This is a genomic window from Gardnerella vaginalis, assembly GCF_001563665.1.
GTDB lineage: Bacteria > Actinomycetota > Actinomycetes > Actinomycetales > Bifidobacteriaceae > Bifidobacterium > Bifidobacterium vaginale_A.
Window position 1 is genome coordinate 60,812 of record NZ_KQ961853.1, and the last position, 162,217, is coordinate 223,028.

The 162,217-nt window shown below is 36.0% G+C and carries 112 protein-coding genes, 6 tRNA genes, 3 pseudogenes and 3 riboswitches; of the genes and pseudogenes, 39 read left to right on the plus strand and 82 right to left on the minus strand.

All coding sequences use genetic code 11. From position 1 onward, the window contains the following. Nucleotides 1-41: 41 nt before the first annotated feature. From HMPREF3230_RS01235 to uvrA, 4 genes are all read right to left on the minus strand, one after another. Nucleotides 42-3,887: a tetratricopeptide repeat protein gene (locus tag HMPREF3230_RS01235; RefSeq protein WP_075523176.1), complete on the minus strand. Its 3,846-nt coding sequence runs from the start codon at nucleotides 3,885-3,887 to the stop codon at nucleotides 42-44. Between the two features lie 397 nt (nucleotides 3,888-4,284). Further along, the gene (locus HMPREF3230_RS01240) at nucleotides 4,285-5,415 is read right to left on the minus strand and encodes a GuaB3 family IMP dehydrogenase-related protein (RefSeq protein ID WP_075523177.1); all 1,131 of its coding nucleotides are present in this window, start codon (nucleotides 5,413-5,415) and stop codon (nucleotides 4,285-4,287) included. Between the two features lie 67 nt (nucleotides 5,416-5,482). After that, nucleotides 5,483-7,819 carry an excinuclease ABC subunit UvrC gene (uvrC, locus tag HMPREF3230_RS01245; RefSeq protein WP_082266220.1) on the minus strand — a complete coding sequence of 779 codons (2,337 nt, stop codon included), beginning with the start codon at nucleotides 7,817-7,819 and terminating at the stop codon, nucleotides 5,483-5,485. Nucleotides 7,820-7,881: 62 nt separating this feature from the next. Then, nucleotides 7,882-10,830, minus strand: a complete 2,949-nt coding sequence (gene uvrA, locus HMPREF3230_RS01250) for an excinuclease ABC subunit UvrA (RefSeq protein WP_082266221.1) — start codon at nucleotides 10,828-10,830, stop codon at nucleotides 7,882-7,884. A 183-nt stretch (nucleotides 10,831-11,013) separates the two neighbouring features. On the opposite strand from uvrA, the gene HMPREF3230_RS01255 reads away from it, so the two are divergent. Together HMPREF3230_RS01255 and HMPREF3230_RS01260 are read left to right on the plus strand one after the other, a co-directional pair. Beyond that, the gene (locus HMPREF3230_RS01255) at nucleotides 11,014-12,615 is read left to right on the plus strand and encodes an ABC-F family ATP-binding cassette domain-containing protein (RefSeq protein WP_075523179.1); all 1,602 of its coding nucleotides are present in this window, start codon (nucleotides 11,014-11,016) and stop codon (nucleotides 12,613-12,615) included. Nucleotides 12,616-12,658: 43 nt separating this feature from the next. Next, the gene (locus HMPREF3230_RS01260) at nucleotides 12,659-14,857 is read left to right on the plus strand and encodes a beta-carotene 15,15'-monooxygenase (protein ID WP_230955891.1); all 2,199 of its coding nucleotides are present in this window, start codon (nucleotides 12,659-12,661) and stop codon (nucleotides 14,855-14,857) included. Here the strand turns inward: HMPREF3230_RS01260 and HMPREF3230_RS01265 are convergent. From HMPREF3230_RS01265 to HMPREF3230_RS01275, 3 genes are all read right to left on the minus strand, one after another. Further along, the gene (locus tag HMPREF3230_RS01265; RefSeq protein WP_075523180.1) at nucleotides 14,844-16,106 is read right to left on the minus strand and encodes a pyridoxal phosphate-dependent aminotransferase; all 1,263 of its coding nucleotides are present in this window, start codon (nucleotides 16,104-16,106) and stop codon (nucleotides 14,844-14,846) included. The two genes, HMPREF3230_RS01260 and HMPREF3230_RS01265, sit on opposite strands and share 14 nt — an antisense overlap. A 311-nt stretch (nucleotides 16,107-16,417) precedes the next feature. Next, nucleotides 16,418-17,188 (minus strand): polyphosphate--glucose phosphotransferase, encoded by a 771-nt coding sequence (gene ppgK / locus HMPREF3230_RS01270; RefSeq protein WP_075523181.1) that lies wholly within the window; start codon nucleotides 17,186-17,188, stop codon nucleotides 16,418-16,420. A 178-nt stretch (nucleotides 17,189-17,366) separates the two neighbouring features. Further along, nucleotides 17,367-18,386 carry a glycosyltransferase gene (locus HMPREF3230_RS01275; protein ID WP_075523279.1) on the minus strand — a complete coding sequence of 340 codons (1,020 nt, stop codon included), beginning with the start codon at nucleotides 18,384-18,386 and terminating at the stop codon, nucleotides 17,367-17,369. Nucleotides 18,387-18,559: 173 nt separating this feature from the next. Beyond that, nucleotides 18,560-18,693: riboswitch (FMN riboswitch) on the plus strand. 5 nt (nucleotides 18,694-18,698) lie between these two features. On the opposite strand from HMPREF3230_RS01275, the gene HMPREF3230_RS01280 reads away from it, so the two are divergent. The 3 genes from HMPREF3230_RS01280 to HMPREF3230_RS01290 all read left to right on the plus strand — a co-directional run bounded on the left by HMPREF3230_RS01280 (nucleotide 18,699) and on the right by HMPREF3230_RS01290 (nucleotide 22,194). Continuing rightward, complete coding sequence (locus HMPREF3230_RS01280; RefSeq protein ID WP_075523182.1) at nucleotides 18,699-19,277, plus strand: ECF transporter S component; 579 nt, start codon at nucleotides 18,699-18,701, stop codon at nucleotides 19,275-19,277. A 119-nt stretch (nucleotides 19,278-19,396) separates the two neighbouring features. Then, on the plus strand, nucleotides 19,397-21,757 hold the full coding sequence (locus HMPREF3230_RS01285; protein WP_155642866.1) for an energy-coupling factor transporter ATPase: 2,361 nt from the start codon (nucleotides 19,397-19,399) through the stop codon (nucleotides 21,755-21,757). A gap of 131 nt (nucleotides 21,758-21,888) precedes the next feature. After that, entirely contained in the window at nucleotides 21,889-22,194 is a 306-nt protein-coding gene (locus HMPREF3230_RS01290) for a YhbY family RNA-binding protein (protein ID WP_075523184.1), read from the plus strand. Between the two features lie 90 nt (nucleotides 22,195-22,284). Here the strand turns inward: HMPREF3230_RS01290 and HMPREF3230_RS01295 are convergent, their stop codons facing one another. The 5 genes from HMPREF3230_RS01295 to HMPREF3230_RS01315 all read right to left on the minus strand — a co-directional run bounded on the left by HMPREF3230_RS01295 (nucleotide 22,285) and on the right by HMPREF3230_RS01315 (nucleotide 30,690). Further along, the gene (locus HMPREF3230_RS01295; protein WP_155642867.1) at nucleotides 22,285-23,526 is read right to left on the minus strand and encodes a hypothetical protein; all 1,242 of its coding nucleotides are present in this window, start codon (nucleotides 23,524-23,526) and stop codon (nucleotides 22,285-22,287) included. Between the two features lie 125 nt (nucleotides 23,527-23,651). Further along, complete coding sequence (locus HMPREF3230_RS01300; RefSeq protein ID WP_075523186.1) at nucleotides 23,652-25,025, minus strand: replication-associated recombination protein A; 1,374 nt, start codon at nucleotides 25,023-25,025, stop codon at nucleotides 23,652-23,654. A 76-nt stretch (nucleotides 25,026-25,101) separates the two neighbouring features. Further along, a complete protein-coding gene (locus tag HMPREF3230_RS01305; protein ID WP_075523187.1) occupies nucleotides 25,102-27,630 on the minus strand; it encodes a DEAD/DEAH box helicase in 2,529 nt (842 codons plus the stop codon). A 100-nt stretch (nucleotides 27,631-27,730) separates the two neighbouring features. Next, on the minus strand, nucleotides 27,731-29,920 hold the full coding sequence (gene der / locus HMPREF3230_RS01310) for a bifunctional cytidylate kinase/GTPase Der (RefSeq protein WP_075523188.1): 2,190 nt from the start codon (nucleotides 29,918-29,920) through the stop codon (nucleotides 27,731-27,733). Further along, the gene (locus HMPREF3230_RS01315; protein WP_075523189.1) at nucleotides 29,917-30,690 is read right to left on the minus strand and encodes a pseudouridine synthase; all 774 of its coding nucleotides are present in this window, start codon (nucleotides 30,688-30,690) and stop codon (nucleotides 29,917-29,919) included. The genes der and HMPREF3230_RS01315 overlap by 4 nt, the downstream gene beginning before the upstream one ends. Nucleotides 30,691-30,969: 279 nt before the next feature. Here HMPREF3230_RS01315 and HMPREF3230_RS01320 point away from each other — a divergent pair, with 279 nt between their 5' ends. Next, complete coding sequence (locus HMPREF3230_RS01320) at nucleotides 30,970-31,956, plus strand: aquaporin (protein WP_075523190.1); 987 nt, start codon at nucleotides 30,970-30,972, stop codon at nucleotides 31,954-31,956. 217 nt (nucleotides 31,957-32,173) lie between these two features. On the opposite strand, the gene HMPREF3230_RS01325 is transcribed toward HMPREF3230_RS01320, so the two are convergent. The 15 genes from HMPREF3230_RS01325 to HMPREF3230_RS01395 form a co-directional block, all read right to left on the minus strand. Beyond that, a complete protein-coding gene (locus tag HMPREF3230_RS01325; protein ID WP_075523280.1) occupies nucleotides 32,174-32,500 on the minus strand; it encodes a rod shape-determining protein RodA in 327 nt (108 codons plus the stop codon). Nucleotides 32,501-32,905: 405 nt separating this feature from the next. Further along, on the minus strand, nucleotides 32,906-34,579 hold the full coding sequence (gene purH / locus HMPREF3230_RS01330) for a bifunctional phosphoribosylaminoimidazolecarboxamide formyltransferase/IMP cyclohydrolase (RefSeq protein ID WP_103043017.1): 1,674 nt from the start codon (nucleotides 34,577-34,579) through the stop codon (nucleotides 32,906-32,908). Nucleotides 34,580-34,610: 31 nt separating this feature from the next. After that, the gene (locus HMPREF3230_RS01335) at nucleotides 34,611-36,215 is read right to left on the minus strand and encodes a cell division protein PerM (protein ID WP_075523191.1); all 1,605 of its coding nucleotides are present in this window, start codon (nucleotides 36,213-36,215) and stop codon (nucleotides 34,611-34,613) included. A 92-nt stretch (nucleotides 36,216-36,307) separates the two neighbouring features. Continuing rightward, nucleotides 36,308-36,913, minus strand: coding sequence for an adenine phosphoribosyltransferase (locus HMPREF3230_RS01340; RefSeq protein ID WP_075523192.1), 606 nt, complete (start codon nucleotides 36,911-36,913; stop codon nucleotides 36,308-36,310). Nucleotides 36,914-37,165: 252 nt separating this feature from the next. Then, nucleotides 37,166-37,651 (minus strand): preprotein translocase subunit YajC, encoded by a 486-nt coding sequence (yajC, locus tag HMPREF3230_RS01345; protein ID WP_075523193.1) that lies wholly within the window; start codon nucleotides 37,649-37,651, stop codon nucleotides 37,166-37,168. A 59-nt stretch (nucleotides 37,652-37,710) separates the two neighbouring features. Beyond that, nucleotides 37,711-38,715 carry a Holliday junction branch migration DNA helicase RuvB gene (gene ruvB, locus HMPREF3230_RS01350; protein ID WP_369803152.1) on the minus strand — a complete coding sequence of 335 codons (1,005 nt, stop codon included), beginning with the start codon at nucleotides 38,713-38,715 and terminating at the stop codon, nucleotides 37,711-37,713. Between the two features lie 97 nt (nucleotides 38,716-38,812). After that, nucleotides 38,813-39,451 (minus strand): Holliday junction branch migration protein RuvA, encoded by a 639-nt coding sequence (gene ruvA, locus HMPREF3230_RS01355; protein ID WP_075523195.1) that lies wholly within the window; start codon nucleotides 39,449-39,451, stop codon nucleotides 38,813-38,815. Between the two features lie 136 nt (nucleotides 39,452-39,587). After that, entirely contained in the window at nucleotides 39,588-40,169 is a 582-nt protein-coding gene (gene ruvC / locus HMPREF3230_RS01360) for a crossover junction endodeoxyribonuclease RuvC (RefSeq protein ID WP_075523196.1), read from the minus strand. 6 nt (nucleotides 40,170-40,175) lie between these two features. After that, a complete protein-coding gene (locus HMPREF3230_RS01365) occupies nucleotides 40,176-40,934 on the minus strand; it encodes a YebC/PmpR family DNA-binding transcriptional regulator (protein WP_075523197.1) in 759 nt (252 codons plus the stop codon). A gap of 76 nt (nucleotides 40,935-41,010) precedes the next feature. Beyond that, nucleotides 41,011-41,655 carry a CDP-alcohol phosphatidyltransferase family protein gene (locus tag HMPREF3230_RS01370; RefSeq protein WP_075523198.1) on the minus strand — a complete coding sequence of 215 codons (645 nt, stop codon included), beginning with the start codon at nucleotides 41,653-41,655 and terminating at the stop codon, nucleotides 41,011-41,013. A 202-nt stretch (nucleotides 41,656-41,857) separates the two neighbouring features. After that, nucleotides 41,858-43,888: a threonine--tRNA ligase gene (gene thrS / locus HMPREF3230_RS01375; protein WP_075523199.1), complete on the minus strand. Its 2,031-nt coding sequence runs from the start codon at nucleotides 43,886-43,888 to the stop codon at nucleotides 41,858-41,860. 170 nt (nucleotides 43,889-44,058) lie between these two features. Continuing rightward, nucleotides 44,059-44,919 (minus strand): metal ABC transporter permease, encoded by an 861-nt coding sequence (locus HMPREF3230_RS01380; protein WP_075523200.1) that lies wholly within the window; start codon nucleotides 44,917-44,919, stop codon nucleotides 44,059-44,061. Further along, on the minus strand, nucleotides 44,919-45,935 hold the full coding sequence (locus tag HMPREF3230_RS01385) for a metal ABC transporter permease (protein ID WP_082266222.1): 1,017 nt from the start codon (nucleotides 45,933-45,935) through the stop codon (nucleotides 44,919-44,921). The genes HMPREF3230_RS01380 and HMPREF3230_RS01385 overlap by 1 nt, the downstream gene beginning before the upstream one ends. A 5-nt stretch (nucleotides 45,936-45,940) precedes the next feature. Next, entirely contained in the window at nucleotides 45,941-46,723 is a 783-nt protein-coding gene (locus HMPREF3230_RS01390; RefSeq protein WP_075523201.1) for a metal ABC transporter ATP-binding protein, read from the minus strand. A 40-nt stretch (nucleotides 46,724-46,763) separates the two neighbouring features. Continuing rightward, nucleotides 46,764-47,948 carry a metal ABC transporter solute-binding protein, Zn/Mn family gene (locus tag HMPREF3230_RS01395; RefSeq protein ID WP_075523202.1) on the minus strand — a complete coding sequence of 395 codons (1,185 nt, stop codon included), beginning with the start codon at nucleotides 47,946-47,948 and terminating at the stop codon, nucleotides 46,764-46,766. Between the two features lie 478 nt (nucleotides 47,949-48,426). Here HMPREF3230_RS01395 and HMPREF3230_RS01405 point away from each other — a divergent pair, with 478 nt between their 5' ends. The 3 genes from HMPREF3230_RS01405 to HMPREF3230_RS01415 all read left to right on the plus strand — a co-directional run bounded on the left by HMPREF3230_RS01405 (nucleotide 48,427) and on the right by HMPREF3230_RS01415 (nucleotide 51,273). Further along, a complete protein-coding gene (locus HMPREF3230_RS01405; RefSeq protein ID WP_075523204.1) occupies nucleotides 48,427-49,491 on the plus strand; it encodes an ADP-dependent NAD(P)H-hydrate dehydratase in 1,065 nt (354 codons plus the stop codon). Nucleotides 49,492-49,536: 45 nt separating this feature from the next. Next, complete coding sequence (locus tag HMPREF3230_RS01410; protein WP_075523205.1) at nucleotides 49,537-50,187, plus strand: HAD family hydrolase; 651 nt, start codon at nucleotides 49,537-49,539, stop codon at nucleotides 50,185-50,187. Nucleotides 50,188-50,331: 144 nt separating this feature from the next. Further along, the gene (locus HMPREF3230_RS01415; RefSeq protein ID WP_075523206.1) at nucleotides 50,332-51,273 is read left to right on the plus strand and encodes a LysR family transcriptional regulator; all 942 of its coding nucleotides are present in this window, start codon (nucleotides 50,332-50,334) and stop codon (nucleotides 51,271-51,273) included. Nucleotides 51,274-51,469: 196 nt separating this feature from the next. Here HMPREF3230_RS01415 and HMPREF3230_RS01420 read toward each other — a convergent pair whose 3' ends face one another. The 12 genes from HMPREF3230_RS01420 to leuS all read right to left on the minus strand — a co-directional run bounded on the left by HMPREF3230_RS01420 (nucleotide 51,470) and on the right by leuS (nucleotide 66,193). After that, nucleotides 51,470-52,390, minus strand: coding sequence for a M48 family metalloprotease (locus HMPREF3230_RS01420; RefSeq protein WP_075523207.1), 921 nt, complete (start codon nucleotides 52,388-52,390; stop codon nucleotides 51,470-51,472). Nucleotides 52,391-52,444: 54 nt separating this feature from the next. After that, on the minus strand, nucleotides 52,445-53,980 hold the full coding sequence (locus HMPREF3230_RS01425) for a M48 family metallopeptidase (protein WP_075523208.1): 1,536 nt from the start codon (nucleotides 53,978-53,980) through the stop codon (nucleotides 52,445-52,447). A 91-nt stretch (nucleotides 53,981-54,071) separates the two neighbouring features. Next, nucleotides 54,072-54,626, minus strand: a complete 555-nt coding sequence (locus HMPREF3230_RS01430; protein WP_075523209.1) for a SixA phosphatase family protein — start codon at nucleotides 54,624-54,626, stop codon at nucleotides 54,072-54,074. Between the two features lie 2 nt (nucleotides 54,627-54,628). After that, nucleotides 54,629-55,699 (minus strand): tRNA (adenine-N1)-methyltransferase, encoded by a 1,071-nt coding sequence (locus HMPREF3230_RS01435; protein WP_075523210.1) that lies wholly within the window; start codon nucleotides 55,697-55,699, stop codon nucleotides 54,629-54,631. A 149-nt stretch (nucleotides 55,700-55,848) separates the two neighbouring features. Beyond that, the gene (gene tsaD / locus HMPREF3230_RS01440) at nucleotides 55,849-56,892 is read right to left on the minus strand and encodes a tRNA (adenosine(37)-N6)-threonylcarbamoyltransferase complex transferase subunit TsaD (protein ID WP_075523211.1); all 1,044 of its coding nucleotides are present in this window, start codon (nucleotides 56,890-56,892) and stop codon (nucleotides 55,849-55,851) included. Next, nucleotides 56,885-57,433: a ribosomal protein S18-alanine N-acetyltransferase gene (gene rimI, locus HMPREF3230_RS01445; protein WP_075523212.1), complete on the minus strand. Its 549-nt coding sequence runs from the start codon at nucleotides 57,431-57,433 to the stop codon at nucleotides 56,885-56,887. The genes tsaD and rimI overlap by 8 nt, the downstream gene beginning before the upstream one ends. Continuing rightward, the gene (gene tsaB, locus HMPREF3230_RS01450; protein ID WP_075523213.1) at nucleotides 57,430-58,287 is read right to left on the minus strand and encodes a tRNA (adenosine(37)-N6)-threonylcarbamoyltransferase complex dimerization subunit type 1 TsaB; all 858 of its coding nucleotides are present in this window, start codon (nucleotides 58,285-58,287) and stop codon (nucleotides 57,430-57,432) included. The genes rimI and tsaB overlap by 4 nt, the downstream gene beginning before the upstream one ends. Before the next feature lie 57 nt (nucleotides 58,288-58,344). Beyond that, nucleotides 58,345-58,920, minus strand: a complete 576-nt coding sequence (gene tsaE / locus HMPREF3230_RS01455; protein ID WP_075523214.1) for a tRNA (adenosine(37)-N6)-threonylcarbamoyltransferase complex ATPase subunit type 1 TsaE — start codon at nucleotides 58,918-58,920, stop codon at nucleotides 58,345-58,347. Then, a complete protein-coding gene (gene holA / locus HMPREF3230_RS01460; protein ID WP_075523215.1) occupies nucleotides 58,910-59,932 on the minus strand; it encodes a DNA polymerase III subunit delta in 1,023 nt (340 codons plus the stop codon). The genes tsaE and holA overlap by 11 nt, the downstream gene beginning before the upstream one ends. A 144-nt stretch (nucleotides 59,933-60,076) precedes the next feature. Then, nucleotides 60,077-61,696 (minus strand): ComEC/Rec2 family competence protein, encoded by a 1,620-nt coding sequence (locus HMPREF3230_RS01465; RefSeq protein WP_155642868.1) that lies wholly within the window; start codon nucleotides 61,694-61,696, stop codon nucleotides 60,077-60,079. A 418-nt stretch (nucleotides 61,697-62,114) separates the two neighbouring features. After that, entirely contained in the window at nucleotides 62,115-62,831 is a 717-nt protein-coding gene (locus tag HMPREF3230_RS01470) for a ComEA family DNA-binding protein (protein WP_075523217.1), read from the minus strand. 383 nt (nucleotides 62,832-63,214) lie between these two features. Next, the gene (leuS, locus tag HMPREF3230_RS01475) at nucleotides 63,215-66,193 is read right to left on the minus strand and encodes a leucine--tRNA ligase (protein ID WP_075523218.1); all 2,979 of its coding nucleotides are present in this window, start codon (nucleotides 66,191-66,193) and stop codon (nucleotides 63,215-63,217) included. A gap of 213 nt (nucleotides 66,194-66,406) precedes the next feature. Between leuS and HMPREF3230_RS01480 the strand changes: the two genes are divergently transcribed. The 3 genes from HMPREF3230_RS01480 to HMPREF3230_RS01490 all read left to right on the plus strand — a co-directional run bounded on the left by HMPREF3230_RS01480 (nucleotide 66,407) and on the right by HMPREF3230_RS01490 (nucleotide 69,867). After that, nucleotides 66,407-66,829 (plus strand): hypothetical protein, encoded by a 423-nt coding sequence (locus HMPREF3230_RS01480; protein WP_075523219.1) that lies wholly within the window; start codon nucleotides 66,407-66,409, stop codon nucleotides 66,827-66,829. A gap of 225 nt (nucleotides 66,830-67,054) precedes the next feature. Beyond that, nucleotides 67,055-67,909 carry a fructosamine kinase family protein gene (locus HMPREF3230_RS01485; protein ID WP_075523220.1) on the plus strand — a complete coding sequence of 285 codons (855 nt, stop codon included), beginning with the start codon at nucleotides 67,055-67,057 and terminating at the stop codon, nucleotides 67,907-67,909. Nucleotides 67,910-68,028: 119 nt separating this feature from the next. Further along, complete coding sequence (locus tag HMPREF3230_RS01490) at nucleotides 68,029-69,867, plus strand: type 1 periplasmic-binding domain-containing protein (RefSeq protein WP_075523221.1); 1,839 nt, start codon at nucleotides 68,029-68,031, stop codon at nucleotides 69,865-69,867. A 174-nt stretch (nucleotides 69,868-70,041) separates the two neighbouring features. On the opposite strand, the gene HMPREF3230_RS01495 is transcribed toward HMPREF3230_RS01490, so the two are convergent. Both HMPREF3230_RS01495 and HMPREF3230_RS01500 read right to left on the minus strand, forming a co-directional pair. Beyond that, nucleotides 70,042-71,856, minus strand: a complete 1,815-nt coding sequence (locus tag HMPREF3230_RS01495) for an AMP-dependent synthetase/ligase (protein ID WP_075523222.1) — start codon at nucleotides 71,854-71,856, stop codon at nucleotides 70,042-70,044. 207 nt (nucleotides 71,857-72,063) lie between these two features. After that, nucleotides 72,064-72,139 (minus strand) — tRNA-Asn (locus HMPREF3230_RS01500). 641 nt (nucleotides 72,140-72,780) lie between these two features. On the opposite strand from HMPREF3230_RS01500, the gene HMPREF3230_RS01505 reads away from it, so the two are divergent. Both HMPREF3230_RS01505 and HMPREF3230_RS01510 read left to right on the plus strand, forming a co-directional pair. Then, nucleotides 72,781-73,203, plus strand: a complete 423-nt coding sequence (locus HMPREF3230_RS01505) for a M23 family metallopeptidase (RefSeq protein ID WP_075523282.1) — start codon at nucleotides 72,781-72,783, stop codon at nucleotides 73,201-73,203. 146 nt (nucleotides 73,204-73,349) lie between these two features. Then, entirely contained in the window at nucleotides 73,350-74,261 is a 912-nt protein-coding gene (locus tag HMPREF3230_RS01510) for an EGFR-like transmembrane domain-containing protein (RefSeq protein ID WP_075523223.1), read from the plus strand. An 85-nt stretch (nucleotides 74,262-74,346) separates the two neighbouring features. Here HMPREF3230_RS01510 and HMPREF3230_RS01515 read toward each other — a convergent pair whose 3' ends face one another. The 7 genes from HMPREF3230_RS01515 to lepA form a co-directional block, all read right to left on the minus strand. Then, nucleotides 74,347-75,726 (minus strand): amino acid permease, encoded by a 1,380-nt coding sequence (locus tag HMPREF3230_RS01515; protein ID WP_082266229.1) that lies wholly within the window; start codon nucleotides 75,724-75,726, stop codon nucleotides 74,347-74,349. 142 nt (nucleotides 75,727-75,868) lie between these two features. Next, nucleotides 75,869-76,058, minus strand: a riboswitch (Lysine riboswitch). A 103-nt stretch (nucleotides 76,059-76,161) separates the two neighbouring features. Further along, a complete protein-coding gene (locus tag HMPREF3230_RS01520; RefSeq protein WP_075523224.1) occupies nucleotides 76,162-76,797 on the minus strand; it encodes an ABC transporter ATP-binding protein in 636 nt (211 codons plus the stop codon). A gap of 97 nt (nucleotides 76,798-76,894) precedes the next feature. Beyond that, nucleotides 76,895-78,259 (minus strand): ABC transporter permease, encoded by a 1,365-nt coding sequence (locus HMPREF3230_RS01525; protein WP_075523225.1) that lies wholly within the window; start codon nucleotides 78,257-78,259, stop codon nucleotides 76,895-76,897. Between the two features lie 43 nt (nucleotides 78,260-78,302). Then, nucleotides 78,303-79,673, minus strand: a complete 1,371-nt coding sequence (locus tag HMPREF3230_RS01530) for an ABC transporter permease (protein WP_075523226.1) — start codon at nucleotides 79,671-79,673, stop codon at nucleotides 78,303-78,305. A gap of 403 nt (nucleotides 79,674-80,076) precedes the next feature. Further along, nucleotides 80,077-80,532 carry a tripartite tricarboxylate transporter TctB family protein gene (locus HMPREF3230_RS01535; RefSeq protein WP_075523227.1) on the minus strand — a complete coding sequence of 152 codons (456 nt, stop codon included), beginning with the start codon at nucleotides 80,530-80,532 and terminating at the stop codon, nucleotides 80,077-80,079. 93 nt (nucleotides 80,533-80,625) lie between these two features. After that, a complete protein-coding gene (gene hemW, locus HMPREF3230_RS01540; protein WP_075523284.1) occupies nucleotides 80,626-81,954 on the minus strand; it encodes a radical SAM family heme chaperone HemW in 1,329 nt (442 codons plus the stop codon). A gap of 45 nt (nucleotides 81,955-81,999) precedes the next feature. Beyond that, the gene (gene lepA / locus HMPREF3230_RS01545) at nucleotides 82,000-83,880 is read right to left on the minus strand and encodes a translation elongation factor 4 (protein WP_075523228.1); all 1,881 of its coding nucleotides are present in this window, start codon (nucleotides 83,878-83,880) and stop codon (nucleotides 82,000-82,002) included. A 258-nt stretch (nucleotides 83,881-84,138) separates the two neighbouring features. Between lepA and rpsT the strand changes: the two genes are divergently transcribed. The 3 genes from rpsT (at nucleotide 84,139) to HMPREF3230_RS01560 (ending at nucleotide 85,998) form a co-directional block, all read left to right on the plus strand. Further along, nucleotides 84,139-84,399 carry a 30S ribosomal protein S20 gene (gene rpsT / locus HMPREF3230_RS01550; protein ID WP_075523229.1) on the plus strand — a complete coding sequence of 87 codons (261 nt, stop codon included), beginning with the start codon at nucleotides 84,139-84,141 and terminating at the stop codon, nucleotides 84,397-84,399. A 155-nt stretch (nucleotides 84,400-84,554) separates the two neighbouring features. Next, the gene (locus HMPREF3230_RS01555) at nucleotides 84,555-85,646 is read left to right on the plus strand and encodes a hypothetical protein (RefSeq protein WP_075523230.1); all 1,092 of its coding nucleotides are present in this window, start codon (nucleotides 84,555-84,557) and stop codon (nucleotides 85,644-85,646) included. A gap of 279 nt (nucleotides 85,647-85,925) precedes the next feature. Next, a tRNA-Ala gene (locus HMPREF3230_RS01560) sits at nucleotides 85,926-85,998 on the plus strand. A gap of 193 nt (nucleotides 85,999-86,191) precedes the next feature. Here the strand turns inward: HMPREF3230_RS01560 and HMPREF3230_RS01565 are convergent. Beyond that, nucleotides 86,192-87,181, minus strand: coding sequence for a DMT family transporter (locus HMPREF3230_RS01565; RefSeq protein ID WP_075523231.1), 990 nt, complete (start codon nucleotides 87,179-87,181; stop codon nucleotides 86,192-86,194). Between the two features lie 332 nt (nucleotides 87,182-87,513). On the opposite strand from HMPREF3230_RS01565, the gene HMPREF3230_RS01570 reads away from it, so the two are divergent. Further along, nucleotides 87,514-87,918 (plus strand): pyridoxamine 5'-phosphate oxidase family protein, encoded by a 405-nt coding sequence (locus HMPREF3230_RS01570; RefSeq protein ID WP_075523232.1) that lies wholly within the window; start codon nucleotides 87,514-87,516, stop codon nucleotides 87,916-87,918. A gap of 149 nt (nucleotides 87,919-88,067) precedes the next feature. Here the strand turns inward: HMPREF3230_RS01570 and HMPREF3230_RS01575 are convergent, their stop codons facing one another. The 10 genes from HMPREF3230_RS01575 to HMPREF3230_RS01620 all read right to left on the minus strand — a co-directional run bounded on the left by HMPREF3230_RS01575 (nucleotide 88,068) and on the right by HMPREF3230_RS01620 (nucleotide 96,208). Next, nucleotides 88,068-88,517: a DUF3021 family protein gene (locus tag HMPREF3230_RS01575; RefSeq protein ID WP_075523233.1), complete on the minus strand. Its 450-nt coding sequence runs from the start codon at nucleotides 88,515-88,517 to the stop codon at nucleotides 88,068-88,070. Nucleotides 88,518-88,631: 114 nt separating this feature from the next. Beyond that, the gene (locus HMPREF3230_RS01580) at nucleotides 88,632-89,153 is read right to left on the minus strand and encodes a LytTR family DNA-binding domain-containing protein (RefSeq protein WP_075523234.1); all 522 of its coding nucleotides are present in this window, start codon (nucleotides 89,151-89,153) and stop codon (nucleotides 88,632-88,634) included. 188 nt (nucleotides 89,154-89,341) lie between these two features. Then, complete coding sequence (locus HMPREF3230_RS01585) at nucleotides 89,342-90,163, minus strand: histidine phosphatase family protein (RefSeq protein ID WP_075523235.1); 822 nt, start codon at nucleotides 90,161-90,163, stop codon at nucleotides 89,342-89,344. 9 nt (nucleotides 90,164-90,172) lie between these two features. Next, on the minus strand, nucleotides 90,173-90,586 hold the full coding sequence (gene rsfS, locus HMPREF3230_RS01590; protein ID WP_075523236.1) for a ribosome silencing factor: 414 nt from the start codon (nucleotides 90,584-90,586) through the stop codon (nucleotides 90,173-90,175). Nucleotides 90,587-90,618: 32 nt separating this feature from the next. Next, nucleotides 90,619-92,028 carry a bifunctional UDP-N-acetylglucosamine diphosphorylase/glucosamine-1-phosphate N-acetyltransferase GlmU gene (glmU, locus tag HMPREF3230_RS01595; RefSeq protein ID WP_075523237.1) on the minus strand — a complete coding sequence of 470 codons (1,410 nt, stop codon included), beginning with the start codon at nucleotides 92,026-92,028 and terminating at the stop codon, nucleotides 90,619-90,621. Between the two features lie 117 nt (nucleotides 92,029-92,145). After that, a tRNA-Gln gene (locus tag HMPREF3230_RS01600) sits at nucleotides 92,146-92,216 on the minus strand. Nucleotides 92,217-92,387: 171 nt separating this feature from the next. After that, entirely contained in the window at nucleotides 92,388-93,410 is a 1,023-nt protein-coding gene (locus HMPREF3230_RS01605) for a ribose-phosphate diphosphokinase (RefSeq protein WP_075523238.1), read from the minus strand. 81 nt (nucleotides 93,411-93,491) lie between these two features. Continuing rightward, a complete protein-coding gene (nadD, locus tag HMPREF3230_RS01610) occupies nucleotides 93,492-94,259 on the minus strand; it encodes a nicotinate-nucleotide adenylyltransferase (protein ID WP_075523285.1) in 768 nt (255 codons plus the stop codon). A 73-nt stretch (nucleotides 94,260-94,332) separates the two neighbouring features. After that, entirely contained in the window at nucleotides 94,333-94,863 is a 531-nt protein-coding gene (locus HMPREF3230_RS01615; RefSeq protein WP_075523239.1) for a phosphoribosylglycinamide synthetase, read from the minus strand. Between the two features lie 4 nt (nucleotides 94,864-94,867). Further along, complete coding sequence (locus tag HMPREF3230_RS01620) at nucleotides 94,868-96,208, minus strand: glutamate-5-semialdehyde dehydrogenase (protein ID WP_075523286.1); 1,341 nt, start codon at nucleotides 96,206-96,208, stop codon at nucleotides 94,868-94,870. Nucleotides 96,209-96,420: 212 nt separating this feature from the next. Here HMPREF3230_RS01620 and thrC point away from each other — a divergent pair, with 212 nt between their 5' ends. Next, nucleotides 96,421-97,935: a threonine synthase gene (gene thrC, locus HMPREF3230_RS01625; protein WP_075523240.1), complete on the plus strand. Its 1,515-nt coding sequence runs from the start codon at nucleotides 96,421-96,423 to the stop codon at nucleotides 97,933-97,935. 272 nt (nucleotides 97,936-98,207) lie between these two features. On the opposite strand, the gene HMPREF3230_RS01630 is transcribed toward thrC, so the two are convergent. The 7 genes and pseudogenes from HMPREF3230_RS01630 to HMPREF3230_RS01660 all read right to left on the minus strand — a co-directional run bounded on the left by HMPREF3230_RS01630 (nucleotide 98,208) and on the right by HMPREF3230_RS01660 (nucleotide 105,283). Next, entirely contained in the window at nucleotides 98,208-98,771 is a 564-nt protein-coding gene (locus HMPREF3230_RS01630) for a regulatory protein RecX (protein WP_075523241.1), read from the minus strand. A gap of 92 nt (nucleotides 98,772-98,863) precedes the next feature. Beyond that, on the minus strand, nucleotides 98,864-100,108 hold the full coding sequence (recA, locus tag HMPREF3230_RS01635) for a recombinase RecA (RefSeq protein WP_082266224.1): 1,245 nt from the start codon (nucleotides 100,106-100,108) through the stop codon (nucleotides 98,864-98,866). Nucleotides 100,109-100,375: 267 nt separating this feature from the next. Next, the gene (locus HMPREF3230_RS01640; protein ID WP_075523287.1) at nucleotides 100,376-100,609 is read right to left on the minus strand and encodes a DUF3046 domain-containing protein; all 234 of its coding nucleotides are present in this window, start codon (nucleotides 100,607-100,609) and stop codon (nucleotides 100,376-100,378) included. Further along, entirely contained in the window at nucleotides 100,602-101,276 is a 675-nt protein-coding gene (locus tag HMPREF3230_RS01645) for a CinA family protein (RefSeq protein WP_075523288.1), read from the minus strand. The genes HMPREF3230_RS01640 and HMPREF3230_RS01645 overlap by 8 nt, the downstream gene beginning before the upstream one ends. A 222-nt stretch (nucleotides 101,277-101,498) precedes the next feature. Then, nucleotides 101,499-102,107: pseudogene (gene pgsA / locus HMPREF3230_RS01650) on the minus strand (CDP-diacylglycerol--glycerol-3-phosphate 3-phosphatidyltransferase); the annotation flags it as partial. 55 nt (nucleotides 102,108-102,162) lie between these two features. After that, the gene (locus tag HMPREF3230_RS01655) at nucleotides 102,163-104,976 is read right to left on the minus strand and encodes a DNA translocase FtsK (protein ID WP_075523242.1); all 2,814 of its coding nucleotides are present in this window, start codon (nucleotides 104,974-104,976) and stop codon (nucleotides 102,163-102,165) included. 231 nt (nucleotides 104,977-105,207) lie between these two features. Further along, a tRNA-His gene (locus HMPREF3230_RS01660) sits at nucleotides 105,208-105,283 on the minus strand. 128 nt (nucleotides 105,284-105,411) lie between these two features. Here HMPREF3230_RS01660 and purT point away from each other — a divergent pair. The 6 genes from purT (at nucleotide 105,412) to purD (ending at nucleotide 115,737) form a co-directional block, all read left to right on the plus strand. Next, the gene (gene purT, locus HMPREF3230_RS01665; RefSeq protein WP_075523243.1) at nucleotides 105,412-106,737 is read left to right on the plus strand and encodes a formate-dependent phosphoribosylglycinamide formyltransferase; all 1,326 of its coding nucleotides are present in this window, start codon (nucleotides 105,412-105,414) and stop codon (nucleotides 106,735-106,737) included. 184 nt (nucleotides 106,738-106,921) lie between these two features. Next, nucleotides 106,922-107,710 carry a phosphoribosylaminoimidazolesuccinocarboxamide synthase gene (purC, locus tag HMPREF3230_RS01670; RefSeq protein ID WP_075523244.1) on the plus strand — a complete coding sequence of 263 codons (789 nt, stop codon included), beginning with the start codon at nucleotides 106,922-106,924 and terminating at the stop codon, nucleotides 107,708-107,710. Between the two features lie 215 nt (nucleotides 107,711-107,925). Next, entirely contained in the window at nucleotides 107,926-111,690 is a 3,765-nt protein-coding gene (locus tag HMPREF3230_RS01675) for a phosphoribosylformylglycinamidine synthase (protein ID WP_075523245.1), read from the plus strand. Nucleotides 111,691-111,783: 93 nt separating this feature from the next. Beyond that, entirely contained in the window at nucleotides 111,784-113,262 is a 1,479-nt protein-coding gene (gene purF / locus HMPREF3230_RS01680; protein ID WP_075523246.1) for an amidophosphoribosyltransferase, read from the plus strand. A 150-nt stretch (nucleotides 113,263-113,412) separates the two neighbouring features. Continuing rightward, nucleotides 113,413-114,447, plus strand: coding sequence for a phosphoribosylformylglycinamidine cyclo-ligase (gene purM / locus HMPREF3230_RS01685; RefSeq protein ID WP_075523247.1), 1,035 nt, complete (start codon nucleotides 113,413-113,415; stop codon nucleotides 114,445-114,447). 18 nt (nucleotides 114,448-114,465) lie between these two features. Further along, nucleotides 114,466-115,737: a phosphoribosylamine--glycine ligase gene (purD, locus tag HMPREF3230_RS01690; protein WP_075523248.1), complete on the plus strand. Its 1,272-nt coding sequence runs from the start codon at nucleotides 114,466-114,468 to the stop codon at nucleotides 115,735-115,737. Nucleotides 115,738-115,765: 28 nt separating this feature from the next. Here the strand turns inward: purD and HMPREF3230_RS01695 are convergent, their stop codons facing one another. Beyond that, nucleotides 115,766-117,868, minus strand: a complete 2,103-nt coding sequence (locus HMPREF3230_RS01695) for an LTA synthase family protein (RefSeq protein ID WP_082266226.1) — start codon at nucleotides 117,866-117,868, stop codon at nucleotides 115,766-115,768. A 399-nt stretch (nucleotides 117,869-118,267) separates the two neighbouring features. On the opposite strand from HMPREF3230_RS01695, the gene HMPREF3230_RS01700 reads away from it, so the two are divergent. After that, on the plus strand, nucleotides 118,268-119,677 hold the full coding sequence (locus HMPREF3230_RS01700) for an alpha/beta hydrolase-fold protein (protein ID WP_075523249.1): 1,410 nt from the start codon (nucleotides 118,268-118,270) through the stop codon (nucleotides 119,675-119,677). Nucleotides 119,678-119,892: 215 nt separating this feature from the next. Then, nucleotides 119,893-122,529: a bifunctional lysylphosphatidylglycerol flippase/synthetase MprF gene (locus HMPREF3230_RS01705; RefSeq protein WP_075523290.1), complete on the plus strand. Its 2,637-nt coding sequence runs from the start codon at nucleotides 119,893-119,895 to the stop codon at nucleotides 122,527-122,529. Between the two features lie 167 nt (nucleotides 122,530-122,696). Here HMPREF3230_RS01705 and HMPREF3230_RS01710 read toward each other — a convergent pair whose 3' ends face one another. From HMPREF3230_RS01710 to HMPREF3230_RS01725, 4 genes are all read right to left on the minus strand, one after another. Further along, complete coding sequence (locus HMPREF3230_RS01710) at nucleotides 122,697-123,437, minus strand: L,D-transpeptidase (protein WP_075523250.1); 741 nt, start codon at nucleotides 123,435-123,437, stop codon at nucleotides 122,697-122,699. Nucleotides 123,438-123,461: 24 nt separating this feature from the next. Further along, nucleotides 123,462-124,550 (minus strand): redox-regulated ATPase YchF, encoded by a 1,089-nt coding sequence (ychF, locus tag HMPREF3230_RS01715; protein WP_075523251.1) that lies wholly within the window; start codon nucleotides 124,548-124,550, stop codon nucleotides 123,462-123,464. A 79-nt stretch (nucleotides 124,551-124,629) separates the two neighbouring features. Next, a complete protein-coding gene (proC, locus tag HMPREF3230_RS01720; RefSeq protein WP_075523252.1) occupies nucleotides 124,630-125,433 on the minus strand; it encodes a pyrroline-5-carboxylate reductase in 804 nt (267 codons plus the stop codon). Between the two features lie 131 nt (nucleotides 125,434-125,564). Further along, nucleotides 125,565-126,944 (minus strand): alpha/beta fold hydrolase, encoded by a 1,380-nt coding sequence (locus tag HMPREF3230_RS01725; RefSeq protein ID WP_075523253.1) that lies wholly within the window; start codon nucleotides 126,942-126,944, stop codon nucleotides 125,565-125,567. Between the two features lie 270 nt (nucleotides 126,945-127,214). Here HMPREF3230_RS01725 and HMPREF3230_RS01730 point away from each other — a divergent pair, with 270 nt between their 5' ends. After that, nucleotides 127,215-129,890 (plus strand): sensor histidine kinase, encoded by a 2,676-nt coding sequence (locus tag HMPREF3230_RS01730; RefSeq protein WP_075523254.1) that lies wholly within the window; start codon nucleotides 127,215-127,217, stop codon nucleotides 129,888-129,890. Between the two features lie 17 nt (nucleotides 129,891-129,907). After that, complete coding sequence (locus HMPREF3230_RS01735) at nucleotides 129,908-130,609, plus strand: response regulator (RefSeq protein WP_075523255.1); 702 nt, start codon at nucleotides 129,908-129,910, stop codon at nucleotides 130,607-130,609. Between the two features lie 303 nt (nucleotides 130,610-130,912). On the opposite strand, the gene HMPREF3230_RS01740 is transcribed toward HMPREF3230_RS01735, so the two are convergent. The 3 genes from HMPREF3230_RS01740 to HMPREF3230_RS01750 all read right to left on the minus strand — a co-directional run bounded on the left by HMPREF3230_RS01740 (nucleotide 130,913) and on the right by HMPREF3230_RS01750 (nucleotide 136,895). Further along, complete coding sequence (locus HMPREF3230_RS01740) at nucleotides 130,913-132,763, minus strand: coiled-coil domain-containing protein (RefSeq protein ID WP_075523256.1); 1,851 nt, start codon at nucleotides 132,761-132,763, stop codon at nucleotides 130,913-130,915. A 526-nt stretch (nucleotides 132,764-133,289) separates the two neighbouring features. Next, nucleotides 133,290-135,980, minus strand: a complete 2,691-nt coding sequence (locus HMPREF3230_RS01745) for an ABC transporter permease (RefSeq protein WP_075523257.1) — start codon at nucleotides 135,978-135,980, stop codon at nucleotides 133,290-133,292. Nucleotides 135,981-135,998: 18 nt separating this feature from the next. After that, nucleotides 135,999-136,895: an ABC transporter ATP-binding protein gene (locus HMPREF3230_RS01750; protein ID WP_230955892.1), complete on the minus strand. Its 897-nt coding sequence runs from the start codon at nucleotides 136,893-136,895 to the stop codon at nucleotides 135,999-136,001. A 249-nt stretch (nucleotides 136,896-137,144) separates the two neighbouring features. Here HMPREF3230_RS01750 and HMPREF3230_RS06170 point away from each other — a divergent pair, with 249 nt between their 5' ends. The 6 genes and pseudogenes from HMPREF3230_RS06170 (at nucleotide 137,145) to HMPREF3230_RS01775 (ending at nucleotide 144,124) form a co-directional block, all read left to right on the plus strand. Next, entirely contained in the window at nucleotides 137,145-137,807 is a 663-nt protein-coding gene (locus tag HMPREF3230_RS06170) for a YraN family protein (protein WP_082266227.1), read from the plus strand. Then, nucleotides 137,807-139,189, plus strand: a pseudogene (locus HMPREF3230_RS01760) (YifB family Mg chelatase-like AAA ATPase); the annotation flags it as partial. The gene HMPREF3230_RS06170 and the pseudogene HMPREF3230_RS01760, both read left to right, overlap by 1 nt. A 150-nt stretch (nucleotides 139,190-139,339) precedes the next feature. After that, nucleotides 139,340-139,639: pseudogene (locus HMPREF3230_RS06700) on the plus strand (ATP-binding protein); the annotation flags it as partial. A 173-nt stretch (nucleotides 139,640-139,812) separates the two neighbouring features. Next, nucleotides 139,813-141,810 carry a DNA-processing protein DprA gene (locus tag HMPREF3230_RS01765; RefSeq protein ID WP_082266228.1) on the plus strand — a complete coding sequence of 666 codons (1,998 nt, stop codon included), beginning with the start codon at nucleotides 139,813-139,815 and terminating at the stop codon, nucleotides 141,808-141,810. A gap of 56 nt (nucleotides 141,811-141,866) precedes the next feature. After that, a complete protein-coding gene (locus HMPREF3230_RS01770) occupies nucleotides 141,867-143,969 on the plus strand; it encodes an FAD-binding protein (RefSeq protein ID WP_075523259.1) in 2,103 nt (700 codons plus the stop codon). Between the two features lie 64 nt (nucleotides 143,970-144,033). Beyond that, a tRNA-Leu gene (locus tag HMPREF3230_RS01775) sits at nucleotides 144,034-144,124 on the plus strand. Between the two features lie 324 nt (nucleotides 144,125-144,448). Here HMPREF3230_RS01775 and HMPREF3230_RS01780 read toward each other — a convergent pair. From HMPREF3230_RS01780 to HMPREF3230_RS01790, 3 genes are all read right to left on the minus strand, one after another. Further along, nucleotides 144,449-145,177 carry a GntR family transcriptional regulator gene (locus HMPREF3230_RS01780; protein ID WP_075523260.1) on the minus strand — a complete coding sequence of 243 codons (729 nt, stop codon included), beginning with the start codon at nucleotides 145,175-145,177 and terminating at the stop codon, nucleotides 144,449-144,451. Between the two features lie 266 nt (nucleotides 145,178-145,443). Continuing rightward, complete coding sequence (locus tag HMPREF3230_RS01785; protein WP_075523261.1) at nucleotides 145,444-146,835, minus strand: PTS ascorbate transporter subunit IIC; 1,392 nt, start codon at nucleotides 146,833-146,835, stop codon at nucleotides 145,444-145,446. A gap of 610 nt (nucleotides 146,836-147,445) precedes the next feature. Further along, a complete protein-coding gene (locus tag HMPREF3230_RS01790; RefSeq protein ID WP_075523262.1) occupies nucleotides 147,446-149,923 on the minus strand; it encodes a phosphoketolase in 2,478 nt (825 codons plus the stop codon). A gap of 456 nt (nucleotides 149,924-150,379) precedes the next feature. Between HMPREF3230_RS01790 and guaA the strand changes: the two genes are divergently transcribed. The 3 genes from guaA (at nucleotide 150,380) to HMPREF3230_RS01805 (ending at nucleotide 155,386) form a co-directional block, all read left to right on the plus strand. Further along, nucleotides 150,380-151,942: a glutamine-hydrolyzing GMP synthase gene (gene guaA / locus HMPREF3230_RS01795; protein ID WP_075523263.1), complete on the plus strand. Its 1,563-nt coding sequence runs from the start codon at nucleotides 150,380-150,382 to the stop codon at nucleotides 151,940-151,942. Between the two features lie 337 nt (nucleotides 151,943-152,279). Continuing rightward, entirely contained in the window at nucleotides 152,280-153,986 is a 1,707-nt protein-coding gene (gene pta / locus HMPREF3230_RS01800; protein ID WP_075523264.1) for a phosphate acetyltransferase, read from the plus strand. A 170-nt stretch (nucleotides 153,987-154,156) separates the two neighbouring features. After that, the gene (locus HMPREF3230_RS01805; RefSeq protein ID WP_075523265.1) at nucleotides 154,157-155,386 is read left to right on the plus strand and encodes an acetate/propionate family kinase; all 1,230 of its coding nucleotides are present in this window, start codon (nucleotides 154,157-154,159) and stop codon (nucleotides 155,384-155,386) included. 105 nt (nucleotides 155,387-155,491) lie between these two features. Here the strand turns inward: HMPREF3230_RS01805 and aroA are convergent, their stop codons facing one another. From aroA to HMPREF3230_RS01830, 5 genes are all read right to left on the minus strand, one after another. Then, on the minus strand, nucleotides 155,492-156,847 hold the full coding sequence (gene aroA / locus HMPREF3230_RS01810; RefSeq protein WP_075523266.1) for a 3-phosphoshikimate 1-carboxyvinyltransferase: 1,356 nt from the start codon (nucleotides 156,845-156,847) through the stop codon (nucleotides 155,492-155,494). A 170-nt stretch (nucleotides 156,848-157,017) separates the two neighbouring features. Continuing rightward, nucleotides 157,018-157,902 carry an energy-coupling factor transporter transmembrane component T family protein gene (locus tag HMPREF3230_RS01815; protein ID WP_075523267.1) on the minus strand — a complete coding sequence of 295 codons (885 nt, stop codon included), beginning with the start codon at nucleotides 157,900-157,902 and terminating at the stop codon, nucleotides 157,018-157,020. Further along, nucleotides 157,902-159,536 carry an ABC transporter ATP-binding protein gene (locus HMPREF3230_RS01820; RefSeq protein ID WP_075523268.1) on the minus strand — a complete coding sequence of 545 codons (1,635 nt, stop codon included), beginning with the start codon at nucleotides 159,534-159,536 and terminating at the stop codon, nucleotides 157,902-157,904. The genes HMPREF3230_RS01815 and HMPREF3230_RS01820 overlap by 1 nt, the downstream gene beginning before the upstream one ends. A 104-nt stretch (nucleotides 159,537-159,640) precedes the next feature. Then, nucleotides 159,641-160,252 carry an ECF transporter S component gene (locus tag HMPREF3230_RS01825; RefSeq protein WP_075523269.1) on the minus strand — a complete coding sequence of 204 codons (612 nt, stop codon included), beginning with the start codon at nucleotides 160,250-160,252 and terminating at the stop codon, nucleotides 159,641-159,643. A 38-nt stretch (nucleotides 160,253-160,290) separates the two neighbouring features. Next, a riboswitch (TPP riboswitch) is annotated at nucleotides 160,291-160,392 on the minus strand. Between the two features lie 172 nt (nucleotides 160,393-160,564). After that, a tRNA-Pro gene (locus HMPREF3230_RS01830) sits at nucleotides 160,565-160,641 on the minus strand. A 263-nt stretch (nucleotides 160,642-160,904) separates the two neighbouring features. Between HMPREF3230_RS01830 and HMPREF3230_RS01835 the strand changes: the two genes are divergently transcribed. Further along, complete coding sequence (locus HMPREF3230_RS01835; protein WP_075523270.1) at nucleotides 160,905-162,050, plus strand: ABC transporter permease; 1,146 nt, start codon at nucleotides 160,905-160,907, stop codon at nucleotides 162,048-162,050. The last annotated feature ends 167 nt before the right edge of the window (nucleotides 162,051-162,217 follow it).

Here is a 162,217-nt window from a genome sequence, read left to right on the forward strand (position 1 = left end):
ATTACAATCGCAAATTACTGTGCATTACAATCGCGAATCTACTATGCGTTAAGAGATCGCAAGAATTGCATTTGTATTGCATTGCTAACGTCATTATTTTCTTTAGAATAATTCATTCTAGCTGAAGCAACGCATAGTGTCCTAGCGATAACAAACATCCCATTATTTACTGTTTCTTTAGCAGCTGAATCTATAATAGAGCGAGCATTTGTATCTGGCCAATAAGGTATGTTTCTTGCTTTAAGAATCCTAATTATATCGTCCATCTCGTCAAATATTTGCATGCCTTGAGATTTCATTCTCGTTAAAAGCTCTTCTTTTTCAATATTTAAAGTTTCAATATGTTCTGGAGCAATACTTTCTGCCATTTGATAAGAAGCTAAAGCACTATCAAAATGATCTCGCATCCACTCAGCATAAGCTAATCTATAGTATGCGAATGCAGCATCATCTTGATCTAGAGCAACTCTCAAAGCATTCAAACATGCTGCGAAAACTGAATCCCAATCCTCATGACGAGATAACTCAGTAGCTAAACGCAAATGCGAAAGAGCATATGTAGGAGCATAAACAACCATTGAGCGCAAATGCTGCAAAGTTTTATTACTATCGTGCAATTGCGAGTATATGTCCGCTAATTCCATATGAGAATAAAATAGACCATCTGGTATTAAACGCATAGACTCGTTATTATTAGCAAACATACGATTATAAATAACTCTCTCAGCATATGAATTGAAATACCTTGGTATTGATTTACCTTCAGAAAACATCGCATCATAATATGCTACATTTTTCTCATATTCTTCAATACCTTGTGATATTTCACCCATTTCTAATTGAGTATGAGCTTTAAGACGCATATTTCTTATATCTTTAGAAATATGAAAGTCTAGCTCAGGAATAGGATCCTCATCTATAAGAGATTTAGTTATAATTCCAGATTTTTCGCTCAACTCAGGATCATCTATTGAATTGATAATATCCATCGCCATATGAGCTTTTTCAGCAGTTGTTGGCATAAGCTCTGATGCAATATGATGGAAGTCAGAAACAGCTTGTTGCAATAAATCCTCTCTCTGAATTGCAAGACCTTTAGCACAACAAGTTCCTAATATTGATTCTAAATAATCATTAAATTGACGATCTGAGAATTCTGGCTCTTCTTGAGCTCCTCTAGGAGCAAACTTAGTATCTCTTAAATCAAATGTTGGATCAACTGATTTTAATGCACCAGAAGAATCAATATTCATGTTTGCAAAAAACTCTTTATATGTTTTTATTGGATTTTTTAAACCATTAGAGCGTAAATATTCAACGAATTTTTTACGAGTAAAAGTAACAGTCATTAAAGTTTTACGAGATTTTTCATTTAACAAAGAGCGCGATGATTCATCTGAATTATTTTTATCATCAAATTCACTACTACTAGAAATAGTAGAATCACTAGAAGAGCTAGAAGAGCTAGAAGAGCTAGAAGAGCTTATATTATTAGCGCTTTCAGTGCGTGAGCTAATAGAACTAGAATCACAAGAAGAATCATATGCTTTTGCTTCATGAATTTGTTCAGGATTACCATGAACATCTCCATCTTTCGGCTCACCTTTTATATGCGTTTGTTGATTTACTAAATCATTTAACGCGCTTAAAGTACGATTCAAAAGCTTATCAATAGCATTATTATTAGCTGCAACCATTTCCTCTAAGCAAATCGAATCTAATCTAACAGATACATTTTTTACAGCAGGATTTGCAGCAAAAGCTATTAAAGCTAATATAATTCCCAATCGCAAATTGTATTCTGTTGTCATAGTAGCTATTTTTGAAGCGCTCAAATTAACCCAATGCTTTTTAAAAGCATCGTAAGAGCGGCGCGGCATAACTGAAGGTCCAACAGCCATAAATCCTATAGCAACATTTCCATCTTCAATATTAGAACGAAAATCAGCATCGAATCTAAAGGGAGTGCGCATAGTACGAATCCAATGCGATAATCTCTGCCTATACGCCCATTCATTATTAGTTCTATAGTCTTTGATCATAGAACTTTTTCTCTCATAACGAATTTGCTTCCATATAGTTTCAAGAGGCTTGATTTTATCGTCTTGTAAAGGACTTCCAAAATCATTTATGAATTTTAAGTAAGCACCAAAAGCTGGATCCTCTATCAAAGCAAAATCTATTTGTGCTGCCTGCTTATATGTGACTTCATTTTCTGTAAAATTACTGCCAGACGAAGAACTTTCTTCTATACAATCGCTAATAGCATGAATCCTATTCAATGCACCTTCAATAGACAAAACTACAAGAGCTGATTCTGGATCAAGAGCATTATCCCAAGAAATCTCATAATTTCTGGAAACACTAGATTCATTCAAATGCAAAACTTCAGCTCCATGCTTTTGCTCTAAAGATCGTATAGGATTAAGAGCTCCAGACTCATGCATTAAACGCTCAAAATATGCTTCTAATCCAGAATATCTAAGACCAGCAACTCGAATATTTTGTATATCTTTTACACTGTTTCTAATAGCACACAAAGGTGCTTGCGTATGAAGTCTATGGAAAATATTCTCAACACCAAAACTTGTTAAAATTTCTGAAATATTTGGAATTAAATAAGTAGCAAAAAATACTATAGCTATAGCATCTTTGTATTCAAGATTATATCTAAGAGACCCTGCTAAAGGCGTACGTGCTTGCTCAATAGTGTATGATTTACGACCATTATTTTCTGCACAAAGCCACGAAGCAACCCATCTTGGACCTTCAAAAGGACCTGTATGAATAACAACATCTCCGCGCAAAACCCGGAATGTTGAAGATTTACACAATCGAGAAAAAGTATGCATGAAAAACTTGATTCTACCCCAAAAAGTATGAGATTTTTTTATCTCAAGTTTATTTTTTTCTTGACCCTCTTTACGAGCTTTTTCTTCTTCATTAAGTTCATGAGATTGAAAGAATTGATTCGCGTCAAAATTATTATAAATAGAGTCATCTTCATCATCACTGTTAGCACAATCGCAAGCTACGATTTTATTACTTCCAGTAATAATCAAATCATTATCTTCGTCAACACAATCTATATCTACACAATCACCATCTGTGTCGTCATAAAATGGGAAGTCATATCTATCTGGAGCATCATATAACTTAGATATTTTTTCTACTTCGTGAATAAGTTCAGGAGATTGTGAGCAAATTTCTTCAATCTCCTTATCCATACTTTCACTATCTTTATAATTTTCAAATGCTAAATTATCATCACTTTTAGGATCATAAGTTTCCTTGAAAGCTTCATTTATATTTTTACAAAAAGCACTAAATTTATTAGGTAATTTATTCCCGTAGAATCTAGATTTATCTTCAAGAATTATTTCTTGCTGCTTTAAAAGGTAAAGTGACGTAAAACGATAATATATATCTTCAACAGTCATATCATTGCCTAAATAAACTCTACCTTCATAATCAGCAATAGCTAATTGCCTAAATTTCCTATTATTATCTTCAAATAATCCTAAAGAAATCATTGGCTTAGAATTCTTACTACTAAAAATATTCTTAGAGCCATTTTCAGATTTACTATGTTTTATATCACAATAACGAATCCAGCCGTATTTTATTCCATCAGGCAAGCCTTTTATATCGTTAAAAATATGCTTTTTAGCGAAGATGGGAACTTTTACAAAAATATCATCAGAAGAATCATCTTCGTCATCTACATCTACATCCGTATCTTGATTTGTGCTTAATGAATCATTGTTTATTGAAGAATTAAAATAATTAGAAGAATTATTTGATGAAGTCATGCTTTTAGATACTGCTTGTTCGCTAACTTCATCGTCACGCTCATAGCTTGCATTTAGTGGCATGTTATCAACCATAATCCCCATTCTTTCCAAATAGATACAATGAACCGATATGTATAGCCCCAATCAGATTCATTTAACGTGTATTTTAAACACTATCGTCAAGTATATAAGATGTAACGCATGTTATAAATGTGTGTTGTTACTTATGTAAATATATAAAAATGTATAAAAATATATAAACTTTATAGATAGTCTTGAAATGTAAGACAATGTAAACCAATAAATAAACTAACAGTCAAACTAACTAACAGTCAAACTAAAAATCAAATAAGCTAACAGTAAAACCAACAAATAGACAAATCAAAGAATAAACCAACAGTCAAATTTAAAATTATAGTAAAACAAATCCTATATAAAACTTATGACTGAAACAGTAACTACCATTTCAGCCATAAGAATCGTTTATTACTTATCGTATATCTTGATGAAAAGGATTAAACACTACGCTACAACGCTGGAAGCTCTTAACATCAACATATCCTGTAGAAGCCATAGTACGGCGCAATGCACCAACAAAATTAGTAGTTCCATCCGCTTTATGACTTGGACCAAATAGTATGTTTTCAAGAGGAGCAACAGTACCAACATTCGTACGCATACCACGAGGAAGAGAAGAATGACGCGCTTCAGCACCCCAATGCATTCCACGACCTGGAGCTTCAGTAGCACGAGCCAAAGGAGTTCCAAGCATTACAGCATCTGCTCCCATTGCCAAAGCTTTAATAAAGTTTCCAGAATTACCCATTCCACCATCTGCAATGATATGAACGTATCTACCGCCAGATTCATCTAAATAATCGCGGCGCGCCTCAGCAACATCTGCAATAGCAGTTGCTAAAGGAGCTTGAACTCCTAAAGTGTTCATAGTTGCAGAAACAGCTCCACCGCCAAATCCAACTAAAACTCCAGCAGCTCCAGTTCGCATTAAATGCAATGCGGATGTGTAATCAGCGCAACCGCCAACAATAACTGGAACATCTAAATCATAGATAAATTTCTTCAAATCAAGAGTCTCATGATCTTTAGAAACGTGTTCAGCAGAAACAGCTGTACCACGAATAACAAACAAATCAACACCTGCTTCAAGAACTGTAGTATAAAATTCTTGAGTACGTTGTGGTGAAAGAGCGCCTGCAACAGTAACACCAGCATCTCTAATAGTGTGCAAACGCTTAACAATAAGTTCAGGCTTAATAGGTTCTGAATAAATCTCTTGAATACGTTTTGTAGCTTGTTCAGATTGCAATTCAGAAATTTCTTTCAATAAAGGCTCAGGATTCTCATAACGAGTCCAAAGTCCTTCCAAATCAAGCACACCTAAAGCACCCATCTGTCCCATTGCAATTGCAGTATCTGGACTTGTAACTGAATCCATAGGAGCAGCAATAATTGGAACATCAAAGCTGTATGCATCAACCTGCCAAGCTGTAGAAACAGCTTGAGGATCGCGCGAACGGCGAGAAGGAAGAATAGCAATATCATCAAGCGAATACGCTACGCGGGCCTTTTTGCCCAAACCTATTTCAATTTCCTGTGACATACTTATTAGGCTAATGCTCGATGTTGACTAAAAAGAATACAAATGTCGGAATATAACAATATTTAGATTACTTATGAAAAACATTATATATATTTTTCGCTTTTTCTAATCCGATACCTGGAACTTTTTGTAATTCTTCTAATGAAGCAGATGAAATTTTCTTAACGCTTCCGAAAACAGATAATAATCTCTTAGAGTAAGCTAAGCCAATTCCAGGAATTGAATTTAAAGTAGATTTCAATAAACCTTTTCTCCTTTTATTACGATGATATGCAATAGCAAATCTATGAGATTCATCTCTTGCTCTTTGAAGTAAATACAATCCTTCTGAGTCACGTTTAAAAATAATAGGATAATCACCATCAGCAAGCCATACTTCTTCTAACTTCTTTGCTAAACCGCATACAAAAACATCATTTACACCACAATCCAACATAGCTTGTTTAGCTGCAATCGCTTGCTGTTTGCCGCCATCTACAATAATGAGATTAGGCTTGTAAGCAAAACGTCGTTTTACTTTATTTCTATCAGAGTTAGAACTATTATTTTTAGACTCCCCAGAATCAATTTCATTGTATGTAAATCTTCTTTTAATAGTTTCATATAAAGCACTTAAATCATCTAATTGACCAGCTCCATCTTCACCATGAATAGAAAATCGTCTATATTCGCTTGGACGAGCTATTGCATCTTCAAATACAACCATTGATGCAACTTGATACGTTCCATCAATAGTATTAGAGATATCGTAACATTCAATACGCAACGGAGCGTTACTCAATCCAAGCACTTGAGCTATCTCATTCATAGCTTGAGTACGCATTTCAATACTATTGATGCGACTTGATTTCATGCGCACTAAAGCCTGATTCGCATTTTCGTTAGCACGATTCATTAAATCATGCTTACTTCCACGTGACACAACATGAATAGTTACTTTAGATCCACGTATATTACTTAATAAAAGTTCTAATTCTTTCTGTCGTTCTTCGCATAATTCTATAGGGATTATAATTTCACGAGGTACAGGAGATATAGGCGCTAATAAATCTTCGCGACCTGTTGATTCTTGTCGCTCATGACGTGTTCTAGTAGCTTTAGCTCTAAGAACAGAATCAATTGCACTAGCATTTTTAATATCACTAAACGCATCACGAATTTGCTTGATGTTAGCACAATTATGTGATTTTAAATCATAAGAATTTCCATATTCTGCATAGACATTCGTCAACAAATCAGCAAGAAGATCACTATCGTCAATTTCATCATTTCGTTCAACATACCAATTTTTCTCTCCACGAATCATTCCAGATCTTACAAAAAATGCATGAATTGATGCTTCAAGATTATCTGAAGATAAGCCAAATACATCCGCTTCAACATCATCATCAAAAACTACTGAATTTTTTTGCAAAACAGTATTTAATAATGAAATATCATCACGCAATTTTGCAGCGCGTTCAAATTCTAAATTATCACTAGCTTTTTTCATCTCAGCGTTAAGATTTGAAATATACGATGAGCCTATACTTCCAGTAAGAACACCGACTAAATGTTCTACGTTATTTCTATGCTCACTTTGAGAAACATTATCAATACATGGAGCAGAACATTTTCCAATAGAAGCCAATAAGCATGGACGCCCAGTTCTATGAGCTCTACTAAACACTGAAGAAGAACAAGTTCGTACAGGAAAAGTTTTTAACAGTGAATCAAGACTATGTTTTAGTGGCCATACTTTTGCATAAGGTCCAAAATAACGAGCACGTTTGAAAGAGCGATTTCTAGTAATCCAAACTCTAGGAAATTCTTCTTCAACAGATACTGCAACATAAGGGTAAGTTTTATCATCTCTAAAAACAACATTAAATCTTGGATTAAATGTTTTAATCCAAGTATATTCAAGTGTAAGCGCTTCAAATTCTGTTTCTACAACAGTCCACTCTAAACTACGAGCAGACAAAACCATTGATCGAGTGCGAGGGTGCAATTGATCTAAAGGTTGAAAATAATTTGCTAATCTATTTCTCAAATTCTTTGCTTTTCCAACGTAAATTACTCGGCCATCCCCGTCACGCCATTTATAAACTCCTGGTTTAGGTGGTATATCGCGAGAAGCAGGTCTGAATAAATCACGACTATCTGAAAGCAATGGAGCTCCTAAAGAATTTAAACCTAAACTACTTTTTGAATCTGACACGTTCTTAGTCTTATGCCAATGAACACTATCACTAGAAGCACTAACAGAACTACTGCTTGAACTATTGTAAGAATTGGCTGCGTATTCAGTAGAAATATCACTAGAGCTATCAGTAGAACTATCACTATAACTATCACTAGAAGCACTAAAAATGTTTGAATCTAAAGAATAATTCAAATCCTCATAATTTCTTAAATCCTCCATATTATTTATTCACCTCCTTCTTTTAATTTTCTAAAAATTCCATCAATTTAAATTTACGTGTATTAGATATTTAACATTGGCTTTAAGAATTTACCAGTCCAACTCGAGTCACATTCAGCAACGCTTTCAGGAGTGCCTTGTGCTACAACACTTCCTCCTCCATCTCCTCCTTCTGGACCTAAATCAATAATCCAATCCGCTGACTTTACAACATCAAGATTATGCTCTATAACAATCACCGTATTGCCTTTATCAACAAGAGATTGAAGAACAATCAATAATTTTCTAACATCTTCACAATGAAGACCAGTTGTAGGTTCATCAAGAATATATACTGTTTTACCTGTAGATCTGCGTTGCAATTCAGTGGCAAGCTTAACTCTCTGCGATTCTCCACCAGAAAGCGTTGGAGCAGACTGTCCTAATCGGATATACCCTAAACCAACATCTACTAAAGTTTTCAAATAACGCGATATTGATGGATACGATTTGAAGAAAATTGCAGCATCCGAAATAGGCATATTTAGAACATCTGAAACTGATTTTCCGTTATATTTAACTTCCAACGTTTCTCGATTGTATCTTTTACCATGACAAGCTTCACATTCAACATAAACATCCGGCAAGAAGTTCATCTCAATTTTCAAAGTGCCATCACCATGACAAGCTTCACAACGACCTCCTTTAACATTAAAAGAGAATCGTCCTGGACCATATCCCCTAACTTTTGCTTCGGATGTTTGAGCAAATAAAGAACGAATTTTATCCCATACACCAGTATAAGTAGCAGGATTAGAACGTGGAGTTTTACCAATAGGATTTTGATCAACGTGGACGACTTTATCGCATTTATCTATACCTTTTATATCTTTATGCTTTCCAGGAACTATACGAGCTCCATTTAATTTATTTGCAAGAACTGGATAAAGAATTGAATTTATTAAAGTTGACTTTCCAGATCCAGAAACTCCTGTAATGCAAGTAAAAACCCCGAGAGGAATAGAAACATCAATATTTTTCAAATTATGTTCGCGCGCACCAATAATTTTTAACATGCGAAGAGGATCTACTTTTCTACGCATCTTAGGAATAAGAATTGAACGTCTACCAGAAATGTAATCTCCTGTGATAGAACGCTCTGCATTAGCAATAGATGAAGACGGTCCGCAATATACTACTTCTCCTCCATGCTCTCCAGCTTCAGGACCAATATCAACCAGCCAATCAGCTTTACGAATAGTATCTTCATCGTGCTCAACAACTATAAGAGTATTACCGAGATTTCTAAGATGATGTAAAGTTGAAATTAAACGTTCATTATCTCTTTGATGTAAACCAATAGAAGGCTCATCAAGAACATACATAACACCAACTAAACCTGAACCGATTTGCGTAGCTAATCTAATACGTTGCGCTTCACCTCCAGATAATGTTTTCGCTCCTCTAGAAAGAGTTAAATAACTCAAGCCAACATCATTTAGGAATCCAAGGCGAGCGCGAATCTCTTTTAAAACTTCACCAGCAATAATCGCCTGAGAACCTTTTAATTGCAACGAGTTAATCCAATTCAAACTCTCACAAACAGGCATGTCACATACATCTGCAATAGAACAATTTCCAATTTTAACAGCAAGAACCTCCGGTCTTAAACGTTTACCTTTGCAAGCTCTACATGGAACTTCTCGCATATAAGACTCGTAGTATTGTCGCATCTGATCTGAATCAGTTTCATCATGCTTACGCATTAGAGTGCGAATTACGCCTTCAAATCCAGTAGAATACTCTCGCTGCCTTCCCCATCTATTTTTATACGAAACTGTAACAATAAAATCATGGCCATACAGAACAGCATGTTTAACATCTTCAGACAAATCTTTCCATGGAGTATCCATGCTAAAGCCTAAATCTTTAGCAAGCCCTTTTAGAACATGTTGATAATACATGCCAGCAGATTTATTCATAGCCCATGGCTCAATAGCACCTTGTGCAAGTGATTTTTCAATATTCGGAATAACTAATTCTGGATCAATCTCCAAATTATATCCTATTCCTGAGCAATCTTTACAAGCACCATAAGGAGCATTAAAAGAAAAAGTTCTAGGCTCAATCTCGTCAAGCTCTAGAGGATGATTGTTAGGGCATGCTCTATGTTCTGAAAAAGACTGCCTACGATTCGAAGAGTCTTGAGGCTCATCAACGAAATCAGCAACCACAACTCCATTTGATAATTTCAATGCAGTTTCAATAGAATCATTAAGACGCACTCTAATGCCATCTTTAATAACTAATCTGTCAATAACTACTTCAATAGTGTGTTTCTTTTGCTTAGCAAGTTTAATATCTTCAGATAGCTCATGCATTTGATTATCAATAATCACACGAGCGTAACCATCTGAACGTAAAAGTTCAAGAGTGTCTTTAAATTCACCTTTACGACCTTTAACTATTGGTGACAAAATTTGCAATCGTGTGCGCATCGGCAAAGAAAGCAAAGTATCAGTCATCTGTTGAGTAGTTTGAGCACTGACCTTTCTGCCGCATTCAGGACAATATTGCGTTGAAACTCTAGCAAAAAGAATACGTAAATAATCATAAATTTCTGTAATCGTACCAACTGTAGAACGAGGATTCCTATTAGTTGTTTTTTGATCTATAGAAACTGCAGGACTTAAACCTTCAATAAAATCAACATCAGGTTTATCCATACGACCTAAAAATTGTCTAGCATAAGCACTGAGAGATTCAACATATCTTCTTTGACCTTCAGCAAATAAAGTATCAAAAGCAAGAGATGACTTACCTGATCCAGAAAGACCAGTAAAAACCACCATACGATTTCTAGGGATAGAAAGACTAACGTTTTTAAGATTATGCTCTCTAGCACCTTGAATAGTTATCTTCCATTCAGACGGAACATTAGACAAATCTGATATAAGAGTTCCATGAGATGAGCACAGTGGAGCTTTATCTAGCAATATTTGCAATGCATCTGATTTTTGTACCTCACTCATTAGCACCTCACATATAAAAATGAACAACTTACAAGATAAGAACTTTATTATAGAACACTTGTTCGAAAAAGTAAAGTCCTCAACGAAAATTCGTTACCCCACGCGATATAATTTCTCACTTGGCTTAATATTTTATTTAGCCAATATATTATGAGCCTTTATTTTAATGAAACGGATACAAATATGCCTATTGACGCACAAGCATTAACCATACAAATTGGTGCGCGTACGCTATTAAACTCTTCTGATTTTCACGTTACTAAAGGCGATAAAATTGGTCTAGTTGGCAGGAACGGCGCCGGAAAAACAACATTAACACGCGTAATAACAGGCGATATGCTCCCATCACAAGGCTCAGTTCGAGTCAGTGGAAAATTAGGTTATTTGCCACAAGATACCCATGCTGCAGATCCAGAGCAAAGCGTTATTGACAGAATTATGAGCGCAAGAGATATAGCATCTATCGTATCTAGAATCCGCAAAGCTGAAAAAGAAATGACAGATCCAGATCCGGATGTTATGACAAAAGCAATGAATCGTTACGATAAAGCAATGCAAGATTACGAGAAAGCAGGAGGATACTCTGTACAATCTGAAGCAATCTCAATGGCAAGTAGTCTTGGTCTTCCACAAGAAGTTATGCAACAATCTCTTGGAACTCTTTCAGGCGGTCAACGCAGGCGCATTGAACTAGCGCGAATACTTTTTTCTGATGCAGATACCTTAATTCTTGACGAACCTACAAATCACCTTGATGCAGACTCAATAATATGGCTTAGAAACTATCTTAAGCGCTTTGAAGGTGGATTCCTTGTAATATCCCACTCAACTGAATTGCTTGATGAAGTAGTTAATAAAGTATGGCATTTAGATGCGCAATTAGCGAAAATAGACATGTATTCTATGGGTTGGAAAGCATACTTACATCAACGAGTTGTTGACGAAGAACGCAGAAGACGCGAACGCGAAGTAGCAGAAAAGAAAGCAGAACGCCTTATGAAACAAGGTATTCGCTTACATGCAAAAGCAACTAAAGCAGTTGCAGCTCAAAATATGATGCGAAGAGCACAACGTTTACTTAGCGAAACAAGTGAAGCGCAAAGAAGCGAAAAAGTTGCAGATATACGTTTTCCAGAACCATCCCCATGCGGAAAAACACCTATTATGGCAAAAGATATTTCTAAAGCATACGGATCTAATATTGTTTTTGCGGGAATTAACCTTGCTATAGATAAAGGCTCGCGAGTAGTTATACTCGGATATAACGGAGCTGGAAAAACTACAACACTACGCATTCTAGCAGGAGAAGAAACAGCAGATACAGGTGAAGTACAATACGGTCACGGATGCAAAATCGGGTATTTTGCACAAGAGCACGATACTCTTGATTTAGATGCAACAGTATTAGAAAATCTTCAACATGTTGCTCCAAACTTAAACGACACACAAGCTCGTTCAATGTTAGGAAGTTTCCTATTTTCTGGTGATGATGCAATGAAACCAGCTAAAGTACTTTCAGGCGGCGAAAAAACACGTCTTGCGCTCGCAACTCTAGTCACTTCACAAGCTAACGTACTTTTACTTGACGAGCCAACTAATAATTTAGATCCAGCTTCTAGAAATGAAATTCTTAAAGCTATATCGAAGTATGAAGGCGCTATCGTGCTTGTTACGCACGATGAAGGAGCAGTTGAAGCGTTAAAACCTGAACGTGTTCTTCTTATGCCAGATGGCGATGAAGATTTATGGAACGATGAATATTTGGATCTTGTTGCAGAAGAATAATTAAGCGAACGCTAGAGCCAAAATCCGTTAGAATGGATATGTGATGGCAATTTCTTTATCTCAAACTTTGCAAGAATCATTGCAAAGAAAATACTTTCACAGAAAGTATATACTACGAATATTGCGCATGCCATTAGCAATTTTGCTACTTATAGTCTTGTTTGAATGCACTATAGGAAACATACCATTTTGGAAAAGCGTTGCAGGTAGCACAGATAGCTTTTCAGCTCATAACCACATAGGAGCAGGAATCCAACGTTTGCACTCAGGAGGATTGAGAATCGTAGATCCTTCAGAAGCATATATTGAAGTTATTTCAGACGGTTCATCTCCTTACATACGTTTACAACCTGCTATAAAACAACCTAAAAACGTTGGTACAACACCAATTATTAGCGACATTCACGTAAGAGTAGACGTAAATGGAATAGCAGGAAAATTAACTAGCGCTAATCCAAGAGCTACAAATAATGCTCTAATACCAGTACCAGAAGAAGCTATTGGAAAACCTAATATTTTAAGAATCTGGATACAACATCCTTTTAATTCAATAATAGATTTAGAAGATGCTAGAGCAAACGTTAGAGCACCTTTCAGTTGGTCTTGGGGTCGCGTAGCAATGTTAGCTATAGCAGCATTTGTTATTGCATTATTAAACCCATGGTCACATCTTTGGAAAATAAAACTTAATACATCAAGTATTTATCAACGATTACTTTTTATAGTAATTCTTTCGCCTTTTATAATTAACGCTTTCATATCTATTATTGATAGCTTTATATACTCAACACCACTACACTTCGATGTAATTGGAAACTATACGTACGATTTTGATCAATACGATCACACAGCTCAAGCGATTTTGCGCGGACAAACCTACTTGAATTTGCCTGTTCCTCACGAACTTCGACAATTATCTAACCCATACGATCCTTCAGCAAGAAATATACTTTTATCAAACGGAGTTAGAAATATTTATTGGGATCACGCATATTATCAAGGACATTGGTATTCTTACTTTGGCGTTATACCAACAATCTTCTTCTTCCTACCATATAGAGCTATAAGCATGCTTTTCGTTCCAAATGGAAGGATGTTACCAACAAGTGCAGTCACGTTCTTTTGCATTATTGTATTCCTTATAGCAGGATCTCTATTGATAATTAACTTAATAAAAAAGATTAAAGAATCTCCACTTCTTGCAACAACAGTAATATGCGTAGCATTATTCTTAATAACTTCTAACATAACTTATTTATGGTTTAGACCATCGTTCTATTCAATTCCTATAGTTTCTTCTTTAATGTTTACAACTATAGGATTATGCTGTTGGCTTAAAGCGCGCAAAGACGATATAACAATAAACTCATTCTATTTTTCTTTAGGAACATTTTTCATATCACTAAATCTAGGATGTAGACCTACTTTTACGATTGCTTTACTTTTAGCTTTACCACTTTTCAGACATTACATTTTCAATACTTTATATAATACTTTTACAAAATATTATGATCCATCTTCTTGGAAACAATTAGCTAGACTTACTTCGATAACACTTATACCTATAGCAATAATCGCATTACCACTTGGTTTTTATAATGCGATTCGTTTCGGCTCTCCTTTTAATTTTGGAAATGAATATCAAATAACAGTAACAGATATGACTAGAATGCATATACCATCAGAAAACATATTGCCTTCTATATTTAGTTATTTAATTCTACCTTTACGAACTATTACAAAATTCCCTTGGATTGCAATTCAACCTATTTCTTTTAGCAAATGGCAATATGCAGAACCAATGATTGGAGGAATATTTAGCATATCTCCACTAGCTTTACTCGGTCAAATCGCATCATTCATTTTTTATAAACGTAATAAAAACAAATATGTAAACGAATTTGCAATAACATCAATTGTTTTGGGGATTATAGTTATAATATTCGATAGCTTAAAAGCAGGAATTGGATGGAGATATATAGCAGATTTCAGCTGGCTTATAGGATTAAGCGCTGTTATCGGAATCGCATTATTCTTAGAAAAAGCTGCAATAATAACAAGCCAAGACACTATTTTAACTAAAGCATGTTCTTATTCAATACGAGCTATAATCGCAATTCTACTTGTGTTTTCTCTTGTTATAACATTTTTAAGCTGGTTTATTATAGGTAGAGAAGATTCGCTAATACAATATAATCCAGAATTATGGTATAGCGTACGAGCTTGGTTTAATCTCTTATAATCTCATTTAATAAAGTATCAACTGTTTTTAGCGTTAGCTTAAGATTATTACTGAATTGATCCGGTTCAGGCAATAAAGATAGCGCAAGATATCCATTATTTGGCATATCAAAATAGTATCCAGGTTGAGAAACTAATTTATAATCGCGAATCAAACGCAACGCGAGTACATCATCATCAATACAAGATGGAACTCGCAATAATACATTCCATCCTCCTTCTGCTCTTAAAGCATCAACGCAACAATTAGGCCATTGAGCAAGTGTTTTGCGTAAAGTAGAAAGATTAGATTTTATACGCGAACGAACTTTATTCGTCTGTTCACACGCGCAATCAAGCAATTCATGAATATGATCTGAAACAGTCGCACCAATAGGAAGAAAATCATCTGCTATCACATCAAGACGTTTTTTTGCTTCACAAACGTCATCAACAGGTCCTGAAACTTCAATCCAACCAACTTTTGCGTGAGGAGCAGCAAGCATTTTAGAAAATCCATCTAAAGCAAAAACAAGAGTCGAAGTTTCACCTGCTAAGCGAGCATTAAAATCAAAAGGCTCAAGTGAGTAATCATAAAAAACCTCATCTGCAATAATAGCAATACCATGCTTATGACATAATTCCAACAGCACTTCTCTTTCTTGCATCTTTATATAAGAGCCTGTTGGATTATTGGGATTTATAAGAACTAAGGCTTTAATATTATTCGATTTATCTTCTATTAAAGAACGTACATTAGCTAAATCAATAGTCCAAGAACCATCGTATCTCAAAGAATAAGGAATTGTTTTTACAAGATTCAGACGAGCAATAGATTCAACTAAAGGATACCCAGGTTTTGGAGCAAGAACAGCATCACCTGCATCACATAAAAGCATCATAAGCCATGCATAAGCTTGAGATGTAGAAGATAGAACATAAATATTTTCTGGATTAAGAGCACTAGCACAATAAGCACTACAACTAGGATCTTTAATTATCACTTCACTTTTTGTATTTGCATTAGATTCGCTTGAATAAATACCACGATTGTCACGCTTATTTATAAAATCTGCTAGCATTTTGCGAGTTTCAATAGGCCCTCGAGGATCTGCAACATACTTACTAGATAAACAAATAGGAGCAAGATTATGAGATGTTGGATTAGAATCATTAAGCTTAGTTAATTTGATATTGCAAGCTAAAGCATCCCTTTCAGCTACGATAATAGGATTAGGTTCGCTTACATCTACTCGAGAAGAAAATTTCACATGACTACATTAGCTTATATTAAAGATATATTATTTTTAGCTAATACACATTGCACCAATATGAATTTAAAGCATCGCTATTACGTTTAGACTTTTAAACATTAGATTTAAAATTTTCGTGAAATAACACAAAATCTGTGTTATTTTGGGTTATTTCGCAACATTTTCTATTTAATCTAATAAAAATGCGCTAGACGAAATCAATTAGCAAAAACTAAAAATCGAATACGCCTAGCGCTAACAATATTTATCTTAAAAAGACATTCAATAATGCGTTATTACATAAACACAATGCGTTTACGATAACATCATTACTTTTCTCGCTGTTGCATAGCATAAAATGCAGCGCCAATAATACCAGCTTCATTATGCAAAGAAGCAACAACGATTGGCGTCTTTATATCAATATGCGGCAAGAACTTTTCACTTACTCTACTTACTCCACCGCCTACAACGAACAAATCTGGATTGAAGTACTTTTCCATCAAACCATAGTACTTTGTTAAACGCTTAGCCCACTTCTTATAACCCATATCCAACTTTTCACGAACAGAAGAAGCAGCATACTTTTCTGCATCTCCTTTACCTTTCTCAAGCTGAATGTGACCAAGTTCAGTATTAGGAATAAGAACTCCGTTATAAATCAACGCTGTTCCAATACCTGTTCCTAGTGTTGTAGCAATAACTAAACCGTCTTTATCTTTTGCAGAACCAAAATGCTGTTCTGCTAAACCTGCAGCATCAGCATCGTTTACAACAGTAACAGGTCTTCCACAAGCTTCACTGAAAACTTCTGTAACATCAACACCAACCCAAGACTGGTCAAGATTTGCCATATATTCAAGCTTCTTGCCAGGCTTAATCGGAGCTGGGAAAGCAATACCAACAGGAATATCAGGAGTTACTTCAAAATGCTCAAGTTGCTGACGAACAATATCCGCAACTGCTTGAGGTGTAGAAACCGCTGGAGTAAGAATTTTATACCTTGGTTCAGCAAATTCACCCTTCTCTAGATTGACAGGTGCAGCCTTAATGCCTGAACCACCGATATCTACGCCGAAAGCTTGTGCAGTGTTAATCATCGCTAACACCTCTCCTCTGAATGTGTTGACAATGGAATATCAAGTTCATTCTACAATATCGTCAGAACGACACGCGTAAAACAAATTTAATTATTGCCAACGATTGCAATACTGTTTTTCTCAGTATAATAACCAAAAATTATACGAAAATGCAAACCATTTACAAAAAATTATAGATTTACTTTAAAGAAGGCATTGGTTTCCAATTAGAATCATGCAAAATCTTTCTTGAAGCAATCCAACCACTAAATAATCTTATTGATCCAGGTATGATGTGCTTTCTATCAACAGCAAGCAAACGAATAAACTCTTTTGCAGCTGTTGCAATAGTGCCTATTGCAAACATAAGAGGATGATAATCTCCATGAATCATAAAATATCGCGCCATAAAACCACGATTACGCATAATATGATATCTATTCATATCGGATGTTGAATTTAATTGGCGTATTCCAGCAATATCCCAATTAGGAATATCACGAGTACGGCGTAGAACGATATCTGGAATTACAATAGGATTAGTGACTTTACTAGCAAGATAACCATAAGTTGTATCATCCCAATAAATAAAGTAACGAGGATCAGGGAAACCTATTTTTTCAACTACATCTCTGCGGAATAATCCGCCTTCAAAGCACATAGTATTCATAACTCTGTAACCAGCTTTACTAAAAGCTGCAGGAGCAAATGGATTTGGTATACCCATTGGAACTAAAAACTCATATTGCCAATAGAATTTACCGCCATCGTAATCCAATCTACTACCTTGAATCACAGAATGTTTCTTAGTCCATTTACTCAAGCGTGAAATAGATTCAGGAACTGTTTCTACGTCATCATCCATAACCCAGAACCATTTAGCACCAATCTCATAAGCTTTTTTAACACCAGCGGAAAATCCACCAGCTCCGCCTAAATTATCTTTTTGAGGCTCATAAAGAACGTGCTCAAAATTACCGTCATCATCCCCATCAGCACTACCCCATTTTATAGTCAAACTCTTGTTTAAAGAATCAACCATTTGACGCGTTCGCTCGCTTTTCTCATTATCAACTACAATAATGCGCCATGGGCACTCTTTTAATTTCTCAAAAGAAGCAAATAAACGTTTTAACAACTCTTGCCTTTTATATGTAACTACAACAACAGCTAATCGTTCAATACTTTGCAACATTTTTTCTCTTACTTTATTGTTCATACTCTTATTTGAATCTTTAAGTAAAGTCTTAGTGTTATTACTACTAGTCTTAGTGTTATTACTACTAGATTTACTACTACTCATATTGCTCATAATGCCTATTTTTGCACTTACCCTCGCCACAGAAAAATTTAACAAATTTTATATTGTTCACTCCATGTTATAAAAAGGAAATGTAGTTTCAGGGAAGGTGAAAATCCTTACTGGCGGTAGCAAGATCAATCTTGAAGCCCGCGAGCGGATAAAATCTGCTGATTCGGTCAAATTCCGAAGCCAACGGTTAAAGTCCGGATGGAAGAAACGGAGGCCCTAATGGGTTATTTAGACACACAGCACAGCACAGATACTAATACTTCAAATTATTGGTCAACGAAAAGAATCGCACAATATGCTCTTTTCGTAGCTTTATCTATGGCTTTAAGTTTTATTGAATTCCCAATTATTCCTGGACCACAATTTTCATATCTTAAATACGATCCTTCAGGCATAGTTTGTTTGATAGCAGGATACGCTTACGGACCAGCTGCAGCAGCAATCGTGAGCATATTAGGATTTGCTCCACACATTCTAAGCAATCCTTTAGGCTCAATTATTGCTATATCAGTATCACTAGGATTATCTGTTACAGCATCATTTATTTATAAGAAAATGCGCACTAAAAAAGGAGCTTTATTAAGTCTTATAGCTGGATCCATAGTATCTATTGCGATTGCAATTATTGGAAATTTGATTATTACTCCTTTGTATCTACCTCAATTTACTATCGCGGATGTTGCATCAATTATTATTCCAATCCTATTACCGTTCAATGCAGCAAAAATTTTACTTCATATAGTTTTGACTGTTCTTATTTATAAGCCGATTTCAAAATTGTTAAAGCGTTATAAGTAAAATAACATTAAATTTTATGTATTTGTGAAATTTATTAGATTAAATATAATATATCTAATAAATTTCACTTTCTTTAATATTTTTTGCAAGCTTTAATAAATAGAATAGAACTTAAAATAATGAATAAAGAAAACAATATCAAACAAGAATCTTTTGCTGCAATATTAAAAGACGTATATTTTTCGTATGATTCCGGGAAAACATGGATTCTTAATGGAATAAATCTTAAAATTAAATATGGAGAAAGAGTTGTAATAGTAGGACTTAACGGTTCAGGAAAATCTACACTGTCTAAAATACTATCAGGTTTAATAGCTCCTGATTCAGGACTCGTGCAATTATGCGGCAATAAAGTTTTCGATTTAGATCACGCTGATTCCAATGCGTATAAAATTGCAAGAAAATCTATTGGAACTCTTTTTCAAAATCCAGAAGATCAAATAATAACAACAATCAGCGAAGACGACATAGCTTTTGGACTAGAAAACTTATGCGTAAAACAATCAAATATGAATGAAATGATTCTAAATGCATTAGAATCTGTTCGCATGGAAAACCACAGGTATGATGACCCTAGTGATATGAGCGGAGGACAGCAACAAAAAATTGCGCTCGCAAGTACTATTGTTACAAAGCCAAAACTTCTCATATTTGATGAACCAACATCAATGCTTGATTATAAATCTTTGCAATACGTTAATTCACTATTTGATGATTTGCAAAAACGCGGATTCACAATAGTTCACATAACACATAAATTTGATGAATGCGTTTACGCAGATCGAATACTTCTAGTAAATAAAGGTCAAATTCGCGATATAAGTTCTAATGAATTAAAAGAATATTATAAAAATGCGATAGATACCGAATACGCTAAAAAATGCGAAAATCAACCTGATAACGAAAAAGAAACTGATACTGAAAAAAATCAAGATTTATTGCAAAATCAAACTAATGATGAAACATTTGCAATCGAAGTATCTAATCTTAACGTTAGTTACTCTAAACGCGCTAAACATGTAATAAATAACTATTCTCTCAAAGTAAAGCATGGAGAGATCGTTGCAATTACAGGAGAAAATGGATCAGGAAAATCAACTTTAGCAAAAACAATATGCGGATTACTTAAATATGATTCTGGAACTGTTCTAATACAAGGTATTCCTTTGAACGCTAAAGAAAACAAAACAAATACTAAAAAACTGCGGCAAACAATTGGCTACGTTATGCAATGCCCAGAACAGCAACTTTTCGCGCAAACAGTATTTGAAGACGTATCTTATGGTCCTAAAAATTTTGGTTTAGAAGGAGAAAAACTTAATAATAAAGTAAACGAAACTTTGAAAATGCTACATATTGAACATTTAGCACAATTTTCTCCTTTTGAACTTTCAGGAGGACAGCAACGTCTAGTAGCTATAGCTGGAGTTTTAGCATATAATCCAAAAATACTTGTTTTAGACGAGCCTAGTGCAGGTTTAGATTTTGAATCAGCTATGCGATTGAGAAAAATATTAGAAGATTTACATAAAAAGGGCATAACTATTGTGCTTATTACGCATGATATGAATGAAGCAAAAGCTCTTAAAGCTAGAATAATTACAATTAAAACAGAAAAAGATGATGAAAGTAAAAAATCAACCATTAAAGAAAATAGACATTTTACAGACAATATCCACAGCTCTTCCACAAGCACTTCTAACAGCTCTTCCACAAGCCCTTTTCTAAGCTCTTTTGACCCTAGAGTCACATTAATTTCTTGCTTTATTCTAATATTCAGCGCTTTTAGAGTCACTAATTACAGCCAACTTGGGATTCTTAGTATTGCAACTCTTATTCTCACAATTTTTGCAAGAATACAGTTTTCTAAACTAATATCGTTTTTGCATGTGCTCATATCAATATTCATATTTTCGAGTATTCTAAATATCTTTATCGTGAAAACAGGTCGCATACTTTTTTATCTTTTTTCAATACCTATAACACTTGATGGAGTAAACTTTACAATACTTTTCTCTACTAGACTTTCTTTAGCAATGCTTATTGGATTAACTGTTATATTAACTTTCACTCCGACAAGACTAACTCAAGCATGCGCATCTATTATTTCTCCACTTAAAGTATTCAAATTACCTACGCAAGAAATAGCATTTATTATGACTTTAGCATTACGATTTCTTCCAACTCTTTCAAAAGAAGCAAAAGCTATTTCAATTGCGCAAACAGCTAGAGGTGGAAGCATAAAAAACGGATCGCTTAAAAAAAGACTTCAAGCAATGACATCTCTTATTATTCCAGGATTTGCAGGTGTAATTAGGCATGCATATAATCTTGGATTAGCTTTAGATTCTAGATGCTACATTCCGCAAGAAGCACGCACACACTTTCACGTTTTAAAAATAAGATTTAGAGATATTGCTTTAGCAATTTTTAGCATAATTATTACAATTCTTATTGCTAAAACTACAAATATTTTATGAATACAAATTTACAAAATTACTTTTAATAAAAACAATAGAATATTGGATTAGCATGGTTAGATGTATAATCCGATAAGCATTGAAATTAACATGATTATTTAAAACCAATTATGTATACTTTTGGAGGACATATGCCATTAACTAAAAAGCAAATTAAACAATTGCGCGCTTTAGCAAACACTTTAAGTCCTATGCTTTATATTGGCAAAAACGACATTACAGAAGCTGCAATAAAACAAGCTGATGAAACGATGCAATATCATGAACTCATGAAATGCGCTGTACAAGATGGTTCAGGATTAAGCGCAAAAGAAGCAGCAATAAAGTTAGCAGAAAAACTTAAAGCTGAAGTTGTACAAGTTATCGGAAATCGTTTTGTGCTGTTTAGAGTATCACCTCGAGAAAACACTAATCATATTATGCTTATTAAAGAATAGACTGATACTTTGTGAGCTACTCTATAAGGTAAGTAATAGAATACTTCAATGAATCTGTTACAAATTTAGCAAATTCATTTATTGTAGAAACTACTTATTGTAAACTGTAGAATCTTCAACAACAGGATTCATTAACTTAACTATTGTGTATTCAGAAGAACTAATTATTGGCTGATTCCAAGGAAAATCTGCTGCTGTAACATACATACTTTTAGTTGCAACAATAGTTTTCTTGCCAATATAACGAGTGAAATCATCATCATTCTTATCACTACTACTATTACTAAGTACTATTGCAACTTTACGAATTTCATTCTGCATAGGTCTATACCCACATTCAGTACCGTTACAATGTGATGCAGCTGAGCGAGGAGAATCTAAAGTCAAAACTATAGTATTACTAGAACCAGAAGAAGAACTCATATAATTATCAATACTAATCCCAGAGTCTTCAGGAGAAGTACCAGGGAAATCATACGATTGATACATATTAATTTTTTCAACTACTCCAGTAAAAACTTGGTATCCATCTTCTTGCCATTTCAATTTTTGTTTAGCATTAACTTGAGTCCAATAATCACGTTTTTTAATATTTATAAGACTATTTACATCTGTTAAATCAGAAACTGGAATATAAGATGGCGCAGTTACATCAGACATTTCAGCTTCATCATTCTCATTCTTAGGAAGAGGATTTTTAACAACTTTAGTCTTAGTTTTAATCTTAGTTCCAAAGAATCTATACGAAACTTCTCTCCATGGGAATACTTCATTTTTCCCAAGAGTATTACTCTTCATCTTTTCATACCACTGTTCACTTTCAGGAATATAAAGAACTAATCCTCTATGATTCCTATAAAAGAACAAAGTGGAACTTTCAAACTTGTTTTGAATCGAATGTATAACTCCATTCATAACATTCAATTTTTTACCATCATAAGAAAATACTTTTGTAGCAGATCTAGTAACATAATATCCTGAATCATTTTTTACTTTATAAAAATCAGTTAATATTAAATCATCTATTCCATCGCTATTTACATCCCATATTGCATAGTTGTAATCGCCTCGAGGAACTCCGCTAAACTCGTATTGATTTATATTCTCTAATACGTTCTTATATTCCTTACCAGCAGCAATAGCCAAATCTTCTGGGTTACGACCCCTTAGATTACTTAAAATAGGATTTGTTATTAAACTCCTCATAAAATACGGATAATCACCGAAGAAAATTATTGAAGAACGAAAAACGAGAGCAGAAATAACTATTTGAATTATAGAAACGATAGGAACAACGCAATAAATTATAAAACCGTGCTTCTTCATTGCCACATCTCTCTTTCGTCACTTCTATAAAGCGAGCTTAAAAGTATAAAATACACTTATGCAAAACATTGAAACATTTTACATAATTAAAACTATAAAATATTCTACACAAATATCAGTATCCAACATGCTTAATCAGAATCATCACTCTTATTAAGAATATTACGGATTTGAGATACACGTTGTAATAGTTCATGTTCATAACCGCGATCTGAAGGATTGTAATATTTGCGACCAACCAATTCATCAGGCAAGTATTGTTGTGAAACTATTGCCCCAGGATAATCGTGCGCATATTTATAACCTTCATGATTACCCCAAGTTTTCATCAATTTTGTTGGAGCATTACGCAAATGAAGTGGGACTTGACCAATATTTCCAGAATCAATATCTTGCAAAGCTTGATTTATAGCATTATAACTAGCATTAGATTTAGGAGCTGTAGCTACAGCAATAACAGCCTCTGAAAGAATAATTCTCGCTTCAGGCATACCTACTAGCGCAACAGCTTGAGCTGCAGCAACAGTTACTTGCAAAATTTGCGGAGCTGCCATACCAACTTCTTCAGCAGCTGCAATCATAATTCGTCTTGCAATAAAACGAGGATCTTCACCTGCTCTAATCATGCGAGCTAAATAGTGCAAAGATGCATCTACGTCACTTCCTCGCATTGACTTAATGAAAGCAGAAATAACATCGTAATGATCATCACCATCTTTGTCATATCTGACAATATTTACGTCAGCTACTCTTGAAACAATATCCGCACTAATTACAGGCTTATTTTCGCCAGGCTTGTGAATAGAATTTCCTGTAATCGCTCCAGCTGCAGCTTCTAAAATAGTAAGAGTCTTACGAGCGTCCCCAGCGCTCAAGCGAATAATAAAATCTATTGCATCATCTTCAATTTCAATTTGATTATTAAAACCGCGCTCGCTAACAATAGCCCTCTTAATAAGCTCATGTAAATCTTCAACACTTAGCGATTCAAGCTTAACAACTACAGATCTACTAAGTAGTGGTTTAATAATTGAAAAACTTGGATTTTCTGTAGTAGCTCCAATAAAAGTTACATCACGATTTTCTACGCTTGGAAGCAAAGCATCTTGCTGAGATTTAGAAAAACGATGCACTTCATCAATAAACAGTACTGTTTCTAGACCTTTGCTAACTAAACGCTCATGAGCTCGATCTAATACTTCTCGCACATCTTTTACTCCTGAAGTTACAGCAGAAAGCTCTTCAAAAACACGTCCAGATTGCCGAGCGACAATATGAGCAAGAGTAGTTTTACCAACTCCCGGAGGTCCAAACAAAATAATAGAACTTGGAGAAGTAAGACAATATTCAGATTGAGGATCAGCAAGTCTACGCAAAGGAGAACCGGGCTTAAGAGCATGCGATTGACCAAGCACATCTTCAATTGCACTTGGACGCATACGAACAGCAAGAGGGCGAGTTACATCACTAGACGCGCTCATTGACGAAAACAAATCCTGAACCATAATCTAAGTATACACAATCTATAGAACAAACGTTCGATATTTTTTAGATTTTACTAAAAACATATATAAAACAATGCTATACATGCGACACACTGTAGTCAAAGAACACAACTTCGCCTGTATCTTGTGTAGCATCTAAATCTACAATTCCAGTAATAGCCCAATTATGATCGCCATCTGAATCATCGATTATCTGTCGAACTTTCCAAGTATGTTCACTTTTCTCTAATGAATCATCCAAAATAAACAAGTCACCACTACGAGCTTTAGCATCAATACCAACATACTCGTGATCCTCATAGTATTCATCAAGAACATCATTCCACTCGTGAACACCATAACCCCAAGCTTTATCAAGCTCACCAAGAGTATCAGAATCTTCTAGATCCATAAGTTGAACTCTACGAAACATAGCATTTCGAATAAGAACAATAAGTCCTCTTCGATCTTCAACCACAGATTCTGAAGTTGATGGAGCTGCCGTAGTTACAGCATTAGCTTCAGCATCCGATCCACCTGCACTCTCCCACTCATCAAGCAAACTAGAATCAATAGAACGCACAACAATGCGAAGCCAAGAAATAATATCTCGCAATTCATCATTAAGCTTGTCTTTTGGCACAGTACGCGCAAGAGAACGGTAAGCATCTGAAAGATAACGCAACAACGTTCCTTCACTTCTAGCAATGCCATAACGCGAAATATAACCATTAAAATCGCAAGCCGTTTCGACCATATCTCGAAGAACAGATTTAGGCTTAATCCAATAATCATTAGCCCAAGGAACATCATTACGATATTGCAAAAAAGCAGGAGTTAGCAAATCCTCAAGTGGCTTAGGATAGCTAACTTCAGCTAAACGCTCCATGCGCTCTTCATAATCAATGCCATCATCTTTCATAGAGGACATAGCTGCATCGCGCGCTTTACGCTCCTGCGAGCGCAAAACAGGCTTAGGATCATCTAAAGTAGATTCAACAATAGAAATAACATCAAGAGAGTAACTTTGAGACTCTGGGTCAAGAAGTTCTAAAGCAGCAAGCAAAAATGGAGAAAGCGGCTGATCTAGCGCAAATCCTTCTGGAATAGTAACGTCAAGCTCATAATCATAAGTTCCATCTTGACGCTTAAAACATTCAATTACTTTTGTATCTAATAAAGTTTGGAAAATATTATCGCACCTCTCAAGAAGTTTCTCTTTATCTTGTATCTTTTGCGCACTATCTTCAATAAGTTTTTCTACTCTAGCGCGAGCATCCCCACCTTGAGCAACTTCATTCAACACCATTGAGTGAGTAACAACCATATGAGGATTCAACGTTTCAGGATTACTTTCAATAAGCTTATTAAACGTTTGCTCGCTCCAGACAACAAATCCTTCTGGAGCTTTCTTTCTCTTAACTTTTTTAAGCTTTTTAGGATCATTTCCAGCTTTTGCAACAGAGCGAGCATTCTCAATCTCGAACTCTGGAGCCTCTGCAACTACTAAGCCCTCAGTATCAAATCCCATTCTGCCTGCACGGCCTGCAATTTGATGAAATTCACGAGCGCGAAGTTTACGACTACGATTTCCATCAAATTTTGTAAGAGAAGTTAAAACAACAGAGTGAATTGGCACGTTAATTCCAACACCTAAAGTATCTGTACCACAAATAACAGGAAGTAATCCTTGCTGCGCTAACTGTTCAACAAGTCTACGATAGCGCGGAAGCATGCCTGCATGATGCACACCAACACCAGTTCTTAAAATTCTTTGCAAAATTTTTCCAAAACCTGTAGTAAATTTTGTGCCTTTAATAGCTTGTGCGATTTTATCGCGCTGTTCTTTACTTGAAACTCCTGTACTAGCGAGTGCTTGAGCAGTTTCAAGAGCTGAATCTTGCGAAAAATGTACTACATAGATTGGTGTTAAACCTTTATTAAATAATAATTCAACAGTTGTAGCAAGAGGCTTATCAGTGTACTCATATTCAAGCGGAATTGGTCTAGGAGCGTTCGCAATAATATCAACGCTTCGTCTTGTTGTTTTCTCTAAGCGCTCAGCAATATCTGTTACATCTCCAAGAGTTGCACTCATAAGTAAAAATTGAGTGTTAGCTAGTGTTAGTAGCGGCACTTGCCAAGCCCATCCGCGCTCTGGATCTCCATAATAGTGGAATTCATCCATTGCAACGCAATCAACTTCAGCGTTTGCACCTTCTCGTAAAGCTTGGTTCGCTAATATTTCTGCAGTGCAACAAATTATTGGAGCATCTGTGTTAATATGCGAGTCACCTGTGATCATACCAACATTATCTCGACCAAAAATCGATACTAAATCGAAGAATTTTTCAGATACAAGTGCCTTGATTGGAGCTGTATAGTATGAGCGTCTGCCTGTTGCAAGTGCAGCAAAATGCATTCCAAGTGCAACTAATGATTTTCCTGAACCAGTTGGAGTGTTTAAGATTACATGATCTCCTGCAAGTAAATCCATAATGGATTCTTCTTGATGCTGCCACAAATCTACATGCTTATTAGTTTTAACCCAATCAACGAATGCTTGAAAAATTTCATCTTCGCTAGCATGATGCAAATCAAGAGCTAACTCGCTTAACACAGTCATATTTCACCTTTACCCCACGCTTTATGAAATATTTATTTTGCAAAATTAGCAAGTGGATATCACGCAAATTACATCACACAATATCCACTTATTTTATTTGCTATTTACGTTTCTTCTTATCTCTAACTTTCACAGAGATTTGAATTGGTGTTCCTTCGAATCCAAATTCTTCGCGCAAAGACCTCTCAATAAAACGGCGGTAACTATGCTCAAGGAATCCTGTTGCAAAAATCACAAAACGAGGAGGCTTAGTTGAAGCTTGTGTTGCAAACAAAATTCGCGCTTGTTTTCCGCCACGAAGAGGATGAGGATGAGCAGACTGAATACGTCCTAAGAAAGCGTTTAATTTTCCTGTAGGAATACGCTTATCCCAACTGTTTAAAGCAGTTCGCATAGCGCGCGCAAGACGATTTGTATGCCATCCAGTTTTTGCAGAAAGATTAACACGCTCAGCCCAAGTTACACGATCAAATTCAGTTTTCCACAAGCGTTCCATACGTTGTCTTGAAAACTCATCCATTAAATCCCACTTGTTAAACACAAGCACGATTGATCTACCTGCATCTACCGCTTGGCTCATAACTTTCAAATCCTGCTCTGCAATAGGCTGAGAAGAGTCAAAAAGAATTAAAGCAAGTTCACAGCGCTCAATTGCAGCTTGCGTACGAAGTGAAGAATAGTATTCTGCTCCAGTAAGCTTATGCGGTCTTCTCTTAATGCCAGCAGTATCAATAAAAAGCCAGTCTTCGCCATCAACTCGCACAACTTCATCAATAGGGTCACGAGTAGTTCCAGCTAAATCGTTTACAACAGCACGTTCTTCATTAGCTAAATGATTTAAAAGCGACGATTTACCAACGTTTGGACGCCCGACTAAAGCAACTCTACGAAGACCTTGCGGAGTTAAGAATCCAGAAGTTTTATTAGCTTTCTTCAAAGATGCAAGAGCTGCGTCAAGCAAATCACCAACGCCTCTTCCGTGCATTGCAGAGATTCCATATGGCTCACCCATTCCAAGCTTCCAAAACTCTGCAGTCAAATACTCACTTCTAGCATCGTCAACTTTGTTAACAGCCAACGTAATAGGTTTTCCTGCAGCGCGAAGAAGAGAAACAATACGCTCATCTGTTGCTGTTAAACCAACTTGACCATCGACTAGAAAAATAATAGCATCACTTAAGCGTACAGCTACTTGAGCTTGCTGAGCTATAGAGGAATCTATACCTTCAACGTCAGCTTCCCATCCTCCAGTGTCAACCAACTTAAAGTTAGTTCCAGCCCATTCAGCATCGTAACTTACTCGATCACGAGTCACACCTGGAGTATCTTCAACAACTGCAACTCTGTGACCTAAAATTCTGTTTACTAGTGTTGATTTTCCAACATTTGGCCTACCAATTACGGCGATTACACCAACAGCCTGAGAATCCTTTTGCTCGTCACTACCTGCAAAATCTCCGCTAAGAAGCTCACGATCTTCATCGTCAAGATCATAACCTTCAAGATTTGCTACATAACGATCATACTCATCCTGCTCAATAGCATCATCAACTATTCCAACAAGAGCATTCAAAGTTTCATCAAACGTTAAATCAGAATTATCAAGCGTTGTAACACCATCTGCAGCTGAGAGAAAACTCGTAACTTTAGAATCTTTAGCATCGCGAGCGCTAATATTGTCTTCTTCAGATTCATTATTTTGCAAATTGGCTTGCGAAATATCTTGTTTATTTCTTCTAGCTTGACGCACATCTTCTCTAGCTGTAAGCAATACTCGAACTTGAGCATTAGGAGCTACAACAGTAGTGATATCGCGGCCTTCTGCAACTATTCCTTCACCTTTAGAAAAAGAGTCTTCTTCTGACTGTTCAGCAATATATGCACGCTGAGCAGCAATAAGCATTCTGCGAACTGAAGGTATTGAAGAAACAGTAGAAACAGTAGAAGAAACTTCGCAAAGACGCAATTTATCGCTAATATCTTCACCATCAACTACAACTATAGGATTTTCAGGATCAACGTTAAACTTCACATGATCATCTGTAAATAACTCACCAACAGATTCAACTATTTTGTTAAAACGCTCAATATCCGCAGAATTTGTTGGCTTACCTTCTTCGTCTAAAGAAAGTTGTTCACTTAGATCAATACCTTTCTTCAAACACCACCATGCAGCAGCTCTATACATTGCACCTGTATCTAAATACGCAAAACCATAGTATTTAGCTAAAGCACGAGAAGTTGAAGATTTACCTACTCCTGCTGGCCCATCAATAGCTACACAAATCACAGACCAACCTCCTTAGAAAGCGAGCGCACTTCAGTTTGCGAAAGCACACGATAAGATCCAGCTTTTAAATCCCCGAGTTTAATAGGACCTATTTGTGTACGAACTAAGCGCTTTACAGGAAAACCTACAGCACCAAAAATTCTGCGTACTATACGATTTTTACCAGAGTGCAATACAACTTTTACAATTGTCGTATCATGATTTTGATCGATTATTGCACAACGATCTAATTTAATCCAACCGTCTTCAAGATTAACACCTTGTGAAACTAAACGTCTGCACACAAGACCGTTAATTTTTCCTTCTACTGTTGCAATATAAGTTTTCTCAACTTCATATTTTGGATGCATAACATGCTGGCTTAACTCACCATCATTAGTCATTAAAATAAGACCTTCAGAATCGTAATCTAAACGACCCATATGAAAAATTCGATCGTATTTGTCACCAACAATATCTCTGAGCGTAAATCGACCTTTAGGATCATCCATTGCGCTTAAAACACGCTTCGGCTTATGTAACGCAAGTGTCACAAGTTTTGTATTAAATTTAACTCGCGAACCATCAACACGCACTTTTTGACGCTTAGGATCAACTCTTGTACCAAGTGTTGTAACTAGCTCATCATCAACTTCAACACGACCATCTAGAATAATTTCTTCACACTTGCGGCGTGAACCAAATCCCGCTTCAGCAAGTAGCTTTTGCAGTCGAATGGCGTTTGTGGCTTCTTGTTGCGCCTGATTGGCGCGGGAATATGCGTTTGGCATCGTTCTCCCAACGTGACCTCAAGAATAGTAACTCTTTGCATTATTTGCATTATTTGCATTATTCATATCTATAAATATCAGCAAATAGTGCAACAGAACTACTACTCATAAACATGATTTTTATTATTTTTAATTATATTTGTAATTATATTTGTAATAATTTCATTAAAAATATGAAATTATCATGAGTTTCTATATTAGCCTATGGCATAGCCGTGATACTATAGCAATCGTTTAACAATCGCGCGAAATATCGCACATTAGAAAGTTAGGATTTTTATGGACACTATAGATTCAAAAAAATCACCAAATAAAATCGATATTTTAACTCGTTTTGGTGTAGAATTTATTGGAACTGCTTTTATAACTTTTACAATTTACTTCTTCTCAACTATTATTTTTGTTTTCAACAGTCTTAACACGTCCTTAACTGGAGTTGGAGTTCTTTTTACTGTTGTTACAACAGCAATCGCATACGCTGCAGTACTTGGAACTTTCGGAAGAATTTCAAACGGGCATTTTAATCCTGCAATAACTATTACTTCTATACTTATTGGCAGAAGCCGTCTTATTGAATTACTTTACATCGTAGCTCAAGTATTAGGATCAATATTCTCAGCTTTAGTTCTTATTTTGATTCTCCCTCATTCAAATTCTTTACCGATTAAAACATGGTTCTCTTCAGTAGCAAACGGCTATGGAAGCTCTTCTATGTCTGCAAACCTGCTTAAGAGCGTAAATCTATCGTTTGAAGTTACTACAGCTATAGTAATAGAAATAATTGCAGTTATCTTAATTGTTTCAGCTTATATTATTTTGACTAAAAATAATGGAAAATACAAAAAGAATTTCTCAAGCACAATGGGTATTGTTTACGCATTAGGCGCTTTGATTACGTACCCTATTACAGGAGTCGGATTAAATCCTGCTCGCTCAACTGGTATTGCATTTGTAATAACTTGCAATATGCTGAAATTCAAGTCTTTCAAAGTATTCACCCAAACACTTCTCGAATCTCCATCAAGTAAATTATGGGTATTCTGGGTAGCGCCTATTTTTGCATCTGCAATCGTTGGACTTGTAATATTACTTGGCAAATTGATAAAAGACTATTCAATGAATACAGTTGCAAACGTAAGTGATGCAAATTCAAATTTGCGTATCGAAGAATTAGATTCATCAGCAAACAATGAACTATTCTATGACGCTAAATCTAGCGATACTAAAGATAGCAACACTGAAACAAACGAAGATAAGTCTAACTAAGTTAGATTAAACTAAGTTAGATAAAATTGAGATAGCAAAAGTCGCTAAAATTCTCAAAAACGAAATTAGCCATTAGATATTTAAGTATCTAATGGCTAATTTAATATTTACTTTATCTAAAATCTCTATTTAAAAAATACAGTGCAATTAAATAATCAAATCAGTTTAATAAATCGCATAACTTAAACTAAACTAAAACTTATTAAATAGCGTTTAATTAGAAGAATAGCGTAATAGAAAAATATGTTATAAGCAATCCAACACCTAAAAATATTGAAATCACAGAATCAAATAAAACACTTCTTACTTTCCAGGGGCTGCGTTTTTGAAGAATTATTCGCATAATTCCAAGAACTATAGAAGTCACAGAGATAATAACAGTAGCAATCAATGTATATCCACAAAAAGCTAATAGAGCGCATAAAACAACTAAGCACGCTACAATCCACTCTGCGTAAGGCTTACCTTCCTTTTTCTCAGAAACATAAGGATGAGTATTATTTGATTGCGCTTCATCTTTCACTATCTTATTTAAATGCTTCATAGGATTGCCACTTACCATATTTTTATAATTTTTATTCTCTAACAATTATGCATAACAATTACGCCTAACAATTTATGCATATTATACTTTTACAACAAGATACAGAATACAATATGTTGTAAATCTATAAATCAACAAAACGAAAATCTATAAAGCAAAAACAACAAAAAATTAGGTTAGTACAACCCAAAAATTATATAAATTAAAATAAAATCACTAAAGTAGAAATATATAAAATAATCGGGTGTCGAAAAGATTCGCGCTGAAATATGCTCTCTTAAATAAGCAATATCAACTAGAAACTACCAACACCCGAAAAACTAATTCTACAAACTAATTTTACAAACTAATTCTACAAACTAATTTTACAAACTAATTTTTAAGAGTATTTTTCTTTCATGCTTTTTAATGGAAGAAGTGACGAGTACCAGTAACGTACATTGTCACTCCGGCATTACGCACAGCTTCAAAAACTTCATCATCGCGAATAGATCCACCTGGCTGAACAATTGCACGAACTCCAGCATCAATAAGAATCTTAGGACCATCAGCAAATGGGAAGAATGCGTCAGAAGCAGCTACAGATCCGCGCGCTCGCTCAACTCCATCAGCTAAAGTATTTGCACGTTCAACAGCAAGATTACAAGAATCAACTCTATTTACTTGTCCCATTCCAATACCAACAGTTGCATTGTTATTAGCTAACAAGACAGCATTTGATTTTACGCAACGAAGAGAACGCCACGCAAAGAACAGATCTCGCATAGTATCAACATCTGCTGGATCTCCAGAAACAAGCTTCCAATTTTCTGGACTATCACCTTTATCATCAATCAAATCTGCGGTTTGAACTAACGCACCACCATCAATTGGATGAAGTTGCAAACCAAAAACAGGCGGTTTAGCAACTTTCAAAATCCTAAGATTCTTCTTTTTAGTTCGCAATAATTCTAATGCTTCTGGATCATAATCCGGAGCTACAATTACTTCTGTAAAAATAGGACGAACACTTTGCGCCATTTCAAGAGTAACAGTCGTATTAGTAGCTATAACACCACCATAAGCACTAACAGGATCACAAGCATGAGCTTTTTTATGAGCCTCAGCCGCACTTTCGCCAATCGCCAATCCGCAAGGATTGTTATGTTTGCAAACAGCAACAGCGATTCGCGGAGCAAAATCCCACACAGCACGCCAAGCTGAATCAGCATCAACATAATTGTTGTAACTCATAGGTTTTCCACCTAAAAGTTCAGCTTGCGCTAATCCACCTTTTCGCAAAGGATCTACATATAATCCAGCTTGTTGATGAGGATTCTCACCATATCGCAAAACATTTTCTATGCGATACGTGCGAGTAAAATCATGCGGCATAATCGAATTATTCTCATGAGTTTCTTGATCCTTCAAAGACTCATCACATAAACTCTCAGGCTTTAGCCAATTATCACTAGTCCATTGAGAAATAGCAGCATCATATGCAGCAGTATGAGCAAAAGCCTTACGAGCTAAGTATTTTCTCTCATCCAAGCTAAAACCTTCACCTGAAAGCACTCTTTGAGCAAGCAAAGTATAATCATTTGGATCTGTTATAACAGCTACTGTCGCATGATTCTTTGCTGCAGCGCGAATCATAGAAGGTCCGCCTATGTCAATTTTTTCAATAATTTGAGATTCATTTCCACCGTTTTTAACAGTGTCTACGAAAGGATAAAGATTAACAACTACTGCATCAAAAGGATCAATATTTAAATCTTTAAGCTGACGAACATGTTCAGCATTATTCATATCAGCTAAGATACCAGCATGAATATGAGGATCTAAAGTTTTTACTCGACCATCCAAGCTTTCTGGGAAACCTGTAACTGTAGAAACTTCAACAACATGAACACCTAATTTTTCAAGATATGCAGCTGTTGAACCTGTAGATACCACCTGAGTACCTTCGTGAATAAACGCTTTTGCAAGCGTATCAAGTCCCTCTTTACGAAACACTGAAACCAGTACTCGTTTGATTGACCGTTTACCTGTGGTTATCAGCACATCTGCCTCTGATTCATGGCGCTGTATCTGTTGCACGGCGGTCTTCCCTCCTTATATTGGATGAGGTTTATTCTTTTACAGTCTTCGAGCGTACTGTTCTAGGAACATTATGCTTTGAAGACAAAGGTGGATTATCAGATGATTCTTTAGAAGCATCTTCATTATTATTTTCGCGTGACTTAAACGAACTATTAGTATTACTCAAACTACTCAAACTATTAGTATTACACGAACTGCTTGAACTATTAGCATTACTCAAACTGTTTGAGCTACTCGAATTGCTTGAAGTACTCAAACTGTTAGAACTGTTAGAACTGTTAGAGCCACTCGAACTTTTTTCACTAGTATTACTTGAAGAACTAATAATAGTTTTTTCTTCATCTGAAGCTGAAGAATTGATTTTATTATCATCTTTATGAGGAAAATATTTATTCTTAATAAAGTCTAATAAAAGACGAATTAAGCATAATAATACGATTCCAATTAAAGAAACAAGCCATGCTGAAATAAAAGGCAACAAAGTAGATTGGCCAACAGCATGAACACTTTCAATAATATTAACACCTACATTCTTAAGGCGATATTGCCCAAGAGAACCATTACAACAATTAAAAATAATTGTCATAACAATTGTTGTACATGATGCAATAGCAACTAAGCAGACAGCAGAAAACGAAAAATCGATAAAAGTTTGCTTATAATCAATCTTATTTGAACTACAACGCAAACGTATATTGCATCCATTTTTAAGGAATAATATAAATAAAGCACATATAAACATGGATACAGGAATCGCACCTAATATCAACAATTGTTGTAAATTCCCCGTGACAGCATGCGGAAATATTCCAAACACTGGAACTGGAGGAATTTGTTTATAAGATGCATGATTCAGTGCAAAAGAAGCAACGCTGCCAAACGAAAAACCTGCACCACATATCCATGACAAAATCCATAAAACAACATTAGGTAGCCACGCTAAGCAAGCAATAGTAGTCAGAATTCTAGAACCTTGTTGCATATCTAAAGTCACAAAATACGACTCAACGTTTTCAGCACCCAACACAGAGAAAAGTACAATAAAAACACAAGAAACTACAGCATAAACAATTACTACAGCTAAAGTACCAATTATTGAAAGTCTAATAGCTTTACAAGCAATAGAAGGAATATATTTTTTAATCCAATCTTTAACAAAATTCATAATTTTACTATTTGGAATTACAGCAAATAGTAAAGAAATTATGTATATAACAGAACTTTTTACTAATAATATTGGAAGTGAGTCTAACAATTCAATAGAAGTATTACGCGAAATAATTCCATTTAAAATAATCCAACAAACTAAACCAATAATATAAACAGGTATGCTTCCTTTAAAACGACTAATAAGCCAAGACATAAATGCTATAAGTAGAAAAGTTAATCCAAGCGGAATTATAGTTAAAATGAAACCATCAAATCCTAGCCCAACACCTTGAGCAAGCATTAAAGTGGCACAAGTAATAGACATAGCAGAATCAGAAAAATTACCTGTTCCTTCTTCTATAGAAATAACAAGTAATGTTAAAGACAAAAACAATCCGATTGTTAATGCAAACACAATCATAGTAATAATAGGAGATGCAATTCCTTTAAGGAAAGTTATAACATAAGATTTTAATCTTTCCATAATTGCCTCCGAATACTACAAACTATTCCTATTTTCTTCGGTCGCATTCGAACAAATCCAACAACCTACTATTTTTATATTATAAATAAAATCTACGCTGGCATAGTCATTAAACTTGAACAATTATATGATCTCAAATCATCCATACCGCTGATACCAGTAAGTTCCATTACAAAAGAGAAACCTGCAACAACGCCGCCAGAGCGTTCAATCAATTTTGCAGCAGCTTTAGCAGTTCCACCTGTAGCAATCAAATCATCAACAATTAGAACTCTTTGACCAGGCTTAACAAGATTACACTCAATCTCAATTTTAGCTTCACCATATTCTAAAGAATAAGATTCACTAATAACATCAGGAGGTAATTTACCTGCTTTACGAACAGCTATAAAACCCTTGCCTAATCGCGCAGCAAGAAGAGGGCCAAATAAAAATCCTCTAGCTTCTAATCCTGCTACCAAATCAAAAGAATCCACTGGAACAGGCAAAGCATCAATAAGAGAATTTACTAATATATTCATTCCACGAGTAGAAGAAAATATAGGGAGAAAATCACGGAATATAATATTTGGACTAGGAAATCCTGGAACAGTACGAATCAGAGAAGCCAAATATTGAGAATCTTCTTTGCTTATTGTTTTAAGTGGCTTTACTGTTATATCAGCTGTTTTGCCCGCTTTTACATCCGATATTTGCATAATCCTACTATTCTTTTCTCTCAAACATTTTGATGAAAACAATTCATATATATAAACTAATGAAAAATACTGGTTTTAGTATGCATTTATTCTCACAATTGGAATCAAACAGCATTATTGTTTCAACTTTCAACAACCGTATATTAAAACTCTTAACTTTTAATCAATTGGCATTAAAACGAAGTGAAATAATGCTGAAAATTCAGATATACTTTATGCTTTTATTAAGATTGTAAGAATTATTAGTTCCTACTATTCTTCCTCGCGCACAGTATTGTCATCATTAGAATCTTCAATAGATTCATCTTTACTAGTTTTATTAGTTACTTCTAAGCTAGATTCTATTTCATTAGATTCATGAGTATTTTCTGAAGAGTTTTCAGCATTCTTATTAGAATCCTCTACATTGGACTCTACATTGGAATCTGCTTTATCGTCTTCAGACTCTTCATCGCTAATAAAAGCAGGACGTGTATATTCTCTATTCACAGCGCGGAATGAGAATCGCAATAAACTTCCTTCAGAATCAATAACGATTTCCTCATACTTCGTATCCACGCTAACAACTTTTCCAATAATGCCACCAATAGTGATAACTTCAGTACCAGGTTTCAAAGAATCATAGAATGAACGTGCTTCAGCTTGACGTTTTTTCATGCTTCTCGATTGGAAGAACAATAAGCCAATAGCAAAAACCAAAAAAATAATAAGACCATAGTTATTAAAGATTGAAGGCACAACTAACTCCTTAAATATCCAACCCTAAGACGGGCGAAATGCCGTCCAAAATGATTATTTTAAAATAGCGAGCTGACATTATCAGGCTCTTTTAAACCTAAATGTTTCCAAGCTTTAGGCGTTGCAACACGACCTTTAGGAGTTCTAATTAAGAATCCTTCACGAACTAAATACGGCTCACAAACTGTTTCAACGGTTTCTGATTCCTCACCAACCATTGCTGCAAGATTATTAAGCCCAACAGGACCTCCATTAAATTGGCAAACAATAGCCTTTAGTACAGAAATATCTAAACGATCAAGCCCTTGAGTATCAATCTGATACAAAGATAACGCTTCTATTACATCATCACAATTAACTTCTTTAAGATTGTGAACAATAGCCCAATCTCTAACACGTCTTAGCAAACGGTTTGCAATTCTAGGAGTTCCTCTAGAGCGGACAGCAAGCTCTTTAGCTGCTTGATTTTGAAGCTTTACTCCAAGAACAGACGAAGAACGCTTAACAAGCTTTTCCAACTCTTCGTGTGGGTAAAAATCCAAATGCGCAGTAAAACCAAAACGCGCTCGCAATGGAGAAGGAAGCATACCCTCTCTAGTGGTCGCACCAACTACTGTAAAACGTGGAAGAGTTAAAGGTATAGAAGACGCTCCCGGACCTTTACCAACCATAACATCAACGCGGAAATCTTCCATAGCAATATAAAGCAATTCTTCAGCAGCACGCGGCAACCTGTGAATCTCGTCAATAAATAATACTTCTCCTTCATCAAGAGAACTCAAAATTGACGCTAAATCACCTGCATGCTGAATAGCAGGACCAGAAGTAATACGAATAGGAACTTGCAATTCGTTAGCTACAATCATTGCAAGAGTAGTTTTACCTAAACCTGGAGGACCAGCTAAAAGCATGTGATCAGGCGGAACGTCACGTTTTTTCGCAGCATCTAAAAAGAGTTGCAACTGAGCTTTTAAAAGAGGCTGTCCAATAAAACCTTCTAAAGCGTGCGGACGAAGCTCCTCATCGCTAACTTGCTCATTTCCTAAAGAAGATGAAGAAACCATACGCAATGATTCTTCAGCAACGCCAGTATTTACCGCAGAAGTATATTCATCACTCACTTCAACTCCCCCAATACTTTATAATTATTAAGCAACATAATCATCTACCCCTATCTAGCAAAGTCAATGCCATGCGCAAAACATTAGGCATATCTGCTTCAGTTATAGGAGCAACAATATTATTTTCAGCACAAACTTGTTCAACAGCTTTTTGAGCGTCTACTTGGCGCCAACCAAGAGATACAAGACCATAAATAACAGACTGCTTTGCGGAATCAACATTCTTATTTTGCAACTTAGAAGTATCACTAGTATCACTATTATCACTAGCAAATAAAGCAGAATCAAGCGACCCTTTAAGTTCCAAAATAATCTTCTGAGCACCCTTCTTACCTAAACCAGGAGCAGATGAAAGCGAAGTTACATCCCCATCCGCAATTGCTTTAACTAAACGATCAACATTAAGAGTTGAAAGTAAAGAAAGAGCTACTTTAGGACCAATACCACTAACTTTTTGAACTTGCAAAAACATGCGTTTAGCTGCTTGAGATGTAAAACCATATAAAGTTATTGCATCCTGAGAAACTTGCATTGACGTGTAAATGCGAACTTCCTGCCCTTCATGCAAAGAAGACAAATCTTGAGACGACATATAAGTTTCGTAGCCAACTGACGAAACAAGAATAAGCGCAGTACGAGAATCAACTGACACAACTTGCCCAACAAGCATACCAATCATAAACGCTCACCTTCGTCTTCTAAGAACTTGTAAAACCATCTAAAAGCCGCCACAATCGCAACAAAACAATTACAACAAAAGTTGCAACAAACATTCTGAAAACAATCGCAGTAGAACATCTGTTCTATTTTGTATACTACATGCCTCGAGCGACACTTGATTTGCAGCGTGCCGCGCGCGAAGCTAAAGCCCATTGTTTCTGGGCATTTGTTAGATGCTGCTCTCGCTCTCCTCCTTGCAATGCTCCAGATGGACGAAGAGCATGACAAATAGCTTGAGCTAAGGCATCAGCAGCATCAGCTGGAGTTGGCAAAACATTAAGACCAAGAAGGCGCGCAACCATACGCTCAACTTGCTTTTTTTCAGCTTTTCCATTACCAGCAACCGCAAGTTTTACTTCAGTAGGAGTATGTAAAGCAACTGGAATATTTCGCTGAGCAGCAACAAGCATAGCAATACCTGCTACTTGAGCAGTGCCTAGAACAGTATTACGATTCTCTTGAGCAAACACTCTCTCAATAGAAACAACGTCTGGAGAAAAACGCTCAATCTTTTCAACTAGACCATTGTAAATCTTTAATAGTCGCAAATCCTGAGAAAGATCCGGATCAGATCTCAACACATCGACGTGAATAAAAGAAAGCCGACGCGAAACGCCGGCTTCAATCACGCCAACCCCACAGCGAGTAAGCCCGGGGTCAACGCCAAAAATCATCATATGAAACTATTCTGCTTCCTCAAGCTGAGCCATAACTTCATCAGATGCAGTCCAATTACTATAAATATTCTGGACATCATCAAGGTCATCAAGATTATCAATCAAACGAGAAACCTTTTGAGCATCTTCAAAACTTAGCTCAACTTCATTATTCGGATGCATAATAATATCTGCAGAATCGTAATCAAAACCGGCTTCTTGCAAAGCTTTACGAACTGTTACTAAATCACTTGGATCAGTGTATACAGAATACACATCGCCGTCATCAGCAACATCTTCAGCACCAGCAACAGCAGCAACCTCGAAAAGCTTATCGTAATCAACGCCTTCAGAGGAAACCTCAATCAAGCCTTTACGCTCAAAGTTGAAACTCACAGAACCAGTTGTTGCCAAAGAACCATTACCTTTAGTAAGAGTAGAACGAACGTCAGCAGCAGCACGATTTCTATTATCTGTGAGGCATTCAATAATTAAACCAACGCCTGCAGGAGCATAGCCTTCGTAAACAATCTCCTCATAGTTTGCGCCGCCAGCTTCCTCACCAGAGCCACGCTTAACAGCGCGCTTGATGTTATCGGCAGGCATAGAAGCCTTTTTAGCTTTAACGATGGCATCATACAATGTTGGATTACCATCAGGATCGCCACCCCCCAAACGTGCAGCGATTTCAATATTCTTAATAAGCTTAGCAAAAAGCTTACCACGCTTAGCGTCAATAGCAGCTTTCTTATGCTTTGTGGTCGCCCACTTGGAATGACCTGACATGATGCTCCTAACAAATGTACAGTTATACAAACGTGACGATTTTAATGCACTTTAGCGACAAATCTTATTATTATTTTTATTTAAGACCTTGTTTTACTTCAATAATTCTCTGAACAACGGTCACAATACCACCAATAGAAAGCAATATCATAGCGCAACTTAGCCAAAAAAGCTGATTAGTTAAACCAGAAATAGCCATAGAAATAAGTATCACAGCAACTCGATCAGCTCTAGTAATCAATCCACTTTTAGGATCAACTGAAATTGACTGACCGCGAGCGCGAGTATACGAAGTTACGAAAGCTGCCATTAGAGCAATTGCGCAACTAAGTAAACCAATATATTTTAATGAAATTCCAAGTACAGATGGAAGGAAAATGCATACGTAAGAATTTTTAGCACGATACAAGCAAATCCCTATTGCAACAAATAATGACCAATCTGCAATGCGATCAAGAGTTGAATCAAGGAATGCACCGAATTTTGTACCACCAGTTGTCAATGATGCAACAGAGCCATCTAAACCATCTGCAAGTACAAAAATAGTAAGTAATATAGTTCCTACAATAAGTTGACCCGTAAAAGCCGTCACAAATGCTGTAACAACTACTGCTAACGTGCCAACAATTGTTACAGAATTAGCACTTACACCTAAGCGAACTAGCAATTTTGCAACCGGAGCAATAATGCGCTTAAAGCCACTTCGCAATGATTCCAACATTAAATGAAACCTTCCTAGCTCATTCACAAGTAAAACTTGTGTTCAGTTAACACTTTTATAGTACCGTGAGTATGTAAGAAAATAGCAAAAAGATAGCAAAAAGATAGCAAAAGCCCACACAACGTTAAGAAGCGTGGGCTTTTGTTATTTAAGATTCAACTTATACAAAAGATTAAGCTATTTATTAAGTTAGATAACTTAATCATTTAGTATAGCGCTCGAAATCTTCAGAAGTATTCACCTGAACGCGCTGCTTAATAATGGATAAAATCCACTCTTTAGCTTGCTGGACAGGAACACCATTCAATTGGCTACCATCGCGGAATCGGAAGCTAACAGCATTATTATTAACATCCTCTTCGCCAGCAATAATAGTGAATGGCACTTTAGATTTAGAAGCATTACGAATCTTCTTACCAAAGCGATCGTCAGAACTGTCCATTTCGCAACGAACCATATTCTCTTCCAAATCACTAATAAACTTTTGCAAATGCGGAGCAAACTCGTCTGCAACAGGAACACCAGTTACTTGCACTGGAGCAAGCCATGCTGGGAATGCGCCTGCATAATGCTCAAGCAAAATAGCAAAGAAACGCTCAATAGATCCAAAGAGTGCACGGTGAATCATAACAGGGCGCTGATGGCTACCGTCAGCTGCAATATACTCCAACTTAAAGCGCTCAGGCAAGTTGAAATCAAGCTGAATAGTAGAAACCTGCCAAGTACGTCCGATTGCATCGCGCGCTTGCACTGAAATCTTAGGACCATAGAATGCAGCTCCACCTGGATCGTCAACGAGTTCCAAACCAGACTCTTTAGCAACCTCAGCTAAAGTGCTAGTTGCTTCTTGCCAAATCTCATCAGAACCAACAAACTTGTGCTCATCTTTAGTAGAAAGCTCCAAATAGAAATCATTCAAACCAAAGTCTTTAAGAAGACCAAGCACAAAGTTAAGCAAGCTCTTTAACTCATCACGCATCTGTTCACGAGTGCAATAAATATGCGAATCATCTTGAGTTAATCCGCGCACACGAGTTAAACCATGAACAACACCAGACTTTTCGTAACGATATACAGTACCAAACTCGAACAAGCGCAAAGGAAGCTCACGATAAGAACGCTGACGCGATTTGAAAATCAAATTATGCATTGGGCAATTCATTGGTTTCAAATAGTAATCAGCACCTTGACGAGTAACGTTACCATTTTCGTCACGTTCTTCATCAAGTTTCATCGGAGGATACATTCCATCCTTATACCATTGCAAATGGCCTGAAGTTTCATACAAACCACCTTTAGTAATATGAGGAGTTTGCACAAAGCTATAATGATGCTTGCGATGCTGCTCTCTAGAATAATCTTCCATTGCGTTAATAATCGCAGCACCCTTTGGATGGAATACTGCCAATCCTGGGCCAATCTCATCTGGGAATGAGAACAAATCCATCTCTTGACCAAGCTTACGATGATCACGCTTAGCAGCTTCTTCCATACGAGTTGTATAAGCCTTAAGCTCTTCCTTGCTAGGCCATGCAGTGCCGTAAATTCGCTGAAGCATAGGATTATGCTCAGAGCCACGCCAGTAAGCAGCAGCAACACGCTCAAGCTTAAAAGCTTTAATATAACGCGTGTTTGGCAAGTGAGGACCTCTGCACAAATCGCTCCAGACTTTATTGCCTTCGCGATCCAAGTTGTCGTACATGCTAAGCTCATGCTTGCTGATTTCTCCAGAGGCAGCAGGATCAAGAGCAGCTTCTTTATCTTCAATCAACTCCAACTTATAAGGTTGATTTGCTTCTTCAGCTCGCGCTTCATCTTCAGTTACAACGCGGCGATGGAAGGATTGCGACTCTTTAATAATGCGCTGCATATGCTTTTCGATTTGCTTCAAATCGTCCGGAGTAAACGGAGTATCAACATCGAAATCATAGTAGAAGCCGTCTTTAATTACAGGACCTACGCCCAACTTTGCGTCTGGTCGAATTTCTTGAACAGCTTGAGCCATCACGTGAGTAGCGGAATGACGCATGATTGCGATGCCATCTTCACTATCAAGAGCCACTGATTCCACGGTATCGCCATCATGCAGAGGCGTGTACAAATCACGCAACTCTCCATTTAAACGCACAGCAATAATATTTTTATCTTCCGCGAAAAGTTGTACGCCAGTGAAGCTTGCATCCACCTCCTTGCGTTCCTCGTTTACTGTGATGGAGATGGTATTTTCAGCCATAATTGTCCTTTTCTATCGGGGTCTTGCGTTACTAATGTGCAGACCTGGACTTGCGTGGCGTCGAATTTAATGCGGTTAAATTTTAAGATTAAATCGCTAAACGACGTCAATCATGCGCATTGTTCACGCACAATTCATTGATACTCTATGACACTCTTAAGACTTAAATATTACGCTGATTTAATTTGTTTCTTAAATACACTAAAAACAAACCATTCACTAAATTTCATAATCAAGAAGAAAGATCCAGCAACAATTGCAATAGTTCCTCCTGCAGAAAGCTTTAAGATTACTGATAACGCTAATCCAACAAGCGATATAAAAATAGATGAAATTACGCAAGTAAAAACAAACTTGTTTATAGAAGATATCCTATTCTTCAAAGCTGCAGCAGGAGCAGCAATCAAAGATACAGACACAACAGTTCCAACAGCAGGAATAATAACCGAAACTGTGATAATAATTAACGCCAATACAACAACTTGCATTAAACCATATCTTCCACCGGATGCTTTGTAATCAATAGGATCAAATGAGCAATGAATAAGATTAGAACAATTAAAACTCCATACACCTAAAGCAATTACAAAAGACAATATAGCTAAAGTCACATCAACTGGAGTGCAATTAAGTAACGAACCTGTTAAAAATCCTTCAATTTTAAGAGGCAAGGGAGAAAACCATTTGTTTAGAAAGTATCCACTAGCAAAACCAACAGTCAAAGTTATTCCTGCAGCAGCTTGAGAAGATATACCTTTTAATTTAGAAACAAAATGCATAACAAGAGAAAGAAAAATACAAGATAAAGTTGCACCAATAAAAAGACCTGTAGACATCACATTTTGATCAATTGTGTACAAAGATGTACAAACAACGCCAAGTACAGCTCCAGGAAAAGCTGCATGCGTAATAGATTCTGTAAAAAATACGCGCTGATTTAGCAATGCTAAAGACCCTACTAATCCACATAAAGCTCCTACAGCAATTGCTTCTACAATAGGAAGCGCAATAATTTGCCAAATACTTACCATTACTTGCACATACCTTTATTAAAATCAGATTCACTAGAGCAAGGAACACTAGAACTATCTGCACTATCTGCACTATCTGCACTAGTTTCATTTTCTTTAAGTACACGATGAACTTTATTTCTATTAGAATCCAACATTGCACAGAAAACTCTATAGAAGAATCTAAAGATCAACACAATTACAAACATCGCACACATACTTAAAGCAACAGCAGCTTGCGGAGAAATAGGATGATCAAGCTCAAGATTCATAACATACATTCCAAGAATCACACCTAAAATACCGACAGTAATAGCAACAGCAACCATTCGTCCTACAGTTCTAGATACCAATCGAGCACTAGAAGCAGGAATTACAAGATATCCAATAACAAGTAAAACGCCGACAGCAGAAGATGCTGAAACTACAACAGCAGCAATACCAACATTTAACACAATATCTACAAGCAAAGTATTTGCACCCATAAGAGGTGAGGAAGCTCTATCAAACGCAACTATAATTTGCTTCTTCCAAGTTGCTAGAAGAACAACAATTGCAAATAAACAAATCCAGATAGCTTGACTCATGCGCTCATTTGTAACATCAAGAAGTCTACCAAACATAAGCGCTTCAAGCTGGCCAGACATATCTCCTTTTTTAAGAGAAATTACAACACCTAGAGCGAAAAAAGTAGTTAAAACAGTAGCAATAATAGACTCATTTATACGAGTAGAACGAGAAGCCCAAACTAGTGCAGCAACCAAAAAGATCGCACATATTGAAGCTCCCGGAATAATTTGACTTATTCCACCATATAAAGCACCAACCACAATTCCTGGAAAAATTCCATGAACTATCGCTTCAGCATTAAACTCTGCACATCGTAAATTCACGAATACTCCAACAATTCCACTAGCTATAGATAGAACTAGAAGCAAGCAAAAAGGACGGAAAATGTAAGGCGCAGATGCAATAAAGTCAAAGCCGGGTATTGATTCAAGAACTTTTCTTAACGACTCAACTAATTGTGCAAGCATATGTGTCAGACTTCTGTAATTTTGGAAATTTGCGGGAAATCGGATTTAGAATCACTAATCTTAGAATCCTCTTCAGCTAGCTTATAAAGCGTAAGACCAGCACTATCAGCAGGAATACTTCCACCGTAAGCAATAGAAATATTCTCTTTAGTCATTACTTCATGAAGAGATCCAAAAGCAACCTGACGCCCAGCTAAAAGCAAAGCTTTTTCGCAAATCGCATCAGCAATAACTAAATCGTGAGTTGAAACAACAAACGAAATACCATCTTTTTTAGCTGATTTCATTATGTTAAGTAATTCTTTACGATTTGGCTCGTCAAGCCCATTAAAAGGCTCATCAAGTAATATAAGCGTTGGATGTGCAACAATAGCTCTAGCAAGCAAAATTCTCTGGCGTTGACCTCCTGAAAGATCACCGAATCTTACATCAGCTCTATTAAACAATCCAACATGTTTAAGAGCGTCCTCAACAGCTTTTTTCTGATCTTTTTTAAGCAAACCAAGAAATCCTGTTTTCCTACTTAAGCCCATAGCTACAACTTGACGTGCTGTAATTGGAAAAGTCAAGTCTAAATCTACTTGCTGAGGAACATAACCAATAGATATATCTTTTGGCATACTCAATTCGCCACGACTTACACGTACAATACCAATAATAGCTTGCAAAAACGTTGTTTTTCCAGAACCATTAGGACCTATTAAAGCCAAAGCTTCACCAGCTTGTACATTGCCGTTAATCCCAGTCACAACAGTTTTATAACCGTACGCTAGGTCGCAATTCTTCATTGCAAGGACGCTCTTACTCAATTTTTTGCCTTTATATAGTTTACTTCTTTAATGAATCACTAACTGACTCCGGAAGGTCTGGAACCTTACCATTCCATGCATTTACAAGAGTTTTAACATTGTGAACAATAGAACCAATGTAAGTTTCACCATCAGATCCAACAGGTCCTAAAGAATCACCATAAAGCGCATCATCGCCGATAATAGCTTTAACACCTGCAGCAGAAGCAACAGCCTTAATAGATTTCGAATTATTTGAGTTTTCAGCAAACAATGCTACAGCACCAGACTTCTTAACATCTTCTGCAGCTTTCTTTATATGGTCTGCTGTAGCATCTTGCTGACTATTGAAATCAGAAAGTGCAGCACCAATAAACTTCACATTATAATCACGCGAGAAGTATCCAAATGCATCATGAGAAGTGAAGAGTACACGATGCTCTTTAGGAACACTATTCAGAGCTTGCGTTGCCCAAGAATCCAAATCAGTTAAAGACTTAACAAACTTTTCAACATGCTCGTCAAAAATAGACTTGCTTTCCGGAAGAGCTTTACCAAGGAAAGCGCCGATATTTTTAACTTGAATCATCGTATTCTTAGTGCTAGTCCAAATATGTGGATCATATTGGAATTCAGGTTCTTTCTCGCCCTCTTCTGGAGGGAATGGCCACTTTTCAGCATGAACCTTCGCGATTCCACGATCTACTTTGTAAGGAAGATTCTTTTCTTTTGCAAGTTCTCCATTAAGATCTTTAATTTCGCTTGCTGTGAGAATTCCAGAAGTTACACCCATCGTACCTTTAAAGCCAGTTGCTTCAACAGCTTGATCCAAGAAATGCTCAAGATCAACGCCTGAAACAAGCATTAAATCTGCTTTAGAAAGAGCTTTAGACTGAGATGGAGTCATTTCATGCTCATGAGCAGAAGCATTCGGAGCAAGCAAGCAAGTCAAGTTAATAGTTGATTTTGCTTTATCTTTAGGCGCTCCTATTACAGACTTCTTACCTTGAGAATCAGTCTTATTAAGACTTAGTCCAGAATTTGCATCTGCAGTAGATGCAATTTGAGTAACATAATCACAAATTTGTGTAGTAGTAGCAACAACATTTACTTGATTTCCACTTGCTTTTTGATCCGTAGTTTTAGTAGAAGATCCGCAAGCACACATACTTAATGTAACCAACGCAGCTGTAGCAACAGTTGCAAAAATTCGTGCAGTTTTCACAATTTTCCTTTCGGGAAGTTACGCTATTCGCGCTTTAAATCTCTAGTCAGTTTTACTGTAGTCAGTTTTAAATTCTGTTTTATTATCTAGTTCACGATATTTTCCAATTTCTTAATTAGGAAAGATTATCGTTAGCAATAACGCTTATAGCATAGAAAAAATCTAGTGCAAGGTCAACGAAATTGTGAAAAAACAAATTTTTTTTTTGCAAAAAAGCATTTTTTAAATCTTCTATCTGATATAATGCAAGATTCTTAAAACTTGTAATAAAATTCACTAAAGTAAATAAACAAGCAACATACATAATTTATCTAATGCTAAACAAAGATTTTTACTTACATTCATTTAAGAAAAATCGCATAGAATAACATGGCAACACGCCGCGACACGCCAAACTTAAAAAATTTTTAATTTTCTCTTATTTTTCGCAAAAACATACACATCAATTAAAGACAAGATTATTACTACAATTATAAGAATGAAACTATGCCAAGCTACTCTTAAAGAATCTTCAAATTCACGCCAAATTGTATTCGTTGAATTAAAAGACGCAAATAAATACCTTAAAAAGCCTGATTTAGACTCAAACAAATATTCACGCGGAGTCCTAGGAGTTATAACAGGTTCAAATGAATATCCAGGAGCTGCAATACTAACAACTAGCGCTGCATCAAAAAGCAATATTGGCATGGTACGTTACGCTGGAGCATTACGCGCTCAAAATCTTGTATTGCAAGCATCACCAGAGATAGTCGTTTCACAAAAATTGCAAGGAAAAGTCAACGCTATAACACTTGGATCAGGGATTCCAGATTCAAAACATTGTAAAGATAATGAAACCAAAGAGCAAAGAGAATATATTTCAGAAATTTTGAAGTTATATTCAATAAACAAAAAAGACGAAAACAAAACAAATACAAATAATTTAGAAAATGTATTACAACAAAACACTCCCCCTATTTGCGTAGATGCTGGAGCATTAGATCTATTGCCTGAAAAAGTATCATCAAAAGTTATATTAACTCCACACTATTCAGAATTAAGTTCACTTTTAAAAAGATATGAGATTTACGCAAGCGCGCAGCTTATAGCAACAAATCCAACAGACTACGCAATTCTTGCAGCAAATCTAACGAATGCAACAGTTTTACTTAAAGGTTCAAACACTATTGTTGCTTCACCAGAAAATCTAGATCTTCCAATATACATTTCTAATTACGGACCATCTTGGCTTGCTACTGCAGGATCTGGAGATGTTTTAGCTGGAATTTTAGGAGCTCTACTAGCACAAAACTATTCGAATCCAAGTGACTACAGCAAACAAGAAAACAGTCTTAACTATGCATTGATTGCATCAAGTGCAGCAACAATACACAGCTTTGCATCAATTTTGGCATCACATAAAACTCAAAACTACAACTATAATAACGAAATTAAAAAAATTCTAAATACAAAAGAGGATCTAATAATAGAACATCCAATAGTTGCAAAAGACATAATTGAAGCACTCGAACAAGCAATTGGGCTTATTATGAAACTATAAAACTCTTAAGCGAATAACATACAACATAACAAGAAAGATAAAATAATGAGCAATGAAAAATTTGTTGAAATACATAATGTAATGTTTGATTATTGCAGAGTTTTACTTGAATGGAATTGCCGCGATTGTTTACAAAAACAATTCCCGAACTTAGTTGATATAATTTGCCCTAACGGCAGCTTTGGAAAAGATGATTTAGCTGGATTCTACGAGTTTGAAGACAGAATGGATTCAGGTGAACTTCTTGAAGATCTTATGCCAGAATACGAAAATAGATTTGGCAAGGAACTATCTGAAGCATTCCGTTGGTATTGCGCTAATTACGATCAAGTTCTTACACGCATGACTCCTGGAATAGTTGATCTTTTGAATGACTTACGTAAAGCTGGATACACAGTATGGGGTTTAACAAATTGGTCTAGCGAAACTTTCCCACTTGCACTACGCAAATTCCCAGAACTTTCAACTCTTTTACAAGGCACTGTTATTTCTGGAGTTGAACATTTACACAAGCCACAACCAGAAATCTTCAAATTAGCTATGAACAGATTCGGCATTAAAGCAGAACAAACTGTGTTTTTTGACGATAAAATACAAAATATTGATGCAGCTAATGCAATGAACATACATGGATTCGTGTTTACAGACACACAAAAAGCACGAGAAGACTTAGCATCCTTAGGAGTTAAATTATAAAGCCCGCTAAACGCATTCTTATTTCAAATGTTTTATTAAGAATTACTTCATCAACAAAATCATAGTTTATACTAGTCGCTAAAATAGAATGTTCCTGTGTAATTTCTCGAAAATAAATCCTAAATTGAAAGGCATTAAAATATAATGACACTGTTGCAATTAAAGTACATTGTGAAAATTGTTGAGTGCGGATCCATGAATGAAGCTTCTCACGAACTTTACATTTCACAGCCAGCTTTAAGTTCATCAGTAAAAGATTTAGAACGCGAATTAGGTATAGAGATATTTACGCGCTCATCTCAAGGAATTGCTTTAACTGTTGAAGGAGCAGAATTTCTTAAATATGCTAGACAAGTTTTAGATCAAGCTGATTTATTAGAAGAACGTTATAAAAACGTAAAACAACGCCGTCAATTATGTAGTGTTGCAACACAGCATTATATGTTTGCTGTTGAAGCTTTTGTTGAAATGATTAAAAGTCTAAACTCTGAAGAATATGAGTTTTCAATTAGAGAAACGCGAACTAAAACTATTATCAATCAAGTTGCTGATATGCGTGCAGATCTTGGTTTACTCTATATTTCTGACTATAACAAAGATGTTATTGGCAAGATGTTACGTGAAAAGCATCTTGAATTTCACCCTCTTTTTAGAGCCAAACTTCACGTATTTATATCTAAGACAAATCCTCTCGCAAATAAAACTAGACTTACTTTAGAAGATTTGAAGCCATATCCTTTTATACAATATGAGCAAGGTGAAAACGGAAGTTTCTTCTTCACAGAAGAAGCAGTGTGGCCTGATCATCCGCCTAAAAAAATAAACGTAACAGACCGTGCTACAATTTTGAACTTCATTATTGGCTTAAACGGATACACCATATGCACGGGAATTGATAATGGTGATCTTAATAACGAAAAGATTGTAACGATTCCTTTAGAATGCGATGAAACAATGCTTGTTGGTTGGATCAAGAATGAAAGAACTCAGCTTTCAGAAGCGTCTTTACGCTACCTTTCACAGCTCAAATCCGTATTAACTCAACACGGATACAATGTTATAGATACTCCTAAAATGAAAAATTAACTGAAGTGGCAATAATTTTTGTAAGCAAAACCTATGCTTTTGTTGATGAAGTCAAGCTAATCGCATTCATAAGATTTTGGGAAATAACCAAGATTTTAAACAAAAAATTGTTGCTAGTTATTAAATAACTAGCAACAATTTACGCTGTTTTTAAATCATACAGAAATAAAACAGATAATTTCAATATTGAACTTGGTTAGATATTCATTTTAGAACAAATGCTTTGAGCGCGTTCAAAAAGATGACAATCACTTTGATCATTGAAAGTGAAACCTATAAAAGCAGAAGCATCATAATCAAAATCGATGTTATTGTTATCAAGTTCAGTCTTCCAATCACTTTCAAGAATTGTAGAGTTGATTTTGTTCATGATTGAAACCATTGCTTGAGGATTTCCTGTAACACTTACAGCAAAATCGTCAAGACTTTCATAACGCGAATAATTACAAAGAACATCTCTTATTTCTGCAATGCGCTTATTTGCAAATTTTCTATCCATATTGTATCCAATCCTTGCAAATAATATATGACGCAACATCATTGAGTATTCTGTCCTGCATATCATAAGCATCTTATGCAATCTAATAATCATCTTTGAAATCTCGCTACATTCAGGCAATTGCAATTGACGAAGCAAGTGTGCTATAACACATCTTAATTCGTCATCATTTGCCATAAGTATTAAATTAGAGCTGAAAATAATTGCAGAACGAGAATCTTCTTTTAATACAAAAGCATCTGCTTTTATGCAATCTTTTGTATAAATCTCAGGCATAACAACACCTAATCTTGAGCACATTTCTTCAGTCAAATCTACTACTCGACCTACTCTCAATGGTTCTTTGTTTTTACCTAAGTAGTTACTAATTAAATCTCCTGTGATTACATAATTGTATATAAGCTCATAAACTATTCCTATTATCGGCGCTAAAATAATATTAAGCGGGAAAAATCCAAATAGTATAAAAAACCATATTAGACTTCTCATAATCATATTGCGCTTAATAAATTTATTCGTAAGATCTTTAACTTTTCCAACATCAAATACCGGATTAGAATAAAATTGCTGGTTTGAATATTGCACTTGATTGTTATACATAGGTTGATTTCCGTACATTTTTACCTCGTATTTAATACTTAAGAATTGATTGATTTAATAAATAAGAAAATGTTATTGTTCTAAGATTTCTTCTTGATCCAAATAACGCAATGGTGGGAATTGCGAACTTAGACCTGGGTACATCTCACAGAGAGTATTAAAACGATTTATATCAATTCTTGATTGAATATAATAAGGATTAAAACCTATAAGTAACAATGGCTCAGCATATGTATCTGTTAATAAAACACTAAATTGCTCAGATGCATATGTATTCATAGATTTTAGAGATTTATACATTGCACAAGCCAATACAAAAGGATCTTGAACACAATTTACAGCATACGCATCAGCATCATATTCATCCTGATAAGTTGTATTAGTTTTAACATATTTTAGAATATAATGATAAACATTTGTTAATCGTATAAGGCGATAGAAACATGTATTAGCAAAGTATGCCAATATTGCTGAAATAGTTAGCAACTCAATAATTGCACCAATAATCCACATAATCAGTCCTAATAAAGGAGCAGCCATAGTTATTAAGCAAAGCACAAAAAATGCAACAATATCTGCCAATTGGAATTTTATCAAAGTTCCAAGCATATTTTCAGATTCAATAGCAGTTCTTTTAACTACAAGATTAAGAGTTGCACTTCCATGGCAATAAGACTCAGCAATATTAAGTCCTTTAGTCCTGTAATATGCTAAACGAGATAATGCAGCTACAATACGCGATCTAGCGATACAATCGTTGCTAGTAAGATGAGCAAATTCATGAGCAATAATGGCTCTTATTTCGTCAACAGTACAATTATTTATTAAATCTTCGCTAATAAAAATTGCACTTCCACTGTCATCACGCATAGCAAAAGCGTTTGCAGTAATGCAAGTTGAATAAATTGCAGGAGATGCAATTCCAACTCTAGCGCTTAAATCATTTACAACATCAAAAACTGGACCATTTACAATTGGTGAAGCATATTCATATGGCAAAATTTCAATAATACTTTTTATAGGATTTTTCCATATATAGTAGTATCGAGCTGCTGGAGCTAAAATAATTGCAATGAAGCATAACATGTATATAAGCTCAATTTTTATGTGCGCAAAAATACTTATAAACGCTGAGCATATAATAATAGGTAATATAAGGAACAAAATAGATACTATAACTAAAGATGCTAACGATGTGAGATAAGAAAATATAAATACTTTCGAAGCAAGCTGTTCTTTAGTTTGAACAGTATTCATGTAGCTATATGCGTTAGATTGCATAAAAGAAAATGATTGCGAAGACTGTTGAGGTTGCGGTTGCTGATACTGCTGAGCTGGATTAGGATTATTTTGATAATTGACTTGCGAATAATTGGCTTGAGAATATCCGTTTTGTTGATTATATGACTGATAATCACTTTGATTATTTGCATAAGAATTATTAGGATCATTCGCATAATATTGAGATTGATCATAATAATTTTGCTGCGAACCTTGCTGATTTTGATAATTATATGAATTATCTTGGTAGTTATATTGATTGTTTGCATTTTGAGGGTTCGATGAGGCTCTATCTGAATTATATGAACCATAATTATAATCGTCCATATTTTTCCTTTCGTTTAGCAAATAATTAAATCTATTATAAAATCTAATAAGAATCTAATCAAAGCCTAATCAAAATAAAATATAGTAAAATCTAATCAAAATCTTTAGGATTCAACACTGCAATAGCTGTTGCTCCTCTTAGACCGCATGTAGAAAACGGTTTTTCGCAAGTAAGAATAATAAGCGAAGCATGAGAAAGACCTAAACGCATTTTGCCTAAAATATCAGGATCAGATTCGCTAGAAGAAAGCCATTGAGCTGCCATAGACATAGTAGGCTCATGCCCTACAATCATAGTTATTTTTGAGTCATTAGCAGATAATAATTCATCCATTACAGATTGCATTCCGCCATCATAAAGACTTTTACGATAAGAAACTATAGGCTTGTCGCCAAAACGTTTAAGCATGCGTTTAACTGTTTGCTCTGTACGATTTGCACTAGAACAAGCTATATAATCAGGCACAAGTTTCATACTTTCTAAACCTTTTGCCATGATTTTAGATTGTTTTAATCCTTTATCACTAAGATCGCGACCCCAATCATCTCCCATAGATGGTGCTAAAGACTTCGCATGTCTCATAAGTAATAAAACATACTTACTGTGATGAGCCTTTTTAGCAATTTTCTTTATTGAAGTCGCCATAATTACCTCCCGGCAGATAAATAGCCAAGTTGTATATCTAAATCACGCAATACTTTTCTCAATTTTCTGTCGGAAATATCGCGAAGATTCAAATCTTCAAGATGATTAGAGCGCTCTTGAGGAGTCAAATCGTCAATATCACTAACAGTATCTTTAGTACCATGCTCACGTTTTTTAAGAGCATTAAAACCTTCAGCCATAGCACGAGAAACAATAAGAAAACCTGTATGACCAATCATTTCATGATCAGGCCTTACAGCTAATCCTTGAACTTTCCAAGTACGTTCTAATGTTTCTTGAATTTCAGGTTCACTCCAAGTTCCCATTGATCGCAAAGATTCAACTAATCTAGACATTTGCGTTGTAGTAGTAACGTAAGCTATAAGAACGCCTCCAGGAACTATTACTCGATAAGCTTCCTCAAGCCTATTCCAAGGATCTAGCATATCTAACATTATTCGATCGTAATAATTATTAGGTAAAGTTTTTGCAACAGTTTCAAAATCACCTGTAAGCAATTTCCACCATTCAGGACGCTTCGAATAATATAAAGTAACGTTAGATTCAGCTATTTTTGCGAATTCTGACCGAAGTTCAATAGTAGTTAATTCACCACTTTCACTTACAGAATCCAATAAACTTAAACTCATAGCTCCAGAGCCAGCTCCTGACTCCAAAACACGCATACCAGAACGAATATCGCCAAGAGAAATCACTTGAGCAATATCTTTAGGATACATAATTTGAGCACCTCTCGGCATTGAAAGCACGTAATCTACAAGCCTAGGACGCATTGCAACATAATCCCAGCCGCCAATAGAGCGCGCTACTTTCCAAGGCTTTTTAACGTCATTATCTTCGAGCGCATCATTTAAATTACGTTTAGCAGTAACAGTTGTAACTACAATTCCTTCACTTTTACCTATAACGTCATTATGGCATATAAGACCGTGTTCAGTTTGAGTTACACCATCATAAATAAGCTGAGCAGTAATTCGCTTACCTTTGCGATCAGTGAATTGAACTTTTTCTCCACTATGCAAAACTCTAATGCGCGAATTACTTGTTGACACTCAACACCTCACTTAATAAGAACCACGAATATCCTTAAAAATAATCAGTAAATAATTTATAAATATTCTACAAATACATTAAAACCGATTGATTCATCAATGTACATTCGTATTGACTATCATTTTACGACAAACCCACAATAAAAATACTACAAACTCACTGTAGTAAGAGGCATTGCTGAATCTATCGCAAAATCAGGATTAGAAGGTCTTACTCCTTCTTCAACTAAATTAACTCCTAACATAGCTACCATAGCTCCGTTATCTGTACATAGTTTCAGCTCAGGCAAACGAATTTCTATTCCATGTTCTTCACCTTGCTCTAATAAATGTTCACGAAGTTGCGAGTTAGCAGAAAATCCTCCACCAATCATAAGAGTCTTAGAACCATATTGTTCACAACCCATAATAGCTTTTTTAGAAAGAACATCTGCAACAGAATTTGCAAGAGAAGCACAAACATCATCAACAGGAATTTCAAGGCCTTGAGCATTACGAGCTTCAACCCAACGAGCAACAGCAGTTTTAACGCCAGAGAAACTGAAATCATAAGGATGATCCTTTCCAGATCGTCCTTGAGTCAATCCTTGGGGAACTTTAAGAGTATTAGGATTGCCATTGCGACCATGCCTATCTATATGAGGACCACCAGGATATGGAAATCCAAGTAAACGAGCTACTTTATCGAAGCATTCACCTGCAGCATCATCTAACGTTGTACCAACAACGTCAATGCTGCGCGCAATATCATTAACATGTAAAAGCGAAGTGTGTCCACCAGAAACAATAAGAGCAAGAACGTCATCTGGTACATCACCAAATTGAAGCTGAGTTACAGCAATATGCCCAATTACGTGATTTATTCCATAAATAGGCTTATTTGCAGACCAAGCTAAAGATTTAGCTCCAGAAACTCCCACAGCTAAACAACCTGCAAGACCAGGACCAGCACTTACAGCAATTGCATCAACATCACTTAAATCCATATTTGCATCTGCTAAAGCTTTAGAAACAACAGGAACAAAGGCCTCAGCGTGAGCACGTGAAGCAATTTCTGGTATTACGCCACCATAACGCGCATGCTCTTGCATAGAAGATGCAACTACATTAGAAACCAAAGTACGGCCGCGCACAATAGCTGCAGCTGTTTCATCACATGTTGATTCAATACCTAAAACAATTGCTTCACTCATTATTTTCCTCGATTGTCTTATCACTTTCCGAAGCTGAACTTAAACTAACACACATTGTATAAGCATCTACATTCTCAGGTTGGTAATATCTTTTACGCAAGCCCATTATTTCAAATCCATAATTTTTATATAAAGCGAGCGCAGGAGAATTATCTACTCTAACTTCAAGTAGCATTCTTTCAGCGCCAATATTTTTAGCTGAACGCATCATAGTATCTAAAAGAGAAGAGCCAATCCCAGATCTTTGATTTACTCGGCAAACGCCTATAGTCATAATTTGCGCGTCAAAACCGTCAAACCAATATCCTGCATACCCGAGTATATCGTGTGTTTCGTCATCTATATAGGCATAGTATTGACGCATAGGAGCTTCTAATTCTTGAGAAATCATATTCTCATTCCAGCATCCGCTAGAGAATAAATCTTTTTCTATAATAGATATTTGATTTATAACTTTTTTATAACTGATATCACTGTTAAGAATTTTAGAAAGATTACTTGCATCAGCTGGATATTTAGAGCGCGTTATATTTACTATCATTTCTTATCAACTTGATTTGTATCGCACAACTTATTTGCAGCACCGGAGCCTAAAACATGTTTCAAAGGATTAGGCACAGATACATCTGGTCTTCGTAGATACAGTGGCTCAACATTTTTTTGCGCTATTTTATTATTAAGTTGCAATTGATCTAAAGTAGTATGCAATTGATCTAACGCGCAATCTTCAAAAATTTCTAACCCTTTAGCTCCTAAATCTAATGCACAAACGTCTGCAATAAAACCTACTTTAGAAATTTTTTGCCAATCTTCAAAGTATTTTTTAGCACCATGGCCTAATATGTCTACACAATAATCAAAGTTATTTAAGCTTTCTAAATACTTATTTACGCGCTCTACTATGTTATTTGGATAATCTATATCCATGTCTATAACAGATTCGCCAAATTCGTTATATAAAGACATATATACTTGCTTGCGGCGCGCATCGTTAAGCGAAAGAACATAATGATGAGAAGATGTTTCATCACATTTTTTGCATATTGACTCTTTTAAAACACGACCATCTTTCAAAGCTTTATCAAATTCGCGGCAACGAACCATTTTACTTTGAGGCAACAAGCTATCGCATCCAATGATTGAAGATTTATTTGCGAAAGCAATAGCTTTAGCTGCAACTATTCCAGCGCGAAGACCAGTAAATGGAGCTGGACCAACTCCAACCACAATACGATTTATATCTTTCGCACTCAATCCTGCTTTTTCAACTACAGACGCAATATTTACTTGTAAACGTTCTACATGCGTGCGAGAATCAGTTTCTACAATTGGCTCATATCCCACAATTCCTACAGTAGAACCGTATGACGTGTCAATAACCAGAGTATTTACCATATCTATCCCTTAACGTAACTAATTTAATTAGTTTACTATTTGCTATTCTTAACTAGCTTATTTATTTGAAAATAAAGATATTCTCTTAGACCAATCTCCTCCATAAGGTATTAAAGTAACTATACGATTACCATCACTTGTTAATTTTTCTGCACAATCAGATTGCAAAGGTCTATCAATATGTATTTCTAAACGAGTATCAGAGAGCACTCCAGCCATCTGCTCCCCCCATTCCATAAGAACTACAGTTCCTTCTGCTGGATCTTCTAAAGCTTCATCTAAGCCTAAAGATTCAAGTTCATCTAACAATCTAGACACACTATCTTGACCTGGAGCAAAATCCTGTCCGCCTAATCTATAAGCATCAACATGAACAAGTGTTGCAGGTTTTCCATTTGCAAAAGTTCCATGCAATTGCCTAGCGATAGTAAATGTTGGAGAAACAATAGGACCGTTCATTTTAAGTCCATTACCCAAACCTTGAGCAAAAGTTGTTTTACCAGCTCCTAAAGGACCTGAAAGTAATACAACATCTCCTTCTCGCATAATATGAGCAATAGATTCACCTAAGGCACGCATATGCGAATCTGTAGGAACACATAGAGTTATACTTTTTTCTTCATTAGCTGACATCGTAATTATTCTTCCCTTTACCGCGTGATGCAATAAGCATAATACACTTTTCTAAAGCATAATTTGGATCATTTGAACCGCCTTTACATTGCTCATCTGCCCAAGCTAAGCACTTAATACACTGGCAAACTCCATCACTATACCACCCAGCTAATTGTTTCATAGCAATATTCAATGCCCAAGGATTAACTTTTGCAGCAGATTGAGAAATCTCACCATTTTTTATTGCGATTGCTTTTGCAATTATTCTCATTTTTGCGCCTAGAGCACCAATAATAGCAATAGGATCAACACCTTGGCTTATAGCAGTACGCACAGCCAATATTGCTTCACTTGCGTTAGATGAAACAGCTTTATCAGCTACAAAAAATCCTGTTACTTGCGTATTTGAAATCAAATATTGATCAACAATTTTCAAATCAATAGGATTATCATCGAAGTCATAACATAGTTGTGAACATAGTGATGCTAATTCTTCCGTTTTGCCACCTAATACTGAAACTAATCTTTGAGCAGCATCAGGAGCAATGCGCCTAGAAGATCTTTCAAAGATATTCATAACAAAATTTAATTGAGCATCAGGCTTCTTTAAATCTGGAACGTTAAGCACTCGAGCACCATCACGAGATAATCTTGTAATAATAGATTTACCTTTTAATCCACCTTCGTGACGTGCAATAACCCAGCGATTATTTTGATAAAAAGAGTTACTTGTATCACTAGATTCTTGGCTCATATAAGTCTTAACAAATGATTCAATTGCATCAACAAGCGATTCTTCTGCTTGCTGTAAATTATTTATAACAACTATAGTTCCATCGCTTAAAAGGCAAGGGCCTATTGATTCATTAAAAGCGGCGGAACTCAGGCAAGCCGCATCTAAATTCAATACTTCTACATTTGAATATTTAAGGAGAATATTATCACGCACGTCTTTTGCATTTAACTCGTTAAGATACGCATCTCCACCAACAACTAACGTCAATGGAGAAATCATGCGATTACTCGACATAAATCCCCCTACATCTTATTGAATAAGACAAGTATAAGTATTGCAAATTACACGAATCTGACGATACTTAAAACCACAAGTAAACGCTTAAAACTATAAGCAAACGTTTAAAACTATAAGCAAATACCCGCGAAAACTATGTTACTATGACGTAAATAATTTCAATGAATCATCCAAAATTCGCTTCGCTTTATTATTCGTTAATTGTAGTGCTATATATGATTGACTAACAATATTCAATTTGCGAACTAATTTAGAAATAATAATAAGTGAAACAAATAAAACTAATTCCACTCCTAAAATAAGCCATGCACCTAAAGCACCTTTCATCCAAGGAAAAACACCTAAAGCATATTCGTTACACAAATAAGCGCAACGCTCCATAATTCCCGTGCCAATAGAGGAAGCTCTAGCAAATAATAAACCAACAGAATTATTAAATATTGAAAAAGTTAAAGAAATAAGCCCACATATAGTAGCCCAATCAACAAACGGAGAAACCATCAGATTTGCAAACGTAGACATAAATGATATTTCCGGCTGCATCAATATTTGTATAGGCATAGTGAAAAACCACGCACAAACTGTAATACTTAATGCAGATGCTAACCATTTAGGCAATAACATACTTAAATATTTTTGGAAAGGAACACCCATAATAATAATCCCAATAGTTGCAGCACATGAAAGAGAAAATGCATAATCCCATGCGAAGCAAGGTTTTACTAGCAGAGTTAAACAAACTGTCCAACTTAACGCACTAATAGATTGATAAGGTCTACCAATTGCAAATGCAATAGATGAAATTAAACACATACTAAGAGCGCGAAAAACACTAGCGGATGGATAAACTATTGAAGCTAGAAAAACACAAGACAATACTTCTAGAAAAGCAGTAAAACGCTTAGGAATAAGAAAATATGAGCAAAGACGGCGAATAAATGCTGAAAGTAGCAAAAAATGACCTCCAGAAACAGCCATAAGATGCATTATTCCTGCATGCTTGAAATTTTCTTTAACACAATCAGCATATGTAGAATCAATAGTATTTTCATATTCACTATTAGAAGAATCTGATGGAAAATATTCTTGTCCTAACAATCCAACAGTAAGACCTGGAACAAGTATTCGACCTTGATCATCTAAATTTTCAGTAACTTTATAAAAAGACTTCCATAAAGAATTTAACATCGAATGATACACACTGGGATTTTTTAATAAAGTTACACTACTAGCAGTTTTTGGAATCGTAATCTCTATAATCTGTGAATTAAATTTTGAAATACTAATCGTCACATCGCTTCTAAAAGAAGAACCATATACAACAAAAGCACAAATAGGCTTATACGCATATAATTTTGCACTTGAACTAGATTTGTAAACTACACTTTTCAAATCACTAGTTTTAAAACGTAAAGAAGATACAGAAACATTTGCAGAACAATCTCCATTAAACGAGTTAGACACTCTAAGCGGAGTGTCAACAGTTAAATCTGCAAGAAAATGCGTATTTTCAGATTCTATAGAGTTTTTAGAAGAATTTTTAATATCATCTTCATAACGATTTTTGATACTACTTTTCATGCTATTGCTATTGCTTTTACTATTATTATTACTACTACGATTACTATTTTTAAAATCACCTTTTATATGACGAGAACTTCTATGATTAGCATTTGCACTAAATGATTTTGATACTTTATTATTACTAGCAATTTGCGTTAATATATCTGAATACTGTCTGCTAGAAGATATAAAACTCATAATAAAAGCCAACATAATCGCAAAAATTATTAAGAATACAAGAATGCAATTACGCAACCAAAATAATCTAAAATAAATAACACAAGTACGGTTAAAAGAATATTTTCTTTTATCGCAACGCGTTTTAGCATTCCTTTTCAAAACTAATACGTATAAAATAACGCATATACAAAGCACGAAAAACGCAAACACACATGTAATTACAGTAGAATTTATAGATTGAATTGAATCCTTGTGAAAATTTTCTTTAGATGATATTTTTGACGAACAACAAATAAAATCACTAAACCATTTTCCTAAAAAACATCCGCTCCATACACCTATCGCTATAGGTAGCATGCGCCAATCTTTATTGCCGTTTTCTCTTTTTAAAATTCCCAACCTATCTTTCTTCACAATAATCCCCCTAAAATACTCGTTATTTAGCACATACTTTTCCTTTAAATTTTTCTAATGTTTTTTGCCCTATGCCTTTAACTTTCATCAAATCAGAAACTTTCTTAAAACTACCAATACGACGTCTTTGATCCAAAATACGCTCAGCCATTTTAGGACCAACACCATTTAATGTTTGCAATTGATCAATTCCAGCAGTATTTATATTTATACAAGATTTATTTGCATTATTATTCTTATTCTTCGCGTTTGAATTATTTTTATCTAAATCACTGTTGTCATTATCATTGACAGGTTCAGCTAAAGCATTATTATTCGTCTTATGCTCACTCTCTTTAGTTTTATTCGCTTTAACTTTACTTATTTTCTTTACTATTTTTTTACACTTACTTTCGTCATTGTGATTTTCGCAATATTCAGCGTTAATAGAGTTATTTTCGTCTAAATTAGCTCCTTTTTGAGAATATTTTTTCAATGAACTAATCCTATAATTTTCAGCACGAGAATAATTGATAGATTGCGTAATAAGTAAAGTAAGACTAGCACACAAAGCTACAACTAAAATAAGCAATAGCGAAAGCGCATGAATAGGCTTAAAATGAACTCTAACGCCAGACTTATTGGCATTACTATTTTCTCTCACTATGCACTCTTTATTAAAAGAATCACTTTTCTTTCTCTCTAAATATGAATCTGAATTCATTAAATCATTTAGAGATCGAGCTTTGTTCTTTTGCATATAAACTCCCAACCTTTAGCAATACTTCTTATAAACAATCCCCCAAAGCCAAACTTTTACTTTCTTTGTAAGCTTAAAAGTAATAAAAGTATTTATATTCGAATATATGAAAGAAATGAGAATATTTAAAGAAAAATCACGCTATGTGGTCAGAAGTTTATAAAACTACTATTTAAAACAAAATAGAAAATAGTTAATTCCGATAAATAAAAATACTTAACGCTAACTTAAAAGATAATTAAGCACAACATATAAATACTTAACGCTAGATTAAAAAGCATAAGCTTTAAAAAATCTTTAATTTTGCATTAAAACTTACGCTTACCTACATCGTGTATCTCTACATGATATAGATAAGCGCAAGATAAGCGTATAAATTACTATTAGTTTTCGTCAGGAACTATAGACACAATTTTAGGAGCTTTCACAATAACTTTTTTAGGAGCTTTTGTGCCTAAACGATCAGCAACGGCTTGTAAAGCAAGTTTTTCAAGCTCAGAGGCATCAATATTTGGATCAACTTCAAGTTTGGCTCGAACTTTACCTTTTACTTGAACAACTGCAACAACAGTATCAACTCCAACATATCTAGAATCAGTTTCCGGCCAATTCGCATGAGAAATAGACGTTGTATGCCCAAGCTTATTCCACATTTCTTCACAAATATGTGGAGCTATAGGAGAAAGCATCAAAATAAGTGGTTCTACAGCTTCACGAGGAACATGCTGCAAAGAAGTTATATGATTATTAAGAACAATAAGCTTAGCAATAGCAGTATTAGGACGCATTGCTTCCATTTCAACTGTCACATCAGCAATAGTGTTATTAAGAATTTTTAGAGTTTTATTGTCAAGCTTGTCGTCAGTTACTACGCACTCGCCTGTTTCTTCGTTTACAACATTCCTCCATAAACGCTGTAAGAATCTCATTGAACCAACAACATTACTAGTATTCCACGGCCTAGATTCCGCAAGAGGACCCATGCTCATCTCATACAAACGGAATGTATCTGCACCATAATTCTCATACATGTCGTCTGGAGTAATAATATTCTTTAAGCTCTTGCCCATCTTTCCAAATTCGCGATTAACATGCTCACCATGCCAAGTAAAAGTTGGCTCGCCATTAGAATCTGGAGCACCTTCTTCAACTTCAGCTGCAGGAACATATTGACCGCGATCATCTGTGTAAGCATAAGCTTGAATCATACCTTGATTAAACAAACGGTGGAAAGGCTCAGGAGTTCCAACATATCCTAAATCATATAAAGCTTTATGCCAGAATCTAGCATAAAGTAAGTGCAAAACAGCATGTTCTACACCACCAATATATAAATCAACGCCGCCAGCTTTAGAATTTTGCTCAGATTTTACACCCATCCAATACTTATATTCTTCTGAATCAACCATATGTTCAGAATCATTAGGATTAAGGTAACGCATGTAATACCAGCAAGATCCAGCCCAGTTTGGCATAGTATTTGTATCTCGATAATATGTTTTCACTCCATCACCAAGATCCAGCTGCACTTTCACCCAATCATCATTACGACTTAAAGGAGCTTCAGGCTCAGAATTTGCATCATCTGGAGCATACGTTTTAGGCTGATAATCAGGAACATCTGGAAGAGAAATAGGCAATTGAGAATCTGGAAGCAAATACGCAACACCATCTTCATCATAAACAATTGGGAATGGCTCACCCCAATAACGTTGACGAGAAAATAGCCAATCACGAAGACGATAAGAAACTCTGCCTTTACCAACACCAGCAGATTCAAGCCAAGCATTTACTTTTTCTATTGCATCATCAACACGTAATCCGTTAATAGACAATGCATCTTGGAGTTTATACGTGTGCTCTACTTCAGAATTTATAACAATACCATCATGAGAAACAAAAGGAGCTTTACCTTCATAATCTGAAAGTTTTTCATCGCAATCATCGAGAGGCTTAACAGTGTAAATTACAGGCAATCCGAAAGCTTTAGCGAAATCATAATCGCGCTGATCGCCTCCAGGAACAGCCATGATTGCACCAGTACCGTAATCCATAAGCACATAATCTGCAACGAAAATTGGCAGCTTAGCACCAGTTACAGGATTGATAGCATAAAGACCAGTGAACAAACAAGTTTTAACACCAGCATCCTCAGTACGATCCTTTGCTGTTTTTGCTCTACTTTGAGCTTGATACTCAGCTAAACCTTCTTTAAGATTTGTATAACCACCCTTCCAACTTTCAGGAACATCATCATTCCAACTTTCAGGAACGTTTTCAAGCAAAGGATGATCAACTGAAACAACTGCAAAAGTAGTACCAAAAATCGTATCTGGACGAGTAGTATAAACTTCTAAATCACGAGTTTTACCATCAGCGCATTCAACATCAAAATGAACAGATGCACCATGAGATTCACCAATCCAATTTCGTTGCATAAGCTTTACTTTTTCTGGCCAATCAATTGTAGAAAGATCTTCAACTAGACGATGACCATAAGCAGTAATGCGCATTGACCACTGACGAAGATTACGCTGAAATACTGGGAAATTACCACGCTCAGACTTGCCTTCAGCAGTAACTTCCTCATTCGCAAGAACAGTTCCTAATCCTGGACACCAATTAACAGGAGATTTAGAAATATAAGCAATCCTAAAATTATTAAGTACATCAAACTTATCTAACTTACTTAAATCTTCCCAATTTTTTCCTTCAAAACCAGGAATTTCACGACTACCTTCTTTAAACTCACCAATAAGTTCTTTAATAGGACGCGCAGAACCCTTACCACCATCAGAGCGCACAAAATCAGGATCATACCAAGCATCATAAAGTTTAGAGAAAATCCATTGAGTCCATCGAACGTAATTTTCATCAATTGTTGCAAAAGATCTACGATTATCAAAACTCAATCCCATGCGATGCAATTGACGACGCATATTAGCAATATTCGCTTCAGTAGTAATACGAGGATGCTGACCTGTTTGAACTGCATACTGCTCTGCCGGCAAACCAAATGCGTCATAGCCCATAGCATGTAATACGTTTTCACCCTTCATTCTGTGATAACGACTAACTACATCAGTTGCCAAATAACCTAATGGATGACCAACATGCAGACCTTTGCCAGATGGATATGGGAACATATCCATAGCGAAGAAAGCTGGACGACCATTAGCATTATTGCCATCTCCATCTTTCAAATCGCCTTTAACGTTTGCAGCCCAAAATGTGCCTTTTTCATCCCATATTTTCTGCCAACGCTTCTCAATATCTTGAGCTAACTGAGCATTATATCGAAATGCTGGCTCTAAAGAAGTATTATTTTCAGATGTTTCATGGCTATTATTGTTGTCGTTCATAAATAAGGACTATAGCGAGTCATATCGTCATTTTGCAACACTTTTTACAAGTTTAATAAATAAAAAGTATAATAGAACAAAAATTTTATTGTTATTATAATGAAATTTGCTTTGATTATCTTTATACAACAAAGAATTGCTAAAATTATTAAATAAACACTGATAATATTACTAAATATTATTTATACAAATAAAACACGAGGAATTTATTTTATGAAAGTACAAAAAAATACTCTTCTATTGATCGCTTGTATTGTATGGTTAATCGCAGGATTAAATATACTTCGCATAGGACTTTTAGCGTACACAGAGTATCTATCTATAATCAACTATGGTTTATCTTTAATAGTTTTTGCAATATTTCACGTATTCATTTTTAATAAGTTAGTAAAAAAACATACTGCAAGAATCACTTCTTATACAGAAAAACAATTCTTCCTAAAATTCTTTGACGTAAAATCATTCGCAATTATGGCTTTTATGATGACTGGAGGAATACTTTTAAGAGCAAGCAACATTGCTCCAGAACAATTTATTGCAATATTTTACACTGGATTAGGAAGCGCATTATTCTCAGCTGGAATACTTTTTGGATACAACTTCTTTAAAGCTTCATTTAGAAAAATCAACAAATAATAAAAGTAATATAAATACTAGAAGTAATTGAACATCATAAACAATAATTAAATATCATAAACAAACAGTAATAGAACATCATAAAATCGTAAAACATAAAACAGTAATAAACAGTAATAAACAGTAATAAACAATTAAAATATTAGAATTACAAACAATTAGAAGTAGAATGTAATTCTAAGAAATAAGTATTAAAACATAAAACTTAAAAATTAGAAGGTTGCTATGAACAACAATGTATATAGAAAAAGCAGATCATACGCACCGAAGCGATTCTTTGAGTGCGAAGGCAAAGGATTAGAGTGGCTGAATGAAGCTCACAGCCATGGAGGTCCTAAAGTTGCAAAAGTATACGATTGGGGTTCAGACTACCTAAACATCGAGCGAATCGAAATATCTAGACCTACTGCTTTATCTGCATACAAATTTGGAGCTTCTTTAGCTCATATGCACGATTATGGAGCTAAATTTTTTGGAGAACCTCCAGCTAATTACGATGGAACATGCTATTTTGGACCTCTTTGCGATCCTGTAAAAATGGACACAGGATCTTGGGATAACGTGATTGATTATTTAGCAGATGGAAGACTGCGTCCAATGGTAAAGCTTGCAATTGAAAGAGGAGCATTAACTAAAGACGACTTAGATCTCACTAATCGCGTTATAGATGCACTTCCAGATCTGCTTGGTAAAACTAGCGAAGATAAACCTGCACGCGTTCACGGAGATTTATGGAGTGGAAACGTGCTATGGACTAAAAGTAATGAAGACGATTTAGATATAAACAGCAAATTAAACGCTCAAGACACAAACACAGATTCTGTTGAAGCAGTTCTTATTGACCCTGCAGCGCATGGAGGGCATAGAGAAGAAGATTTATCTATGTTACAACTGTTCGGAATTAGTTATTTCAAACAAATCTTAGATGGATATCAATCTGTACATCCTCTTAAAGCTGGCTTTGAAAAGAGAACTACAATATGGCAATTGTATCCTATTGCTGGCCATTGCGTATTCTTTTCAGGTGGTTACGTTTCAGAATATCGAGATATGTGCATGAGTTTACTTCGCAATGCTTAATTCGATAAATATTCTTATGACACGCCACGAAAGTAATTAAACATACAAGCAATACGTATAAAATAGCATAAGTTAAAAATACTTGTTTTATTCTTTAAACTAATGGAAGGCATTACAGTATGATTCGCTTGCGTAAACCATTACATCGTATAGTTGCAATGCTTGTAACTATAGTTATGCTTTTTATGACAACTGGATGCAATACATCTACACAACAAAGTAATACAAAAGCAAATAATTCATCGGCAGCAAGCGGAAATGTAGTTATTTTTACTCCATCAGACGGTATTTCATTAACTAGAAATACTCCTTTAAGTACTTGGGACTCATTAGTTCCAGAAATCGTAAAATCACTAAAATCACACGGCTTTAACGAATCAAAAATTGAATTACATTCTTCATCAAGTTTGCACGAACAAAGTCAATCAATCCAAGATTATGTAGTAAATAAAATTGAAAAGAAAAAAGAGAAAAGTATTGAAGATAATTCAAATAATAAAAAAATAAAAAATAAAAATAAAGATAATAAAGATAATAAAGATAATAAAGATTCGCAAACTACTATTATTGTTGCTCCTTTCACTAACAAGAACGGCAATAACAACTACGGAGATTACGCTACACAACCAGAAGATGAATCATACTTAAATTCTAAAATTGAAGAAAAAACAAAACAGAAATCCAATAAAAAACCCCAAAATGTAAAAAATTCAAAAGATTCTAAAGACTCTCAAGACTCTAAGAATAACGAAAATTACGAAGAATCAAATGATAAAAAATTAGATTATGAAGCAGAAAACAGAATATCAACATCGTTGAAATTAGCTCAAAAATCAGGTATTCACGTAATAGTTTTATCTCGAATGATCAAAAATTTTGAGCCAGATGCATTAGTTAATTTTTCTACAGCTGAAAGAATTGGAGAAGCTCAAGCTAAAGCATTAGTTGAAAAATTAGCTTTATATAGAGCAACAAGCAATAATCCAAAATCTATTGAAGTTCTTTTACCATGCAATCAAAATCATTTCTCTTCAAAAAATGAAAACAGCGAAAATAGCGAAAATACTAAAAGCAGCGAAGATGAAAAAGACACTAAAAACAACAAAGACTCAAACGATGAGTACAATACAGATGAATTTGCTCACCATGCTTTTATAGGAATTTGGAGAATATTACAACCATATTTTTCAGAAGGCACATTAGTTTCACCATCCGGAAAGCTTAACGCAAAAGTGACAGATCAAGATTGGTCCAACGTTGCTTTTTACGCGAATAACGCAGACTCTGTTAAAAAAGAATTATCGAAAAGATTAGTTAAACACGAAGGAATTTTAGAAGACAAATATGTCCATATTGATGGAATTATTGCATTAGACGATAATACTGCTTCAAAAACAGAAAAGACATTAACTGATTTTGGATATAAAGGAAGTGCAGCAGATATTAACCCTTCAATAACTATTAAAGACGTTATTGGAAATATTATTGGCAATATTATTGGAAAACGCAATCTAAATAAACAACCTGTTCCTCAACCACAAATAAAAAGTAACAAAAATAATAAAAATGATTCAAATAATAAAAATGATTTAGACACTGACACTAACAGCAAGAACAATAACAGTGACGAATCAAATAAAAATGATAATTCAACATTTAAATGGCCTATAATAACTGGATATGGAGCATATAAATATGCTCTACCAAATATAGTAAATGGAAAGCAATGGATTACAACTATCGAGCATAAGCAAGAAGCTGCTTTCGATATTGCAAAAGCGTGCAAAGAATTAAATCAAACAGGTAAATTAGAAATAAATAAACGAATGTCAACTATTGTAATAAACAATAAGCAAATAGCACTTTATACAGAAAATATTCTTGCTGTAAGTGCAACAAATCTAAAAGCAAGACTTATTGATCCAGGATACGTAAGTCTTGCAGATGCTGGATTATAAGCATTGATTATTAAAAAGCACTTACTTAAAGATTAGTGAGAGCCAAGTAGCGCTTATCGATTAACTATTATCAATAAGCGATCAGCGATTAGCTATAATCAAGTAGTAATTAACTACCATCGAACTCGCAAGTCAGCAAACTAGCGAACTCGCAAAGCTTAATCTACTAGCTAATCACTTGCTCTTGCGTGGAGCGTAAATCACTTGCTCAATCAAGTCTTTATAGTGTTCAACTACTGCTTTTCTTCTAGCTTTCATACTTGGAGTAATAAGCCCATTCTTTTGAGTAAATTCTTCTGCAACAATTTCAAAGCGCCTAATTGATTCAGCACGAGAAACCATAGTGTTCGCTTTCAAAACAGCTCTCTCAACTTCGCAACGAACAATAGAATTCCTAGATGCTTCAGCAAGAGAGGCAACAGGCAAAGCACCTTTTTGTTTCAACCATGAATTTACTTCTGCTAAATCTAGAGAAATAATAGCTGCAACAAAAGGCTTTCTATCACCTATAACTACGCATTGAGATATAACAGGAGAAGTCATAATAGACGCTTCTAAAGGACCAGGAGATAAATTCTTTCCACCTGCTGTGATAATAAGATCTTTCTTACGACCAGTGATTCTCACAAAACCATCACTATCCAAAGAAGCAAAATCGCCTGTATGCAACCATCCATTCACAATCTGCTTTTCAGTAATCTCAGGATGATTGTGATACCCTTTGCAAACAGCAGGGCTTTTAATACATAACTCGCCTTCATCGTCAATTGCGACCGTTACGCCTTTAACAGGCAAGCCAACAGTACCAATGCGATACCCAACTGTAGGGTTCACCATAGAAGGAGCGCATGTTTCAGTCATACCATATCCTTCTAGCAAAGGAAGACCTACACCATTAAAGAAATGCGCTATTGATAAATCGAGTGGAGCTCCACCAGAAACAGCGTATTCAACTGATCCTCCAAAAACTTGCAAAATTGACTTGTACACTAGCTTTTTGAAAATAGAATGGCTTAATGCTAATACCGGAGAAATAAGCGATGTAGATTGTTGAGCTTTAGACCATTGAATAGCTACAGAAGCAGCACGAGCGAAAATGAATCCTTTTATACCTCTACCAGCTTTTTGTGAAGCAGCGTTATAAATTTTTTCAAAAATACGAGGTACACCCAATATGAATGTCGGTTTAAATGTTTTGAAATCAGAAAGAATTGTTTTCAAATTACTTGTTAATCCAAGCGTCACATTTCCTGCAAAACAGAAAAATTGCATGAATCTAGCAAAAACATGAGCTAAAGGCAAAAACAGTAGCAATCTTGCATCTTTTTTCATAGCAATATCTGGCATAGAAATTACTCCAGATTTAGCTATAAAAACAAAATTACTATGAGATAACTCTATTCCTTTAGGTTCTCCAGTAGAGCCTGAAGTATATACGATTGTTGCTAAATCATCACCAACAATCGCACTCTCACGCTCATAAAATTCAGCATCAGTAACAGCTTTACCATATTCTATGCAAGCATCAAGCGCATCACGAGAAATAACGTATACATCTTTTACACTTGGGACTTGATCTTTAATATTCAAAACTTTTTCTTGCATCTCTGGCGATTCTACGAATACTGAACATACGTTAGAATCTTTAAAAATCGTCATCATTTGAGCTTGTGAATTCGTTTCATAAACTGGTACAGTCAAAGCACCAATAGACATAATTGCTAAATCTAGAACAGTCCATTGCCAAGAAGTATGTGCAATAATCGACACAGAATCACCAGGCATAATCCCGCGAGCAATTAAACCTTTTGCAACGCAAACAACTTTGTTTCTAAATTCTTTTGCACTAAAAGATTGCCATTTACCTGACTCATCAATATATTCAACTAATGGATCATCAGGATGACGTTCAACACGATCTTCAAGAATAGAAAATATATTAGCATCATATTCAATGTGCTCATTAAGCGGACGAGAATATTCTTGCATAACGCTCCCTTTAGATCGTGAATCATTTCACTTTTAGTAGATTGCACTAACATTCTATACAAAACTAAGTATCTTGGCTTATAGCTTAAGTATCCTACATTTTTGGGAAATAACTCGAAATAACGCTACACTTTTGAAGTAATGCAATAAGCATGTGTAGACGCAAAAATTCATATAATAAAAAACCACCGCGCAAACGGTGGTTAATGGCTCCTGCGGCTGGGCTTGAACCAGCGACCATTCGATTAACAGTCGAACGCTCTGCCAACTGAGCTACGCAGGAATATCCTTTGTGTTTAGCTGTGTGCTGTGCACAAGACATTTATATTACACGGATTTTTTTGATATGCAAATTTTCTTAGTTTTGGCGTGTCGCGTTTCGTCAACTTTCACTAACCTCCGCCAATAAACTTACTTCATCAACCTCCGCCAATAACTGTCAACATCCACAAATAACCATCAACATACACAAACCTCTGACCACAATAGCTAGATTTGTTTCCATTTTTGTAAATCTTGATTCATAATCATATAAATTTCTATTTATTATCTGCTTTATATGAACTTGAATATTAAAGGTTGGTGTCAATGTTGAATAAAAGTTACATTAGAGAGAATTATTTAAATTGTTTAAAAAAGATTTTGGGAATACGTTTACAAACTTATACGCAAAAATCTCATCTCAATCATAAGAATCGTAAGTTTATATGCACAATATCAATTTCAATAATTTTGTTGATTTGGCTAATTGCTTTAATAATTTGCTATTTTAACATGAACAACTTGATTATTTTAGACTCAAACAATTACAACAGAGAAACTTTTATATCACACAATACTTGCAATAAAATTACTAACGCAAATTACAAGCAAATATTTGTAAACGATAAGAAACCATTCATAAACGGCATATGTGAAGCAAGTATGAACTGGCCAGTTAAACAAGTCGAAGTATTGCGTCCTTTTTACTCGCCAGTTAAGCCCTGGATGCCTGGACACAGAGGAGTTGATTTAGAAGCATTAGAAGGAACTGAGATTTTCGCACCAGCAGATGGAATTGTAAGTTTTTCTGGAAAAGTAGCAAATAAAAAAGTTGTAAGCATTAAGCACGGGTACATTACTTCAACTTTTGAACCTGCGACAACAGATATGCATGTAGGAGAATCTGTAAAACTAGGACAATTCATTGGTTATGTGTCTATCGGATCTGATCATTGCGATAATTCATGCGTTCAATGGGGACTTAAAATAAGTCGTAATATTTACGAAGATCCTGAGATTAAAGCATCTATGAGAAGAATAGTATGGAAAAGCTTAGAATCGAAAGATAAACAAGATATTTCGTAAGCTCTCTATACGATTCCTAACAAAAGTTAATATCCGAAAAAATTTATAAAGCATATACAAACATAAATACTATGTCGTAAAATATTCTTAATGCGTTATTTGCTACACATGTTCGAATAACACGATTAACAAGTAGAGGAATACATATGGCAACAAAAGTTTCACTTGGAGCATCCGCAAAGAAAAGACAACTTATAAAATTTATAGTTGGAATAGTTGTGCTTGCAATTGCGATTTCATCTTTAGGTGCATTTTGGTACATAAGACAATCATCAAGAGTAAAAGAAGCACGTCGCCAATGTGAAGAACAAGTAGCGCAAGTTTCAAAAGCTCGTAAATCCTATGAAAAGCTTGTAAATAATCAACTTTTAATAAACTTATCTCATCAAGATAATGATGACAGTAAAAAACTATCTGAAATGCTTGAAGAAAAATCTCCTAGTATAGTTGCGTGCAATGCGAATTCGATTGAAGATTTAGGTTCTCGCAACGCTGAAGCTTTAGCAGCATTGCAATGGTATTCAAATAAGTCAACAGATATACGCGCTCTAGCTGTGTCTTTAGTTAAAGAGATGAACGATAAACAAGATCAAAATAAAGATAATAGCCAAGAAGAACAAAAGAAAGAAGATTCCAACAAGAGCAATAAGCAGGATTCAAAGAAACCTGATAAGCAAACAAAAACCAATAAAAATAAACCAAATAAGCGCAAAACAAAACAAGAAGAACAAAAATCTAAAACAAAACAAACACATAAACAAGAAAATAAAGGTAAAAACACTAAAAAAGATAAAACAGACAAATCCAATCAGCAAGGCGATAAAAAAGATAAAAAGAAAGACGGAGAAGATCCAGACAAGAAGGACGGAGAAAAGCCAGCTGGTCCAAAGAAGAACATAGAAAATCCAGACAAGAAGAACGGCGAAAAGCCAGCTGGTCCAAAGAAGAACATAGAAAATCCAGACAAGAAGAACGGCGAAAAGCCAGCTGGTCCAAAGAAGAACGTAGAAAAGCCAGCTGATCCACCAGCTCCACCGACTGATCAAAAGAAAAACTAACTAAGTGAAGCATGCTACGCTAAAAGATAATATGTTTGATGCCTTGCAACGTAAGTCGCAAGGCATCAAACATATATAAATCAAATCACTTATTTTTAAGATTTACTTCTTTAAGAGGAATTACTTTAGTATGATTCTTAATTTTATATGCTAAATAAAACACAATGAATAAAGGAACAGACATATAAGTAATTCCAATTCCTTGCCAATTAAGCTTACTAAATGATTCTAAATCTTGCCCTACTATAACAAGCACGCATAATAAGAACGCAATAATCGGACCAAACGGATACCATTTTGCTTTATATTTAAGGCTATCTAATGAATTACCTTGAGCTAAATAAGCTTTGCGGAACCTATAATGAGATGCAGCTATACCAGCCCAAGCAATAAAACCTGTTAATCCACTTGCTGCTACTAAGAATAAGTAAATATTGGATTCAAAAATACTCATAAAGAATGTAACCAATGCAACTGCAAATGTTAAAAGCAAAGCTGGAATTGGAACTCCATGTAAATTAACTTTTCCAAATATCTTAGGAGCATGTCCTTCTTTAGATAACGCATATAACATTCTAGTAGACGCATACATTCCAGAATTGGCTGCAGAAATTACAGAAGTTAAAACAACAGCATTCATAACTGTTGCAGCAAGACTCATACCAGCTCTTTCAAAAACAGTAGTAAACGGGCTCATAGCTATATCTTTTACGTCTGAGCCAAGCAAACTAGGGCTAGTATAAGGAATAATGCACGCAATAATGAAAATAGCAAGAATATAAAATAGCAATATACGCCAAAATACTTGTTTAACAGCTTTTGGAATACTCTTCTCTGGAGTAGCTGATTCACCAGCTGTAATACCAATAAGCTCAGTTCCTTGGAATGAGAATCCAGCTATAGCAAATGCGCTTAACACAGCAGGAACACCTCCTACAAAAGGCGCATCCTTATACGTGAAATTAGTCAAAAAAGGCGCTTTATTATTAAAAATGCCTACGATTGTTAGCATTCCAACAACAATAAAGAATATAACTGCAATGACTTTAATAATTGAAAGCCAATATTCAGTTTCACCAAAAGAGCTTACAGTAAGAACATTTATTAAAAATATTATTAACAAAACTGCTAACGAAAATACCCATAACGGCACATTATGAAACCAATATCTTAACACTATTGCTGCTGTACTAACATCTACAGCAACAGTAATCGCCCAATTAAACCAATAATTCCAACCCATAGCAAAACCTAAAGCTGGATCAATAAACTTTCCAGAATATGATGCAAAAGATCCACTAATCGGCATAAAAGTAGCTAATTCTCCAAGCGAAGTCATAAGAAAATAAACCATAATGCCAATTGCGCCATAAGCTAACAACGCACCACCTGGACCAGACATATGAATAGTAGCACCGCTAGCAACAAACAAGCCTGTGCCAATACTTCCACCAAGCGCAATCATAGAAATATGGCGAGTTTTAAGACTGCGCTTTACTTCACCACTTACAATATGAGAATCATTTATTCCATGGATTTGTGACGAGTTTGAACTGTGTTCCACGTTTCCTCCTTTATAACTCTCAGAGGTAAACAAGCACAGCATGCATGTCGATAGCTCTCCGCAGCAATACGCCGAATATACTGCGACAGTATTTGACTTATTAAATCAAATCCCAACTTACGAATAAGAAAGCATTATCGTAAATTTCGGCATTCTCCCCTTTCACCAATAATCTTCGCAACTTTCAAGCTCATATTGGATACTTTTGTCGAATGCAACCTCTGGTCGATGTGTTTATTATTAGCACAACTGAAGACAAAACATGCAATTTAATGAAGCTTAGTCTAATATTTATAAAATATTAGACTAAAGAATCAAAGAACAAACTCTATAAAATCATTTTAAAATAAGCCTCTTCTTTTTAAGAACTAATTTTACATCCGCAGCAGATGCAACTTCAGATGAATGCGTAACAACAATTACGCACTTTCCACGTTTATGAGCAGCATCACGAAGCAAAGAAATAACTTCACAAGTCGTATCAGGATCTAAGCTTCCTGTAGGCTCATCAGCTAAAATAACTGGAGAAGAAGAAACAAGCGCACGAGCAATTGCAACACGTTGCTGTTGACCACCTGAAAGTTGCGTAATATTACGAGTCGACTCTTGTTTACTCAGACCTAACTCATATAAAACATCGATTTTCGCTTTAGGATCTACAAGTCTTAAATTTTCTAGCGGAGTTAAATAATCAATAAGATTAAAACTTTGAAAAACTAAAGAAACATGCTTTCTTCTATGGTTAGCATATCCAGTACTTGCAATATCTTCACCGTTGAAAAGAACACTACCTTTACTAGGAGAATCTAAACCAGCTAACAAAGATAATATTGTTGACTTTCCAGAACCAGATGGTCCTGTTATGCTATACATCTTACTTGATTCAAATACAGCATTAACTTCGCGAAGAACAGCTATATTTGCAGGACCATAAGAATATTCAACATTATTCAACTCTAATAAATTTTTCATAATCACTCCTTTTATCGCAATAATTCATTATTAAAATTTTTATGCAAAAATAAATTAAATTAAAATATTTTCATAAATTTTGTCTATATACCTACTTTTAACTCATAGAACTTAAAACAGAGCGAGGCTTAGAAACAAATAATGGAATCAACGCAAGCAGCAACGCAAGGATCGCCATAATGAATCCTAAAAGCAACGCAAATACAGTTTGACTAAACGGCAATATTGGAATATGCAATGACGAAATAGAAGAATCTGAAATACTCGAAAGCATCACATGCCCTATTGAGCGTGAAGAAAACGCACCAAATACAAGAGATAAGCATGCTGAAACTAAAGAAATAATAATAATTTCAAAAATCATTTGAGCAGCTATAGAAACTTTATGAATGCCAAGAGCTACAAATACTCCTATTTCATGAACGCGAGAGCGCACAAAGAAAACAAGCACCAATATTAAAATCAATATTCCAACTAATCCGAGAATCACAAAAATCATAGTTACCATTGATTTAACTGATTTTACAGATTGCAATACAGCACTAAAACGAGATGAATTATCTTCAACATCAAATTTTCCTTTTGATATTTTTCTTGCTTCAATAAGAGCATTATGCAATAAATCATCACTACTCATAACGCATCTAACAGAATTTATAGATCTAGTTGAGCTAAGAGTAAAAGCTGTTTCAATATCTGTAAAAATTTTATTCTCCGAAATATCATATGGCATAATTCCTTTAGTTTGCGTTTTGCCAGAAAATATGCCAACTACCGATACTTTCACATTCCGATTACCTTGATTAAGAGTAATTTCAGAACCTATTTGAAGATTATTCTTATCAGCAAAAGCTTTATGCACGATTGCACTATGAGAACTTTGAGAATCAATATGCTTTCCAGCTTCAAGATTATACAAACCTTCTTGGAATCCAGACGCTAGCTTAGAAGATGTTGTTCCAATAACACCTTCATATGATTTTAATTTATCATTATCTAATCTAAGTCCAGAAGAAACCGTTACAAGTTTCATTCCACGAGCATAAGCAAGAGTTTCAGACTCATAAGAGCTTGTTTTCACGCCTTTTATTGATGAAAACATTTTAGCTTTCTCTAAACTAATTCCAAATTGAGAATTATTTACAGAGCTACTAACTTTATTAGTTTCACTAGAATTACTTGAATCAGAATTACTTGAATCAGAGCCAACCGCTTCTAAATCAGCAACTTCAGATTTATTTACATTACTATCTGAATTACTTTTAGAATAAACGTTGAAACCTAATCCAATATTATTATTTATATTTTCTTGAACGCATTCGATAGCAGCAATCACACCTGCTTGAGAAACTAAAGAAGTCAATACTAAAGTAATAATCAACATTAACATAGCGCTTCTTCTAGGCTTCCTTACAACAGAAATCCAAGACCTATGTAACACAGTTTTTATTGGTTGATACATTTCATTCCTTGAAAAATACACAGTTTTATAAAATTTATAAAAACTATTTTTGCATTCCCAACAACTCTTTAGGAGTTTTCTTTAATATTGGCAAACTTGATATAAATACTGCAATTACGACTACGAAAACAATAATTAAAGATGTAATTACAATACAATTCAAGTCAACACTAACAATAAGTTTATCTATTGTTCTTGTTGCCATACTTGACTCAAGATTTCCACCAGCTTGACCCATATTACTCAATTCACTAGCAGAAGAACTGTTGACAGAATTTAATGCAGAGCTTCCCATCCATTTGGAAACAAACAATGACATGCAATATCCAACTATGATTGAGAAAATTGATATAAAAAGAATCTCACTAATATATTGGAAAATAATCGAAATTTTCTTTACTCCAATAGAAATTAGCACTCCCATTTCTTTGCGTCTTTCATTAAGATACAAAAGCAAAACCAATCCTAAAGCAATAATTGCGAAGACGATAACAGCTATAGTCGTAACGTTCATCATAGAACGAACACCTTTAGCAGCAGATATTAGACCAGAAACAAATTGATCATTCCTAGTTAATTGATATGATTGCAAATCAATATTCAAATAAGACGCCTTTTTTATAATTTGATTTGCATCATAACCATGTTTAACAAAGAAAATTGCATCCTGATATATTTCTTTTTGAGGCTCATACTTATAAAGCTCTCTAGTGGTTTTCAAATCAGTGTAAATAGTATTCGCAGTAAGTTCCGCTCTTGTTGCAACACTTCGATTATTTGCGCCACCAAATATACCAACAATAGTAGTTGTGACACTTTCTTTAGATTGATTAACATTATCTGCATCATACGGATTAGCTTTTAAAATAAGCTTATCGCCTATGCGTAAATTATTTAATTTAGCTAAATCCTCATGAATAAATGAAGTATGAGAATCATTTGAATTTATATGCCTTCCTTTAACTAAAGAAATCGTTTTAGTCACAAAAGCATTTAGAGAAGCAGAATCATTTGTTCCTTCTAAATTAACAGCATTACCGAATTGTTTTTCGCGCTTTGAATCATAATCCTTGACTCCTTTAATACGCGCAGCTTTAGCATCAACTAAATCAGCAGTAACATTTTGGCGAACTACATACGAGGAAATTCCGGAAATTTTAGAAATTTTAGCTACGTCTTCAGGCTTTACTGTGCCAGCTCCCCTAGGAGTTCCAGTATTAAATTGAGGATTATTAGAAAGAACAAAACTAGACGAAGATTGACTTTCTACTTTTTCACTTTCTCTAAGAGATGCAAAACTAACAGCTTGAGAAGATAATAATAGCGTTGAGATTAAAGTAAGAATAGCAAAAATTATCAAACTCTTAATGCGCTTTCTTGCAATATATCGAATTGCGCGAGAAATAAATGTCATAAAATGCCTTTCTCCACTGAAATACATTACACGGAATATTTTTATAATTTATTTACATACTTTCTATTATTTATATCATTATTCACTTATTAAAGTAAAACTTTTACTTTAATATATCGAAAAAGACTAACATATATAACCTTAAGAAATCATTTGAATAAACTGTTTATTTACTCGGAATATATATGAAATTTTTTGAGAACGTACTATTACAACAAAGAAATATCAATACATTATAACAAATTGCCACGTTGTAGATTTTGTTCCCCAACACAAGAGTTTGTCCTGCAACTCTATTTTTGTGCATATAGTGCGAGCGCAAAAAATAAAGCTTAATAATATCGAGAAATATTATTAAGCAATATTATTAAGCAATACTTGTTATTTTGATAACTCAAAATAATTAAAGCGCTGTGCCATGATCATCCAGACGAGGATTTCCTTTAGCATTACCAATTGTAAAGAACAAGCCAAAAACTCCAATAGTAAACAATACCGATACTGTAATAACAAGTGAAATAGGCTGATTCTTAAACCACATAAGCACAAAGAATGCGAAAGCAGAAATCAAAATCACAGCCCATGAGAACACGCTTATAACTTTACGAACAGCATTGAAAGTTTCATCACCGCAGTTAGCACGGCGAACTGCGCGCGTAAATTTCTCTTCTTCAGCTGTAACATTTGATGTAGGCTTCCATTCTCCATTTTTATATGATGAAAGTCTTCTAGAACGATCTTGAAGAATATACTCGTCAAGCATTCCACCACGACCGCGCCCTTTAGTTTGATCATATTGAGATGGGATTCCTTTGCGACTTTGCTTATCCCTAGCACGACGTTCTTTCCTGTTCGCCATGATCTATTTCCTTTCTACGCTCGTTTCATGCAATATAACAATATAGTATCGCATACAAGAGCCATGCTTGGAACTTCTTCTAAAGAATTAGATTTAGCGTGTTGCTTTACCATCTTCGCAAGCATCAACAATTTTTTCTATTAAAAGATCATTAAGCAATCTGCCTTTTCTTGTAGCTACAAGACATCCTTCATTCAAATTTGCTAAACCTTCTTCGACTACTTCACAAATAGCCATTTTCAAATACGAATCATCAAAATTATTATTATTTCTATTACAGCTATTACGCATTTTCTTTTTAAGATTTTCTATATCAAGACCATATCTAATCCTGAGCCCAAGCATAACTTCTTCAATCAAAGCATCTTCTTCGTTTATACACTCATAGTTTTGCCATGGAACATTTCCAGAGTTAATCGCATGAGCCCAATGTTTTGGATGTAAAATGTCCCATGATCGAAGATTATAATTTTTATTCAAATCCGCTTTCAAAGCATTTGAATCCATACTTTGTTTTGAGAGCATTGAAACTTTGTTATAATGCGAGTGAGCTCCAGGACCAATACCTGCCCAATCAATATTCTTCCAATAACCTAGATTGTGTATAGATTCAAATCCTGAACGCGCCCAATTAGAAATTTCATACCATGAAAATCCTGAAGATGAAAACAGTTCATCTGCTATCTCGTATTTTTGAGCTTCATCATCATCATTTGGAGCTTCAATAATACCTTTAGAAATCTGGCGACCCATTTTAGTATGTGGCTCAACAGTTAGGGCATAAGCTGAAATATGATTAACACCCAAACTTAAAGCCATTTCTACTGACTTTTTCCAATCAAACAAACTCTCACCAGGAGCGCCATAAATAAGATCAACACTGGAACGCAAACCACAATCTCTAGCAGCATTTACTCCACGAGCGACATTTTCTGGAGTATGCGTACGGTCAAGAGTTTTTAGAACATGTGGCACTGCAGATTGCATTCCAAACGATATTCTTGTAAAACCACCATCTTTAAGCTCTGAAATATATGCTTCATCTACAGTATCTGGATTTGCTTCAGTAGTAATTTCAGCATTTTTAGATATACCCCAAAGATTCTTCACTTCTTTAAAAATTCGCACTAAATCACGCGCTTTAAGAACAGTAGGAGTTCCACCTCCAAAGAAAACAGATTGCACTTCAGGCTCACAAATTCCATGAAATTCTTGCCATTTACGTACAAGATTCATTTCGCGAATCGCAATATCCGCATATCCTTCCCTGCTAGCGCCTTCACCCATATCGCTCGCAGTATATGTATTAAAATCGCAATATCCGCAGCGTCTTAAGCAAAAAGGAACGTGAATATATACTTCAAACGGCGTATGCATATTCAATAATTGGAGCGAATCTGCTTTAATTTTGCAATTACTCATATCGCAACTATTCGCATCTTTACTTACTTCAGATTCCAACACACATCAGCCTTCAGATTTTTGAGCAGCGCGAATCTTATCTTTAGTATCTCTGTCGTTTGCACTTTCATCTGTTGACAATGCTGCAACGAATGCTTCTTGAGGAACTTCAACATGACCAAGCATCTTCATTCGTTTCTTACCAGCTTTCTGCTTTTCAAGTAGCTTGCGTTTACGAGTAATATCGCCGCCATAACACTTTGCAAGCACATCTTTACGAAGAGCACGAATAGTCTCACGCGCGATTATACGAGATCCAATTGCAGCTTGTATTGGAATCTCGAACTGCTGACGTGGAATAAGACCACGAAGTTTCTTAGTCATCATAACGCCATATGAATAAGCTTTATCGCGATGCACAATCGCACTAAAAGCATCAACTTTATCGCCTTGAATAAGAATATCGACCTTAACTAAATCAGCAGATTGCTCACCATCTTCATGATAATCAAGAGAAGCATAACCTTTCGTACGACTTTTAAGTTGATCGAAGAAGTCGAAAACAATCTCCGCAAGAGGTAGTCGGTAATGCATTTCCACGCGATCGGAACTAATGTATTCCATTGTTCCCATCTCACCTCGATGCTCTTGACATAAGTCCATTACAGCGCCAATAAATTCTTTCGGCGTAATAATATCAGCAGCAACCATTGGCTCAATAATTCGCTTAATCTTGCCTTCTGGGAATTCGCTAGGATTCATTACATGATGCTCTGTTCCATCTTCGCTTGTCACGTCGTAAGTCACGTTAGGAGCAGTAGAAATAAGATCCAAGCCAAATTCACGACTTAAGCGTTCAGAAACAATCTCCATATGAAGAAGTCCTAAGAATCCACATCTAAAACCAAAACCTAACGCAACTGACGTTTCAGGCTCGTAAATAAGAGCAGCATCATTAAGCTTAAGCTTATCAAGAGCATCTCTAAGCTCAGGGAATTGAGCGTTATCAATCGGGAACAAGCCTGCATAAACCATAGGCTTTGGATCACGATATCCTTCTAAAGGCTCAGTCGCAGGATTTGCAGCAGAAGTAATAGTGTCGCCAACTTTAGACTGGCTAACATCTTTTGCACCTGTAATAACATAACCTACTTCTCCAGCTCCAAGCGCCTTAGTAGGAGTCATGTCTGGGCTAATAACACCAATTTCAATCGGATCGTGCGTCATGCTAATGCCCATCATATGAAGTTTTTCGCGCGATTTTAATTCTCCATCAACCATACGAATATATGTGACGATTCCGCGATAAGAATCATAAACAGAGTCAAAAATAAGAGCACGAGCAGGAGCAGCTGGATCGCCATGCGGAGAAGGAACTTCTAACACAATTTGATCTAGCAAATCCTTCACGCCTTCACCAGTTTTTCCAGAAACTCTTAGAACATCTTCCTTCTTGCAACCAATAAGACCAGCTATTTCTTCAGCATGTTTATCTGGCTCAGCGCTAGGTAAATCAATTTTATTAAGAACAGGAATAATAGTTAAATCATGATCGATTGCCATATAAAGATTAGAAAGAGTCTGTGCTTCAATCCCCTGTGTTGCATCAACAAGCAATACAGCACCTTCACAAGCTGCAAGCGCGCGCGAAACTTCATAAGTAAAATCAACATGTCCTGGAGTATCAATCATTCCAAGAGAATACTCTTTGCCTTCAAAAGTCCATGGAACTCTCACAGCCTGAGATTTAATAGTAATACCGCGCTCTTGCTCAATATCCATACGATCTAAGAAACGATCTCTCATCTCTCGCTCTGGAACTATTCCGGAAAGTTGCAAAATACGATCAGCTACAGTAGATTTGCCATGATCGATATGCGCAATAATGCAGAAATTGCGTATCAACGATTGATCCGTAAATCCTGGCTGGTTATGCGATGTAATCAAAGCAAATATCTCCTTCTATACGTGCTAATAAGTCAAATACGATGCAACATAGTAAAATTTATAATCACAAATATAAGAATATGTAATCCAAAAATTCACAACTATGCTGCAAGTAAACTATATTACCTTAATATTAGTCATTTGCGAACAATATGAAATTATCTACACTAATCAATTTCATAAAAACAATTTATCCTACAATCATGCTATGCTTTCCCTCTGTATGTCCTTATATAGCAAACGTCGTTTGGAGTAACAGTGGCAAACATCAAGTCGCAGAAGAAGCGCGTGCTCACTAACGAGAAAGCGCATAAGCGTAACGTAGCCGTTAAGTCGGCTTTGAAAACCGCTATCCGCGCTACTCGCGAAGCTATCGCCGCCGGTGACAAAGCTTTAGCTGAAACTGCTTTCGCAGTCGCAGCTAAGAAGCTTGACAAGGCTGCAGGTCGTGGCGTGATTCACAAGAATCAGGCTGCTAACCGTAAGTCTGCTCTCGCCCTCGCGATTAACGCTCTGTGAGGTTCGTGCATGTAACTGCATGCAGACTAGAGTTTATTGCAATCCTCGTTACTTAAATGTAGCGAGGATTCTTTTTATAATTATTAGTTGCATAATTGTGTATAATTCTTTAGTATTATCAGCGTTACATAATAATTTCGTTTAAGGTAGTACTCGTGAAGAACTTCTTCAAAGGCATATCATTTATACAAGTACTCGCAGGCTCTCTTGCAGCAGTAACATCACTCTTATTGTCGTCAAAAATCGGAATAGCAGGATCTGTAATTGGAGCTGCAATAGGTTCAATAGTATCTGCTGTAGCATCGCAATTTTATCAAAATCTTATACGTGCTTCAAAAGAAAAAATCCAAAACCTGAGTCGCACATCTAATAAAATAGACGACACTGAGATTATGCAAACAATTGGAGATGAAAACATGACCAATATTGCAAACTTAGTAAATGACAGTAATAACAATAATAAAACACATAAAGCACGAACGATTAGCTCAGAAGCGCATGAAGAAAGTATTAACAACACTCGCGTTATGGAACTTGCATCAATTCGAGAGCAACGCGAAGAAGATATGGAACTTTCAGAGGGTTCAGATGAGCCTATTGCACTTTCAAAAGCACTACAAAATTCACAAAATTATACAAATTCATATAATCGCAATAATTTATACAATAACGAAAACAGCAATAGCGACATAGCCGAAAATAAATATAAAAAATTGGTAATAATTGTAGCAATATTAAGTGCTTTAGTTGCTGTGATTATAACAGCAGGAGCAATATTATTATTAACTCAAGGAAAAGGCACAGATAACATAAATCAGCCTATAGAACAACAAAATACGAATCAAAATCAGAAGAATTATAAACAAAAGAAAAATCAGGAAGGAAATAATACAGAAAATCCTTCAAATAATGATTATGAGGATTCAAACGATTCTAACGATTCACACGAAAAATCTAAAGATTCTGAATCTGGATCAGAATCGAATACTAATAATAGTACAACGCGTAATAATGAAAATGATCCAAATCATAGTTCTCAAACAGATGCAAATGGACAATCTAATGGAGAAAGTTCTACAGAGGATTCTTCCGGATCTCAATCATCTTCAGAATCCGGATCTCAAGATGACTCTTCAGGATCTATTGGAGGATCTGGAAGCTCATCAGGATCTATTGGAGGATCTAGCTCATCTTCAGGATCTGGAAGCTCCTCTACTAAAGGAAACTCTGGAACAGGTAGTAACTAATATGCCTAAAAGCAATTGATTAAATGATTAAATGATTGTGTAATTAGGTAATTTAGTAAGTGGATGATTGATTGATTAAATTGATTGATTGATTGATTAAATAAATAAATCTTAAAGTGAAAGAAATAAAAACAATAGTAAAAAAAAACGAAAATATATTAAGAATACTAGCAATTGCATCTACGACTAGATATAAAACTATACGACACGCCGCATTTGGATAAAGAGAAGATTTGTTGTATTCTATCAAAGGTTCGTTTGAACTGTATATTTAAAAACGGGGCTATGGCGCAGCTGGTAGCGCATCTCCATGGCATGGAGGGGGTCGGGGGTTCGAATCCCCCTAGCTCCACAACAGGGTTTCTAGCAAATCACTAGGAGCCCTTTTTCATACTAAAAGCCCTTGAAATATCAACATTTTAAGCAAAAACAGAAACAAACTTATAAAGTTATTCAGCGTTTTCGTTCGTAGAAAATAAAAAAATGCTTACAATCCAAAATCTGGATTGTAAGCAAAACAATGTTACAAAACTTAAGATTAGCATTTAAGTTACAGGCAACAATGCAACACAATCTTTCTCTTTCGTATTATTTTGAGTATTCTTAATAATCTTTTTATGCGCTATATGCTCAGAAAGACTAGCAAGCAAAATAGCAGCAAAGATTAAAGCAAACCCAACAAAAGCCATATAAGTTACACGCTCACCATAAAGCAAACTTGAAAAAACCAATGTAAACAAACTCTCTGTGCACATAATTACAGAAGCATTAGCTGTAGAAAGATAAACAAGACTATAATTTTGCATAATCTGCGCAACTACAGTTACAACAACAATCAAATAGAACATATTGAAAATAGTGCCTAATTGAGTGCATTCACTAAAGTTTGGTAATGGCTCACTAATAACAGCTCCAGCTAAAAATAGAACTCCTGAAACAACGAATTGACCAAAGGTTAATGTTATAGGATTATATTTTCGCGAATAATAAGCCAAAAAAGTAAGATTAAACGCGAATGCAGCAGCGCACGCTAAAGTCAAAAGATCACCATTAGAGAATGCTAATGCGAACATACCTGGCTTCAAAGCAACAAAACCAACACCTACTACGCACGTGAAAGCTGCAACAATGCCTAGAACAGTAGGCTTCTTTTTAATAATAAGCCATGCAGAAAATGGCGCAATCACACAATACGCGGCAGTAAGAAATGCACTTCTACCAGGATCAACCCAACGCAAACCTTCAGTTTGCAATACAAGCGTTGCGTAATACGTAATTCCTGTTAATAAAGAAGGAATAATCAACTTAGACGTAAAAGTTTTACGAATAGTCTTAAAGAAAATCACGCCCATTATTAAGCATGCGCCGATCATGCGCACACCCATAAGCCATTGAGGGTGAAAAACATTAAGAGCATATTTTGAAGAAACATAGCTACCGCCCCAAATCGCAGCACAAGTTAGCAACATGATTCGAGCAATATTTACGCTCATTCGATTAGACTGCCTTGGTTGAACATCATTCTGTATACTCATGTCACTCCTTCCAATTCTATGCCTTAAATTTTTCTTTAAGTTGGCAAAAATGCTTTATAAAATCATAAGAATATACACAAATAAAGGAAAAGTACAGCTCTTCAGCGTTTTTTTGTAAAATTTCCGAAATTTCACCCCAAACAACAGTCGTATTATGTAAATAGACTTTATATATTTCGGAATCGGTGATTTATATCACAACTTTGAAATTTTTTACGTTAAGCTCTCGTATACAATCCACAATAAGCGTAATGTATCAATAAAGATTACTTGTAACTTAATTGCATAAAATAAATATAATGAATGCAATTGAAAATATAGAAAGGAATATTATGGCAAAGCTCACAGATGATATGAAAGATTTTATTGCAAATAATTTAGCTTGGATCGCAACGATTAGTAAAGATGGCGAGCTTGATTTAGGGCCAAAAATGTCTATGTTCGTACTTGATGACAATCACCTTGCCTACCATGAACGCACTGCAGGACAGCATTTTAAGAACTTACAAGACGGAAGCCAGCTAGTAGTTGCGTTTGCTAATTTAGCAGAAAAGAAAGGCTATCGCTTCCGCGGAACTGTAACTCTTCACACAGATGACGCGATTTACGAGGAGCAAGTGCGAATTGCAGAAGAAAAAGGCACAAAAAAGCCTGCAGCAGTTCCAGTTATGGAAATTAGCGAAATTCAAGATTTAACTTCTGGAGCTAATGCAGGTAAAACAATAACAAAAGACTAATTCTTAAAAATTATATTGCAAAACGCCGAATTAGTACGTTTTCAACAAGCGTCATACAATATCGAGTGGCGTTCGTCCTCAAAGGCGAAGATGAACACCACTCAATTCTTATTCGACTATTCTTATTCGACTATTTAGTTGTAACTAATTTACTTATTTTCTTTACGCAATGCTTGCAATCTAGCGTTCATTTCTTCCGCTTTCTTCTTCTCGAAGTAATAAATTATTGCAGCAATCGCAATCGGGAAAATAACAGTGAACGCAATCCATCCGCAAATCACAGCTGGCTCATCTTTGAATGAAATCCACCCAACAATCACAGACACAATAAATTGAATAGCAATTGGTGGAACTAGTGCAAAAACGAACTTTGCAACATTTGACATGCGATCATTCGACCAAAAAATAGCAAATACTCCATAGCCTATGCCTATAACAAACGATGCAACAGCATAAGACGCAATTCTGTTTCCAACCGCGCTATGAGCTAATAGGCTTGAAATAAAAGACATTACTGTAAAAATAATGCATCCTATGCTAATGCCTTTAACAATGTTTTTTACAATTGTTTTTCCTATTGTTGCAACTTGCTTTTCCATAATAATCGCTTCCTTTTTAAGTATTAAAATCTAGTATTAAAATCTAGTATTAAAAAATCAGTATTAAAATTTTGATAGTTTTATATTTGACTACATTCGTTATTACGTTTATAACTACATCCCTAAGCGCTTTTTGAATGAGCTCAAGCATCTGCGACTAATCCACTCAACGCTTCCATCGTCCATTTTTACGCTCATACTTCCACCGAATCCTGGATCGACTCGAACAATGCGATTCAAGTTCACGATTGCGGATTTAGATATGCGCACAAAAGACGCAAATTGCGGATTGTCGAAATCCATTAGGCGCTTGTAAGACACACACTCGCCTTTATCACTGTGGATGATTACGCGCGAATTTTCAACGCAAATCATAATCACATCTGGCTCGTGCATAACAATAATCGAATCGTTAATATAACCATATATAAATGAATTACTGTTGCTATTTGCCGCATTCGCAGTATTATTTTCAGTGTTCACAGTACTATTATCAGTGCTGCTTGCTTTTGCATTTTTAGAATCAACGCTTTGCAACTGAGCTATGATGCGTTTAAGATTGTCGTCAATATTGTGAACCGACAATTGAGCGTGCTGCTCTTCTTCTGGCGGCACAATAGCAATCGTTACTTTCATCAAGCCTCCCTTCCGTATGCTACCGTTGCTACCGTTAGCGTTTACTAGCTTTTGCTAACTTTTCTTAGCGTTTACTAGCTTTTGTTTTGTAATTTTGACTATACGGCACTGTAAATAGTCTGTCTTTACAAAATCGCTAAACGGTAGCTTTTGGAATATAAGTGGCAAAAAAGAAGATATTATGACACTTAAGCTGCACCCCAAATGCGTATAAGACGTTGGCTTGTAGGATCTGCTGCAGGACCTTGATCGTAAGCATCCAAACGCCAATGAATTGAACCATCCGCGTTAAGACTTGGAATTAAACGCGCCCAGCGGCCGTTTCCCATTCCACCAATCGTCTTATAAGAAGGATCTACTTTATCTAATCCAAGTAACTTATGAACAGTTTGCGAAAGACAAGAGCCGTGCGAAAACACTAGTAAATCTCGATCCGATCCGGTTTTGCGCGCCCATTGTTCAACAGTTGCAGCTGCGCGCTCGCCAACTTCTTGCTTAGTTTCTGCACCGTGCTTAAGCTCTCCGCCTTCGCCTTTTACCCAAGCGTTAAAATCTTCCGGCCATTTTTCGCTAATCTGCTGGCGGTTAAGTCCTTCCCACTCGCCAAAGAAGCGCTCGCGCACGCCATTTTCAACGTGCACATTAAGCCCAATCTTATCTGCAAAAGCGTGAGCTGTTTGCTGAGCGCGAATAAGAGGAGAAACAATAGCAACAAAACTTGCATCTGCTTCTTCTGGAGTAATACGCACGCGCTCTTCGCTATTTGGATCCTTTGGATCTTCTAAATCGGAAGCTCCAAAAAGCACTCGCAAAGCTTTACCAGAACGAGTCACTTGATCTATTCCCGAATCATCTAAAGCAATATCAATCATTCCTTGAAGACGAAATTGAGCATTATAAGGCGTTTGACCATGGCGAATAAGCATAACAGAACGCGCAAGTCCTTCATGAGAGCTGTTTAAGTTCGTATTATGACAAGCTTTAGCAGCGCTTTCAACAAAATCCACCATTACTTTGCACTACCTTTCAGACTCTTGATTATCGCCATACGCATCATCTTCACTATGGTCTTTAAGTTGCAAATCTATAGCAGGGCAATCATTCCATAAACGCTCTAAGCGATAAAATTGACGAGCTTCCTCATGCATAATATGAACTACAAAATCACCAAAATCAAGCAAAATCCATTGCGCTAACTCCAAGCCTTCTCGAGATATTGGTTTACGCTTGTTATCTTTTAAGTACAAGTCTTTTTCGACTTCTTCAGCAACAGACAATACTTGACGCTCATTTGAAGCTGAAACAACAAGCATAGCATCTGTAATTCCAAGCAAATTGCTAACGTCAAAAGCTTGGCAATTAGTAGCTTTTAACCTATCAGCTGCTTCAGCAGCAATACGGATAGCATTTACAGAACTTTCTAAAGCTGTCATAGTTATTTTTCTCCTTAACTAGCACTCCTTAACTAGCGCTCCCATGCAGGCTTCCAACCTTCTACAACATGCTGAGTATTCTCAGAATACACCATTGAATCCGCTGGAACATCGTGACGCACAACAGATCCTGCACCTGTTGTAACACCGTCTGCAACAGAAACAGGAGCAACAAACAGATTTCCCGCTCCAACATGCACATTAGATCCAATAGTCGTATGGTTTTTATGTACACCATCGTAATTTGCTGTAATCGTGCCACCGCCAATATTCGTGTGCTCACCTAAATCAGCATCACCCATATAGCTCAAATGTGGAACTTTCGTACCATTCCCAATATGAGCTTTCTTCATCTCAACAAACGCGCCAGCTTTAGATTCTTCGCCAAGAACATTTCCTGGACGCAAGTACGTCCATGGGCCAATATTAGCACCGCGGCAAATATGCGATTCTTGCACACGCGAGCGCTCAACTGTAGCATCTTCATCAACTCTAGCGTCAATAAGAGTAGTATAAGGTCCAACTACAGCACCACTTGCAACGACACTATGACCTTGCAAAAAACTTCCAGGAAGAACTGTTACATCTTTAGAAAGCACAACATCATCTTCAATCCAAGTAGTATCTGGATCTAAAATAGTCACACCTTTAAGCATCCACTTCTCGCATACTCTCTTGTTATAAGCTTTTGAAAGAACAGACAACTGAACGCGAGTATTAACACCTTCAACACTTAAAGGATCTGGAGCAGCCATAGCTCCAACACGCCCAAGAGTGCGAGCGTGCTCTAATGCATCAGTCAAATAAAATTCTCCTTGCGCATTTTGAGAATTCAAATTAGCTATTGCATCAGAAAGAACTTGTGCATCGAAGACATATACTGAAGTATTAACTTCATGTATAGCTAATTCGTTTGCATTAGCATCCTTGTGCTCAACAATACGCAAAACATCTCCATTAGCTTCGCGAACAATACGGCCATAACCAGTTGCATCATCTAAAACTGCTGTAAGAACAGTAGCAACATTGCCATGGTTTTTATGGAAATCAATCAACGACTGTAGTGTTTGAGTATCAAGAAGCGGCATATCGCTTGCAGCAATTAAAACAGCGCCTTGCAAATCTCCATTTCCACTGTTCTTCTTAGCTTCGTTAAGATCTTTCATAGCACATTGCACTGCCCTACCAGTTCCTGGCTTATCGTCTTGATTCACTATTCTCGCATTAGCGTTATAACTCAAAGCAGCTGCAGAAACACGCTCAGCTTGAGCATGGACTACTACTGCAAGCTGCGCAGGATTTACTCCAGACATAGCATCCATTACGCGATTTAAGAAAGTTTTACCAGCAAAAGAATGTAATACTTTAGGAGTATCTGAACGCATGCGCGTTCCATCACCTGCAGCTAATATAATCGCAGCAGCTACTTTATAATCTTCCACTCATGCTCCTTGCTTAAAGTCATTTTTACTTTTCTTTCATTCTATTACGAATTATCGCATGATATCTATAAAAGAATAAAAGCGCCGCCTGGAAAACCAAGTAGCGCTTAAAACAAGCTCCCTCACCTGGATTCGAACCAAGACTAAGGGTTCCAAAGACCCGTGTGCTGCCTTTACACCATGAGGGAACGGCGGAAAAAACCGCCAAAACTCAATTATGCCACAATATCATAAAACGTCAAATTGGCGTGGCGCGTCACCTTCTAGTATTTATTTTTATATATTTTCCAGTGCATTACAGTAACCTAAAAGCACTTTTGAATACTTCATAAAATAAAAACACTAATCTAACTTAATTTTTACGCAAACAAGAAACCTTGACCGTGATGTTCAGGATAAGTATCGAATAACTTTGCAACAGATCCATCTTCAAACACTGCTTTAATTGCACTAGCTAAAAGTGGAGCAATAGAAAGAACAGTCAAACCATCCCAACGCTTGCATTCTGGAATTGGAACAGTGTCAGTCAAAACTACCTCGCGAGCGCCACAAGATTTCAAACGCTCTATAGCAGGACCAGAAAGCACGCCATGAGTTGCAACTACAGTCACAGACTTAGCTCCAGCATCCTTCAACACGTTGCAAGCACCAGCAATTGTTCCAGCTGTATCGATCAAATCATCAACCATAACACAATCGCGTCCTCTAACATCGCCTACAACCCTATTCGCAACAGCTTTATTAGGGCAAGTGATATCTCGAGTTTTGTGCACAAAAGCTAATGGACCGCCACCTAAACGCTGTGCCCACTGTTCAGCAACTCTAATACGACCAGCATCCGGAGAAACTACAGTAACATTATCTAAATCATCACGGAAACGATCTCGCACGTAATCAACTAGAACAGGCATTGCAATCAAATGATCAACAGGACCATCAAAAAAGCCTTGAGATTGAGCAGCGTGCAAATCAACACTCATAATACGATCAGCACCAGCTGTCTTCAATAAATCAAACATCAAACGGCAAGAAATAGGCTCACGCCCACGATGCTTTTTATCTTGACGAGAATACCCTAGCAATGGGCAAACAGCAGTTATAGATCTAGCTGAAGCACGCTTCAAAGCATCAATCATAATCAACTGTTCCATAATAGATTTATTAACAGGATCACAATGGCTCTGTAAAACGAATACATCAGTACCACGCACAGACTGCGTGTATCTAACATACATTTCACCATTAGCGAAATCATATGCCGTAGTTTCCAACACTTCGATACCAAGCTGAGATGCCACATCACGAGCAAGTTTCGGATGGGCACGACCGGTAACAAGAACAAGGTTTTTATCTGGCTTTCCTTCAAGGATTATGCTCACCATATCTCCAAACGCTAGTTCGCTGAGTTGAACTTACTTAATACTAGCCATTTGCGAAGACGAAAGCGACAAGCCAATAAACACCTAACTTTTCACATATAAACCGTGCTTAACAATATATTGCACTACTCCATCTGGAACTAAATACCATACTGGTTCAGAATTTTGCGCGCGTCTACGAACATCAGTTGAAGATATAGCCAAGGCAGGTATTTCCAAAATATCAACAGGAAGATGTTTTGAATCACTATTTGCTATATCGTCAATAGACGAAATATTCATATTTGCAGCACGAGGAACTAAAGGAGAATGAGAAGAAGCTAATTTTTCAGGTCTAGAATATCCAGGACGAGTTACAGCAACAAATCGCGCTAAATTCCACATCTCACGAGCGTCTTTCCATTGCATAATTTCTGCAATAGCATCAGCACCTGTAATAAAGAACAATTCTGCATCTGGATGTTGAGAATGAATATCTTTTAAAGTGTCAATAGTGTAAGTAACACCAGGTCTGTCAATATCTACTCTAGAAACAGTGAATTTAGGATTTGAAGCAGTTGCAATTACTGTCATAAGATAACGATCTTCAGCATTTGTAACTTTTTTATCAAGCTTAAAAACAGGCCTACCTGTAGGAACGAAAATAACTTCGTCTAAATCATAAACCCAAGCAACTTCAGACGCTGCAACCAAATGCCCATTGTGAATAGGATCGAATGTTCCACCCATAATTCCAATACGCTGACGCGCGTGAACATTACCCCTAGTTGATTTACGCATAGAATTAGCTGTTGCAACAGTAGGTGGTGCAGATATAGCTTTATTTAAATCCCCTTGAAATAAATCCGACATTCGCCGGCAATCTTCACGAGTTGAATTACAACTAGTATCTAAAAAATAATTAGGACTCGTAGAAGAAGAGGAATCATGACTCATGCGATTCGTCTTCTTTCTCTTCCAATCGAGTTTCATTTTTAACTTCTGAAGCATCATTTGCACTATCAGGATCGATGTTGCCCATTTCTTCATTCCATTCATCTGTAACAACACGCTGTATTTCAGCGAAAGTAGGAAGAGGGAAATTAGGCTGGAATATACCGCGAATCTTAGCAACGTTATTAGTTATTTCTACTAACATATCAGACATTCTGTCAATGTCACCAGAGCGCTCAAACTCACTAAATGAAGCAATATTATCTTCCATTAAACGCATAGTTGTATAAACTTCTTGCATTGATGAATCATCTGGAGGCATAATAACGTCATTATCATCACCTTCAGGCCATCCCATAAGAACAGCATCAGCATATTCCAACGATGAACGAGCAGAAGCTGATGAAATACCATCTTCAATTTGCACTAGAAAAACATAACGAACTATTGACAAACGTTGCGCAGCAACGTCTAAAGATTCTAAAGGAGTTAAATGAGAATCCTTTGCTTTTTCATCAACCATATTCTTACAATACCTCGCCTAATGACCTTATTTGACCATCTCCATACCCAATCCACTTAGTTGTTGTCATTTCACGCAATCCCATTGGACCGCGTGCGTGCAATTTTTGCGTAGAAATACCAAGCTCCGCACCAAAACCAAACTCTGAGCCATCTGTAAAACGCGTAGAAGCATTTACCATAACTACTGCTGAATCGACATTAGAGATAAAACGTTGAATAGTTTCATAATCTTCTGCAATAACTGTTTCAGTATGACCAGTTGAATATTTTGCAATATGACAAGTCGCATCAATATCATCTTCTACTATCTTTACTCCCATATCTAAAGACAAATATTCGCGATTCCAATCTTCACAAGTAGCATGTTCAATGTTCAAGTCAGAAATATTAGAAGATTTCAGAATATTATAAGATTCATTGTCAGCGTGTAATACTACGTGATATTCAGCTAAAGAAGATGCAATTTTAGGCAAGAAATCTTTCGCTATATCTTTATGTACAAGTAATTTTTCTGCAGCATTGCACACACCAACACGCTGTGTTTTTGAATTTATAATAATTGGTATAGCTTTTTCAAAATCTGCACTTTTATCTACATAAATGTGAACATTTCCAGCACCAGTTTCAATAACTGGAACAGTCGACTCTTTAACAACTGCAGAAATAAGATTTGAACCACCTCTTGGCACTAAAACATCAATATAACCATGTGCATGCATCATTGCTTTAGCACCTAGCCTACCTAAATCATCAACTGATTGAACTATATTTGCATTGTAATTTGATTCTTTTATAACAGATTGAATCACAGAAATACTAGCGCTGTTAGTATGCTGTGCAGCACTTCCACCACGCAATAAGACAGCATTACCAGATTTAATACATAAAGCTATAACATCAAGAGTCACATTAGGTCGAGCTTCATAAATTACGCCCATTACTCCTATAGGAACACGTACTTTAGAAAGACGAATCCCATTAGGTAACGTATATCCTTGAACGATTTCACCAACAGGATCTTGCAATTGCGCAATCTTAAACACACCTTGAACCGCTTTTTTAATACGTTCCTCGTCAAAAAGCAACCTATCTAGTTTGCCAGCGTCCATACCATTATTCTTAGCTTCACTCATATCTATTGCATTTGCTTTTGCAATATATTTTGCAGAAGATTCTAAGCGTTCAGCAATTTTTACTAACAATTTATTTTTAGAACAAGTATTTACATGAGAAAAATCTCTTTGAGCTTTTCTAGCGTCAATAGCACGATTATTTACTAGATTATCAGCACGCAACTCTTCCCCATTACTTGCATGCAACTCTTCCCCATTATCTGAAGGCATACTGCTGAAACGATTAACACTAATAGACTCTTCACCAACCAACAAAGATTCACCCCTTAAAAAATTATTGAATTCATTTTTGTTACAAACTTAGCAATTATTATAAATATGAGATTATCATAAACACACTAGCCTAGCGCATCTAGTACTATATAAAATCATATTAAAAATGCATGATTATAAGCTATAAGCGTTTCAAACTCGGAGGAATCATGGAATCTGAAAATAATGCAATTTTCCACAGCACACGCTCAACAGCTAAGTCATGTACATCAAAGCAGGCTATATGTAAAGGAATTGCCGAGGATGGAGGATTATTTATTACAGATTCCTTAGGCAAGCAACACTACGATATTTGTGAGCTTACAAAAAAATCATATCAAGAAATCGCCAAAGATATTTTAACTATTCTACTTCCAGATTTTTCTTCAAAAGAACTTGAAGATTGCGTAAATAAAGCTTATGGAAGTCAATGGTCTAATGATTCTATTACTCCAATTAAGCAGCTTGGAGAGACTAACGATTTTGTTTTAGAACTTTTCCACGGACCTACATGCGCTTTCAAAGATATTGCATTGCAAATCTTGCCACAACTTATGATGCACTCTAAAAGTGCTAAAAGCAATGAAAACACTATGATTCTAACTGCTACATCTGGCGACACTGGCAAAGCTGCATTAGAAGGATTTTCTGACGTAAAAGGAACTTCTATAATCACATTTTACCCATATGAAAAAGTCAGCCGTGTACAAGAATTGCAAATGACTACTCAACTGGGAAAAAATGTGAAAGTTTGTGCAGTTAAAGGAAACTTTGACGATACTCAAACAGGAGTTAAAAAGATTTTCACTAATAATAAGCTTAAGATGGAATTAAATTCTGAAAATAATGTATCGCTTTCATCTGCAAATTCTATAAATATTGGACGCCTAGTACCACAGGTTGTTTATTATTTTGCATCCTACAAACAGCTAATTGAAAACGAAAAGATAAAAATTGGCGACGAAATAGAATTTTGCGTACCAACCGGAAATTTCGGCAATATTCTTGCTGGATACTATGCAAAAATGCTTGGTCTTCCGATTAAACATCTTATTGTTGCAAGCAATAGTAACAACGTATTATTTGATTTCTTATTAAGTGGCACATATAACCGTCAGCGTGAATTCCATCACACTGTTGCTCCTTCCATGGATATTTTAGTTTCATCTAATTTGGAAAGAATGCTGTATTATATGTGCAATAAAGATACGCGTTTAATACAAATGCTTATGAATGACTTACAACAATGGGGAGCATTTGAAATACCTGAAGACGTACTTAAAAATATACGAAAATTATTTGGATGTGGCTGGGCTAATGAAAATCAAATAAGAGAAGCAATATCTGATTGCTGGAATAAATACAATTATGTGATTGACCCACATACAGCATGCGGATATTTTGTTATGCAAAATATCCCTCATGATTCTAACGTGCCACGCGTTCTATTGAGTACTGCAAGTCCTTATAAGTTCCCTCGAGTTGTTGCAAGTGCTTTGAATATCGAGCATGTACAAGATATGGATGATTTCAAATGCATGGATGCCCTAAGTATTGCTACAGGAACTAAAGCTCCAAGCATGCTTAGGAATCTTGAAAATCAAACTCCAAGATTTAACGATGTTATTGATATCGCTGAAATGACTAACTATGTTCAAAAACAAGCGCATGATTTTACTAAATAAAAAGTTAAGCATCAAATAAAATAAACATTTTAAGGTTAGAGAGGCTAATTATGTAAAATTAGCCTCTCTAACAATTAACATCTAAATCTCTAAAATTAGCAACTAAATCTCTACAATTAAAAGCCTTAAAATTAGACTTACAATTAGCTTTCTAATTAGCCTTACTGCTTAAAGCCTTAAAATTAGACTTTTAAGCAGACCTTTAATTAGCCTTACAATTAGACTTACTGCTTAAAGCTCTATACAATTAGCTTATCAATTAACATATCTAGTTACTCTTCATTGTTCGTAAAAAGCTCTTCGTATATCTCTTTTATTACGCTTAAATCATGCCCTTTTCTAGCTCCAGCTGAAAAGAATCGTCTTTTTCGCACTAATAAGTCAAGATTCCTAGTTCTTGAAGCAACTTTCCTACCTAATTGCCAAGCAGCTTCTTCAAAAACTCCATTTTCTCTAGCTTCTTGTAATAATGGCGATGAAACAGTTAAAGGAATCCCTTTTCTTTGTAATTCAACTCTGGTAGCGTGCTCACCTAGCATTCTAGATGCGCATGATTGTATGAAAGTTTGTATATATCGCTTGTCATCTATTAAATGCAATTCTTCTAAGCGATTTACTACTGTGTCAACAGTATTTTCTTCATAACCTTTTATTAGAAGTCTATTTTTCAAATCATAAGAAGATCTTGCAGCATAATCTAATATGCGCAAAGCAGCTTCCTTACAACTGTCAAAATCATTCGCTTTACTAGTATCAACCTGTTTTATAGACTTCTTATTGCCTGAAGAAGAATTAACAGGTTTATGGCTGCGAAGAAAATTTTCAACACTAATCATTTTTACGCTACCAATATTGCTTTATACAATCACCTATTCATGAATACTGCGTTACACTAACACTGCGTTACACTAACACCCAAAAAGGCAGATTATTCTTCAGTAGAGTTTTCACCTGATTCTAAATACGAATCTGATTCTTCTGTAGATTCAGAATTCGAAGTTTTAGAAGACTTAGATGACTTAGAAGAAGTTTTAGAAGACTTTTCACTATCAGAAGCAAGTGAGGAAGACTTATCAGATGTATTATCTAGTAAATCATCATCATTTTCAGCAAATTGATCTTCTGGGCGCATAAGTCCAAAAGCAGCTTTAACTTTATCACTTATTTCTTCAGTAATAGCAGGATTATCTTTCAAGAACTTACGAACATTCTCTCTACCCTGACCTAATTGATCACCTTCATAAGTAAACCAAGATCCAGATTTCTTAATAACTCCGCATTGTACAGCCATATCAATTACGGATCCTTCAGTGGAAATTCCTTCACCGTAAAGTACATCAAATTCGGCTGATTTGAAAGGAGGAGCCATCTTATTCTTTACAATCTTTACTTTAGTACGATTACCAACAGCCTCCTCGCCGTTTTTAATAGTAGTAACTCTGCGAATATCCATACGCACTGAAGCGTAGAACTTCAAAGCTTTACCACCAGTAGTTGTTTCAGGATTACCAAAGAAAACACCAATTTTTTCACGAAGCTGGTTAATAAAAATTGCAGTAGTTCCTGCTTGAGATAAAGCGCCAGTCATCTTCCGCAAAGCTTGACTCATTAAACGAGCTTGCAAACCAACATGACTATCTCCCATATCACCTTCAATTTCAGCCTTAGGAACAAGAGCTGCAACTGAATCAATAACAATAACATCTAAAGCACCAGAACGTATTAACATATCAGCAATTTCTAATGCTTGTTCGCCATTATCTGGCTGAGAAACTATAAGCGAATCAGTATCTACTCCAAGCTTTCTCGCATATACAGGATCTAATGCATGCTCAGCATCAATAAAAGCAGCTACACCACCATTTTTTTGAGCGTTAGCAACAATATGCAATGCCAAAGTTGTTTTACCAGAGGATTCTGGACCATAAACTTCAACAACACGTCCGCGAGGAACGCCGCCAATGCCAAGTGCCATATCTAACGCCAAAGATCCTGTTGGAATAACTTCCACATCTTGCATTGGCCTATCTCCCAATCGCATAGCAGAACCTTTTCCGTATTGCTTTTCTACATTCGCTAAAGCAGTTTCCAAAGCTGCTTGACGGCGAGGATCTGTGCGATCTGCATCAATCAATCTACCAGCAGCAGTTTTCGATTTTGCTTGTTGCACCATGTTTGCTACTCCTTTCACATGTGCGGTCTGTATCGATGAGATTAACCTGCACATGACATCTGTGCAAGCGTTTGAGAGCAATGTGGTCAGAAGTCCGTAACATTGCATTTACGTAGCTCAATTTATTTATATAAACTACGCACACGCAATAAGACATTTACATAGCCTTCCACGCTGCAACCAGCCCGACAAAAGTATTATATAACACTTTACGAACATTTGTTCGATTTCGCGTGTTGCGCTAAAATATTCAACCTTCTTGAAAAATTATGCAGCAGGCATAGGCGGAGCATTATGATCTTTACCCCATCTTTTATTATCTGGAATTCCCATATGATCACATAAAACGTTCCAAACAACCCTCGGCTCAATACCTGCTTGCAAAGCTTGGCAAACATTCATACCATCAAGTTTTTGCAAACATTGATCCTTAGCTATGCTACGCCCAAGGCTACTGCCAAAAACTTCTTCAAGAAGTTCCCAAAATTCACGTTCACGCAACGCTTTCACAATCCTTACATAGCAATAAATACAACAATTTAATCAACTTTTGAACAACACTATTACGAACTTCTTCACGACTACCACTATTTTGCAATTCGCAAGAAATAAACGTTCCAGAATCAGATTCACACACATCCAAATTTGAATAGTTTTCAATACTTTTAATATGCAATATTTTTTTATTAAAAGAATTATTCAACGATTTACTATCTAAAAATACAGAAAGCATAACTGATTTAGGCAAAAAAATACCAATATAAGCCAAGCCTGCAGGCTTGCCATCATAATCCGGACCAGGACCTGCAACACCAGTAGTAGAAAGTCCTATTACAGGAAAATTGGAATCTTGTAAATCTTTCTCACAGCTTTTATTTTTATAATCCCAACCAGAGCCGCTATATAATCTCGCAGTTCCAATAGCCATAAGTTTTGCAACTGAAGCATTCACAGCACCATGCGATTCAAGAAAATCAGCATCTACTCCAAGAATCTTTGCTTTCGCGTGAATATCATACGTTACAGCAGAGCCTAAAAACACTCGTGACGCACCAGGAACACTAACAAAAGCATTAGCAAGCAAACCACCAGTCAAAGATTCCGATGCAGCAACATGCAAACGATTTTGCGCACAATATTCAATAACAACAGATGCGTCACTGTGCATTTCAATCATCTTCCATTAAAATCAAAATCGGGTTCTAAATCAAAATCAAAATTCTTCAGTTTCTAAATTATCACTACCAGATTTACCAGATTTACCAGATTTACTCGTAAAAGATTCTTCAGAATCCACAGAATTCAAATCATCTTCAGAAGTTTCAGAAACTAAAGTAGATTCAACATCAACAACTCCGCGATCCCCATCTTTTAAAGCACTAAGCGCAGCAAAAGCACCTTTAGTGTATGTATAACCAGAGCATAGAGCTAAAAGCAATGCAATATAAATCAAAGCATCAGCAAGCGCAAGATATGCTATACCAAACGCAGATATTTTTCTTAAATTAACAATAGTATTTACAACAGGAAGAAGAATAAGCGCAAGACCTAAAGATTGAGCAACAGTCTTATATTTACCAAGAGAGGAAGCAGCAATTACCTTACCACCTCTTTTAATAACATAAAAACGCAAAACAGTTATACCAATTTCACGAACAACAAACAGCAATGTGACAATCCATGGTATTTCAGAAAATATTGCACCAATAATTAAAGCAGATAATATTAAAAGCTTATCAGCAATAGGATCTAATAATTTACCTAACTCAGTAACTTGATTATATTTACGAGCCAAATAGCCATCTAATTTATCTGTTGATGCAGCTAATGCAAAAATAACAAATGCTCCCCAACGCGCACCAACAGAATGAACACCATATGCACCAGAAGCAAGATATAAACCAATAAATACAATCGCAAGCACAATGCGAACATATGTAACTATATTAGGCGCATAATTCCAACCATCAAACAAAGAAAACTTAACGCTTTTTCTCATTTATGTACCTCCCTAACAGCTATACAAATATGGTATAGCAAACGCAAAACCTATACTAATCGATAGAATCAGACTCTCCGCGAATAAAAGCCAAAACTTTTTGCAAGTCTTCCGGCTGAACTAAAACTTCACGAGCTTTAGAACCTTCAGAAGGACCAACTACACCACGAGATTCCAGCAAATCCATCAAACGACCTGCTTTAGCAAATCCAACACGTAGCTTTCGCTGAAGCATTGAAGTTGAGCCAAATTGCGATCCAACAACAAGCTCTGCAGCCTGCAACAACTCATCCATATCATCGCCAATATCGCTTGTTTTAAGCTTATTTTGAGCTTGAGCATCTGCCTTTTGAGCCATTTGCTCAATATCTTCACGATACTTAGGCTTGCGCTGAGTGCGAACATACTCTACAGCTTTACGAATCTCAGATTCACTCACCCATGAACCTTGCACGCGTTGAGGTTTAGCAGCTCCCATTGGAAGGAATAAAGCATCTCCTTGACCAATAAGAGTTTCTGCTCCAACTGTATCTAGAATAACTCTGGAATCTGTTGCAGACGAAGTAGCAAAAGCCAAACGAGAAGGAATATTTGCTTTAATTAAGCCAGTTACAACATCCACTGAAGGTCGCTGAGTAGCCAAAACTAAATGCACGCCTGCAGCTCGAGCAAGCTGAGTAATACGTTGAATAGAGCTTTCAACATCATTCTTAGCAACCATCATTAAATCAGCCATCTCGTCCACAACAACAAGCAAATACGGGTATGGAGCAACTTTTCGCTCAGATCCAGCGGGAGCATGAACCTTTCCTTCGCGAACAGCCTTATTGAAATCCTTTACATGACGGAAACCGAAGAATTGCAAGTCGTCGTAGCGAGCATCCATCTCTTTAACAACCCACTCAAGAGCTTGAGCTGCCTTCTTAGGATCAGTAATAATAGGTGTAAGCAAATGTGGGATGCCAGCGTACGCGGAAAGCTCCACGCGCTTAGGATCAACCATAATCATACGAACTTGCTCAGGAGTAGCTCTCATAATAATTGACGTAAGCATTGAGTTAATAAAACTCGACTTACCAGAGCCAGTTGCACCAGCTACAAGCAAATGTGGCATTTTATCTAGAGCAGCCGTTACAAAATGACCTTCAACGTCTTTTCCAACGCCTGTAAGCATAGGATTAGGATCCTGCATTGCTTTCTCAGAGCGCAAAACATCTCCCAAATGAACGATTTCGCGATCAACATTTGGAATTTCAATACCAATAGCAGATTTTCCTGGAATTGGCGACAAAATACGCACATCAGTACTAGCTACAGCGTAAGCAATATTTTTTTGCAAATTCGTGACTTTTTCAACTTTTACACCCGGTCCAAGCTCTACCTCATACTGCGTAACAGATGGACCTCTAAGGAATCCAATAACGTGAGCATCAACATCAAATTGCTCAAAAGTAGAAGTCAGAGCACGAATCACATTATCATTTGCAACAGTACGAGCAACATGAGGTTTTCCATGAGCCAATAAATTCATATCCGGAAGAACATATGGCTTATCTTCCAAATTTGCATCGCTTGTATTGTTAGCAGAATTTTCGTGATTATAAGAATTGTTAGCAGAATTAGCAGGATTACTCTGGCTTGCAATAGAATAACCATTTTCATTCTGCTCTTGAGATTTTCTATATCCTTCCATTTGCTCTTCTGGAATAGCACTCCAAGGATCTAGCGATGAAGCAACTGGAGCTGCACCAGCCATAGATCCCAAAGAACTCATTGGAGCTTTAGGAAATTCATCAATACTCATCTTGGAAGAAGCGTTTAGATTAGAATCACTAGGAACATCTACAGGAACTGTGTTTCCAACGCAATCACCATATCTAGAATCATCATTGACTCTAGATTCGTAAGACGGATTATTACTTGCTATTCTTCGAGTGTGATTAACAGGTTCTTCATTAGATACACCATGAACGAAAGCAGCAGAATCAAAAGCATCATCCCCTGCATACTTATCAAGTAATTCTTTATTATCATTCTTATTCTTTGAATTAAACAACGATCTAATCCATTTAAATAATGAAGGCTTAGTTTCATTAACTTCTTGTTCATCGCTAATTTCGTGAGTAGGAACACCTTCAGCAAACTCCAAAGCGTCACCGTTTGAATCACTCGTATTATCAGCATAATCGGAGGAACTACTAACTAATCGAGAATCTTTATGCGATTTTTCATAAGACTTATCGGAAGACTTATCGGAAGACTTTTTAGAATTATTTTTGATTACACGCATAAAGAAAGCAGAAATATCAGTAACATGCAATCTAGATATTAACAATAACGAAAATAGCAAAATAAGCGTAAACAGAACTAGCGCAAAAGTGCGAGAAAGTCCCCATGAAAAAGGAGAACCTAAAACAAATCCAAATAATCCTCCAGCTTTTTGCAAATTACTCATATTAAAAGAAGCATTATTAGGCACGCAAGATATGTCTATAATTGAGCAAATCGACAACAATAGCAAAAAGAATCCGCCAATAACGCGAGTATTACCAGAGCCTACTCCGCTATTTCTCATCAATCTAATCGCAACAACAACTAGCAATACAGGCAAAATCACACTCATTACACCTAAAATGCTAGAAGCTAAAATATGTAACCAAACACCAATAAAGCCTTTTACTCTAAACCATTCAGATGCACAAAACAGCACTGAAAATGCAAGCATAATGAAACAAAGCCCATCTCTTCTATATGCTTCATCATATTCACCTACACCAAAAAGCGAGCGCACAATCTTACCAATAAGGCGCGGAATAAAAAGTAAAGTAGACTTCCACCAAGCTTCAGATGACGACTTTTTGTCTGCCATATATTACTCCTTAAACGCAAATATCCTTATTCACCAACCTTTTTACATTTTACTCAGATTACTCCACAAAATCCTCTAAAACGTAATGCGTGTTAATTAACATGCAAATTCGGGGTTATTACACAAAAACGAGTCATTCCAGGTTATTCCACAAAAATGGGTTATTCCGGGTTATTTCTGGTTATTTCCCAAAACCATAAAAAAAAACGGCTAAAAAGCCGTTTAAATAAGTGGGGTGGCTAACGCGGCTTGAACGCGCGACCTTCTGAACCACAATCAGATGCTCTACCGACTGAGCTATAGCCACCATATGTGCGAAAAATTCACACAACAAAGGGATACTATACACTATTTTTTTATTTTCTGCTAGTGGATGTTTCTCGGCGAGTCGCTATTCAAATATCTAAATTCAATACTCAATGACACAATAGACGTATGAGTTCTTACGATTACGCACAAAAAAATGATTCAACCAATCGCATTTTTGGCTCAATTACGCAAAAAAATAACACAACTGCATTACTTCTTGGATCAGGAGAATTAGGAAAAGAAATAGCAATTGAACTAATGCGATTAGGTGTAAGAGTATGCGCAGCAGACAGCTACGAAAATGCTCCAGCAATGCAAGTTGCACATGTTGCACGCGTATTAGATATGACTAACAGCTCATTATTAAGCGCTCTTATTGAAGAAATAAAACCAGATATTATTATTCCTGAAGTAGAAGCAATAGCAACAGAAGTATTATTTAATGCTAAAAAAGATAATATTCAAGTAGTTCCAAGTTCCAATATTGCATCAATAGCAATGGATCGTGAAAAGCTGCGTAGAATCGCTCACGAGGATTTAAATTTACCAACTACCCCGTATCGTTTTGCATCAAACTATGAAGAACTATGCGAAAGTGCAAAACAAATTGGTTACCCTTGCGTAGTAAAACCAGTCATGAGCTCTTCAGGACACGGACAGTCAATAGTTAGAAAACCAGAATCATTACTTGATGCTTGGAATGAAGCACAACATGGTCGCCGTGCAGCATCTTCTAAATCAAATAATAATTCACGCGTTATAGTCGAATCTTTAGCTCCACTAGATTATGAATTAACTGTACTAACAGTAAGCTCTTGTGCTGGAATCATAACTTGTGAACCCATAGCACAGCGCCAAGAAAATGGCGACTATAAAGAATCATGGCAGCCAGCTAACATTCCAGAAAATATACGCATTCAAGCGAAAGAAATAGCAAAAACAGCAGTAGAAGGACTCACTAATTTAGCTCAAGAAAAAGGCGAAAAAGGTTGGGGCGTTTATGGAGTGGAGTTATTTGTACTAAAAGATGGTTCTCTACTATTTAATGAGCTTTCACCTCGCCCACATGACACAGGCATGGTTACAATGATTTCTCAATATTATAGCGAATTTGCTCTTCACGTTTTAGCTATATTAGGTGTACCAATTACTCGCAGCCACGTTGCACTTTCTCTTCGCAAAAATGAAGTAGCTGCAAGTTGCGCAATCGTAGTAAATGGGGATGGACCTGTTGGCTTTACCAACCTTAACAACGCTCTAGATTTAGAACAACTAGAAAATTTTGATTCACAAAAACAAGAAAACGAAAATACGCGATTAAATATTCGCATTTTCAACAAACCTGAAGTTCATGGACATAGAAGAATGGCAGTCGCATTAGCAACAGGTCGAACTGAAAGTTACGCTCGACATAACGCGACACGCATCGCTTCTATACTCCAAAATGCCTAAACATATGTTAAAGACATTGAAAATAAAGGAATATACAAATTTACAAATCGTTTATTTCCAATAATTAAGTAATAAAAATGTAGGTGACAATTGTTAGTCTAAACGTGCTGGCCACGGTCAGGTAAACCTACAAATATTGTTGGTTTGCGCCTGCAACTATAGATGCACAAAGAGAGGCGAGTCAATGGAAAAACTTGACAAGTTGTATGAAGGCAAAGCCAAAAAACTGTATGCTACCGATGACACCAATGTGCTATGGGTTGAATATATGAACCAAGCAACCGCTGGTAACGGTCTGAAAAAAGCTCAGATCGAAGGTAAAGGTAGCTTAAATAACAGAATAACTTCTTTACTATTCCATCTACTCGAGGCACGCGGAGTTAAAAGCCACTTCCTCGGGCGTATTTCCAACACAGAACAACTCGTAAAGCGCATGCGAATGTTCCCATTAGAAATCATCATGCGCAACACTGCTGCTGGTTCTTTTGCAAAACGATATGGAGTTAAAGAAGGCACTCCACTAAAGAAGCCATTGCTTGAGTTTTGCGTCAAATCAGATGAACTTGCAGATCCATTCATAAACCCTGAAGGAGTTTTAGCTCTAGGTTTAGCAACGGAACAAGAGCTTGCAGAAATAACTAGACAAGCTCACGCAGTAAACAATGCTTTGCTAGACATATTCTCAAAGATTGATGTTCAACTTGTTGATTTTAAGATTGAAGAAGGCGTAGATTCACAAGGAAACATTCTTCTAGCTGATGAAATTACGCCAGACACTTGCAGACTTTGGGATAAACGAAATACAGATTCAGATTCTTCTCATGTAAATCATCTAGATAAAGATTTATTTAGAAGAGATTTAGGAGATATAATTCCTGCATACGAAGAGATATACAGCAGATTGAAATCTCTCGCTCAAAGCGAAAATCTTAATTGCGAGGAAATCAATCCGAACGAATATAACGAACATTAAAAAATATGGCTCGCATCTTTTAGGTGCGAGCCATGCGTGTTCTTAAAAGAAAAATATCATGTTATAAGCCAAAATATCCTTAAGTCTATAAGACAATAAACTTCCAATAAATCTAAATAAAGACTTAAAGAATAATAAGCAAAAAAACACAAAACTTGATGAAAAGCTAAAACTAAAAACTTTAACAAACAGACAAAATACAAGGCAGGTTCACCGTGGTATTTCGCGTGTATGTAGAAAAGCAATCCGATTTTGCGATAGAAGCAAAACAACTTCTACACGAACTTAAGGAAATTCTTGGTATAGATAAACTAAAGTCACTACGAATCATAAATAGATATGATATTGACGGTATATCACAAGAATTATTTGATACAGCAGTGAAAACAGTATTAAGCGAACCTCCTGTTGATAATACTTACGATTATTTGCCTATTCGCACAAGCGAACATGTTTTTGCAATTGAATTCTTACCTGGACAATTCGATCAGCGAGCACAATCAGCAAGCGAATGCATTCAGCTTATTAGTCAAGGAGAAAGACCTCAAGTTCGTAGCGCTAAAGTAATTGCACTTACTGGAAATCTTAAAGACGAAGATATTGAAGCTATTAAGCGATATGTTATAAATCCTGTAGAAGCACGCGAAGCATCTTTAGATACACTTAATACTCTTAAAACTGAAAGCATAATACCTGCAGATGTTGAAATACTTAACGGTTTCAACGATTTAGATGATTCTGGTTTAGAAGATTTTATTAAAGATCGCGGATTAGCTATGGATTTGGCTGACGCAAAATTCTGCCAAAATTATTTTAAAGCTGAGAAACGAAATCCTACTATTACAGAAATTCGCGTTATCGACACATATTGGTCTGATCATTGCAGACATACAACATTCGGAACTGAACTCACAGATATTTCAATTGACGATGATTTAGTGCGTGAAGCTTTCAATCGTTATTTAGATTTGCGAAGACAATTAAATCGTGAGAATAAGCCAATATGCCTTATGGACATGGCTACTATTGGCGCAAAATATTTGAAGAATACTGGAGAATTAAAAAATCTTGATGAATCTGAAGAAATAAACGCGTGCACTGTTAAAGTTAAAGTCGACGTCAATGGACATGACGAAGATTGGCTGTTCTTATTTAAAAATGAAACACACAATCACCCTACTGAAATAGAACCTTTCGGCGGAGCTGCAACTTGCATTGGAGGATGCATACGAGATCCTCTTTCAGGACGTTCTTATGTTTATCAAGCTATGCGAGTTACAGGAGCTAAAGACCCGCGAACTCCTATCAGCGAAACTTTAGCTGGAAAACTACCACAACGAAAGATCGTAACTTCAGCAGCAGCTGGTTATTCGTCTTACGGTAATCAAATTGGACTTGCGACTGGTGAAGTTCATGAAATTTATCATCCAGGATACGTTGCAAAACGTATGGAAGTTGGCGCTGTTGTTGCAGCAACACCTGCAGATCATGTACGTAGAGAAACACCATCTCAAGGTGATGTAATTATTCTTCTTGGCGGACGTACTGGACGTGACGGAATTGGTGGCGCTACAGGTGCTTCTAAAGCACAAGATACAGATAGTATTGAAGAATGCGGAGCTGAAGTGCAAAAAGGCAACGCGCCTATTGAACGCAAATTACAGCGACTTTTCAGACGCAAGGATGCTTGCCAACTTATTAAGCGTTGCAATGATTTTGGAGCAGGTGGCGTTTCTGTTGCTACTGGTGAAATAGCAGATGGATTGATTATTAACTTAGACAAGGTTTCTAAGAAGTACGAAGGGCTTGATGGCACTGAGCTTGCTATTTCTGAATCTCAAGAAAGAATGGCAGTAGACGTTTCTTCGCTCGATGCTGATTTATTCTTAAAATACGCTCGAGAAGAAAATCTAGAAGCAGAAATTATTGCTACTGTTACAAAAGAAGCTCGCATGCGTATGACATGGCGAGGAAAAACCATTGTAGATTTAAGCAGAGAATTCTTAGCGTCTAACGGAGCTGCAAAAAAACAAGTTTTACATGTAGTTTCCGGAGAAACATATGAAAATCCATGGCAAAATCAATCTGATTTGCCATTAGAATCTCGCATGCGCGAACTTGTATCAGACATAAACGTATCTTCAAATAAAGGACTTTGTGAACGTTTTGATTCAACTATAGGATCTGCAACTGTTTTAATGCCTTTCGGAGGAAGAAACCAACTCACTCCTGCACAATCTATGGTCGCTAAATTCCCTGTATTTGGTGAAACAAATACAGCTTCTGCAATGGCTTGGGGATTTAATCCATATTTGATGGAAAAAAATCAATTCACAGGAGCTTACATTGCTGTAGTGGAATCTCTAGCTAAACTTGTTGCAAGCGGATTTACTAAAGAACGCGCATATTTGAGCTTGCAAGAGTACTTTGGAAAACCTCAAGACGCGCCTGAACGTTGGGGAAAACCTGTTGCAGCAGTTCTTGGAGCATTAAGCGCACAAATTGATTATGGAGTTGGAGCAATAGGCGGAAAAGATTCTATGAGTGGAAGCTTTGAGAATCTTGACGTACCTCCTACTTTAATTTCTTTCGCTGTTTCTACTGGAGATGCACGTTTAACAGTTTCCCCAGAATTTAAAGGAATAAATCATAAAGTTATACGTATTTCTCCGCGTTATAAATCGGATGGAATTACGCCTGAGAGCGAAAGCTTCTTAGAAGCATTGCAAATTATGCAAAATCTTACACAATCTAAAAAAGCTTTAGCTGCTTCAACGCCAGGTTATGGTGCTAGTGCAGAAAGCTTATTTAAGATGACGCTAGGAAATCACATAGGTATTACTTTACAAAATATTAGCGATGATGATTTGTTTGCAAATGCATATGGAACATTTTATGTTGAGATTGAAAACGAAGAATCTATTCCACAAGAGTCTAATAATGTATCTATTAGCGTTATTGGTACAACTTGCGAAGATTATTACTTCACTTCGTCTTCAGGAGAACGAATTGATTTAAACGATTTGCAAAAAGATTGGGAATCTAGCATGGTAAGCATATTCCCTTATAAAAGCGCAAATCTTGAAAATGAGATCAATAATAAAGTTCAAACTATTAGCGCTAAAGCTAGGATTTACAAGAAGAATCATATGTGCTCGCACAGGTTAAAGCCTCTTAAACATCCTAGAGTAATCATTCCAGTATTCCCTGGAAATAATTGCGAGTACGACACTCAAGCAGCTTTTGAAAAAGCAGGAGCAGACGTACACACTCTTATTATTAACAATCTTAATGCTAAAAATATTACTGAATCCGCTAAAGAGCTAGTAAAAGAGATTAAAAACAGTCATATAGTTATGATTCCAGGCGGATTCTCAGGTGGAGATGAGCCAGATGGTTCTGCAAAATTCATAGCTTCATTCTTTAGGAATCCAGAAGTTAGCGATGCTGTAAGAGATTTATTAAACAACCGTGATGGCTTAATGCTCGGCATTTGCAATGGTTTCCAAGCTCTTATAAAACTTGGATTAGTTCCATTTGGAGATATTGTTCCAATCGATTCAGAATGTCCAACTCTTACTTTTAACACTATTGGACGCCATCAAAGTCGTATTGTTCACACTCGAATAGCTTCAAATCTTTCTCCATGGCTTTACAATACTCAAGTTGGAGATGTACATTCTGTAGCTATTTCTCATGGAGAAGGTAGATTCGTTGCAACTCCTGAAGTAATGAGCGCTTTGATTTCTAATAGTCAAATCGCAACTCAATATGTTGACTCTAACGGTAAAACTTCTATGGATTTAGATGTGAATCCAAATGGTTCTATTGAATGCGTAGAAGGTATTACAAGCCCAGACGGAAGAGTTTTCGGAAAGATGGGACATTGCGAACGTAGCGGAAAAGGACTATATGTGAATATTCCTGATTTTAAAACTCAAGATTTATTTAGTGCAGGAGTCCAATATTTCACAGCATAATTTACGAAATATTCGTAAAAACTTGAAATATAACAATATACTTATTTGAGTGACTAACACATTGACTTACACACTTGATTTTAGGGGGTGAATATGTCTGCAGAACTTGAAGATATACACGAGGAGTGCGGAGTATTTGGTGTATGGGGTCATCCTGATGCCGCGCGGCTTACTTATTTCGGATTGCATGCATTACAACATCGCGGTCAAGAAGGTGCAGGAATTGTATCGAACGATAACGGTAAATTGCACGGACATAGAGGATTAGGATTATTAACGCAAGTTTTTAGTGACGAAAAAATAATAGATAGACTTACTGGAAATAGCGCTATAGGACACGTCCGTTATGCTACTGCAGGATCAGGTAGTATTGAAAACATTCAGCCATTCTTATTTAGATTCCATGATGGAGATGTAGCTTTAGGTCATAATGGAAATTTGACTAATTTCACAACTCTTCGACATAAATTAGAAGATGAAGGAGCGATTTTCCACTCAAATTCAGATACAGAAGTTTTAATGCATTTAATACGCAAATCAAATAAAACTAGTTTCATGGATTGTTTGAAAGAAGCTTTGCAAACTGTTCATGGCGGATTTGCTTACTTATTGCTCACAGGTAATGCTCTAATAGGAGCAACAGATCCTAACGGATTCCGTCCACTTTCCTTAGGTCGCATGAGCAACGGAGCATACGTATTAGCATCTGAAACATGCGCACTTGATATTGTAGGCGCAGAATTTATACGAGATATTGAGCCTGGCGAAATTATTGTTATTAACGATGACGGCTACACAATTGAACGTTATGCAAAGCATGTTCAACATGCTGTGTGTTCAATGGAATTTATTTATTTTGCACGCCCAGATTCTAATATTTATGGAATTAACGTACACTCTGCTAGAAAGCGTATGGGCTCTCGTCTTGCTAAAGAATCTCCTGTTGAAGCAGATATGGTTATTGGAGTACCAAATTCATCTCTTTCTGCTGCAGCTGGTTATGCTGAAACAAGCGGACTTCCTAACGAAATGGGATTGATTAAAAATCAATATGTTGCTCGAACTTTTATTCAACCTACTCAAGAATTGCGCGAACAAGGCGTACGCATGAAACTTTCAGCAGTACGTGGTGTAGTTGCAGGAAAACGAGTAATAGTTATAGATGATTCTATTGTTCGAGGAACTACTTCTAAACGCATTGTGCAACTTCTTAGAGAAGCTGGTGCTAAAGAAGTACATATGCGTATCTCTTCACCACCTCTTAAATATCCTTGCTTCTATGGTATTGATATTCAAACTACTAAAGAATTGATTGCTTCTAAACACTCAATTGATGAAATCCGAGAATATATTGGAGCTGATTCTTTGTCGTTCTTATCATTAGATGGCTTAATTGAGTCGATTGGTTTAAATAAGCCTGCTCCTTATTCAGGATTATGCGTTGCTTATTTCAATGGCGACTACCCTACTTCATTAGACGATTATGCAAATGAGTTTTTATCTTCACTTTCTGAAAAAGAACGTGAACATTTAAATGAAATACGAGCAAAAAGTAAGTATTCATATAAATAAAAAGCAATAAACTCTTAGCGCAAAATAACAAAATAAAAATAACAAAACAAACAACAAAAAAACAAAATATATTAGAAAAACTCGTATATTTTGAAATTGACGAGCAACTTAAAGAATTTTAACAATTATAAATTATGAAAGGAATCTATTATGCCACACGCATATGAAGAAGCCGGCGTAAGTGTAGAAGCAGGATACGAAGTAGTACGTCGTATTAAATCGCATGTTAAACGCACTGAACGCAAAGGCGTTATGGGTGGCATTGGAGGTTTCGGAGGCCTATTCGATTTAGCTTGTCTTGGATACAAAGAACCTGTTTTAATTTCTGGCACAGATGGAGTTGGAACAAAACTCATGATTGCCAAAATGATGAATAAGCATAACACAATCGGAATAGATTGCGTTGCTATGTGCGTGAACGACATTGCAGCTCAAGGAGCAGAGCCACTATTTTTCCTTGATTACATTGCTTGCGGAAAAAATAATCCAAAATTACTCGAACAAGTCGTTTCAGGAGTCGCAGATGGATGCATTCAAGCAGGAGCAGGCTTAATTGGCGGCGAAACCGCTGAAATGCCAGGAATGTACGATGAAGATGAATACGATTTAGCAGGATTTGCAGTAGGAGTAGCCGAAAAATCTAACATTATTGACGGATCTACTATTTGCAAAGGTGATGTTTTAATAGGATTACCTTCTTCCGGTGTTCACTCGAACGGATTCTCGCTTGTGCGTAAAGCTTTGTTTGAAGAAGCAGGATACGATGTAAACACTAAACTTGAAGAGCTTGACGGAAAAACTATTGGCGAAGTTCTGCTCGAACCTACTCGCATTTACGTAAAAGCATTAAAACCATTATTTGAAAAACATCTTATTAAAGGCGTTGCTCATATTACAGGTGGCGGATTTATTGAAAATATTCCTCGCATGTATTCAAATAATCTTGCAACTAAAATTAACACTAATAGCTGGAGTATTCCACCTATTTTCAACGTTATTGAAAAAGCAGGGAATGTAGATCATACAGAAATGTTCAACGTGTTTAATATGGGTATTGGCATGGTTTTGGCGGTTGATGAAAGCAAAGCTGAAGAAGCACTGAGCACACTAAGCGAAAATAATGAAACAGCTTATGTTATTGGCAAAATGATTGAGCGCGAAAACGCTGCAGTTGAGTTGCAATAAAACTATAAAGGACAGAAAATGAAAGTTTTAGTTATTGGTTCAGGCGCACGCGAACACGCTATTGCACACACACTTCTTAAAGGTGAAAGCGTTGAAGAGGTAACTGTTGCTCCTGGAAATCCTGGTATTGAAGCAGACGGAATTAAAACCGTAAACATAAGCCAGTCGGATCACGAAGCTCTTATTAAGTTCGTTAAAGATAACAACTACGATTTTGCGTTCATTGGACCAGAAGTGCCACTTATGAACGGAATCGTGGACGATTTTGAAGCTCACAGCATTCCCGCTTTTGGCCCAAATAAAGCCGCTGCTCAAATAGAAGGCTCTAAAGATTTCGCTAAGAAACTTATGGATCGGCATAATATTCCAACAGCAGCGTATCAAACTTTCGAATCCCTAGAGCCAGCTAAAAACTACGTACTTGAGCATGGCGCTCCAATTGTAATTAAAGCAGACGGCTTGGCAGCAGGAAAAGGCGTTACTGTTGCAATGGACGAGAAAACTGCTCTTGATGCTTTAGAAGATATTTTTGTTGACAAACGTTTTGGATCTGCCGGAGCAAAAGTAGTAATAGAAGATTTTTTGCAAGGTCAAGAATTTTCTCTTATGAGTTTTGTAAGCGGAACTGATTTTTGGGTTATGCCAATTTCTCAGGATCATAAACGAGCTCATGACGGCGATACTGGTCCAAACACTGGAGGAATGGGAGCTTACAGCCCTGTACCTCAAATAAGCAATGAAATAGTCGAACGAGCTATTAACGAGATTGTGCGCCCAACAGTAGAAGGCATGGCAAAAGAAGGAACTCCGTTTACAGGAATACTTTATGCTGGCTTAATTGCAACTAAAGAGGGACCTAAAGTTATTGAGTTTAATGCTAGATTTGGAGACCCAGAAACTGAAGTTGTTCTTCCAAGATTAACTTCAGACTTTGCTACAGCAATTTGGAATATTCTAAATCATAAAAATCCAACTTTCACATGGAAAAAAGATGGAATCACACTTGGAGTAATTATTGCTAGCGAAGGATACCCTGGAACACTTATTTTAGGAGCAACTCTCCCTAAAATTCCTGTTGATGAAGAACAATGTCAACACGTTTATTTTGCAGGAGTTAAAAGTGATAAAGAAGATAAAAACACTTTAATCACTTCTTCTGGAAGAGTAGCTCTTGTACAAGTACACGGGAAAAATGTTTTAGATGCGCAAAACAAGGTTTATAGCATATTAGACAAACTCAATCTTACACATATGTTCTTTAGACATGATATTGCTTCTAAAGCATTGTAAAATCAAGCGTTAGAAGCAAATCTAATATTTACGGCATAGTGTAGAAACCCATATCACGCATGTAATTCTTTCCAACTGTAACATCATATTGTATGAGCTTATAGTCGTTTAACAAACGCTTAGTTTCTTTATCTAATTGCGAATAGGTCATTGGCTTTCCAGAATTGTCAAGATAAATAGAATTACCTTCAGGAATTCTTTGCCACGATTGAATAGTATTCACTACTGGAGGTTCCATAGCGCTTACATGACTACGCAATACAGTCAAGAAAGCTACATATGGTGAAACTTTCGCATTCATATGTTTTGCAATTTGCGATATGAAGAAGTTTGGAGAAGAATATGATTCTGGTTCAACACGAATACTTTCAGGCGACTTCATTTCATTGCGAGCGCACTTATTTGACCAAATAAAGTAATCAGTTAAATGTAATACAAGAGAATTCTTCTTATTCGCGCTTGCACTTGAATAAGCTCCAGGAAGATGATCACCATAGAACATTACTGTTATTGGCTTATTTAATTGATCTAAACTATCAAGGAATTTCTCTGTAGCTTTATCTGTATAATTAGCACCTTTAGCATAAGTCTGAATAATAGATGACTCTTCTACTCCTAAAGGCTTGCTTGGATCAGTAGAAGTAACTTTAAAATCATTATCCTTATACCAATTGTTATAAGGCATATGATTTTGCATAGTAACTAATTGTACGAATTCTGGCTGATTCTTAATTCTAAGCGATTCCAAAACACTATCGTAAGCAGATTCATCAGAAACATAAGGAGCGTCATCAATATGATTCTGATAAGAAATAACATCTGGCTCTCGTAATGAATAAAACTTAGTGAATCCAAATTTCTTATAATTTTTCGCACGCAAATACATAGAAGGCTCAAAAGGATGGAAAGCAACAGAATTCTTACCATCATTCCAATATCGATTTATAGTTGGAACAAACGAAACTTTTGGCACTAACTGTTGATAAGGGCTAGTAAGAGAAGGATCAAAATTAACCATACTCAAACCAGTCATAGACATATATTCGAGATTTGCAGTGCCTCCACCATAGCCAGACGAGAGCATAAGACCGCTATCATTTGACTTCTTCACGCTTTCAATAAAAGGCACAACGCTTTTATTAAATGAAAGTCCTGGAATGCGTTCCGGATTTGCAAACGATTCAGAAAGAACCATAATAAGAGTATTATCGTTAATCTTCATAGTTCTTGAAGAATTAAGTTTCTTAGCTTCTTTCTCATATCTAGCAGCGATTTGACGCATTGTTTTCTCATTATAATTTTGTGGCTCAGTCATAACTTTCGTATTAACTTGACGCATAAAAGCCAACAATGGTCCATTCATTTGAGCATCATAAGCAGAATCCCACATAACTGGATAATCGCCCATAGATTGATTGAATGAATTTGCAAAAGAATTCACTGTGCCTACAGTTGAAACATACCATGCAAAAATACTGAAAATAACAATAACAATGCCGCCACGAACACCGTATCGCAATTGAGGGCGCTCAAACCATACTACTTTTCCACGATTCTTATCTATAAAATGAATAGACATAAAAATCAGGACCAATAAAATTACTCCAACAATTGCGTAAAAAATTACTCTACTAGCGTTATAAGGCAAAAATGTCGATATAGATCCTGTATCACTTTGAAGAAAATTTAAATCTGCTGGAAGAATAGCCTCATTCCTCACGAATATTTTCATATACTCAATAATTGAAATTACAAGCGAAACTGAAAGAATTATCATCGATGTAATCCAAAAACGATTAGTTATAAACAGCAATATTGCGTAAATAAAAGCAGCTATCAGTAAATTAAGAATGAGCACAAAGTTCAACTGATTTATCATGTTTTGGAACATGCGATTTAGATTTTCTTGCAAACTTTGTAAAACTTGCTCTCTATTTCCAGTTTGCACTCCCAATTGGAAAATCACTACTAAAGCAATATCGTTAAGAATGAAAAATACAATATAAAGCCATCTAGGAATTGGCACTTGGAACTTAGATAATTGAACTTTCAATTTATCAAAAAACTTTTTACTTTTATCTACATCATCCTTCTTTTCATCTTCTAAAGCTTCTTGAGCAACTTCATTCATAACTTATTCCAATCATTCTTAATAAATACACCTAAAAATACGCAATATGTCTATATTGTAATTATTAGTATCGTCATAAAGCTCAAATCACATATATACAAGCTCAAATCACATATAATTTTTCTAAAATAATCTCTACAATAAAGAGAATAAAAGATAAGAACAAAAAAGATAAAAAGCTTAACAAATAAAAAATAACAATAAAAATAAAAACAAAAACAAATATTTCATAAAACTACTTAAAAATAATTTCATACTTTTAACTGATGCGAAAATATTTATTACTTATATCATGATATTAGATGTAAAAAAAAATAAAACTTTTATGGAAAAACTCAAAAGCTTAAACTATATTTACTTCGGATATGTTTAGTAATTAAGGACGAGAATCATAAAATTATGAAGGCACTGGAATCAATAAGTCTTATAAAAGGATGGCTACCAATAAGTTTATTCATCCTAACTGGATTATCACTGATAATATTATTATGCTCTAAATCTATTTTTAATAAGAAAAAGAAATACATTATTCCAACTCTAATAAAACTTGGAATAACTTTCATAGCATTTCTGATAGGTTTGCTTATTATATGGCTTATTTCAGATGTTTTTCTTATTTTTGGAGTAAGCCTCGGATGGCTTGTAAACATAAGCATTGCAATAGGAATAAGCTTAATCGCATTTAGCATAACTAGTGCAGTGTTATCGAAAGGCTTAAAGCGAATTTTTGCTATTTTTACAATAATTCTCGTATTATTAAGCACTCTTGTGCAAGTAGATATAATTTATGGCGAATACACAACTATTGGCTCGATTTTTGGATTAGGCGGATATCCTAAATTAGAAAAAACTAAGAAAAAATCTTCAAACTTAAGCATTGCACAATGGAAAGAGTTAGCAAAAAAACATAAATTGCCTACTATACCTAAAAATGGGATTACTAGATCTGTAAAAATTCCTGCTCCAAAATCACATTTTAACGCTCGTATAGCTAACGTATATCTTCCACCTGCTGCTTTAGTAAAAAATCCTCCAAAATTGCCTGTAATGGTTATGTTAGCCGGACAACCAGGAAGCCCTAATAGATTCTTTTCAGCAAGTGATATTGTGAACACTTTAGATGATTTTGCAAAAAAGCATAATGGTCTTGCACCTATAGTTATATCTCCTGATCAAAATGGCGATCAATCGCATAACTCTCTATGCGCAGACACGAATGTTTATGGTAAAGCTGAAACATATCTCACTAAAGACGTTCCAAATTGGATAATTAAAAATCTTACTGTCGACACTAATCCTAATTTTTGGATGATGGGAGGATTCTCTCAAGGAGGAACTTGCAGTACACAATTAGTACCTGCTCATCCAGATATCTATGGGAATATTTTTGCAGCAGGCGGCGAATTAGAACCTACTTATAAAAATCGTTTACAAACTATAAATCGCTATTTTAACGGAAATACTAAAGCGTATGAAAATCATGTTCCTGTAGTAATTATGAGCAAAAAAGCTCCTCTTAACCAATATTATTATTCTATTGCAGGGCAATGGGATTTGGATTCGCAAAAAAATCAAAACATTATATCTAAAGCTGCTCATAAAGCAGGAATGAATGTTATAACTATGATTGCAAAATCTCATGGTCATGATTGGTATACAGTAAAAGCAGGTTTACAAGTAGCAATAGATCGTTTTTCTAAAAGAACAGGAATCAGCGACACTCTCCCACCTCTTTACACGTATAGCAATATAAAAATTGTTAAATCTGAGAATAGAGAAACGAGAATAAAATGCAAGCAACATCTGTAAAAGAACAATCAAATGAGCAAAATGATGAGCAATCCACGCCAAAAACTCCAATCACGACAAGCGATGAGCACAACTCCGTGAAAACAGATGAACAAAACTCAGAACAAAACTCAGAAACAATCCAAGCAATTCTAGATCAACAAACAACTAGAGATACAAACACTTATCAAAAAATACAATCTAAAACACAGAAACAAAACGCACACAACAATCACATGCGCGTAATTTTTAAAGACATAATGTCTTGGATTCGCGGACGCATTCTTGCAACGTACACAGCAGCAACCTTGATTATTATTAACATAGTCAATTGGATTTTCACAACGATCTCTCACTTGTACGCTAATGGAACAGATACAACTTTGTCTAAATTATTTGTATACAGAAAACCAAAAATTACAAACGCATTATTCTTTGGTCACAATAATATTCCTGTATTTTTATCACAATTATTAAAAACACTTGTTTATGTCAACAGCATATCTTCACTTATGATTAACGCTGCACTTTCAATCATTTTGATTGGTTTAGCAGAAACTCACATGAAAAAAATACGCATGATAAGTATTTCTCTTATCAGCACATGTTCAGGAATAATATTTGGATTAACACTCATAGGCGCACTTTCAACGCTTATTAGCAATTTGGGTTGGATCAGACGTATTCCAATTAGACTTTCACCATTTACATTATTTGTAGGAATCTTTATGGCTGCAGCATACTACCAATCTTTACTTCTTCGAAGAAGAATGCTGGTAGTTGGATACACAATAACATTCGCAATGCTGTTATATAGCGGTAATCCAGGAGATTATTGCACACTTATAGCAGCTATTACAGGTCAAATAATAGGGAAACTCTTATTAAGATCTCATAGAGATAAATCTTCACAAACAAAAAAACAAAGACAATGGTGGCAAGGAACAGACTACGAAGTACGAAGGTTATTTGCAATATCACAAGTAGTTATGGCAATAGGACCAATATTAGCTCTTTCATCTCGTTCTCATGCTGGAATTTTAACAATGCTAGGATTGTTCATGTCTCCAGAATTAGGAGGAAAATCTTGGCTTACAAGATGCATGAGTAATTCAACTTCTGCAAGCTGCTTACTACATGTAGGATTACATCACACAGCTTATGGAGGATTATGGATTCGCGCTGCCTTACCAATGGTTGCAATGCTTTTAATAGCTTGGGGACTACTACGTGGAAGACGACTTGCAGCATGGACAGCAATCGCAGTTAATACTATCACAGCAATTTTTGCAACAACATACTTTACTATTTTGCCTTTAATTGCATCTATGCAAAACACTCCTAATACAGGTCATAATGCTTCTGCAGTTGCGTTTGCACTAACAGCTTTTCCACCTATTATTATTGTTATTTTATTAGTTTCAAACATTAAACACTTCTCAATTCACACAGATAAACGTCAAGTAATAATAGGTCTTACAATCATATTTTTAACATTACTATTTACTTCAATAGCATACATTTCAATAGGATTACTATTGCCTCAAAAATTCCATCCTACAGCTAATTTATATAACTTAATACTAGATTTACCAGGGCGATGGATGCCAATGGGATTCGCAAGTAGAACAAGAATAATGCTTATACCTAAAAGCACGCTTATATCACTAGTTATGCAAAGTATAGGCGTGATTTTCTGGGCAGCAGTAGTATTTGTTTGCGTAAAATGGTTTAGAACTATTATTTCTCTAAATGAAGAAGATCGCAATAAAGCAAGTAAACTAGTAGAATGTGGCGGAGAAACAATGAGTTTCATGACCACTTGGCAAGGAAATCATTACTGGTTTTCTCCTAGTGAAAATTCAGCAATAGCTTATCGCGTTAAATACGGTATTGCTTTAACTCTTACAGGTCCTTTTGGAGAACAAAGCGAATATAGACAAAGCATAAAAGGATTTATACAATTTTGCGAAAAAAATTCGTTGGCACCTGTTTTTTATGCTGTACATGAAAGTCAACGTAAGATTTTAGAAGAATTAGGGTTTTCTTCTATAAAAGTCGGAACTGAAATGATTATTAATCCAAATAGTTGGCAAACTCGTGGTAAAAAATGGCAAGATATTCGCACTGCAATAAATAAAGCTAAGCGCGAAGGCATTACAGATATAATGAGTACTTTTGATGAAGCGCAAGATGATATCAAACGACAGATTGTTGAAATTTCTGAAGAATGGGCAGAACTTAAAGCATTACCAGAAATGAAATTTACTCTTGGCGGAATTGAAGAATTACAAGATTCTAGAGTTATTCTTCTTTACGCAATAGATTTACATAACAGAGTTTTAGGAATAACAAGTTGGATGCCTTCATATCAGCACAATAAGATAATTGGTTGGACTCTTGATTTTATGAGACATCGCACAGATAGCCCTAACGGAATTATGGAATTCCTCATAGCTAGAATGGCTGAAAGACTACGAGATGAAGGATTAGAACACACAGAATCAGCTGTAAAATTTATGAGCCTATCTGCTGCTCCTCTAGCTGGTATGGAAGATATTGAGGATAAAGATATAGATAAAGATAAAGATATAGATAAAGATATACAAGAAAACTCCAATGAAAGCAATATTATAAATCATGCTTTAACTATGGTTTCAGACATTTTAGAACCAGCATACGGATTTAAATCTTTATACTTCTTCAAAAAGAAATTCCAACCAGACGCAAATCCTGTATACATTTGTTATCAAGATTCAGCGAAACTCGCTCAAATATCACTTGCTGTTACAAGCTCTTACCTTCCAGAAACAAATCCTAAGCAACTATTAGAAATGATTAAAACATTACAAAATGGTCACAAAAAAGATTAAAATAACGAACAACTCAAAGAAAAAATAATGAATTTTGCGAACATCACAGAGCTAACTTAAACCTCTTGAACGAACGCATAATGTTTTGCGCGCATAGTTTCCGTATCTAAACTCTCATGTAATTAGTTGATGCTATTAAATAACAGCATCGTATATTTTATGAAATTTTAGATAATTTTCACTTTCACGCCTTGTGGAATGTTTACATAAATCCATTTAGCATCTGGAACGCTTAATCGCACACAACCATTAGAAGCTTTGTGACCTAATTTACGAGCTTCTGATTTAATATAAGTACCAAATCTGCGACCAGTTGGAACAGTATGGAACAAGTATTTGGACTGTTTGAACCCAACCCAATAATCTCCACCTAAACGCTCTTTAGGATTATAAAAATGAGTTCCTCGATCAGTAATCTTATAAGTACCTTTAGGAGTTAAATTACCGATTCCAGTACTTGCAATCATAGTGTAAAGCACTTCACTACCATTGTATACAGTAACAGTTTGTGAACTTGTATCTACTTTCAAATAAATATTCTTTTTATCTAAATTTTTAATATCAGGATACGCTCCTCCAGTAGGATTCTTCCAGATGTCGTCAGGATTCTTTTTTTCAGCAGCATCTTTTTTAGAATTTTTAACTGGAGATGGCACAGTATTGCGTTTTTTGAGCTTAATTATATTATGTTTCTTCTTATTGGAAACACTGTAAATTTTACTATTAACAGAAGCAACACTTTTTATTGAATAATCAACATATTCTAAATAGTCAATAACTAAAACAATAATAATGATTAAGCCAATAAAACGATGCAACATAGTTCCATGAGCCCACGAATCAAAAAAACTCTTCATCGTATTAGAAAACTTCTTTATATCGTTAATCACGGCACTAAACACTCGCATAACATCTCCATCAATAATACAGAATCACACATTAAACTTAAACTCAACTATATCGCCATCTTGCATCACATAGTCGCGACCTTCAAGACGAAGCTTTCCTTCTTCCTTGATTTTAGGCATAGAACCATTAGCTTCTACAAAGTCATTGTAAGATACAACTTCTGCTTTAATAAATCCACGCTCAAAATCAGTGTGAATAACTCCAGCAGCTTTAGGAGCAGTCCAGCCTTTATGAATTTGCCAAGCGTGAACTTCCTTAACACCCGCAGTTAAGTAAGTTTGAAGTCCTAAAATATCAAATCCAACTCGCGCAAGCTGATCTAAACCTGATTCTTTCAAACCAGCATCTTCTAGCATTTCACGAGCATCAGTCTCATCAAGTTCAGTAAGCTCAGACTCAAATTGAGCATTCAAGAATATTGCTTTAGCAGGGGCAACAGAAGCTGAAAGTTTAGACTTTAAATCTTCATCGCAAAGCTCAGAATCATCAACATTGAACACGTAAATAAACGGCTTAGCAGTTAGCAAATGCAAATCATACACATCGTTTTTATCAATAAGCTTTTCGTTATGAGCCTGATCAATTGTCTTTCCAGAAGCAAGAATCTTTTTAGCAAGATTTACAGCATCAACATACTCTTGAGTTACTTTCTTTCCGCGTAAATCTTTTTCTAGCTTTGGCAATGCATTATCAATAGTTTGCATATCTGCAAGAATAAGCTCAGTGTTTATAGTTTCAATATCGTCTGCAGGATCAACTTTGCCGTTTACATGAACAATATCGTCATCGTTAAACGCACGAACAACTTCACAAATTGCGTCTGCTTCACGAATATTTGCAAGGAACTTGTTTCCTAAACCTTCACCTTCAGATGCACCTTTAACAATACCTGCAATATCTACGAAAGTAACTGTTGCTGGCACGATTTTTTCAGTATGAACTAATTTAGCTAATACTGGTAAACGATGATCAGGTAATGGAACAATACCAGTATTCGGCTCAATAGTTGCAAATGGATAATTTTCTGCTAATACATTATTGCGAGTTAAAGCATTAAACATAGTGGACTTGCCAACATTAGGCAAACCAACAATTCCTATTGTTAAAGACATATTCACCTAGTCTAGACCTGCGCGCGGAAAGCACGACACTAATACTAATTTACTAATACTAATTTACTTTACAATTCGACTATTTATTTTTTTCAATAGCATCTATAGCAGCAATCACATCTCCTCTAAAACCACGAGATTCTAATTCTGCAACACCACGAATAGTGGTTCCTCCTGGAGAACATACAGAATCTTTCATCTCTCCTGGATGCATTCTAGAATCCATATACAATGCTCCAACTCCTTCAATCATTTTAGCTGCTAGACGATAAGCACAATCACGTTTCAATCCGTACTTTACGCCTGCATCTGCTAACGCTTCCATATACATTGACGTAAAAGCAGGAGCACAACTAGAAACACACATAGCAATATTCATATCTTTTGCATCAACATACTCTATTAGAGATATAGGTTCAAAAAGAGCATTAAACATTTTTATTTGCTCTTTCGTTAGACTATTTGTAGATTCAGCTAAAGTTACTCCATTGCAAACAGCAATAGGTGTATTAGGAATAATGCATTGAACATTTGCAGCATTCCCAAGAACTTCTTTATAACGCTCTAAATTCCAACCAGCAGCAACTGAGATTATTGCAATGCCGCGTTTAACAATCAAATCAGAAAGAGGCAAGAGCACAGACTCAATCAGATGAGGCTTTATTGCAATAATAATCACATCACTTACTTGGCATACTTCTAAAGCGCTATGCATAGGGCGTATGCCAAGCAAAGAACAATTACGTTCTAATTTCTCATAATGTGCAGCACATGCAACAATATTTGAAGCATTAACACCAGACTTAGTTAGTCCTTTTGCAATTGCTTGCGCCATATTTCCATATCCAATAAATCCTACTGTTGCAACGAAATCAGAACTCATTTCCAATAAAATCCCATCTAAATTTGACCAATTTTCCTATTTTCACGCATGATTATTTACAATACATGAACTGCGAATCTAAATCACTATTCAAGATTACTAATAATAGATTATTATAATAAATCATTAGCTTACTTATATAAAGCTTGTAAATCTCCCCTATCTCTAGCTTCATCTAACAAATGACGAAATACTTTAGAACCATGAACACCATCATGCTCAAATTCATTTGTAGTCCAATAATGTGAATTAGATATACGCGACAACGTATCTAATTGCAATCCAGAATCAACATACAAATCATCGAAATAAACAGCTGCTTGCAGAGGAACTTCATTATTAGATAATTGTTCCTCATCATAAATCTTTCCAAATTTTTTATCTTCCATCATACTATCAACAGCAGGCTTAAACGGACTTAACGCAAGTTCTTGATCAAACATCCAAGGGAATACAGCTTCCCCAGTAAAAAGAAGAGGACGAGCAGAACAAGAAAATTCAGGCATAGAGTCGCGAACTTGTTGAGCTGCCCAACGAATAGGATTATCTAATTCACCATCAGCGTAAATAAACTCCTGAAGAGGCCAATAAAGAGGACTAGAAGAAGTTTCATCCATGATTGAATACAGGAATTCATCACTTAGAGAACCACTGATAGAACCACCACTATGTTTAAATGCTTTAAGAGAACCATCTGCATCAGAAAAAGCAGAATCGAGCACCCAATGAATTCTCTCAAAACTCGGTTTCATACCAAAAGACGAGCCTAAGGTTTGTAATCTTTCAACAGTAAGATTTTCACCATTAGGAAGAACTACATCTCCTTGCGAAATTCTATCTGCAATAGCAGCAACTCTAGCAACATCTTGCGGATATCTCTCATAGAATTGCTCTGTTTTTGTGGCCATACGAGGGAATGTATGTTCATATACTTCGCGAGCATTAGCTGGAACATGAGGAATACCGCCAGTTGTGAAACTAGCGATTAGACCTTGTGGGAATAGCGATAGATAAGTAAGAGTTAAGAATCCACCATAACTTTGCCCTAATGAAACCCAAGGCTTAGCATCAAATTCACTAATACGCAAATGCTCAAAATCACGAACAATAGAATCAGCTAAGAAACGCTTCAAATACCAAGCTTGATGTTCAACACTAACACCGTCAGCAGCCATACGTTTCATAGTTGAAGCATCAACTCTAGAAGAGCGACCAACTCCACGCTGATCAGGCAAAACTATTCTAAAATATTTAACAGCTTCTTCAATCCAACCATCACTAGAAGGTGAAAGAGGACGAGGGCACTGCCCACCAGGTCCTCCTTGCAAGAACACAAGCAACGGCAAATCGTCATGCGCGTGCTGCGGAGAAGTAATAACTCTACAAAATAGACGAATTGTTTCACCTTTAACTTGATCTCCTGGAGTATTTCCTTCCCAATCAAGAGGCACATCTATAGCACGTTCTTCTACGTATAACCCCGGTACGTAATAATGTGTTAATAAAGTCATGACAACTCGCCTTTCTACACAAAATTCTTAAGCGAAACTATAGATAACTATAAGACATATTCTACTAACAAATAATCTATCAATGTGAAATTAACTACGAATTTACTATATTTTACTCTATTAGAATAAAACACAAAATCATGCGAATATACGAAATCATGCGAATATACGAAATCATTCAACAAAAACACAAAATCAAAAATGCTAAAAATCGCAAATCATACTAAAGTTCGATTGTTCTATAAAGAACTATGCATTAGCCTAGTAGATATGAATATACAGCATGCACTACGAAATGCAATGAATCGCTTAAGAAATGAAATAACAATAAAAGATTTGATTGGTAGTATATTCATTATTTTTATATCTTTTACAATGTTTAAATATCCTTGGAATAGAATTGATGGTCTTATAACACAAGGAAGTATAGTAACTGTCATAATAGTTAGAATTGTTATTGCATCACTGATATGCGTGCGTAAAATATGGCCAAGCCAAGTAGCTATTATCTTTATTTGCGTTTGCATAATCCACTTGCTTTTAGGACCATCTCTACTTTTTGATGATTTTCTAGGATTTATTTTACTTTCTAACGTTATTTCAAGAGGAAAACCTGAACATTCTAGAGCATTTGTTATTAGTGCTTATATAACTACTATTTTGTCTGCTATTTCAATATCTTGGTCAATAGTAATAGGATCATTTTCAGGAAAAGCAAGTAAAGGAATAATATACGCTTGCAAAATTTATAATCCTTCAGCAAACCATCCAGCTGTGTGCACATCAATTATTTTGAATTTCGCGCTACCTTCAGTAATTTTTGCAATTATAGCAACTACTATCACAGTTATTATTGGTTATTGGCAACGCTCAAGCTTGCATTTTATTAAACTTTTGCAAGAAAATAATGCAACTATTTTAGCTAATCGCAAACACTGGCAACATATTACCGTCACTTCTGAGCGTGCAAGAATTGCTAGAGAGATGCATGATATAGTTGCACATACGCTTTCGATTATCATAGTGCAATCAGATGGCGGAAGATACGCTGCATCACACGATATTCCTCTTGCCAAAAAAACTATGATCATAATTAAAAATGAAGCAGAACGAGCAATTAACGATATGAAGAAAATGCTAAAAGCATTAAGCGAAACTTCTTCACATGAAGATAATTACTCTGAAATATCTTCACTTATTGAGCAAGCTAGAGTTGCATCTCCAAATAATATTTTTTGGCATACTGTCGATGGGAAAAACTCTTCAAACATGCTTGATTCACAAGCGCAAGCCGTAGCTTATAGAGTTATACAAGAAGCACTTAGTAATATACGAAAGCATGCTGGAGATAGCGTTAGAGTTAAAATTCATGAACAATGGGATCTTAAAGGCTTAACTTTAATAATTAACAATGAAATAAATAAAAATGGATCAGAATCTTCTCAAAATATCAACTCAAAAACAAAACACGGATATGGCTTAATCGGAATGAAAGAACGACTTGAGCGCATAAACGGTAAATTAACTTCCGGAAAACTAGAAGATGGATCATTTAATATTATTGCTTTCATACCATATTCTTATCAAAACGATAAAGCTACACTAAAATTATTAGGTAATAGAATATCAGAAATAAAACACTCAAGCTCACGAATTGAAGCAACTAGTTCAAACTTAAAAACAAATCCTATCAATATAGAAAATACTAATAAAAATGAAACACAAACTTTAATAGAAAATAGTGAGCAAAATATAAAAAATATAAAAGATACAGGAAAAGGATTTAATAGTAAAAAAGTTAGATCAGAAAATAATATTGAAAAAATATCTCAATGGATGCAACAACACTGGCTTATAGGAGATATTATTTGTTACTCTCCATGGCTCATACTTTTCCTTATAATTCCAACATACGATTCAATTCTAGGAAATACAGTACCTTACGATAATTGCAATACAATTTTCGTTAATATAATGTATAGAGTATTTACACTAACAACTATAGTTCCTATGATGTTTCGGCGAAAAGCTCCAACAGCATGCGCTATAATTGTTTCAATTTGTTCTGCATTACAATTGATTTTCTTACAAAATATTATTTATGCAAACTTAACTGTGCCTGCTATTATCTATGCATCAGTTCTATATGGGAAAAAGAACACATGGAAATGGGTTAGCGCAGCCACTCTTGTTGAATGCACTATTTTCGGCATAAAAACTGCTATTTCTTCGCGAAAATTTACAATGAACGTAACTCTGTTCCAATTTTTCGATTCTAAGTATAATATTTCCAATTTTTATGATTTCACGCAAATTATAGCAATTGGACTTATTATAGGATTTTTACTTTCTATAGTTTTATTTATTGTGATTGCTTTTGCATACTATAAGCGAAATGACAATAATAACTTGTTACTTCTTAAAACTAGAAAAATTGAATTAGAAAAAGAACAACAACAATTACAAACTCTTATTGCTAACGCAGAAAGACAACGTATTAGCGCAAATATTCAACAAGAAGTTTCTGTTACATTGCACAGAGTTATAAACGCTGCAAATAATGGAATTTCAATGCTAAACGAATACGAAAAAGCAAAAAACAACGAGAATACAGAAGATAACGAAAACAACAACGAAGACAACAACGAAGCTAACAACACAAACAACAACACAAATATAGAGAACAACAATTTGCAACCTTCAAATGACATAGATCAACAAAAAGAAGATATTGAAAAAGCATTCAAAAATATTGGTAGCGAAGGTCGCTCAGCTCTTAAATATATGCGAAATTTGCTTGGAATTTTACGAGAAACCGGCTCTAGCGATGAAGCAATAAATAAAAATACAAATGTTCACAATTCAAAAAACAATAAACTAGTATTACATCCTGCATCTTCTATTGATGAACAAATTCAACACAGTATTGAAAATAAGCAACAATAACTTGATACTATTAAATTATGGAAAACATTGGAATAATTCGCATAGCAATCGCAGATGATCAAGAGCTAGTACGCGCTGGCTTTGCAATGGTAATCAACTCACAAAAAGATATGCGCGTTGTAGCTCAAGCTAACAGCGGCGAGCAAATGGTTAAGCTTTCAGAAATTGAGAAACCAGATATTATTTTAATGGATGTTAGAATGCCAAGCATGGATGGCTTAGAAGCAACTCGTAAGATTTTGCAACAAAAAATAAGCGTAAATACTCGAATTATTATTCTAACAACTTTTGATCTTGACGAATATGTTATGGCTGCAATTCATGCTGGAGCATCAGGATTTTTACTTAAAGATACAGAACCAGAAACATTACTTAATTCAATAAGAACTGTTTATCAAGGAAATGCAATTATTGCACCTAGTGCAACTAAACGCTTGATTGAAAATATGATGGAACATAATTCAAGCAATTATTCAAATAATAACGATAAAAATTCACAAAATATAACGAATACTAAAGTATCAGAATTAACTGATCGCGAATTAGAAGTTTTAATAGAACTTGCACACGGATTATCGAATCAAGAAATTGCAAGCAAATTATTCATTGGACTACCAACAGTTAAAACACACGTAGCGCATATTCTATCTAAAATAAATGCTAGAGATCGAGTTCAAGCAGTTGTTTATGCATACGAAAATAATTTAATTAAACATTAAATTTATACTTTTAATCTTATTCTTGCAATAAGTTTAATTTTACGATTTATTATAAAACTTATTTATAAGTATTTTTTAAGCGTGTATCTTACTTATCTTACTTATCTTCATATCTGCTCAATAGTTTTAGTAATAATGCAACATTCAAAACTCAATTCTTTTATCATTATCTATTAGATAAGAATACATATTACTAAATTCAAAAGAGGTTGAAATGCACTATGCAATTTCAACCTCTTTCTAGTCACAAACTGTGATATAAGCTTAAAGAAGCTACATAATATTTCGATTCTGCTGTACTTATTACTTACGTCGATGACGCATAACAGTAACACCAGTAGCTGCAATACCTGCAAAAGCAACAATAGCTACAACAGCCAAAATTATATTTTCAGCAACCTTATTCTCTCTTACAGAGCTTGCTTCAGTATGCGATTTATCTCTAGCAACAGGCTCTTTTTCTTTAACTTCTTCACTTCCTTCAGTGCTTTCAACTTCTTTAGCATTTGATTCTGGAACCTGAGAGTCAGAAGAATTACCATTTTTAGAAGAATTGTTCGAATTAGTATTCGTATGCGATTGAGCTTTACTTGCTGAATCATTCGATTTACTCGAAGATTTAGACACACGAACTACTGCTGCTTTAACCGGTTTTTCTTCTTTAGATTTGCTAACTACTTTAACAGATTCTTCTACTTTATTAACACGATTAGAAGAAGTTTCTTTAGTTTCACTTGAAGGCGCTTCGGAAGGAGTTTCAGAAGAAGTTCCAGAATGCTTTTTAGAAGGCGCTCCCGAAGAATCAGAATTATCTTTTGAATTTACAGAAGATTGCGGATTATTAGGAGCAATTCTTCTTTCAGATTCATTAGATTGTGTTTGAGAATCAGAATTATTTCTTTTAGGAACAGATGAAGTAGAGCCACTTTCAGAGCTCTTCTTCTTATTTTCCGCTTTGTAAGCTTTCAAAGCTTCAAGTTCAGCTAATGCAAGACTATGCTGATTCTTAAGATCCTTCAAAGTATCTTCTAAATTATTCTTTGCTGTTTCACCGTTTTCTTTTTGAGTTTGTAAATTTTTTAGAAGATCTTTAAGTACAGCAATATTTGTTTGCAAACCATCAATCTTTTTATTTCTTTCAGATTCATTATAAGAAAGCTCATAACTGTTGATATCTACTTCTATTGCAGAAAGCTCTTCTTTAATGTTTTCAATAGAACTAGTCTTATCATTCAAATCTTTAAGCTTATCTTCTGTATCTTGTTTTGCAATTTCTAAATCTTGCTTAATACTTTCAAGCTGCTTAGATTGCTCTTCGAACGACTTTACAGCTTCATTAAACTTAGGCTCAAGCTGATTCAAAGTAGAATTCATATCGCTAAGCTTAAGCTTCTTTACACCAATTTCCTGATTTAAAGAATTAAACTCTTTTTCAGCATTTTCAAGATCAGAACGCAATTTATCATAATCTGCATTATCTTGATGCTCTGCATCATCCAATGATTTCGAAGCTTCATCTACTTTAGCAATAAGTTTTAGCAGAGCAGCTCTATCCTTTTCTATTTCTTCAGAAAGAACTTTAATGTCTGAATTAAGAACCTGCATCTTATTCTCATAGTTTTTATATATTTTCTCGTATGAATCTTTCTTAGAAGATTCTTCACTCTCAAGAGAAATAAGAGAATCTAATTCATTTTTTGATTTTTCATAATTATCTTTAGACTGTTCTTTTTGAATTTCAAGATTTTTAAGTTCTGCTTCTTTTCGCTGCTTTTGCTTCTTAAGATCTTTTATAGCAGCTTGTGCTTGAGCTAAATCAGTTCCAATAACTTTCTTTATTCCATCAAGTTCTTTTTGTCTTTGTGCAATACCTTTTGTTAGAGTCTGAATTTCCTCTATAGTCTTATTTAATTTATTGACTACATCTTCAAGATTTTTAGTTTGCTCATCAATTTTGGACTTTAATTCTTCAATGTTATGCTCAACTTGCAATAATTTATTTTCAGTAGACGCATTAACAGTCGTCTCTGATACCGTAAGAGTATTATCTTTTACTTCGTTCGCTGCATCTTTAGCCCATGCTGGCATTGGACTTTGCAAAGACAACAACAATCCTGCGATTACTGCGGCAGATTTTTTATTGACCGTTACCATATTTTCTACTCCTTGCTCGTAGCGGCCTTCATGTCTAACTTATGTCAGCAGTCAATCTGAGCATAACAAAGTAATAAATACAAAAACAAGTCAAAAGATACGGAATATTTCCTGTTAACAAATTGATTACGTATATTAAACATAACAAATTCAAGAATATACTGAAAAACTTGATTATACAGTGGATAAATATACACTATGTTGAATGTTATTCGTAAACAATACTTACTTTTTTACAAATTAAAACCGCTTACACTCTGCGTGTCGAAATCTTAACAGAAAAAAATAATGCCAACATGTGATTAAACATGTCAGCACTACTTTAAACGTTTTAGCTACATAAAATTTTCAGCCACTATGAGAAATTACTTAATATTTTTCATTGCACATATTTTATTTAATTATTGTATACATTGTTTATTCCGCTGCAGCAGCTGCTGAATAAAGTAATATCATTTAGTTAAAAATATGCATAATTAAAGGGTTATAGACCAAGATGCCTATAACCCTTTAATTACTGTAAATACTATTCGTCTGCAAGAGCAACAACAGGCGAAGACTTAACTGCTCTACGAGCTGGAAGCACACTGGAAAGAAGCGCTGCAAACAAAGCAATTAGAGCGAGAACCGCGTAAATAGTCCAATCAATTACAAACGGAACTTTGCCAATTACGCTAAACACCATGTAGGATCCAATCCATCCAAACACTGTTCCAACAATCAAGCCAGAAACAGTGCTTGTTAGTGAAATCAATGTTGCTTCCATCGCAAGAGATCTCCTAACCTGTCCCCTTGTCATGCCTATTGCACGCAAAGTTGCAGATTCTTTAGTTCGCTCAATAACAGACAAGCTTAGCGTGTTTGCAACGCCTATTAAAGCAATCACAACAGCTACTGCTATTAAGCCAACGAGAAGCATCATCATTGTATCAATAGCACTCTCCCACATCGCTCGCTCAAACACGCTTCCTGTAGACATAACTTCCGCATAGTTAGATGTAACATTTCGAATATTTTTAACAATATCTATAAGATTCGCATTTCTAGAATTCAGCGAAATGAGCAGAATATGCGTTGTAGGCTTAAGGTAGTTATTGAAGTAAGATTTGCTAACAAAAGAAGTATTGTTTGAATCTACTGAAACATTTCGATACTTCTTAAACTGAACTTGCTTTACAGTAATACTCTTATTATTGTTACTAGAATCCGTATTCATGCCAGTAAATGGCGTAAAATTATCATTATTATCGTCATTAGAATTGTACTTTTCTACGTAAGCTTGCAAATTAAGACTTCCCTTTTTAAGATCAAAAGGTTCTTCACCTTCATCAGGCTTAGGTAAAAGCACAGAATCCTTGTTTATATTAACGCCATCGAGATCAGTGTGCATTACATTTCGAAGTTGATCTACATTATCAACTCCAGCTACCAGAGTGTATTCAGTTTCACCTTTAGCATTCTTAAAAGTCATAGGAACTGCAGGAAGCAACTCAGTATGCTTTATTCCACTAATCTTTGAAATGTCAGCAGCTAAAGACTCATCAACATTCTTACCTTGAACAATAATGTCAACACTGTAACGATCGTCAACAACACCTTTAAGAGTTGCTTTACCGCAAATTGCGCCAGTTACAACTGTTGAAACAAGCGTTACACCAATAAGCAAAGCAGTTCCAGTCGCTGCAACTCTTCTAGGATTTCGCTGTACGTTTGCGTTAGCAACTTTAGATGAAGGCCCACAAAGTGCCATAACTGCGCCAGTTGCTCTCATAGCAAACGGCATCCAGAATGTTGCAGTAATAACAATACCAATGAACACAAGCGAGCATCCAAAAATCGCTCCAAGCAAAGTCATCCAAGAGTTCGAACCAGCATTAACTGACCTCCCAGCAAGCATGCTTGCTAAAATATTAATACTTAAAGCTGTAGCTAAAATACCAGCAACAATAAATATCACTCCGAAAACAGCACGAAGAATACTTGCTCGCTTATCTTTAATCAAATCCATTGGACGCAACGCTTCCATCGGAGTTACTTTTGTAGCAGAACGAGCAGCACTCATAGAAGCAAGAACTGTTACAATTGCGCCAATTACTATTGGCCATACAATCGCAGGAAGTGAAACAATCAAAGGAATCTTAGATAATGGTCCAGAATTAATATTCACGTTACTAATTGCGCCCATAAATCCAATTGCACAAAGCACGCCAATAGAAGCAGAAATAACTCCAAGTATTGCAGCTTCAAGTAAAACTGCTGCATAAAGCTGATGCGATTGTGCGCCAATCACGCGCAAAAGTGCAAGAGTTCTCCTACGCTGTGCAACTAATACTTGGAACGTGTTTGCAATAACAAGAGAAGAAACCAGCAGAGCTAAAACACCAAACGACATAAGGAACATAGTTATAAAATTAGTGCCGTTGGAAATATTTCGAACAGCTCTTACACCAACTTCATGCCTAGACATAAGTGAGAATTGCTCTGGAAGCAAAGCGTTAATCTTATGAGATAAATCGTTTATTTTAGATTCATCAATACTCATGTATACTTTGCTTTGCACAACTTGATTGTCAAAATTCTTAAGATTATTGAGTTTTGCACAAAAATCATTCGTTACGCCACCAAGATACGTACCGCGATATGAAGTTGGTATTTGAGAATGTTCTCCATCGTCTACAAGACCAACCACACGAACATCGTACGATTTTTCTTTATCTCCGCCAGTGTCATCTACTTTAACCAAAGTTATAGTATCGCCAACGTTTGCATGTATTGATTTAGCAATACTTTTAATAAGCGTAATTTCGCCTATTTTTTGCGGATCCCTACCTTCTGTTGATTTATAAACAGGAAGATTTCCATACAAACCACTAGACCAAGCAATACTCGTAACTGATTTATCACCTTTTTCTACTTTTACAAGCGCAGTCGCGTCATCACTGCGAATGCCATTAACACCAGGCATCTTCGATATTTCATCTAGATGAAGGTCTTTGTAATGAATTTCACTACTTGGAGAACTGTTAGGATTTTTAAATGAGATTGCATAATTTGCACTACCAAATTCTTCTGTTGCATTGCGAACAACCAAGTCGTCAACACTATTTGCAAAAAGCAAAGTAGCGCTCATAAACATGCTGCCTATAAGAATTGCAATTCCAGAGGCGATTAGCATGCGTACGCTTTTACGCATAAGTTTTAGTGCAATTTTCCACATTCTAACTTCACCACCTTGTTATTGCAATTGAGCAGAATTATAAGAATTAGAAGATGCATCAGAATTTACGTATACGCTAGGCTCTTCACTTCGCTCCATAAGCATCTTGCTCATGCCTTGTGCAGTAGGATTTTGCACGTCTTCAACGATTTGACCATCTGCAAATACGATTGCTCGATCTGCATAAGACGCTGCAACTGCATCATGCGTAACCATAATCACAGTTTGACCAAACTCAGTTACAGACTTCTTCAAGAAACGCAAAACTTCTGAACTAGAAGCAGAATCGAGATTACCAGTAGGCTCGTCTGCAAAAACTACGGAAGGCTTAGAAATCAAAGCTCTAGCAATTGCAACTCTCTGACGCTGACCACCAGAAAGCTCAGCAGGCCTGTGCTTTAAACGATCTTGCAAGCCAAGAGTTAAAACCAAAGTGTTAAACCATTGCTTATCTGGCTTTTTGCCTGCCAAAGTAAGAGGCATAAGAATATTTTGCTCAGCGTCAAACATTGGAAGAAGATTAAAACTTTGGAAAATAAAACCAACCATTTCACGACGCATAAGCGTAAGCTGTTTGTCATTCATGGTTGTAATATCTAAGCCATCAACTAAAACTTTTCCGAAATTAACGCTGTCAAGACCAGCTAAAGCATGCATTAAAGTTGATTTACCAGAGCCAGACGGGCCCATAATTGCAGTAAATTTACCACGCTCAAAGCTAACGCTTACATCGCGCAAAGCGTGAACAATACCTGCACCCTTTCCGAAATCTTTTACAACATGCAAAGCTGCAACTGCTGTTTCACCAATTAGCTCCGAATCAATATTATTTGAAGTAAATCTATTATCTTTTGCATCAATTCCAAATTCATACGTATTATTCGCATATGAATTTTGTCCATATTCACTATCCATTCCAGCTCCTTTATAGATTTAATTGATTGCATAGTAAACCTATTGCTAATAATCAAACTTAAAGTAAATTATTATGAATTGATATCGTTCTAAAGATTGAAATTTATTAAATAAAAAAATTTAACTCAAACTTAAGTATGATTTGAAGTTTTAATTATTGATTTTAAACACAACACGCCGTTAAAGAACTTCTGACCACATAGATTCAAAAAACTGGATTTCTTCGATTTTCATTGATGAAATAACAACATGGAAGAAACACATTACGATTATGAAACAAACACAGATTGCGAATCATATTATGCTAGCAACTCAGCAAACTATGAACTCGACAATTGGGAAAAGTATATTTCAAACCAACTCTCGCACACAGCAAAATCTATGTGCGAAGAAAAAGATAGCAAGAAAATTGGCGCTCTAGGAGAATCATACGCAACATTAAAACTTATGCAAAAAGGATGGATACTTCTAGATCGAAACTGGCATTGCCGATTTGGCGAATTAGATATTGTGATGATAACTCCTCAAAAAATATTAGTTTTTGTAGAAGTAAAAACCAGAAGAAGCATTAAATGCGGAACACCAATGGAAGCAATAACTTATAAAAAATGTGTAAAAACGCGCAAAACTGCTATGAAATGGTTACAAGAAAATGGCTCAAAAATTTGCCACTACATCACAAGATTCGATGCAATATCTATAACAATTGCAACGAAAAACGTGAACAACAATGCAAATAACACAAAAATTATAAAAGAAAACGCTGTTATAAGCGAAAACACAAGCACAACCAGCGAAAACACAAGCACAACTAGTAAAAACACAAGCACAACTAACGAAAAGAAATTTTACGAAAACAATGAATCAATAGAAGAAAATATTCAATTCAAACACGTTCAAGGAGCATTCTAATGACGATCGGAAACGCGTTATCTGTAGGTCTTATAGGTCTTAAAGCATTTACAATACAAATACAATCATTCATATCTCCAGGTCTTCCAGCTTTTTCTATTATTGGATTACCAGATACTTCACTTAGCGAAGCAAGAGAAAGAGTAAAATCAGCTTATCAATCATTGCATTGCGATTGGCCGGAATCACGAATAACAGTCAATCTTTCACCAGCTTCTATGCCTAAAAGCGGATCTTCATATGATTTAGCAATTGCATCAAGCATTTTAAGCGCTAAAGGTATTATTCCTCTACAATCTTTAGACAATACTGTTATTTTAGGAGAACTTAACTTAGATGGAACAGTTCTTCCAATTAACGGATTACTACCAATATCTTTATTTGCTCAAGAAATGGGAATAAAAAGGATGATTATCCCACAAGCAAATCTTGATGAAGCTAATTTAGTAGACGGCATCGATGCAATTGGAATAAAACATATTCTTGATTTAGTTGATGAACTTCATGGAAAACTTGATTCTAAGAATAGAAAATATGCACAATTAAACAGAGAACGCGCATTACAAGCAACTGGAAACTCTTCATATGAGCACATACAAGTAAGCGAGCGCTGCAACAAAAATTTCAATAGAGGCGAAAATAATAGTAATAATTTCGACTATAGCAATAAAAATGATACTGAAAATCAGAAAAAAGCTGAGCAAAAACACACATCAGCGCAAAAATCAATTTTAGAATCAGATATACAACACTCTATTGGAGATATGTCTGAAGTTCTTGGACAAGAACACACAAAATGGGCTTTGCAAGTTGCAGCAGCAGGAGGACATCATGTTATGATGATTGGACCTCCAGGATCTGGAAAAACTATGCTCGCTTCACGCATGCCTGGAATAATGTGCCCTCTTAATGAAAAAGAGCAGCTAGAAGTAGCATCTATAAGATCTTTATGCGGAACTTTACCATATTACGGAATTAGTGACATACCGCCTTTCGAAGCACCTCACCACACTTCTTCATCTGCTTCTCTTATAGGAGGAGGAACAGGAATCGCAAAACCTGGAATTATTACACGCGCACATTGTGGAGTTCTTTTCATGGATGAAGCACCAGAATTTTCACCACGAGTTTTACAAACATTGCGAGAACCTTTGGAATCTGGATTCATAGCAGTATCGAGATCTAAAGGAACTACTTTTTATCCTGCAAAATTCCAACTTATAATTGCAGCAAATCCTTGCCCTTGTGGATATGCATATGGAAACGGCGAAAGATGCACGTGCAAAGAGAAAGACAGAATACGCTATTTTTCTAGGCTTTCAGGACCAATTTTAGATCGAATTGATATTCAAATGGATGTGCCACCAGTTGAAAGAATAATAATTCCACAAAATACGCGCGATATAAGATCAAACGTTGACAATTCTAATTTAAGCAATAATGAGAAAAATAATTATGAAACTAATAAATTAGAACAGCAAAGTTATATAAAACAAAATAACTTAAACAATAATGCTCTCTACAATGGAAAGCCTATACTAACTAGTGCAATGATGCGGAAAAATGTTACAACAGCTAGACGAATAGCACAAGTTAGATTCGTCAAACAAGGCTGGAATTGCAACGCACAAGCTTCTGGTACATGGCTAAGAAAATATACTTCAAAACATGCTTTAATGCTTGTAAATAACGCTCTAGAAAAACATCAATTGAGTTTACGAGGAGCAGATAGAGCATTAAGACTTGCATGGACTCTTGCAGATATTGCAGGTCACGTTTCGCCTGACGTAACAGATATGGCTCAAGCAATTAGCTTAAGAACAAGGATATAAGTAAAACAAAACAGCGGAAACATACGACAGCTGAAACATAGAAAACAGCCAAAACAAAACATGCAAAAACAGTCGTCATCGATAGCGTTTCTGCTAGACACAAACATGTAGATGCAAACTGGATGATACAGCAAAGGTATCTACAACAATACATTTAAAAACAAGGAAAAAATATGAACACTTATAAAATAAATAATTTACGCACAAGGGTGCAAAAAACAGAAAATACTACAAAAGAATCATTAAATGGAAACAATTTTTGCGTTAAACAAAATAATAATAGTCAAACAGATAATTTAAGCGAAGTAAAAGAATCAAGTTCAAATGATCTTTATGAAATTGACGCAGAAACGTTATCAAGAGCAATATTGACATTCTGCTTAGATGGAGCAGATGCAATTATGTATGCTTTAATACTTGGAGCACCAAACGCTTACGCAATAGTACAAAAATTACGTATGATTACAGCAATTTTATGCGAAAAATATGAATCTACACATAAAAACGACAATAAACAATTGAAACTTATACTGGATGAAACTCAAATAACGAAATCCAATACAAGCTTAGAAAATAGCGAACAGAATATAAACAATGATGAATCAAAGATATATAAACACGAAACACAAATATGTAAAAATTACGATTCTTCTACAGATAAAAACTCAAATAAAGAATTTATTAAGATAATTGAAAGCAATCCTCATACTAATGTTTTAGAACAATACTTTTTACAAGGACTTTCATCATGGGGATACAACAATACTAAATGCTTATCAACTTTACATCGCTCAATTATAAAATGGTGTATGAGATTAAGTCATTTACCATCATGGAATATTCAGAAACTAACTTCATGGTTTACAATGAACAAAACTCAATGGATTATTTCTCCAAGCAGCTCTTATTGGCCAATTCAACTTCAAGACTTGGCGCTACACGGAAGATGGGCTCCACCACTATGCTTATGGGGATTAGGAAACCCTGGAGCTTTAATACAATGCAATCAACCTATAGCAATCGTTGGATCAAGAGGATGCGATGATTATGGACATGAAATAGCAAGAAGATTAGCATATGAAAGCTCATTAAGAGGTCATACAGTAATATCTGGAGGAGCTATGGGAATCGATGCAGCAGCACATTGGGGCTCATTAGAATCACGCGAAGTTTGCGAATCACAATCAACTACTTCTGGATCAACAATTGCTGTATTTGCAGGAGGACTAAATAATATTGGTCCTAGCTCTAATGCAAATCTTTTTGAAAAAATAATCACAAATGGTGGAGCATGTATAAGCGAATTATGCCCAAATACAACACCGATTGCTAGAAGATTTTTAATAAGAAATCGCATTATTGCAGCACTCGCTTCTAAAGTTATAGTAGCTCAAGCTCGAATTAGATCTGGTGCACTTAACACTGCTTGCTGGGCAACAAATCTAAATCGTGAACTATATGCAATACCTGGAGATATTACTAGTCCACATAACACAGGATGCAATGAGCTAATTAGCGATGGAAAAGCCATCATGATATGTTCTTTTGGAGATATTGAATCTATATACCCCAATAAGCATAAAGCAAAACTAGAAGATTCAATTAAAAATAAGACTTTTAAGGCAAAATACCGCTATGACAGTAGCAATGATACAAACAGTAACTCGCATGAGAAAATCAATAACGACACAAACAGCCACACAAACAACCACACAAAGTCTTGCAATAGCGAATTGATAAATAATTGTGAATCTAATTTCAAGAAAGAAACAAAAAACAATGAAGAAAACTATTTTGAAGAATCTATAAATAATAATTTACAAAATTATATTTTGCACGCAATCAAACTATGCAAAAAACGTCACATGATTGCAAATATGGATGCAATATACAACACAACTTTAGAAATAATAAAAGGAAAAGAAAATAGATTTGAGAAAAGTAAATCAACAACAGATTCTGAAATTGAAACACAGCCAGACTCAACAGCTATGCAAGACTCAACCCAGCCAGACCCAACACAGCAAGACTCAACAGCTATGCCAGACTCAACAGCAATTCTAAACTCAATGCCATCTATTGCAGAATTTTCTGGAATAATAACTATGCTCGAAATAAATGGTTTTATTAAAAGATACAACGATAGCTTAATACTAACAAAGAAATCCTGACGTTAAATCTAGAATATTTTGCTATAAATAATTCAATATTGTGAGAAAATAGAACTATGCCATCAACTCTTAGCGAACAATCAACTACAAATAAAAGTTCATATCCAAATATTAAATCATTGCAATGCGATGTTGTGATTATTGGATCAGGAGCAGCAGGACTTTCTGCAGCTATTGGAATAGTAAAGTCAGATTCATATAAAAAACTAACAGAAAATGGCAAAAAACCATCTGTACTTGTTATATCTAAATTACAAGCTTTAAGAGCACATACAGGATCTGCAGAAGGCGGAATAGCTGCAAGTTTAAGCAATATTGATCAAGACTATTGGCAATGGCATTATTACGATACTGTTCACGGAGGAGATTGGCTTAGTGACCAAGATGCTGCAAAAATACTAGCAAAAGAAGCATCAAAAACAGTTATACAACTGGAACACTATGGAGTTGCTTTTAGCCGCACAAACGATGGACACATAGCTCAACGAAATTTTGGCGGACACACTTCTAAATTCGGTCAAAAACCGATTCGTCGTGCAGCATATGCTGCAGATAGAATAGGACATCAAATATTGTATAGTCTATGGCAACAATGCGTAGCTGAAAATATTAATTTTGCAGAAGAATGCTATGTAACGGATATTGCAATAAATCACGAGTCAAATAGAGTTGAAGGCATTGTTGCATACAATGAATCAAATGGCAACATTCTATCTATATCTACTAAATCATTATTGATTGCAACTGGCGGAGCAGGAAGACTTTTTAGTACAACATCAAATTCATGGGATTTAACAGGCGATGGAATGGCTTTAGCACTAAAAGCCGGATTACAACTAGAAGATTGCGAATTCATACAATTCCATCCAACAGGATTATCTCACACAGGAATATTGATTTCTGAAGCAGCTAGATCCGAAGGAGGAATATTACGCAATTCTAAAAATGAAGCATTCATGAAAAATTACGATTCCATACACTCAGACTTAGCACCAAGAGATGTAGTAAGCAGAGCGATTATTTCAGAAATAGATGCAGGCAGAGGCGTAGAAGATACTCATAGCGATAACTTATCAAAAGATTGCGTATGGCTAGATATGACGAATATACAAAAAGATCATATGAAAGAAGTTTTACCGCAAGTTCTTGAAACAATAGAAAAATACGGCAATTACGATCCATCTCATGATTTCATACCAATAAAGCCAACAGCACATTACACTATGGGAGGAATCCCGATTAGCTTAAACGGAGAAGTATATAAGTGGGATGGAAATCAAAAATCAGTTATACAAGGATTATATGCATCTGGAGAATGCTCATGCGTTGGAGTGCATGGAGCGAATAGACTTGGAGGAAATTCTTTACTAGAAGCTTGTCTTTTTGGAACGAAAGCTGGAATATCAATAGCAAATTCAATAAAAACTTCACAAATTGACTCTAAAAATAACTTGCAAAACAACACGACTGACAGCTTAAACGACAACTCTAGTTACAACTCTAGTGACAACTCAACTGACAACTACTTACAAACAAACACGCAAACAAACAATGAGCTAAATAATATAAATTTTGAAACTGAAAATACTGAAAATACTGAAAATACTCATGAAATAAATAAATCATCTAATGAAGTACTTAAAAATCTTACATTTAAGCGAGCAAATATAATTCGTCATATGCTTAGCGAAACAAAAGATAAAACAATAAATAACACAGTAGAAAACACAGAACAAAGCACAGAAAGTAATCCTTATGCCTTATTCACACAATTAGGGAAAGTAATGGAACATGCTATTGCTGTTAGATGTAGTGAAAAAACAATTCTTGAAGCATTAAATTCAATTAGCGAAATTGAAAAAAACGCGAGAGAATTAAAACCACGCGACACTTCTCTCATATTCAACCAAGAAATGACAACAATATACGAATTACAAAATATGATTACTCTTTCTAAAGCAATACTTTACGCTTCGTTAAATCGCCACGAATCACGCGGATCTTTCACTAGGCTCGACTACCCTAATCACAATAACGCAATCCTTCCGCAGCATTCTTTTATTGACAATCAAAATAAAATATATAACAAACCTGTCAATATTATTGATTTTCAACCGAATATAGATGCAACTAAAATTATTCTTCAAAATATCAAATAATTTGCAACACGCCGAAGCAAAGTTCACAAAAAGGTGTTATAGTTCTATCTGTTGCCTAAAATACGTCCGGGTGGCGGAATGGTAGACGCGCTAGCTTGAGGTGCTAGTGCCTATTTGTTACAGGCGTGCGGGTTCAACTCCCGCTCCGGACACCATACAGCGAGAGCTGATATATCAACGTTTTTAGCCTATTTTTACACCTTAAAAATAGGCTAAATTTGTAAATAATGTGCAAAATTCTGTGATTTTATTTTTTCTTTATGCATATGCAACGATTAAATGCCATAAATTAAGCGTAAATTATGTAAGAATCCTAAGTATCACGCAAAATTAAACATTAAAGTCACGCGCAAAACAGAGCAATGCAAAACAGAGCAAACAAACGAGATAACAAAGTAATCAGCCAAAGATATCACAGCAAACATCAAGATATCAAGATTTAATCCAAAATATCAATAAATTCGAGGAATACCCAAAAACTAATTGATTGAGTGCAAATGGAAATGTATATCTCCATAATTCGGAGTATAAACAGCTACACAAAAAGCGATAATAGTTCCAAACTTATCTTTTACAACAGATTGAGCAACAAGAGCAGGAGTGCCTTCTTCAACTTCTAAAACTTCAGACATTCGATTACAAAGTTTTTCAACGTGAACTGAAATCTCATTTTCAGCAAGAGATATTGCATACGTACTAAAAAGAAAATCAGCTAAAGAAGATTCAGAAAAATCATGCGTTAAAATCTTAGGAAAACGAGAAGCATTTAAATACACTGTGCTGTAATGAGATAAAATATTATCAACATATCGCAATCGCTTTAAACAAATAAGATCCTCATCGGCATTCAAGCCTAATTGTAAAGCAGCTTCTTCATCATTTATAACATTATTTTCCAAAACCTTATATTTGATAGAACAACCAGAAGAACCACTTTCGCGATAAAATCCTTGTATACGATCAGAAATAAATTCCCTATTTTGGCTATTTATTATCCCTTTAGCTCTGAAAGTACCTCTACCCTGCTCTCGAACAAGCAAACCTTCTAATATCAAACTATCAACAGCATGCCTGAGCGTAATACGACTAACATTATATTGTTTGCAAAGCTCAACCTCTGGAGGCAACTGTTCTTCGGGATCCATAGAATCTATGCGCTGACGAAGATTATCTCGAACTGCTATATATTTTGGCACTCCATCAGGCATGACATCACTCTCCAATGTTTAATCAAATACAGTAAACAGAGCCTTTGCAATAACAATAAATCTAAAATCTAACAATCTTAAAAGTTAAAATCTTCTTAATTGCTTCACAATACTACAATAAACCGTTGCCACAATAATAATCATAAGCGCAAAATAACGCTATACAATCAAAACAGTAACAACGGCTTTTGTTTATTACTATGTGAATCAATAGTATCAAAGTTACGGATACTTATTCAAGCAATATGAAAATCTTATGAAATAATTTACGATTCTAAAACAACTTTTTCGATATTATTTTCTACTTTGCGGCGAGCCGTAATAAAAGAAACAACATAGAAAATTATTACTGAAACGATTACAGAAGTAACTAAGATAGCACGACCGCCAAAAACATTAGCATATCCAAGAGCTACACCAGTAACTCCATAATCAGCATCAGAATACGTTGAATTTACAGAACCTAAATCGCCAAGCACTGGCAAAAGCAACAAAGGTAAGAACGTGATAAAAATACCATTTACAAAAGATGCTATTACGCAACCTCTGCGTCCGCCTTGTCCATTTCCGAAAACTCCTGCAACTCCACCAGCCATAAAATGTGCAACAATTCCAGGTATTACAACTGTTGAGCCAGAAACTATCATAATAATCATTCCAAGAAGACCGCCAACAAAGCTTGACAAGAATCCAATAAGAACCGCATTAGGAGCAAAACCAAAAGTCATTGGAGCATCTAAAGCTGGTTTCGCGTTCTTAACTAACTTCTCAGAAATACCTTTAAAAGCAGGCACTATTTCATCTAAAACAACCTTAACTCCTGCAAGAATAATAAACACGCCTGCAGAGAACGTTGCAGCTTTAAGAACTACAAATATAATAAAGTTTTGACCATGAGATAATTGACTTTCAATATATTGAGAACCAGCAAATAAAGCTACTACAACATAAATTATTGCCATTGAAATTGTTATAAGAACTGTAGTATCGCGCAAGAAACCTAAAGCAGAAGGGAACTTAATATCTTCAGTAGACTTAGATGGCTTCTTTTTAGAAGAAGTAAGTCGAGCAATTAGTGCTCCTAATGCAACTCCAGCAGATGCAGGATGACCTAAAGCAACATCGTCTTTACCGGCAGCTTTTGTCATAAAAGGCTGAACAATAGCAGGAGAAATAGTTATAAATAAGCCTTGAGCAATAGAGCCCCACAACAATACTTCCCACATTGCAAATCCAGATACATTAAATATAACAGCAAGCATACTAGCCATATAAAATGCAACATGACCAGTTAAGTAAATGAACTTAAAACGAGAAGTTATAGATAAAACAATATTTACAATCATTCCGAAGAAGAATATAAGAGCAGACTCTGAACCATATTTCAACAATACAGTACCAATAATCGCTTCATTATTAGGTACAACACCTTGTACTCTAAAAGCATGCTGGAACATACTTCCAAAAGGAGCTAACGAATCTGTTATAACTCCAGATCCTGCAGCTAATACTAAGAAACCAACTAATGTACGAATAGAACCTTGCAAAATATCTGATATTTTCTTACGCTGTGCGATTAGGCCAATCATAGATATTAACGCAACAATTACTGCTGGCTGTCGAAAAATGTCAAGCAACACAGATAGAACACCGTTCACGGTTCACTCCTTATATTTATAAATAAAGATTGAGCCTGCTAACAATAACGAAGTTGAACGAAACTTTGCATAATAAATGACGATATATTCTGTTTAGCAAATCTAATGCAAAACAGAATCAATAAAGTGCATTAAAGTAAGTGCAAAGCAAGCGAACATGACAAGTTGATAGAACTACTCTATCTTTAATCTCTACCTTCAATATCGTATAGCTCACATGTATTTTAATGTACTTTTTAATAATATCTTTTTAACGATATAAAAACCTACATAACAACGTTTTTCTTATAAAAATTTATGATTTTCATAATATTATATGGAAAAAATACGGATTCGACACGCCGAAAAACGGAAAAATATAAGGTCAAAATCATAAATAAATTAAATTGTAAATTTATTTTACATTTTTTCAAAAAATTAAACATATGTTTTATTGTCTAAACATTTGTTTAGTTTTCAACATGTTTTTATTAAAAATGTTTGGAAGATTGCGACCTACAGTGCTAAATCACCATTTTACAGATATAAAAATCGGGAGCTAATCTTTAAAAATTAACTCCCGATTAAGCTAACAATTAGCTAAACAAGTATGAATCTAACAGTATTCACACTACTCGTTATCGCCAGCAGTTGCAGCGGTAGCGGTGACAGCGCCTGGCTTGTCGGTCTTAACGCCTGGCCACACCCAATCAGTGTAGTCTGGGTGATCAAGACCCTTGTCGACTGCATACTGGAATGCTTCAAGACGGAAGTCTTCAAGCTTCTTGATTTCGTCAGCATACTTAGCAGCATCAACCATGCGCAATGCTTCAGCAGTAAGCTCATAACGATCCATATCGTTCACGCGAACCATATCATATGGAGTTGTTGTGGAGCCCTGCTCCTTGTAACCATGAACGTTGAAGTTATCGTGGTTTGGACGATCGTAAATCAAGCCACGAACGTCATGTGCGTAGGAGTGATAAGCGAAGAGGACTGGCTTGTCTGCTGTGAAGAGATCAGTGAACTCTTCGTCAGTCAAAGCTTCGTTGTTTTCCTTAGCGGACTGCAACTTAAGCAAGTCAACAACGTTTACAACCTTGAACTTAACGCCAAGCTTGTTCAACTTGTCGGCAGCTGCCATCAATTCCTGCTGTGGAACATCGCCAACACCAGCAAGAACAACCTGAACTTCGTCATTGTTCTTAGCGTTGGAAGCCCACTTCCACTCAGCAGCACCCTTCTCGAGCTCTTCGCGAGCTTCGTCAAGAGTCAACCAAGTAGCAGCTGGCTGCTTACCAGCGAAGATAGCGTTAATCATGTTTGTGGACTTGTAAGCCTTTTCAGCAACAGCAAGCAACATGTTGGAATCTACTGGGAAGTAAATGCCAATTACGTGATCGTTGTTGAAAGTCTTGTTCAAGAGCACGGAGGTTACGCCTGGATCCTGGTGCGAGAAGCCGTTGTGATCCTGACGCCATACGTGAGAAGATACCAACAAGTTCACAGAGGATATTGGCTTACGCCATGGGATCTCACGAACTGTAGCCTCAAGCCACTTTGCATGCTGGTTCAACATGGAGTCGATAACGTGTACGAAGGATTCGTAGGAGCTCCAAATGCCGTGACGACCGGTGAGCAAGTAACCCTCGAGGAAGCCTTCCATTTGATGCTCGGAAAGCTGCTCTGTAACCTGACCGGTTACAGCCATGTGCTCATCAACTAAGCCAGAGAGGTAGCCTGCGTCCCACTGCTTGTTAGTTACTTCATAAGCAGCCTGCAAGCGGTTGGAAGCGGTCTCATCTGGTCCGAAGATACGGAAGGAATCTGGGTTGTTCTTGATAATGTCACGAGTGTAAACGCCAAGACGACGTGTAGCTTCGAGCTGACCCCAGCCGTGACCGAATTCCTTAACTTCCTTGACTTCGTAATCCTCAAGCTTTGGAAGCTTCAAGTCTTCGCGAATACGACCACCGTTGGCGTTTGGATTTTCGCCAATACGGAGTTCGCCCTTTGGCATGAAGGAAAGAACGTCTTCCTTCACAGCACCCTTTTCATCGAAAAGCTCTTCAGGCTTGTAGGACTTCATCCAGTTCTTCAAAACCTCGAAGTGAGCTTCGGTATCGCGAGCGGAAGCCAGTGGAACCTGGTGTGCACGCCAAGAACCTTCGGTCTTCTTGCCATCGATGAACTTCGGGCAGGTCCAACCCTTTGGAGTGCGGAAGATAATCATTGGATAGTAAGGACGAGTTACATCGTTAGTTTGTGCTTCAGCCTTAATATCGCAAATCTCATCGAAGATAGTTTCGAACATGTCAGCAAAGCGGCGGTGGATAGAAAGATGATCCTCATCATCGAAGCCAGCAACGAACTCGTATGGCTCGTAACCCATGCCGTGGAAGAACTCATGAAGCTCTTCATCAGAAATACGGGAAAGAATAGTTGGATTAGCAATCTTATAACCATTCAAATGCAAGATTGGAAGAACGATACCATCAGTACGTGGGTTCACAAGCTTGTTGGACTGCCAACCAGTTGCCAAAGGACCAGTTTCAGCTTCACCATCGCCAACGATTGCTGGAACGAACAAGCTTGGGTTGTTCATAACAGCGCCATAAGCGTGTGAAAGTGCATAACCGAGCTCGCCACCTTCGTGGATAGAGCCTGGGGTCTCAGGAGCAAAGTGTGAAGGGATACCGCCTGGGTAAGAGAACTGACGGAAGAACTTCTGCAAGCCAGCTTCATCCTTCGTAATCTTTGGATAGTACTCAGTGTAAGTACCGTCAAGGTAAGACTGAGCAGTACCTGCTGGGCCGCCGTGGCCCGGACCCATAATAATAACAGTATTCTGCTGGTGATCAGCGATGAAACGATTGATGTGGCCGATAAGGAAATTCAAACCTGGAGTAGTACCCCAGTGGCCCACCAGACGATGCTTAACGTCTTCGCGAGTAAAAGGCTCCTTCATTAGAGGATTGCTGCGAAGATAAATTTGACCGATAGCGAGATAATTAGCAACGCGCCAATACTTGTCTACGCCTTCGATAGCTTCCTCGGAAACTGGAGCATTGAGCTTCTTCCAAGGGGTGCCAATAACAGGACTCGTCATGTGTACTCCTGTACTAAAGCACTTTTCAGTGCATTTGATCATTACCATTTTGGTTATAGAGGCTGCAAAACAAAAGTATTGCACCTCTTTTTCCATCTGCTCCAGTATAGTTCCAACGCCTGACTTTTGTTCATTTGGTTACTTCTTCGTGCACTTATGTTGAAAAAATGTGCGATTAAGTGCACAAAAAAATAGTTGTTTGTATATATTATGTTAAGTTTTATGTTCGTTTTATATATCAAATACCCTAATTCTTAACAACACACTAACAAGAAACTAACAAATCATATGCTTTTACAACAGCGAAATCTTCTAAACAAACATAAACATAAAGAAAAATAACCATAAAGCACACACATAATATATTTGTATAAGAAATTCAACATAATCAAACACTAACGTCTAAAAGCGCCACTATTATAAGTTGAATCGTGTTGAAATATATAAAGGAGAATCATGGCAAAAGGACCAGTGCTTGTCGTTGATTTTGGCGCACAATATGCACAGCTTATCGCTAGAAGAGTTAGAGAAGCAAATGTATATTCAGAACTTGTTCCCCACTCTATGCCTGTAGACGAAATGCTTGCAAAAGATCCAAAAGCCATTATCCTTTCAGGTGGACCAGCTTCAGTTTATGAGCCAGGAGCCCCAGATATTGATCCAAAAATTTTTGAAGCAGGAGTGCCAGTATTAGGAATCTGCTATGGATTCCAAGTTATGGCACACGAATTAGGTGGAAACGTAGATAAAGCTGCACTTGGCGAATACGGAAAAACTGAAGCAAAAATTGACAACACAAAAGGATTACTTGCAAATTCTCCTATAGAACAAAACACATGGATGAGTCATGGCGTTGCAGTTGAGAGTGCTCCAGAAGGCTTTGAGGTACTCGCTCACACTCAAGGCGCTCCAGTTGCAGCAATGCAAGATGAATCTCGTAAACTTTATGGCGTTCAATGGCATCCTGAAGTAAAGCACACTCCATTGGGTCAAGAGCTTATTTCTACATTCTTACACAAATGCGCAGGATTAGAAAACGACTGGAATCCTTCAAATATAATCGATGAGCAAGTTGCAAAAATTCGCGCCGAAGTTGGGGATGCACAAGTTATTTGTGGTCTTTCAGGTGGAGTTGACTCAGCTGTAGCAGCAGCATTAGTTCATAAAGCAATTGGAAACCAACTGACATGTGTGTTCGTTGATCATGGTTTACTTCGCAAAGGTGAAGTTGAACAAGTCAAGCACGATTTCGTTAAAGCAACAGGAATTAAACTTATTGCAGTAGATGCAGAAGACGATTTTCTCGATGCACTTAAAGGCGTAAGCGAACCAGAACGTAAGCGTAAAATTATTGGCGAAAAGTTCATTCGCACTTTTGAGAAAGCTCAACGTCAAGTTATTGAAGAAGCTGGAAAATCTGGCGCAGAAGTCAAATTCCTAGTACAAGGCACGCTTTACCCAGATGTTGTGGAATCTGGTGGCGGCGATGGAGCTGCAAATATTAAATCTCACCATAATGTTGGAGGACTACCAAAAGACTTAAAGTTTAAGCTTATTGAACCTTTACGAACTTTATTTAAGGATGAAGTTCGCGCTATTGGACACGAACTTGGACTTCCAGATGAGATTGTATGGCGTCAACCTTTCCCAGGCCCAGGTTTGGGTATTCGTATTATTGGAGAGATTACTCGAGAACGTTTAGCACTTCTTCGTGAAGCTGACGCTATCGCTCGAGAAGAACTTTCTAAAGCCGGTCTTGATCGTGATATTTGGCAATGCCCTGTTGTACTTCTAGCAGACGTACATTCTGTTGGAGTTCAGGGCGATGAACGCACATACGGATCTCCAATTGTGCTTCGTCCAGTAAGCTCTGAAGATGCAATGACAGCAGATTGGTCACGAGTACCTTATGATGTTTTAGCAAAAATCTCCACTCGCATAACGAACGAGTGCCGTCAAATCAATCGAGTTGTACTTGACGTGACTTCTAAGCCACCTGCAACAATCGAATGGGAATAAATCGATATAAAATCGATATAAAAAATAGTATTGTCAGCATATGTTGGCAATACTATTTTTTTATTTGTAAATTATAAGTCGCGTCTTAAAAATCATAATCAAACAAAAATAAAACCAAAAATAGAACCAAAACCAAAACAATCTAATCTACATAAAACTAAAACAAAACGCGTATACTTCGCATGTACACTATTAAAATGGTTTAGAATGATAACGAAAATAAAGTTGCGCAGTTCGCACAATCATATACAATGCAAAATTACACAACTTTGTTCTAGAAAATTTAATATATGATTAAATGCATATTAAACACGAACCGAATCAAAGGAGAAAAGGCGTGTCACTAACTAATGTTTCTATCATAAGTGCACAATGCAATAATGGGCGTAATGCTGTTGCTATAGGAATCACAAATTTATTAGCACACAGACTTTCAACAACTATTTTTAGACCATATGCTCATAAAGACGATGCTTTCACTGCTTCACTTTTAAAACTAACTAACATCAACACTAGCGTTGATAATGTTATAGGTGTAAGCGATTTAGAAGTAGAAGATAATAAAGAAACAGTAAGAGGAGATATTGTTGCATCTTACAACGAATTATTAAATAAAACACAAGCTCAAGCTTGCGTAATTATTACAAGCGATTACACTCCAGTATACGATCCTGACATTTTCGCTTTTGATGCACAAATATCAGCGGATTTAGCATCTCCAATTTTCCTTGTTGTTTCATCAAAAAATCGCACCTCGAAACAAGTATTAAAAACTATCGATGCACAAAATGCAAGAATCGTTAAAGAAAGTTCAAAAGTTATAGGCATTTTCGTCACGGATTGCAACGAGAAAATAGGCTCTGAAATAATACGAGATTATACATCTCAAAATTGCTCAAATATTGAAGGTAAAGTTTCTCATATACGTAACACTCCGCTTTGGGTTCTTCCTGAAATAGATAGCAATAATATTGAGCAAACAATAAAAACTTTCGAAGAATCAGTTAAAGAAGAAGACGTATTAAACGCACTACACCAAACATTCAAACGCGCGATTACGCCTTACGCTTTCCAATACAATCTTTTAGGTAAAGCTAAAGAAAATAAAAAAACAATAGTTCTTCCAGAAGGACAAGAGGATCGCATTCTTAAAGCAGCTGATTACCTCTTGCAACGAGATATAGTAAATCTTATTATCGTAGGCGAACGCGATTCAATCTTAGAACGCGCTGAAGAATTGAATCTAGATTATATATGCAAAGCAAGTTTCCAATCTATGAATGACGAAGCAATGCTTAAGCATATGATTACTAAACTTTGTGAACTACGTGCAAAGAAGGGGCTGAGCGAACAGGAAGCTAGAGAGCAGCTGAAAGATGCGAGCTATTTTGGAACTATGCTAGTAGTTCTAGGTCAAGCTGACGGTCTTGTTTCTGGCTCAATAAATTCAACTGCAAATACAGTTCGCCCTGCACTCCAAGTAATTAAAACTAAGCCTGGAACAAAATTAGTTTCTGGAGCGTTTATAATGTGCTTCAAAGATCACGTTGCAATATTTGCAGATTGCGCTATTAATCCAAATCCTAATGCTGAACAACTAGCTGATATCGCTATTCAATCAGCGAATACTGCAAAAGCATTTGGACTAGATCCTAAAGTAGGCATGCTTTCATACTCAACTCTCGGATCTGGAAAAGGGCCAGACGTCGATATGGTGGAAGAAGCAACACGATTAGTTCATGAAAAAGCACCAGATTTACAAGTTGTTGGCTCTATTCAATTTGATGCAGCATGGTCCCCAACTGTTGCATCATCAAAAGCTAAAGGAAACTCTATTGCAGGTCATGTGAATGTATTTGTATTCCCAGATCTATGTGCAGGCAATATTGCTTATAAAGCTGTACAACGTTCTAGCGGAGCATTAGCAGTAGGTCCAATATTACAAGGACTTAATAAACCTGTTAACGATTTATCTCGAGGAGCATTGGTACAAGATATTATTAACACAGTAGCCCTCACAGCTATTGAAGCACAATCCAAATAAATAAATAAATAAACTAACTAACAAACAAAATAAATAAACTAACAAACTTTAAAATGCTGTAAATTACTTACAAACATTTAATGTACTATAAGTAGTGTTGTATAAACTTACATGTACACTTGGCTGTGGCAATTTACTAGCCTTATCAATACTTTATGGAGGATGCCCCCATGGCAAAAACCGTTCTTGTTATCAATTCTGGTTCTAGTTCAATTAAATATCAACTCGTTGATCTTGGAAGCGGCGAAGGTATTGCTTCCGGTATAGTTGAGAAAATCGGTGAGCCAGTTGATGGCCACTATAAGCACGTATTCAATGGCGAAAAACATGAATTCGATGAACCAGTTCACGATCATGAGCAAGGTTTGAAACGCGTACTTGGATTCTTCGAAGAATATGGTCCAAAGCTTTCTGAATCTGGCATTGTAGCTGTAGGTCACCGAGTTGTGCAAGGTGGCTTAACATTCCCTAAGCCTGCATTAGTAAATGCCAAGACAATTAACAAAGTTAAAGACTTGGCAGTTTTAGCTCCACTTCACAACGGTCCAGAAGCTGTTGGAGCAGAAGTTATGAGCGAACTTTTGCCAGACGTTCCACAAATTATGGTATTCGATTCTTCATTCTTCCACGATTTGCCACAAGTTGCTGCAACTTACGCTTTGAACAAGGAAATTGCAAATCGCTACCATATCCGCAGATACGGTGCTCACGGAACTTCTCACGAATACATTGGTTCCGTTGTTCCAAGCGTTGTTGGAAAACCTGCTGAAGGTTTGAAACAAATCGTTTTGCACATAGGCAATGGCGCTTCCGCTTCTGCTCAAATTTCCGGCAAGCCAATTGAAACTTCTATGGGCTTAACACCACTTGAAGGTTTAATGATGGGTGGACGCACTGGTGATATCGATCCAGCAGTAGTATTCCACCTTATTCGTAATGCTCACATGAACGTTGATGAGCTTGATACTCTCTTCAACAAGCGTTCCGGCATGATGGGCATGACTGGTCATGGTGATTTGCGTGATATTCATAAACTTATTGCTCAAGGCGATGAAGACGCTAAGCTCGCTCTCGGAGTATACGTTCATCGCATCGTAGGATACATTGGCAATTACACTGCTCAAATGGGCGGAGTCGATGTAATCACATTCACTGCTGGCGTTGGCGAAAATGATGAAATCGTACGCGCTAAAGTATGCGAAAAGCTTGAACCATTCGGCGTAAAGCTCGATAAAGAAAAGAACTTGGTTCGCTCTAAAGAGCCACGCATTATTTCCACTCCAGATAGCTCTGTGATTATTGCTGTTATTCCAACTAATGAAGAGTTGGCGATTGCACGCAAGGCTGCAGCTATTGCTGAAGCTGGCGAAGATACCTACGGCAACAAGTTTGAGCGCTAAAAACAAAAATTTTAGCGTCTACTAAATTCTAAATAAATAATCCCGGGCTCCATTTAGGCTCGGGATTATTTGTTTATTCGGTCATTTTTTTATTCAAGTATTTGTTTATTCAATCATTTTATGCCACATGCCTGGAAAATCAGGAATAGTTTTTCGAGTTGTGGAAATGTTTTTGACGCGAATGTTTTCTATACGCAATCCAAGCATTGCAGCAAACGTTGCCATTCTGTGATCTGCATAAGTTTCCATAATCTCACCATGCATATTATTCCTTGGCTCAATACGAATTCCATCTTCAAGTTCTCTAGAGCCAATACCAACTCGATTCAATTCTTTAACTAAAGCTTGCAAACGATTAGTTTCATGACCACGCAAATGCGCAATACCATGAAGTTCACTTGGCTCATCTGCAAAAGCTAAAATAGCTGCAATACTTGGAGCAATCTCCCCTGCTTGACTTAAATCAAGATACGGAATTGCTTTAATAACACCATTGCTTACTACATGAATTATTCCAGAATCATCACTTGTTTTTTCAAAACTAACTTTTGCACCCATTTTTTCTAATATTTCAGGAAGCAAGACTCCAGGTTGAGTTGAAGAAAGCGGCCAATTAGGTACGCTAACACTTCCTCCAGCAATCAATGCTGCTCCTAAAAATGGCGCTGCATTTGAAAGATCTGGCTCTACGCTAACAATATCAGGCAATGTTAAATCGCTATATTTAATACTCCAAACTTTATTTTGAAGAACTTCTACTTCCCCGCCAGCTTTACAAATATCATCTATAGTCATACGTATATGAGGCATACTAGGCAAAGTTTTACCAATATGCTCAAGCTCTAATCCGCCAGGAATGCGTGAACCAATTAACAGCAATGATGAAATAAATTGTGAAGATGCTGACGAATCTATGCGCACAATCTTTTTAAAACTATTTTTAAGAATTTCACTCGAAGGCGGAGTAACAGTAAAAGGCAAAAAACCAACTTCCCTATGGTATGTTACTTTTGCACCAAGTTGCTCTAAAGCATCAAGAACAGGTTTCATAGGACGCGCGTATGCTTGCGAGTCGCCATCAAAACGCACTGAATTATCCGCAAACAAAGCTAAAGCAGAAACAAATCGCATTACAGTTCCAGCTAACCCACAATATACTTCAGCATTATTTTTTACATGAAAAACTCCATCTTTGGGCGCAATCACACGAATTTTCGTCCCATCATCACTTAAAGACTCAGTTTTAACACCAAATACAGATAGTGCATTAAGCATAAGTTCAGTATCACGCGAGCGCAATAATCCTTGTAAGACAACTGGCTTAGTGCTAACAGATGCAAGAATTAAATATCGATTTGACAAAGATTTGCTACCAGGCAAAGTTACAGTTGCATTCAAAGGATTAGAAACATATGGAGCATACCAAAAATCGGATTGCATTGTTTCGTTAAGCTCACTCATACTACGATACTATCTAGCAATATGTACGCAAAAAGAAAAAGCATGTTTTAAAATAAAAAAGCGTCTTTTACACAAAATAAAAAAGCGTTATTTTAAAAATAAAAAGCGTGTTTGACACTAAAAGCAATTCTGTAATCATACTAAAGTATCAAACACACCTTTATTATTATTTACATATGTATAAAAGCATTATGATAATATCCAGTTTTTATTGCAGTGGTAAGAGCAATAGCAGGAACTAGAATACATATAGCGTAAAAAATCCAATCTACAATTGTTAGCTTTGAATCCCTAGCTGGGCAACGCTTAATATCACTACCGAAAGCACGCGCTTCCATAGCAGTTGCAAGTTTTGTACCACGTCTAATAGAAAGAACAAGCAAACCAAAAGATTGAGAAAACATACGCTGTATCGCCTTACTATCAGTTACACCACGAGAACGTCTAGCAAGACCGAAAGCACGCCAATCGTCTTGTAATAAGGTAAACATACGCAATCCTGCTAATGCTCCGTATACGAATCTAGGCGAAAAATGTAAGATTTGCACTAAACCATCTGCTAAATCAGTTGGATCAAGTCCAATAGCCAAAATAACTCCAGGCACTGCTACTGCAGCAACACGTACAAATGTGCTACAAGCAAAATATGCTGATCCTTGACTAATATGAATCAAGCCAAATTGAAATAGCATTTTTCCAGAACTTTGTCCGTATAAAAGAACAGAGATAAAACTTCCAGATGCAGCAATCCACACTGGCCACGTATTACGTAAAACAGTCCAAGGCATAACTCCAGCAATAGCTAGAAGAATTAAATCTAATAAGAAAGCTACTGAAGAAGATACTATATCAAGCGTAATAAACATTGGTAAACATAGAAATAGTGCTCCAATAAAACGACTAATCGGATTAAGTTTACGAATAAACCACGATGGAGATTTAAGTCTTTCAGGCTCTACACGATCCGATGATGGAGTTACGTTAATACGCGAAACTTTTAGCAAATCTTCTTCATTTATTTTTTTAACTGTTGCGATATCGCATGTTTTCTTCATTATTTTACATTCCTTTCATCGCAACTTGTATTTTCTGTAGAATCTTCATGATCAACCCTGATTACGCGAGCATCCAAAGCCTGAACTAATGCATCATCATGAGTAACCATAATCACAGCAGAACCACTATCTCTAATTTGTGCAATCAACTCAACCATAGAAGTCCAAGTAGTAAAATCTTGACCAAAAGTTGGCTCATCCATAATAACAACACGAGGTGCTGCAGCAAGCAAAGACGCAACAGAAAGACGCCTTTTCTCACCACCAGAAAGAGTATAAGGATTAGCTAGAGCGAAACGTTTAAGATTCATTCTTTCAAGCATTTCATCTGCAATTTTATAAGCTTCTTGCTTGCTTTTACCTTGCTTTTTTGGACCTATTGCAACTTCATCACGCACAAACGGAGTAATGAATTGATGTTCAGGTTCTTGAAATACCATTCCAACTCTTCCTAGCAACTCATGACTTTTCCAAGTAAAAAGATTGTTTTTACGCCCTTTTGGCACTAAATCTTCATTTAAACATACACTTCCAGATATAGGCTTTAACAATCCAGCAAGAGTAAGAGCTAAAGTAGTCTTTCCAGCACCATTAGGTCCCATTAAAACGCTTACTTCTCCAAATCGGAAACCTATATTAACATGCTCTGCTAATGGCTTGTTTCTACCAAACGCACAATCATCAGTGTAAAGAGCTAATTTAGAGCTATTATCATGTGATTTTTTAGGAGCAAAAGACTTAATCTTACGACCTGGGACCCATGCTCCTCCATCAGCTAACATATTTCCATACTTCGCAAATATTTCTTCAGGCTTACCATCAGCAATCACACAGCATGAAGAAACATCATTACTTTTTTCAACTACACAAGAATTATTTTCATTCGAAGAATCAGCAATATTACTATCTTCTTTACAACTATTATTTTCTTGAGCTTGCCAAGGTTTTCCTATTACAATAACTCTGTCAATTAAATCCATCCACACATCAATATGATGTTCAACAACAACCATAGTTGCGCCAGTTTTGTTAAGTACTCTAGAAACTGCATCGTGAACTTGTTTTACACCTTCAGGATCAAGATTGGCAGTTGGCTCATCTAATAGCAGCAAACCAGGATGCATAGAAAGTACACCAGCTAAAGCAAGACGCTGACGCTGACCTCCAGATAAACATTGAGTAGAACGGCGAAGTCCGATACTACCAGAAGTGATATCTTCAAGCCCCACTGCTTCAAGTGATTGACGAACACGATTCCAAGTTTCGTCAGCAGAAACACCAATATTCTCGCTACCAAAAGCAACATCGTCACCAATGCGCTCAAGTATTATTTGCGAGTCAGGATCTTGCATAACTAAACCGACTTTTCCGCGAGCTTTAGAAGCATCAATATCGTCAATAGAAAGACTTCCTTCAGCCATTCCTTCAGTTTCATCACCAAGAACTCCAGCTAAAGCTGACATCAACGTACTTTTACCAGCTCCTGAAGCTCCTAAAAGAAGCACTCTCTGACCAGGTTGAATCTTAATATTTATATGCCGCAATACAAAATCTTTACGAGTCGCATGACGCCAACCCCAATCCTTAGCAACAACACTAGCAGGATTCCAAGCAGCATTATCCGCAAGTTGCATAATAATAAACTTTCATTTAAAAGCTTTATAAATAATTAAAATATCGCGCTTTAAAGCCATGTATGACCATAAAGCGCGATTTTCATGACATTATTGACACTTAATCAAACTAAAGCTTGAGGACGTCCAGATTCAAAACGATCAAGCACACCAGTTGCAGCTAATGCTTTTTGTACAACCCACATAAGAATGCCAGCAATGATCAATCCTGAAATAATAGAAGTAACAACATTTGCTAAAGCATATTGTGCATTCCATTTTTGTCCGTTGCTTAACCAGTTATATGAGAAGCAAGCTAAGCCAGCTAAAGCTCCAGAAATAGACGCTGTAAGAAAATTCCAAGACTTATACAAGAAGAAGATAAACGCAAGTTCTGCGCCGATTCCTTGTATAATTCCAACAATTAAAGATCCACCAACACCCCACTGATTGCCTAAGAGAAGTTCAACAAATGCAGCAAGTGTTTCTGCAAACAAAGCAGAACCAGGCTTACGAACAATCAATGCAGCTAAAGGACCAGCGAACAGCCAAAAACCATTGCACAAACCTTCAGCGCCAGGCAAAAGACTTGCAGAAAAATCAATAGGAGCTGCACAGACAATGTCCCAAGCCCAGAACAATACGCCAGACGCAACTGCGATAATAGCGGCGATAACGATATCAATAACTCGCCAACGGTTAGAATGTTTTACTTCTGAATTTTCAACGATAGACATAGTAAGTGCCTTTCTTTCTATGAATAGATAGATTTGGGCACGGGAAAAGAGCGACTTCCGTTGCTAATATTGCTTAGCTCACGTTCAATCGGTCGAAGCTAATGCTTCCTCTCAGCCTTGCGGCTCCCGAGTCAATATTTTTATAAACAAGGCGAACGCAAAAATCTATAATTGCGAAAGCCTAACACTACAACATTACACGTTAGTAAGACATATTAAAAGACGTACGTCAAAAAATCTGGTTATAAGCAAAAAATCAAATTATTGTGAAAGAAATAATAAAACCTAGGATTCACACCTAGGCTTTACTGATGGTCGGGGTGACAGGATTCGAACCTGCGACATCCTGCTCCCAAAGCAGGCGCGCTACCAAACTGCGCTACACCCCGATGCTTTTAACTGAAATCCAGTTCCAAGCACAAGTGATTAGTGTAGCGCAAATCATCGCTCAACACAAATGCGACACGCTGTAAATATATAAATTATAAAAATATATTTCCAATATGTGTTTAAAACACGTCTTATTAAAACTCGTTTTATATACGAATAATTCTAACAAACTAAACAAACCCAAACACTAAACAAACCCAAACACTAAACAGCATTTCAACACGCACTAATACAATATACATGAAACAAGAAAGGTTAAATGATGGGTAAATTCCAACGCGCAGAAGCAGCAGGTCTTATATCATTCCTAGTCTGCGCAATACTAGCTATAGCTATCATGTATATTTACATGGGTACTATGCCAGCCATTTGGCAAGTAAGCCAACGTTTATTCACAGTTGCCTCAGGCACAGTCGCAATATGCAGCATGGGAGCTTTCATAGTAGGATATTTACGCACTCATGGAGAATTCGACAAAAAACGCTTAATAAAAATCATAAAAAACACTTTTGAAATAAGCGCATTATCAACTATTTACGGCGCAACAATGTTTCTCATGTCTTTCGCACTACTATCAATAATCAATAGCATTGTAGGACGAGCAGTTGTCAACAGTTATCTTCCTATACTTTGCTCAGGTCTTTCAGGAATAGTAGGATACGCAACACTAGTGCAAGCTGAACTATTAGAAGCAAAAACCGTTGCATCATTATTACCTATTTTTGTTATCTCAGGAGCAGCAACAGCTGGACTAACATCAGATGATCCATACTGGTATAACAATAATTTTTCACAATTAGGAGATCGAACAACATTTGCAGCTAGCATGTTTAACGCAACACTAATATTGGCTGGAATTTGCATTATTATTACAAGTTACTTCGCAATTGAAGAATTCATAGAAGCTCAACACACTCTTAAAAACAAAATACAATCAGATACACAAACACAAGATGAGCTAAACGAACAAACAAACAACAAATGCAATAATCATAAAGATCATCCTATAAAATATTTTTATATTCGCACTAGCATTATGGCTACCCTACTGATTCTTGGAGGAATAGCATTCATAGGAATTGGAACATTTAGATATACTCCTCACCCATTCATACACGATTTATGCGCTCGCGGTGTAACACTATTAGTAGGAGCAGTTCTTATTGGACTTCCATGGCTAGCACCGCAGCTTTCAAGAACTTTTTATATAGCATCCGATTTAGCAATAATTATTACTTCATTAGCTGGAACTCAATGGTTAAATGGGCACAACACTCTAACAAATGTTGAAGCACTATCATGCCTTCTATTTTTAGGATGGATTATAGTATTTTCTCGACAAGTTGCAGCACTACAAAGCGACAGAATACAAGGTAACTCATATTCACAAAATAAACATAATGCGTAAAATACAAAGATTCTACGCATTATGTTTCAACTATGTGATTGTTTGCGAAATAATTTTTATACACTTTTTGACTAGCAATCAAAATGATGAGTTTTGTAAAACAACATATACGTTTTCTTACAGAATTATCCTGTTTGTTGTGGCTGAGCTCTCGGAGTTTCTCTCAT

What these genes read in the sequence shown, in the direction of transcription:
- HMPREF3230_RS01340 (WP_075523192.1), bottom strand. Translation starts at nt 36,913, where the DNA reads ATGCAAATATCGGATGTAAAAGCGGGCAAAACAGCTGATATAACAGTA.
- holA (WP_075523215.1), bottom strand. Translation starts at nt 59,932, where the DNA reads ATGTCGAGTAATCGCATGATTTCTCCATTGACGTTAGTTGTTGGTGGA.
- HMPREF3230_RS01465 (WP_155642868.1), bottom strand. Translation starts at nt 61,696, where the DNA reads ATGAGTTTTATATCTTCTAGCAGACAGTATTCAGATATATTAACGCAA.
- purF (WP_075523246.1), top strand. Translation starts at nt 111,784, where the DNA reads ATGTCTGCAGAACTTGAAGATATACACGAGGAGTGCGGAGTATTTGGT.
- rsfS (WP_075523236.1), bottom strand. Translation starts at nt 90,586, where the DNA reads ATGACAGCTTTAGAAAGTTCTGTAAATGCTATCCGTATTGCTGCTGAA.
- HMPREF3230_RS01725 (WP_075523253.1), bottom strand. Translation starts at nt 126,944, where the DNA reads ATGACTTTATTAACACATTATTACGTACCGGGGTTATACGTAGAAGAA.
- HMPREF3230_RS01805 (WP_075523265.1), top strand. Translation starts at nt 154,157, where the DNA reads ATGGCAAAAACCGTTCTTGTTATCAATTCTGGTTCTAGTTCAATTAAA.
- purC (WP_075523244.1), top strand. Translation starts at nt 106,922, where the DNA reads ATGGAAAAACTTGACAAGTTGTATGAAGGCAAAGCCAAAAAACTGTAT.
- HMPREF3230_RS01305 (WP_075523187.1), bottom strand. Translation starts at nt 27,630, where the DNA reads ATGACTGTGTTAAGCGAGTTAGCTCTTGATTTGCATCATGCTAGCGAA.
- HMPREF3230_RS01730 (WP_075523254.1), top strand. Translation starts at nt 127,215, where the DNA reads ATGAATATACAGCATGCACTACGAAATGCAATGAATCGCTTAAGAAAT.
- HMPREF3230_RS06170 (WP_082266227.1), top strand. Translation starts at nt 137,145, where the DNA reads ATGGAAGAAACACATTACGATTATGAAACAAACACAGATTGCGAATCA.
- HMPREF3230_RS01655 (WP_075523242.1), bottom strand. Translation starts at nt 104,976, where the DNA reads ATGGCAGACAAAAAGTCGTCATCTGAAGCTTGGTGGAAGTCTACTTTA.
- HMPREF3230_RS01385 (WP_082266222.1), bottom strand. Translation starts at nt 45,935, where the DNA reads ATGCTTGCACAATTAGTTGAGTCGTTAAGAAAAGTTCTTGAATCAATA.
- HMPREF3230_RS01710 (WP_075523250.1), bottom strand. Translation starts at nt 123,437, where the DNA reads ATGCGAGTGTTTAGTGCCGTGATTAACGATATAAAGAAGTTTTCTAAT.
- leuS (WP_075523218.1), bottom strand. Translation starts at nt 66,193, where the DNA reads ATGAACGACAACAATAATAGCCATGAAACATCTGAAAATAATACTTCT.
- tsaB (WP_075523213.1), bottom strand. Translation starts at nt 58,287, where the DNA reads ATGGTAAATACTCTGGTTATTGACACGTCATACGGTTCTACTGTAGGA.
- HMPREF3230_RS01485 (WP_075523220.1), top strand. Translation starts at nt 67,055, where the DNA reads ATGAACAACAATGTATATAGAAAAAGCAGATCATACGCACCGAAGCGA.
- HMPREF3230_RS01470 (WP_075523217.1), bottom strand. Translation starts at nt 62,831, where the DNA reads ATGCAAAAGAACAAAGCTCGATCTCTAAATGATTTAATGAATTCAGAT.
- thrS (WP_075523199.1), bottom strand. Translation starts at nt 43,888, where the DNA reads ATGGCTGAAAATACCATCTCCATCACAGTAAACGAGGAACGCAAGGAG.
- HMPREF3230_RS01365 (WP_075523197.1), bottom strand. Translation starts at nt 40,934, where the DNA reads ATGTCAGGTCATTCCAAGTGGGCGACCACAAAGCATAAGAAAGCTGCT.
- proC (WP_075523252.1), bottom strand. Translation starts at nt 125,433, where the DNA reads ATGAGTTCTGATTTCGTTGCAACAGTAGGATTTATTGGATATGGAAAT.
- HMPREF3230_RS01585 (WP_075523235.1), bottom strand. Translation starts at nt 90,163, where the DNA reads ATGGTGGATTTTGTTGAAAGCGCTGCTAAAGCTTGTCATAATACGAAC.
- HMPREF3230_RS01605 (WP_075523238.1), bottom strand. Translation starts at nt 93,410, where the DNA reads ATGGTGAGCATAATCCTTGAAGGAAAGCCAGATAAAAACCTTGTTCTT.
- HMPREF3230_RS01570 (WP_075523232.1), top strand. Translation starts at nt 87,514, where the DNA reads ATGGCAAAGCTCACAGATGATATGAAAGATTTTATTGCAAATAATTTA.
- ychF (WP_075523251.1), bottom strand. Translation starts at nt 124,550, where the DNA reads ATGTCTTTAACAATAGGAATTGTTGGTTTGCCTAATGTTGGCAAGTCC.
- HMPREF3230_RS01260 (WP_230955891.1), top strand. Translation starts at nt 12,659, where the DNA reads ATGGCAATTTCTTTATCTCAAACTTTGCAAGAATCATTGCAAAGAAAA.
- HMPREF3230_RS01235 (WP_075523176.1), bottom strand. Translation starts at nt 3,887, where the DNA reads ATGGTTGATAACATGCCACTAAATGCAAGCTATGAGCGTGACGATGAA.
- HMPREF3230_RS01575 (WP_075523233.1), bottom strand. Translation starts at nt 88,517, where the DNA reads ATGGAAAAGCAAGTTGCAACAATAGGAAAAACAATTGTAAAAAACATT.
- HMPREF3230_RS01315 (WP_075523189.1), bottom strand. Translation starts at nt 30,690, where the DNA reads ATGCCAAACGCATATTCCCGCGCCAATCAGGCGCAACAAGAAGCCACA.
- purM (WP_075523247.1), top strand. Translation starts at nt 113,413, where the DNA reads ATGCCACACGCATATGAAGAAGCCGGCGTAAGTGTAGAAGCAGGATAC.
- HMPREF3230_RS01490 (WP_075523221.1), top strand. Translation starts at nt 68,029, where the DNA reads ATGATTCGCTTGCGTAAACCATTACATCGTATAGTTGCAATGCTTGTA.
- HMPREF3230_RS01815 (WP_075523267.1), bottom strand. Translation starts at nt 157,902, where the DNA reads ATGAAGAAAACATGCGATATCGCAACAGTTAAAAAAATAAATGAAGAA.
- HMPREF3230_RS01700 (WP_075523249.1), top strand. Translation starts at nt 118,268, where the DNA reads ATGAAGGCACTGGAATCAATAAGTCTTATAAAAGGATGGCTACCAATA.
- uvrC (WP_082266220.1), bottom strand. Translation starts at nt 7,819, where the DNA reads ATGGAGGATTTAAGAAATTATGAGGATTTGAATTATTCTTTAGATTCA.
- HMPREF3230_RS01525 (WP_075523225.1), bottom strand. Translation starts at nt 78,259, where the DNA reads ATGTATCAACCAATAAAAACTGTGTTACATAGGTCTTGGATTTCTGTT.
- HMPREF3230_RS01530 (WP_075523226.1), bottom strand. Translation starts at nt 79,673, where the DNA reads ATGACATTTATTTCTCGCGCAATTCGATATATTGCAAGAAAGCGCATT.
- HMPREF3230_RS01505 (WP_075523282.1), top strand. Translation starts at nt 72,781, where the DNA reads ATGAACTGGCCAGTTAAACAAGTCGAAGTATTGCGTCCTTTTTACTCG.
- HMPREF3230_RS01480 (WP_075523219.1), top strand. Translation starts at nt 66,407, where the DNA reads ATGAAAGTACAAAAAAATACTCTTCTATTGATCGCTTGTATTGTATGG.
- HMPREF3230_RS01620 (WP_075523286.1), bottom strand. Translation starts at nt 96,208, where the DNA reads ATGCCTTCAGATAATGGGGAAGAGTTGCATGCAAGTAATGGGGAAGAG.
- tsaE (WP_075523214.1), bottom strand. Translation starts at nt 58,920, where the DNA reads ATGTCAGCTAATGAAGAAAAAAGTATAACTCTATGTGTTCCTACAGAT.
- HMPREF3230_RS01325 (WP_075523280.1), bottom strand. Translation starts at nt 32,500, where the DNA reads ATGAAGCATTTAAATAAGATAGTGAAAGATGAAGCGCAATCAAATAAT.
- HMPREF3230_RS01415 (WP_075523206.1), top strand. Translation starts at nt 50,332, where the DNA reads ATGACACTGTTGCAATTAAAGTACATTGTGAAAATTGTTGAGTGCGGA.
- HMPREF3230_RS01645 (WP_075523288.1), bottom strand. Translation starts at nt 101,276, where the DNA reads ATGCACAGTGACGCATCTGTTGTTATTGAATATTGTGCGCAAAATCGT.
- HMPREF3230_RS01790 (WP_075523262.1), bottom strand. Translation starts at nt 149,923, where the DNA reads ATGACGAGTCCTGTTATTGGCACCCCTTGGAAGAAGCTCAATGCTCCA.
- HMPREF3230_RS01335 (WP_075523191.1), bottom strand. Translation starts at nt 36,215, where the DNA reads ATGGAAAGATTAAAATCTTATGTTATAACTTTCCTTAAAGGAATTGCA.
- HMPREF3230_RS01740 (WP_075523256.1), bottom strand. Translation starts at nt 132,763, where the DNA reads ATGGTAACGGTCAATAAAAAATCTGCCGCAGTAATCGCAGGATTGTTG.
- HMPREF3230_RS01520 (WP_075523224.1), bottom strand. Translation starts at nt 76,797, where the DNA reads ATGAAAAATTTATTAGAGTTGAATAATGTTGAATATTCTTATGGTCCT.
- HMPREF3230_RS01695 (WP_082266226.1), bottom strand. Translation starts at nt 117,868, where the DNA reads ATGAATGAAGTTGCTCAAGAAGCTTTAGAAGATGAAAAGAAGGATGAT.
- HMPREF3230_RS01630 (WP_075523241.1), bottom strand. Translation starts at nt 98,771, where the DNA reads ATGATTAGTGTTGAAAATTTTCTTCGCAGCCATAAACCTGTTAATTCT.
- hemW (WP_075523284.1), bottom strand. Translation starts at nt 81,954, where the DNA reads ATGAGTAATTGCAAAATTAAAGCAGATTCGCTCCAATTATTGAATATG.
- HMPREF3230_RS01280 (WP_075523182.1), top strand. Translation starts at nt 18,699, where the DNA reads ATGGGTTATTTAGACACACAGCACAGCACAGATACTAATACTTCAAAT.
- HMPREF3230_RS01825 (WP_075523269.1), bottom strand. Translation starts at nt 160,252, where the DNA reads ATGTCTATCGTTGAAAATTCAGAAGTAAAACATTCTAACCGTTGGCGA.
- nadD (WP_075523285.1), bottom strand. Translation starts at nt 94,259, where the DNA reads ATGTCGGATTTATTTCAAGGGGATTTAAATAAAGCTATATCTGCACCA.
- HMPREF3230_RS01495 (WP_075523222.1), bottom strand. Translation starts at nt 71,856, where the DNA reads ATGCAAGAATATTCTCGTCCGCTTAATGAGCACATTGAATATGATGCT.
- HMPREF3230_RS01565 (WP_075523231.1), bottom strand. Translation starts at nt 87,181, where the DNA reads ATGAGTATACAGAATGATGTTCAACCAAGGCAGTCTAATCGAATGAGC.
- purD (WP_075523248.1), top strand. Translation starts at nt 114,466, where the DNA reads ATGAAAGTTTTAGTTATTGGTTCAGGCGCACGCGAACACGCTATTGCA.
- HMPREF3230_RS01290 (WP_075523184.1), top strand. Translation starts at nt 21,889, where the DNA reads ATGCCATTAACTAAAAAGCAAATTAAACAATTGCGCGCTTTAGCAAAC.
- HMPREF3230_RS01320 (WP_075523190.1), top strand. Translation starts at nt 30,970, where the DNA reads ATGGACACTATAGATTCAAAAAAATCACCAAATAAAATCGATATTTTA.
- HMPREF3230_RS01275 (WP_075523279.1), bottom strand. Translation starts at nt 18,386, where the DNA reads ATGAACAATAAAGTAAGAGAAAAAATGTTGCAAAGTATTGAACGATTA.
- HMPREF3230_RS01410 (WP_075523205.1), top strand. Translation starts at nt 49,537, where the DNA reads ATGAGCAATGAAAAATTTGTTGAAATACATAATGTAATGTTTGATTAT.
- HMPREF3230_RS01765 (WP_082266228.1), top strand. Translation starts at nt 139,813, where the DNA reads ATGAACACTTATAAAATAAATAATTTACGCACAAGGGTGCAAAAAACA.
- purT (WP_075523243.1), top strand. Translation starts at nt 105,412, where the DNA reads ATGAGTTCTTACGATTACGCACAAAAAAATGATTCAACCAATCGCATT.
- HMPREF3230_RS01300 (WP_075523186.1), bottom strand. Translation starts at nt 25,025, where the DNA reads ATGGTTCAGGATTTGTTTTCGTCAATGAGCGCGTCTAGTGATGTAACT.
- thrC (WP_075523240.1), top strand. Translation starts at nt 96,421, where the DNA reads ATGGAATCTGAAAATAATGCAATTTTCCACAGCACACGCTCAACAGCT.
- rimI (WP_075523212.1), bottom strand. Translation starts at nt 57,433, where the DNA reads ATGATAGTAAATATAACGCGCTCTAAATATCCAGCTGATGCAAGTAAT.
- guaA (WP_075523263.1), top strand. Translation starts at nt 150,380, where the DNA reads ATGGCAAAAGGACCAGTGCTTGTCGTTGATTTTGGCGCACAATATGCA.
- HMPREF3230_RS01820 (WP_075523268.1), bottom strand. Translation starts at nt 159,536, where the DNA reads ATGCAACTTGCGGATAATGCTGCTTGGAATCCTGCTAGTGTTGTTGCT.
- HMPREF3230_RS01580 (WP_075523234.1), bottom strand. Translation starts at nt 89,153, where the DNA reads ATGAAAGTAACGATTGCTATTGTGCCGCCAGAAGAAGAGCAGCACGCT.
- HMPREF3230_RS01510 (WP_075523223.1), top strand. Translation starts at nt 73,350, where the DNA reads ATGGCAACAAAAGTTTCACTTGGAGCATCCGCAAAGAAAAGACAACTT.
- HMPREF3230_RS01240 (WP_075523177.1), bottom strand. Translation starts at nt 5,415, where the DNA reads ATGTCACAGGAAATTGAAATAGGTTTGGGCAAAAAGGCCCGCGTAGCG.
- HMPREF3230_RS01380 (WP_075523200.1), bottom strand. Translation starts at nt 44,919, where the DNA reads ATGGTAAGTATTTGGCAAATTATTGCGCTTCCTATTGTAGAAGCAATT.
- HMPREF3230_RS01780 (WP_075523260.1), bottom strand. Translation starts at nt 145,177, where the DNA reads ATGCCTGATGGAGTGCCAAAATATATAGCAGTTCGAGATAATCTTCGT.
- HMPREF3230_RS01430 (WP_075523209.1), bottom strand. Translation starts at nt 54,626, where the DNA reads ATGGCGACTTCAATAAAGAAAATTGCTAAAAAGGCTCATCACAGTAAG.
- HMPREF3230_RS01420 (WP_075523207.1), bottom strand. Translation starts at nt 52,390, where the DNA reads ATGTACGGAAATCAACCTATGTATAACAATCAAGTGCAATATTCAAAC.
- ruvB (WP_369803152.1), bottom strand. Translation starts at nt 38,715, where the DNA reads ATGGTTTCTTCATCTTCTTTAGGAAATGAGCAAGTTAGCGATGAGGAG.
- uvrA (WP_082266221.1), bottom strand. Translation starts at nt 10,830, where the DNA reads ATGAGTGAGGTACAAAAATCAGATGCATTGCAAATATTGCTAGATAAA.
- HMPREF3230_RS01835 (WP_075523270.1), top strand. Translation starts at nt 160,905, where the DNA reads ATGGGTAAATTCCAACGCGCAGAAGCAGCAGGTCTTATATCATTCCTA.
- recA (WP_082266224.1), bottom strand. Translation starts at nt 100,108, where the DNA reads ATGGTGCAACAAGCAAAATCGAAAACTGCTGCTGGTAGATTGATTGAT.
- HMPREF3230_RS01750 (WP_230955892.1), bottom strand. Translation starts at nt 136,895, where the DNA reads ATGGATAGTGAATATGGACAAAATTCATATGCGAATAATACGTATGAA.
- HMPREF3230_RS01615 (WP_075523239.1), bottom strand. Translation starts at nt 94,863, where the DNA reads ATGGTTGATGAAAAAGCAAAGGATTCTCATTTAACTCCTTTAGAATCT.
- ruvA (WP_075523195.1), bottom strand. Translation starts at nt 39,451, where the DNA reads ATGATTGGTATGCTTGTTGGGCAAGTTGTGTCAGTTGATTCTCGTACT.
- HMPREF3230_RS01735 (WP_075523255.1), top strand. Translation starts at nt 129,908, where the DNA reads ATGGAAAACATTGGAATAATTCGCATAGCAATCGCAGATGATCAAGAG.
- HMPREF3230_RS01390 (WP_075523201.1), bottom strand. Translation starts at nt 46,723, where the DNA reads ATGAAGAATTGCGACCTAGCGTACGGTTATAAAACTGTTGTGACTGGG.
- HMPREF3230_RS01405 (WP_075523204.1), top strand. Translation starts at nt 48,427, where the DNA reads ATGAAACTATGCCAAGCTACTCTTAAAGAATCTTCAAATTCACGCCAA.
- HMPREF3230_RS01515 (WP_082266229.1), bottom strand. Translation starts at nt 75,726, where the DNA reads ATGATTGCGCTTGGTGGAAGTATTGGCACAGGCTTGTTTGTTGCTAGC.
- tsaD (WP_075523211.1), bottom strand. Translation starts at nt 56,892, where the DNA reads ATGAGTGAAGCAATTGTTTTAGGTATTGAATCAACATGTGATGAAACA.
- HMPREF3230_RS01370 (WP_075523198.1), bottom strand. Translation starts at nt 41,655, where the DNA reads ATGTTGGAATCATTGCGAAGTGGCTTTAAGCGCATTATTGCTCCGGTT.
- HMPREF3230_RS01285 (WP_155642866.1), top strand. Translation starts at nt 19,397, where the DNA reads ATGAATAAAGAAAACAATATCAAACAAGAATCTTTTGCTGCAATATTA.
- HMPREF3230_RS01535 (WP_075523227.1), bottom strand. Translation starts at nt 80,532, where the DNA reads ATGGCGAACAGGAAAGAACGTCGTGCTAGGGATAAGCAAAGTCGCAAA.
- HMPREF3230_RS01705 (WP_075523290.1), top strand. Translation starts at nt 119,893, where the DNA reads ATGCGCGTAATTTTTAAAGACATAATGTCTTGGATTCGCGGACGCATT.
- ruvC (WP_075523196.1), bottom strand. Translation starts at nt 40,169, where the DNA reads ATGATGATTTTTGGCGTTGACCCCGGGCTTACTCGCTGTGGGGTTGGC.
- HMPREF3230_RS01425 (WP_075523208.1), bottom strand. Translation starts at nt 53,980, where the DNA reads ATGGACGATTATAATTATGGTTCATATAATTCAGATAGAGCCTCATCG.
- aroA (WP_075523266.1), bottom strand. Translation starts at nt 156,847, where the DNA reads ATGAGTGAGCTTAACGAAACAATGCAATCCGATTTTTGGTATGCTCCA.
- HMPREF3230_RS01255 (WP_075523179.1), top strand. Translation starts at nt 11,014, where the DNA reads ATGCCTATTGACGCACAAGCATTAACCATACAAATTGGTGCGCGTACG.
- ppgK (WP_075523181.1), bottom strand. Translation starts at nt 17,188, where the DNA reads ATGATTAACACTGCACAAGCTTTCGGCGTAGATATCGGTGGTTCAGGC.
- HMPREF3230_RS01745 (WP_075523257.1), bottom strand. Translation starts at nt 135,980, where the DNA reads ATGTGGAAAATTGCACTAAAACTTATGCGTAAAAGCGTACGCATGCTA.
- HMPREF3230_RS01770 (WP_075523259.1), top strand. Translation starts at nt 141,867, where the DNA reads ATGCCATCAACTCTTAGCGAACAATCAACTACAAATAAAAGTTCATAT.